Source organism: Herbaspirillum sp. SJZ106 (assembly GCF_006715495.1).
Lineage (GTDB): Bacteria > Pseudomonadota > Gammaproteobacteria > Burkholderiales > Burkholderiaceae_D > Herbaspirillum.
This window is the reverse complement of the sequence record NZ_VFNI01000001.1, coordinates 115,344-345,491: the sequence shown is the minus strand read 5'-3', so window position 1 is coordinate 345,491 and position 230,148 is coordinate 115,344. Positions and strand designations below refer to the sequence as shown.

203 protein-coding genes, 1 other RNA gene and 2 pseudogenes (2 of these 206 running past the window's edge) are annotated in these 230,148 nt (G+C 63.8%); 81 read left to right on the top strand and 125 right to left on the bottom strand.

Translation table 11 applies throughout. The annotated features are described in order from the left end of the window. The 13 genes from FB598_RS01510 to FB598_RS01450 form a co-directional block, all read right to left on the bottom strand. On the bottom strand, positions 1-915 hold the 5' portion of the coding sequence (locus FB598_RS01510; RefSeq protein WP_141911956.1) for a FliM/FliN family flagellar motor switch protein. The gene continues 228 nt to the left of window position 1, outside the view; only the first 915 of its 1,143 coding nucleotides appear in the window; the start codon lies at positions 913-915; its stop codon lies off the left edge, out of view. A 93-nt stretch (positions 916-1,008) separates the two neighbouring features. Next, complete coding sequence (locus FB598_RS01505) at positions 1,009-1,683, bottom strand: hypothetical protein (protein ID WP_141911953.1); 675 nt, start codon at positions 1,681-1,683, stop codon at positions 1,009-1,011. Between the two features lies 1 nt (position 1,684). After that, the gene (locus FB598_RS01500; RefSeq protein ID WP_141911950.1) at positions 1,685-2,185 is read right to left on the bottom strand and encodes a hypothetical protein; all 501 of its coding nucleotides are present in this window, start codon (positions 2,183-2,185) and stop codon (positions 1,685-1,687) included. Continuing rightward, positions 2,182-3,564, bottom strand: a complete 1,383-nt coding sequence (locus FB598_RS01495) for a FliI/YscN family ATPase (protein WP_255463921.1) — start codon at positions 3,562-3,564, stop codon at positions 2,182-2,184. The genes FB598_RS01500 and FB598_RS01495 overlap by 4 nt, the downstream gene beginning before the upstream one ends. Further along, positions 3,558-4,637 (bottom strand): FHA domain-containing protein, encoded by a 1,080-nt coding sequence (locus tag FB598_RS01490; protein ID WP_141911947.1) that lies wholly within the window; start codon positions 4,635-4,637, stop codon positions 3,558-3,560. Before FB598_RS01490 ends, FB598_RS01495 begins: the two co-directional genes overlap by 7 nt. A 95-nt stretch (positions 4,638-4,732) precedes the next feature. Beyond that, positions 4,733-5,164 (bottom strand): hypothetical protein, encoded by a 432-nt coding sequence (locus tag FB598_RS01485; RefSeq protein ID WP_255463922.1) that lies wholly within the window; start codon positions 5,162-5,164, stop codon positions 4,733-4,735. Positions 5,165-5,262: 98 nt separating this feature from the next. Continuing rightward, the gene (locus FB598_RS01480; RefSeq protein WP_141911944.1) at positions 5,263-6,195 is read right to left on the bottom strand and encodes a hypothetical protein; all 933 of its coding nucleotides are present in this window, start codon (positions 6,193-6,195) and stop codon (positions 5,263-5,265) included. 180 nt (positions 6,196-6,375) lie between these two features. Beyond that, the gene (gene sctV / locus FB598_RS01475) at positions 6,376-8,454 is read right to left on the bottom strand and encodes a type III secretion system export apparatus subunit SctV (protein WP_255463923.1); all 2,079 of its coding nucleotides are present in this window, start codon (positions 8,452-8,454) and stop codon (positions 6,376-6,378) included. A 5-nt stretch (positions 8,455-8,459) separates the two neighbouring features. After that, the gene (locus FB598_RS01470; protein WP_255515708.1) at positions 8,460-8,753 is read right to left on the bottom strand and encodes a hypothetical protein; all 294 of its coding nucleotides are present in this window, start codon (positions 8,751-8,753) and stop codon (positions 8,460-8,462) included. Positions 8,754-8,757: 4 nt separating this feature from the next. Further along, complete coding sequence (locus FB598_RS01465; RefSeq protein ID WP_221292299.1) at positions 8,758-9,213, bottom strand: hypothetical protein; 456 nt, start codon at positions 9,211-9,213, stop codon at positions 8,758-8,760. Further along, complete coding sequence (locus tag FB598_RS01460; protein ID WP_255463924.1) at positions 9,210-9,539, bottom strand: hypothetical protein; 330 nt, start codon at positions 9,537-9,539, stop codon at positions 9,210-9,212. The genes FB598_RS01465 and FB598_RS01460 overlap by 4 nt, the downstream gene beginning before the upstream one ends. 48 nt (positions 9,540-9,587) lie before the next feature. Next, positions 9,588-9,983, bottom strand: a complete 396-nt coding sequence (locus FB598_RS01455; protein ID WP_141911937.1) for a hypothetical protein — start codon at positions 9,981-9,983, stop codon at positions 9,588-9,590. A gap of 60 nt (positions 9,984-10,043) precedes the next feature. Further along, entirely contained in the window at positions 10,044-11,207 is a 1,164-nt protein-coding gene (locus tag FB598_RS01450) for a hypothetical protein (RefSeq protein ID WP_141911934.1), read from the bottom strand. A 107-nt stretch (positions 11,208-11,314) separates the two neighbouring features. On the opposite strand from FB598_RS01450, the gene FB598_RS01445 reads away from it, so the two are divergent. Then, a complete protein-coding gene (locus FB598_RS01445) occupies positions 11,315-12,079 on the top strand; it encodes an RNA polymerase sigma factor (protein WP_255463925.1) in 765 nt (254 codons plus the stop codon). A gap of 18 nt (positions 12,080-12,097) precedes the next feature. On the opposite strand, the gene FB598_RS01440 is transcribed toward FB598_RS01445, so the two are convergent. The 8 genes from FB598_RS01440 to FB598_RS20615 form a co-directional block, all read right to left on the bottom strand. Next, positions 12,098-12,523: a hypothetical protein gene (locus FB598_RS01440; RefSeq protein ID WP_255463926.1), complete on the bottom strand. Its 426-nt coding sequence runs from the start codon at positions 12,521-12,523 to the stop codon at positions 12,098-12,100. 133 nt (positions 12,524-12,656) lie between these two features. Beyond that, positions 12,657-14,228, bottom strand: a complete 1,572-nt coding sequence (locus FB598_RS01435; protein ID WP_141911932.1) for a class I SAM-dependent methyltransferase — start codon at positions 14,226-14,228, stop codon at positions 12,657-12,659. Between the two features lie 59 nt (positions 14,229-14,287). Beyond that, a complete protein-coding gene (locus tag FB598_RS20625; RefSeq protein ID WP_183405769.1) occupies positions 14,288-14,443 on the bottom strand; it encodes a hypothetical protein in 156 nt (51 codons plus the stop codon). A 59-nt stretch (positions 14,444-14,502) separates the two neighbouring features. Beyond that, the gene (locus FB598_RS01430; RefSeq protein WP_141911931.1) at positions 14,503-15,096 is read right to left on the bottom strand and encodes a hypothetical protein; all 594 of its coding nucleotides are present in this window, start codon (positions 15,094-15,096) and stop codon (positions 14,503-14,505) included. Positions 15,097-15,158: 62 nt separating this feature from the next. After that, a complete protein-coding gene (locus tag FB598_RS01425; protein WP_141911930.1) occupies positions 15,159-16,928 on the bottom strand; it encodes a hypothetical protein in 1,770 nt (589 codons plus the stop codon). Between the two features lie 291 nt (positions 16,929-17,219). Next, on the bottom strand, positions 17,220-17,393 hold the full coding sequence (locus tag FB598_RS20620; protein ID WP_183405770.1) for a hypothetical protein: 174 nt from the start codon (positions 17,391-17,393) through the stop codon (positions 17,220-17,222). 51 nt (positions 17,394-17,444) lie between these two features. Further along, positions 17,445-17,654, bottom strand: a complete 210-nt coding sequence (locus tag FB598_RS01420; protein WP_141911928.1) for a hypothetical protein — start codon at positions 17,652-17,654, stop codon at positions 17,445-17,447. Between the two features lie 106 nt (positions 17,655-17,760). After that, entirely contained in the window at positions 17,761-17,913 is a 153-nt protein-coding gene (locus FB598_RS20615; RefSeq protein WP_183405771.1) for a hypothetical protein, read from the bottom strand. A gap of 262 nt (positions 17,914-18,175) precedes the next feature. On the opposite strand from FB598_RS20615, the gene FB598_RS01415 reads away from it, so the two are divergent. Then, positions 18,176-18,586 (top strand): hypothetical protein, encoded by a 411-nt coding sequence (locus FB598_RS01415; protein ID WP_141911925.1) that lies wholly within the window; start codon positions 18,176-18,178, stop codon positions 18,584-18,586. 178 nt (positions 18,587-18,764) lie between these two features. Here the strand turns inward: FB598_RS01415 and FB598_RS01410 are convergent, their stop codons facing one another. The 4 genes from FB598_RS01410 to FB598_RS01395 all read right to left on the bottom strand — a co-directional run bounded on the left by FB598_RS01410 (position 18,765) and on the right by FB598_RS01395 (position 22,245). Beyond that, positions 18,765-19,172, bottom strand: a complete 408-nt coding sequence (locus FB598_RS01410) for a type III secretion chaperone CesT (RefSeq protein WP_141911922.1) — start codon at positions 19,170-19,172, stop codon at positions 18,765-18,767. Positions 19,173-19,895: 723 nt separating this feature from the next. Continuing rightward, a complete protein-coding gene (locus FB598_RS01405; protein ID WP_141911919.1) occupies positions 19,896-20,459 on the bottom strand; it encodes a hypothetical protein in 564 nt (187 codons plus the stop codon). 73 nt (positions 20,460-20,532) lie between these two features. Beyond that, a complete protein-coding gene (locus FB598_RS01400; protein WP_141911917.1) occupies positions 20,533-21,438 on the bottom strand; it encodes a hypothetical protein in 906 nt (301 codons plus the stop codon). 60 nt (positions 21,439-21,498) lie between these two features. Then, positions 21,499-22,245 (bottom strand): SDR family NAD(P)-dependent oxidoreductase, encoded by a 747-nt coding sequence (locus FB598_RS01395; protein WP_141911914.1) that lies wholly within the window; start codon positions 22,243-22,245, stop codon positions 21,499-21,501. 127 nt (positions 22,246-22,372) lie between these two features. On the opposite strand from FB598_RS01395, the gene FB598_RS01390 reads away from it, so the two are divergent. The 8 genes from FB598_RS01390 (at position 22,373) to FB598_RS01360 (ending at position 34,779) form a co-directional block, all read left to right on the top strand. Next, positions 22,373-23,758, top strand: coding sequence for an aminotransferase (locus FB598_RS01390; protein ID WP_141911912.1), 1,386 nt, complete (start codon positions 22,373-22,375; stop codon positions 23,756-23,758). A gap of 91 nt (positions 23,759-23,849) precedes the next feature. Next, positions 23,850-24,539, top strand: coding sequence for a hypothetical protein (locus tag FB598_RS01385; RefSeq protein ID WP_141911909.1), 690 nt, complete (start codon positions 23,850-23,852; stop codon positions 24,537-24,539). A gap of 266 nt (positions 24,540-24,805) precedes the next feature. Next, on the top strand, positions 24,806-27,454 hold the full coding sequence (locus FB598_RS01380; protein WP_141911907.1) for a hypothetical protein: 2,649 nt from the start codon (positions 24,806-24,808) through the stop codon (positions 27,452-27,454). A gap of 29 nt (positions 27,455-27,483) precedes the next feature. Continuing rightward, entirely contained in the window at positions 27,484-27,660 is a 177-nt protein-coding gene (locus FB598_RS20610) for a hypothetical protein (protein ID WP_183405772.1), read from the top strand. Positions 27,661-28,041: 381 nt separating this feature from the next. Next, positions 28,042-29,406, top strand: a complete 1,365-nt coding sequence (locus tag FB598_RS01375) for a hypothetical protein (protein WP_141911904.1) — start codon at positions 28,042-28,044, stop codon at positions 29,404-29,406. Between the two features lie 270 nt (positions 29,407-29,676). Further along, the gene (locus FB598_RS01370) at positions 29,677-31,308 is read left to right on the top strand and encodes a ShlB/FhaC/HecB family hemolysin secretion/activation protein (protein ID WP_141911902.1); all 1,632 of its coding nucleotides are present in this window, start codon (positions 29,677-29,679) and stop codon (positions 31,306-31,308) included. 33 nt (positions 31,309-31,341) lie between these two features. After that, positions 31,342-34,323 carry a filamentous hemagglutinin N-terminal domain-containing protein gene (locus FB598_RS01365; RefSeq protein WP_141911900.1) on the top strand — a complete coding sequence of 994 codons (2,982 nt, stop codon included), beginning with the start codon at positions 31,342-31,344 and terminating at the stop codon, positions 34,321-34,323. Positions 34,324-34,380: 57 nt separating this feature from the next. Next, a complete protein-coding gene (locus FB598_RS01360; protein ID WP_141911898.1) occupies positions 34,381-34,779 on the top strand; it encodes a hypothetical protein in 399 nt (132 codons plus the stop codon). 170 nt (positions 34,780-34,949) lie between these two features. On the opposite strand, the gene FB598_RS01355 is transcribed toward FB598_RS01360, so the two are convergent. From FB598_RS01355 to FB598_RS01310, 10 genes are all read right to left on the bottom strand, one after another. After that, positions 34,950-36,986 (bottom strand): hypothetical protein, encoded by a 2,037-nt coding sequence (locus tag FB598_RS01355; RefSeq protein WP_141911896.1) that lies wholly within the window; start codon positions 36,984-36,986, stop codon positions 34,950-34,952. Between the two features lie 281 nt (positions 36,987-37,267). After that, positions 37,268-39,691 carry a TonB-dependent siderophore receptor gene (locus tag FB598_RS01350; RefSeq protein WP_370454676.1) on the bottom strand — a complete coding sequence of 808 codons (2,424 nt, stop codon included), beginning with the start codon at positions 39,689-39,691 and terminating at the stop codon, positions 37,268-37,270. A 203-nt stretch (positions 39,692-39,894) separates the two neighbouring features. Continuing rightward, the gene (locus tag FB598_RS01345) at positions 39,895-40,866 is read right to left on the bottom strand and encodes a FecR domain-containing protein (protein WP_255463928.1); all 972 of its coding nucleotides are present in this window, start codon (positions 40,864-40,866) and stop codon (positions 39,895-39,897) included. Positions 40,867-40,876: 10 nt separating this feature from the next. Next, complete coding sequence (locus FB598_RS01340; RefSeq protein WP_141911892.1) at positions 40,877-41,374, bottom strand: sigma-70 family RNA polymerase sigma factor; 498 nt, start codon at positions 41,372-41,374, stop codon at positions 40,877-40,879. A gap of 259 nt (positions 41,375-41,633) precedes the next feature. Continuing rightward, positions 41,634-42,485: an ABC transporter permease gene (locus FB598_RS01335; protein WP_141911890.1), complete on the bottom strand. Its 852-nt coding sequence runs from the start codon at positions 42,483-42,485 to the stop codon at positions 41,634-41,636. Next, positions 42,475-43,359, bottom strand: a complete 885-nt coding sequence (locus FB598_RS01330) for an ABC transporter permease (RefSeq protein ID WP_141911888.1) — start codon at positions 43,357-43,359, stop codon at positions 42,475-42,477. The genes FB598_RS01335 and FB598_RS01330 overlap by 11 nt, the downstream gene beginning before the upstream one ends. Next, positions 43,356-44,459, bottom strand: coding sequence for an ABC transporter ATP-binding protein (locus FB598_RS01325; protein WP_141911886.1), 1,104 nt, complete (start codon positions 44,457-44,459; stop codon positions 43,356-43,358). Before FB598_RS01325 ends, FB598_RS01330 begins: the two co-directional genes overlap by 4 nt. Beyond that, positions 44,456-45,532: an ABC transporter substrate-binding protein gene (locus FB598_RS01320; RefSeq protein ID WP_141911884.1), complete on the bottom strand. Its 1,077-nt coding sequence runs from the start codon at positions 45,530-45,532 to the stop codon at positions 44,456-44,458. Before FB598_RS01320 ends, FB598_RS01325 begins: the two co-directional genes overlap by 4 nt. A gap of 63 nt (positions 45,533-45,595) precedes the next feature. Further along, positions 45,596-47,608 carry a hydantoinase B/oxoprolinase family protein gene (locus tag FB598_RS01315; RefSeq protein WP_141911882.1) on the bottom strand — a complete coding sequence of 671 codons (2,013 nt, stop codon included), beginning with the start codon at positions 47,606-47,608 and terminating at the stop codon, positions 45,596-45,598. After that, positions 47,605-49,734 carry a hydantoinase/oxoprolinase family protein gene (locus FB598_RS01310; protein WP_141911880.1) on the bottom strand — a complete coding sequence of 710 codons (2,130 nt, stop codon included), beginning with the start codon at positions 49,732-49,734 and terminating at the stop codon, positions 47,605-47,607. Before FB598_RS01310 ends, FB598_RS01315 begins: the two co-directional genes overlap by 4 nt. A gap of 289 nt (positions 49,735-50,023) precedes the next feature. Between FB598_RS01310 and FB598_RS01305 the strand changes: the two genes are divergently transcribed. Continuing rightward, the gene (locus tag FB598_RS01305; protein ID WP_141911878.1) at positions 50,024-51,529 is read left to right on the top strand and encodes a M81 family metallopeptidase; all 1,506 of its coding nucleotides are present in this window, start codon (positions 50,024-50,026) and stop codon (positions 51,527-51,529) included. 9 nt (positions 51,530-51,538) lie between these two features. Here the strand turns inward: FB598_RS01305 and FB598_RS01300 are convergent, their stop codons facing one another. Then, a complete protein-coding gene (locus tag FB598_RS01300) occupies positions 51,539-52,354 on the bottom strand; it encodes an ABC transporter substrate-binding protein (protein WP_141911876.1) in 816 nt (271 codons plus the stop codon). Between the two features lie 273 nt (positions 52,355-52,627). Here FB598_RS01300 and FB598_RS01295 point away from each other — a divergent pair, with 273 nt between their 5' ends. Continuing rightward, positions 52,628-54,373, top strand: coding sequence for an IlvD/Edd family dehydratase (locus FB598_RS01295; protein WP_141911874.1), 1,746 nt, complete (start codon positions 52,628-52,630; stop codon positions 54,371-54,373). 166 nt (positions 54,374-54,539) lie between these two features. On the opposite strand, the gene FB598_RS01290 is transcribed toward FB598_RS01295, so the two are convergent. Further along, positions 54,540-55,433 carry a LysR family transcriptional regulator gene (locus tag FB598_RS01290; RefSeq protein WP_141911872.1) on the bottom strand — a complete coding sequence of 298 codons (894 nt, stop codon included), beginning with the start codon at positions 55,431-55,433 and terminating at the stop codon, positions 54,540-54,542. A gap of 188 nt (positions 55,434-55,621) precedes the next feature. On the opposite strand from FB598_RS01290, the gene rarD reads away from it, so the two are divergent. Together rarD and FB598_RS01280 are read left to right on the top strand one after the other, a co-directional pair. Beyond that, positions 55,622-56,515, top strand: a complete 894-nt coding sequence (gene rarD, locus FB598_RS01285; protein WP_141911869.1) for an EamA family transporter RarD — start codon at positions 55,622-55,624, stop codon at positions 56,513-56,515. 149 nt (positions 56,516-56,664) lie between these two features. After that, positions 56,665-58,191, top strand: coding sequence for a GGDEF domain-containing protein (locus FB598_RS01280; protein WP_255463929.1), 1,527 nt, complete (start codon positions 56,665-56,667; stop codon positions 58,189-58,191). 129 nt (positions 58,192-58,320) lie between these two features. Here the strand turns inward: FB598_RS01280 and FB598_RS01275 are convergent, their stop codons facing one another. After that, positions 58,321-59,322: a class 1 fructose-bisphosphatase gene (locus FB598_RS01275; RefSeq protein WP_141911864.1), complete on the bottom strand. Its 1,002-nt coding sequence runs from the start codon at positions 59,320-59,322 to the stop codon at positions 58,321-58,323. A 56-nt stretch (positions 59,323-59,378) separates the two neighbouring features. Then, complete coding sequence (gene pepN / locus FB598_RS01270) at positions 59,379-62,072, bottom strand: aminopeptidase N (protein WP_141911862.1); 2,694 nt, start codon at positions 62,070-62,072, stop codon at positions 59,379-59,381. 343 nt (positions 62,073-62,415) lie between these two features. Between pepN and FB598_RS01265 the strand changes: the two genes are divergently transcribed. Continuing rightward, positions 62,416-63,069 (top strand): DUF4136 domain-containing protein, encoded by a 654-nt coding sequence (locus FB598_RS01265; protein ID WP_141911860.1) that lies wholly within the window; start codon positions 62,416-62,418, stop codon positions 63,067-63,069. A gap of 33 nt (positions 63,070-63,102) precedes the next feature. Here FB598_RS01265 and FB598_RS20605 read toward each other — a convergent pair whose 3' ends face one another. The 4 genes from FB598_RS20605 to FB598_RS01250 form a co-directional block, all read right to left on the bottom strand. Next, positions 63,103-63,273, bottom strand: coding sequence for a hypothetical protein (locus tag FB598_RS20605; protein WP_183405774.1), 171 nt, complete (start codon positions 63,271-63,273; stop codon positions 63,103-63,105). Between the two features lie 30 nt (positions 63,274-63,303). Next, positions 63,304-64,278 carry a quinone oxidoreductase gene (locus tag FB598_RS01260; RefSeq protein WP_141911857.1) on the bottom strand — a complete coding sequence of 325 codons (975 nt, stop codon included), beginning with the start codon at positions 64,276-64,278 and terminating at the stop codon, positions 63,304-63,306. A gap of 62 nt (positions 64,279-64,340) precedes the next feature. Continuing rightward, positions 64,341-65,258, bottom strand: coding sequence for a DMT family transporter (locus FB598_RS01255; RefSeq protein ID WP_141911855.1), 918 nt, complete (start codon positions 65,256-65,258; stop codon positions 64,341-64,343). Between the two features lie 256 nt (positions 65,259-65,514). Next, positions 65,515-67,098: a helicase HerA-like C-terminal domain-containing protein gene (locus FB598_RS01250; protein ID WP_141911853.1), complete on the bottom strand. Its 1,584-nt coding sequence runs from the start codon at positions 67,096-67,098 to the stop codon at positions 65,515-65,517. Positions 67,099-67,253: 155 nt separating this feature from the next. Between FB598_RS01250 and FB598_RS01245 the strand changes: the two genes are divergently transcribed. The 11 genes from FB598_RS01245 (at position 67,254) to FB598_RS01195 (ending at position 77,838) form a co-directional block, all read left to right on the top strand. Next, a complete protein-coding gene (locus tag FB598_RS01245) occupies positions 67,254-67,979 on the top strand; it encodes a YebC/PmpR family DNA-binding transcriptional regulator (protein ID WP_141911850.1) in 726 nt (241 codons plus the stop codon). Positions 67,980-68,053: 74 nt separating this feature from the next. Beyond that, entirely contained in the window at positions 68,054-69,322 is a 1,269-nt protein-coding gene (purD, locus tag FB598_RS01240; RefSeq protein WP_141911847.1) for a phosphoribosylamine--glycine ligase, read from the top strand. 267 nt (positions 69,323-69,589) lie between these two features. Beyond that, positions 69,590-70,420 carry a mechanosensitive ion channel family protein gene (locus tag FB598_RS01235; RefSeq protein WP_141911845.1) on the top strand — a complete coding sequence of 277 codons (831 nt, stop codon included), beginning with the start codon at positions 69,590-69,592 and terminating at the stop codon, positions 70,418-70,420. A 122-nt stretch (positions 70,421-70,542) separates the two neighbouring features. Further along, entirely contained in the window at positions 70,543-71,463 is a 921-nt protein-coding gene (gene hemF / locus FB598_RS01230) for an oxygen-dependent coproporphyrinogen oxidase (RefSeq protein WP_141911843.1), read from the top strand. Beyond that, entirely contained in the window at positions 71,463-72,137 is a 675-nt protein-coding gene (locus FB598_RS01225; protein ID WP_141911841.1) for a nicotinate-nucleotide adenylyltransferase, read from the top strand. Before hemF ends, FB598_RS01225 begins: the two co-directional genes overlap by 1 nt. Continuing rightward, positions 72,137-72,901: a ribosome silencing factor gene (gene rsfS / locus FB598_RS01220; RefSeq protein ID WP_141911838.1), complete on the top strand. Its 765-nt coding sequence runs from the start codon at positions 72,137-72,139 to the stop codon at positions 72,899-72,901. Before FB598_RS01225 ends, rsfS begins: the two co-directional genes overlap by 1 nt. A gap of 15 nt (positions 72,902-72,916) precedes the next feature. Further along, positions 72,917-73,387 (top strand): 23S rRNA (pseudouridine(1915)-N(3))-methyltransferase RlmH, encoded by a 471-nt coding sequence (gene rlmH, locus FB598_RS01215; RefSeq protein ID WP_141911836.1) that lies wholly within the window; start codon positions 72,917-72,919, stop codon positions 73,385-73,387. A 26-nt stretch (positions 73,388-73,413) separates the two neighbouring features. Continuing rightward, the gene (locus FB598_RS01210; protein WP_141911834.1) at positions 73,414-74,028 is read left to right on the top strand and encodes a nucleoside triphosphate pyrophosphatase; all 615 of its coding nucleotides are present in this window, start codon (positions 73,414-73,416) and stop codon (positions 74,026-74,028) included. Further along, positions 74,025-75,488, top strand: coding sequence for a ribonuclease G (rng, locus tag FB598_RS01205; RefSeq protein ID WP_141911832.1), 1,464 nt, complete (start codon positions 74,025-74,027; stop codon positions 75,486-75,488). The genes FB598_RS01210 and rng overlap by 4 nt, the downstream gene beginning before the upstream one ends. Positions 75,489-75,767: 279 nt before the next feature. Beyond that, positions 75,768-77,039 (top strand): O-antigen ligase, encoded by a 1,272-nt coding sequence (locus FB598_RS01200; protein WP_141911829.1) that lies wholly within the window; start codon positions 75,768-75,770, stop codon positions 77,037-77,039. Positions 77,040-77,097: 58 nt separating this feature from the next. Next, positions 77,098-77,838: a DUF5672 family protein gene (locus FB598_RS01195; protein ID WP_141911827.1), complete on the top strand. Its 741-nt coding sequence runs from the start codon at positions 77,098-77,100 to the stop codon at positions 77,836-77,838. Between the two features lie 7 nt (positions 77,839-77,845). On the opposite strand, the gene FB598_RS01190 is transcribed toward FB598_RS01195, so the two are convergent. From FB598_RS01190 to dnaE, 6 genes are all read right to left on the bottom strand, one after another. Next, the gene (locus tag FB598_RS01190; protein ID WP_141911825.1) at positions 77,846-78,967 is read right to left on the bottom strand and encodes a glycosyltransferase family 9 protein; all 1,122 of its coding nucleotides are present in this window, start codon (positions 78,965-78,967) and stop codon (positions 77,846-77,848) included. Positions 78,968-79,067: 100 nt separating this feature from the next. Next, the gene (locus tag FB598_RS01185) at positions 79,068-80,057 is read right to left on the bottom strand and encodes a glycosyltransferase family 8 protein (protein WP_141911822.1); all 990 of its coding nucleotides are present in this window, start codon (positions 80,055-80,057) and stop codon (positions 79,068-79,070) included. Then, positions 80,057-81,163, bottom strand: coding sequence for a glycosyltransferase family 9 protein (locus FB598_RS01180; RefSeq protein WP_141911819.1), 1,107 nt, complete (start codon positions 81,161-81,163; stop codon positions 80,057-80,059). The genes FB598_RS01185 and FB598_RS01180 overlap by 1 nt, the downstream gene beginning before the upstream one ends. A 97-nt stretch (positions 81,164-81,260) precedes the next feature. Continuing rightward, on the bottom strand, positions 81,261-82,997 hold the full coding sequence (gene msbA / locus FB598_RS01175; RefSeq protein ID WP_141911816.1) for a lipid A export permease/ATP-binding protein MsbA: 1,737 nt from the start codon (positions 82,995-82,997) through the stop codon (positions 81,261-81,263). 102 nt (positions 82,998-83,099) lie between these two features. Continuing rightward, positions 83,100-83,879, bottom strand: coding sequence for a glycosyltransferase family 25 protein (locus FB598_RS01170; protein WP_141911813.1), 780 nt, complete (start codon positions 83,877-83,879; stop codon positions 83,100-83,102). 88 nt (positions 83,880-83,967) lie between these two features. After that, positions 83,968-87,429 carry a DNA polymerase III subunit alpha gene (dnaE, locus tag FB598_RS01165; protein ID WP_141911811.1) on the bottom strand — a complete coding sequence of 1,154 codons (3,462 nt, stop codon included), beginning with the start codon at positions 87,427-87,429 and terminating at the stop codon, positions 83,968-83,970. A 211-nt stretch (positions 87,430-87,640) separates the two neighbouring features. Between dnaE and FB598_RS01160 the strand changes: the two genes are divergently transcribed. Continuing rightward, positions 87,641-88,531: a sulfurtransferase gene (locus tag FB598_RS01160; RefSeq protein ID WP_141911809.1), complete on the top strand. Its 891-nt coding sequence runs from the start codon at positions 87,641-87,643 to the stop codon at positions 88,529-88,531. A gap of 71 nt (positions 88,532-88,602) precedes the next feature. Here the strand turns inward: FB598_RS01160 and FB598_RS01155 are convergent, their stop codons facing one another. Next, a complete protein-coding gene (locus tag FB598_RS01155) occupies positions 88,603-89,178 on the bottom strand; it encodes a flavodoxin family protein (protein ID WP_141911807.1) in 576 nt (191 codons plus the stop codon). 84 nt (positions 89,179-89,262) lie between these two features. After that, a complete protein-coding gene (locus FB598_RS01150; protein ID WP_141911804.1) occupies positions 89,263-89,964 on the bottom strand; it encodes a pirin family protein in 702 nt (233 codons plus the stop codon). 162 nt (positions 89,965-90,126) lie between these two features. Here FB598_RS01150 and FB598_RS01145 point away from each other — a divergent pair, with 162 nt between their 5' ends. Further along, positions 90,127-91,065, top strand: coding sequence for a LysR family transcriptional regulator (locus tag FB598_RS01145; RefSeq protein ID WP_141911802.1), 939 nt, complete (start codon positions 90,127-90,129; stop codon positions 91,063-91,065). After that, positions 91,062-91,946 carry a tRNA glutamyl-Q(34) synthetase GluQRS gene (gene gluQRS / locus FB598_RS01140; RefSeq protein WP_141911799.1) on the top strand — a complete coding sequence of 295 codons (885 nt, stop codon included), beginning with the start codon at positions 91,062-91,064 and terminating at the stop codon, positions 91,944-91,946. The genes FB598_RS01145 and gluQRS overlap by 4 nt, the downstream gene beginning before the upstream one ends. Before the next feature lie 105 nt (positions 91,947-92,051). Here gluQRS and FB598_RS01135 read toward each other — a convergent pair whose 3' ends face one another. Then, entirely contained in the window at positions 92,052-93,506 is a 1,455-nt protein-coding gene (locus FB598_RS01135) for a DEAD/DEAH box helicase (protein WP_141911797.1), read from the bottom strand. A 420-nt stretch (positions 93,507-93,926) separates the two neighbouring features. Further along, the gene (locus tag FB598_RS01130) at positions 93,927-94,610 is read right to left on the bottom strand and encodes a fumarylacetoacetate hydrolase family protein (protein WP_141913311.1); all 684 of its coding nucleotides are present in this window, start codon (positions 94,608-94,610) and stop codon (positions 93,927-93,929) included. Between the two features lie 347 nt (positions 94,611-94,957). Between FB598_RS01130 and FB598_RS01125 the strand changes: the two genes are divergently transcribed. Then, positions 94,958-96,775, top strand: coding sequence for a tetratricopeptide repeat protein (locus tag FB598_RS01125; protein WP_141911795.1), 1,818 nt, complete (start codon positions 94,958-94,960; stop codon positions 96,773-96,775). A gap of 259 nt (positions 96,776-97,034) precedes the next feature. Continuing rightward, positions 97,035-98,063, top strand: a complete 1,029-nt coding sequence (locus FB598_RS01120; RefSeq protein ID WP_141911793.1) for a glucokinase — start codon at positions 97,035-97,037, stop codon at positions 98,061-98,063. A 94-nt stretch (positions 98,064-98,157) separates the two neighbouring features. On the opposite strand, the gene ffs is transcribed toward FB598_RS01120, so the two are convergent. Together ffs and ubiD are read right to left on the bottom strand one after the other, a co-directional pair. After that, an RNA gene (gene ffs / locus FB598_RS01115) (signal recognition particle sRNA small type) lies at positions 98,158-98,256 on the bottom strand. Between the two features lie 130 nt (positions 98,257-98,386). Continuing rightward, the gene (gene ubiD, locus FB598_RS01110; protein WP_141911791.1) at positions 98,387-99,871 is read right to left on the bottom strand and encodes a 4-hydroxy-3-polyprenylbenzoate decarboxylase; all 1,485 of its coding nucleotides are present in this window, start codon (positions 99,869-99,871) and stop codon (positions 98,387-98,389) included. A gap of 466 nt (positions 99,872-100,337) precedes the next feature. Here ubiD and FB598_RS01105 point away from each other — a divergent pair, with 466 nt between their 5' ends. After that, complete coding sequence (locus tag FB598_RS01105; RefSeq protein WP_141911789.1) at positions 100,338-101,324, top strand: transglycosylase SLT domain-containing protein; 987 nt, start codon at positions 100,338-100,340, stop codon at positions 101,322-101,324. Positions 101,325-101,433: 109 nt separating this feature from the next. Here FB598_RS01105 and FB598_RS01100 read toward each other — a convergent pair whose 3' ends face one another. The 14 genes from FB598_RS01100 to FB598_RS01035 form a co-directional block, all read right to left on the bottom strand. Then, the gene (locus FB598_RS01100; RefSeq protein WP_141911786.1) at positions 101,434-102,615 is read right to left on the bottom strand and encodes a pyridoxal phosphate-dependent aminotransferase; all 1,182 of its coding nucleotides are present in this window, start codon (positions 102,613-102,615) and stop codon (positions 101,434-101,436) included. Between the two features lie 119 nt (positions 102,616-102,734). Next, positions 102,735-103,202 carry a transcription antitermination factor NusB gene (gene nusB, locus FB598_RS01095; protein WP_141911784.1) on the bottom strand — a complete coding sequence of 156 codons (468 nt, stop codon included), beginning with the start codon at positions 103,200-103,202 and terminating at the stop codon, positions 102,735-102,737. A 102-nt stretch (positions 103,203-103,304) separates the two neighbouring features. Further along, positions 103,305-103,793 (bottom strand): 6,7-dimethyl-8-ribityllumazine synthase, encoded by a 489-nt coding sequence (ribH, locus tag FB598_RS01090; protein ID WP_141911781.1) that lies wholly within the window; start codon positions 103,791-103,793, stop codon positions 103,305-103,307. A gap of 60 nt (positions 103,794-103,853) precedes the next feature. Next, on the bottom strand, positions 103,854-104,975 hold the full coding sequence (ribBA, locus tag FB598_RS01085; protein WP_141911779.1) for a bifunctional 3,4-dihydroxy-2-butanone-4-phosphate synthase/GTP cyclohydrolase II: 1,122 nt from the start codon (positions 104,973-104,975) through the stop codon (positions 103,854-103,856). Positions 104,976-105,059: 84 nt separating this feature from the next. Further along, a complete protein-coding gene (gene dusA, locus FB598_RS01080; protein ID WP_255463932.1) occupies positions 105,060-106,061 on the bottom strand; it encodes a tRNA dihydrouridine(20/20a) synthase DusA in 1,002 nt (333 codons plus the stop codon). Positions 106,062-106,696: 635 nt separating this feature from the next. Continuing rightward, positions 106,697-108,538, bottom strand: coding sequence for a translational GTPase TypA (typA, locus tag FB598_RS01075; protein WP_141911774.1), 1,842 nt, complete (start codon positions 108,536-108,538; stop codon positions 106,697-106,699). A 172-nt stretch (positions 108,539-108,710) separates the two neighbouring features. After that, positions 108,711-109,727 (bottom strand): tRNA pseudouridine(55) synthase TruB, encoded by a 1,017-nt coding sequence (gene truB / locus FB598_RS01070; RefSeq protein WP_141911772.1) that lies wholly within the window; start codon positions 109,725-109,727, stop codon positions 108,711-108,713. A gap of 129 nt (positions 109,728-109,856) precedes the next feature. Beyond that, entirely contained in the window at positions 109,857-110,249 is a 393-nt protein-coding gene (gene rbfA, locus FB598_RS01065) for a 30S ribosome-binding factor RbfA (RefSeq protein WP_141911770.1), read from the bottom strand. 134 nt (positions 110,250-110,383) lie between these two features. Further along, positions 110,384-113,233 carry a translation initiation factor IF-2 gene (infB, locus tag FB598_RS01060; protein ID WP_141911767.1) on the bottom strand — a complete coding sequence of 950 codons (2,850 nt, stop codon included), beginning with the start codon at positions 113,231-113,233 and terminating at the stop codon, positions 110,384-110,386. 52 nt (positions 113,234-113,285) lie between these two features. After that, a complete protein-coding gene (gene nusA / locus FB598_RS01055; RefSeq protein WP_141911765.1) occupies positions 113,286-114,845 on the bottom strand; it encodes a transcription termination factor NusA in 1,560 nt (519 codons plus the stop codon). Beyond that, a complete protein-coding gene (gene rimP / locus FB598_RS01050) occupies positions 114,842-115,336 on the bottom strand; it encodes a ribosome maturation factor RimP (protein ID WP_141911764.1) in 495 nt (164 codons plus the stop codon). Before rimP ends, nusA begins: the two co-directional genes overlap by 4 nt. 366 nt (positions 115,337-115,702) lie before the next feature. Beyond that, positions 115,703-117,577 carry a 23S rRNA pseudouridine(2605) synthase RluB gene (rluB, locus tag FB598_RS01045; RefSeq protein WP_141911762.1) on the bottom strand — a complete coding sequence of 625 codons (1,875 nt, stop codon included), beginning with the start codon at positions 117,575-117,577 and terminating at the stop codon, positions 115,703-115,705. After that, positions 117,564-118,511, bottom strand: a complete 948-nt coding sequence (gene scpB, locus FB598_RS01040; RefSeq protein ID WP_141911760.1) for an SMC-Scp complex subunit ScpB — start codon at positions 118,509-118,511, stop codon at positions 117,564-117,566. The genes rluB and scpB overlap by 14 nt, the downstream gene beginning before the upstream one ends. Before the next feature lie 436 nt (positions 118,512-118,947). Continuing rightward, on the bottom strand, positions 118,948-121,089 hold the full coding sequence (locus FB598_RS01035; RefSeq protein ID WP_141911758.1) for a bifunctional diguanylate cyclase/phosphodiesterase: 2,142 nt from the start codon (positions 121,087-121,089) through the stop codon (positions 118,948-118,950). Between the two features lie 270 nt (positions 121,090-121,359). On the opposite strand from FB598_RS01035, the gene FB598_RS01030 reads away from it, so the two are divergent. Then, on the top strand, positions 121,360-122,955 hold the full coding sequence (locus FB598_RS01030; RefSeq protein WP_141911756.1) for an FMN-binding glutamate synthase family protein: 1,596 nt from the start codon (positions 121,360-121,362) through the stop codon (positions 122,953-122,955). Between the two features lie 136 nt (positions 122,956-123,091). Here the strand turns inward: FB598_RS01030 and FB598_RS01025 are convergent, their stop codons facing one another. From FB598_RS01025 to ugpQ, 5 genes are all read right to left on the bottom strand, one after another. Then, entirely contained in the window at positions 123,092-123,328 is a 237-nt protein-coding gene (locus FB598_RS01025; protein WP_050469046.1) for a sulfurtransferase TusA family protein, read from the bottom strand. A gap of 123 nt (positions 123,329-123,451) precedes the next feature. Further along, entirely contained in the window at positions 123,452-124,006 is a 555-nt protein-coding gene (locus FB598_RS01020) for an NUDIX domain-containing protein (RefSeq protein ID WP_141911754.1), read from the bottom strand. Positions 124,007-124,023: 17 nt separating this feature from the next. Next, positions 124,024-126,651, bottom strand: a complete 2,628-nt coding sequence (alaS, locus tag FB598_RS01015) for an alanine--tRNA ligase (RefSeq protein WP_141911753.1) — start codon at positions 126,649-126,651, stop codon at positions 124,024-124,026. Between the two features lie 364 nt (positions 126,652-127,015). Beyond that, positions 127,016-127,216, bottom strand: coding sequence for a hypothetical protein (locus FB598_RS01010; protein ID WP_141913310.1), 201 nt, complete (start codon positions 127,214-127,216; stop codon positions 127,016-127,018). A gap of 216 nt (positions 127,217-127,432) precedes the next feature. Next, positions 127,433-128,209: a glycerophosphodiester phosphodiesterase gene (gene ugpQ, locus FB598_RS01005; RefSeq protein WP_141911751.1), complete on the bottom strand. Its 777-nt coding sequence runs from the start codon at positions 128,207-128,209 to the stop codon at positions 127,433-127,435. Between the two features lie 304 nt (positions 128,210-128,513). Between ugpQ and FB598_RS01000 the strand changes: the two genes are divergently transcribed. Next, positions 128,514-129,683 carry a sensor histidine kinase gene (locus tag FB598_RS01000; RefSeq protein ID WP_141911749.1) on the top strand — a complete coding sequence of 390 codons (1,170 nt, stop codon included), beginning with the start codon at positions 128,514-128,516 and terminating at the stop codon, positions 129,681-129,683. An 11-nt stretch (positions 129,684-129,694) separates the two neighbouring features. Next, a complete protein-coding gene (locus FB598_RS00995) occupies positions 129,695-130,501 on the top strand; it encodes a LytTR family DNA-binding domain-containing protein (protein WP_141911747.1) in 807 nt (268 codons plus the stop codon). Between the two features lie 8 nt (positions 130,502-130,509). On the opposite strand, the gene FB598_RS00990 is transcribed toward FB598_RS00995, so the two are convergent. Together FB598_RS00990 and FB598_RS20600 are read right to left on the bottom strand one after the other, a co-directional pair. Beyond that, entirely contained in the window at positions 130,510-130,974 is a 465-nt protein-coding gene (locus tag FB598_RS00990; RefSeq protein WP_141911745.1) for a DUF2269 family protein, read from the bottom strand. A gap of 251 nt (positions 130,975-131,225) precedes the next feature. Then, complete coding sequence (locus FB598_RS20600; RefSeq protein WP_183405775.1) at positions 131,226-131,366, bottom strand: hypothetical protein; 141 nt, start codon at positions 131,364-131,366, stop codon at positions 131,226-131,228. 239 nt (positions 131,367-131,605) lie between these two features. Here FB598_RS20600 and FB598_RS00985 point away from each other — a divergent pair, with 239 nt between their 5' ends. Both FB598_RS00985 and FB598_RS00980 read left to right on the top strand, forming a co-directional pair. Continuing rightward, positions 131,606-133,357 (top strand): glutamine--tRNA ligase/YqeY domain fusion protein, encoded by a 1,752-nt coding sequence (locus FB598_RS00985; RefSeq protein WP_141911742.1) that lies wholly within the window; start codon positions 131,606-131,608, stop codon positions 133,355-133,357. Between the two features lie 132 nt (positions 133,358-133,489). Further along, entirely contained in the window at positions 133,490-133,852 is a 363-nt protein-coding gene (locus tag FB598_RS00980; RefSeq protein ID WP_141911740.1) for a hypothetical protein, read from the top strand. 28 nt (positions 133,853-133,880) lie between these two features. Here FB598_RS00980 and FB598_RS00975 read toward each other — a convergent pair whose 3' ends face one another. From FB598_RS00975 to FB598_RS00965, 3 genes are all read right to left on the bottom strand, one after another. Continuing rightward, entirely contained in the window at positions 133,881-134,894 is a 1,014-nt protein-coding gene (locus FB598_RS00975; RefSeq protein ID WP_141911737.1) for a transporter, read from the bottom strand. A 213-nt stretch (positions 134,895-135,107) separates the two neighbouring features. Next, positions 135,108-135,341 carry a hypothetical protein gene (locus FB598_RS00970; RefSeq protein ID WP_141911734.1) on the bottom strand — a complete coding sequence of 78 codons (234 nt, stop codon included), beginning with the start codon at positions 135,339-135,341 and terminating at the stop codon, positions 135,108-135,110. 345 nt (positions 135,342-135,686) lie between these two features. Next, positions 135,687-136,982 (bottom strand): solute carrier family 23 protein, encoded by a 1,296-nt coding sequence (locus FB598_RS00965; RefSeq protein ID WP_141911732.1) that lies wholly within the window; start codon positions 136,980-136,982, stop codon positions 135,687-135,689. Positions 136,983-137,298: 316 nt separating this feature from the next. Here FB598_RS00965 and FB598_RS00960 point away from each other — a divergent pair, with 316 nt between their 5' ends. From FB598_RS00960 to sbcB, 5 genes are all read left to right on the top strand, one after another. Beyond that, positions 137,299-137,742 carry a DUF2721 domain-containing protein gene (locus FB598_RS00960; RefSeq protein WP_141911729.1) on the top strand — a complete coding sequence of 148 codons (444 nt, stop codon included), beginning with the start codon at positions 137,299-137,301 and terminating at the stop codon, positions 137,740-137,742. A gap of 157 nt (positions 137,743-137,899) precedes the next feature. Next, the gene (locus FB598_RS00955) at positions 137,900-138,202 is read left to right on the top strand and encodes an antibiotic biosynthesis monooxygenase (RefSeq protein WP_141911726.1); all 303 of its coding nucleotides are present in this window, start codon (positions 137,900-137,902) and stop codon (positions 138,200-138,202) included. A gap of 176 nt (positions 138,203-138,378) precedes the next feature. Continuing rightward, positions 138,379-138,969, top strand: a complete 591-nt coding sequence (locus tag FB598_RS00950) for a DUF3828 domain-containing protein (protein ID WP_141911723.1) — start codon at positions 138,379-138,381, stop codon at positions 138,967-138,969. A gap of 226 nt (positions 138,970-139,195) precedes the next feature. Then, positions 139,196-139,750 carry a hypothetical protein gene (locus FB598_RS00945; RefSeq protein ID WP_141911720.1) on the top strand — a complete coding sequence of 185 codons (555 nt, stop codon included), beginning with the start codon at positions 139,196-139,198 and terminating at the stop codon, positions 139,748-139,750. A gap of 203 nt (positions 139,751-139,953) precedes the next feature. Beyond that, a complete protein-coding gene (sbcB, locus tag FB598_RS00940) occupies positions 139,954-141,390 on the top strand; it encodes an exodeoxyribonuclease I (protein WP_141913309.1) in 1,437 nt (478 codons plus the stop codon). Positions 141,391-141,424: 34 nt separating this feature from the next. Here the strand turns inward: sbcB and FB598_RS00935 are convergent, their stop codons facing one another. Then, positions 141,425-142,009 (bottom strand): PadR family transcriptional regulator, encoded by a 585-nt coding sequence (locus tag FB598_RS00935; RefSeq protein WP_141911717.1) that lies wholly within the window; start codon positions 142,007-142,009, stop codon positions 141,425-141,427. Positions 142,010-142,294: 285 nt separating this feature from the next. Between FB598_RS00935 and FB598_RS00930 the strand changes: the two genes are divergently transcribed. Continuing rightward, on the top strand, positions 142,295-142,876 hold the full coding sequence (locus FB598_RS00930; protein WP_141911714.1) for a peroxidase-related enzyme: 582 nt from the start codon (positions 142,295-142,297) through the stop codon (positions 142,874-142,876). Positions 142,877-142,883: 7 nt separating this feature from the next. On the opposite strand, the gene FB598_RS00925 is transcribed toward FB598_RS00930, so the two are convergent. Then, positions 142,884-143,381, bottom strand: coding sequence for a nucleoside 2-deoxyribosyltransferase (locus FB598_RS00925; RefSeq protein ID WP_141911711.1), 498 nt, complete (start codon positions 143,379-143,381; stop codon positions 142,884-142,886). 176 nt (positions 143,382-143,557) lie between these two features. On the opposite strand from FB598_RS00925, the gene FB598_RS20595 reads away from it, so the two are divergent. Further along, positions 143,558-143,722 carry a hypothetical protein gene (locus tag FB598_RS20595; RefSeq protein ID WP_183405776.1) on the top strand — a complete coding sequence of 55 codons (165 nt, stop codon included), beginning with the start codon at positions 143,558-143,560 and terminating at the stop codon, positions 143,720-143,722. Between the two features lie 199 nt (positions 143,723-143,921). Here FB598_RS20595 and FB598_RS00920 read toward each other — a convergent pair whose 3' ends face one another. Further along, the gene (locus FB598_RS00920) at positions 143,922-146,384 is read right to left on the bottom strand and encodes an acyl-CoA dehydrogenase (RefSeq protein ID WP_141911709.1); all 2,463 of its coding nucleotides are present in this window, start codon (positions 146,382-146,384) and stop codon (positions 143,922-143,924) included. Positions 146,385-146,731: 347 nt separating this feature from the next. Between FB598_RS00920 and FB598_RS00915 the strand changes: the two genes are divergently transcribed. From FB598_RS00915 to FB598_RS00865, 11 genes are all read left to right on the top strand, one after another. Then, a complete protein-coding gene (locus FB598_RS00915) occupies positions 146,732-147,628 on the top strand; it encodes a neutral zinc metallopeptidase (RefSeq protein WP_141911707.1) in 897 nt (298 codons plus the stop codon). A 19-nt stretch (positions 147,629-147,647) separates the two neighbouring features. Beyond that, positions 147,648-147,932: a hypothetical protein gene (locus FB598_RS00910; RefSeq protein WP_141911704.1), complete on the top strand. Its 285-nt coding sequence runs from the start codon at positions 147,648-147,650 to the stop codon at positions 147,930-147,932. Between the two features lie 26 nt (positions 147,933-147,958). Then, positions 147,959-148,180: an RNA-binding S4 domain-containing protein gene (locus FB598_RS00905; protein WP_141911702.1), complete on the top strand. Its 222-nt coding sequence runs from the start codon at positions 147,959-147,961 to the stop codon at positions 148,178-148,180. A 2-nt stretch (positions 148,181-148,182) separates the two neighbouring features. Next, positions 148,183-148,806, top strand: coding sequence for a DUF924 family protein (locus FB598_RS00900; protein ID WP_141911700.1), 624 nt, complete (start codon positions 148,183-148,185; stop codon positions 148,804-148,806). Positions 148,807-148,923: 117 nt separating this feature from the next. Then, positions 148,924-149,445 carry a type IV pilus modification protein PilV gene (gene pilV / locus FB598_RS00895; protein WP_141911697.1) on the top strand — a complete coding sequence of 174 codons (522 nt, stop codon included), beginning with the start codon at positions 148,924-148,926 and terminating at the stop codon, positions 149,443-149,445. Between the two features lie 9 nt (positions 149,446-149,454). After that, positions 149,455-150,357, top strand: a complete 903-nt coding sequence (locus FB598_RS00890) for a PilW family protein (protein ID WP_141911694.1) — start codon at positions 149,455-149,457, stop codon at positions 150,355-150,357. Beyond that, the gene (locus FB598_RS00885; RefSeq protein ID WP_141911692.1) at positions 150,354-150,959 is read left to right on the top strand and encodes a PilX N-terminal domain-containing pilus assembly protein; all 606 of its coding nucleotides are present in this window, start codon (positions 150,354-150,356) and stop codon (positions 150,957-150,959) included. Before FB598_RS00890 ends, FB598_RS00885 begins: the two co-directional genes overlap by 4 nt. Before the next feature lie 12 nt (positions 150,960-150,971). Continuing rightward, a complete protein-coding gene (locus FB598_RS00880; protein ID WP_141911689.1) occupies positions 150,972-151,412 on the top strand; it encodes a type IV pilin protein in 441 nt (146 codons plus the stop codon). A gap of 4 nt (positions 151,413-151,416) precedes the next feature. After that, a complete protein-coding gene (locus FB598_RS00875; protein ID WP_141911686.1) occupies positions 151,417-151,884 on the top strand; it encodes a GspH/FimT family pseudopilin in 468 nt (155 codons plus the stop codon). A gap of 135 nt (positions 151,885-152,019) precedes the next feature. Continuing rightward, positions 152,020-153,141, top strand: a complete 1,122-nt coding sequence (gene ribD / locus FB598_RS00870; protein ID WP_141911684.1) for a bifunctional diaminohydroxyphosphoribosylaminopyrimidine deaminase/5-amino-6-(5-phosphoribosylamino)uracil reductase RibD — start codon at positions 152,020-152,022, stop codon at positions 153,139-153,141. Positions 153,142-153,180: 39 nt separating this feature from the next. Further along, positions 153,181-153,792, top strand: a complete 612-nt coding sequence (locus tag FB598_RS00865; protein ID WP_141911681.1) for a riboflavin synthase — start codon at positions 153,181-153,183, stop codon at positions 153,790-153,792. A gap of 186 nt (positions 153,793-153,978) precedes the next feature. On the opposite strand, the gene FB598_RS00860 is transcribed toward FB598_RS00865, so the two are convergent. The 5 genes from FB598_RS00860 to FB598_RS00840 all read right to left on the bottom strand — a co-directional run bounded on the left by FB598_RS00860 (position 153,979) and on the right by FB598_RS00840 (position 159,119). Next, the gene (locus FB598_RS00860) at positions 153,979-155,073 is read right to left on the bottom strand and encodes an LLM class flavin-dependent oxidoreductase (RefSeq protein WP_141911678.1); all 1,095 of its coding nucleotides are present in this window, start codon (positions 155,071-155,073) and stop codon (positions 153,979-153,981) included. A gap of 30 nt (positions 155,074-155,103) precedes the next feature. Then, positions 155,104-156,114 carry an NrtA/SsuA/CpmA family ABC transporter substrate-binding protein gene (locus FB598_RS00855; protein WP_141911675.1) on the bottom strand — a complete coding sequence of 337 codons (1,011 nt, stop codon included), beginning with the start codon at positions 156,112-156,114 and terminating at the stop codon, positions 155,104-155,106. 90 nt (positions 156,115-156,204) lie between these two features. After that, complete coding sequence (locus FB598_RS00850) at positions 156,205-156,945, bottom strand: ABC transporter ATP-binding protein (protein ID WP_141913308.1); 741 nt, start codon at positions 156,943-156,945, stop codon at positions 156,205-156,207. Next, entirely contained in the window at positions 156,945-157,808 is an 864-nt protein-coding gene (locus FB598_RS00845) for an ABC transporter permease subunit (protein ID WP_141911673.1), read from the bottom strand. Before FB598_RS00845 ends, FB598_RS00850 begins: the two co-directional genes overlap by 1 nt. 270 nt (positions 157,809-158,078) lie before the next feature. Then, positions 158,079-159,119 carry a DUF4105 domain-containing protein gene (locus FB598_RS00840; protein WP_141911670.1) on the bottom strand — a complete coding sequence of 347 codons (1,041 nt, stop codon included), beginning with the start codon at positions 159,117-159,119 and terminating at the stop codon, positions 158,079-158,081. A 165-nt stretch (positions 159,120-159,284) separates the two neighbouring features. Between FB598_RS00840 and FB598_RS00835 the strand changes: the two genes are divergently transcribed. Together FB598_RS00835 and FB598_RS00830 are read left to right on the top strand one after the other, a co-directional pair. Further along, the gene (locus FB598_RS00835) at positions 159,285-159,629 is read left to right on the top strand and encodes a DUF3088 domain-containing protein (protein ID WP_141911668.1); all 345 of its coding nucleotides are present in this window, start codon (positions 159,285-159,287) and stop codon (positions 159,627-159,629) included. A gap of 19 nt (positions 159,630-159,648) precedes the next feature. Continuing rightward, positions 159,649-160,998, top strand: coding sequence for an LLM class flavin-dependent oxidoreductase (locus tag FB598_RS00830; protein WP_255463934.1), 1,350 nt, complete (start codon positions 159,649-159,651; stop codon positions 160,996-160,998). Positions 160,999-161,058: 60 nt separating this feature from the next. Here FB598_RS00830 and FB598_RS00825 read toward each other — a convergent pair whose 3' ends face one another. From FB598_RS00825 to FB598_RS00815, 3 genes are all read right to left on the bottom strand, one after another. Beyond that, positions 161,059-161,880: a MetQ/NlpA family ABC transporter substrate-binding protein gene (locus tag FB598_RS00825; RefSeq protein ID WP_141911663.1), complete on the bottom strand. Its 822-nt coding sequence runs from the start codon at positions 161,878-161,880 to the stop codon at positions 161,059-161,061. 120 nt (positions 161,881-162,000) lie between these two features. Continuing rightward, a complete protein-coding gene (locus FB598_RS00820) occupies positions 162,001-163,206 on the bottom strand; it encodes an acyl-CoA dehydrogenase family protein (protein ID WP_141911661.1) in 1,206 nt (401 codons plus the stop codon). A gap of 91 nt (positions 163,207-163,297) precedes the next feature. After that, complete coding sequence (locus tag FB598_RS00815; protein ID WP_141911659.1) at positions 163,298-164,209, bottom strand: LysR substrate-binding domain-containing protein; 912 nt, start codon at positions 164,207-164,209, stop codon at positions 163,298-163,300. A 122-nt stretch (positions 164,210-164,331) separates the two neighbouring features. Here FB598_RS00815 and FB598_RS00810 point away from each other — a divergent pair, with 122 nt between their 5' ends. Together FB598_RS00810 and FB598_RS00805 are read left to right on the top strand one after the other, a co-directional pair. Then, positions 164,332-164,811, top strand: coding sequence for a heme-binding protein (locus tag FB598_RS00810; RefSeq protein WP_141911657.1), 480 nt, complete (start codon positions 164,332-164,334; stop codon positions 164,809-164,811). Positions 164,812-164,862: 51 nt separating this feature from the next. Continuing rightward, positions 164,863-166,464, top strand: a complete 1,602-nt coding sequence (locus FB598_RS00805; RefSeq protein ID WP_141911654.1) for an MFS transporter — start codon at positions 164,863-164,865, stop codon at positions 166,462-166,464. On the opposite strand, the gene FB598_RS00800 is transcribed toward FB598_RS00805, so the two are convergent. Beyond that, a complete protein-coding gene (locus FB598_RS00800; RefSeq protein ID WP_141911652.1) occupies positions 166,391-167,290 on the bottom strand; it encodes an NAD-dependent protein deacetylase in 900 nt (299 codons plus the stop codon). The genes FB598_RS00805 and FB598_RS00800 overlap by 74 nt on opposite strands. A 192-nt stretch (positions 167,291-167,482) precedes the next feature. Between FB598_RS00800 and FB598_RS00795 the strand changes: the two genes are divergently transcribed. Both FB598_RS00795 and FB598_RS00790 read left to right on the top strand, forming a co-directional pair. Further along, complete coding sequence (locus tag FB598_RS00795; protein ID WP_141911650.1) at positions 167,483-168,406, top strand: LysR family transcriptional regulator; 924 nt, start codon at positions 167,483-167,485, stop codon at positions 168,404-168,406. Positions 168,407-168,576: 170 nt separating this feature from the next. Continuing rightward, the gene (locus tag FB598_RS00790) at positions 168,577-170,277 is read left to right on the top strand and encodes a DUF3300 domain-containing protein (protein WP_141911648.1); all 1,701 of its coding nucleotides are present in this window, start codon (positions 168,577-168,579) and stop codon (positions 170,275-170,277) included. A 102-nt stretch (positions 170,278-170,379) separates the two neighbouring features. Here the strand turns inward: FB598_RS00790 and FB598_RS00785 are convergent, their stop codons facing one another. After that, positions 170,380-171,306, bottom strand: coding sequence for a LysR family transcriptional regulator (locus tag FB598_RS00785; protein WP_141911646.1), 927 nt, complete (start codon positions 171,304-171,306; stop codon positions 170,380-170,382). A 362-nt stretch (positions 171,307-171,668) separates the two neighbouring features. On the opposite strand from FB598_RS00785, the gene FB598_RS00780 reads away from it, so the two are divergent. After that, on the top strand, positions 171,669-172,517 hold the full coding sequence (locus FB598_RS00780; RefSeq protein WP_221628544.1) for an alpha/beta fold hydrolase: 849 nt from the start codon (positions 171,669-171,671) through the stop codon (positions 172,515-172,517). Positions 172,518-172,544: 27 nt separating this feature from the next. Continuing rightward, a complete protein-coding gene (locus FB598_RS00775; RefSeq protein WP_141911643.1) occupies positions 172,545-173,558 on the top strand; it encodes a TRAP transporter substrate-binding protein in 1,014 nt (337 codons plus the stop codon). 159 nt (positions 173,559-173,717) lie between these two features. On the opposite strand, the gene FB598_RS00770 is transcribed toward FB598_RS00775, so the two are convergent. The 5 genes from FB598_RS00770 to FB598_RS00750 all read right to left on the bottom strand — a co-directional run bounded on the left by FB598_RS00770 (position 173,718) and on the right by FB598_RS00750 (position 178,821). Then, on the bottom strand, positions 173,718-174,461 hold the full coding sequence (locus FB598_RS00770) for an SDR family NAD(P)-dependent oxidoreductase (protein ID WP_141911640.1): 744 nt from the start codon (positions 174,459-174,461) through the stop codon (positions 173,718-173,720). A gap of 205 nt (positions 174,462-174,666) precedes the next feature. After that, a complete protein-coding gene (locus FB598_RS00765) occupies positions 174,667-175,860 on the bottom strand; it encodes an acetyl-CoA C-acyltransferase (protein ID WP_141911637.1) in 1,194 nt (397 codons plus the stop codon). Between the two features lie 64 nt (positions 175,861-175,924). Then, positions 175,925-176,689, bottom strand: coding sequence for an SDR family NAD(P)-dependent oxidoreductase (locus tag FB598_RS00760; RefSeq protein ID WP_141911635.1), 765 nt, complete (start codon positions 176,687-176,689; stop codon positions 175,925-175,927). Positions 176,690-176,710: 21 nt separating this feature from the next. After that, positions 176,711-178,060: an MFS transporter gene (locus FB598_RS00755; protein ID WP_141911633.1), complete on the bottom strand. Its 1,350-nt coding sequence runs from the start codon at positions 178,058-178,060 to the stop codon at positions 176,711-176,713. 38 nt (positions 178,061-178,098) lie between these two features. Then, positions 178,099-178,821 (bottom strand): nitroreductase, encoded by a 723-nt coding sequence (locus FB598_RS00750; protein ID WP_141911631.1) that lies wholly within the window; start codon positions 178,819-178,821, stop codon positions 178,099-178,101. Positions 178,822-179,097: 276 nt separating this feature from the next. Between FB598_RS00750 and FB598_RS00745 the strand changes: the two genes are divergently transcribed. After that, complete coding sequence (locus FB598_RS00745) at positions 179,098-180,753, top strand: acyl-CoA synthetase (protein ID WP_141911628.1); 1,656 nt, start codon at positions 179,098-179,100, stop codon at positions 180,751-180,753. Positions 180,754-180,811: 58 nt separating this feature from the next. Here FB598_RS00745 and FB598_RS00740 read toward each other — a convergent pair whose 3' ends face one another. After that, positions 180,812-181,504: a Crp/Fnr family transcriptional regulator gene (locus FB598_RS00740; protein ID WP_141911626.1), complete on the bottom strand. Its 693-nt coding sequence runs from the start codon at positions 181,502-181,504 to the stop codon at positions 180,812-180,814. Positions 181,505-181,518: 14 nt separating this feature from the next. On the opposite strand from FB598_RS00740, the gene FB598_RS00735 reads away from it, so the two are divergent. From FB598_RS00735 to FB598_RS00725, 3 genes are all read left to right on the top strand, one after another. Further along, positions 181,519-181,749 (top strand): hypothetical protein, encoded by a 231-nt coding sequence (locus FB598_RS00735; protein WP_141911624.1) that lies wholly within the window; start codon positions 181,519-181,521, stop codon positions 181,747-181,749. Positions 181,750-181,888: 139 nt separating this feature from the next. Beyond that, entirely contained in the window at positions 181,889-182,653 is a 765-nt protein-coding gene (locus tag FB598_RS00730) for a glutamine amidotransferase (RefSeq protein ID WP_141911622.1), read from the top strand. Between the two features lie 104 nt (positions 182,654-182,757). Next, the gene (locus FB598_RS00725) at positions 182,758-183,405 is read left to right on the top strand and encodes a LysE family translocator (RefSeq protein WP_141911620.1); all 648 of its coding nucleotides are present in this window, start codon (positions 182,758-182,760) and stop codon (positions 183,403-183,405) included. A gap of 31 nt (positions 183,406-183,436) precedes the next feature. Here FB598_RS00725 and FB598_RS00720 read toward each other — a convergent pair whose 3' ends face one another. Beyond that, positions 183,437-184,468, bottom strand: coding sequence for an NADP-dependent oxidoreductase (locus FB598_RS00720; RefSeq protein ID WP_141911617.1), 1,032 nt, complete (start codon positions 184,466-184,468; stop codon positions 183,437-183,439). Positions 184,469-184,537: 69 nt separating this feature from the next. Beyond that, entirely contained in the window at positions 184,538-185,794 is a 1,257-nt protein-coding gene (locus FB598_RS00715; RefSeq protein ID WP_141911615.1) for an MFS transporter, read from the bottom strand. A 124-nt stretch (positions 185,795-185,918) separates the two neighbouring features. Between FB598_RS00715 and FB598_RS00710 the strand changes: the two genes are divergently transcribed. Next, positions 185,919-186,911 (top strand): AraC family transcriptional regulator, encoded by a 993-nt coding sequence (locus tag FB598_RS00710; RefSeq protein ID WP_141911613.1) that lies wholly within the window; start codon positions 185,919-185,921, stop codon positions 186,909-186,911. A gap of 76 nt (positions 186,912-186,987) precedes the next feature. Then, positions 186,988-187,689, top strand: a complete 702-nt coding sequence (locus FB598_RS00705) for an SDR family oxidoreductase (RefSeq protein WP_141911611.1) — start codon at positions 186,988-186,990, stop codon at positions 187,687-187,689. A 24-nt stretch (positions 187,690-187,713) separates the two neighbouring features. Here FB598_RS00705 and FB598_RS00700 read toward each other — a convergent pair whose 3' ends face one another. From FB598_RS00700 to FB598_RS00690, 3 genes are all read right to left on the bottom strand, one after another. Next, positions 187,714-189,330 carry a rhodanese-related sulfurtransferase gene (locus FB598_RS00700; RefSeq protein WP_141911609.1) on the bottom strand — a complete coding sequence of 539 codons (1,617 nt, stop codon included), beginning with the start codon at positions 189,328-189,330 and terminating at the stop codon, positions 187,714-187,716. Beyond that, positions 189,327-190,004, bottom strand: a complete 678-nt coding sequence (locus FB598_RS00695) for a cysteine dioxygenase (protein ID WP_370454986.1) — start codon at positions 190,002-190,004, stop codon at positions 189,327-189,329. The genes FB598_RS00700 and FB598_RS00695 overlap by 4 nt, the downstream gene beginning before the upstream one ends. Positions 190,005-190,311: 307 nt before the next feature. After that, positions 190,312-190,881, bottom strand: coding sequence for an OsmC family protein (locus tag FB598_RS00690; RefSeq protein WP_141911605.1), 570 nt, complete (start codon positions 190,879-190,881; stop codon positions 190,312-190,314). Positions 190,882-191,168: 287 nt separating this feature from the next. On the opposite strand from FB598_RS00690, the gene FB598_RS00685 reads away from it, so the two are divergent. The 4 genes from FB598_RS00685 to FB598_RS00670 are packed head-to-tail and all read left to right on the top strand — an operon-like array spanning position 191,169 to position 195,297. Continuing rightward, entirely contained in the window at positions 191,169-192,209 is a 1,041-nt protein-coding gene (locus tag FB598_RS00685) for an ABC transporter substrate-binding protein (protein WP_141911603.1), read from the top strand. A gap of 36 nt (positions 192,210-192,245) precedes the next feature. Next, the gene (locus tag FB598_RS00680) at positions 192,246-193,283 is read left to right on the top strand and encodes an ABC transporter permease (RefSeq protein WP_141911601.1); all 1,038 of its coding nucleotides are present in this window, start codon (positions 192,246-192,248) and stop codon (positions 193,281-193,283) included. Then, a complete protein-coding gene (locus FB598_RS00675) occupies positions 193,277-194,107 on the top strand; it encodes an ABC transporter ATP-binding protein (RefSeq protein ID WP_141911599.1) in 831 nt (276 codons plus the stop codon). Before FB598_RS00680 ends, FB598_RS00675 begins: the two co-directional genes overlap by 7 nt. Next, entirely contained in the window at positions 194,104-195,297 is a 1,194-nt protein-coding gene (locus FB598_RS00670) for a cytochrome c (protein ID WP_370454985.1), read from the top strand. The genes FB598_RS00675 and FB598_RS00670 overlap by 4 nt, the downstream gene beginning before the upstream one ends. A 23-nt stretch (positions 195,298-195,320) precedes the next feature. On the opposite strand, the gene FB598_RS00665 is transcribed toward FB598_RS00670, so the two are convergent. The 3 genes from FB598_RS00665 to FB598_RS00655 form a co-directional block, all read right to left on the bottom strand. After that, the gene (locus tag FB598_RS00665; RefSeq protein ID WP_141911597.1) at positions 195,321-195,554 is read right to left on the bottom strand and encodes a hypothetical protein; all 234 of its coding nucleotides are present in this window, start codon (positions 195,552-195,554) and stop codon (positions 195,321-195,323) included. Positions 195,555-195,729: 175 nt separating this feature from the next. Next, on the bottom strand, positions 195,730-197,052 hold the full coding sequence (locus FB598_RS00660; RefSeq protein WP_141911594.1) for an MFS transporter: 1,323 nt from the start codon (positions 197,050-197,052) through the stop codon (positions 195,730-195,732). Positions 197,053-197,521: 469 nt separating this feature from the next. Continuing rightward, positions 197,522-198,214 (bottom strand): response regulator transcription factor, encoded by a 693-nt coding sequence (locus tag FB598_RS00655; RefSeq protein WP_141911592.1) that lies wholly within the window; start codon positions 198,212-198,214, stop codon positions 197,522-197,524. 311 nt (positions 198,215-198,525) lie between these two features. Here FB598_RS00655 and FB598_RS00650 point away from each other — a divergent pair, with 311 nt between their 5' ends. Continuing rightward, positions 198,526-199,305 (top strand): metallophosphoesterase family protein, encoded by a 780-nt coding sequence (locus FB598_RS00650; protein ID WP_141911590.1) that lies wholly within the window; start codon positions 198,526-198,528, stop codon positions 199,303-199,305. A gap of 21 nt (positions 199,306-199,326) precedes the next feature. Here the strand turns inward: FB598_RS00650 and nfsB are convergent, their stop codons facing one another. Then, complete coding sequence (nfsB, locus tag FB598_RS00645) at positions 199,327-199,980, bottom strand: oxygen-insensitive NAD(P)H nitroreductase (protein WP_141911587.1); 654 nt, start codon at positions 199,978-199,980, stop codon at positions 199,327-199,329. Between the two features lie 191 nt (positions 199,981-200,171). Here nfsB and FB598_RS00640 point away from each other — a divergent pair, with 191 nt between their 5' ends. Then, positions 200,172-201,077 (top strand): LysR family transcriptional regulator, encoded by a 906-nt coding sequence (locus FB598_RS00640; RefSeq protein ID WP_141911585.1) that lies wholly within the window; start codon positions 200,172-200,174, stop codon positions 201,075-201,077. Between the two features lie 40 nt (positions 201,078-201,117). On the opposite strand, the gene FB598_RS00635 is transcribed toward FB598_RS00640, so the two are convergent. The 7 genes from FB598_RS00635 to FB598_RS00605 all read right to left on the bottom strand — a co-directional run bounded on the left by FB598_RS00635 (position 201,118) and on the right by FB598_RS00605 (position 209,190). Then, positions 201,118-202,074: a DMT family transporter gene (locus tag FB598_RS00635; protein WP_141911582.1), complete on the bottom strand. Its 957-nt coding sequence runs from the start codon at positions 202,072-202,074 to the stop codon at positions 201,118-201,120. Between the two features lie 340 nt (positions 202,075-202,414). After that, positions 202,415-204,025 (bottom strand): methyl-accepting chemotaxis protein, encoded by a 1,611-nt coding sequence (locus FB598_RS00630; protein WP_141911580.1) that lies wholly within the window; start codon positions 204,023-204,025, stop codon positions 202,415-202,417. 216 nt (positions 204,026-204,241) lie between these two features. Next, on the bottom strand, positions 204,242-205,729 hold the full coding sequence (gene hydA, locus FB598_RS00625) for a dihydropyrimidinase (protein ID WP_255463936.1): 1,488 nt from the start codon (positions 205,727-205,729) through the stop codon (positions 204,242-204,244). Positions 205,730-205,768: 39 nt separating this feature from the next. Continuing rightward, entirely contained in the window at positions 205,769-206,497 is a 729-nt protein-coding gene (locus FB598_RS00620; protein WP_141911576.1) for an aspartate/glutamate racemase family protein, read from the bottom strand. Positions 206,498-206,508: 11 nt separating this feature from the next. Next, complete coding sequence (locus FB598_RS00615) at positions 206,509-207,300, bottom strand: ABC transporter ATP-binding protein (protein WP_141911574.1); 792 nt, start codon at positions 207,298-207,300, stop codon at positions 206,509-206,511. Positions 207,301-207,313: 13 nt separating this feature from the next. Beyond that, positions 207,314-208,129 (bottom strand): ABC transporter permease, encoded by an 816-nt coding sequence (locus FB598_RS00610; protein ID WP_141911572.1) that lies wholly within the window; start codon positions 208,127-208,129, stop codon positions 207,314-207,316. A 20-nt stretch (positions 208,130-208,149) separates the two neighbouring features. Beyond that, positions 208,150-209,190: an ABC transporter substrate-binding protein gene (locus tag FB598_RS00605; RefSeq protein WP_141911570.1), complete on the bottom strand. Its 1,041-nt coding sequence runs from the start codon at positions 209,188-209,190 to the stop codon at positions 208,150-208,152. A 398-nt stretch (positions 209,191-209,588) separates the two neighbouring features. On the opposite strand from FB598_RS00605, the gene FB598_RS00600 reads away from it, so the two are divergent. After that, positions 209,589-210,359, top strand: coding sequence for a GntR family transcriptional regulator (locus tag FB598_RS00600; protein ID WP_141911568.1), 771 nt, complete (start codon positions 209,589-209,591; stop codon positions 210,357-210,359). 402 nt (positions 210,360-210,761) lie between these two features. Here the strand turns inward: FB598_RS00600 and FB598_RS00595 are convergent, their stop codons facing one another. Then, positions 210,762-211,439, bottom strand: coding sequence for a TetR/AcrR family transcriptional regulator (locus FB598_RS00595; protein WP_255515704.1), 678 nt, complete (start codon positions 211,437-211,439; stop codon positions 210,762-210,764). 54 nt (positions 211,440-211,493) lie between these two features. On the opposite strand from FB598_RS00595, the gene FB598_RS00590 reads away from it, so the two are divergent. The 5 genes from FB598_RS00590 (at position 211,494) to FB598_RS00570 (ending at position 215,286) form a co-directional block, all read left to right on the top strand. Continuing rightward, the gene (locus FB598_RS00590) at positions 211,494-212,330 is read left to right on the top strand and encodes a metal-dependent hydrolase (RefSeq protein ID WP_141911566.1); all 837 of its coding nucleotides are present in this window, start codon (positions 211,494-211,496) and stop codon (positions 212,328-212,330) included. A 67-nt stretch (positions 212,331-212,397) separates the two neighbouring features. Further along, complete coding sequence (locus tag FB598_RS00585; RefSeq protein ID WP_141911563.1) at positions 212,398-213,198, top strand: enoyl-CoA hydratase; 801 nt, start codon at positions 212,398-212,400, stop codon at positions 213,196-213,198. A 110-nt stretch (positions 213,199-213,308) separates the two neighbouring features. Further along, positions 213,309-214,178, top strand: coding sequence for a TorF family putative porin (locus FB598_RS00580; protein WP_141911561.1), 870 nt, complete (start codon positions 213,309-213,311; stop codon positions 214,176-214,178). Between the two features lie 30 nt (positions 214,179-214,208). Then, entirely contained in the window at positions 214,209-214,601 is a 393-nt protein-coding gene (locus FB598_RS00575) for a hypothetical protein (RefSeq protein WP_141911559.1), read from the top strand. A 181-nt stretch (positions 214,602-214,782) separates the two neighbouring features. Beyond that, complete coding sequence (locus FB598_RS00570; protein WP_255463937.1) at positions 214,783-215,286, top strand: hypothetical protein; 504 nt, start codon at positions 214,783-214,785, stop codon at positions 215,284-215,286. Between the two features lie 21 nt (positions 215,287-215,307). On the opposite strand, the gene FB598_RS00565 is transcribed toward FB598_RS00570, so the two are convergent. From FB598_RS00565 to hpxZ, 10 genes and pseudogenes are all read right to left on the bottom strand, one after another. Continuing rightward, entirely contained in the window at positions 215,308-216,018 is a 711-nt protein-coding gene (locus FB598_RS00565) for a response regulator (protein WP_141911556.1), read from the bottom strand. A 10-nt stretch (positions 216,019-216,028) separates the two neighbouring features. Continuing rightward, positions 216,029-216,385 (bottom strand): annotated as a pseudogene (locus tag FB598_RS20975) (sensor histidine kinase); the annotation flags it as partial. 156 nt (positions 216,386-216,541) lie between these two features. Continuing rightward, positions 216,542-218,752 (bottom strand): annotated as a pseudogene (locus tag FB598_RS00560) (DUF4118 domain-containing protein); the annotation flags it as partial. 770 nt (positions 218,753-219,522) lie between these two features. Further along, the gene (gene kdpC, locus FB598_RS00555) at positions 219,523-220,125 is read right to left on the bottom strand and encodes a potassium-transporting ATPase subunit KdpC (protein WP_141911551.1); all 603 of its coding nucleotides are present in this window, start codon (positions 220,123-220,125) and stop codon (positions 219,523-219,525) included. Between the two features lie 28 nt (positions 220,126-220,153). Further along, the gene (gene kdpB / locus FB598_RS00550) at positions 220,154-222,343 is read right to left on the bottom strand and encodes a potassium-transporting ATPase subunit KdpB (RefSeq protein ID WP_141911549.1); all 2,190 of its coding nucleotides are present in this window, start codon (positions 222,341-222,343) and stop codon (positions 220,154-220,156) included. A gap of 82 nt (positions 222,344-222,425) precedes the next feature. After that, positions 222,426-224,207, bottom strand: coding sequence for a potassium-transporting ATPase subunit KdpA (kdpA, locus tag FB598_RS00545; protein WP_141911546.1), 1,782 nt, complete (start codon positions 224,205-224,207; stop codon positions 222,426-222,428). Between the two features lies 1 nt (position 224,208). Continuing rightward, positions 224,209-224,298 carry a K(+)-transporting ATPase subunit F gene (gene kdpF, locus FB598_RS00540; RefSeq protein ID WP_050469665.1) on the bottom strand — a complete coding sequence of 30 codons (90 nt, stop codon included), beginning with the start codon at positions 224,296-224,298 and terminating at the stop codon, positions 224,209-224,211. Positions 224,299-224,865: 567 nt separating this feature from the next. Next, positions 224,866-226,965 (bottom strand): diguanylate cyclase domain-containing protein, encoded by a 2,100-nt coding sequence (locus FB598_RS00535; RefSeq protein WP_183405778.1) that lies wholly within the window; start codon positions 226,963-226,965, stop codon positions 224,866-224,868. Between the two features lie 438 nt (positions 226,966-227,403). Next, on the bottom strand, positions 227,404-228,987 hold the full coding sequence (locus FB598_RS00530) for a gamma-glutamyltransferase family protein (protein WP_141911541.1): 1,584 nt from the start codon (positions 228,985-228,987) through the stop codon (positions 227,404-227,406). Positions 228,988-229,796: 809 nt separating this feature from the next. Further along, positions 229,797-230,148 carry the 3' portion of an oxalurate catabolism protein HpxZ gene (gene hpxZ / locus FB598_RS00525; RefSeq protein ID WP_141911539.1) on the bottom strand. 47 nt of this gene lie beyond the right edge of the window, so the window shows 352 of its 399 coding nt (coding positions 48-399); its start codon lies beyond the right edge, outside the window; it ends in the stop codon at positions 229,797-229,799.

Sequence of the window (230,148 nt, the reverse complement as noted above, 5' to 3'; positions counted from 1 at the left end):
GGTTTCACCGTCCGCGGCCAGGCGCTCGTCGCCTGCCACCGGGTCTTCATGCCCGTTGCCGTAGGCGACGTCTTCGGGCTCCCGGGCCGGGGCTGGCGCGTCGGCCTCGTATTCATCCGGGTCGATGCCATCGATGGCCGTATCCGGATCTGCTTCATAGTTCAAGGCGTTCTCCTCTGATAATAGTTGCAGGCGTTGATGGTCCGTGTAGCGCACGCGCCAATGACGCGCGGCCAACAGCAGACGCCCGTTTCCTTCGATATCGAATAGCGGGTTGTCCGGCAGGATCAGATCGCCCATGCGCAGCGCGTCGAAGGCCGACCGCGCAAGGCGGTGGCTGGCCAGCGGCACCACGCTGGAAAACGCCAGCGGCAACCAGCGCGCGGCCGGCATGCGCAACGGTTCGGCGTCGGCCAGCAGGGTCTGCCAAAGCGCTGTGCTGGCCCAGGCGGTGGTTTCGATCGCATGCTCGCCATCGCGCAGGCGCAACTGGAGCGGCACCATGCCGGGCGCGTCGGACTGGCCAGCCGTCGGCCGGTCGATTGCCTGCAGCGCCGCCAGCGGCGTGTGCTGCAAGCGCCCGGCCAGCGCCCCGGCCAGCCAGTGCGGCCACTTGCCGTCGGCATCGCGCGCAGATGCCGGATCGATGCCGGTCAGGCCGGCCAGCAGCCGCTCGCCTTGGCACAGCAGCAAGGGGCCCTGCGCCAGCACCAGGCGCAGGCCCGGTTGCAGCCCGGCATCCGGGGGCGCCGGCAGCACCAGCAGTTCCAAGGCGGGGTCGGGCAGCGCAATGCGACGCCCGCGGCCCAACTGACGGCTCAGGTCTGCTTGCCCGGCGTCGATGCTTGGCGCGAGTTCGAGCAGGTCGTAATGTCCGGCACGGGATGAAGTGGATGCGGTCGAGAGATCGGACATGAAAGCCTGTTGGGGTCGCTGGATGGTCGCGCCAGGCCCCGGATGAACAGTCAGGCCGAAGTCGCGATACCCCCGCGACGGTAGCCTGCCCCTCTACAGCACCGTAAGCCTGACTTGTGTCTCCATACGTCGTTCCAGGGCATTTTCCAGTTCCATTTTTTTCTTTTTTATTTGACCGCGCAGCCGCTCGGTGGACGGCATCAGCAGGAACGAGGTAGTACGCTGGCCGAGGTCGACGGCCACGCCGAGCCTGGCGCCGCCCGGCAGCAGGACCTCGAAGATACCGTCGTCGGCGCCGGTGGGCAGCAAGCCGGCCAGCAGATGGCAATCGAGTTCGTCGGCGGCCAGCTCGGCCATGCCGGCCCCGCCAGCGCCAGCCAGTTCATCATCGCCGCCGCGACCGGGTTGCCGTTGTCCACCGCTGTCGCCGCTGCCATTACCGCCACCGCCGCCCTGCCCGCCTTGCCCTTCGTAAGGGAGAACGGTGGCCTGATCGGCCTGTTCCTGTGCGCGTTCGGCGCTGGCCTGGCGCGCATCGCGCTCGGCCTGCTGGCGCGTGACCGTGCGCGCATTGGCTGCGGCGACTTGCTGCTGGCGTCTTGGCTGCGGCTGGGGCTGGGGCTGTGGCGTGCGCGGCGCCGGACGCGCCTCATTGGCATCGTTGCGCGTCAAGGGCAGCCGGGGCGGCAGCTTCAGTTGGCGCGGCTTGGGCGGCGGCGCCTCGCCCGGCTTCTCGCCCAGCAGTTGCGACACCGGGAAGATGGACATGTCAGGCCTCCGCGTTCTGGGCCAATGCCAGCGCCTTCATTTCATCGCGCAGCACGGTCAGTTTCTCTTGCTGTTTATTGGCCCCCTGGACCCGGTCGCGCGCGGCGAAGAAGGCAGTGCCGGCCTGGCGGCAAGTGCGCGCCAGCGCCAGGCATGCCAGCCGCATTTCGCCGGCTTCCAGCTTCATCCGCTCATACACCGACTTGGCCCGCTTGAAGTCGGCATTGGTGAGGCCCATGCTGAAGAAGGCAGCACGCGCGCTCATCCACTCGGACTGGGCGCGCGACTGCAACTGGCGCCAATCCTGCTTCTTGCCGGACAATTGCTGGCGTATCTCGCGCCACGCCTGGCGCGCTTCGTTGCGTTCCCGCTCCAGGCGCGACAGGCGCTGCTTGCGCACATGCAGCAACTGGTCCAGCCGCCGATCCGGCTTCTTCATTTCGGCCACATCGATCACCTCGCGCTTGCCAGCCCGCGCGCCGAAGCCGGCGCCGATTCTCATCGGGCCATCTCCATCAGGGTATCGAGGGTTTCCTGGAAGTCGGAGCTGCCGCTGGTGTCCTGGCGCAGGAAGCTCAGTTGTTCGGGGCGCAATTCCATCGCGCGGTCGGCCACCGGATCAGCGCCGGACTTGTACTCGCCGAGGCGGATCAAGAGTTCCATCTCCTGGTAGCGCGCCATCAACTCACGAAATTGCGAAGCGGCCTTGCGATGCTCGCGCGAGGTGACATTGCTCATCACCCGGCTGATGCTGGCCAGCACGTCGATGGCCGGATAATGGCCCTGCTCGGCCAACTTGCGCGTCAGCAGGATATGCCCGTCCAGCAGCGACTTTGCTTCGTCGCCGATCGGGTCCGATGCCGACTCGCCGTCGACCAGCACCGTGTACATGGCCGTAATCGAGCCCTGCGGCGTGCTGCCGGCGCGTTCGATGAGCCGCGGCAGCATCGTGTAGACCGATGGCGTAAAGCCGCCGCGCGCCGGCGGTTCGCCTGCCGCCAGCCCGATCTCGCGCTGTGCCCGGGCAAACCGGGTCAGCGAGTCGACCAGCAGCAGCACCTTCATGCCGCGATCGCGGAAACCCTCGGCAATGGCGGTGGCGGTGAAGGCGGCACGCGAACGTTCCATCGAGGTGCGGTCGGAGGTGGCGCAGACCACCACCGTCTTGCGAATCAGCTCTTCATCGAGCTCGTGGTCCAGGAATTCGTTGAGCTCCCGGCCGCGCTCGCCGATCAGGCCGAACACGATGGCCTCGGCCTGGCAACCGCGCGCAATGGCCGCCATCAATGTGGTCTTGCCGCAACCGGGGCCGGCAAACACGCCGATGCGCTGTCCGGTGCCCATGGTCAACAAGCCGTCGATGGCGCGCACGCCAGTGGCCAGCGGGGTCGAAATACGGGGCCGGCTGGTCGCCGCGGGAGCGTCGCGGATCACCGGCGACATCGCACGCCAGGTCGATACGTTGTCGCGCGCCGCCGGCGCCTGGAACATCCAGCGGCCAAAGCCGTCCAGCACGCAACCGAACAGATGGTCGCCCACCTCGATCGAATGCGAACGCCGCAGCGGTTCGATCACGGTACGGGTCGACACCCCTTCCAGCGGGCTCAAGGCCGACAGGATGGAGGCCTTGTCGGTAAAGCCGACTACCTCGGCCAGCATGGTCTTCTCGGGCTGCTCGGGATTGAACAGGTTGCACAGCTCGCCGATCTGCACCGGCGGCATATGCGCTTCGATCAGGGTGCCCAACACTTGGGCCACCCGGCCCTGGCTGGAAAATCCCGGGCGCCGGGGCAGCCCCGACTGCCATTCGGGGATCCGCGCGCGCACGTCGTCGAGCCGTGCGCGCACGTCCTCCTGGAACACGCGAGGATCCATCACCATGACACGTTCAAGGCATGCTTGCCGGTGAACTTGAGCTGGTTGCCGGCCACGGCGGCGAGCCGCATGCCGCGGTATTCGTCGCCCACGTAGAGGCGCCGCCCGTCGTCGGTGACGATGCTGGGGTCGTTGCCGGTAATCACCTGGATGATGCGAAACGGCAGCATCGATTCCGGCGAGCCGATCTTGACGTTGATCGGGAAATCGATCACATAGGTCTTCGAGAATGTCGTCAGCATGCGTTGCAGGCGGTCGGCGTCGTCTTCACTGAGGGCGCCGCGAATGGTCCATTCGCGGCGATCGACCTCGAGCATGACGCGATGGAGCAGATCGACCTCTGCCAGCCGCTTGCGCAGCGCCGCCTCCAGTTCGTCTTGCGGCAACTTGCGCGGCAACGACGCCAGGCGCTTGATCTCGGCTTCGTTGGCGCGCGCCTCGGCGGTCAGTTCCTTGGGATGGCTGGTCAGGCCGTAGGCGGCCGCGCCGGTCAGCGCAGTGGCAATGAAAAACGGCAGCAGCACCATCTTGTAGCCGCGCGAGCGGCGACTAGCCGGCTCGCTGCCATGCGCCGGCATGGCCTGTGCCAGCGGCTGGGGCGCGGTGTCTTGCGGCGCCGGTTCGACACGCTCGCCCTCTGCGGCAAAGTCCGGGTGCTCGGGATGGCCGTTAGCACCAGCAGCGGCAGCAGCGGCACCGTCGGCAGCCTCCGCAGGCTCGTCCGGCGCCTCGTCGGAAACCGCTTCCTCGCTATCGGTGGGCTCCGGCGGCGGGTCGCTCCAGGGCACGTTCTCCTCGACCACGGTGATCCAGATATGATCGACGCGAGCCAGTGCGCCCAACGCCAGTTGCACCACCTCGGTGGGCCGGTTCGACTCGGCGCGACGAATGCGGCCATCCAGCGCCGACAGCGTCCAGCCGCCATCGGCCAGCGCCAGGCTGGCATGACGGCCGACGATGCCGGGGTCGGCCAGCACCACATCGGCGTCTTCATCCGCGCCCAGCAGGCGGGCGCTGCCATCCAGCAGGGGCAGCGTGGCGCCCCGGTGATAGCCATTGAGAATACGCAGTTCTTGCATGATCTTGCTCCATCAGACGTTCAACCGCGTGGGCGGCGACCGCCGGCCACGCTCTGCTATCTGAGTGCCCGGCGGCTGGGCGACGGTTCCACCGCTTACTTGAAGGCGCTCTTGAGCAAGGCCATGAAGAAATTGTCGGTGGTGTGACGTGTGGCCGGGTTACGTGGATCCCAGTCGGGATTGTCCATATTGGCCAACGCGCCCATCACCATCGCTTCGGCCAGCTCGCGGCGCTTGCGCGCGGCCTCCTCGCGTTGCTGACCCGCAGCCCGCAACGAGATCGCCGTCACTTCCTGTTCGGGACGGCTCTTGAGCAGCGCCGGGGTGCGTTTTTCCTTTTCGGCCAGCGTCTGCGTGACCTCGTCCATCATCGCATTGACAAACGAGAAGCATTTGTCGCGCAGTAGGTCGAGATCGCGCGCGAGATGCTTGTCGCGGGCGGCGCGTTCGATGATCGCCATCGCATCTTCATGCGACATCGGTGCGATGGGCTCTTGAACGTGCGATTGTTTAGCAGCCAGGCTCATGTGTTAGCTCCGTTTTCACCACGATTGAGTACTTAGATCCGCGCCAGTAAAGCGATATGTGACCGGGATCTGGTCGGATTCATGCCGCGCTGCGGCGATCAGGAACGACGCGTAGTCGGCGACGAACCGGACGTTCCCGCACGCCTCTGCTCTTCAGTTTCATCTTGCACTGTCGCTTGCCGATTCGGTCGGTTCTCCGCCGTGGGCGACGGCGTGCTGTTGCGCCGGTTCTCATATTGCATCGAGGGCTCGAACCCAGCCGACTCCTCGAACAGCGGTTCGCCATTGGGCGCCAATTCCGGTTCGTAGGCGTTGCCGCCATGGCCGTGTTCATGGCGCAAGTTTGGCCTGGGTGCCGTGCCGATGTTATTGTTTATCTGGTCACGCGTCCTTTGCTGGAACTGACTGTCGTTCATCACCAGTTCATAGATCTGGTGACCGAAGTTTTCGTCGGAAGGATCGAGCATGGCAACGTAGTCCCTGAGATGCGACGGAATCGAACTAGGCACGACCGGCGGGGGGCCGTTCATGTTGTTACGCAGATACTCTTGCTGGTCCAGCTGGTACGTTCTGAGTTCCTGGTGGATGTGGTCGCTGTCCATCCGGTCGAAGATGCGTTGCAGGCCCGACATGATTCCGTGCTGGAACATGTGCAGCATCGGTTCCATCTGCGTACCGATATTCTCGCCGGAGAACCTCGCCCCCACGCGCTGATGCCCATGCGTTGCGTGCGGCGGGACATGCGCCGGGTCTTGCCGCTGCGGTGCGCCGTACACACTCTCGACCGCCCTAAAAAAGTTGTTGTAGCTGGGACCAATACTGAACACACTCCTGGCCAGGCCTGCAGCCAGGCGCATCGGATTGACCCCCGACGTTTCGTTTCGCAGGCCTTGCCCCGCGCGCTCCCAGGAGGGCGGCCGCCGCTGTGTACCGGCATGGTGGCCGTTGGGTGGCGTCGGTGCGCCCGTCGGATCGATATTCGTATTGATTCTGTTATTTCCACCTAGTGAAAATCCGTTTGGAAATGGCATGTCGTTCCTTTTGCGCGTCGGTGCCGGCGCATGCGCCAGGCGCGCCCCGCGCGCATATCAATCGGGTTGGTGATAAGGTCTTCGGCTTGGGACCGAAGCAGGCGAACGTTCGTCACCTGGTTTCTCTTATGTATGTTCGGGACCTGTGCGCCGGTTCCGCGACAACCGGAAATATTGGTCTCACACCTCAATCATCCCCACCGGCTTGACCTTGGCATGCTGGGTCAGCTCCGAGAACGCGAACACCGGCACCGGGAAGAACTCTTCCTCGATCAGCTTGCGCACCGAACGGCGGATATCGGCCGCCGTCACCAGCACCGGCGGCACGATCGGCGTGCTGACATTGGTCGACAGGTCGTTCAGTCGGTCCAGGATCATCTGCTCCAGTTCGGAATCGATGTCGAGGTAGCTGCCCTGGCTGGTCTGGCGCATGGCGTTGCGCAGCTGGTCTTCCAGCTCGGGCGACAACAGGATCACTTCGATCAGGCCGTCGCGCGAGGCCTCGAAGCACAACTGGCGCTTGAAGGCCAGCCGCACATAGTCGGCGATGACGTCGGGATCGCGCTCCTTGGGCGCCCAGTCGAGCGTGGTCTCCAGCAACAGCCGTGCATTGCGCAGCGACACGCCTTCCCGCGTCAGGCGCTGCACCACCTCGGTCAGGCGCGGCAAGGTCACGGTCTTGACCACTTCCTTGCCCAGTTCCGGATAACGCCTTTCGGCCCAGCGGGTAAAGCGGATCACTTCGTTCACGCCGACGAACATCTGGCAGTTGCGCAACATCTCGACCTCGATGTCGGAGGCGAACACCTTTTCCCAGGGTTCGGCCAGCAGGCCGGACTCGGCCAGCTGTTCGGGACTGTCCGCCTTGACCCACACGCGGCGCCGGCGGGAACCGGGAATGTTGCGCTCGAACGCCTGGAAGCCAAGCTCCTGGACCCGTTCCAGCGATTCGCGGGTGGCGCTCCAGCCAAGCATGATCTCGGCATCCACCAGCGGCACTTCGGACATCATGAAAAACACGCGTCCTTCCGGCACCGCGGCGGTGAATTCGAAATCGATAGGCTTCAGGTCGGGGATCCCGCGCCGTTCCAGCATGGCATTGCGCATCAGCCGCACCGCCGTGCGGATCACCTCGGCCTCGGCCCGGGTGCGCATCGACTCGTGCATGCGCAAGATGAACGGCGTCACGGCGGCGAAGCTGGTCAGGTCGACGATACCGGCGTTCTTGCGCTCGGATTCTTCCGATTCGCGCGCCATCTCGGCATCGGCGATCGGTTTGAGAATGCCGACCACGCCGGCCACGCAAAGTCCGACCGCCAGCGACACGAAGATCGCCGTGGGCATGCCGGGGATCAGGCCGAACAGCAGCATGATGCCTGCCGCCGTCAGCAGCGCCTTGGGTTCGCCGAACAATTCACCGGCGATGTCGCTGCCGATGTTGGTTTCCCCCTCCTGATTGTCGTCGCCGACCCGGGTGGTGATGATACCGGCGCCCAGCGAGATCAGCAGCGCGGGGATCTGCGCGATCAGCGCGTCGCCGATCGACAGGATCGAATAGACCTGCATCGCCTGGCCGGCATCCATACCGCGCTGGATGATACCGATCGAAATGCCGCCGATCAGGTTGATGGCAACGATGCAGATGCCGGCGATGGCGTCGCCCTTGACGAACTTCATGGCGCCATCCATGGCGCCATGCAGCTGGCTTTCCTGGCCCAGGTGGGCACGCTTGGCCTTGGCTTCCTCTGGCGTGAGGATGCCGGCGCGCAGGTCGCTGTCGATCGACATCTGCTTGCCGGGCATCGCGTCCAGCGAAAATCGCGCCGATACTTCAGACACGCGCTCCGACCCTTTGGTGATCACGATGAATTGCACCACTGTCAGGATCAGGAAGATCACCAGGCCCACCACCAGGTTGCCGCCCACCACGAAATTGCCGAAAGTCTCGACGATGTGACCGGCATCGGCTTCAAGCAGGATCAGGCGGGTGGTCGATACCGAAATGGCCAGGCGAAACAGCGTGGTCAGCAACAGCACGGCCGGAAACGTGGAGAAGGCCGTCGGGCCGGGCATGTACATGGCCACCACCACGATCAGGCCCGAAGCACACAGGCTGAACGCGATCAGGATATCGAGCAGCCAGATCGGCATCGGCAGCACCAGCATGAAGACGATGCCGATCACCAGGCCTGCCGCCATCAGCTCGGCGCGCTTGCCGAGCTGGATGGCGATCTTGTTGAGCAGCATGACGACGCTCATGGCTTTCATTGCAGTCCCCCTGCCAGGTCGCCCTGGATGCGATTGTGTTGTTGATATTGCAGCCGGCGCAGCACCAGGTCGACCCAGGCCGCGTTGTCGGGAGTGCGCATGGCGCGCAGGCGTCGCTGATCGACCGGCTCCAGCACTTCGGCCGCCGCGAGGTCGTGCATCAGGCGCAGCTTTTCATGTTCCGGCCACAGCTGCAGGCAGCCGGCGGCCAGTTCGAAGGCCTCTTCGTACTGATAGGCATTGAGGTGTCCCCACACCAGTCCGAGCGCGGTCAGCAGCTCCGGCTGCATGCCGTCAGCGGGTCTTTTCCGGCGCATCCTGCCCCTCCCCTTCGACGATCGTCGATTCTGCTTCGCTGCGCTTCATCTGCAACCAGCGCAGTCGCATCTGGACTGCCTTCTCGACCTGGCGCAGCGCCGCCATCATCGGTCGCCGCGGCTCGCCCTCGGCCAGGCTCAGCGCATGTTCGACCATCATCCGTTGCAGGCCGCGCATGGACGGCACCGGGTCGCCGCGCCAGACCGGATTGTCAGAGGTCAGCGCCGGCCCCAGAAATTCCTTGAGCATCTGCTGCAGCGGATCGACAGGCAACTCCAGCGCCGGCAGCGAAACCGCTTCTTCCTCCTGCGACAGCAGCGGGCGCGCCTTGAGCAGCGGCGTAAGCCCGCTGGCGCTATGTATCTCGGCCAGTTCGCCGGGGTCGATCGGCTGCGGGCTGCCGACCCCGGAGGAGTTGATGCGCGCGTTCAATTGAGCAGCTCCAGCGCCGCTTCAAGCTGGCGGTCGAGTTCGTCGCCGCCGTCTTCTTCTTCCGAGCTCAGGCGCCTGATCACATACATGCCGCCATCATTGAACAGCGCCGGCAACCAGCCGCCGAATGTTTCCAGCTCGGCGCCGCGCCGGCGCAACAGGTCTTCCGGCCGCATCGGCGCCTCGGCGCTGACGCCCATCGCAATCAGCATGCTGGCATCGAGCGGATAGGCGAACACGTGGATCCCGTTGTCGAGATGGCTCATGGCGACGGCACGCTGGATGCGCGCCTCGCCGATCAATTTCATGACCAGTTCTTTCATCATTACCCGCCTTTTCTGATTTCACACCCCGTGTCATCGCCGCCCGCCCCGTCAACCCGGCCGCGCCATCGATTTGCTCCGTGCCCGTGCCGCATTGTTGTTCTCGCTGCGATACTGGGCATCGAGCTCGACGCGCCACGCGTCCTCGCGCAACTCTTCCTGGGTCGGAAAATTGGACATCCCGGCCTGCAGCACCGTGATCTGCCGGCTCAATTCATCGAGCAGCTCACGCCGGGCGTTGAGCTTGTCCTGCGCCCAGATCGTCAACGGCAACTCGGCAATCGCGTCGCGCACCAGCCGGTAGGCGCGCGCCCGCGTATTCTTGTCGATGCCGGAGATATCGACGATCTGCGCCATCAGTTGCGGCACCTTGCCCTTCCCCCAGCCTGCCTCCGCCGCCGTCAGCAGGATCACGGTCAGGCCCACGGCATCCACCTTGATTTGCATTTCTCACCTTTTCAGAAGAAGACCGCCCAAAGGCGTGCGGCGGCGCGCATCGTCCCTGTGTCAGTGCTTCAGCTCCGAGAGATTCACCAGCAGCCGCCTGGCCACGCCCCAGGTCGAGCGCAATTGCATGAAACATTTACTGTCCGAGATAGCCAGCGCATAGGCGCCCCGGTTGCGTACCGGATTCTTTCGCAGGTTTTCCTGGTTCAGCGTGGAGCCGACCATCTGGCTGCAAATCACGTCGGCCATCTCGATGAAGCAATCGGGCGCGTTGCGTTGCAGCGCGCGCGCCATGACCGCCACCGACAGCTCGGTTTCGATTTCGCTGTCGCGCGGGGCGCCGACGATGATCCGCATCTCGCGCCGCAAGGCTCGCGGAGGTTCGAGGCTGGGGTCGCCGGTCTCGGCCACCTCCATCACTTTCTTGAATTCGCTCCTGATCTCGCCCATGCGGCTGCGCACCAACGAACTCAGGATCTGCGATACCGAGTTCTTGACCTTGCCGGCCTTGAATCGATCGGCAGCTTGCAGATCCGGTTTCTGCTGCTTCGCTTCGAGCTCGATCCTGGCGCGCAGCATGGTGCCAACCGCGTCCAGCACGCTGGGCTGCGCCGCCATCCGCCTCTCGACTTCTTCCCGCGCTTCGCGATCTTTTTCGCGCGACTGCCCCAACTGGCGCTCGAGCAGCGCGGTCGGGTTGAACATGGCCGGGGCATGACGGGCCACCGTCTCGACCGGCGAATCCAGCAGCGACCACTCTTCCTCGCCCTCTTTCTTTTCGCTTTTATCCTTGCTTCCGCGCCGCGCGGATTGCTGTTCGCGTTGCTGTTGGCGCGGGTTCGCCGGAACCACGAAGTGTCTCAGCGTCTTCTTGCTGAAGCTCAGGTTGCGCCAGCCTGCAGACGAGTCGACCGACTCCATCGGCACGACTTCGGTATTGCCCAGCGTGCCCGGCGCCTGTCGTAGCTGATGCTGCTTCTGGGTCGGTATGCGCGACGGCGTCAGTCCCGTCTGGCCGGGCTGGCCAGTCTGCGGCTGCGGTTGCGGCTGCGATATCGAGGGATTGAAGGATTTGAATGTCGCCATGATGCCCTTGGGTGGTGCCGTCGCGGTGAGCGGTTCCATCGAGGCAGTTGGCCGGTTTTGGGCACCGATCCGGTTCCATGCGCAATCACGTAATTCCTCAACATTCTTCAAAGTCTCACGAATGTTCAAAGATTGCATGTGCCCGTCCGGCGCGCTGCTATCTTCCGTCCCATGCCAGACGAGCGATGCGAAAAAAGCGCGGCGCTCACCCCACCAGACACCGTATTTCGTTCAAGGAGAACGCTATGCAAGCAACAGTTGAATTCGAAGCGATGGAGCTCGACGTACATCGTTTCGCCCTCGGGGCTGCCGCGCAGGAATCGCGTGAAGGCAGCAATGAAGACGAGCCCCAGGCCACACCGCAAGACCGGCAGGCGACGACGCAGCATGTTCAGGCCGATGCCGGCCAGGAGCAGCAGGAAGGCGCCGACGACGCGGCGCCGGTGGTGCAGATCGATATCCTGGCGCTCTATACCAAACACCGCACCCACCTGCTGCGATTCGTGCAGCGCTATGTCGGCAACTTCGAAGATGCAGAGGATGTCGTGCAGAACACGTTCATCGAAGCGGTCAAGTGCGCGCATCGATTCTCAGGCCTGTCCAAGCCATCGACCTGGTTATTTGGCATTGCGCTGAACCTGGCGCGCAACCAGGTCCGCCGCAACAGCACCGATCGTTATGAAATGGTCGATGAAAACTTCATGGAGCAACTGATCGACGCCAGCGCCGATCCCGCCAAACTGTACGAACTGCGCCAGATCGCGCAGAAGGTCGATGACCTGCTAGGTGAATTGCCGCCGCATATCCGCAATACCTTCGAAGCCGTGCTGGATGGCGACGCCACCTACGAAGAAGCCGCGCAGCAGCTGAATATCCCCATCGGCACCGTACGTTCACGCGTGTCGCGAGTGCGCGCAGCAGTACGCAACGAATATGGCAATACGGCGACGGCCGAACAGAGCCCCGCCCGCACAAGCACCCGCAGTACCCAGAATTCGCAACGCCGCTGATGATGCCGATCGCGCGGCCTAGGGGCGGCGCGGCGGCTGAGGCCGGATCTCGTCCAGACATTGCGCGGCGAGATCGGCAGTCACCAGTATTTCGTCCATGACTGCGCGCTCGTCGGTGAGCGTATGCAACGCAATCTTGCGCACCAGGACGTACCGGCCCTCGTCGGCATGCCACAGGAAGTCGCAGGTCCCTGGCGCGGTCTGGCTCAACGCCGCCGGCGCCGACATCGAAGCGATGACCGGCGCGTCGCACGGCGGCAAGGTGGCCGTGACCGACAGGTAAAGGTCGATCCCGGCAGGCTCCACCGAGGTGCGCGTGAGGATCTCGCCGATCTCCAGTTCCAGCACCGGGCGCGCAGCCCGCTCCTGCCCGCAGTACTGCATCAGGTCGAGCAGCAGTTGCCTGACTTCCTGCCCAGAAATATCGTCTTGTTGTTCTTGCAAGATCGTTACCCTATCCGAATGACTTGTCTGCCGATGCGGCGCACCTGCGTGATGGGGCCATTCTAACAACGAAAACGGCCCTTTCAGGCCGTCTTCCCGGTGGGCGGTGTATATCAGGCTGCTTGCCACGGTTTCACTCCGGTTGAGACGCCACATGCGGCGCCATATTCAGGTTTTTCCATACGTGCAATCGCTGCTCGCTGATCGCTTGCGCCAGCGCCAGCAATTCGGTGTGGATTTCTTCGCGCGCCGACAGCGGTACGCCGCCGCGATGAATGTGCGTGCCTTGACGGTGAATGGCCAGCGCCATCGGCGCCACCCACTGTTCCGGCTGCGGCATCGATTGCGATAACTGGTCGAAGGCTACCCGCTGCAGCAGGCCCGACGGCACGCCATTGCCCAGCAGCGGCGACGCCAGCGCCTGGTAACGGTCGGATTCGCCGGAATGCGAGGCGATCAGGCGGTTCAGCCGTTCGGCAGCGCCGCGCGGCTGTCCGGCAGCCGACAAGAAGAACGGCGCTGCCTGGCGCGATGCCGACAACAGCATCGCCATCGCCGCCACTTCGCGCAAGCCACGTCCATGCTGGCGCAGCGCCGGCAGCGCTGCCAGCTCGGCAAATGAATGCGGGCGTTTGCGCAGCGCTTCGATCATCGGCATGTAGGTGTCCTGATCGGCATGGATGTTGCCGATGGCCAGGGGCAGCTCCAGTGTGATGCGCGAGGATGCTTCGGTCAGCGCGATGCCGCAACGTTCCAGCCAGCCGTCACGCTCACGCGGCGTCAGCCGGCGGGCGCCACGCACGAAGATGTCTTCGCGGAAGCTGCTGTTGCAGATCTGGTCCCACACCAGTTCGCGCAGACCGGCATTGGGCTGCTGGGCCAGCAGGTCCTGCTGCGCGCGCGTCAGGTAGAGCGACGGAAAACCATAGGCCAGTTCGGCCGAACCGACGTAGTCCATCTTGGCCTGCGCCATATCCTGGATCACATCGATGGAAAACAGCGCATCCCAGCCCTGGTTCAGGTATTCGTGCGCCAGGTAGCCCGGATCGTCGGTGTCCAGCGCCTGCAATCGGCGTTGCAGGCCATTGAACTTGCCATTGGCAAATGCCGCGGCGCCGCCATCGACCAGCGAGTGCACGAGCGCATTGCCCTGGCTCAGCTGGGCCTGGCGGCCGTAGATGTCGTTGCGGCCGAATTCGCGCAGCATGCGCTGTAGCGACAGTGCCGAACTCCATCCAGGCAAGGCGTTGTAGTTCAGGTAGACGATGCCGCCCGGTTTCAGGTAGCGGCGCAGGAACTCGACGATGAAGCCGCGGTTCTTGCGGTCTACCCAGCTGTAGACGCCATACATCGTGACGAAGTCGAATTGGGGCAGCGCGATCTCGCCCTTGGCCATCTCTTCGAAGCTGCACTCCAGGACCTTCAGGTTATCCAGCCCGGCCGCCGCCGCCATGTCCTGGGCGGTGCGTACCTGGGTCGGCAGGAAGTCGACCGCATAGAAGCGGCCCTGCGGATTGGCCGCGGCCAACACGTTGGAGGTCAGGCCCTGTCCGCATCCCAGTTCCATGTAAGTGAACTCGCCGTCCAGCGGCACCGGCTCGATGCCTTGCGCCAGGCAGGCAAAACTCAGATGCACCGGGCTTTGTTCGGGGAAGAAACCCACCGGATAATCGATGCCGTGCACGTAACCGTTACTCCACTCCATTTTGTTCTCCGGTTGTATTCGTCAAAAGGCGCCGCCAACGGCCTCGCCGCAGGCCAGGGTCACTTGCGCGGCATGCGCCGGATGCGGTGCCAGTGAAAGTGTTCGTCCAGGTCAGTCCCGGTTTCGCTGGCCGTCAGCGCACGTCGCAACGGCGAGTCGACGCCGAAAGGATCGCTAAGGGAAAAGTCATTGCCAAATGGGAGATCGTCTTTCATCGCATTCATCCTTTTGTCAAAAATTGCCGATTGCCTGGACCCGTTGCATGTATGCCTCTTTATGCCGCATACGGCCCCATGAATTGGTGGTATGCCGGGGAAAAGCCCTTCAGCAGGGTCACCATCACCCGTTCCTTGTCGCGCAAAGCGCGCTTGGTGTCGCTGCCCATCGTCGCCGCCGGGGCGCTCGATACGGATTGGGCCTGCTTTTGCGCCGGTGTCGTCGCGGCACCGGGAATCCTGGTCCGGTGCGCAAGCTGTGCTTGTATCGGATTGTCCGCTGACACCTCTTGATGGATGGCATCGATGGCATTGTCGCCATGCGTCATCGATTGCAGTGGCGGCACTTCGGCGGCAGCCATCGGGGGCGCGCGCAACATGTCTGCGTGGCTGCGGGCGCTCCTGCTTCCGGACGACTGCAGCGACTTGTAAAGCTTGTTACCGATCGTGCCTATGTATCTCGGATTCAACACCACGAGCGTCGATGGCTTTCGGGGCTGATCGTTGACCGGTGATTCGGCTGGCGCATCTGTATTGGCAGGCGAATACCGGGCGTCCATATAGGCGCCGTATTGTTTGAAAAAATTGGCGTTGGACCGGGCGTTTGATGCGTACGTCACCGTTGCCAACGTGGGTCGGATTGCGCTGATCATTGTGCTTCTCTCATGCTGCGCGACCCGGCTCACCGGGCCGCGCTACTCTAGCCGTGCCGCCGTCAGGCAGACACGGTGCCGTCCTCGACGGCATCTTGGGCGTCGGTCGTGCTCAACTGGCCGTCATGCTTGCCGGTATGGGCCGCTTCGATCTTCTTGAACAGCTCGGCATCGTTGGCCATGTAGGCCTGGGCGGCTGCCTGGACTTCAGGCGTGACCTGCTTGGTGTTGCCGTCCTTGTCGGTGAAGTAGCCGGTCTGGGCCATCTGCAGCATCTGCTGCGACGACAGCAGATCGATCTTGTTGTCCTTCTGGTACTGCTCGATCGTGTTCACCGCACTGGAATCGGTTGGCAGGTTATTGCCTTGTCCATTGCCATTACCGAAGCCATAACCGTTGCCCTGGCCATTGCCGTAACCATTGCCGTAACCATTGCCGTAACCATTGCCGTAACCGTTGCCCTGGCCGTTGCCGTAACCATTGCCATTACCGGTGCCCAGCGTGCCATCCTTGCGCGCCTCGTCCGGATCGCCCTGGCCCAGTTGGCCATCATGCTTGCCGTCGGTGGCTGCTTCGATCTTCTTGAACAGCTCGCCGCCATTGGCCATGTAGGCCTGTGCAGCGGCCTGCACTTCAGGCGGCACCTGCTTGGTGTTGCCATCCTTGTCGGTGATATAGCCGGTCTGCGCCATCTGCTGCATCTGCTCGACCGACAGCAGGCCGATGTTGTTGTCCTTCTGGTACTTCTGGATGGTATCGACGGCGCTGGAATCGGATGGCAGGTTGTTACCCTGGCCAAACTGCGACGGATCGAAATTGAAACTGTTGCCCTGGCCGAACTGGAAGGGCGAACCATTGCCGTAACCGTTGCCGTAACCGTTGCCCTGGCCGTTGCCATACCCATTGCCGTAGCCTTCGGCGATGGTGCCGTCCTTGACCGCTTCGGTGAAGTCGACCTGGCTCAGCTTGCCATCGTGCTTGCCGTTGAGCGCCGACTCCAGTTTCTTGAACAACTCGCCGCCGTTATCCATGAACGCCTGGGCCGCCGCCTGCACTTCGGGCGGCACTTGCTTGGTATTGCCGTCCTTGTCGGTGAAATAACCGGTCTGCGCCATCTGCTGCATCTGCTCCGACGACAGCAGGTCGATGTTGTTATCTTTCTGGAACTGGTTGATGGTCTTGGCCGCGTCGTAGTCGTCCGGCTGGTCCTTGGTGACGTGGCCGTTCATCAGCGCCTGCAGGATGAAATCCATCGGCAGGCCCGGCTGATACTGGCCCGAGCCCTGGCCGGGAACATTGGACAGGCTGCCATCCTGGAGCGCGTCGCTGTAGTCGACCTGGCTCAGCAGGCCATCGTGCTTGCCGTTGTGGGCCGACTCCAGCTTCTTGAACAATTCGCCGCCGTTGTCCATCATCTTCACGGCGGCCAGTTGCACCTCGGGCGGAACCTGCTTGGTGTTGCCGTCCTTATCGGTGAAATAGCCGGTCTCGGCCATTTGCTGGACCTGTTTCGACGACAGCAGGTCGATGTTGTTATCTTTCTGGAACTGGTTGATGGTCTTGGCGGCGCCCGATTCCGACGGCAGCCCACTACTACCATTTCCATTCGCGCGTGCCTGCCCCATCAGTTCGCGCAGGATGTTCTTGAGGACATCCGGGATGTTCAGGTTGTCCAGGAAAGCACTATCCTGCTGTTGCGACGAATTGCTGAAGAGGTGGATATCGCAATACTCCTGCGAGTTTCCATTACTTGGCCTGTAGTTACCGGGGTTGCCGGTAGGGCCATCGGTCACGTAGGTCTGGGTGGTGGTAATGGTGACTGTTGTCGACATACTGATCTCCAAAAATTGAGGGCTCGAACTACAATGGCGCCGCGCTACCGCGCGTTACCTGCGGACCTCGCCGTTGCCTGTCGACGACGTGCGAAAAACCAGGGATAGCGGACTCGTTTCTTGAGTGACAGGGCGAGTTCGTTAGTTCCGGCCTACCTACGGCGCGCGTACCGGCGCGCCCGATGTCGCCGGCGAGCCGGCATCCGGCTCCCTTGGCGATCGGTATGCAGCCATGACAAGCGCCCGGCGTTCCCCAGTGGGGAAAGCCGGGCGCGGCATGGGCATCGCACCTCAGATCGCGGCCTGCGCCGTCTCTTCAGCCTTCTTCATGAATTTGGCAAAGACGTTGACGTTGTCCACGTCGGTCGCGGCTTCGTTGGTGGCGCGCACCGTGCTGGCTGCGTCCGATGCGGCACGGCGGATCTGGCCGCGTGTGTTCACGGATGAGTCGAATGAATTCTGCATGATGTCCTCATGAACAAAACCAGACACATGGGATGCGCCGCATCCAGTGCCTTATTGCTGATCGTTGATGTTCTTCGCCATGGTGCTGAACACCTTGAGCTTGGCCAACGAAGTCGCTTGCTGGGATACCCACAGCTGGAATTCCATGGCCTGCTCCGAGCCCGCCTGGGCACTTTGCACCGACGAATTGACCGCGCCTTGACGCAGCGTGGGATTGCCCGATGTTTGGGCGCCGTTCATCTGACTTTGAAATGTGGCCATGACCAGAAATCTCCTGCAAGAAAAAATAAACGAGGGCGGCCTCTGGCGAGGCTAGCGAAAGCGGATCAACTGCAATCCGTCTGCGCCGCCCTCAAAAAGCAACTCTTTAGATGAGCTGCAACGCGTAGTCGCGACCCTTCTTATCAAACTTCGCATAAGCATTGGCCGCATCGACCATGCCACTCATTTCATTAGTCGCCAAAACGTCGCCAGTCGCCTTCAACGCACCGGCGCCAGAAGCTGCGGTCTGCATACTCATAGAAACCTCCAATAAGATAAGAAAATTAACAAATACCGCGCTGCACCTTCACCAGGGCGGTCCACCTTATGTGGAACCGACCCGAATGACAGTTCCACCCTGTTTTCAACAAATGCGGCGGCTTTTCTTGCAGTCCCGCCGTATGGGGATTTTCCGGATTGCAGTTTCGAATTGCCGGATGGCGGAACTTTGTGTCCGGCCACTGTCACCCACGATGGCAGTCCCCGGCTTTCCCCTAACATTTTTCTCGTAAGGATTTAGCATGAGCATGAATATCAGTTTCAATGGCGGTCCATCCGGCGTTCCGACCAATAACGACACGCCTTCGCAAAGTCAGATCGACGGTTTCAAAAAGGGCTTGGAAGGCAAGTCGAACGAAGACCTGATGAAAGGCCTGCTGGATCCGAAGACTCCCCAATGGCAGAAAGACGCCATCCTGCAGGAGATGCTCAACAAGGGCGCCAAGTCGGACGAAGCGTCGGGCGCCGGTCCGGAAGCCGGCGACGAACGGGAAAAACTGCTCAAGAAACTGATGGATGGCACCATCTCCGACGAAGAGCTCAAGAAACTGGCCGGCCTGATGGGCATGAAGCCGGAAGACCTGAAGGCCATCCAGGGTGCATTGCAAGGCCAAAGCGTTGGCCAACAGGACGCCGACATCAGCGGCGGTTGATATCGTGGATCGGGCCAGCCGCTGGCAGGCGGCGCCCGCTGCATGCGCGATGACATGCCCCGCCTGGCGCGGGGCATGTGCATTTGAGGCCGGAAAAACGGCAGAAAAACGGCAGAAAAACGGCAGAAAAACGGCAAGAAAAAGCGCACACCTGACCAGGTGCGGCGCGACATGGCAGCTAGCGTTCGATGAAGTGATCCGCGCCCCAGCGCTTGGCCATGGCGGAAAAGAATTGCAGCAGTTCCAGGGTAGACCGCGCCTGCTCGTCGTCCTGCAGCGGAAACCGGCACATCAAGGTGATGCGATCGTTCGACGCGTCATGTGAAAACACTGGCGCGCATACGCCGAACAGGCGGCTCTGGGTGTGCAGCAGGCGCAGCAATATCGACTCGCGCGAGGCCACCGGCAATACGCCGAAGACGCAATGCATGATGACGCTGTCCGGCGCCAGCAGACCGCCGTGGAACAGGTGGAATTCGATGCCGTCGATGCTCAGATGCGCGGCCTGTGTCATCCCTGGTGCGGCATCGATACCGAGCGTGACATACAGCCGCTCTACCAAGGCCCGATAGCGTTCTATCGACATACCCCTTCTTTCTTCTTATTGATCTGGCATAAGGAGCGCCGCAATGGGCGCCAGGCGCGCGTTGCGCATTCAGCCTGCGCAAAAAAAATCCCGCCCCGGCGCGCACCGAGACGGGAATACCTCACGACATCATTGGATATCGGTGTTTTCCTTCTTTTTTTCACCACCACCTAAGACAGCCTCACCAGCTTTCATAGCGAGGTCCACGCCAGGAAGCATCTTCAGCAAAGGCAGAGCAGGCAACATAATGATTCTCCTAAAAGGGTGATTGGGACCTATCTGTCGTAACGCAATGAATGTTAGTTCCGCAAACGCCGATGATCGATGATGCAATCGGGCGCCCGCCAATTGCCCTTCGTGTCTGCCCACGCAGGCGGCGGACATGGCCTCTGGGCATGCGCGCGGCGGCGCCGGCAGATCGCAGCAGGCCGACACTGTGCGCGCCTGGTGGAGCCACTGTGGGGCTTTATCGGGCCTTTACAGGGGCCGACGCTCGTTCGGTCGACGTCGACAGGAATGGCCGGCGGCATCCACCATGGCGTCGACGCGAAGACCCGGCCCGGACGTGGCCGGACATGCGACTGGCGCTCACAGGATGGCATCGAAGGTGAAGCGGACGAGAGACAGTACCGGGGATGCGACGTGACGCGGCGCAGACGTGGCGGTAAGGGAAACGATGCGATACCGGGCAATGCCACCCCCGATCAGGGGATGGCATGCCGCTCAAACGGAAGGGGATGACAGCAGTACGGATAGCAGGTTGCCGCCCTCTTCGGCGTAGGACACCGGATTTGCCGGATCCCAGCCAATTTCATTGAAGTTATGGATGCCCGCCACGGCGAGATACTGCGCCATCAGGCGGCGTTCGTCATGATTGCTGCCGGAGCCGGCGAGATTGCGCCGCGAAGCCGCCATCAGGTCTCGTACCTCCATCGCGGCGCCCATTCTCAGGTTACCGGACACGGCGCTGGAAACGCCGACCGGCACCCACTGCTGCGCGTCGTTGAGCAGGGCCGTGAAACCCTGTTCTGCCTCGCTGCGCAGACGCTCGAAATCGTCAGCGAAGCGAGGATCGCCGATCATTCCGGCCAATACCTCCGGTCGCATCAGCGCCTCGTCCGGCCCGGGTTCAGGCAGCGCCGCCAACGGCGCCGCGGGCACCGCGGCCAGGTCGCCCGCCTCATCCTCCCCGGCCTCCAGGAGGGGGCGCTTCATGGAAGAAAACAGCTCCTCCAGCATCGCAGCCATGTTGTCCGGTAGCTCACCGGACACGTCATTATCTTGCATGATTTACCTTATCGTGTGCGCATCGCGGCCTGAGACGCCACTGCGCCGATACGACCGCAACGCATGGTTGGCCTCAGGAAGCGCGCCCTCCGGCCGCAGGCGGCCGGCGTACCAGCTCCTGTGAGAACGATGGCGGGGGCTCGATCTGCTTGGGTTTTGTCTGCTGTGCGGGCACATCGTCATCGATCTCCTCGATCACGGCGGGCCTCGCTTCCTGTCTCTTGATGACGGCGCTTTCACCGTGTTGTCCGTTGGTCCCGGCTCGCCCCGGCGTCGGCATGATATTGCCGTCGGCATCGGTATACAAAGTCCTGGGCACCGGTTGGCCGCCTGCGGCCGGATAAAGAAATGCCTGGTGTTGCCTAATCCCGCCCTCAAGCGGCTTTCCGGCATCCATGGCGAGCATATGGCCATTGGAATTCCTGATCCAATCCCAGGTCTTCTGCTGGGCGGGCTCCCATGTCTTGCACCGCTGGAAGCCACGTTTGTCGGGGCCGGACCATTCGGTCTGCGTGACCCTGTGGCTCTCACCCGCCACCTGAATCGCGTGCCACCGTTGCTGCCCCACCATGGCGCTGATGCTACTGGTATTGCCACTGAAGATCTCGCGCGACAGCGAGTGCACGCCAGGCGGGAACAACGTCTTGCGAAATTCCTTTTTCTGTTCGTCGCGTGCGCTGTTGATATGCGACAGACCGTGCTCTCTCACATAATTTTCCGCCTGCTCGCACAATTTCTTGAAAGATGGGTTATTCCGCATCAAATCCATCATTCTCCGGACCCTCGGCATCACGTTCTGCATGGCAGCGCTCATCCTGGGATTACCGGAAAGCGCCTTCGCCGCGCTGGCAGGATTGACATTGCGAAACACCGACGAATGCCGCGAGATTTGGCTGGAAACACTCTTGGCCAGTGGCGCCAGCGCGCTCGATATCGCACTGCCGGCAGCCCTGACGGTCATTGGATTGACAATTGCCACGATGACTTCCTTTGAAATGGGTGGAGACCGCAACGAAATGCTGGGAACGCCTTTCTGTCGTCAGCCGGGGCGATCCGGTTCCATCAGCGGCGGCAGCGCCATGACCGGCTGCCGGCCATAGTGCTGATCCAGCATCAGCTCGACCAGCCGTCGCGCGCATGCCCGGGGCGATTGCAACTGTCCGGATCGATGCAATTGGTCGAATTCGCCGCGCAGCGGAAAGGCAGCGCCGTCGGCATGGCGCAGCTGGCTTTGCATGTCGGTATCGATCACGCCGGGGCTGACACTGGCCACGCGCAATCCGGGGCGAGGCCCTCGGCTCTCCTGCCACAACGCGCGCGCATGCTGGTCGAGCGCCGCCTTCGAGGCGCAATACACGCTCAGGGCGGCATATGCATCGGTGCCCACGCCACTGGAGATGTGCATGATCCGGCGCTCGTGCGCGGCCAGCGCGAGCACCCGTTCGGCCAGCATCAGCGGCGCCTGGACGTTGAGCGCCAGCGCCTGTGCCACCTGGCGCGCGCCGAGCGTTCCCGCATAACCCAACGGCCCGGCGCAGGCGGCATTGTTGATCAGCAACACGGGCTGCGCGGCGTCGGCGAATTCGGCCAGCAACGGCGTTTGCAATACGGCCGCAAGCGCGCCGGTATCGCTCAGGTCGACGCTGATCTGGCGCAGCCTGGCCCCGCATTGCGCCGACGCGGCGGCGCCGCGCGCCAATCCCAGCACATCCACGCCGCGTGCCAGCAGTTCATGCGCCAGCGCCTGGCCAAGGCCACGACTGTGACCGGTGATGATTGCCTTCAATGCCGCTCCTGTTCCAACGTTGCCATGTTCGGGAACCCGGCCCTGCCGACGTTCCACCTATCTGCTGTCAGTGCGGCGCCGCGCGCCGCGCATCGCCCATGTATCAGCTCTCGCCGACAGGACAATCATGAATCATTTCATCGGGCACGCATTGGCCCAAAAAGATTACCGTGAGATCCATACCACCCGCCATCTGCTGCCGTACGAAGACCATGCTCACATCGACCCCGCGCAAACGCGCGTGATGGTGCGCGGCCGGGGTCTGTATCTGTGGGACGATCGGGGTAACCGGTTCCTCGATGGCATGTCGGGCATGTGGTGCACCGCCGTCGGTTATGGCAACCGCGAACTGGCGCAGGCGGCCTCGACCCAGATCAAGGATCTTTCCTATTGCGGCCAGTTTTTCAATACCACCCATCCCGCCGTGGCGGAGCTGTCGGCGAAGCTGTTCGACCTGTTGCCGGGCACCTATAGCCGGGTGATGTACGCCAACTCGGGCTCCGAGGTCAACGAGACGATGATGCGCGTGGTGCGGCGCTACTGGCAGGTCGCCGGGCGGCCATCCAAGCGCATCTTCATCGGCCGCGAGAACGGCTATCACGGCTCGACGCTGGCCGGCTCCTCGCTTGGCGGCATGCCATCCATGCATGCCATGGATGGCGCGTTGCTGCCAGGATTCAGCCATATCGCCCAGCCCTACTGGTACGGCTATGACGGCTATCTCACCGAATACGAATTCGGCCAGGCCGCGGCGCACGAACTCGAGATACGCATCCTCGAACTGGGGGCCGAGAACGTTGCCGCCTTCGTCGCCGAGCCGTTCCAGGGCGCCGGCGGCATGATCTATCCGCCTTACAGCTACTGGCCCGAAATCCAGCGTATCTGCGACCAGTACGACGTGCTGTTATGTGCCGATGAAGTCGTCGGCGGCTTCGGTCGCACCGGAAAATGGTTTGCGCACGAGCACTTCCGCTTCGAACCCGACACCATCTCGCTGGCCAAGGGCTTGACCTCGGGCTACGTTCCGATGGGTGCCCTGGTGCTGTCACGGCGCATGGCCGAAGCCATGGCAGATCACGGCGGGGTCCTGGCCCACGGCTTCACCTACCAGGGTCATCCGGTTGCCGCAGCGGTGGCGCTGGCCAACCTGCGCCTGCTCGATGAAGGCGGGCTGGTGCGCCAGGTCGAACACGAAACCGGCCTTTATTTTCAGCACTGCCTGCGCGAGCAATTCGACGGCCACCCGTTGGTGGGCGAAATCCAGGGCAGCGGCATGATCGCGGCGTTGCAGCTCTCGCCCAACCCCGGCGACAAGGCCCGTTTCGTCAACGAAGCCGAAGTCGGCTTTTATTGTGCCCAGCAGGCGCTGGAGCAAGGCCTGATCATCCGTGCGTCGGCCGCGCGCGTGATCATGGCGCCGGCCCTGATCGCCACCCGCGCCCAGCTGGAATGGATGGTCGACAAACTGGCCGTGGCGGTTGACGCCACCGCGCGCGCGGCCGGAGTGATGTAGCCAGGAACCCGACGTTGCCGCTGCGCTACTCATGTATACCGGCCGCACGGTATGGCCGCCATACATCAACCGCAAGCGGGGAGCGTCCATCATGTTAGATCCGACCTATTCCGACCATCGCGCCGAACCCCGCCTGTGGGGACTGGTAAAAGCCGCCGACGGCTGCCTGCCCGGCGAAGAGAGCCACAAGACGTTCTATATCCGCAACGGCGACCAGGCCGGAGTGCTGGCCTTTGCCTCGGCATTGGACGCCGAGATCTATCGCCAGCAATTGCTGGGGCTTGGCCTGCCGGGCTGGCAACGGGCTCCGCTGGAGAACATCGACCTGGACCGCATCATGTCCGGCCAACCGCAACAGCAACGCAAGTTGATGCTGGCGCTGGGGTTCTTCGCATCGGATACCAACGACCTTCTGCTCGACGATCAGCAGATGCTGATCACACCGTTGTTGCCGGTGCCGGTGCGCCTGGCACATACGCTGCATGGCCTATCGCAGCTGCACATCGAGCGTGAGGTGCTGGACTTCGTCGAACAGTGGTGGGATCGCGTGGGCGGCGAGCACTACAGCGGCCAGGTGCGGATAGCCGCCTGCTGGAGCGATCTGCAACTGGCGCAAAGCGCGCGCAATGCGCTGGCGTGCGCGGCCATGGAAAGTGTGCGGCGCTATCACGCGATGTGGAAGGAAACCGGCGGCGGCGACGAGTGCGCTGTATTTTCGCCGGATACCGGCGCCTGGCATTTTTCGACCTTGCACGGGCCGCGCCAGCGCGCGCTGCATTAAATCGATTTTCCGCCTTCCATCGAATCCGGCTCTGCGGCCGGAAGCGCTTCATAGTGTTCGCTGGAACCAGCGCACCGCTCCCGGAGACAGATGGCTACTACACGTATGGCGCCATGCGCCGCGTGTAGCGACGCACCGGTCGATATTGCATCGTGCGTCTTTTCATCGAACGAATATATCGCGCCATTGACCCGTTCGGTTCCCGATGGCCACTTTCTCCGGTTCACCGCGCGACTGCGCGAAGCCATACAGCAGGAATCCATATCATGCAAAGAAACAATTTCCCGTATCCAAATGGGCATATCCCGGGCTACCACACGAACTACCCGAACAGTCCAGCCCCAGCCTATCCAGTTGTCCCGGCTCCCTATGCCAACCCCTCGGTTCAGGACTATGCAGGACCGGTCGCGCGCCCGGTGCACAGGCGCGTGACGCCTCCGGATGCGACGTTTTACGGCAGTAGTCAATACCAGCGGCTTTCGGCCAGGTTTACGCCTTCGTCTGCCAGGTCTGAACAGCAAAATCCTTTCACGCCGCTGGCGCCGTTACCGCCGCCAAGCCACTATCTGCAGGCCCCTCCAACGCTGCTCCACAACCCTTTCTTCGTTCGCTCTGCCGCCCCGGACCCATTGCAGTTCGAGTACACCACGGACGAGATAACTCTTTTACGCTCTGCCGGATTCCGTCATGCAGACCGGCAGCGCCTGGGCAACTGCCCCGACGCCCAGTTCCGGTTTGTGATGCGTCATGCAACATGGCTCGCCGAACATCGGTTCACGCCCAGCGACATGCTTGGAACGGCACGCCTGGCGCCCGCCCAACGCCATTTCGTGGCGCAAAAGGCCCGCTCTCTGCGGAATATGGGCTTTACGCCCATCGACATGAACGACCTGGCGATCATGTCGGATAGCAAGCGGGAGTTCATCCTCAGCCATGGCATGCGACTGCGCGCCACCGGATTTTCGCCCCTGCAAATGATGCTGCTGGCCAACCGCCCCAACGATGAGCGCCGTTATGTCGTGGTGTACGGCGTAGAGTTGCGCGAGCGCGGCTACAATTCGGTGCAGATCCGGCAGCAGGCGATTCGTCCGGAACTGCGCCCCGACCTGACTCCGCGCCAGGCACACGCGGTATCGTCGAGGGCGCAACAGGGCACGGCTTATGCCCCGCATCGGACAGCTCGTCCCGCCGCCATCATCGGCGCCCCCATCCAGCCGACGTTGCCGCCGCCGCGGCGAGTCAGCACCTCGGAAATGGCGCTCAGACAACGCCTCGTCGCGCCGGCCGTGGACGGTAGTTCTCCCCGTCGCGGGCACGTGCAGCTGGAGGAGCAGCCACGCAGGCGCACGACGCCTTCGGCCAATTCGCTCACGTCGGCTGAACGTGAAGGGTTCCTGGCCATCGGGCTGGCGCCGGAAGCGCTCGACCGTCTTGCCCGCTGCAGCGCCACCGTGAGGACCTATGTACTGGCCTATGGCGGCAACCTGTTGGCAGGCGGCATGGCGTTCGAAGAAATCCTGACCATGGCCGAACAGACCTCCGGTGCGGACAACACGCCTGCCACCGGCACAGGTCAACACCCCGGCGCCCAACAGACGCACGGCGGACACGACGAAGAACTGGCGCAGATCTTCTCCCGTCTCTCGACCGAACAAATCAATCAGGACCCGTGGCTGGCGGACTCCGGGAGTGTCCTCCCGCGCTCTGCATCACCCGGGCCTATGGAGAACCCGGTTGTCGCCTATCCCCGAAATAATGCACAGCTGGACGGTACCCAGCTGACGGCGCTTGAGCATGCCCATACGCGGTGGTCATCCCGTCATACCCCCCATGTGACACGCACCAGCGGCGAAGATTTTTATCGCGATACAGTGCCGTTGGCGCTGACGCAGAAAATGGCGACAGCGGATGATCATCCCAACTTGCGTCTGCTGTTGGCCGGCCTGGCTTATGCCGAGGACAACCGCCATGCAGACACGGCGCCGGGCCATCGAGAGCGAGTCAAAGCGCTCACCTCCTACCTGACCAGCACCGATGATCCCGATCTGCTGCGCAATTGCGACTCTGCTGCGGCCGAAGGTGTCACGCATTGCGGTGATCGTGTGGCCTACGGCCTGACACGAGTCGAACAGACCATCCTGCAACGCAAGATCGAACACGGCGAAATGCCTCCGCGCAAGCTGTTCGAGAGCATAGAAAGCGTTTTCCTGCAGCCACGCGTAGAAAACATGGCGGCCTATCTGGCCAATGCGCGCAAGGCACGCGGCAACATACCTGCAACGCGGGCCAATTTTACTCCCGAGAGTTTTTCCGCACAGCTGGAACAGGCGGCCGAGGCCAACTTCACGCGCACCAGAGGCAGTGCCAGGACGACATTGTTCAGTTCAGTTCGAAGCATGATCTTCGGCACTTCAACAACCAACAACGACATCACGATAGACAATTCGGCCTCGGAAAGCCTCGAAATGTATGCAGCGCTGGCGCCGGTACTGATCGGCGAAGGCATCCATCTGGTGGAATCGGCGCGACGCAGCACTTATGGGGCCATGTATTCGATCGATCCGTTGGAGAAGGAGTATGCCCTCAAGGAGATCCGGCGCCATGTTCGCGACGGCAGCGATGACTTCCTCCAGGAATTCGAAGGAAACACTGCGGTAGAGACGATCCTTCGACGCCGGTTCCAGGATGATTTCCGCAATATGCGATCCGAACGGGAACAACTGCAGGATCAGGCAGATGACGCGTTGTTCGATGCCGACGCGCCTCCTGGCACACAGGAAACCGTGCGCGAAGCCATGACGGCACTGGCCACGATGGAAAAGGAATGGTATCGGGAGAAACTGAAGGTCGTGCTGCGCCAGCGCCATCTTCTGAATAATCTTCCACCGCTGGCGCCAGATTTGGCCTTGGATTGAACGGAACCTTTTCTTCATTGGCGACATTCATGAACATGGCAAGCGCGACACTCTTCAACCTGTTGTCGAACGGCGTCTCCGAAAAAGAAATCCCCCCGTTTCGATTCCGGACCGATGACCGCGCTTCCCGCCGAACAGCCACGTTCACCTGGCGCTCCGTTCGGCGGCAAGTAGAAGAAGGCCGCGCCACCTGGTCAGGCGCCTGACCCTAATAGCGCATCCGGCCGCGGCAGAATATCGCCGCGGCCTGTTCCCCGGCATTGGCCGAAACATGCAAGAGACCGGCCCCTTGTTCGCAAGGCTTGGGGGAACGCAACGGCCGGACCAGACAAGCCAGACTCACCGATCAAAGGAGCAAAGTGAAACCGCAGACGACATCGCCGGTCTTGCCTGACGCTTCGCGTGAGGAAGATCAACACTACACGGCTGCAGCGCAAGCGCAGCCAGGCAACCCGGCCCCTGCTGCCGGCGCCCACCGGAAATACGACGTCGACGACCTGTTCGGCGTCTATCCATAACATTATTTCAGCATGTACTGAACTTGATGACGGCGCCCGCGGGCGCCGTTTTTTATTGGAGGCTCGAACATGTTCCGCTCCATACCTATCCGCAATACCCCTCCGGTCGGATCTGCCGACGTGTCCTTGGCCGTCGTCCAGTCGGCGCCGGCGCCGGCGCCGCGGCCGCAGGCTATCCGTGCGCTGTTCGAGACGCTGCCGCCGCTGCAGCAGCAAGAGATGGAACTGGCCATACATGCCTATCTGCAATGCGGGCGCTCGCCCAACTTCGATGCGCTTGTCGAGCTGCGTCGGGCAATGGATGCTATCAAGGAAGAACTGATCGAATCCGACAGACTGGACGGCACCGATTTCGCCAAACCGCTGTTTGCCCATGCCGAACAGAGCCTGACGGTCGATAACGACTCGCCACAAGCACCGCAACTGTTGCTGTCGCACCTGGAAGCCACGCTCATCCAGTACCAGCGATGCGACATCGGTCTACGCCAGGATTTGACGCCGCAATTGCATGTGGCACTAAGCCGCTATCTCGACCTGATCAACGATCGTCATATGCAGGCCCCGGCGGACGATCATACCGAACTGGAGCAACGCCACGAGCAGACCCGCAGTATCCTTTTCGAGCCGCAGCGCCAGCGCATCGTGCGGGAGTTTGCACGGCGCGCAGCCGGGGGCGATGGGCCTGTGTTCGATGTCTTCGCCCATCTTGGCATCTCACCCGGCTACCGTGCCAGCGAACAGGACCGCGAGGACTTTCGCGCTTTGTTCGAAAGCGGTCGCATCCTGCGCCACAAGATGGTCTACACCCCACCCGCAGAATGCCGAAAACTGTATGAGCAATATGCAAAAGAAGTCGAGGAGGCGATGCGGAACGACGGCATCGACGGCGACCTGCGCGACATGATTGCGGTGCGCACCTATACCGTCAGCTCCAATGAATTGAACCAGGCGTTGCGTGAGCAAAACCTTGAGGTCATCGACACTTTCGCGCCTTACTTCAAGACGTTCGTTTCGGGACTTGCCAACCTTCGCACCAGCAGTTCCACGATGTATCCCGATGCTGACGGTTTCATCACCCTGCTGCGAGCAGCGCGGTTGAGCGAAGAAGAACTCTTTCGGGCTGGTTACGTCCCGGGAGTCGTCTTCAGGCAACCGACGCCAATGAGTTGCAGCGATAACCCCAACGTGAGCTATTGGACGCTGCGCGGCAATTACAACGTCCATATCAAGGTGCGCTGCAAGGTTGCCCATCGCACCGGAGAAATCTCGCGTCATGCCTATAGCGAAAGCGAGTGGATTGCCTCCCTGCATCTCTGGATGGCGGTCAAAAGCCTGCGCTGGCTGCCGGGAGGCACGCCATCCCATCCCAATGTCGACCTGGTGTTCGAGGAATGCGACCAGCCGCGTCCGGCGCCCTCCAGTGCCGTGCGATAGCACTTTTACATCGGTTCCCCGGCGTGAGGAATGTTGAGACATTCGATTGGCGAATTGTCCTACAGTATTTTCACGCCAGCGCCTCGACGCGCCGGCCCTGAATAAACAGGCGCAACAAAACCGGCAGTGTCGACAGCCAGGCTTTCTCGCCCGGCGATAAAAAGGGGAAGCGACGTGGTTGCCTCAATCAACACAACAGGGGAGTGGTCCGCCGGCTTGCGTGCGGATGATCGCAAAAGGTTCCGACGCACGTTATGGGCCATCGGCCCGATGCTGAGCCTGGCCGCCTCGGCGGCCCACGGACAGAGCCTGCCGGGCGCCGGCGAACTGCTACGCGACCTGCGCCCGGCGCAGCCATTGGTCGCGCCGGGCAACCAGAGCCTGCCGGCCGAAGCGCCGCTCGGCGCCGCACCGTTGCCGGCAGACATCGGTCGGGAAAGATTTTCCGTGAGCGGTTTTCGTATCGAAGGCGCCATGGCATTTTCACCAGACCTCCTGGCCCGGCTGTTGCAAGACCTGGTCGGCCCGGAGCGCAGCCTGGCCACGCTCGATGAAGCCACCGTTCGCATCACCCGCTTTTACCGCGAACATGGCTACCTGCTGGCGCGCGCCTATCTGCCTGCCCAGCAACTGGACCAGGGCCTGGTGCGTCTGCTGGTGCTGGAAGGACGTCTGGGCGAAATCCGACTGCATAACGCATCACGGATGGACAACGCCGCGCTGCGGCAACGACTGGACCGGATCGGCCTGGGCTTGCCGCTGGTCGGCACCCGGCTGGAACGGGAACTGCTGCTGATCAACGACCTGCCGGGCGTGGCGCTGCGCTCGGCCTTGACCCCGGGCAGCTCGGTGGGCAGCACCGACCTCGAAGTGCAGGTGGCCGATGAGCGCAATGCCGAAGGCGAAGTCAGCCTGGACAACCACGGCAATCGCTACACGGGCGCCGTGCATGCCAATGCGGCATTGGCACTCAACAATCCGCTGGGCATCGGCGACCAGTTGCAGTTCAACGCCATCAGCGCCGGCAGCGGATTCAACTACGGCCGCCTGGCTTACCAGTTGCCTCTGGGCGCGGCCGGCGCCACCGTCAATGTTTCGTATGCGGTCATGGCGTATCGGGTGGGCGCCGACTTTTCACGGCTCGATGCATCCGGTAGCGCGCGGCTGGGATCTGCAGTCCTGGCCTATCCACTGGTACGCAGCCGCCGCCTCAATGTGGGATTGCAGTTGCGCCTGGAAACCAAGCGCTTCAATGATCGCATCGGCCTCATCGATTCGCGTCGTAACAAACGCATCGATACCGCCACTACCGCAGTGACGGCAGACAGCGCTGACGGCTGGCTGGGCGGCGGGCAAAGTCGGGCACTGCTGGGCGTGACGCTGGGCCGTCTGCAACTGCCCGCTGCGGATATCGCCGACGACCGGGTCGGGCACCGTACCGAAGGCCGTTTTTCCTATGGCAGCCTGCAGGCCACCCGGCTGCAGGCGTTGGGATCGCAATGGGAGGGCTTGCTTCAACTGAGCGCCCAATATGCCGCGGGCAATCTGGATTCGGCACAGAAATTCTCGATGGGCGGCCCCTACGCCGTGCGTGCCTACCCCTCCGGCGAAGCCCCGGCCGACGACGCCGTCATGCTCAACGTCGAGCTGCGCCGCGCGCTGGCCCTCCAATGGCAGGCGTTTGCCTTTGCCGATGCCGCACGCGGGCGCCTGAACCACAGCCCGCTGGCCAGCGATGGCGCCAACCTGCGCAATCTTTCCGGTATCGGACTGGGAACGCGCTGGAGCCACCCGCAAGGATACCGCTTGCAAGCGACGCTGGCCTGGCGCACCGGCCCGCCGGCCACTTCCGAACCCGACAAGTTGCCGCGCTTCTGGCTGCAACTGGCAAAGAGCTTCTGACTCCCCTCCGATCGCCCCTCACAGGAACACATCATGCCTCGACTCCCTTGTGACGCCGGCCGTGCCTACGGCTACCCCGCCCTGTTTCCCCTGCTACTGCTGGCCGCCGCCGCCAACGCCGCCCCCACCGGCGGGGCGATCAGCGCAGGCAGCGGCAATATCGCCAGCAATGGCGCCGTCACCACCATCACCCAGGGCAGCGACAAGCTGGCCATCAACTGGAACAGCTTCAACATCGCCGCCGGGGAAAGCGTCAACTTCGTGCAGCCCTCGCGCGAGGCGATCGCACTGAACCGGGTACTGGGCAGCGGCGCCAGCGAGATATTCGGCAATCTCAACGCCAACGGCAGGGTGTTCCTGATCAACCCCAACGGCATCCTGTTCGGCGCCGGCGCCAGCGTCAACGTCGGCGGCCTGGTGGCCTCCACCTTCGGTCTGTCGGACCAGGATTTCATGAATGGCAAACTGCGCTTGAGCGGCAATGCCGGCAACGTCACCAATCGCGGCCGGATCACGGCCGCCGATGGCGGTTTCATCGCCCTGCTGGGCGGCCAGGTCAGCAACGACGGCACGCTCACGGCGCGGCTGGGCAATGTGACGCTGGCCGCCGGCAGCGCCATGACGCTCGATTTCAATGGCGATGGCCTGCTGCAGGTGCGCATCGACCGGGGCACCGCGCAGGCGCTGGCGCAGAACCGCCAGCTGATCGTAGCCGATGGCGGCACCGTGCTATTGAGTGCGCAAGCGGCTGACGCGCTGACGCAGGCGGTGGTCAACAACACCGGCGTGATCCAGGCGCGCAGCGTCGAGCGGCGCCACGGCGAGATCGTCCTGATGGGCGACATGCAGAACGGCCTGGTCAAGGTAGGCGGCACACTCGATGCATCCTCCACCAATGGCAATGGCGATGGCGGCTTCATCGAGACCAGCGCCGCCCGCGTGCAGGTGGCCGACGACGTGCGAATCGACACTCGCGCCGCCGCCGGCGCCACCGGCACCTGGCTGATCGACCCGGTGGATTTCAAGGTGGCCGCCAGCGGCGGCGACATCAGCGGCGCCGCCTTGGGCGCCAGCCTCAACGCCAGCAATGTGGTCTTGCAGAGCAGCAGCGGCAGCAGCGCCGGACGCGGCGACCTGTTGGTGACCGACCGCGTCAGCTGGAGCGCCGACACCACGCTGACACTGACGGCGGCCAACGATGTCAAGGTGCTGGCCGATGTCACGGCCACCGGCAACCATGCCGGACTGGTCATCAATCCCAACACCGCCAACGGCGGCAGCGCCGCCAGTGGCTCCGGTCGCTTCACCGTCAGCGACGCCGCTGTCACGCTGTCGGGCAGCAATCCGACCTTGTCCATCGCCGGCAACAGCTACACCGTGATCAATGACCTGGCCACGCTGCAAGCCGTCAACGCCAGCCTGGACAATGTCACCACCCGCTACTTTGCGCTGGGCAGCAATATCGATGCGAGCGCCACGGCCAGCTGGAACGGCGGGCTGGGCTTCGTCCCGCTGGGCGCCTGGGGCGCGGAGTTTCGCGGCGTCTTCGATGGCCTGGGACATACGGTGTCGGGCCTGACGATACAGCGGCCATCCAGCAACGCGGTAGGCTTCATCGGCTACACCAGCGGCGGCAGCATGGTGCGCAACCTGAACCTGGCCAACGTCAACATCAGCGGCAACGAAAACGTCGGCGGCGCCGTCGGCAGCAGCTTCGGCGAGATCTATAACGTGCGCGTGAGCGGCAATGTCTCGGGCGGCAACAACGTCGGCGGCGTGGCCGGGCAAAACTATACCCGCAGCGAACACATCATCAACACGGCGACCGTCTACGGCGTGACCAACGTAGGCGGAGTAGCCGGCGCCAGCTCCGGCTGGATCGTCGATTCGGTGGGCGGCGGTGCCGTCGGCGGCGGGCGCTTCGCCGGCGGGCTGGTGGGTTCCAACAGCGGCACGGTGGTCAACAGCTACGCCTCGGGCAACGTCAGCGGCGATGAATACGTGGGCGGGCTGGCAGGCTACAACGTAGCGGGCGCCACCATCTCCACCAGCTACGCCAGCGGAGCAGTCCATGCCGCAGTCGCTTACCAGGGCGCGCTGGTGGGCTACAACGGAGCGGTTTCAAGCATCCGGTCATCGTTCTGGCTGGATGCCAATGGCCCCGGATACGGCGGCAACGACGGCGCCATCGATGCCCTCACACGCGGCCTGACGGCGGGCCAGGCCAGCCTGGCCTCGACCTACGCTGCGGCCGGCTGGGACATCGGCAACAGCACCGGCAGCAGCCAGTGGCGGATCTATGACGGCAATACGCTGCCGCTGTTGCGCAGCTTCCTGCGCCCGACCACCGTCACCCCCGTTGACGGCGTGCGCGACTATGACGGCACCGCCGGCGGCACCCTGAGCTATACCGCCAGCAATGGCGCAGTCCTGTCGGGCGCATTGACCTATACCAGCGCCGCGCGCGACGCGGGCTACTACAGCACCGGCGCCGGGACGCTCAGCCTGGGGGGCCTGTATTCCGGCCAGGAGGGCTACGACATCGCCATCGCCGGCGCCGGCCTGCGCATTTCCCCCGCCACCCTGATCGTCACCGCCAATGATGCAGCCGCCACTGCCGGCACGCCGTGGGCCGGCGGCAACGGCGTGGGCTACAGCGGCTTCGTCGGCGGCGACAACGCAGCTTCGCTGACCGGCGCCCTGGTATATGGCGGCAATGCGCAAGGCGCAATCCAGGCGGGACAATACCGCATCGGGGTGTCGGGCCTGAGTTCGAACAACTATGTGATGCGTTACGTGGATGGCAGGCTCACGCTGCGCGCCGCTCCCGTGAGTGTCGCTCCCGTGAGCGCCAGCGCCGCGATCGCCAGCGAGCGGGGCTCCCGCACCGAATCCTATAACGCGCCGGTGGCCCTGCTGCCGCAAGGTAGCGACCCGGCCCACAGCGGAGAACTGTTCCTGCGCATCGTCAGTGGCGGTATCCGGCTACCGCAGGGCATCACGGAAACATTCTGAACGCGGGCGCCGCCTTGATCGACGCGCGGCCGTGACGACTTGAAAAGGAGAATGACGATGGGAAAAGTATTTTCGGCGGCGTTTGCCATGCCTTTGATGGACTGCCTGTTCGACGCCGACCAATCTGCCACGCACTGCATATACCAGGTCGATCCCAGGGACTATGGCAACATTGATAACGTCTATGTGGTCTGTATCGCCGACAATTCGGCCGTCACCCAGATCCGCGCCGGGCTGGTGATGAAATCGGACCTGGCGCACACCGATGCGATCTTTCCCTACGCGGTGACGGCGGCGATTTCCGCCAGCCCCATCCTGGCGGGCAAGATCGAACCCCAACGCTGTACGTTCTTCCCGGCCCGCATCAAGGTCGACGGCCCGCCCTTGACCGAACCCGAGATGCTGCAACTGCTGGCGAAACATTATTCGCAGTTCTCGTTTCGACGCGCCTGCTGACCACTCGAATCTCTGTTCACCGGAGAACTGGCGCCGCGACCTGCCCTTCCACTATCGCCCACTATCGGTCGAGGCAAGCACAAGTATCATGAACTCCCCGCTTTGCGAATGTGGTTGGTCCTTGCAGATCAGGATCGTTCATGCCAAAAACAGCCGGTCAGCCGCGCTCGTCACGTCCTCACCGGCGCGAGAAACGCCAGCTTTTCCTTCAGTGCGGCGATATGCTGGCGATTCTCTTCGGGCGCCTGTTCCAGTTGGCTCAGGCGGACGTGATAGCGTTGGGCCAGATAGTCCATGTCATCGATGGCGGGCTTGGGCGGAGGCACCGCCGCCAATGACGCATATCCTTGTTGCCGCAAGGACGTCAGCTTATCGTCGAGCATGGAATACAGGGTATGTTCGCTTAATTGCCTCAGCTCGCGATTGCGCTGGGCCATTGCCTGCAAGGCAGGCATTTCCGCATCTTCCACGGCTTGCAGCGCAACATAGTTTGCCTTGGCCATCGCCATCTGCCGCTCCAGATCCTGGGTGTCGCTGACAAGCCGTGCCTCGACAGGTCTCCCGCTTTCAATAGCATTCCTCTTCGCCTGCCGCAGGCTCACGTAGGCCTGGCGATGCCTTTCCTGTTGTTCAACGTAATGGCTGCGGGCCTTGGTCAGTTCAATGGGTTCGCGCCGTATGGCGCTATGGTCTTCGTAATGCACCATGCGGGTACTCAGACTCTTCGCTGCTTGCGGCGAATAGACGATCCCAGGTGCAAGACCGTTGGCATGCGCTTGTTCCAGCATATGTGTGACATACCCGTATTCAGCCTTTCCGGCCGCCTCCAGCGTTTGCCCGATCTGCTTGCGCAATATGACCAGTTGCCGCCGCTCGGGAGTAGCGGCGCCATCTTCCGGCAACAGCCGCTCAAGTTCCTCGCGCAATGCATGCAGGTGAGGTCTTAGCGGTTCATACTGCCGACTGAGGTAGCGTGCCACCGCCTCGGTAGTCATTTCTGACGCGGCTTCATCGGCGGGGATACGAACAGGCGGTACGCGGCGTTCCAATTCCGTGATCCGTCTTGCCAATGTATCCACCCGTTCCTTGAGCTGCTCGTGCGCCTGCCATTGCTGCTTCCCCTGCTCGACGAGCTGATGCAGCTGGTGCTGCGCCTGCGCCAGTTCCGCGCGCCCGGACATCAACTGCGCCCACAGCTCGGGTTGCGGCCGGGCCTGGCTACCGGGAGGCAACGCAACCGCGCGCTCCAGGGCCGCAACCGTCCCACGAAGCCCCTCGATTTTTCGTTCCAGGGCCTGCTGCGCCATTCCGTTGCGCTCCCGCTCCACGCTCATCCCGCTGAGTTCGCGGCGAAGCTGCATCTGGCGATTGCGATTCACCTGCAATTCCAGCGGCTCGGTGTCGCTAAGGTAGATATTGAGCGTATCGCGGGTCTCTTGCGAACCCATCAGCTGTTGCGCCAGCCAGTTCGCCGCAGGATGAGAAGATACCTGCACCATGTCATGCGCCCGCAGGGCGGCGATCGCGTCGGACCGCTCATTGCATCTGGCGACCAGGTCTTCGATCTGCCGTTCCGAATCGGCTACCGAAAGACCTCGCGTTTGCATCGCCTGCACCAGCTGGCTATCCATGTCCAGCTTATCCAAATAGCCTGAAATCTTCTTGCGCAATGTCTTGATTTCAGCAAACTGCTCGGCCAGGCGTTGTTGCGACGCGGGGGTCAGGTGGTGCGTTCCCGTCACGAACTGCGGCCTGGGAGCATCCAGTACGGGGATGCCGGATTTCCTGGCGCGCAGCAATGTCTCGATTGCAGCTGCGATTCCCTCGGGCGTGGAATCGTCCACCGGCGAGGCCGAGCGCGCGGCAGCCGGCAGAGGCGACCAGAAATGCAGCTCATCGCGATCGCCGGATGGCGCGCTGGCGACCCCGTAGGTCACGCGGGGAGTTCCCCGGTCACTCAGGCCATGGCTGCGCTGTTGTCCTTCCCGGGTCTGGTCGCGACGGACCTGTTCGATGAAATTGCCTCGCGCGCGATGCCCCATGGCCTGGCTCAGTCCGGATCCGGGTACAGGTACGGGTACGGGCTTACGCACGACAGGCTGCGGCGGCTGGCGCGTGCCGGCATTGGCGTGCGGCTGATTGATGCCTGCCATCTGATCGTTGGCCGGATAGGCTGGCGTGAAGTTGCCGATATAGGGATGTACCATGCCTTGCTCTCTTTCATGTGTACAGACCGCACGCTGCCCTCTCGGTCTCGTGGAAGATTCAGTGGTGAGTAATCATGCGCAAGGACAAAGTTCCAGCCGACATCGTCATGCCGTTCAGTTAAGCGCTGAACGGCATTTTCGTTTGTGGAGGTTTGTGGAGTCCAGACTCCGTTCGCCCTGAGTAGCTGCGCAGCAGCATATCGAAGGGCAGGCAAGACTGGTAAATCACGCCAGAATAAAAGCTGCCCGCAACGATGCAGGCAGCTTTTCTTTCGGGAGTATCACCAGCGATGGCTGTAGCTCACGCTCATCACCGCCCCGGAGCCTGGCAGGCGGCTGGTGTTATTGCTGTTGCGCATGAGCTGGCTGTAGGCCGGGATGTAGTACCGGTTAAGCAGGTTCTCTATCCCCAGGGAAACCGTGTCCTTGGGCGTGAGCTGATACCGGCTCACCAGGTCGACGGTGGTATAGCTGCCGACCTCCCGGCGGCCAAACGCCGTTTGTCCGTTGAGGCGGTAATCGCGTGAAGCGAAATAGCTCGCCTGCAGGCGATTGCTCCATTTGCTATTCGGCTTGTATTGCAAATAGGCCGTGAGCTTCATCGGCGGGATGCGGTAACCGCTCATCACCTGGTCGCTGGCGCTGCCCTGCGCAGTCTCGCGCCCCCACATCATTGCGTACGTCGCGCCGCCGCCCCATGCCGAGTCGTCCGGCAGATAGTCGGCGCCGGCTTCGATGCCGGAAATCTTTTCCGCGGTGCGGGTCAGGATCAGGCCATTGTTGAAGCTCTGGATATCGCCCAGCTTGGAGGTGGTGTGAAATATCGCCAGGTTGCCGAGGACGTTGCCGAACGCGCCGCGCCATCCCAGCTCGTAGCTGTTGGTCTTCACCGGCTCAAGGGAGGAGGACGAAATATTAAAGGCCGGGGTGGCATTGCGGATCTGCACGCCGATGTCGGGAAGCTGGAAGCCCTGGCTGAACGAGGCATAGACTTCGTGTCCGGCGACAGGCTTGAATACGATGCCGGCATTGCTCATCCAGGAACTGAAGGAAACCGAACCGCCGCGAACCTTTTGCGGAGAGGCTGCTTTGCTCTGCGACAACGGGATGAAATCGTCGTAGCTGGCGTAGGCGCGCTCATAGCGCAAGCCTGCCTCAATCGACCATTGCTCATTGATTTTGTGTTGGAGCTGGGCAAAGCTGCCAATGGAGCGGGTGGTCAGCAACGGCATATAGATCAGGGTTCCGGTGCGTTGGAAGACGCTGCCGCCGCTTGCGTCGTACGCTGCGGCGTTGAAGATGTCATCCGGCATGTCGCTGCGCTCCTGGTTGAAGTCCAGGCCCCAGAGCAGCTTGGTCTTGTCACCCAGCGGCGTATTCAAGGTAGCGCGGCCGCCAAGTACGTGGGAGTTCTGCATCACCTGGTCGACATTGTTGCCGCGCGTGGAAACCGCGCGCGCATCGAAAGGGGTAAAACGGGTGAAGTAGTCGCGGTAGTACAGCTGGGCCGACAGTGTGCTGCCCAAGACATCCTGGTTCTGGTAATCCATGCTCACCAGGGTATTCTTGATCTGGTTCTGCTCCGCCAGCTGCAAGCCATCCAGGGGACGCGCGACGGCGGCGCCTGCCGGCAGTTTCGCTACCGCCGGATCCGAGCCGTAGGCGCTGTCCTGTTCCGCGACGTAGCGGCTGACAGACAACTGCAAGCGCTGGTTCTTGTCGATGCGAAAGCCCAGTTTCCCGCCCAGGGTGTAGTTGTCGCTATCGAACAGGTCGCCCTGGCTGGGTTCGGGCGCAATGCGCTTGCCTTTGCCATCGAAGGAGCCGCCCACATGCTGGTAGCCGACGTTGAACGCATAGTCCACCGCACCGCTGGAGCCGGACATATAGTGGTTCACCTCGCCGCCGAGGCCGTCGCTCCCAAGGCGGGACAGCGCGGATTTCAGCGTGAAGGTAGTCTCGGCATACGGTTCGCCGCCGGCGGGACGGGTGGTCACGGCGATCATGCCGCCGGCGGCGCCAGCGCCATAAATGGCGCTGCTCCCGCGCAGCACCTCGACCTTGTCGATGCTGGCCAGGTTCAGCGTGGCCATGTTGCGGGATGAATCGCGGTTGGTATTGAGCGGAATGCCGTCAACCAGGACCAATGTGTTCCGGCCGCGCAGCGTTTGCCCGTAGTCCGTGATCGTGTGGCTGGAATCGGCCATGCCGGGAACAATCTTGCCAAGCACGGTTGCCAGGCTATCGGACGACTGGCGCAGCTCATTGAGCTCTTCGCGCTCAATGACATTGCTCTGGCGCGTCGGCCGGATGATGGTGCTGCTGGTGCGTTGCGCGCTGATTTCAATCGGTTGCAGCTCGCCGATGGAGGCGCCCGGCGCAAGCGTGGGCGTCTTGACGGTATAGCCGCCGCCGGGCAGGCGCTGCGCCTGGAGACCGGTTCCCTGCAACAGGCGGGAAAAACCCTCATCGACGGAGTAAGTGCCCGTCAGCCCGGGACTGGTTTTGCCTTCCAGCAGCCGGCCATCAAATGACAAAGGCACGCCAGCGTGCGCGGCGAATGCCGGCAACGCCTGTGCCAGCGGACCTGGGGCGATGCTGAAGCTTTGCGCGGCGCTGGCGGTTTCCGCGGCGGCCGCCGGGGCCATCCAGGCCAGCGACGACATCGCCATCGCCGCGGCAGCCCAATGAACGGCTACCGCCATCGCCGATTTGCGCATCAATGCCGCGTCAGCCGGCCTTTCATCCGGCCGTTTACACACTGCTTTCCCGGGGTTTTCTGGGTAATTCATACTGAACCTTTCAATGTCCGAATTGAGCGTCTTCACTGGTATGCCCAACGAACGTTGAAAATGGCTCAGCTTTTCCGAAAAAAATTTCCGTGACGTCGACCGTGGCGGCGAAATGGCTATTTGGACACAATGCGCGCCCAGTAACGGGTGAAATAGTGGATGCGCACCGGCATGGTCTGCTCAAGCAGCGTCAGGCTGGCCGTCGTGTCTGCCAATGGGAATACGCCGGAGACGGGCAGTTTCCCGACACCGGAATCGACCTGCAGCAGCCCCGCGCGGTAGCGCCCCAGCTCTCCCGCAAAGGCCGCAAGCGGCATCTGGTCGACCACCAGCATGCCAGTGGTCCAGGCCAGGCCCAGCTCGCTGCACTGCGTTGCGGGTTCCACGGCATGCGCGGAGAAGGCGGCCTGGTACCCTGCCGGGACAAGCCGTTTTTCGGCGGGCGCGTCCGCAGGAACGAGTTCCACCGCGCCCTCATACACCGCAACATGCGAGCGCCCATCCAGTTGCCTGGCGGTAAAGCGCGTACCGAGCGGCTGCAGTCGGCCCTCGGCCGTTTCCACGATGAACGGCCGGGCCGGGCTGCGGTTATCCGTTGCGGTGGCGACCAAGATCTCCCCCTGCAGCAAGCGCACGCGGCGCATCTCATCGCTGTAGCGGACCTGGATCCGGGTCGACGTGTTCAAGGTGATTTTTGTGCCGTCCTCCAGCAGCAGGTCACGCTGCCCGCCGCGCTCCGTCACCACCGCGTCGCCCCGGCCGGGCCAGGGCGACAAGCGGTACGCCGCCCATGCGGCTGGACCTGCGGCCAGCACTAGCGCCAGCGTTTTGACGGCCGCGCGGCGTGAGGGCGCCGATGCCGCCTTGAGCGCCACCGCCCCCGGCGCCGGCACGCCTTTCAACTTGTCGAGCAGCACCGAGGCCTTTTGCCAAGCCATCTCGTGCTCGGCGCTGCGCTGGCGCCATTGGTTGAAGCGAGCACGCTCCTTGGGCGTCAACGGGCCATCGTGCATCTCCATCAGCCAGGTGGCGGCCTCCTGGAGAATTTCCTCGGATAGTGGCTGGCGTGGGGCTTGCTCCATCATCATTCGGCCCGCCCTAAACCACGCGCAGGCAATGACTATAGGCCTTGACCATGTAGCGCTTTACCGTCGCCAGCGACACGCCCAGCAAATCGCAGATGTCGGCATAGGGAAGGCCGTCCAGCTGGGCCAGCAGAAAGACCTGTTTTACCTTGGCCGGCAGACCGTCGAGGATCCTGTCTATGTCGGTCAATACCTCCAGGACCAACAAGCGTTCCTCAGGCGAGGGCTGCACCGGCTCCGGCGCGGCGGCGAGCGCTTCCAGATAGGCTTGCTCAAGATTCTTGCGGCGCAGATAGGTATTGACGACCCCTTTGGCCACCGTCGTCAGGTAGGCCTTGGGGTTGTCCAGGTTGCCCGGCAGCCGCCCGGAAAACAGGCGCACGAACGTGTCTTGGGCGAGGTCTGCGCCCAGATAGCGGCATTTCAGTTTCTGGCTGAGCCAGCCGGCCAGCCAGTTGTGGTGCTCGCTGTAGAGAACCCCGATTTGTTGATGCACCCCTGCATTGGACATGATTTACCTGCCTTCCAGGCGGCGATCCGCTGCTGGCGGCCGTCACACCTAAAATGATCAATCGAACAACAAGGAGTTTTCTCCCCCTTTACGCTTTTTCGACATGCGTTTATCCCCGTATTGTAATGACAATCATTACTATTTACAGTATTTATAAAAATAGTTCTCATTGAACATGCCAACCGCCAAAAAGAACGGCCGCGACATGGCGCGGCCGTTCTTCTGATCCTGCTGGGGACATACGCCTGCCGCTTGCGCGCTACATCGCCTTGGTCAACCCGATCGTGCGTTCGATCAGCACCAGCGCCAGCACCGCCAGCACGATGAAAATGGCGGACACGGCATTGACCACCGGATCGAAGGTCTGGTCGATGTAGGTGAAGATCCGCACCGGCATCGATACCGTGCCCGGCACCGTCAGGAACAGGCTGACCGAGACTTCGCCAAATGAAGTTACCGCCGCAAACACGGCGCCGGCCACAATGCCCGGCTTGATCAGCGGCAGCGTCACATGGCGGAACGTGTAGGCCGGCGTGGCGCCCAGGTTCATCGAGGCCGTTTCGAGACGGCGGTCCATCGATGCCAGGCTGACGCTGACGGTCCGCACGGCATACGGCAAGGCCACCACGATATGGCCCGCCGCCAGCCCGAGCAGAGAGCCGGCCATCCCGGCGCCGGTCAGCACATACAGCAAGGCGATGCCCAGCACCACTTGCGGAATGATCAGCGGCGAGAGCACGAATGCCTGGATCACGGAACGTCCCGGGAACTCCAGCCTGGCCAGCGCATAAGCCGCCGTCGTCCCCAGCAGCGTCGTCACCGGCGTGGCGATGAGCAGCAGCCAGGCGCTGACTTCGAGCGCCCGCAGCCAGCCCGGATTGTCGATGAAGGCGCGGAACCAGCGCAGCGAGAATTGCTGCGGCGGGAACTGCGGATACGCCTCCGGGCTGAATGCCGACAGGAAGATCACCAGCACCGGCAGGCTCAGGAACACATACACCAGCGCCCCGGCGCCGATCCCGGCCAGCCGCCAGGCCTTGGCCGACGCCGTGCTTTGCGCGGCGGCCGCGGTAGCCGCAGTGACATGGACAGCAGGCTGATCAGTGGCCATAGACACGACGCTCCCAACGTTTTTGCAAGTAAGTCATCACGCCCGCGATGCCGGCCGTCACCGCCAGCAAGGTCAGCGACAAGGCGGCCGCCAATGGCAGGTTGGCAATCTGGAGCGCCTGCTGGTAGATGCCGATGGGCAGCAGCGGCTGCAGTCGCCCGCCGATCAGCAATGGCGTGACATAACTGCCCGCCGCCAGCGCGAAGACGATGATCGCACCGCTCATCATGCCGGGAATCGTCAGCGGCAGGATCACGCGGGTGAACGTATGGAACGGCCCGGCGCCCAGGCTTTGCGAGGCGCGCGGCAAGGCTTCGGGAATGTCGCCCAGCGACGTCGCCAGCGGCAGCACGGCGAAGGGCAGCATCACCTGCACGTAGGCGACGATGACGGCCTTCATGTTCCACAGCAGCGCCAGCGGCGAATCGATCAGGCCGGTGTGGCGCAGGATGTCGTTGATCAGGCCGTTTTGCGCCAGCAGCACGATCCACGCGAACGTGCGGATCACCACGCTGGTGAGCAGGGGCGAGATCAGGATCACATACAGCAGCGTGCGCCAGCCGCGGCTGCGCGTGGCCACCAGCAGCCATGCCGCCGGATAGGCCAGCAGCACGCACAGTGCCGCCGTCAGCGCCGCCACCCACAAGGTGGTGCCCAGCGCCGACAGGTAATGCGGCGATGTGAACACCTGCGCATATTGCGCCAGGCCATAGGTCGGCAGCAGCATCAGCATGCTGTCCACGTTGCGCAGGCTCAGCGCCGCCAGCAGGATGCCCGGCACTGCCAGGAATGCCGCCAGGAACAACATCGACGGCGTCAGCAGCAGCCAGGGAAACAGCGTGCCGCCCGGCCCTTTCTTGTCGGCCAGGCTCATGCGGCGCTCCCGGCCGCGCCTGCTTCGGGCGGCAGCGGCACGAGGTCTTGCGCCGACCATGACAATTGCACCGGCGACCCCGGCGCGGGAATGGCCGCGAATGCCGATTCGGGGGCATCGACCGCCAGCTCGCCGTGGCCAGCCAGCGCCACGGTGATATGGATGCCCGCGCCAGTGTAGCCGGCGTCGCGCACGATACCGCTGGCAGCGTTGATGGCCGGCGCGGCAGCGCCGCCGGGCGCCAGGCGGATGCGTTCCGGACGCAGCAGGAACAGGGCCTCGTCGGCGCTGCCGTGCGCCGGCAGCAAATGCAACGGCGCCTGGGACGCCCCTGCGTGATGCAGGGCGGCATAGCCGCCGTTGGCCTCGCGGCGCGCCGCGATCAGGTTGGCCTGGCCGACGAATTCGGCGACAAAGCGGTTGGCCGGCTGGCGGTACAGTTGCAGCGGCGTGCCGACCTGCTGCAGGCGCCCGCGGCCCAGGATACCGATGCGGTCGGACAAGCCGAGCGCCTCTTCCTGGTCGTGCGTGACCATCACGGTCGTGATGCCCACGTCGCGCTGCATGCGGCGCAATTCGGCCTGCATTTCCTTGCGCAGCTTGGCATCGAGATTGGACAGCGGTTCATCCAGCAGCAGCACCTGCGGGCTGATGGCCAGCGCGCGGGCGATCGCCACGCGCTGCTGCTGGCCGCCGGAGAGCTGGTGCGGCATGCGATGTCCCAGTTCGGACAGCCGCACCAGGTCCAGCATGTCCCCCACCCGCTTGCGGATCGCATCGCCGCCCGACTTGCGCACGCGCAAGCCATAGGCCACGTTGTCGAACACATTCAAGTGCGGAAACAGGGCGTAGTTCTGGAACACCATGCCGATGTCGCGCTGGTGCGGCGGCAGCGCCGTGATGTCGCGTCCGCCGATGGCCACCCGCCCGGCGCTGGGCGCCAGGAATCCGGCAATGATGTTGAGCAGCGTGGTCTTGCCGCAGCCGCTGGGACCGAGCAGCGAGAAGAACTCGCCCTGCCCGATCGCCAGGTCTACGCCGTCCAGCGCCTTGAGCTCGCCGAACTGCCGCGCAACGGCATGGATTTCAATTGCGCTCATTTACCGCCGCCCAGCGCCTGCGCCCAGCGGTTGGTCCAGTCGGCCACCTTCGGCGTGGCCGTTTCATAGTCGATCCAGATCAGCTTCTTGTACGCCTCTTCGCCGACCTGCACCTTGGTCTTGAGTTCTTCGTCGTACTGCACGTCGCGATTGGTCATGCCGTACAGCGACTTGTCGGAGAACGCCTTCTGCACCTGCGCGCCGGAGAGGAAGTCCACCAGCTTGTAGGCATTGGCCAGGTTAGGCGCGCCCCTGGCGATGACCCAGTTGGCCGCGCCCACCACAGGGCCATCGGTCGGGTAGGCGAAGCCGACCTTCAGTCCGCTCTTTTGCAGCGCGAACACGCGGCCGTCCCAGTAAGGCACGACCCATGCGTCGCCGCGTTCCAGCAAGGTCTGGATGGCGCCCGGGCTGTCCGGGAAGGCAACCGCGTTCTGCTTGAGTTCGGCCAGCTTGGCAAAGGTCTTCTCGACGGCGGCATCGTCCTTGAGTTCGCCGCCCAGCGCGTGGGTCAGGCCGGCGAAGAATTGCAGGCCGGCGGCATAGGCCGGGGACGATACGGCAACGTGGCCCTTGTATTCAGGCTTCCACAGATCCAGCCAGCTGGTCGGCGGCGTCTTGACCAGGTCCGTGCGATAGGCCAGGCCCAGTTGGCCCAGGCTGAAGGCGGCGGCGTAGGTCTTGCCGTCGCGCACGAATTTTTCCTGCACGGTGCCGTAGAGCTTGTCCAGGTTCGGGATGTTCCTGGCTTCCAATGGCTCCAGCAGATTGGCGGCGGCGGCGCGCTGCACCGAGTCCGGCTGGAAGACCACCACGTCGAATGCCGGGTTGTTGCCGTTGGCTGCGCGCAGCTTGGCCAGCCATTCCGCATCGGCGCCCGGTACGATCTCGACATTGATGTTGTTGTCCTTGGCGTATTGCTCAAGGCCGGCGGCGCGGATGTTCTTTTCCCAATCGCCGCCATAGACGCCGATGACGACCTTGTCGGTCGCCGCCGGCGCGGCAGCTGCCTGCGGGGCATCGGTTTTCTTCTCGCCGCAGCCGGCCAGGACGGCCACTGCCAAGACGGTCATGGCCAACGTCGGAATAATGCGGATGGATTTCACTTGCTTGCTCCAGTCAGGTTGGGTGGATGGTTAGTTATGCATTGCCGATACGGCGGAAACCAGTTCCGCCACCGCGGCCTCAAAGCGTGAGGCCGCGTCGGCCAGTGCGGCATCGGCGGCCGTTTCGCGCGGGAACTCCGGCGGCAGCCCGCCAAGCGCCGCGGCGAAGATCTGCTTGCGGCGGCGGCTGCGCGCGGCCGCAGGCAAGGCAAACAGGGCGGCGTTGAGGCGATCCAGGTGTTCGGGCCTGAACACGCGTTCCCACGCATCGCGCTCCGGGCCGAAGCGGCCGATGCCCTTGCTGCCTTGCGCGCGCGCCTGTTCTGTCGCCGCCGCATCGACCGCCAGGCGGCCTTGCCCGCCGATGACGACGCCGTATTCGCTGCGCGCCGCCTGCGGCGACAACAAGCCGCGCTGCACATCGGCCAGGACCGCCGCGGCATCGCGCCGGAACGGATCGCCCCAGCCGCCGCCGCCGGGCGTACGGATTTCGATTTCATCGCCCGCCAGCACCGGCAGCAAGTCGATCTTGCCCAGTTCGCGCGGCGCCTCGCCCTGGCGATGCAGGACCAGGCCGGCCGCTGCGCCGGCCTGGCCGCCGTGGGCGCCCCACGGGCGGAAACGCAGGCGCTCCATGCCGCGCGCCAGCACGAAGGTATCGTCCTGCAGGATACGGAAGCGGATCTCCTGGCCATTGCCGCCGCGCCACTGGCCGGCTCCGGCCGAGCCGGGGCGCAAGCCATAGCGCAGGATCTCGATGCCGGTCTCGGCCTCGACCGTTTCCACCGGATTGTTGGACAGGTTGGAAATGCTGCTGTCGCGCCCGTCTGCGCCATCGTAACCGCGGCGACCGCCGGTGCCGCCGACCATCGGCTCGACCACTTGCACGTTCTGGCCGTGGCCATGGCGCGCGGGTTCGGCCACCACCACCGGAATGATGGTGCCGCCGCTGGCCGCCGGCATGTGTTCAGGCAAAGCCTGGCCGAGCACGCCGTTGAGCGCATCGTTGACGCGCACGGCCGCCGCATGGCGCACACCGACGGCGGCGCCCGGCAAGGGATTGACGATGGTGCCGGCCGGTGCAATCACCGATACCGGCGCCAGCAGGCCGGCATTGATCGGCACGCCCTTGTCGAGCGTGGCGATGAGCGCCAGGATGCGCAGCGTCAGCCAGGCGTGCGGCAAGCCGTGGCTGGGGATGTTGATGGCGGCGGCCACTTGCGGATCGCTGCCGGTGAAGTCGAGCGTGATGTTGCCGCCGGCCAGGGTGACCGCCAGCGCGATACGCACGGGCAAGCCGGCGCCGGCTTCATCATCCAGGTAATCGACAAAACGGTAGGTGCCGGCCGGCACTTTCGACAGCACCGCCCGCGCGCGCCGCGCGGCATAGTCGACCAGGTCGGTCTGGGCATCGAGGAAGGAGGCCACGCCGTGTTGCGCCACGGTCTGCGCCACGCGGTCCCGGCCGGTCGCCAGCGCGCCGAGCATGGCCTTCAGGTCGCCCATGTTGGCGTCCGGCGTGCGGCTGTTGGCGGTGAACAGCAATACCACGTCGTCATTGATCTGGCCGCCGCGCATGATCTTCACCGGCGGGATCTGCAAGCCTTCCTGGAAGATTTCATGGTTGCTCGGCGAAATGCTGCTCGGCACCTTGCCGCCGACGTCCGACGCGTGCAGGAAGCCCCAGCCATACGCCACGATGCGGCCTTCATGGAAATAGGGCTGCACCACCTGCAAGTCCGGCAAGTGCGTCGCCAGGCCCTTGGAACGGTACGGATCATTGGTCAGGATCACGTCGCCCTGTTGCAGCGGGCCGACCGCCTCGATCGTGGTCGTGCAGTCCAGGCCGACGAAGCCGGAGACGCCCAGCGCGCGCGGATAGGCGAAGAACTTGCCGTCCAGGCCCACCAGCGCGCAGCAGAAGTCGGCCGTTTCCTTGACGTAAAGGGTGCGGCCGGTGCGCTGCAGCGTGAGGCACATTTCTTCGGCAATGGAGGTGAGCTTGTTGCCGAGGATTTCGATGCTGACGGGATCGAGCTTCATGCTGCGCCTCCTTGTTCCGACGGTTGCGGTTGCAGTTGCGCCGGCCCTCGCCCTTGCGCGGGGGTGAGATGCAGGTTGCCCAGCGCATCCGTGCGCGCCTGCCAGCCGGGCAATACCAGGACGGTGGTGTCGTCCTGCTCGACAACCGCCGGGCCGTCGAACGCGTCGCCGGCGCCCAGGCTGTCGCGGGCATAGATGGCGGCGTCCTGCCAGGCGTCGCGCAGGAACACCTTGCGCGTGGCGCGCGGCGCGGGCTTGCCCTGGCCGGCGAAACGCGGCACGTTGGCCGCCGCCACCATGTGGCCGACAATGGCCAGCCGCACGGTCGACACATCGACCGGCGCCTGCGCATCGCGGAATCCATAGAGGCGTTCATGCTCGCGGTGAAAGTATTCGGCCAGCGTGGCCGCATCCAGCGGCGACGGCAGCGGATGCGGCAAGGCTACGTTCAATTCGTAGGCTTGTCCGGCATAGCGCATGTCCAGCGCCGGCCAGAACGACGGCGCGCCGGTGCTGGCCACGCCCTGCGCCTTGAGCCAGCCTGCGGCCTGCGTTTCCAGTTCCTGCCAGATGCGGCCCACCGCGCCGGCCGCGGTGTCGTCGAGCGTCACGCGCAGGCTGCGCACGAAGTCGCGGCGCAGGTCGGCGGTGGCGGCGCCCAAGGCACAGAAGGTGCCCGGTTTCAGGGGCACCAATACATGCGCCAGGCCGGCCTCCTCGGCCAGCCAGTTGGCGTGGGTGGGGCCGGCGCCGCCGAAAGGCACCAGCGCGAACTCGGCAGGATCGAGGCCGCGCTGGGCCAGGTTCTTGCGCAGTTCGGAAGCCATCTGCGCCGACGCCACCGCCAGCGCGCCGGAGGCCGCGCGCTCGACGCCATCGGCGCCATCCAGTTTCAGCGCGCCGGCGACCTTCTCCAGCGCGGCTTGCGCGCGTTCCGGATAGAGCGACATGGCGCCGCCGACAAACGCGGCGGCATCCAGCACGCCGGTGGCCAGGTAGCAGTCGGTGACGGTCGCATCGACGCCGCCCCGACCATAGGCGGCCGGGCCGGGATCGGCGCCGGCGCTTTCCGGGCCGACTTTCAATACGCCATGTTCGTCCACCCGGATCTTGGAACCGCCGCCGGCGCCGATGGCAGACACGCCAATGACCGGCAATACCAGCGGCAAGCCGCCAATGTCGGTACGCGTGACCATCTCAGCCAGGCCATGCTGGGACACGGCTATGTCGCTGCTCGTGCCGCCCATGTCGAAGGTGACGATGCGCGGCACGCCGGCCGCCGTGGCCAGGCGCGCGGCCGCCACCACGCCCGAGGCCGGCCCCGACAGCACGGTATCGATCGGGCGCGCCAGCGCCGCATTGAGCGACAGCGAACCGCCATTGGAGGCCGTCACCAGGATCGGCGCCGCTACCCCCAGCTCATCAACCAGTTCGGACAAGCGTTCGAAATAACGCTGCATCAAGGGTTGGATATAGGCGTTGAGCGCAGCGGCCACGGTGCGTTCGTATTCACGGATTTCCGGCCAGACCTGGGCCGCCGAGATGATCTTGGTGCCGGGCGTATGCGCCTCGATGTCCCGCGCCAGCGCCGCCTCCTGCTCAGGCTGGAGGAACCCGTTGATCAGCATGATCACCGCGGTATCGACTTCCAGGGCGCGGACGTCTTCGGCGGCCCGGCGGATGGCGTCGGCCTGCGGCCAGCGCGTGGCATCGCCATCGCGGTTGAAACGGGCGCCGATTTCCACCACGCGCTCGCGCGGCAGGAACGGCTCTTCCCGGGTGGCATGGAAGTCGAAGGACGATGGCATGCGCGCGCGACCGATTTCCAGCACGTCGCGAAACCCCTCGGTCACGATCAGCCCCACCCGCGCGCCGCGCCGCTGGATGATGGCGTTCAGGCCGATGGTGGTGCCATGCAGCAGCACGCCGATATCGTCAGGCTTGAGGCCATGCTTGCCGATCAGCGCAACCAGGCCGTTGCGCACCGCCAATGCCGGATCGGCGGGCGTGCTGGGTTCTTTGTGATAGGCGAGCTGTTGGCGTGCCGCATCGTAGAGGACAAAGTCGGTAAAGGTGCCGCCGACGTCGATGCCGATGCGCGCGCCCGTCGAATGGACGGAATTCAATGCAGAGGCTCCAGAAAATTGCCCCGTTTCCCATCAGCCGGGAAGCAAGCTGATCCTTGGGAATTCGAAGCAAAGTGCGAAATTTTAGGATCTGGCCATGACCAGGAGAAATGAATTTTCGGAATTAACTTATGCGATATTCGACTGTAGTCGAAGGACTCTCATGCTGCCAGCACCATTATGATCGAGTCTGGCCACCGATGCTTCCCGGCATGTTTTCGCGGTAACTTATCGGCCTCGCCCTTGTTCGCTTTTACCCGATTGACTTGATCGATTGTCAGGATCTCGCATGCGCATCGCCATTGGCGGCTTCCAGCACGAAACCAATACGTTCTCCCCCACGCCTGCCGGCTGGCAGGATTTTCTCGCCGCCGACACCTGGCCTGGCCTGTTGCAAGGCCCGGCGCTGCTGGCGGAGATGACGCCGGCCGGCGGCGCCCAGGCGCGCAATATCCCGATTGCCGGCTTCATCGGCGCGGCGCGGGATGAGGGTGCGCATACGCTGCTTCCCCTGTCCTGGTGCGCCGCCGGTCCCTCCGGCCGCGTGACCGAGGACGCCTTCGAGCGCATCGTGGCGCTGCTGCTGGAGGGGATCGCCCTGGCCCGGGCCGACGCCGTCTATCTCGACTTGCACGGCGCCATGGCCGCCGCCCACATCGACGACGCCGACGGCGAGATCCTGCGCCGCGTGCGCCTGGCCATTGGCGACGATATCCCGCTGGTGGCCAGCCTGGACCTGCATGCCAATGTCTCGCCGCTGATGGTCGACAGCGCCGACCTGCTGCTGGTCTACCGCACCTATCCGCATGTGGACATGGCCGCCACCGGCGCACGCGCCTATGCCTGGCTGGCGCGCCGGCTGCAGGGTATGCCGCGCCCGCGGGCGGCATGGCGCCGCATCCCCTTCCTCATTCCGATCTGCTGGCAATACACCGGCGCCGAACCGGCGCGTTCGCTGCGGCGACTGCAGGAAGCGCTCGACAGCGACACGCTGGCCGCCGGACTGGCCATGGGTTTTCCCGCGACCGATGCTGACAAATGCGGCCCGGCAGCATGGGCCTATGCGGCCAGCGCCGACGCCGCGCGCGCCGCAACCGACCGGCTGGCCGCAGCCGTCGAGGCCGCCGAATCCGGTTTCGCGGGCGACATCCTTGACGCCCGCGACGCCGTCGCCCGCGCCCAGGCGCTGCTGCGTTCGCCAGGCGCGACCGGCCCGGTCATCATCGCCGACGGCCAGGACAATCCCGGCGCCGGCGGCAGCGCCGACACGACCGGCCTGTTGCGCGCCCTGGTCGCGGCCGACGCGCGCAACGCCGTCATCGGCCTGCTGGTCGATGCGCAGGCTGCGACGCAAGCGCATGCGGCTGGCGCAGGGGCCGAGGTGCGCCTGGCGCTCGGCGGCAAATCCGGGATCGCCGGCGATGCGCCTTTCGAGGCGACGTTTCGCGTCATGCGCCTGCACGGCGGCGATGTCGATGCCACCGGCAGCGTCTTCAAGGGTTACCGGCTCACGCTGGGTCCATCGGCCCTGTTGCAGATCGGCGGCGTGCAGGTGATCGTCGTTTCCCGGCCGGTCCAGCTGCTGGATCTGGCGCTGCTGCGTTTCGTCGGCCTGGCGCCGGAGAGGCTGGACATCATCGCCGTCAAGAGCGTGGTGCATTTCCGCGCCGACTTCGAGCCGCTGGCGCGCGCCGTGCTGCTGTGCGCCTCGCCGGGCGCCTTTGCGCTCGACCCGTCGACGCTGCCCTGGACCAAGCTGCCCGGCGACATACGTCGCAAGCCAGCGTCGCCCTGAGGCGCCCGGTTATTTTGCCGGCGCGATGACCGGTGCTGACGTTTTCCCCTTGGCGGGCGCATCGATCTTGAGTGCCGAGGTATAACGATCCAGGATCGCCTGCAACTCGCCGCGTTTTTGCATCGACTCCAATTGGGTGTTGATCCTGGGCAGATACTTGACGCAGGGATTGGCCTTGCTCAGGGCGATGAAATTATCCGTTGCGGTCACATACGGCTTGAGCGCCATGAAGCGGTCGGTCTGCCGGGTCTGGCTCAGATAGACCATGCCGCTGTAATAGCCGGTGATGAGATAGTCGATGCTGCCGGCATCGAGCTTGCTGAAGTTCATATAGGCCTTCTGCGCCTGTTCCACCTTGAGGTTATCGCGCAGGAACTCGTCGAAACCGCCGCCGAACTGGTTGCCCATGGTGATGGCGCCGCGCTTGCCGGCCAGGTCCTTCCAGCCTGAATAGCTGAAACTGCGGTCGCGCGCGACAAATACCGCAATCGGATTGGAGAAAAGCGGAACCGCAGTGAAGGCCAGGTATTGCTGGCGCTCGGGCGTGTTCTTCAGGGAAGCCACCATGGCCACTTCACCGCTTTCCGCATCCTTCAGTACGCGATGGAACGGCCCCACATAGCGTACCTCGAACGGGATCTCCAGCGCGGCCAGCGCGTGCGAGGCGATTTCGATGCTGGCGCCGGTCAGGCGCTTGCCGTTGTACCAGTGCAAGGGCGCATAGTCGGAATCGGCGGAAATGACGACTTTCGTGCATTCGGCCCCTTGCGCCGCCGTGGCGATGGCCGCGGCCATCAGCAGGCCGGCAGGCATGAATCCCTTCATGGCATCTCCTCTGTGCCGGGCAGCGCCGGGCGCGCCTCCCGCATCCCTTGTTTTTTTCTTGGTGCGATGAAACCAGCATAACAGCAACTCGCGACAGCGCAACCGCAATCCCGCCGGCCAAACCTAAAAAATTTTTTGGTATGAAGATCAAGACACGCGCTGTTTGGCTCTCCATCCCTTTGAAATACTTGTCGCAGTTGAAAGGATGATCGCGGGCCGCCGCCCTCTCCGTTTGAACGCCCTCCTCCAAGAACGCTTCCAGGGAAATCAGCCATGCGCAAGAAACCACCCGCCGATGACAAGGCACAGCCCGCCACCGGCATGCGCCGCGGATTGACTTCCTACGGCGACCAGGGCTTTTCGCTGTTCCTGCGCAAGGCGTTCATCAAGGGCGCCGGCTATACCGACGATGCGCTGGCCCGCCCGGTGATCGGCATCGTCAACACCGGCAGCGCCTACAACCCCTGCCATGGCAACATGCCGCAGCTCATCGAGGCGGTCAAGCGCGGCATCATGCTGGCCGGCGGCTTGCCGATGGACTTTCCCACCATCTCCATCCATGAGAGTTTCGCCGCGCCCACCTCGATGTATCTGCGCAACCTGATGTCGATGGATACGGAAGAAATGATCCGCGCCCAGCCAATGGATGCCGTGGTATTGATCGGCGGCTGCGACAAGACGGTGCCGGCGCAGTTGATGGGCGCCGCCTCGGCCAAGCTCCCTGCGATCCAGCTCATTACCGGTTCGATGCTGACCGGATCGCACCGCTCCGAACGCGTGGGCGCCTGTACCGATTGCCGCCGCTACTGGGCCAGGTACCGCGCCGACGAAATCGACGACGAGGAAATTGCCGACGTCAACAACCAGCTGGTCGCCAGCGTCGGCACCTGTTCGGTGATGGGCACGGCCAGCACCATGGCCTGCATCGCCGAGGCCATCGGCATGACGGTGGCCGGCGGCGCCTCGCCGCCGGCGGTGACCGCCGACCGCATCCGCGTGGCCGAACAGACCGGCGCGCGCGCCGTGCAACTGGCCCACAGCGGCCTGACGATCGACCGGATCCTGACCGAAAAGGCTTTCGACAACGCCCTGCGGGTGCTGCTGGCCATCGGCGGCTCGACCAACGCCATCGTGCACCTGGCCGCCATCGCCGGACGCGTGGGCCTGGAAATCGATCTGGCCAGGCTCGACCGCATGGGCCGCGAGACGCCGGTGCTGCTCGATCTCAAACCCAGCGGTTCGCACTACATGGAGGATTTGCACAAGGCTGGCGGCGTCGCCACCTTGCTGCGCGAACTCAAGCCGCTGCTACACCTGGATGCGATGACGGTCAACGGCATCACGCTGGGCGAACAGCTGGCAGCGCAAGGCCCCGGCTTCGCGCAGGACGTGGTGCGCAGCTTCGCCGATCCGATTTACCCGCAAGGCGGATTGGCAGTATTGCGCGGCAACCTGGCGCCCGGCGGCGCCATCATCAAGCAATCGGCGGCCGATCCGCAACTGATGGAACATGAGGGCCGCGCGGTGGTGTTCGATAACCTGCAGGACCTGGCCGAACGCATCGACGACGAATCGCTCGACGTCCATGCCGACGACATGCTGGTGCTCAAGAACATCGGCCCGCTGGGCGCGCCCGGCATGCCGGAGGCAGGCTACATCCCGATCCCGCGCAAGCTGGCGCGCCAGGGCGTCAAGGACATGGTGCGCATTTCGGATGGCCGCATGAGCGGCACCGCGTTCGGTTCCATCGTGCTGCACGTCACGCCCGAGGCAGCCATTGGCGGGCCGCTGGCCTATGTGCGCACGGGCGACCGCATCCGCCTGTCGGTGTCCCGGCGTGAACTTTCCCTGCTGGTGTGCGAACAGGAACTGGCCCGGCGCGCGCAAGAGCATCCGGTCGTCAAGCCCGTCGCCGGGCGCGGTTACCGCAAACTGTTCCTGGAAAACGTGACGCAAGCCGACCAGGGCGTCGACTTCGCATTCCTGCGCGCGGAAAACCTGCAGCGCAAGGATACTTAGAAGCTGTTGCGAAATGACCTGATCACCGTTCGAACTGAGCAGATCCTTCGGGGCCGTATCGAAGGCGTATCGAAGGCGTATCGTCCGTGAGCCTTCGATACGCGGCTTCGCCGCTACTCAGTCCGAACGGACGGATACAACCCAACAACAATGTCGCAACAACCTCTTAGCGCACGCTCGTCCGCGCCCCGGCCAATGCCCTCACCGCCTCGTCGGCGAACACGCGCGCCAGCGCCACATGCGGCGAATGGCGCGCGGTGATCAGGCCGACGCGGCGTACCGGCGCACGGCCTGGCAGCTCGATCTTCACCAGTGCCTGGCCGCCGTCCCACAACGCCGACCAGTCGGGCAACAGCGATACGCCCAGGCCTTTGCCGACCATCGCCGCAATCGCCAGCAGGCTGTCGATCTCCAGTCGCTGGTGCGGCACGATGCCATGGTCGCGCAGATAGCGGTCGGCCAGCTGGCCGCCCAGCACGTTGCGGTTGTAGCGGATAAAGGGCTCATGCCGCAGCAACGCGTGGGCGTCTGTCCCTGCGCTGCCGGCCGGCGCGATCACCACCAGCGGCTCCTCCATCAGCGGCAGCCATTCGCAGGTCTTGGGCACGGCGAACTGCGGTTCCACCACCACGGCGGCATCGAGTTCGCCGGCCGCGACCTTGCGGCACAACTCCACCGAGGCGCCCGGTTCCACGTAAATGCTGACGTTGGGATAACAGCGATAGAAACGCTGCAGCAGCGACGGCAATACGCCGGTCATGGCCGAAACGAACACGCCAAGGCGCAGTTCGCCGACCTCGCCTGCGCCATCGCGCGCCAGGGCCTGCATGTCGCGCGCCGAGCGCAGCAAGGCATGCGCGCTTTCCAGCACTTTCAGCCCTTGCGCGGTGGGACGCACGGAACGTCCCGAACGCTGGATCAGCGGTGCGGCCAGGCTTTGTTCCAGCGAACGCACGCGCGCGGCCACCGCAGCAGCGGTCAGGTCGAGCCGGCGGGCGGCCTCCGCGAGCGAACCGCTTTCCACCACGGCGACGAAGCTTTGCACATATCGGATATCCATCGGAACCGGTCTCATCCATCGTTTTAGAACTCATTCCATAAATAGGAATGAGTTCTAGTTGTCCACGCAGTGTAGCGCGTCAAGGCGGCATCTTGTGTCCGGCCTCTGACGCCGGCATCCGCATGCCGTAGAATCGCGTCTTTGCCGCTGCCCGACCGAGGCGCAGCGGCCAACCCGATTGGCATCGTATGAACCACCATGAAACCGTCCGCGGCATCGGCCTGTCGGTGCTGGCGTCCACGCTGTTCGCCCTCCTCTCCGGCTATACCCGCCTGCTGGCGCCGCTCGACGGCCTGGACATCTTCGCCTGGCGCATCCTCTGGACCACGGTCGCGGTACTGGCCCTGATCGCCTGGCGCCGCCACGGCGCGCAACTGAAAACGGCCTGTGGCGAGATCGCCCGCGATCCCGGCAAGTGCCTCTCGCTGCTGGCCATGGCCGCCATGCTGGGCGTGCAGCAATGGCTGTTCTTGTGGGCCCCGGTCAACGGCCGCGCGCTGGAGGTGTCGCTGGGATATTTCCTGCTGCCGCTCACGATGGTGCTGGTGGGACGTTTCCATTACGGCGAGCGGCTCAATTTGCTGCAGCGCATGGCGGTACTCTGCGCACTGGCCGGCGTGGCGCACGAACTCTGGATGACGCGCGCGTTTTCATGGCCCACGCTGCTGGTGGCGCTGGGTTATCCGCCCTACTTTATCTTGCGTCGCCGCATCAGGCTGGATTCGCTGCTGGTCTTCACGGTCGAACTGTTGCTGCTGGTGCCGGTCGCCGCCCTGGCGTTGGCGCTGAACGGTTCGTTCTCTCTTACGGTGCGGGAACCGGCAATGTACCTGTTGCTGCCCGGGCTGGGCATACTCAGCATGGTGGCGCTGACCTGCTATCTGCGCGCCGGCAAATTGCTGCCGATGGGATTGTTCGGCATCCTCGGCTATGTCGAGCCGGTGCTGCTGGTGCTGGTCGCCATGGCGGTGCTGGGCGAGTCGCTCGGCGCGGCCCAGTTGGGCACTTATGTGCCGATCTGGATATCGGTGGGACTCACTGCCGTCCATAGCGTGCGACTCATGCGCCGGCCGCCGAATTAAGCATGTTTTCCCTTTCAATTTTCCGGCTGCGGGCTTAACCTTCTCCCTATACTGATCCTTACGGCTGCCAGCTGGGGGACAAAAACAGGCGACCGATTTCAAGGGGTATTCGCATGCAAGCGATACGGCCAGGGGAACGCCAGGAAAAGATGCACCCCGTATCAAAACGCGCCAAGCTGTTTGTCGTCCTGGCCTGCGTGGCCATTACGGTACTGCATGGATGGCAAAGCTGGGGGGCGCGCAACAGCGATCTGGACAACGCCCGGATCGTTTCCGGCAACATGGCCAGGGCGCTGGCGCAACATGCCAACGATGCCTTCCAATCCATCGACGGGCTGTTGCTCAACGTGGCCGACCGCGTCGCCGCCCAGGGCATGGGCAACCCCCTGGTGGCGGAGATGGCGCCGTTGCTGCATCGCCTTTCCGTTGAAATGCCTGAACTGGACGGCTTGCTGATCTGCGACGAGCTGGGCAACTGGGTCGTCAACTCCTCCGGCGAGCCGCATCAGGACGGCAACAGCAGCGACCGCCCCTACTTCATTTTCCATCGCGGTCACGACGACCGCACTCCGCTGATCGGCACGGTACTGCGCAGCCGCAGCACGGGCCGCTGGGTCATCCCGGTCTCCCGGCGCATCAATCACCAGGACGGCAGTTTTGCCGGCGTCGCGCTGGCGACGATCGACCTGGCCTACTTCACCGAGTTTTACCGCACGTTCGATGTCGGCGCCCGGGGATCCATCGGATTGCTGCTACGCGACGGGACGCTGCTCACGCGCCAGCCTTTCGATGAAAAACTGGTCAACCGGGACTTCAGCGACAGCCGGCTGTTCCGCCAGTTGCTGCCGGCGGCCCAGACCGGCGCCATCGCCAACAATTCGCGCATCGACGGCGTGCGCAGGCTGTTCAGCTACCAGGCGATCAGAAAGTATCCGCTGGTGGTTACGGTCGCCTTGTCCGAAGACGATGTCCTGGCAGACTGGTATCAGGAAACGGCGGTCTACAGCATAGGGGTCCTGCTCCTGCTGCTGCTGATCGCGACCTTCGGCTGGCACCTGATCGGCCAGATCGAATTGCGCCTGCAAGCCGAGCTCAAGGCTCTCAAAGCCAAAGACGAACTGCAGGAGTTGAACCGTACCCTGGAAACGCTGGCGCACCAGGATGGCCTGACCGGACTGGCCAACCGCCGCCATTTCGACCATGTGCTGGAAAAAGAGTACCGACGCGCCTGCCGGGGCGGCGGCCCATTGTCGCTGGTGCTCATCGACGTCGATTTCTTCAAGCAATACAACGACATCTATGGCCACCAGGCCGGCGATGAATGCCTGCGCCAGATCGGCAAAGTGCTCAAGAACCAGGAGCGCAGGTCTTCCGATCTGGCCGTGCGCTACGGCGGCGAAGAGATGCTGTTGCTGCTGCCCAATACCGATGAAGCCGGCGCGGCGCAAATCGCTGAAACCATCCGGGCGGGCATCCAGGCGCTGGGCATTGCCCACAGCGCCAGCCCGGCCGCCGTGGTCACCGTGAGCGCCGGCGTCAATAGCATCCTGCCCGACCGGCAGCACATCCCGCCGATGGAAGAACTGCTCGGAAAAGCCGATGCCGCGCTGTACGAAGCCAAGCGCGGCGGACGCAACCAGATGCGGCAAGCCAGGCAAATGCCCGATACCGTTTGAGCCGTAAAAAACGCGGCATGAAAAACGGCGCCGGCATGCTGCATGCCGGCGCCGTTTTCGATGCTGTGCAAGCCGTCCTGCGACGGCCTGCTGCTTTATTCCCGCGTTTATTCCTGCTTTTATGCCCGCTTATTCCTTGTGATAGGAAGTCACGCGCTCCACTTCGTTCTTCGATCCCAGGAACACGGCCACGCGCTGGTGCAGCTTTTCCGGCTGGATGTCGAGGATGCGCTGCTTGCCATCGGTGGCGGCGCCGCCGGCCTGCTCGACGATGAAGGCCATCGGGTTGGCTTCATACATCAGGCGCAGCTTGCCTGGCTTTTCCGGTTCGCGGGCGTCGGCCGGGTACATGAAGATGCCGCCGCGATTGAGGATGCGGTGCACGTCGGCCACCATCGAGGCGATCCAGCGCATGTTGAAGTCCTTGCCGCGCGGACCGGTGACGCCGGCCAGCATTTCATCGACGTAACGCTTGACCGGCGGGAACCAGTGACGCTGGTTGGAGGCGTTGATGGCGAATTCCTTGGTGTCGGCCGGGATCTGGATGTCCTTTTGGGTGAGCACCCAGGCGCCCATTTCGCGGTCCAGCGTGAAGCAATGCACGCCGTCGCCGGTGGTCAGCACCAGCACGGTTTGCGGGCCGTACACGGCATAGCCGGCGGCGACCTGCCTGGTGCCGGGCTGCATGAAGTCCTTTTCGCTCGGCTCGGCCATGCCGTCCGGCGCCTTGAGCACCGAGAAGATGGTGCCGATGGAGACGTTGACGTCGATGTTGGAAGAGCCGTCCAGCGGGTCGAACATCAGCAGGTATTCGCCCTTCGGGTAGCGGTTGGGGATGCGGTGGATGGTCTCCATTTCCTCGGATGCCATGGCCGCCAGGTGGCCGCCCCATTCGTTGGCTTCCAGCAGGATCTCGTTGGAGATCACGTCCAGTTTCTTCTGCACTTCGCCCTGCACGTTTTCGCTGCCGGCGCTGCCCAGCACCTCGCCCAGCGCGCCCTTGCCGACGGCGTGCGAAATCGACTTGCAGGCGCGGCCGACGACTTCGATCAACAGGCGCAGTTCGGACGGAATCTTGTTGTGCAGGCGCTGCTGCTCGATCAGGTGTTGCGTGAGGCTGATGCGTTTCATGGTGTTCTTCCCTGTTTGAAAATGATGAATGCTATGTCTGTGCGCAATTCCTGGGCTCAATCCGCCAGCGCCTTGGTGACGACTTCGGCAACGTCGCGCGACAAATCGGGCGACGACGCCACCTGTTGCAACGCCAGGCGCATTTTCTCCTGCAGCGCCGGCGTGTATTTGCGCCAGCGGTCCAGGCTGCGCGCCAGGCGCGCGGCGACTTGCGGATTGCTGCCGTTGAGTGCGATGACCTGTTCGGCCCAGAAGGTGTAGCCATTGCCGTCCAGCGCGTGGAAAGCCGAGGGGTTGCCGTTGCAGAAGCTGAAGATCAGGCTGCGCGCGCGATTGGGGTTCTTGAGCGTGAATGCGGGGTGCGCGGCCAGCGAGCGCACGGTGTTGACGTCGGCATCGCGGGCCGTGGCTTGCAGCGTGAACCACTTGTCGATCACCAGCGCCTCGCTGTCGAACTCGTCGTAGAAACCTTGCAGCGCCTCGCTCTTGCCGCTGGCGGTACTGTTGACCAGCGCCGCCAGCGCGGCCAGGCGGTCGGTCATGTTGTTGGCCTCGGCGTCCTGGCGCTGCGCCAGTGCCAGCGCTTCGGCGTCATCCAGCTCGGCCAGGTAGGACAGCGCCACATTCTTGAGTGCGCGGCGGCCGGCCGAGGCGGCATCCGGACTGTAGGCGCCGGGCGTCCGGTTGGCATGATAGGCCGCCAGCAGATCGTCGCGCAGCGCGCGCGCCAGCGAACGGCGCAGGAACTGGCGGGCGATGTGGATGGCGTGCGGATCGATCACTTCCATCTGCTCGGCGATCATGGTTTCGGACGGCAGCGTCAGCGCCAGTTCGCGGAATGCCGGATCGAGCGACTCATCGTTGAGCGTGGCGCGCAGCGCATCGGCCAGGGCGCCATCGTGTTCGATGTTGTTGAGCACGGTATCGACCGCCACCACATGGCCGGACTGGCGCGCGGCCTGCACCGCCACCGTGAGGTTGAGCAGGCGGCGCATGGCCAGGCGCTGCCCGGCTTCCCAGCGGTTGAACGGATCGCTGTCGTGCGCCATCAGGAAGGCCAGCTCGGCATCGCTGTATTCGTATTTCAGCACCACCGGCGCCGAGAAGCCGCGCAGGATCGACGGCACCGGGGCCGCATCGATGCCGGTGAAACGGAACGTCTGCCTGGCCTTGGTCAGTTCCAGCACGCGGGTGCCGGCTGCTGCCCCGGCGCCCTCGCCTTCGAGCCTGAGGGGGATGTCGCGTCCCTTGGCGTCCAGCAGTCCGACGGCGACGGGGATATGGAAAGGCAATTTCTTCTTCTGGCCGGGCGTGGCCGGGCAGCTTTGCTCCAGCGTCAGTTCCAGGGTCTTGCCCCTGGCGTCGTAACGCACGCTGGCATCGACCTGGGGGGTGCCGGACTGGCTATACCAGCGTTCGAACTGGCTCAGGTCGCGCTGGTTGGCGTCGGCCATGGCGGTACGGAAGTCGTCGCAGGTCACGGCCTGGCCGTCGTGCCGCTTGAAGTACAGGTCCATGCCCTTGCGAAAGCCCTTGCGGCCCAGCAAGGTCTGGTACATGCGCACCACTTCGGCGCCTTTTTCGTAGATGGTGACGGTGTAGAAGTTGTTGATCTCGACGTAGGAGTCGGGCCGCACCGGGTGCGCCATCGGGCCGGCGTCTTCCGGGAACTGCGCCTGGCGCAGCACGCGCACGTCGTCGATGCGCTTGACGGCGCGGCCGCTGTCGGTGCCGATCATGTCGGCCGAGAATTCCTGGTCGCGGAAGACGGTGAGGCCTTCCTTCAGCGACAGCTGGAACCAGTCGCGGCAAGTCACGCGGTTGCCGGTCCAGTTGTGGAAATATTCGTGCCCGACCACCGCTTCGATGTTGGCGAAGTCGACATCGGTGGCGATGCGCGGGTTGGCCAGCACGTACTTGGTGTTGAAGATGTTCAAGCCCTTGTTTTCCATCGCGCCCATGTTGAAGTCGCCGACGGCGACGATCATGAAGCGGTCCAGGTCCAGCTCCAGGCCGAAGCGCTCGACGTCCCAGGCGATGCTGTTCTTGAGCGAATCCATCGCATGCTGGGTCTTGTCGAGGTTGCCCTCTTCCACCCACACCTGCAGCAGCACTTCGCGGCCGGACTCGAGCTTGTAGGTCTCTTCCTGGCAGACCAGGTCGCCGGCCACCAGCGCGAACAAATAAGACGGCTTCTTGAACGGGTCTTCCCATTTGGCGTAGTGGCGGCCGCCGGGCAGGTCGCCCTGCTCGACCAGGTTGCCGTTGGACAGCAGCACCGGGTATTTCTTCTTGTCGGCGCGCAACATGACCGTGTACTTCGCCATCACGTCCGGACGATCCGGGAAGAAGGTGATCTTGCGGAAGCCCTCGGCTTCGCACTGGGTGAAGAAATTGCCGTTGGAGACGTACAAGCCCATCAGCGAGGTATTGCGGTCGGGATGGGTGAGCGTCTCGATCTCCAGCACGGCCTTGGCCGGCGCCGCCGGAATGGTCAGCACGTGGCCGGCCAGGCGGTAGTCGCCCTTGGCCAGCGTCTTGCCGTTGACGCGCAGGGCGACCAGTTCCAGCTCTTCGCCGAACAGCACGATGTCGCGGCCGGCCGCGGCCGGGTTGCGGCGCATGGCGATGCGGGTCGCCACGCGGGTGGCGGCGGGTTCCAGGTCGAATCCCATTTCAACGGTATCGACCAGATAGTTGGGAGCGGCGTAGTCTTTACGGTGGATCGTCTGTGGCGTATCGGTGCGCATGGAGCCTGTCCGGGAAAGGAAATGAAGAAAAAACGGGCCAAAGCCGGATTTTACCAATCAACCCGCGCCTCGCGGGCAGAAAGACGGCAATCGCGGCGGCGAAATCCATCCTGCTTCTGGCACAGACCTGCGCTGGCGCGGAACGTTCTTGCCTTTCCGGAAAAGCAGGGGTTGCCGCCTGTGCTGCGACGGCAACCGCTTTCGCCTGCCGCACTACTGCCGCACTACCGCACTACAATAGACGCCATGCTCGCCCGGGATCGAAACACGCCTGTGCCGGTCGAAGCTTCATCGCCCGACCCGGCCACGCCGCGGGCAGTTTTATCTTGATTGGAGATATGCCATGAAACGCCGGCTCTTTTTATTCATCGCGGCCGCCAGCCTGCTGCTGTCGGGCTGCGCTTCCGTGGTCGAAAGCGATGTGACCGCCTTCCACGCATGGCCGGCCGAGGCCAATGGCAAATCCTACGTGTTCGCCCCTGCCAAGGAGCAGGAGAACAATCTCGAATACGGCAACTATGCCCGCCTGATCGGCCAGCAGTTGCAAGCCCTGGGCTTTCGCGAGGCGGCCGACAAGAAGTCGGCGCAACTCAGCGTCAGTTTCCGCTATGGCATCAACACCGAGCAGGTGGTGGTAACCCGCCCGGCCTACGATCCCTTTTTCTATGGCCCGGCGCCCGGCTGGGGCCGTTTCGGCCCCCATCCTTACGGCTTCTATGGCCCCTATGGGCCGTTCTACGATCCGTTCTGGTACGGCGGGCCGATGCAGACCACCAGCTATCCGGTATTCCTGCGCCGCCTGCAGATCGCCATCGCCAACGCCGGCGACGGCAAGCCGCTGTATGACGTGGTGGTCGACAGCGACGGCAACCGCGGCGGCCTGGCGGCGGCCATGCCCTACATGGTGCGCGCGGCCTTCTCCGAATTCCCCGGTCCCAGCGGCGTGACCCGGCACATCAAGATCCAGGTCGAAAAAGACGGCAAACCCGCGCCATGACCCGCGCCTGAATGCCAGGCCCAACCGTGGCGGTTACGAGAAATAGGCTTCGCTGCCAAAGGTAATGGCCACGATCAGCAACACGGCGCAAATCAGCACCGCCAGCAAGCGCCCGAACCTGGGCGAGCCGTCATCCCCGGCCGGCTGCTCCGGCGGATGCCCCATCGGGTTGCTGCGCCCGGGATCGTTCTGCAAGTCACTCATGGCATTGGCCTCCAGGCCTCGCGGCAATGGTCAGGGAATCAGGATAGTCGAGCCGGTGGTCTTGCGCGCTTCCAGGTCGGCATGCGCCTGCCCCGCATCCTTGAGCGCATAGCGCTGGTTGATCTCGATGCTGATCTGCTTGCTTTCGACCATGGCGAACAGGTCGGCGGCGGTGGCGTCGAGGTCGGCGCGGGTGGCGGTGTAGTTGCCCAGCGATGGCCGGGTCAGGAACAGCGAACCGCGCGATACCAGTTCCGACACGCCGAACGGCGCGACCGGGCCGGAAGCGCTGCCGAAGCTGACCATCATGCCGCGCGGGCGCAAGCAATCCAGCGAACCGATGAAAGTATCCTTGCCGATCGAATCGTAGACCACCGGCACGCCTTTTCCGCCGGTGATTTCCTTGACGCGCTCGACGAAGTTCTCGGTCTTGTAATTGATGACATGGGTGCAGCCGTGCTTGAGCGCCAGCGCCGCCTTTTCGTCGCTGCTGACGGTGCCGATCACGTTCACGCCCAGCGCGCGCGCCCATTGGCAGGCAATCAGGCCGATCCCGCCGGCGGCGGCGTGGAACAGGATGGTCTCGCCGGCCTTGACCGGATAGGTCTGGCGCAGCAGGTATTGCACGGTCATCCCTTGCAGCATCATGGCCGCGGCGGTATCGAAGCCGATCGCATCGGGCAGCTTGACCAGGATGTCGGCCGGCATCACACGCTCTTCGGCATAGGCGCCGTTGGGGCGGCCGGCATAGGCGACGCGGTCGCCCACCTGGAAGCTGGCCACGCCGGGGCCGACCGCCTCGATGGTGCCGGCCGCTTCTTGCCCCAGGCCGGCAGGCAGTGGCTGCGGGTACAGCCCGGAACGGAAATACACATCGATGAAGTTCAGGCCGACCGCCGCGTGGCGGATGCGCACCTCGCCCGGCCCGGGTTCGCCCACCTCGACATCGACGTATTCCATCACCTCGGGGCCACCGGTCTTGCTCATGCGGATTGCTTTTGCCATGTCAGTCTCCTTTTTCTCTGGATCGATCGAAATATCGGATTGGCCGTCTCGGGACAGCCGGTTCAAATCTTCTTGCGCGACAGCAGCCAGATGCCTGACAGCACCAACGCCGTGCCGACCAACTGGACGCCGGTAATGGGTTCGTCCAGCAGCGCCGCGCCCATGAACAGCGTCGACACCGGCCCCACCAGTCCGGCCTGGGCGGCGGTCGGAGCGCCGATGCGCGCCACCGCGACCATGGTCAGGAACACCGGCAACACCGTGCAGAACACGGCGTTGAACAGCGACAGCTGGTAGACGCCGGCGGCCTGGACGAACAATGCGGACGGCGTGCGCAAGATGAAGAACTGGATCACGCAGGCGACGGTGGACACGCACATCGCATACGCCACCAGCCGGATCGCGCCGACGCGGCGCACCAGCTCGCCGGAAGAAATCAGGTAGATCGAATAGGTGAAGGCCGAACCCAGCACCAGCGCGCTGCCGAGGATGACATTGCTGCCGCCGGTATTGAGGTCGTGCAGCAGCACCAGCACGGTACCGAAGTAAGACACGGCCAGCGCCGCCCATTCGATCCAGCCGACCCGGCGCTTGAAGAAAGCAAAGGCGATCAGCATCACGAAGGACGGCGTCAGGAACAGGATCAGCCGCTCCAGCCCGGCGGAAATGTATTGCAGGCCGAGGAAGTCGAGGAAGCTGGACAGGTAATACCCCATCAGGCCCAGCACCGTGATGCGCAGGTAATCGGCGCGCGCCAGCGGCGGTTCGCTGCGGGCCTTCCAGATCGCCACCGCGAGGAACATCGGGAAGGCGAAGATCATGCGCAAGGTGAGCACCATCACGGCATCGACCTGGTAGCGGTACATCAGCTTGGCGACGATGGCCTTGGCGGAAAAGAAGACGGCGCCAACGATAGCCAGCAGCAAACCGCCGAGGAAGGCCTGGCGGTGGGAAGAATTATGGGCGATGGTAGAACTCATTTCATCAGTAGGCGTGAGTGCGAGCGTATCCCGTCTGGGATGGAGTGCAAGGCACGAACTTGGGCCAAGACTGGGCGTCTTGATGCAAGTTCGTAACGCGGCAATCCGCCCAAATGAGCCGCTCCCTACGGGTTCTGTTCAGAACGCATTTCACGCCTACTGATGAAATGAGTTCTCGTGGTCGCGATTGTAAACCGTCCGGCGAATGGCCGCCGGACAGGGGTTTATCCGGCCCCGCCTGCCGCTGGCAAGCGGTTCAACGTTTCTTCATCAGCGAACCCAGCACGCCGCGGATGATTTCGCGCCCGACCTGCGAGCCGAGGCTGCGCGCGGCCGACTTGACCATCGCCTGCAGCGGCGAATCGCTGCGGCGGCTGCTTGCGCCGCCGCCGAACATGCCGCCGGCGGCATCCTTGAGCAAGTCGCCCAGGCCGCCGCCCTCGTCTTGCTGCTGCGGTTGTTGTGATGATTGCGGCTGTTGCGATTGTTGCGCCGGACGCCCGGCCGAAGCGCCCCAGGCATTGGGATCGGCCGGGGCGGACTGCGGCGCTGGCTGCTGCTGGACTGTGCGGCCCTTCAAGCGTTCATAGGCGGATTCGCGGTCGATCGCCTGTTCGTAGATGCCGGCCACCAGCGAAGCGGCCATCAGCGCGCGCCGCTCGTCGTCGGTCACCGGGCCGATCTGCGAGGCCGGGGTCAGCACGTAACCGCGCTCGACCACGTTGGGCCGGCCTTTCTCGTCCAGGAACGACACCAGCGCCTCGCCCACTGCCAGTTCGGTGATGGCTTGCGCGGTATTCAACTGGGGGTTGGCGCGGAAAGTCTCGGCGGCGGCCTGCACCGCCTTCTGGTCGCGCGGGGTGTAGGCGCGCAGCGCGTGCTGCACGCGGTTGCCGAGCTGGCCCAGCACGGTGTCGGGGATGTCCAGCGGGTTCTGCGTGACGAAATACACGCCCACGCCCTTGGAGCGGATCAGGCGCACCACCTGCTCGATCTTTTGCAAGAGCGGCTTGGGCGCCTCGTCGAACAGCAGGTGGGCTTCGTCGAAGAAGAAGGCCATCTTGGGCTTGTCGAGGTCGCCCACTTCCGGCAGGTGCTCGAACAGTTCGGACAGCATCCACAGCAAGAAGGTGGAATACAGGCGCGGCGCATTGAGCAGCTTGTCGGCCGCCAGGATGTTGATGATGCCCTTGCCCGCGGCGTCGGTCTGCATCCAGTCCTCGATGTTGAGCATGGGCTCGCCGAAGAATTTGTCGCCGCCCTGCTCGTCGATGGCGATCAGCCCGCGCTGGATGGCGCCGATGCTGGCCACCGAGATGTTGCCATATTCGGTCTTGAACTCGGCCGCGTGATCGCCCACGTGCTGCAGCATGGCGCGCAGGTCCTTGGTATCGAGCAGCAGCAGGCCGTTGTCATCGGCGATCTTGAACACGAGCTGCAGCACGCCTTGCTGGGTATCGTTCAGGTTCAGCATGCGCGATAGCATCAGCGGCCCCATGTCGGAGACCGTGGCGCGCACCGGATGGCCCTTTTCGCCGTAGACATCCCAGAATGCCACCGGGGCGGCGGCCCAGGCCGGTTCGGGCAGGGCCAGCTGGGCCAGGCGCTGCTTGAGCTTGGGCGAGGCGCTGCCAGCCTTGCCCAGGCCGGACAGGTCGCCCTTGACGTCGGCCATGAACACCGGCACGCCGATATCCGACAGCGCCTGGGCCAGCACCTGCAGCGTCACCGTCTTGCCGGTGCCGGTGGCGCCGGTGATGCAGCCGTGGCGGTTGGCCAACTGCGGCAACAGGCTCAGTTGCTGCGCGGCGTTTTGTGCAATGGGAAGCGGATTGGTCATGGTCTGGGGGCTCTCAGGGCAAAAAATCGGGGGATGGCGATATGGTAAAATTCTGGCCCGATTATAGTCAGAACCCGCCCCGGAAATGTTCCTGATGTTACCGATGTGTGCGCTGATGCGTTCTGATATTACTTATCTCGCAAGAAAGATCCAACATGGCTGGACACAGCAAATGGGCCAATATCCAACACCGTAAGGGCCGTCAGGACGAAAGGCGCGGTCGTATCTGGACCCGCCTGATCAAGGAAATCACCGTGGCCGCCCGCATGGGCGGCGGCGACCCGGACGCCAACCCGCGCCTGCGCCTGGCAGTGGATCGCGCCTCGGATGCCAACATGCCCAAGGACAACGTGACCCGCGCCATCCAGCGCGGCACCGGCGCCCTGGACGGCGTGAACTACGAGGAAGTGCGCTATGAAGGCTACGGCATCAACGGCGCGGCCATCATCGTCGATTGCATGACCGACAACCGCGTGCGCACCGTGGCCGAAGTGCGCCACGCCTTTTCCAAGTTCGGCGGCAACATGGGCACCGAAGGCTCGGTGGCCTTCCTGTTCAAGCACTGCGGCCAACTGATGTACGCGCCCGGCACCGACGAGAACGCCGTGATCGAAGCCGCGCTGGAAGCCGGCGCCGAAGATGTGGTCACCGACGAGGAAGGCGGCATCGAGGTGCTGACCGGCCCCAACGACTTCTCCGCCGTCAAGGCCGCGATGGAAGCCGCCGGCTTCAAGGCCGAAGTGGCCGAAATCACCATGAAGCCCTCGACCGAGACCGTGTTCTCCGGCGAAGATGGCGTCAGGATGCAAAAACTGCTGGACGCGCTGGAAAACCTGGACGATACCCAGGAGCTCTACACCAACGCCGTCATTGAAGAATAATCCGCCACTCCTGCTCCGTTTCTTAGCTCTGTTTCCTAGCTCCGCGCCCCAGTTCATTTTTTAAGCGAATCCACATGAAAATCCTAGTTGTCGGCTCCGGTGGCCGTGAACATGCCCTGGCCTGGTCCATTGCCAAGTCGCCGCGCATCCAGACTGTCTATGTCGCGCCCGGCAATGGCGGCACCGCACTGGACGAACGCCTGCAAAACATCGCCATCACCGACCCGGCCGCGCTGGCCGACTTCGCCGAGAAGGAGCATGTGGCGCTGACCGTGGTCGGCCCGGAAGCGCCGCTGGCGGCCGGCATCGTCAACGTGTTCCGCGCGCGCGGCCTGAAAATCTTCGGCCCAACCCGGGAAGCGGCCCAGCTGGAAAGCTCCAAGGACTTCGCCAAAGCCTTCATGAAGCGCCATGCGATCCCGACCGCCGAATACCAGACCTTTTCCGATGTGAAGGCGGCGCACGACTACATCGCGCAAAAGGGCGCGCCGATCGTGATCAAGGCCGACGGCCTGGCCGCCGGCAAGGGCGTGGTGGTCGCCATGACGCTGGAAGAAGCGCATTCGGCGATCGACATGATGCTATCGGACAACAAGCTGGGCGATGCCGGCGCGCGCGTGGTGATCGAGGAGTTCCTGGCCGGCGAGGAAGCGTCCTTCATCGTCATGGTGGACGGCAAGAACATCCTGCCGCTGGCCACCAGCCAGGACCACAAGCGCCTGCAGGACAACGACCAGGGCCCCAACACCGGCGGCATGGGCGCCTATTCGCCCGCTCCCATCGTCACCCCGGCGCTGCATGCGCGCGTGATGCGCGAAATCATCGTGCCGACCGTGCAGGGCATGGCCAAGGACGGCATCCCGTTCTCCGGCTTCCTGTATGCCGGCCTGATGATCGACGACGAAGGCAATCCGAAGACGCTGGAATTCAACTGCCGCATGGGCGACCCGGAAACCCAGCCGATCATGGCGCGCCTGAAGACCGACCTGCTGACGGTGTTCGAGCACGCGGTGTCCGGCACGCTGGACAAGGTGGAACTGGAATGGGACCGCCGCACCGCGCTGGGCGTGGTGATGGCGGCCTACAACTATCCCGACACGCCGCGCCAGGGCGACCTGATCACCGACATCCCGGCCGAGACGCCCGATTGCGTGACCTTCCACGCCGGCACCACCCTGACCGGCGACCGCCTGACCACCTCGGGCGGCCGCGTGCTGTGCGTGGTGGGCCTGGGCGACAGCGTCAAGGTTGCCCAGAAGCATGCCTATGCCGCCGCCGACCTGATCCACTTCGAAGGCTCGCAAATGCGCCGCGACATCGGCTGGCGCGCGCTCAAGCGCTGAAAATCCTGAACTCGCCGGCCGGCGCTGTTGACATGCCGGCCAGAGGAAGACCATGACCGCTCCCCCGCAAAGCATGCCGTTTTGCGGGGGAGCGCTCTTTTTGGACGGCCTCATCGCATAAAATGGCTGTTGTATTGCAACAAATGTGCGCCACGGCGAACTAATCAGCTTGCGCAGGCCCGCTCAGGATGTTGTCATCCTGGTCAGCTTCAGACGGCCTGCTCGTATTCCCGGACGAAAAACACAAAAGCAGAAAAGGAACCCCGCATGCAACAGCCTCTCCTCAACCTTGACACGCTGATCAACCTCTACCTGGTGCCTTTCGGCCTGAAGGTGATTGCCGCCATCGCCATCTGGATCGTCGGCGGGATCCTCATCAATACCCTGGCCAAGGTGGTGCGGCGCGTGCTCACCGCCCGCCAGTTCGAAGCCACGCTGATCAACTACGCGATTTCCGTTACCCATGTGGTGCTGCGCATCCTGCTGGTGATGGGCATCCTGGAAGTGTGCGGCATCCCCACCACCTCGTTTGCCGCCATGATCGGCGCGGTCGGCGTGGCGCTGGGCGTGGCCTGGTCGGGCCTGCTGGCCAACTTCGCGGCAGGCATCTTCCTAGTGGTGCTGCGCCCGTTCAAGGTCGGCGACTACATCACCGCCGCCGGCCAGACCGGCACCGTCGCCGACATCGGCCTGGTGACCACCATCCTTACTACCGACAACAACCTGCGCGTGGTCATCGGCAACAACAAGCTGTTCTCGGAAAACATCGTCAACTACAACGTCAACGCCACCCGCCGCACCGACCTGCGTTGCCAGATTGCCTATAACGTCAATCCCCAGGAGGCCATCGCGCGCCTGATGGAGCGCATCATGGCCATTCCCAATGTGCTGGAAACCCCGGCGCCGTCGGTCGTTATCCTTGAGTTCAATGCCATCGGCACGCTGCTGGCGCTGCGTATCCATGCCTCTACGGCCAATTTCGGCCAGGTCTCCAACGATGTCCAGAATGCCATCGCCGAGGTCTGCATCAAGCAAGGCTGGCCGGCGCCGGCGACCTACCAGGTGTCGGTGCCTGCGGCGCAGCCGCCTCAGGCCTGAGCGGAAATTGCCACAAACCAGCCCGGCGCCCGCCGGGCTTTTCGTTTGCCCGCCCCGGCAAAGGCCTGGCAAGGTACAATCTCGGGGTTTAGAACTCATTACGTGCCCCAGAGCGACACGCCGTGACCACCTCCCCCAACGCACAAAGCACCACCTCCTCCGTCAAGGCCTACCTGCAGGATTTGCAACAGCGCATCGTCGCCGCCCTTGAGCAGGCCGACGGCAAGTCCTTCCTGTCCGATTCGTGGGTGCGCCCCGAAGGCGGCGGCGGCACCTCGCGGCTGCTGGAAGAAGGCAATGTGCTGGAGCGCGGCGGCGTGGGCTTTTCACATGTGATGGGCAAGAACCTGCCGCCTTCGGCCGCGGCCAACCGCCCGCATATCGCCGGACGCGAGTGGGAGGCGATGGGTGTGTCGCTGGTGCTGCATCCGCGCAACCCGTACATCCCGACGGTGCACATGAACGTGCGTTTCTTCACCACCCATGCGCAGGGGGAAGAGCCGGTATGGTGGTTCGGCGGCGGCATGGACCTGACGCCCTATTACGGCTTCGCTCAAGACGCGCGACATTTCCACCGCACCTGCCGCGACGCGCTGGCGCCCTATGGCGACGATCTCTATGCGCGCTTCAAGCAATGGTGCGACGAATATTTCTACCTGAAGCACCGCCAGGAGCCGCGCGGCGTAGGCGGCATCTTCTTCGACGATTTCAACGCGCTGCCATTCGAGGAGGCCTTCGCCATGCAGCGCAGCGTGGGCGACGCTTTCCTGGACGCCTACCTGCCGATCCTGCAGGCGCGCCGCGACATGCCCTATGGCGAGCGCGAACGCGACTTCCAGGCCTACCGCCGCGGCCGTTATGTCGAATTCAACCTGGTGTTCGACCGCGGCACGCTGTTCGGCCTGCAGTCGGGCGGACGCACGGAATCGATCCTGATGTCGATGCCGCCCCTGGTGAAATGGCGCTACAACTGGCAACCCGAGCCCGGCAGCGCCGAAGCGCAGCTGTACTCGGACTTCCTGGTGCACAAGGAATGGCTGTAATGGCGCCGCCTGCGGAGGTGGCACAGCGCTGCATTGCCGTGCTCGGCGGCAGCTTCGATCCGGTGCACAATGGCCATGTTTTCTTGGCCGAGCATTTCGTGCAACTGCTCCAGCCTGACGAGCTGCGTATCATTCCTACCGGCAACCCGTGGCAGAAGCACGGCTTGCAGGCCGCGCCGAGCGATCGCGTGGAGATGGTCAGGCGCGCCTTCGATCGCCAGCAGGTACCGGTGGTCATCGATGAGCAGGAAATCCGCCGCACCAGCGCGACCTATACCATCGATACCCTGCGCGCACTGCGTGCCGAGCTGGGGCCGGAGGTATCCATCGTGTTCCTGATGGGCGCCGACCAGTTGCAGCACCTGGATACCTGGCAGCACTGGCAGGAACTGTTTGAGTATGCGCACCTGTGCGCGGCCTCCCGGCCCGGCTTCGAGCTGGCCGACGCTCACGTGCCGCCGGCCGTGAGAGAAGAATTCAAGCGGCGCAGCGCTGCGCCGCAAGAGATCCGCAGCACCACGCACGGATACGGCTACCTGGCCCTCGGGCTGGCGGTCGATATCTCGTCGACTGAAATCCGTGCCCAGCTGCAACGCGGCATCCGACCCGATTCGCTGATTCCGGGCAGGGTGCTAGACTATATCGAACAACAACATCTGTACCGAACTCAATAATGGACATCAAAAAACTGCAAACCCTGGTCGTGGACGCGCTGGAAGACGTCAAAGCGCAAGAAATCCGCATCTTCGACACCACCCACCTGACCAGCCTGTTTGACCGCGTGGCGATCGCCTCCGGCACCTCGAACCGCCAGACCAAGGCGCTCGCCTCGTCGGTGCGCGACAAGGTCAAGGCCAAGGGCGGCAATGTCATCAGCATCGAAGGCGAAGACACCGGCGAATGGGTGCTGGTCGACCTGGGCGACATGATCGTCCACATCATGCAGCCTGCGATCCGTACCTATTACCGCCTGGAAGAGATCTGGGGCGACAAGGAAGTCAAGCTGGGCGCCGCCAAGCGCACCGGCACTTCGGCCGCTGCCAAGCGCGTCGCCGATCAGGCTGGCGAGACCGCGGCCCCCAAGATCCGCCGCACCAGGGCACAGGCCGAGGCCGTCGAAGCCAGCCAGGCGCTGGACGATGACGACGACGCGCCGAAAAAGCCGGCCCGCAAGCCGCGCACCACCACCGCCACCGGTACTGCCGCCACGGCGTCCAGGCGTACCGCAGGCACTGCCGCGACCACGCGCACCACACGCACTACCACCGGCACCAAGGCCACCGCGCCCAAGACCAAGACCACCACGACCCGCAGCAGCACCGCCAAGGCCGGCAGCAAGACCGCCGCGCCCAAGACGCCGGCCGGCAAGACCGTGCGCGTGGCGGCAGCCAAGAGCGCAACCGCCAAGAAACCGGCTGCCAAGCGCGCCAAAGCCTAAACCGCTCCGCGATCGATGCAACTGATCATCGCGGCGGTCGGCCACAAGATGCCGGCCTGGATCGAAACCGGCTTTCAGGAATATGCCAAGCGCATGCCGCCTGAATGCCGCATCCTGCTCAAGGAAATCAAACCCGTCGAACGTTCCGGCAGCCGCACGGCCGAAACCGTGATGGCGCAGGAGCGCGAGAAGATCGAGGCGGCGCTGCCCAAGGGCGCGCGCGTGATCGCCCTCGACGAGCGCGGCCGCGACTGGACCTCCGTCCAATTATCGCAACAGCTGGTGCAATGGCAGCAGGACGGACGCGACGTCGCTTTCGTCATCGGCGGCGCCGACGGGCTCGATCCCGGCTTCAAGGCCGGCGCCGACACGTTGATACGCATTTCCAGCATGACCCTGCCGCATGGGATGGTGCGGGTAATGCTGGCAGAACAACTGTACCGGGCGTGGTCGATTACCCAGAATCACCCGTATCACCGCGCCTGATGTCTATAACCATTGCCTATGGCTGAATGAAACCAGCGGACCAAAAAATCTACCTGGCCTCCAAGAGCCCGCGCCGACGCGAGCTGCTGCGCCAGATCGGCATCGATTTCGAGCTGCTGCTGTCGGAGAAGGAAGTCGATGAAAGCGTGCTGCCCGACGAGAGCCCGCTGGATTATGTCGCCCGCGTCACGCGCGACAAACTCAACAGCGCGCAGCAGACCATGATCCTGCGCCAACTGCCGCATCGCCCCATCCTCGCGGCCGACACCACGGTGGTGATCGACCAACTGATCCTGGGCAAGCCGGCCGACCATGACGAAGCAGTACGGATGATCACCCGCCTGTCCGGCCGCACCCACCAGGTGCTGACCAGCATCGCCGTGGGACTGACCATCGGCGTGGAAACCGAGGTCTGGCAAATCACCCAGCAATCCGACGTCAGCTTCGCCGAACTCGGCGCCGACGCCATCGCCGCCTACTGCAACACGCTTGAGCCCTACGACAAGGCCGGCGCCTACGGCATCCAGGGACTGGCTTCGATGTTCGTCTCCAATATCGTCGGCAGCCATTCCGGTATCATGGGCTTGCCGCTGTTCGAGACGGCGCAACTATTACAAAAAGCGGGCGTTCGAATCCTATGAGCGAAGATATTCTGATCAACATCACCCCGCAGGAGACGCGCGTGGCGCTGATCCTGCAGGGCGCGGTGCAGGAGCTGCACATCGAGCGTACGCTCTCGCGCGGCCTGGCGGGCAATATTTACCTGGGCAAAGTCGTGCGCGTGCTGCCTGGCATGCAGTCGGCCTTCATCGACATCGGCCTGGAACGCGCGGCCTTCCTGCACGTGGCCGACATCTGGGAAGCGCGGCCGCACGATGGCCAGAACGCCCCGGCCATCGCCATCGAGAAGCTGCTGCACGACGGCCAGACCGTGACCGTGCAAGTCATCAAGGATCCGATCGGCACCAAGGGCGCACGCCTGTCCACGCAGATATCGATCGCCGGCCGCATGCTGGTCTACCTGCCGCAGGACAAGCACATCGGCATCTCCCAGCGCATCGAGAACGAAGCCGAACGCGAACTGTTGCGCAGCAAGGTGCAGGCGCTGCTGCCGCCGGAAGAGAAAGGCGGCTTCATCATCCGCACCATGGCCGAGGACGCCTCGGACTCCGACCTGCAAATGGACGTCGAGTACCTGCGCAAGACCTGGGCCACCATCGTCAGCCAAAGCAAAACCAATCCGGCGCCCACGCTGCTGCACCAGGATCTCTCCCTGGCCCAGCGCGTGCTGCGCGACTTCGTCAACGACGACACCGCGACCATCCAGGTCGACTCGCGCGAGAACTTCCGCATGCTGCAGGAGTTCGGCACGCTCTACACGCCATCGGTACTGACCAAGCTCGCGCACTACCGCGGCGAACGTCCGTTATTCGACCTGTACGGCGTGGAAGAAGAGATCGAACGCGCGCTGGGCAGGCGCGTGGATCTCAAATCGGGCGGTTACCTGATCGTCGACCAGACCGAGGCCATGACCACCATCGACGTCAACACCGGCAGCTTCGTCAACGGCCGCAACTTCGACGACACCATTTTCAAGACCAACCTGGAAGCGGCGCACGCCATCGCGCGCCAGTTGCGCCTGCGCAACCTGGGCGGCATCATCATCCTCGATTTCATCGACATGGAAAGCACCGAGCACCGCGCCGCGGTGCTGGCCGAACTGGGCCGCGCCTTGCAGCGCGACCGCACCAAGATCTCGGTATCCGGATTCTCGACGCTGGGCCTGGTGGAAATGACCCGCAAGCGCACCCGCGAATCGCTGGCCCACATCCTGTGCGAAACCTGCCCCGCCTGCAAGGGCCGCGGCCAGGTCAAAACCTCGCGCACGGTATGCTACGAGATCCTGCGCGAGGTGATGCGCGAAGCCAAGCAATTCAACCCACGCGAATTCCGCATCCTGGCCTCGCAAGTGGTGGTGGACATGTTCCTGGAAGAGGAGTCGCAGCACCTGGCGATGCTGGGGGATTTCATCGGCAAGCCGATTTCGTTGCAAGTGCAGAGTGATTATCAGCAGGAGCAGTACGACATTATTCTGATGTAAATCAGACAATTGAAGAATGTTTCAACGTTTGCGGCAGGATGGCGGAAGATGTGACCAAGATATAAAAACGGCTCGGTTCAGAATTTTAATGTTGCAAGATAAAAATATGAATGAACGTACCATTACATGAATGTTAGATATTTGCATCGCGCCGCACATATAGTATCTAGTGTCACCACAAACATAAAATGGCCTGATCGCCACCATGAGTAGCAACAAGTAGTATTACGTACCCTCGTACGACGATCATCATCAAGATAAGAACACACGCCGTTTAACATGAAGAACCAAATCTTGTCATTCCGCTGGATCGTTTTCATTATCCTTGTCACTTCTTCCAGTCTGCTCCTGATTGGCCGCAAAGCAGGCAACCTCGGATTCTACGGATTGCTGCTAATGGCGTTCATATCGCTGGCCTTACGCACTCGACATGATGGAATGGGATTCAAGCAGTTCATCAGCAAATTCTGGCTACTACATTTGGCCATGGCTGGCATGATGCTCGCCGTTCTCTTGAATCAGTTGATCTCACAAGATTTCGTCGCCCGCTCCTTAGACTATCCGTCGCGCATGGGCCTGTTCGTGCTGATCGCCTGGGCCTGCCTGCATTGCACACCACAGATGTACCGTTGGTTCCAATGGAGCTACGTGGCAGCCGCCCTGATGTGCACTGTCAAGATGTATATTATTACCGACGGCGGCACTACCCGCGGGGAATACGTCGACTTTATGCCTATTATTGAATTCGCCGATATGACGCTGCTGATGGGTTTCTTTTCGCTGGTGTCAATCAAGTACACATCGGGCAGTTACGGTGTTCGCTGCGTCAGTAATCTACTGAAAATACTGGCTTTCATCGGTTCGCTTTATGCAGCCTACGTCTCCGGTACACGCGGCACCTGGCTAGCGATTCCATTCCTTGCCGCCATCGCAGCCACGATCATGTTCAACCGCTTCGAACTGTGGAAAAAGGCCTTGTTCACCCTGTGCATCGTCGCTGTGCTGATCATCCTATTCTGCCTTAGTCCACAGGTGCAGCAGCGCATCCACGCAGCCCAACAGGACATCGCCACCTATTCCAAGGACAATACTTCCGACACCTCGGTAGGAACCCGTTTCGGCCTGTGGAAGACATCCTTCGCACTCTTCCTTGATCATCCGCTGATCGGCATCGGTCGCGAAAATTTCCAGTCGACCCTGCAAGGTCTTGGCCGTGAAGGCAAGATATCCCCGGTCATCGCGCGCCAGATTCATTCGCATAATGAGGTTTTCTATAACATGGCAACCCTCGGCAGCTTCGGGCTGGCCGGTCTGCTGGCGTTGTATCTGGTGCCTGGCATCTACTTCGCCAGAAAACTAAGGAGCACCGACCATGAGCTGCAGGCTGTCGGCGCGATGGGGCTCATGATGTGCGTGGGTTTCATCGTCTTCGGATTGACCGACGTCACTTTCATGTGGGGCGCCAGCGACAATTTTTACGCTATATTCACGGCCATACTATTTTCACACATATATCGCAGGAAACAGGAGCTTGCCTTGTGCACAGACTGACACCGAGGACTATCGGTTAAACCAGTCTTCTCTTCCTCTTTGAACGACGGCACTCGACATGCAATCCTGGCTACAACAAAAACTCCGCAACAAGATATTCAAATTCGGTTTCCCCCTGTTCGGTAAAGTCGAGCGGATCCCATTACCGGATGTAACGCTGGTCGTCATCGATTGTGTCAACTATGCGCGCGCCAGGCGTGCTTTCAATCATTGCCTGTTCTACTGTGAGTTCGGCGACGCAAAGCTGCTGACACATTTTGAGTCCAGTGATCCGGGCGTGGTCAAGATCGAGCCGTTGCGTTCGATCGAATCCTACTCGAAATTCGTGATGAAGGATCTCGACCGTTATTTCGATACCGATTATGTTCTGGTTGCCCAATGGGATGGATTCGTTTGGAAGCACACACTGTGGAACCAGGAGTTCCTGGCGTACGACTATATCGGCGCTCCCTGGCCCGAACATCTCACCAAAGGCGAACGGCACCGCATGCATCGCGTAGGCAACGGGGGATTTTCCCTGCGCAGCAAGCGCCTGCAAAAATTACTGGCTGAAGACGCCAATATCCAGGCCACAGATAATGAAGATGTGGTGATCTGCCAATACCAGCGTCCCTATCTGGAAGAGTCTGGCATCCATTTTCCTCCGGTGGAACTGGCGGCCCGCTTCAGTTGCGAAGGCAAACTGTTCGACGCTTTCGGCCATCATGGCCACAAGGGTTTGAACATGCCTCTTCATCCCCTATGGCTGAAAATCTACAACATGATTCATCACGGGCGCTTGACGTCCCGGGTGCTCTGAACGTACGCTAGGCACCCGACTCTTGGCGCTCGGCCACGCAAGCCAGTACCTCGTCAACCTCGATTTCCGTGATCCAGCCCTTACGCCTTTTGGCGCTAATGATCGTGCTGTTTGCAGCATCGATGGGCACCCACTCCGGACTGGTCTGGCGCATCAGTGCGATGACCGGTACATGCACCGCATTGGCCAGGTGCATCACCGCCGTCTCGACCGAGATAATCAGGCTGCACAGGCCCAATACCGCAGGGAGCTGGAAGAAGTTTTCCTCGGCACTGAACAACGTTACATTCTCCACCTTGGATTTGTCCAACATGCGGCGCGCCTGATCCATCTTTTCCGGCACCACATTGACGATGAACCTAGCATCGCGCCACGCAGGCATCTGGCGCATGCGCTGCGACAGTTCGAACATACGTTCCAGCGGCCAACTACGCTCATCCGATTTCGAAAACGCATTAAGGAACACCAAGCGGGCGCTGCCCGGAACACCTTGGGCTGCGAGATCGGCTTGCGCGCGCTGCCGCCAGAGGGCGGGAACTTCGACATAGGGGAAACGCTCCTGCGCCGTGGTGACAATACCGAACAGTTGTTCGAACCAGGAAGCATACAGCGCACTGATATGTTCACCGCGCAGCTCGGATGATTTGTAAGCAGGAATGAAGGCATCCAGCTTGCGATAAGCGAGATGCTTGCGGATATCCAACAAGCGCACGCGCTTCTTCTGCGCTACCACAAAGCCCTGCGGGCTCAACTTGCGCACCAGTTCCGCATAAAGGTGTCGAACCAGCACGGCGAAGGAAACCACGATGGGATAATTCTCGGCCTGCGCCTGGAGGATCGACTCCTTATAGAGATGCGGACTGTAGGTCTGGTCATAGATACGCTCAAACATGCCGGTAGTACGTACCCAGTCGTACAGCGCGTATTTTTTCAAGTGCAACCACTTCGATTGATCCGACGTGCGACGTACTTCATCGATCCACAAGTGCATACGGATATGTGGATAGACACGCGCGAAAGCGCGGAAGCAGTTCTGCATATAGGTGAAATCGCCCAGGGCAAGGTGGGCCACAAACAGGATCTTGTCGGATTTTTGCAGCAACTCGGGAGAAATCAATTGTTGAGACATAAGGTATTTTCGGGAGTTCGGAAAAGTGCAGTTCAAACAATTGGCGTCGCGGCGCAACGCTGTCGCGTTGGTAGCGCGCCACTACAGGCACTGGATTCGCTCACCGGTGACGTCGCATCCTGAGATAGTGCGCATACCATCGCAAACTCTCCAGCCGCTTGCCGCGCGCCCACAGGAAGCGTGAATGCATCCGGGCTTCCTTGTAGTTTTGCGGCTGCATGTCCAGCGGCAGGTCAGACCAGGCCGATTGGGCGTGGTAGTGTTCGAACAGTTTGACCGAATCGTGGCCGCACCATGCCCCCCATGGCTTGACCGATCCTGCAAAGTGGATGAAGGTAGCCGCGCCCGGATCAATTCCAAGCGCAGGCCGGTTGCCTTCGAGGTCGCCAACCAGGCCGTATAGATAATTCCAGCGGATATCAATGAACCGTGCGCGCCCGTCCAGCACCACATTGAGGGCATCCTGATCGGGAAAGCGGAAGCGTTCGCCGTTCTTGAGAAAAGCATCGATAGTCTGCTGGCTGATTCCCGCGTCGAGCCAGCGTGAAATGTTGATGTACAGCATACCCGAATTAAAGTAGCGCGGATATTTGAGCTGCAGGGCCGCCACGCGACGCTCGGTGGTCACTTTGGCGTCTGGTACCACGGCCACAATGTCATCTCCCAGATCCAGGCCGGCCAACGCATCAATGCTGCCCATACATAGGATGTCGGCATCCAGGTAGAGCACACGATCCGTATAGGACTTCAGCACGTCCGGAATCACCAAGCGGGTGAAAATGGCAGACGAATAATAGGACGAACGAGTGTATGGTTCGAAACGCTCGAACATCGACGGATCCAGTAGGTGGATGCATGTGCGTATGCCAAGGCGGGAGGATAAGCTTTCGAAACGCTGGCTGTTGAACGCCGACACCTTGGTCGCCATCACATGGAATGTAAAATGGCGCTGTGGATTGTGTTCAAGGATAGACGCGATCGTTGCACCCATGCAGCGAAAATAGCGGTCATCGACGCAAAACACCACGTGGAAGGAATCGTCGGCCTGCACGCGGCCCGGATCGACTGAGATATTGGACAAGGATTGCATCACAAGGCCTCCATAACGTCCATCACCTGAGATACCGACACTGCATCGATCCAGTCGGCGCGACGCGCGGCCATTACTACTTTGCTCTGCGCCTTGTCGAACGGCGCCCATTCCGGGTTCTTGCGGCGCATCAGCGCTACCACCGGAACATGGACAGCATTGGCCAGGTGCATCACTGCGGTTTCCACGGAAACCACTAGGTCACAGCATTGGAGCACCGCCGGCAACTGGTAGAAATTGCAATCGGCGCTAAACCACACCGTACGGGCGGGCAGGCGATCAGCAATTTCCTGGCGCGCCTGTTCAATTTCTTGCGGTGTAGCGTTAATGATGAAATGCGCATTACGCCAGCGGCCCTCTGCCTGCAGTGCAGTGATCAGTTCCACCACCCTGGTCACCGGCCAGCAGCGCTTCTTCGTCTTGGCAAAAGGATTAATGAATATCAGCGGCGCAGCACCATTCCGCTCTCCAGTGAAACCCCAGTTAGCCAACTGCCGGCGCGCATCATCCTGCCACTGCTGCGGGATGTCAATGAAGGGAAAACGCTGCTGCATGCTCATCGTCACACCGGCCAGTTGACTGAACCAATCGGCATATTCATTTGTGATGTGATATCCAGGGAAAGCCTGAAATGGTACAAAGCAGGCGTCCAGCCGGCGATAAGCGAATATGTCCGAAGGCGCGAACCAGCGGATCTTGCGGCGCATCCCGACAACCCAAGCATCCGGGCCGCAACGACGCGCCAAGCGCGCATATTGCTGCGGACGCAACGTAGCCAACGATACTACCAGCGGATAACGCTCAGCACATGCTTCGTCAATAGACTCCTCCAGCAATGCAGGACTGTAAGTGCGCCGATAGACTTTCGCGAAGAACGGACAATTTTCGGCCCAATCATACAAGGCGTAGTTTTTGAGATAACCCCATTTGGTCTGATCGTCAGTACGCCGCACCTCATCTATCCACAAATGGATCCCAATATGCGGATACGCTTCGGCGAAAGCCTTGAAACAATTCTGCAAATAAGTGAAGTCCCCAATCGCCAGGTGGGCGATGAAGAGAATCTTGTCGGCTTTTGCCAGCCGATCATGAGAAATCAATTGCATATCGTGTCCTCTGCGGAACCGTAGTTGTCATCGGGATGCCGAGCATCCTGTGCGATCCCGTATGCCCCCGCATACTGCCTCAACATCGCCAGCCTTATCATTTGCCTTCGTCGGAAAACTGCATGCGATACAGACTGGCGTAAGCGCCTTGCTTACTCAGCAATTCTGCATGAGTGCCAGACTCCACAATCCGGCCTTCCGACAGCACCACGATACGATCGGCACGCTCGATGGTGGAAAGCCTGTGTGCAATCACCAGCGTGGTGCGGTTCTTCATCAACTGATCCAACGCGGCCTGTACCGCGCGCTCAGATTCAGTATCCAGGGCCGAGGTGGCTTCATCCAGAATCAGGATAGGCGCATTCTTGTAAATCGCACGCGCAATCGCCAGCCGCTGACGCTGGCCGCCTGAGAGACGGCTACCGTTGTCGCCGACCGATGTGTCCAACCCTTGCGGCAGTCCAGCAACGACATCGTCAAGATGCGCCGCACTGATCGCTGCCAGCACCTTGTCCATATCGGGAGCATCGTCGCCATAAGCGATGTTGGCGGCGACGGTGTCGTCGAACAGCACCACATGCTGGCTAACCATGGCAATCTGGTTACGCAAGCTGCGCAGGGAAATGTCTTCCAGACAGACACCATCCAGCAGGATGCGGCCGGAAGTCGCCGAATAGAAACCCGGGATCAGGTTTACCAGAGTAGTCTTGCCGCCGCCTGACATGCCCACGAACGCCACGGTCTGGCCAGCGCGAATATCGAGATCGATATTCGACAGCGCCTCTCGCCCCTGTTCACGATAATGAAAACTTACACCGACGAACCGCAAGTTCCCCTCGGCACGCGCTTCCAGATCGCGGCCGTTAGTACGTTCAAGCGGACTGTCGATCAGCGCAAACACTGCTTCGGCCGCCGCCATGCCACGTTGCAGCGGGCCGTTCACCTCCGCCAACTGCTTCAAGGGAGCCAGCAACGCGATCATCGCGGTAAAGAAAGAAATAAAACCACCTACGGTGATTTCGTTATGGCTGGCCTGAATCAGCGCCAGCATGATCATCACCGACATGGCGCAGGCCGTCATGATCTGCGTCAACGGCACTGTGGCCGCAAACACGCTTACCATCCGCATGCTGTAGCGGCGCAGCTTCTCAGCCTTTTCGTGGAACCGGCGCTGCTCGTAGGCTTGACCACCGAATATCTTCACCACCTGTTGGGCGCGGGTAGTTTCCTCGATTACCTGGGTCAGTTCGGCATTCACCGTCAGCGAATCCTTGTTCAGACGCTTAAGGCGCTTGCCGGTCAAGCGCACCAGGAAAGTCATCAGCGGCATTAGCACCAAAGCAATCAGCGTCAGGGTCCAACTAATGTAAAGCATGTACGCCAGCAGCCCCGCAATCGTCAGTGTGCAACGGATCATTGAGATGAAGATCTTGGTCACCATGTCGATGATCTGCTGGACTTCGAACATGATCGAGTTGATCGTGCTGCCAGTCGACTTCACTGACTGAAAATCAATGCCCACATGCAAGATACGGTCGAACATCGTCTGCCGCAGTTCATTGAGGATGCGCGTAGACACCCAACTCATCATGTAAGTAGTCAGGAAAGTCGATGCTCCGCGCGCAACAAATGCGCCAATCACCGCTACCGGCACCAGCCACAACGGGAATGTAGGTTTTTCGACAAATCCGTGGTCCAGCAGGATCTTGAAGATATACGCGACGATCGGTTCCGTCGTCGCCGTCACCAGCATACCGAGGAACGCCAGGATCAGACGATTCTTGTACGGACGGTGATATTCGATCAACCGTTTGATGTAGGGTGAAACCTTCATGCGAAACAAAACCCAAAAAGTGAAATATCTTTTGCCGAAGCCCAACCCAAAGCCATCGTCACACCTGGGTTCTCGCCGCGAAAGACGACTATAAACACGGCTTTATCCAGAATTTCTTTGGGAAGACGGATTTTGGCCGCCATTTGGCCGCCCCTTTCGTCGGCGGTACCATGCGTGTATTCGACGATTCATACTGTCACGCCCCATGTAAAACTCCCGTTTGAGTTTCTGGAACAAAGTGCGCTTGGCCTTCTCTCTGCCGATGGTCGTCCCCATCAGGTCGTTACGATGCACAAGTACAGATGGCGTTATCGACAACGTCCTGACCCGATGCTCCCAGGTTCGGTTGAGCAGATCATCAATCGCGTAGACGATCCGGCGAGCATGATTCAATAGAATACGAGCGGCATCCCGATGAATGACATAGCCTTGGGTACCAAAAGGTTGCTTGCGATGGTCCTTTACCACGCTCCCATTCGACAGTGTTGCGACCACCCAGGAGTCTTCTCCGCCGACGTCGCACAAACGCATGATGCCAAACGGGAAAGGTACCTGTTCAATGGCATCCAGCGTAGCCAAGAAATCCTCGCCCAGCTCAACGTCGTCTTCAAGAATGCACCACGTTTCATCACTGGATTGAACCAATTGCTCCCAAATTCGATAGTGACTGTCATGGCAACCGATCTCAGATAAGTTCAAATGATTTCCATGTACCTTCCAGCGCGTCACCATGTCATACGCTGAGGGATACTCCTTGAATCGCTCCGCATCGAAGAACCGAAATTCCCTTCCAATTTTGGAAAATTGCTCTGCAATGTATCTCCGTCTGTCCCGGCTCTCCACCAGAGAAATAACAACTATGGAAATCTTGTGAAATGTCATTTTCTACCCCCATCTATCTTTTTTATCGCCAGCACCCACCATCCCGATGAAATCTACGAGAGAACACATTCTCCTAAGACAATCTTTCTCAATACTCCACCACCACCGCTTCCTTCCCAAACGAAGCCACCAACGAACTCTGCAAGCTATCGCTGGGATTGATCCGCCAGGCATCTCCCAGCACCACCTCGCAGCCGGCGTCCGGCTGCAGGTAGCGCATTACGAACGGCAGGCCTTGCTCCTGGCGGTGGGCTGACAGCGTGTCGCGCAGCAAGGCGGTATCGACCGCTTTGTTGATCTGCACCACCATGCGCACGCCATACTGGATGCGCGCCGCGCCCAGGTCCATGACCTTTTCGGCCGAGACCCGCAATCCGCCGTTGAAGCGGTCTTCGGAAACACGGCCCTGCACCACCAGCAGTTCGTCTTCCTTGATCAGGTGCTTGAACGGTTCGAACACTTCGTTATAGATGGTGGCTTCGATCACGCCGGTGCCGTCGTCCAGCGTGCAGATCACCAGCTTGCCGCGCTGGGTCATCTGCACCCGCACGGCGGTGATGATGCCGGCCATGCTGCGCGGCTCGCGCGAAGGCTCAAGGCTCGAGATCTTGGTGCGCACGAAACGGCGCACTTCCTTTTCGTAAGCCGAGAACAGGTGACCCGACAGGTAGAAGCCCAGCGCGCCCTTCTCTTCGGTCAGGCGCTGCTTGTCGCTCCACGGCGTGACTTGCACGTATTCCAGCGGCGCTTCGAGGTCGCTGTCGTCGCCGCCGAACAGGCTGACCTGGTTGGCCGATTTCTCGGCCTGCTCCGCGCTTTCCCAGGCCAGGTTGACCGAGGCTTGCAGGATGGCGCGGTCGACCTTGAAGCAGTCGAAAGCGCCGGCGCGGATCAGCGAGTCGATGGTGCGGCGGTTGATCTGCTTCTTGTCGACGCGCTTGGCGAAGTCGAACAGATCCTTGAACGGCCCGCCGTCCTTGCGCGCCTCCAAAATGGATTCGATGGCGTTCTGGCCGGCGCCCTTGACGGCGCCCAGCCCGTAACGGATCTGCGTGGCCTTCTTGCCCGGTTCGCCCACCGGCATGAAACGGTAGTCCGAGAGGTTGATGTCGGGCGGCAGGATGGCCAGCTTGCAGACGTCGATCGCGTCTTCGATCAGGATCTTGACCTTGTCGGTGTCTTCCATCGCCAGCGACAAGTTGGCTGCCATGAACGCGGCCGGATGGTGCGCCTTGAGGTAGGCGGTGTAATACGACAGCAGCGCGTAGGCGGCGGCGTGCGACTTGTTGAAGCCGTAGCCGGCGAACTTTTCCATCAAGTCGAAGATCTCGTCGGCCTTCTCGGTCGACAGGCCGTTCTTGGCGGCGCCCTCGCGGAACAGCTCGCGGTGCTTGGCCATTTCCTCGGCCTTCTTCTTGCCCATCGCGCGGCGCAGCAGGTCGGCGCCGCCCAGCGAGTAGCCGCCGATCACCTGCGCCATCTGCATCACCTGCTCCTGGTAGACCATGATGCCGTAGGTCTCGGAGAGGATGCCCTCGGTGCGCGGGTCCGGGTAGTCGAAGGCTTCGCCGTGCTTGCGCTTGCAGAAGTCGGGGATCAGGTCCATCGGGCCCGGGCGGTACAACGCCACCAGCGCGATGATGTCCTCGAAACGGTCGGGGCGCGCGTCCTTCAGCATGCCTTGCATGCCGCGGCTTTCAAGCTGGAACACGGCGACCGTCTTGGCCTTGGTCAGCAGCTCGTAGGAAGCGCGGTCGTTCAACGGCAGCTTGGCCAGGTCGAAGTCGGCCATGGCCGGGTCGAGCATGCGGATGTAGCGTTCGGCGCGGTCGAGGATGGTCAGCGTGGTCAGGCCCAAAAAGTCGAACTTCACCAGGCCGACGGCTTCCACGTCGTCCTTGTCGTACTGCGAGACCACGCCGGCGTCGCCGCCCTGCGTGTAGAGCGGGCAGAAGTCGGTCAGCTTGCCGGGAGCGATCAGCACGCCGCCGGCGTGCATGCCGATGTTGCGGGCGATGCCTTCGACCTGCTGGGCCAGGCCCAGCAACTGCTTGACCTCTTCTTCGTTTTCCAGGCGTTCCTTGAGCAGCGGCTCTTCCTCGATGGCGTCGGCCAGCGTCACCAGCTTGCCCGGCTTGAACGGGATCAGCTTGGAGATGCCGTCGCAGAAGTTGTAGCCGAGGTCGAGCACGCGGCCCACATCGCGCACCGCGCCCTTGGCGGCCATGGTGCCGAAGGTAGCGATCTGCGAGACCGCCTCCTTGCCGTAGCGGTCCTTCACGTATTGGATGACGCGGTCGCGGCCTTCCTGGCAGAAGTCGATGTCGAAGTCGGGCATCGAGACCCGTTCCGGGTTCAGGAAGCGTTCGAACAGCAGGTTGTAGCGCAGCGGATCGAGGTCGGTGATCAAGAGGCAATAGGCCACCAGCGAACCGGCGCCAGAACCCCGGCCGGGGCCGACCGGCACGCCGTTGTTCTTGGCCCACTGGATGAAGTCGGCCACGATCAGGAAGTAGCCCGGGAACTTCATCTTGATGATGGTGTTGTTCTCGAACTCCAGGCGCGCCTCGTAGCGCGGGCGCTCCTTCTCGCGCTGGGCCTCGTCCGGATACAGGTGCTTCAAGCGTTGTTCCAGGCCGGCCTTGGTCTGCGCCACCAGGAAGTCGTCGATGGTCATGCCGTCCGGCGTGGGGAAGTCCGGCAGTTGCGGCTTGCCCAGCTGCAGCACCAGGTTGCAGCGCTTGGCGATCTCGATGGTATTGGCGATGGCGCCCGGCAGGTCGGCGAACAGCTCGGCCATCTCGGCCTGCGACTTGAAGTATTGCTGGTCGTTGAAACGGCGTACCCGGCGCGCATTGGCCAGGATCTCGCCTTCGGCGATGCAGGTGCGCGCCTCGTGGGCGATGAATTCTTCGGTGGACTGGAACTGGATCGGGTGCGTGGCCACTGTCGGCAATCCCAGCCTGGCGCCCAGCGCGACGGTCTGGCGCACCTGGATATCCATGTTGGGATGGCCCGCGCGCTGGATCTCGAGGTAGTAGGCGCCCGGGAAAATCTCCGCCCAGCGCCTGGCGCATTCTTCGGCCAGCGCCAGGTTGCTGTTGTCGATCGCGATGCCGACGTCGCCCCCCTGGGCGCCGGACAAGGCGATCAGGCCGTTGCCGCCTTCCTGGCGGCGCAATGCGTCCAGCCATTCCATGCGCACTTCGGCACGGCCCTTGTAAATATTTTCCAGCCAGGCGCGCGACAGCAATTCGCACAGCTGCAGGTAGCCGTGGTGGTTTTTGACCAGCAGCAGCAGGCGCGCAGGTTTTTCGCGGTCGGCGTCGTTGGTGATCCAGATGTCGCAACCGGCGATCGGCTTGATGCCCTTGCCGCGCGCGGCCTTGTAGAACTTGACCATGCCGAACAGGTTGGCCAGATCGGTGACGGCCATCGCCGCCTGGCCATCCTTGGCGGCAGCCTGGACGACGTCATCGATGCGCACCAGGCCGTCGACGATGGAGTACTCCGAATGCAGTCGGAGGTGAACGAATTGCGGTGTAGTCATGGGGCCACATTTTACCGGAGGTTGGGAGCTCCTCTGCTCCGAATTCGCCGGTTTTTGCGTACGCAAACCCTGCTTGACAAGGCCGCGCGCAAGCCTGCCGAGCGCGGCTGCGATGCGTGCTTGATCTGCATCAGCGAAGCGCCAAATAGCTGCGAAAACGGGGCTCGCGCGTATATAATGCTGACAATTCAAAGACTTAGAGCAAACAACCATGCAGTCCCCGGATACCCCCTACGTCAACATCGCCGCCTACAAATTCATCACCTTCGACGACACGGCCGAAAAGCGTCCGCAATTCCTTGAGTTTTGCCAGAAGCACAACCTGCGCGGCACCATACTGCTGACCCCGGAAGGCATCAACCTGTTCCTGGCCGGCCTGCGCCACGAGATCGACGCCTTCCTGGCCTGGCTGCGCGCCGATGCGCGCTTCGCCGACATCGTGGTCAAGGAGAGCTTTTCCGAAAAGCAACCCTTCACCCGCATGCTGGTCAAGCTCAAGGCCGAGATCATCACGATGAAACACCCGCTGATCAAGCCGGAACAAGGCCGCGCCCCGTCGGTGGAGCCGCAGGACCTGAAGCGCTGGCTGGATCAGGGCCATGACGACAACGGCAAACCCGTGGTGATGGTCGATACCCGCAACGCCTTCGAGGTCGATGTGGGCACCTTCGAGCACACGGTCGACTACCGCATCGCCAAGTTCACCGAATTTCCGCAAGTCATCGCCGAGCACAAACCCGATTTCGACGGCAAGACGGTGGTCACCTTCTGCACCGGCGGCATCCGCTGCGAAAAGGCCGCGATCCACATGCAGAACATCGGCTATGACAGCGTCTACCAGCTCGAAGGCGGCATCCTGCGCTACTTCGAGGAAGTCGGCGGCGCCCATTACCAAGGCGACTGCTTCGTGTTCGACTACCGTACCGCGCTGAGCCCCGACCTGAAGGAAAGCCAGACCGCGCAATGCTTCGCCTGCCGCGCCGTGGTCACGCCGCGCGAGCAGTTGTCGCCGGACTACGTGCCGGGCAAGTCATGCCCGCATTGCGCGCCCAAGCAACGCGCGACGGCCGACGCCGCCCCAGCGGCCGCCGTGCAAGCCTGATCGTCCGCGCTCCGCTCCAATGAAAAAGCCCACCTCGCAAGAGGTGGGCTTTTTGCTGGGCGAAAGCCCGGTTACTTCTTGAACTTGGCGGCAGTCTCAACCACGCGCGCGCCGAACAGCTTGGCGGTTTCCAGGTCGCCCGGCAGCGGGCCTTCTTCCGGCGAGGAATCCGACGGGCTTTGCGCCATCAGGCCCGAGAAGGAACCGACGAAATTGATGTCGTTGCGCTGCGCAGCCTTGCTGTTGGCCGGCATCAGGCCGGTGCCGACCCAGATCATGCTGTGTTGCATGCCCAGCGTGAACAGGTAGTGCAGGGTCGACAGCTTGTCGCCGTTCATGGTGGCCGAGTTGGTGAAGGCGGCGCCGACCTTGTCTTTCCACTTCTGGCTGAACCAGGGCTTGGACGAGGCGTCGGCGAATTTCTTGAACTGCCACGAAACGCTGCCCATGTAGGTCGGCGAACCGAAGATGATGGCGTCGGCCGCATCCAGCGTCGCCCAGTCGGCGTCGGTGATATTGCCTTCGGCATTGATGGCGATCAGCTCGACGCTGGCGCCGGCAACCGCCGCGGCGCCGGCATGGACTGCTTCGGCCTGCTTCTTGGTATGGCCGTAGCCGGAATGGTAGACGATGGCGACTTTAGTCATGATGTTTCCTTCTCGAGTGGGAGTTTGGGTACTTCAAAAAAACCGCCGGGTGATCGGCTCCGGCGGGTACTGCAACAACAAGGTTTAACGCGGCAGGTCGAACAGTAGCACTTCGGCCTTGTCGCCGCCGTTGATCTCCAGCTTGTCGACTTCGGCCAGCTTGAGCGCGTCGCCGGCTTCCAGCGCCTGGCCGTTGACGCTCACCTTGCCGCGCGCCACGTGCACATAGCCGAGGCGCCCTTGCGGCAGCGTGTAGCTGGCGTGCTGGTCGCCGTCGAACAGGCCGGCGTACAGCAGCGCATCCTGGTTCATGCTGACCGAACCGTCGCGCCCGTCCTTGGAGGCCACCAGGCGCAGCTTGCCGTCCTTGTCGGCGGCCGAGAAATGCGCTTCCTGATAACCGGGCTCGGCGCCGTCCCGATCCGGCATGATCCAGATCTGCAGGAAGTGCGCGCCGCCAACCTGCGAGTGGTTGTACTCGGAATGGCGCACGCCGGTGCCGGCGCTCATGCGCTGCACGTCCCCCGGGCGGATCACGCTGCCGTTGCCCATGCTGTCCTTGTGGGCCAGTTCGCCTTCCAGCACGTAGGAGATGATCTCCATGTCGCGATGGCCGTGGGTGCCAAAACCCTGGCCGGCGGCCACGCGGTCTTCGTTGATCACCCGCAGCGGGCCGAAGCCCATGTGTTGCGGATCGTAATAGTCGGCGAAGGAAAAGCTGTGATACGAATCCAGCCAACCGTGGTTGGCGTGTCCACGATCGTTTGCTTTGCGCAGTTGCATCATGACAACACCCCTTTCAGTGAATTCTGTATGTCTCGGATTGATTCATACAAATTGTTTGTCGATGTAGCCACTATAGACACTATCTTTTTCTGGCATAAGGCCTAAAATTCATACGGCTCATTCAAATAATTTAAACAAGACAGATCCCACCGAGGCGCCCTCTTGAACCTGACCCTGGAATCCCTGCTGATCCTCGACATGATCGACCGCAAAGGCAGCTTCGCCGCCGCCGCGCTGGCCCTGGATCGCGTGCCCTCGGCACTCACCTACAGCGTGCGCAAGCTGGAAGACGACCTGGATGTCTTGCTGTTCGACCGCCGCGGCCACCGCGCCCAGTTGACCCCGGCCGGCCAGCAGTTGTTGCAGGAAGGCCGCCACCTGCTGCTGGCCGCCAACGATCTCGAGCAGCGCGTCAAGCGCACCGCTACCGGACGCGAAACCGAGCTGCACATCGTCCTCAACAGCCTGATTCCGTTCGGCAAGATGCGGCCGATCATCGAGGCCTTCGACCGCGAACAGTCCGGCACCCGGCTGCGCTTCACTCCGGGCGTGCTGACCGGCGCCTGGGAGAAGCTGATCGAAGGCCGCGCCAACCTGGTCATCGGGGTGACGCTGGACGGGCCGGAAATCGTGCGCACCAGCGGGCGCTTTCAGATGCATGAACTGGGTATGGTGGATTGGGTCTTTGCCGTCGCGCCCCACCATCCGCTGGCCCATGCCGCGGAGCCGCTGCCGGCCGAACTGGTACGCAGCCACCGTGCCGTGGCCGTGGGCGACAACAGCCAGTCGCTGCCGACATTGACCATGGGGCTGCTGTCCGGCCAGGAGACGCTGACGGTGGCCACGGTGGCCGACAAGCTGGAAGCGCAATTGGCCGGCCTGGGTTGCGGCCACCTGCCGCGCATCTGGGCCGCGCCTTACCTGGCCAGCGGCGCGCTGGTCGAAAAGCAGACGCTGGCGGCCAAACCCAACGACAATTTCATGATCGCCTGGCCCAAGGCGGAACAGGGCAAATCGCTGAAGTGGTTCATCCAGCATCTGTCGCAGCCGGAGGTGCAACGCTCGCTGCTGGGCCCGGTCGCGCCCGGAAGGAACGCATGAGCGGCAACGCTTACGTCGGCCGCTTCGCCCCCTCGCCCTCCGGTCCGCTGCATGCCGGATCGCTGGTGGCGGCACTGGCCAGCTTCCTGGATGCGCGCATCCACGGCGGACGCTGGCTGGTGCGCATTGAAGACATCGACGAAACCCGCACCGTGCCCGGCGCCGCCGACGGCATCATAGCGACGCTGGCGGCGCTGGGCATGCATTCGGACGGCCCGGTGCTGGTGCAAAGCCAGCGCAAGGCCCGCTACCTGGCGGCACGCGAACGACTGGGTGGGCTTGCCTACCCTTGCGGCTGCAGCCGCAAGGAAATCGCCGACTCGCGCGTGGGCATCGCCAGCGATGGCGCGGCCATCTATCCCGGCACCTGCCGCCACGGGCTGGCGCCCGGCAAGGCGGCGCGCACGCTGCGCCTGCGCGTCCCCGACGCCGGCATGCCGGGCGAGCTGGTGCGCTTCGACGATCGCTGGCTGGGGCCGCAGCAACAGCATCTGGCCAGTGAAGTGGGCGACTTTATCCTGCTGCGCGCCGATGGTTTTTGGGCGTACCAACTGGCGGTAGTGGTGGACGATGCCGAGCAGGGCGTGACCGATATCGTGCGCGGCGCCGACCTGCTGGATTCGACCGCACGCCAGATCTACCTGCAAGGCCTGCTGGGCTATCCGACGCCGCGCTACCTGCATGTGCCGCTGCTGATGAATGACGTGGGCGAAAAATTTTCCAAGCAGAACGGCGCGCAGGCGATCGATCTCCACCGGCCGCTGGATGAGTTGCAACGGGCCGCGACGTTCCTGGGATTGGATACGGCCGCAGCGCATGACAGGGAGGGCTTCTGGCGCCTGGCGCTGGCGGCCTGGGATGTGCGCTTCGGCGCCGGATGACGCGACCTAACGCCACCCGGCCGCCATCGCGATGCCACAAAAAAAGTCCGCATAATGCGGACTTTTTTGCGGACTTTACGGACTTGGATCTTGAACCGGAGCGGCTCAGCGCTTGGGCATGCCACCCAGCAGCGCCGCTACCTTAGGCTTGGGACGATTCGACTTGGGCAGGATTTCCGGCTTGGTGGATACCTCTGCGGCACCGGTCGGCTCGTAAGGCTTGAGGAACCATGGATCCACCTTTTCGCGACGCGACACCGGGGCGCCGCCGTCGCGGCTGCGCTCGCTCCGCTCGGGACGGCCGGCGCGTTCACTGCGCTCACCGCGAACGCTGCGTTCGCCGCGCTCCGCACGCTCATGGCGCTCGCGCGTGCGCGGGACGAAGCCGGCCAGTTCCGCGCGTTCGAATTTCTTCTTGATCAGCTTTTCGATATCGACCAGCAGGCGCTCGTCCTTATCGCAAAACAGCGAGATGGCATCGCCCGATGCGCCGGCGCGACCGGTACGGCCGATGCGGTGGACGTAATCCTCGGCGTTGTAAGGCAGGTCGTAGTTGATCACGCATGGCAGTTCGGCGATATCGAGACCACGGGCGGCCACGTCGGTCGCCACCAGCACTTCGATCTGGCCTTGCTTGAAGGCTTCCAGCGCGGCCATGCGCTCGGACTGGCTCTTGTCGCCGTGAATGGCCGAGGCCTTGATGCCATCGCTTTCCAGCTGGCGCGACAGGCGCGAGGCGCCGATCTTGGTATTGGAGAATACGATCACCTGCTTCAAGCCGCGCTCGCGGATGATGTGGGTGACGGCCTCGAGCTTGGCACTCTCATCCACCTTGTAGATGGTTTGCGTGACGGTCTCGGCGGTGGCGTTGCTGCGCGCGACTTCGATGGTGACAGGGTTGTTCTGGAAGCTGGCGGCCAGCTTCTTGATTTCAGGCGAGAAGGTCGCCGAGAACATCAGGTTCTGGCGCTGCTTGGGCAGCAGGTTGATGATGCGCTGCAGGTCGGGCAAAAAGCCCATGTCAAGCATGCGATCGGCCTCGTCCATCACCAGGATCTGGGTCTGCGACAGGTTCACCGTCTTTTGCTGCACGTGGTCGAGCAGCCGGCCCGGGGTGGCGATCACGATCTCCACGCCGGCGCGCAATGCGGCCGTCTGCGGCGCCATGTCGATACCGCCGAACACCACGGTCGAGCGCAGCGGCGTGAAGCGCGAATAGGCCTTGACGTTCTCGGCCACCTGGTCGGCCAGCTCGCGGGTCGGCGTCAGGATCAGCGCGCGCACCGGATGGCGCGCCGGCGATACGCTGGTGCTGGCATAGGCCAGCAAGCGCTGGATGATCGGCAGCGAGAACCCGGCGGTCTTGCCGGTGCCGGTCTGCGCCGCGCCCATGACATCGCGTCCCTGCAGCACGACGGGGATCGCCTGTGCCTGGATCGGGGTGGGATGGACATAGCCTTGCTCGGCCAAGGCCTTCAGGATATCCGGCGAAAGGCCGAAATCTTCAAAGCGGACGGCGGGTGCAGTCGATGCTGCGGACGCGGACGTGGTGTCGGACATGGTTTATTGCGAACGGTGCGACAGCGCCGCGGCAGCCTGTACAACGGCTCCGATGCATGGGGTGCATGCGCACGGGTTCAATTGCTTTCAGTGTTGAAGAGTATTACGCGAGGCCGGGCCAAATCAACGCGGCGGCTCGCTTCGGATGATGCATCTGCTGACCGGGCCAGTACCTGTTCACACCGAATCTGTGCGTGCCAACGCGCAGAAGGCGCGCCGATGGTATTGCCCGGAAGATCGCTATTATACGCCGCATCGCAACAGGCTTCATGACAGTTTGGTGTCCGCCCCTGCGAAGGCGAGGCAAATCGGCAAAAACATTGCCATTTTGACATCGATATAGACATCCAAAAAAACCGGCGCCGCCCCGTCAAGGCCGCGGCGCCTGCTTCATTGGGCCGGGAAGCCAACCCGCCCGGATCAGCCGATGGTGACGTTGATATCGAGCAGACCGTCGACATGGCCTTCCAGCCGGTCGCCCTTGACCACCGCGCCCACGCCTTCCGGCGTGCCGGTGTAGATCAGGTCGCCCGGGAACAGCTCGACCAGGCCGGACAGGTAGGAAATGGTTTCCGCCACGCTCCAGATCAGGTCGGACAAATCGCCCTGCTGGCGCACTTCGCCATTGACCTTGAGCCAGACCGCGCCCTTGTCGGGATGGCCGACCTTGGATACCGGCAGCAGCGGCGCGCACGGCGCCGACTGGTCGAAGCCCTTGGCCATGTCCCAGGGACGGCCCAGCTTCTTGGCGGCGGCCTGGATATCGCGACGGGTCATGTCGAGCCCGACGGCATAGCCGAACACCAGTTCCAGCGCCTTTTCCACCGGCACGTCGCGCCCGCCCCGGCCCAATGCCACCACCATCTCGATCTCGTGGTGATAGTCGCTGGTGGCCGCCGGATAAGGCACCACCGAATCGGTCGGCACGATGGCGTCGGCCGGCTTCATGAAGAAGAATGGCGGTTCGCGGTCCGGGTCATGGCCCATCTCGCGGGCGTGGGCGGCGTAGTTGCGGCCGACGCAATAGATGCGGCGCACCGGGAAAGGATTGCCGCCAACCACGGGAATAGTGGGCTGGACAGGCGCGGGGATGGCGAAACTCATCGGGAAGACTCCGTAGTGGATGGTGGCCGGTCGAGCGGCCATTTCTGCATTTCTCAATCTATGACGGCGCGGCGCACTGGCGTCGCCTTGCCGGTGCCCAGTGTAAAAGAAAAGGCGCAGGGCTGCTTGGCACTGCCCTCACGGCCCTGCCGCCAATGCCGCCGGCCAGGAACCTGTTCCCGATCTCGCGCGGAAACAGGTTCCAAGATATAGGCGGCAATTCCGGCTGTAATCCGCTGGATAAAAAACGGCGAATTTGGGACACTTGCGGCAGCACAACGCGCGGCGCCGGGTATTGCCGGCCACTCCGCTTTTTTCATTGCAGCAGACCAAGCCTCCATATTCCTATGCGTCAACAAGCAAATGCCGCCACCATCCTGTTGCAACAGGCGCTGGCGCTGCATCAGAAGGGCCAGATGGCGCCCGCCGAAGCACTCTACAAAAAAGCGCTGGCCAAAGCGCCCGGCCACTTCGAAGCCAACTACCTGTACGGCATGCTCAAGCTGCACCAGGAGGATTGGGACGCTGCCGAAATGCAGTTGGGAAAAGCGATCAAACTCAATCCGCGGCACGTGGATACCTATTTCGACCATGCCGGCGCGCTGGAACACCTCGGCCGTGACCAGGATGCCGTCCAGAGCTACGACCGCGTCATCGAACTCAAGCCCGATTTCGCCGATGCCTTCATCAAACGCGCGCAGGTGCTGCGGCGGCTTGGGCGCAGCCGCGACGCCCTCGCGGACTGCGACAAGGCCGTGGCGATCGCGCCGGACAACGCCGAGGCCTGGTTCCAGCGCGGCAACTGCCAGTACGACCAGTTCAACTTCCGCGAATCCCAGGAAAGCTACAAGCGTGCGGTGGCGCTGCGGCCGGATTTCATCGAAGCGCTGTTCAACCTGGGCAATGCCCACAAGGACTTTTATCGTTTCGGCGATGCGCTCGAGGCCTATGACCGCGCGCTTGCCGCCGCCCCCGACTTCACCCAGGCGCATATCAACAGGGGTTACGTACTGTTCCGCCTGCACCGCCCCCATGAGGCGCTGGAAGCCTATGATCGCGCCCTGGCGCTGGACGACAGCTCCCATGACCTGTGGTTCAACCGCGCGGCGACGCTGGAAGAGCTGCGCCGCTTCGACGAAGCCAAGGAAAGCTATCGCCGGGCCCAGATGCTCGATCCGGCCACGAACTCGGCGCGCTGGAACGAGGCCTTGATGCAATTGCGCCAAGGCGACTTCCGCAACGGCTGGCAGCAGTACGAAGCCCGCTGGGAAACCCGGCAGATGCAAGACCAGCGGCGCAGCTTCCAGCAGCCCCTGTGGCTTGGCCAAGAATCCCTGCAAGGAAAAACCATCCTGCTGCATGCCGAACAAGGTTTCGGCGACACCTTGCAATTTGCGCGCTACGTGTCGGTAGTCGCGGCAAAAGGCGCCAAGGTCATCCTTGAGGTACAGCCGGCGCTGGAACGACTGATGCGCACTGTACCCGGCGTGAGCGAGGTAGTCGCCCGCGGCGGCGCGTTGCATCGCGCTTTCGATTTCCACTGCCCGCTGATGAGCTTGCCGCTGGCCTGCCAAACCTTTTCCGAAGACGCCATCCCGCGTGCGCCTTACCTGAGCACCGACCCCGGCCAATGGGCCGCTTGGCACCGGCGCCTGCCGCAAAACCGCGCCTTGCGCGTGGGGCTGGCCTGGTCCGGCAGCTCGCAGTCGACCGATCCCAGCGCGGTGGCCATCGATGCCATGCGTTCGGTTGCGTTTGCCGAGCTGGCCCCCATCGTGGAACTGGCGCGCAGCCGGGGCGGCGTCGAGTTCGTCTCGCTCCAGGTGGGCGAGGCTGCCGTCGCGCAGTTGCAAGCGCATCCGCTGCGCGACCGTGTGCACGACTTCTCCGCCCAGTTGACCGACTTTTCCGAAACCGCCGCACTGGTTGCCAATCTCGACCTGGTCATCAGCGTCGACACATCGGTGTGCCATCTCGCCGGCGCGCTGGGCAAGCCGGTCTGGCTGCTGGATCGCTTCAACGGCTGCTGGCGCTGGCAGGTCGACCGTACGGATTCGCCCTGGTACCAGAATTTCACCATCTTCCGCCAGGATACCCAAGGAGATTGGAGCGGCGTCGTAGCGCAAATGCAGGAAGCGCTGACGCTGCACCTTGCCGGCGAATAAGCCCGCAAACGCCATCGCGCCGGATCAGTCGCCGGGTTGCTTCCTGCAGGCAATCCGGCTTTTTCACGCCTCGCGCCAGCGGACTACCCATCGACCAGACGTGCGCCCGGAACCTGTGCCGGCATGCGGCCTCATAACAGGCAGGACAGGCAGGAAATTGGTTATCCTCTTCGTACCCTTTCGTATCTCTTGATACCTTTGACACAACATGGATGGCGGCGCCACCCACCGCCATCCCGCAACGACAAGGACCACGGGAATGCAGACTGGCCAACCGAGCAGCAACGCCACCACCCATGCCGGCCACGGCGAGCATGCCGACGGCCCGCGCCTGCTAGCCGATATCGGCGGCACCAACGCGCGCTTCGCCCTGGAACCCGGGCGGGGCCGCATCGAAGCCATCAAGACCCTGTCGGCTGCCGATTACCAGGAATTCACCGATGCCGTACAGGCCTACCTGCAACAAGCCGGCCAGCCGCCGGTACGGCATGCGGTAGTGGCCATCGCCAATCCGGTGCAAGGCGACCAGATCAAGATGACCAACCATGACTGGGCGTTCTCGATCGAAGCGGCGCGCCAATTGCTGCGCCTGGACACGCTGCTGCTGGTCAACGATTTCACCGCGCTGTCGATGGCGGTGCCGCGCTTGGCCGCATCCGAACTGCAGCAAGTGGGCGCAGGCCAGGCCGTAGCCGGCAGCCCCATCGGCCTGGTCGGCGCGGGCACCGGCCTGGGCGTGGGCGGCCTGGTATATGGCGGGGAGCGCTGGCTGCCGCTGGCCAGCGAAGGCGGGCATGTGTCCTTCTCGCCGGCCAATCCGCGTGAGGCCGCAATTCTTGCCTATGGCTGGCGTACTTACGAGCATTTGTCGGCCGAGCGGCTGGTATCGGGGCCGGGGCTGGAACTGATCCACCAGGCGCTGCGCGACATCGAAGGGCTGCCAAGCGAAGCGCTCAAGGCGGAACAGATCGTGGAACGCGGCCTGCGGCAAGGCGATCCGCACTGCAAGGAAACCGTCGATATTTTCTGCAGCATGCTCGGCACCGTGGCGGCCAACCTGGCGCTCACGCTGGGCGCGCTGGGCGGCATCTACATCGGCGGCGGCGTGGTGCCGCATCTGGGCGATTACTTCGCGCGTTCGCCGTTCCGCCCGCGTTTCGAGAACAAGGGGCGCATGTCGGCGCTGACAAGAAAGATCCCGACCTTCGTGATTACCGCCGACTATCCGGCCTTCATCGGGGTGTCCGCCATCCTCGGAGACAAGCTGGGCGACAAGCGCGCTGCATAACCGAAGCTAGCGGGCCGAATGCGCGGCACACCAACGTTGCCTGAGGTTCAAGGCGTTTGGCAGGCGATGTAGACGACGGGAGAGAAGAAAGAGAAGAGGCGAGCCTTGTCTGCGGCACTTGCGGGAAATGGCTGTGGCTGCTTCGTTCCCGACCTGACCAGGTTGACCATGCCACAATGCGCAGGGGCCCGCCGGGGCGAATTGTACTCCATTTCACACTGCCCCGGCCAGCGAATTCGGCATCCCGCCTGCGCCACAATGAAAAGCCGCGCAAATTGTTTATACAATTGCGCGGCTTTTTCAGTCGATGGCCATGCGGCCGATCAGATCCCCAACTGCTGCCAGATATCGTCCACGCGGCGCTTGACCTCGTCGCTCATGGCGATGGGCGTGCCCCACTCGCGGCTGGTTTCGCCCGGCCATTTGTTGGTGGCATCGATGCCCATCTTGCTGCCCAAACCGCTGATGGGCGAGGCGAAGTCGAGATAGTCGATCGGCGTGTTATCCACCATCACCGTATCGCGTACCGGATCGACCCGCGTGGTGATGGCCCAGATCACTTCCTTCCAGTCGCGGATATCGACGTCCTCGTCCACCACCACGATGAACTTGGTGTACATGAACTGGCGCAGGAAACTCCACACGCCGAACATCACGCGCTTGGCATGGCCGGCATACGACTTCTTCATCTGCACCACCGCCATGCGGTAGCTGCAGCCTTCGGGCGGCAAGTAGAAATCGGTAATTTCGGAGAACTGCTTCTGCAGCAGCGGCACGAACACCTCGTTCAAGGCCACGCCCAGCACCGCCGGTTCGTCGGGCGGCTTGCCGGTATAGGTCGAATGGTAGATGGCGTCGCTGCGCATGGTGATGCGGTCGATGGTGAAGACCGGGAACCAGTCCTGCTCGTTGTAATAGCCGGTGTGGTCGCCATAGGGGCCTTCGAGCGCGTGCTCATAGCCCGAAGGATGGTCTGCATCCGGATAGATATGCCCTTCCAGCACGATTTCGGCTGAGGCCGGCACGCGCAACTCGCTGCCCATGGCCTTGACCAGCTCGGTGCGGCTGCCGCGCAGCAGGCCGGCGAACTGGTATTCGGACAGGCTGTCCGGCACCGGCGTCACCGCTCCTAATATAGTGGCGGGATCGGCGCCCAGGGCGACCGCCACCGGATAAGGCTGGCCGGGGTTGGCGATGCAATGCTCGCGGAAATCGAGCGCGCCGCCGCGATGCGCCAGCCAGCGCATGATCACCTTGTTCGGGCCCAGCACCTGCTGGCGATAGATCCCCAGATTCTGGCGTTTCTTGTGCGGCCCCTTGGTAATCACCAGGCCCCAGGTAATCAGCGGCGCCACGTCGCCCGGCCAGCAATGCTGGATGGGCAGACGCGAGAGGTCGACATCCCGGCCTTCCCACACCACATCCTGGCAAGGCGCCGAACTGCGCTCCTTGGGCGCCATGTCCCATAGCGACTTGACCAGCGTCCCCAGGCCCAGCACATCCTTGAAACCCTTGGGCGGCTCCGGCTCTTTCAGGCGCGCCAGCAAGTGGCCGATACGGCGCAATTCCCCGATATCTTCAGCGCCCATGCCCAATGCGACCCGGTGCGGAGTACCGAAAAGATTCGCTAAGACCGGGATATTTTTCTCATCCACACGCTCAAAAAGGAGCGCCGGACCTTCCGCCCGGAGCGTGCGATCGCAGATCTCGGTCATCTCCAGATGGGAGGAAACAGGCAGGGATATGCGCTTTAATTCGCCTTTTTGTTGCAATTTGGAAATAAAATCGCGCAGATCCGTGTATTTCATACTTTTTAACAAATTTCTTTTTGCATGACAGCCGGCTCAGGTATCCCCGGCAAACGCTTGATTCTATTGATTTTTGAAGAAAGGCCACGCTGAAAATGAGACACAAAAGTTATGAAAAACAGTTTTTATAGTATTGACTCGATATAAAGTGACTTCTACAATGCGCCCACCCTAAACGAAAGGGCGTGAGCCAAGAAGCTCAACAGGCTTGAAACAATCACAACAAGCTTGCAAGGTATCCAGGGACCGGGGTCCCAGCAACACAAAGAAGTGTCATCCAAGGCGTCAGCCTTACTCCCCGAAACATCGTCATCCGACGGCACGGCCAGCAGGCCTCGCGGATGACTACTTGCCGTAACGCCTTGCGACGGTAACGTAATAGATTGCAGCAACGCCAGTCCAGCTATCCGGTCTCCACTTCTTGGCCGGCGAGCCCTGTATTTGCCGCAATAACGCAGGAGGTTCAATGTCTAACCAAGCTACCGAGGCGCCTTTAGCAGGCGCCCCGCAGATGGTTCAGCGTGCCGCGCTCTGGAATGCATCCCTGAACGCGCGCATTGGTCAATTTTTCAGCGTTGCCCACCGTGCAATCACGGTACTCGGCATCGCCGCCCTGTTCGTACTCGGGCTGATGTTCTTCAATCCGGACCTGGCCGACAAGCTGATCAGCATGTCGCCCTTCTCGGATTCGGCCGACGACGTGCAAACAGCCGACGCAGTGGCTGTGCCGCCGCTGGCCGAACTGATGTCGCCGGCGGCGCCGGTTCCCACCATTCCGGTGATCGCTGGGGCTGCCGCAACGGCGTCGGCAACCGGCCCGGCAATGTCGGCAGAAGACCGCCAGCTGCTGGGCACGCCTCGCCAGCAGAAGCTGGTGACCAGCTGGCTGGCCAAGCGTTACCGCGTGGCCAACGATGCCGCCGACATGCTGGTATCGGCCACTTACCTGACGGCACGCGACATCAAGCTCGACCCGCTGCTGATCCTGTCGGTGATCGCCATCGAGTCCCGCTTCAATCCCTTCGCCGAAAGCCCGATGGGCGCGCAGGGCCTGATGCAGGTGATGTCCAAGGTGCACCATGACAAGTTCCAGGACCTGGGCGGCATCAAGGCAGCCCTGAATCCGGTTGCCAACATCCGTGTCGGCTCGCAGATCCTGAAAGAATACGTGACCCGCGGCGGCTCCATCGAAGCCGGCCTGAAGTCCTACGTCGGCGCGGCTGACATGGCCAACGACGGCGGCTACGGCGTGAAGGTGCTGTCCGAATACCAGAACCTGAAGCAAGTGGCGATGGGGAAGAACGTGTCGATCTACACCACCGCGACCGTGAAGCTGCCGCCGGCAGCCCCGGCGGTCTCCGCCAGCGCCGAGCCCAAGCCGGCAGCCGCAAACAACGTTGCCTCGGCATCTGCCGCCAAGCCGCGGACGGAAGAACAACTCGCTGCCTTATGAGCGTGTTGCGCTTGAATATTACCGGTATTCAAAACGCAAAAAAGGAGCCTTCGGGCTCCTTTTTCTTTTCCGGCTGCCAACGCCTCGGCAGCTGACGCCCTCGATATCCTCAGGCCGCCGCCTTGCGGCTGGCGAAGAAGGTTTTCAGGCGCGCCACCGCCTCCTGCAGGTTTTCCATCGACGTCGCATACGACAAGCGGATATAGCGGCGCGCAGTAAAGGGGCCGAAATCCAGGCCCGGCACCAGTACCACGCCGGCTTCATTGAGCATGTCGAGCGTCAGCCGGTCGGCATCGTCGGACAGCGCACTGCAATCGGCGTAGACATAGAAAGCGCCGTCCGGCACCACCGGCACCTTGAAGCCCAGGCTTTCCAGCGCCGGCACGATATAGTCGCGGCGGCGCTTGAACTCCGCCTTGCGCTCTTCATAGATGGCGATCGACTGGGCAGAGAAGCAAGCCACACCGGCATGCTGGGCAATCGATGAGGCGCAGATGAACAAGTTCTGCGCCAGCTTCTCGATCTGCGGCACCAAGGCCGGCGGCAGCACCAGCCAGCCCAGGCGCCATCCGGTCATGTTGAAGTACTTGGAGAAGCTGTTGATCACCACCACGTCCTCGCCCAGCGACAGCGCCGAGAACGGCGTTCCCTCATACGACAGGCCCTGGTAGATCTCATCGACGATGGTGAAGCCGCCGCGCTCGCGCACTTCGGCCACAATGTCGCGCAATTCCCCGGGCAGGATGGAAGTGCCGGTCGGATTGGACGGCGAAGCCAGCAGCACGCCACGGGTGGCCTGGCTCCAGTGCTCGCGCACCATCTGCGCGGAAAGCTGGAAGCGGTGTTCCGGGCCGCTGGCGATCAGCTTGGCCTGGCCTTCGAAAGCCGCGACGAAATGACGGTTGCAAGGATAGCTGGGGTCGGGCATCAACACTTGCGCGTCCTTCTCCACCAGCGTGGCACAGGCCAGCAACAAGGCCGCCGAGGCGCCGGCCGTGACCACGATGCGCTCGGGCGCGATCTCCAGTCCGTAGACGCTGCGGTAATGGTCGGAAATCGCCTGCCGCAATTGCGGCAAGCCGGTCGCCGAGGTGTACTGCATCTTGCCGTCGGCCATGGCGCGCGTGGCGGCTTCCACCACCGCCGGCGGCGCGGTGAAGTCGGGTTCGCCGATGCCCATGTGGATGATATGGCGCCCCTGCTGCTCCAGCACGGCGGCCTTCTTGGCCAGCTCCATGACGTGGAAGGGGGCGATGTTATTGAGGCGGGAGGCGAGTTCGTTCAGGCTCATGGGAAATCCGGAAAGCGGGTGGCGCGCCTGGGCGGCAGCGCATGCAACAGAGATGGTGCGGCCGGGCGGCCACCCGGCTTGACGCCGGCCGCCCGAGGCGCCGCGCCGCGAACAAGTGCTTAGCGGCGGCCGGCGCCGACTTCGGTGGCACGCACTTGCGCCGCAAAGCGATCGAGCACGCCGTTGACATACTTGTGGCCGTCGATGCCGCCGAAAGACTTGGTCAATTCCACGGCCTCGTTGATCACCACTTTGTAGGGAATCTCGATGTGGTGCTGCAGTTCGTAGGCGCCGATCAGCAACGCGGCATGCTCTACCGGCGACAGTTCCTTGATGGAGCGGTCGATCAGCGGCGCCAGGCCGGCGCGCAATGCCTGGGCATCGCGGATGGCGCCGTTGAGCAGCGTGTCGAAGTGTTCGGCGTCAGCTTTGTCGAAACCGTGCGCTTCGCGGATGTGTGCTTCGATTGCGCCGCTGTCCTCATGGTTGAGCAGCCACTGGTACAAGCCCTGCAACGCGAACTCGCGCGCCCGGTGGCGCGGTGTGCGATTCTTGTTCGAATTGGCGTGTTGAGATTTGTTCGACATGATGAATGCGGCGCGAAGCCGTGAATGCTTTACTTGAATGAATACTTGAAACTGCCGGAAAAAACCGCCGCGCTGCTGCCTGTGCAGCGGCGCGGCAACGGCTTATTCCTCTTCGTCGGTCGCCTGGCCCAGCTCTTCCAGGACGATCGACAGGTTCGCCATTTCGACCGCAACGCGGGCCGCGTCGGCGCCCTTCTCGGCCATGCGCACTTCAGCCTGCTCGTCGTTCTCGGTGGTCAGCACGGCGTTGGCGATGGGCACGCCGAAATCCAGCGCGATGCGGCTGATGCCGGCGCCCGATTCGTTGGAAACCAGCTCGAAGTGGTAGGTTTCGCCGCGAATCACCGCGCCCAGCGCGATGAGCGCGTCGAACTGCTCGGTCTCCGCCATCTTCTGCAGGGCCAGCGGGATTTCCAGGGCGCCCGGCACGGTGACGTGCAGGATGTCCTCGTCGGCTACCCCCAGATGCTTCAATTCGGCCAGGCAGGCCGCCAGCAGGCCATGGCAGACGTCTTCATTGAAGCGCGCCTGCACGATGCCGATGCGCAAGCTTTCGCCATTCAAATCCGCTTCAAAAGTTCCAATGGTCATGGCTTTTCCTTATTAGGTTGTTGACTTGCGTGATTGCTGATCTTGGTCGTTCCGTACTACTTATACGCCATCGCGCGCCTGGTAACCGGTGACTTCCAGCTTGAAGCCTGCCATCGACGGCATCTTGCGCGGACTGGCCAGGAGCTTCATCTTGCACACGCCCAAATCCTTCAGGATCTGGGCGCCGATGCCATAGGTGCGCAAATCCAGGCGGTCGGCGCGCAGCGGCTTGGCGGCATTGGCGCCGCCAACCTGGTTGAGCGCACCGAACTGGTCGAACATCTGCTGGGCCGATTCTTCGCAATTGAGCAGCACCACCACGCCGCCCGGCGCGGCCTGCACCGCCTTCATGGCGGCTGCCAGGTTCCACGAGTGGGTGGTGACTTCGGACTCCAGCAAATCGAGGATGGACACCGGCTGGTGTACCCGCACCAGGGTTTCCTGGCCAGGCTGGATCTCGCCATGCACCAGCGCCAGATGCGCGCCGCCGGATGGCGTGTCGCGATAGGCGATGGCCTTGAAGTTGCCGTGCACGGTCTGCATGTCGCGTTCGGCCACGCGCTCGATGATGCTCTCGTTGCGGCTGCGGTAATGGATCAGGTCGGCAATCGTGCCGATCTTCAGGCTGTGCTTCTCGGCGAACTCCATCAGGTCCGGCAGGCGCGCCATGGTGCCGTCGTCCTTCAGGATCTCGCAGATCACGGCGGCCGGCGTCAGCCCGGCCAGGGCGGTCAGGTCGCACCCGGCTTCGGTGTGGCCGGCGCGCATCAGCACACCGCCCTTTTGCGCGCGCAGTGGAAAGATATGGCCCGGGTTCACCAGGTCCGACGGCTTGGCGTGCTTGGCCGCGGCTACCTGGATGGTGCGCGCGCGGTCGGCGGCGGAAATACCGGTGGTCACGCCCTCGGCCGCCTCGATCGAGACGGTGAAGTTGGTGCCGAACTGCGTACCGTTGCGGCTGGCCATCATCGGCAGGTCGAGCTGGTCGCAATGTTCTTCGGTGAGCGTCAGGCATACCAGGCCGCGCGCATGCGTAACCATGAAATTGATGGCTTCCGGCGTGACGAAATCGGTCGCCAGGATCAGATCGCCTTCGTTTTCGCGATCTTCTTCGTCGACCAGGATCACCATGCGTCCGGCACGGAGTTCGGCGACGATTTCTTCTGTTGTAGCGAGTGGCATATGATTTTCTTTTCCCATCTGGAACCCGCTATTTTAAAGGATTGCGGGCGTCCTCACCCTGCCTGTAGCGTGCTTTGCCGCGATTTATTGATCCTGGATGGCCTGCGTGCGCGCCAACGCTTCCTGTAACAGGGCCGGATCGCCCAGCGCCAGCCTCTTCGAGTCCGACAACGTCTGGCGGAAGGCGCGCGCGCCGGGCACGCCGGCCAGCAGGCCCAGCATATGGCGGGTCATGCTGTTGAGGCGCAGGCCGCGGCCATTGTCACCGTGCAATGCCAGCTGGCGTTGCATGTATGGCAGCATGGCGGCGATCACCTGTTCGCGGCTCGGCTGGCGGCCGCCGTCCAGGGTCGGGTAATAGCGCGCGTCGAAACCGGCCATCAGGTAAGGGTTATGGTAAGCCTCGCGGCCCAGCATGACGCCGTCCACGTGCTGCAAATGCTCGTCGATCTCGGCCACGGTCTTGATGCCGCCATTGATCAGGATTTCCAGTTCCGGGAAATCTTTCTTCAACTGGTAGGCATAGTCGTACTTCAAGGGCGGAATCTCGCGGTTTTCCTTCGGGCTCAGGCCCTTCAGGATGGCGTTGCGCGCGTGCACGATGAATGTCTTGCAACCCGCTTCGGCGATGGCGCCGACGAAATCGCGCACGAAATCATACGATTGCACGTCGTCGATGCCGATACGGTGCTTCACGGTGACGTCGATCGACACCGCGTCGCGCATGGCCTTGACACAATCGGCCACCAGCGCCGGCTCGCCCATCAGGCAAGCGCCGAACGCTCCCTTTTGTACGCGCTCGGACGGGCAACCGCAGTTCAGATTGATCTCGTCATAGCCCCATTGCTCGCCCAGCTTCGCGCTATGCGCCAGGTCGGCCGGCTCGCTGCCGCCCAGTTGCAAGGCGACCGGGTGCTCTTCCTCGTTGAAATCGAGATGGCGCGGCACGTCGCCATGCAGCAGCGCGCCGGTGGTCACCATCTCGGTGTACAACCAGGTGTGGCGCGTGATCTGGCGATGGAAGACGCGGCAGTGCCGGTCGGTCCAATCCATCATCGGGGCCACGCTGACAGTGCGTGGGGGCAAGTGTTTCTTCATGTGCTAAAGGATCGTAATCCGTAAATCGTTTCGGCTGCCGATGGGCGATCCGGCGCGCCGCATCTCCAGTGTCTGCGATGGCATGACGGGCTGCAAGCAGGCGCCGCCGGCGGTCAATCGCCGGCCATGCACAGGGCAAATCGGCGGGCAAATAGAAAGCCCGCAAGGCTTTCGCGTTGCGGGCTGGTGTCCCCTCTATCCTCTGTGAGATAGGATTTTTATACTGCGGACACGATTCTGCACCACAAACCGACAGCCGTCATTTCGCAATGCACAAAAATAGTGCCATGGAAATAAAACCAGCCATGCCGCCTGCGGAAATGGCCTTCCCGCGGTAACCAGGCAGCTTGATATCAATCGTTGCCACTCCAACCACAAGACCCTATGCGCTGGGCACGTGCACGGGGAAACAAGGCAAACGCGGCAAAAAAAAAGCCCACAACCGAAGTTGCGGGCTTGAATCCAATTCTTTAGGAGGAAATTGGAGGAGACAGGTGTAACTATATGGCAGCGCATCATAGCTGTCTGCTTTATTGTGCTGATATCTGGTATTCACAAAAAAGATATCAGCCCAGACCTGCCCCGCTCCAACGGCAACCGCACGCAGCTGCCATTTCCCCGCATCAAATCGATTCTTCGCGCGACGCCTTCTTGCGCTCGTGTTCCTTCAGGTGACGCTTGCGCAGGCGAATGCTCTTCGGCGTGACTTCAACTAGCTCGTCATCCTCGATGAATTCGACGGCGTATTCCAGGTTCAGCTCGATCGGCGGCACCAGGCGCACTGCTTCGTCGGTGCCGGAAGCACGCACGTTGGTCAGCTGCTTGCCCTTGATCGGGTTCACCACCAGGTCGTTGTCGCGCGAGTGGATGCCGATGATCATGCCTTCGTAGACCGGGTCGTTGTGGCTGACGAACATGCGGCCGCGATCCTGCAGCTTCCACAATGCGTAGGCCACGGCGGCGCCGTCGTCCTGCGAGATCAGCACGCCGTTGCGGCGGCCGGCCAGTTCACCCTTGGTGGTATCGACCGGCTTGTAGTCGTCGAACACGTGGCTCATCAGGCCGGTGCCGCGGGTCAGGGTCATGAATTCGCCCTGGAAGCCGATCAGGCCACGCGCCGGGATGTGGTATTCCAGGCGCACACGGCCCTTGCCGTCCGGTTCCATGTTCTGCAGGTCGCCGCGGCGGCGGCCCAGTTCTTCCATCACGCCGCCCTGGTGGGTTTCTTCGACGTCCACGGTCAGGTTCTCGTACGGTTCTTCGCGCACGCCGTCAACCATGCGGAACACCACGCGCGGACGCGACACGGCCAGTTCGAAGCCTTCGCGGCGCATGTTCTCGATCAGGATGGTCAGGTGCAGTTCGCCGCGGCCCGACACTTCGTAGGTCGAGTCGTCGTTCTCGGCCTGCACCACGCGCAGCGCCATGTTGGACTTCAGTTCCTTCTCCAGGCGGTCGCGGATCTGGCGGGTGGTGACGAACTTGCCTTCGCGGCCGGCCAACGGCGAGGTGTTGACCATGAAGTTCATGGTCAGGGTCGGTTCGTCGACCTTCAGCATCGGCAGGCCGTTGGGCGCGTCCGGCGCACAGATGGTGGAGCCGATGCCGATTTCCTCGATACCGTTGATCAGCACGATGTCGCCGGCCAGCGCTTCATCGACCAGCACGCGTTCCAGGCCCTTGAAGGTCAGCACCTGGTTGATACGGGCCTTGGTCGGCTTGTCTGTCGGACCGTTCATCCAGACCACGTCCTGGCCGCCCTTGACGCGGCCGGCGAGGATACGGCCGACGCCGATCTTGCCGACGTAGGACGAGTATTCCAGCGAAGTGATCTGCAGTTGCAGCGGCGCGTCCGGATCGTCCTTGCGCGCCGGCACGTACTTCAGGATGGCATCGAACAGCGGTTCCATGCTGCCGCTGCGCGCTTCCGGATCCAGGCTGGCGTAACCGTTCAGGCCCGAAGCGTAGATCACCGGGAAGTCCAGCTGCTCTTCGGTCGCGCCCAGCTTGTCGAACAGTTCGAAGGTGGCGTTGATGGCCCACTCGGCGCGCGCGCCCGGACGGTCGATCTTGTTGAGGACCACGATGGGCTTCAGGCCCAGCGCCAGCGCCTTGCGAGTGACGAAACGGGTCTGCGGCATCGGGCCTTCCTGGGCATCCACCAGCAGCAGCACGCTGTCGACCATCGACAGCACGCGCTCGACCTCGCCGCCGAAGTCGGCGTGGCCCGGGGTATCGACGATGTTGATGTGGGTGCCCTTGTACTCCACCGCGCAGTTCTTCGACAGGATGGTGATGCCGCGTTCCTTTTCGATGTCGTTCGAATCCATCACGCGGTTATCGACCTGCTGGTTGTCGCGGAAGGTGCCGGACTGGCGCAGCAGTTGGTCGACCAGGGTGGTTTTGCCGTGGTCAACGTGGGCAATGATGGCGATGTTGCGAATTGCGCGGATATTGTTTGACATGGTGAATGTAGGTTGATGCCGATTCTTGGAAGGCGCGCATTATAGCATGCTGCGTCGCATGAAATTTAAAAAGACCTGTATTTTCAACGGCTTGCCGCCCCTTCGCGACAACCGCGAAGGAGCGGCAAAAACCGCTTTACTGCCCATTTGCATCCCCGGCCTGCGCACCTGCTCAGGCGGTGGACACCAATCGTTCCGGCGCCAGGATGGCGTATTCCTGCAACAAGCCGGTGCCCAACAGGCAACCGTCGGAAACGCGGTACACCCGCACCCGGCCGGCTTGCTCCGGCACTGCCACGCTTTCCTTGCCCAGGGCCAGTCGCTGTCCGTGCAAAAAACGACGCGCCAGTTCATCCGGCAGCTGTACGGCGGCAAAACTCTGCAGCAAGCCGTCCACCGGCAACAACATGTCCTTGCGCTGCGCCAGCTCGCCGGCCGCGTCGAGTTGCTCCAGCGTCACCGCGCCTGCCAGCGTCAGCGGGCCGACACCGGTGCGGCGCAATGCGTTCAGGTGCGCGCCGCAACCCAGCGCCTGGCCGATGTCCTCGCCCAGCACGCGAATATACGTCCCTTTGCTGCAGGTGACGCGAATGGTCAGCATCGGCGCCTGGTAGGCCAGCATTTCCAGATGATGGATGGTGACCGCGCGCGCCTCCCGCTCCAGCGTAATGCCGGCGCGCGCGTATTCGTACAAAGGCTTGCCGTCGCGTTTCAGGGCGGAATGCATGGGCGGCACCTGGAGGATGTCGCCGCGATACCGCGCCAGCGCCGCTTCAATCTGTGCGGCCCCGACCTCGACGGCATGCTCGCCGATGACCTGCCCTTCGGTATCGCCGGTATCGGTCTTGATGCCAAGGTGGACGACGGCCTCGTAGGTCTTGTCGGCCTCCAGCAAATCTTGCGAGAACTTGGTGGCCTCCCCGAAGCACAGCGGCAACAGGCCGGTGGCGAACGGATCAAGGGTGCCGGTATGCCCGGCCTTGGGCGCATTGAGCATGCGCTTGGCGCGGATCAGGGCGTCGTTGCTGGAGAGGCCCGCCGGCTTGTCCAGCAGCAGCACGCCGTGCACCGGCATACGCGGTGGGCGCGGCACGCGCGCCGCCGGAGCCGGGCGTTGCTTGCGCTCGCCATCCTGCTCTTGCGTTGCCTGGGGGGAGGACGATCCGTGCGCCGGTATGTTGTCTGCCATGTGATGGACGGACGGCCTGTGAGCTGCGTCGAGCGCCAGGCGATGCCGGGCATGCGCGGCCGGGCCGGCCGATTGATATGTCAATGAATGCCGCGGTCCTTGACCGCGCGCGGCATAGGACGCCAAGCCTCAGGCTTCGTCGTCCGCGTCCTTGGCGCGCGTGGCATTGGCTTCGTCGATCAGGCGCGACATTTCAATGCCGCGCGCGGTCGAGTTGTCGTGCACGAAATGCAGTTCCGGCAAGGTATGGATAGTCAGCCTGCGGCCCAATTGGGTCCGCAGGAACCCTGCCGCCTTGCGCAGGCCGGCCAGCGTGTTCTTCACCGCCTCAGGATTGTCCACCAGCGTGGTGAAGAAAATCTTGGCGTGCGCGTAGTCAGGCGTGACCTGCACTTCGGTAATGGTGATCATCCCTACGCGCGGATCCTTCAATTCGAAGGCGATCAATTCCGCCAGATCGCGCTGGATCTGGTCGGCGACGCGCAAGCCGCGCCCGGGGATGGATTTGCTGTGTTTTGCCATTGTTCAAAAAAACAATCCGCCGGTGGCTGCGCGGGAAACTCTCCCGCATTGCTGCGACGGATGTTGCTGTTGCTTGTGGAAGCGCGTTGCCAGCGCGGCCGCCGACGGGACGATCCCGCCGGGCGGCCCCGGAATTACAGCGTACGCGCCACTTCCTGCACTTCGAAGATCTCGAGCTGGTCGCCCACTTCGATGTCGTTGTAGCCCTTGAGCGAGAGACCGCACTCGAAGCCCGACTTGACTTCCTTGACGTCGTCCTTGAAGCGCTTGAGCGAATCCAGTTCGCCGGTCCACACCACCACGTTGTTGCGCAGCAGGCGGACTTGGGAACCGCGCTTGACCAGGCCTTCGAGCACGTAGCAGCCGGCGATCGAGCCGACCTTGCTGACCACGAACACCTGGCGGATTTCCACCAGGCCCAGCGCCTGTTCGCGCTTTTCCGGCGCCAGCATGCCCGACATCGCCGCCTTCACCTCGTCCACCGCATCGTAAATGATGTTGTAGTAGCGGATGTCGACGCCGTTGGCTTCGGCCAGCTTGCGCGCGGAGGCGTCGGCACGGGTGTTGAAGCCGATGATGACCGCCTTCGATGCCACCGCGAGGTTGACGTCGTTTTCGGTGATGCCGCCGACTGCCGCATGCACCACCTGGACGCGCACTTCGGCGTTCGACAGTTTCTGCAGCGACTGCACCAGCGCTTCCTGCGAACCTTGCACGTCGGTCTTGATGATCATCGGCAGGTTCTTGACCTCGCCTTCGCTCATCTGTTCGAACATGTTCTCCAGCTTGGCGGCCTGCTGCTTGGCCAGCTTGACGTCGCGGAACTTGCCCTGGCGGAACAGGCCGATTTCGCGCGCCTTGCGCTCGTCGGTCATGACCAGCACTTCTTCACCGGCCGACGGCACTTCCGTCAGGCCCTGGATTTCGACCGGGATCGACGGGCCGGCTTCGCTGATGTTCTTGCCGTTCTCGTCCAGCATGGCGCGCACGCGGCCATAGGCGGAACCGGCCAGCACGACATCGCCGCGCTTCAAGGTACCGGACTGCACCAGGATCGTCGCCACCGGGCCGCGGCCCTTGTCCAGCTTGGCTTCGATCACCAGGCCGCGGGCCGGCACGTCGACCGGCGCGGTCAGTTCCAGCACTTCGGCTTGCAGCAGCACGTTTTCCAGCAGCGAGTCGATGCCTTCGCCGGTCTTGGCCGATACCGCGATGAACGGAGCGTCGCCGCCGTATTCTTCCGGCACCACTTCTTCCGCGATCAGTTCCTGCTTGACGCGGTCGGGATTGGCGCCCGGCTTGTCGATCTTGTTGATTGCCACCACCAGCGGCACGCCGCCAGCCTTGGCGTGGGCAATCGCTTCCTTGGTCTGCGGCATCACGCCGTCGTCGGCCGCCACCACCAGGATGACGATGTCGGTCGCCTTGGCGCCGCGGGCACGCATCGCGGTAAACGCTTCGTGGCCCGGGGTATCCAGGAAGGTGATCATGCCGCGCGGGGTTTCCACGTGGTATGCGCCGATGTGCTGGGTAATGCCGCCGGCTTCGCCCGACGCCACCTTGGTGCGGCGGATGTAGTCCAGCAGCGAGGTCTTGCCGTGGTCGACGTGGCCCATCACGGTCACCACCGGAGCGCGCGGCAGCGCTTCCGCGTCGGTATGCTCTTCGCCTTCGACCAGCAATGCTTCCGGATCGTCCAGCTTGGCGGCATGCGCGCGGTGGCCCATTTCCTCGACCACGATCATCGCGGTTTCCTGGTCCAGCACCTGGTTGATGGTGACCATCTGGCCCAGCTTCATCAAGTGCTTGATGACCTCGGAAGCCTTGACCGCCATCTTGTGCGCCACTTCGGCCACGGTGATGGTTTCCGGCACGTACACGTCGTGCACCACGGCTTCGGTCGGCACTTGGAAATTGCTTTCGCGCTGGTCGTCGCTATGCGAATGGCGGCGGCCCTTGGGGCCCGAGCGCCAGCCGTCGCGGCCACCGCCGGCGCCAGTCGCGCCGCGGGCCTTCATGCCGGTGCCGCGCTTCTTGGCGTCGTCCTGCCAGGTCGAGGAGACATTGGCCGACTTGATCGACTTCTTGTCCGCCGCGACTGCCGGTTTCTTGTCCGCCGGCTTGTCGCCCGGCTTCTTGTCGGCCGGCTTGTGCAACGTGCCTTCCGATGTCTTGGCCGCGGCGGCCGGCGCCGGTTCCGGCGCCTTCACGACCCGGCGCGGCGCATTCATCATGGCCTTGATCTGCGCCACTTCGTCTTCCACCGCCTTGCGCGCGCGCTCGGCGGCGGCAGCGCGTTCGGCGGCTACCTTGGCGGCCTCGGCCGCCTTCTTCTTGGCTTCTTCGGCCGCAGCGCGCTTCTTCTCTTCCTCAGCCGGATTCGGCGCGGCCTGCGCGGCCTGCGCGCCAGCCTTGGCCTTCTCGGCTTCAATGGCGGCCTCGGCGGCCGCACGGGCGGCTTCCGCCTCGGCGGCCTCACGGGCGCGCTGCTGCTCCAGTTCGGCAGCCTGGGCCTGGGCGGCACGTTCGGCCTCCAGTTGCGCCAGACGCTCTTCCTGCGCCTTCAGTTCTGCCTGGCGGCGAGCTTCCTCTTCCTGACGCGCCTGCACCTGGTCCGGGGTTTCGGCCTGCTCGTGCGGAACCGCCGCGGCGCGCGCCGAAGTTTCCTCCGGCGTCGGTTCGTCGCGTTTGATGAAAGTGCGCTTCTTGCGCACTTCCACCTGGATCGTGCGCGATTTGCCGGTCGCATCGGCCTGCTTGATCTCGGTGGTTTCCTTGCGGGTCAACGTGATCTTTTTCTTCTCGCCTTCCGGCGAGGCGCCACGCGAACGGCGCAGGTGTTCAAGCAGGCGGTCCTTGTCTTCCTTCGACAGGGAATCGGATGCGGAGCTCTTTTCGACGCCGGCCGAACGCAGCTGGGTCAACAGCAGGTCGGCGGGCATTTTCAGCTCGGTGGCAAATTGGGCAACGTTGGTACTCGCCATTCAGTCCTCTTTTCTATGTGGCTCGGCAGATGATGTGAAGTGATGCAAAGCCTCAACGGGCTTCGGTCGCACTCCATGCCTTGGCCTGCAACGCCTTGGCGCGCTCATCGTATTTGGCATCGATGAGCTTCATTTCATCGTCGGTCACATCTTCAAATGCATTTTCAATCAGTTGGCGCGCGCGCTCGGACGGCAGGGCCAGGATCGCGCCGAACTCGTCATACGCCAGGCCGGCGAAGGCCGCCAGCGTCTTCACGCCGGCCTGGCCCAGCTTGCCGGCCAGCACACGGTCCAGGCCGTCGAAATTGATCAGTTCCTCGTCCATGCCTTCCAGGCCTTCTTCGGAAGCGATCGCTTCGGTTACCAGGGCATCGCGGGCGCGGTTGCGCAGCTCGTTGACGGTCTCTTCGTCGAACGATTCGATCTCGAGCATCTCGTTGATCGGCACGTAGGCGATTTCTTCCAGGGTCGAGAAGCCTTCCTCGACCAGGATGTCGGCCACTTCCTGGTCGACGTCCAGCTTTTCCATGAACAGCGTGCGGATCGCCGCGGTTTCCAGCGCCGACTTGTCGGCCGATTCCTCGGCGGTCATGATGTTGATCTGCCAGCCGGTCAGCTCCGCTGCCAGGCGCACGTTCTGGCCGCCGCGGCCGATGGCGATGGCCAGGTTTTCCTCGTCAACCACCACGTCCATGGCGTGCTTTTCCTCATCCACCACGATCGAGGTGACGTTGGCCGGGGCCAGTGCGCCGATGACGAATTGCGCCGGATCTTCCGACCACAGCACGATGTCCACGCGCTCGCCGCCCAGCTCGCCGGTGACGGCCTGCACGCGCGAACCGCGCATGCCCACGCAGGTGCCGATCGGGTCGATGCGCTTGTCGGCGGTAAATACCGCGATCTTGGCGCGCACGCCCGGATCGCGCGCGGCCGACTTGATTTCCAGCGAGCCTTGTTCGATTTCCGGCACTTCCAGCTCGAACAGCTTCATGATGAATTCAGGCGCGGTGCGCGACAGGATCACCTGCGGGCCGCGGGCGCTGCGGTCGATGCGCAGGATGAAGGCGCGCACACGGTCGCCGATACGCAGGTTTTCCTTCGGGATCATCTGGTCGCGCGGCAGGCGCGCCTCGATCTTGCCCGACTCGATGATGGCGTCGCCGCGCTCCATGCGCTTGATGGTGCCGGTCACCAGGGCATCGCCGCGGGCCAGGAAATCGGCCAGGATCTGCTCGCGCTCGGCGTCGCGGATGCGCTGCAGGACCACCTGCTTGGTATCCTGCGCGAAGCGGCGGCCGAACTCGACCGACTCGATCGGCTCTTCGATGTATTCATCGACTTCGATATCCGGGAACTGTTCCTTGGCTTCGAACAGCAGCACTTCCTGGTCGGGCAGCTGCAGGCCGGCCTCGTCGGGCACTACGTGCCAGCGGCGGAACGACTCGAACTCACCGCTTTCGCGGTCGATCGATACGCGGATGTCGACTTCGCCCTCATAGCGCTTCTTGGTGGCCTGGGCCAGCGCGTGTTCCAGCGCTCCGAAGACCACTTCCTTATCGACGTTCTTTTCGCGTGCCAGTGCATCGACCAACAACAAAATTTCGCGACTCATCCTTTGCGACTCCTAAAATCGACCTGTGGCACCAGGTGTGCCTTATCCACATCAGCCAGCGTAAAACTCAATACGGCTGCCGACCCATCGTTTGCTTCAAATTCCAGCATCAGGTTCTCGCCCTCGGGCTCGCGCAGCATGCCCTGGTAGCTCTTGCGGTTGGCCGTGCCCGGCATGGGCACGCGCAACTTGACGATCGCTTCGCAATCGACAAAGCGGACAAAGTCCGCCTGCTTCTTCAGGGGCCGGTCCAGCCCTGGCGAGGAAACCTCCAGACGCTCATAGGCCACGTTCTCCACAGTGAAGACGTGCACCAGCTGATGCGTCACCTTCTCGCAATCCTCGACGGTGATCGAACGCGCCTCCTCGGCAGCCGGGTCGAACGGGAAATCGATATAGACGCGCACAAGACCGCGCGCCGCCTTCTCGAACTCGACCAGCTCGTAGCCCATTCCCGACAGGGTGGATTCAATCAACTCCAGCAATTGCAAGACTATTTCTCCGTAATGGCATCGGCACGCCCCGCCAGGGACGCCGATGTCGAATCTGTTCAGCAAAAAAAAAATGGGCATCCGCCCATCTTTTGTTATCTCTTGCGCAACACCGAGATCACATCACGCGAACCGCCCTTCATCCATCTAACTCATGGCGCTGGCGGATCTTTCAATGAATTAGCACATATGCGATTCGCGGCGGTTGCGTTTAACTTGCGCATTATACTCGATTACGGTATGCGCAGCAATTCAAGATTGGGGCGAAATGCGCCGGGCGCGACAGCAACGCCCGGAAAAAGCGCCTCGCAAACCCGCCGGGCGCCTCAATTGCCTTGCGGCAACCAAACGCCCGGAACGGGAGCGTCAGCGCGTACGGCGGCGCGTCATGCCAGGCAGGCCGGACAATGCAAAGCTGCCGGCGCCGCCACGCTGCGGGCGGTTGTTGCGACGCTGGCTGCCGATGTCCGGGAAACCCAATGCGGTTTGCAACGGATCGGGCTGGCGGCTCTTCTGCTGCCCGCCCTTGTTGCCGCCGCCGTTGCCATTGCCGTTATTGCCGCCATTGCCGCGGCCACGCTGTTGCGGACCGCCCTTATTGCCCTGCATCTGGTTGCCGCGCGGGCCGGCGTTCTTGGGGTTGCCGCCCGTGCGCTGCTCGCCGCCGCCCGGCTTTTCCAGGCCGCAGGCGGCCAGCAGATTGCGCACGGCGTTTTCTTCCAGCTCTTCCCAGCGACCGCGCTTCAAGGTCTGCGGCAACGTCATCGCCCCATAACGGGTGCGGATCAGGCGCGATACAGTCAGGCCGACCGCTTCGAACATGCGGCGCACCTCGCGGTTGCGGCCTTCGCCGATGGTCACGCGATACCACTTGTTGACGCCTTCGCCGCCGCCGTCGGCGATACGCGAGAACTGCGCCAGGCCATCGTCGAGCTCAACGCCGTGCAGCAGCTTCTGGCGCATGCCCTCTTCCAGCTCGCCCAGCGTACGCACCGCGTATTCGCGCTCGATGTTGTAGCGCGGATGCATCAGCCGGTTGGCCAGATCGCCCGAGGTCGTAAACAGCAGCAGGCCTTCGGTATTGAAGTCGAGACGCCCCACGGCCAGCCACTTGCCCGCCTTCATCGTGGGCAGGCGGTCGAAGACCGAATTGCGGCCTTCCGGATCGGAATGGCTGACGATTTCGCCGGCCGGCTTGTGATAGACCAGCACGCGCGGCGGACGCTTGGAAACCTTGCGCTGCAGCAGCTTGCCATTGATGCGGACCTGGTCGGTCGGCAGGATGCGCTGTCCGATATGGGCCGGTTCGCCATTGACCGACACGCGGCCGGCGACGATCAGTTCTTCCATGTCGCGGCGGGAACCGAGGCCGGCGTCAGCCAGCACCTTGTGCAGCTTGGGCGCATCGTCCTCGGCGGTCAGGTCGCGGCGGCCGTTCTTGCCGCGCAACTGGTGCGGATGACGGTTCTGGCTCTTGCCGCCGTCTTCCCGGTCATAGGCTTCGGAGGTAACGAAGGAAAAAATGTCGTCCGACGGTTCGGCCGCGCGCAGGCCCAGCTGCGGCGCCTTGGGCTTCTTGTGTCCCTTGTCGAAAACCTTCTTGCCTTGCTGCCCGTGGTTCGGGTTCTGTGCCTTGAACTGGCCGCGCGGCTCCTGGACAGCGCCTGCCTCGGGCGCGCCGCCTTTTTGCTGGGCGCTGGCTTCGGCACGCTGGGCCGCACGGTTGTTGCGCAGGGCGCGGGGGCCGCGCACGCCGCGGCGGGCCGGCTTGGCCCGGTTCGGATCGGCCGGCGCGTCCAGCAACACCGGCGGCGCCACGATCTCTTCACCGACGGTGACGATGACCTTGGGCGGCTCCTGGGCCGGCGCATCGATTGCCAGGCTCAGTTGCTTGGCAGGCTTGACAGGCTTGGCCGTCGCCGGCTCTTCGGGCTTGTCGGCTTTCTTCACGCGCGGCTTGGCGGCGCGCGGCTTTTTCTCCGGCGCCGCCGTGTCGGCAGGCGCCGCAACGGCCTCAGCTGGCGCGGCCGCCTCTTCGCTCACGGCCTTCTTGGCCCGCGGCGCGCGCTTCTTGGGCGCCGGCGCCTCGGCATCGGCCGCAATCGCCACAGGCGCGCCAGATTCTGCAGGCGCCGCCACTGCGGCCTTGCGGGTGCGTTTTTTCACCGGCTTTTCGGTCGCGGCGGCATCAGCCGCAGCAAGCTCAGCGCTTTGCTCGTCTTTGGAACTAATTGGTTTCATTCTTCGAATCTTGATTGTGCAGACCCGGCTCGGCTTTATCTTCCCGCTCAGCGGCCTGGTCAGTGGTGTCGATGTGCACGCCGGCCGCTTCATCGGCGGTCTCGAGGGCGTTTGTGCCTGTTACGGCAACGTCTTGTTCAAAAGGTTCTTGCGTTTGTTCGGTATGCTGCGCCTGGTCTGCCACTTCCCCGTCCTGGGGCGCGGCGGCATCGCTATTTGCTTCGGCCTGCGCGACGGCGACGCTGGCGGCGTCCTCGCCGGGAAGCGGCTCGCCCAGCTCCAGCTGGCCGCTGTGCGACGCCTCATCCGCGCCGCCCTCTTCTCCGCCTTCCAGCGCGGCCGCCCCGCTGCCTTCCAAGGCCTGCAATTCCAGCAGCGCCCCTTGGACTGCCGCTTCGCCGCCGACCGACTGCAACGGCGGCAGCTCTTCCAGCGAAGTCAGCCCCAGGTCGTCCAGGAACTTGCGGGTCGTGGCAAACAGGGCCGGGCGTCCCGGCACGTCGCGATGGCCGATCGATTCGATCCAGCCGCGGTCTTCCAGCATCTTGATGGTTTGCGAATTGACAGCCACCCCGCGGATTTCTTCAATGTCACCGCGCGTCACCGGCTGGCGGTAGGCGATGATGGCCAGCGTTTCCAGCGTGGCGCGCGTATATTTCGGCGGCTTTTCCGGATTCAGCCGTTCCAGATAGACCTTCATCTCCGGACGGCTCTGGAAGCGCCAGCCGGTCGACAGGCCGGCCACTTCCACCCCTTTGTCGGCCCAGTCCGCACGCAGTTCTTCGAGCAACTGCCGGATGACATCAGCGGTGATCTCGCTGGCTTGGTCGCTTTCCGGGTCGGCGTACAGCTTTTTCAGGTCATTGATCGATAAAGGCTCATGCGTGCAAAGCAATGCTGTTTCGAGGACTTTCTTCGCCTCTGCAATATTCATGTACGACTCTTGTGCGTCTTGTTAAACAAAAGTTTGGCTTGCACCGGGCCCGGCGGCATGGTTGCGCCGATCCGCGGCGCCGCCCAAGGAACCGTCACTCGCAAACCTGCTGCGCTGTGCTTGATGCTGTTGGTGCTGCTTTCCGGCGCCCGACTTATAGGAGATTGAATGAGCTGGAAATTAAGACCCGGGCAAATCGGCATCGCGGTGGCATCATGCTCTTGCCAAACCGTCACGTCGCGGGTTGCTGACGACCGATCTGCACCATTTCAACTATCGACTTTGCATCATGGAGCCATTATTGGCCGCACAGGTTGCGGCGGTCTGGCGCAAAGTTGAAAAAGTACTGCGTGGAGTGTAGCACAAACATTTCCGGGCATGGCGCTTGTTGCGGCGCCTACACAATTATTTGCAGCCGCCGTCAGGGCCGCCGGCATCACCCCGGGCGCGACGCTTCCTGGCGCAGGCGCTCGGTGAAGTCGGCCACTGCCATCGGCTTGCCAAAGTAATAACCCTGCACTTCGTCGCACCCGTTCTCGCGCAGGAATGCATGCTGTTCCTCATCCTCCACCCCTTCGGCGATCACCCTCAGGTTGAGGATATGCGCCAGCGAGATCACCGCCTTGACGATGGCCGCGCTGTCGGCATCGCGGGCGATGTCGCGCACGAAGGACTTGTCGATCTTCAAGGCGTCGACCGGGAAACGGCGCAGGTAACTCAAGCTGGAATAGCCGGTGCCGAAATCGTCCACCGATATCTGCAAACCCAGGCGCTTGAGCGTGTTCAAGGTCGCCACGGTCTTCTCGGCGTCCTTCATGACCACGTTTTCCGTGATTTCCAGCTCCAGCCAGGAGGCCGACAGGCCGCTCTCGGCCAGCACGTTGGCCACGAACTCGGGCAAAGCCTGGTTCATCTGGCGCGGCGACAGGTTCACCGCCACCGGAATCGGCGGCAGGCCGGCATCCTGCCAGGCCTTGTTCTGGCGGCAAGCCGTGCGCAGCACCCACTCCCCGATCGGCACGATCAGCCCGGCCTCTTCGGCGAACGGGATAAAGCGGTCGGGCGCAACCATGCCCTGCTCGGGCGACTCCCAGCGGATCAGCGCCTCGGCGCCGATGATGCGGCCATCCTTGAGGCTCAACTTGGGCTGGTAGAACAGCTTGAATTCCTGCTGGTCCAGCGCGCGGCGCAGGCTGATCAGCATTTCCAGGCGATTGCTGACCTGGGTATCCATCCATGGCGCAAAGAACTGGAAGTTGTTGCGGCCCTGCTCCTTGGCCTTGTACATGGCCGAATCCGCCTTCTTGAGCAGGGTTTCGACATCCTTGCCATCCGTCGGGTAGCGGCTCACGCCGATGCTGGAGGTGATGTGGAACTCGCGCTCCCCCGCCTGCCAGGGACGCGACACCGCCGCCAGGATGCGCTGCATGACCTCGGCAATGCCGACATCGCCCTCGGTCTGGTTCTGCAAGACCAGCACAAACTCATCGCCGCCCTGGCGCGCCACCATATCGCTGTCGCGCAGGCATGACAGCAGGCGCTGCGCCACTGTCTTGAGCAGTTCGTCGCCGACCTGGTGCCCGAGGCTGTCGTTGATGTACTTGAACTGGTCGAGGTCGACGAACGCCACCGCGGTCAGGCCGCCCTTCTGGCGCGCGCTGTGGATGGCGCGCTGCAGGTGCTCGTGCAGCATATTGCGATTAGGCAACCCGGTCAGCGCATCGTGCGTGGCCTGGTGGCGCATCTCCGCCTCGTACAACTTGCGCTCGGTGATGGCTTCCACCGTGCCTTCGTAGAACACCAGGGCGCCGGCGTCGTCATAGACGGCCCGGGCGTTTTCGGAAATCCAGATGATGTCGCCGTCGCGCCGGTAGACGCGCGACTCGAAATTGGAGACCGAACCATGCTCTTCCATCAAGCGCATGAACTCGCTGCGGCGATCGGGCTCGACATAGAGCTGGTGGCGTATATCGCGCAGGCTGACGATCAGATCCTCCGGCGACCGGTAACCGTAAATGCGCGCCAGTGCCGGATTGACGGCGATATAGGTGCCGTCGGGCGTGGTCTGGAAAACGCCCTCGATGGCGTTTTCGAAGATGCTGCGATAACGCCGCTCCGCCTCCTGCAACGCCTGCGCCGCCTCCTTGCGCTCGGTCACGTCCTGCATGAAGCCCTCCAGGGCCTCGACCTCGCCGGCGGCATTGCAGATGCCCACGCCGCGCCCCCATACCCAGCGGATCGCGCCCCCGGCATGCACGATGCGGTACTCGACATCGAAGCGGCGGCGCAAGCGCACGCAATCGTCGACATGCGCGCGCACCATCTGGCGGTCATCCGGGTGAACCAGCTCAAGGAAGGAAACGCGCTGGTTCAGCAGCAGCTCTTCAGGCAAATACCCCGTCAATTGCAGGCTGCCTTCGCTGACGAATTCCATGGTCCATTGGGCATCGTCGCGGCAACGGTAAACCACGCCGTCCAGATTGGCGAGCAAGGTCTCCAACAGGCGCGGCGAGCGTGGAATCGATTGGGCAGGCGTGTTGTCGTGGTCGGAAATGACCGGTGAAGCTGCTGTTTTCATAAAAACATTGCGTGTCTCATCCCGCCGCGCAAGTAAAAGTTATCAATTGCCCCCCTTCCCCAGGCGGCTTCGTTGTACTGATTCACTCAAGCAATAAAGATGCCATTGACCCGAACACCGGGCGGCAGCGGCATTCAACCCCACCGTCTGGGAAAATCGCTTGGAAAGACCCCTCAATTCGACGCAAGCGCGAGCTCTGCCGCGGCGTTAGAATCCTGCAAACATCGCCGGCGGCATCGGCTCAACAACAACTACGAGCGGACTTTCATCATGTGGGCAAATCGTTATTTCGTATTCTGGCTCGTCATTCTCCTGACTACCGCCCTGGCGCTGCTGGCCGCAGGCCAGTACATCAGCTGGGGCTGGGCGCTGCTCCCCCTGGTTTTTTCCGGGATCGGCATCCGCGACCTGCTCCAGCGCAAGCACGCGGTCTTGCGCAACTACCCGCTGATCGGGCATTTCCGCTTCATATTCGAATCGATCCGGCCGGAGATTCGCCAATACTTCTTTGAAGGTGAAATGGATGGCCGGCCGTTCTCGCGCAAGAAACGCAGCATCGTCTACCAGCGCGCCAAGGCGGATGTCGACAGCCGCCCCTTTGGGACCGAGATCGACATGCAGCAAGGCGGCCACGAGTGGATCGGCCATTCGCTGTCGCCCACGCAGATCGCCAGCCACGACTTCCGCGTGACGGTCGGAGCAGGACGCGCGCAACCGTATTCGATGTCGGTGTTCAACGTTTCCGCCATGAGTTTCGGCTCGCTCTCGGCCAATGCCATCCGCGCGCTCAACCACGGCGCCAGGAAAGGCAACTTCGCGCACGACACCGGCGAAGGCTCGGTCTCGGCCTACCACCGCGAGTTCGGCGGCGACCTGGTGTGGCAGATCGCCTCCGGCTACTTCGGCTGCCGCAACGCCGACGGCAGCTTCGATGAAGAGAAATTCGCGGCACAGGCACAGGCGCCGCAGATCAAGATGATCGAGGTGAAACTCTCCCAGGGCGCCAAGCCCGGCCATGGCGGCGTCTTGCCGGCCGCCAAGATCACCCCGGAAATCTCCGCCACCCGCGGCATTCCGATGGGAGTCGATTGCATCTCGCCGGCCACCCATTCATCGTTTTCAACGCCCATCGGCCTGCTGCAATTCATCGAAAAGCTGCGCCAGCGCAGCGGCGGCAAGCCGGTCGGCATCAAGTTGTGCATCGGCCATCCATGGGAGTTCTTCGGCATCGCCAAGGCCATGGTCAAGACCGGCATCGTCCCCGACTTCATCACCGTCGACGGCTCCGAAGGCGGCACCGGCGCCGCGCCACTGGAGTTCGTCGACCACGTCGGCATGCCGCTGCAGGAAGGCCTGCTGATGGTGCACAACACGCTGGTGGGCATCGGCCTGCGCGACCAGGTGAAGATCGGCGCATCCGGCAAGATCATCACCGCCTTCGACCTGGCGCGCACGCTGGCGCTGGGGGCCGACTGGTGCAATTCGGCGCGCGGCTTCATGTTCGCGCTGGGCTGCATCCAGTCGCAAAGCTGCCACACCGACCGCTGCCCGACCGGCGTGGCCACGCAAAACGCCACGCGCGCCCGCGCCCTGGTGGTGCCGGACAAGGCCGAACGCGTCTACCGTTTCCACCAAAGCACCTTGCATGCGCTGCAGGAACTGGTGCAGGCCGCCGGGCTGCCGCATACCTCGGCGCTACGGCCACACCATATCGTACGGCGCATCAACGACCACGAAGTCCAGCTGATGTCGAACGTGCTGAAGTACTTGCAACCCAACGATCTGCTGGATGGCAACTATCGGTATCAGGTGTATGAGAAATACTGGCCGATCGCCAGGGCGGAGAGCTTCCACCCGGAATTCTGAAGCGCCGGCGGCACAGGCCCGCGCCCGCTTCGCGAAAGCGGAGCGACAGGCGAAGCGGAAAACAAAAATGCCGTTCGCATATATCGAACGGCATTTTTCAATTCACCAGCGGGCATGCAGGCGATTGCCCGCCTGCTCACTTGCGCTTCATGAAGAAGATGAACTCGTGGTCTTCATTTTGGACTTGCGACAGCAGGTCATTGCCCGTTTGCTTGGCAAAGGCCTGGAAATCACGCACCGAACCGGTATCGGTGGCGGTGACCCTCAATACCTGGCCGCTGCACATGTCGGCCAGCGCCTTCTTGGTCTTGAGTATCGGCAGCGGACAGTTCAAACCGCGCGCATCCAATTCCCGGTGAAATTCTATGGTCATTACAGCGACTCAATATGGAACACAACGGAAACGATTTTACTGCAAAGATGCGCCGAGTTGATGCATCGCACAAGAACTGTTGTATTCGCCGCACTAAGCTTGTGCAGAAGCAACTAAACCGCGTCAGTGCGAGACTTCCGGCGTAGGGATCGGTGTCGTCGAACCGGCGAATTCCACATACTGCACCGGCAGCTTGCGCGCTCGCATCCAGTCCGCCACGGCATGCCCGGTGCCGGCCGGCCAGGGCCGCAAGTCGGCCGGATCCGACAAGCGATATTCGACCAGCTCCGGCGACAGCTTGATGGCGCCGGTCGCCTTGACGTAGTAGGCGATGATCAACTCATTCTTGCGAATGAATTCATAGACGCCGATCAGGCTGATTTCCCGGGCGTCGAGATCGGTCTCTTCCTTGATCTCGCGCGCGATGCCCTCCTCCGGCGTCTCGCCGCGCTCCATGAAACCGGTGATCAGCGCGAAGCGGCCTTCGGCCCAGGCCGCATTGCGGGCGGTGAGCATCTTGCCGTCGATTTCAACCAGCCCGGCCAGCACCGGCAGGGGATTGTCCCAATGGGTCCAGTGCCCCTGCGGGCAACCCAACCTCACCTTGCCCGCTTCGCCCTCATCGGCGCGCAGCACCAGGTCGGTGGCGCAGACCGGACAGAACTTGAAATCGCTCATGCAAACCCCGTCATCGGTCAGAACTTGGCGCCGACCCAGTCGGCCACGCCCTTGAGCGCGCCGGGCAGGCCGGAAGGATCGGTGCCGCCGGCTTGCGCCATGTCGGGACGGCCGCCGCCCTTGCCGCCGACCTGCTGGGCGACAAAGTTGACCAGTTCGCCGGCCTTGACCTTGGCGGTGGCGTCGGCGGTGACGCCGGCGATCAGGCTGACCTTGCCGTCCTTGACCGAAGCCAGCACGATGGCAGCGCTCTTGAGCTTGTCCTTCAACTTGTCCATCGCCTCGCGCAGGGTGGCGACATCGGCGCCTTCCAGCGTCGCGGCCAGCACCTTGATGCCCTTGATGTCGACGGCCTGGCTCACCAGTTCGTCGCCCTGGCTGGAGGCCAGCTTGGATTTCAACGCGGCCAGTTCCTTTTCCAGCGCCTTGACCTGGTCCTGCACCTGGCCGATGCGCGGCAGCAGTTCTTCCGGCTGGGTCTTCAAGGCTGCGGCGGCTTCGGCCACGCGGTTCGACAGCGACTGCACCAGCGCCAGCGCGCCTTCGCCGGTGACGGCTTCGACCCGGCGGATGCCGGCGGCGACGCCGCCTTCGGAGACGATCTTGAACAGGCCGATGTCACCGGTGCGCGCCACGTGGGTGCCGCCGCACAGTTCGGTGGAGGTGCCGATCGAGAGCACGCGCACTTCGTCGCCGTACTTCTCGCCGAACAGCGCCATGGCGCCCGCGGCGATGGCGTCGTCATAGCCCATCAGCCTGGCGCTAGTGGCGGCGTTGGCCAGCACTTCGCGGTTGACGATCTCTTCGACGCGGCGGATTTCCTCGGCCGTCATCGGCGCGTTGTGGCTGAAGTCGAAACGGGTCTTGTCGGCATCGACCAGCGAACCCTTCTGCGACACATGGCTGCCCAGCACTTCGCGCAAGGCCTTGTGCATCAGGTGAGTAGCCGAGTGGTTGCGCATGGTGCGCGCGCGCTGGTCGGCGTCGACCCTGGCGGCGACAGTGTCGCCCACGGCCAGGCTGCCCTTGATCAATTGGCCGTGGTGACCGAACACGTCGGCCTGGATCTTTTGCGTATCGGCCACGGCGAACAGGGCGCCGGCCGGCGCTTCCAGCACGCCGGCGTCGCCGCTCTGGCCGCCGGACTCGGCATAGAACGGCGTGGCATCAAGCACCACGATGGCGTCCTGGCCGGCATCGATCTTCTGCACCGGGCTGCCGGCCACGTACAGCGCGAGCACCTTGGCCTGCTGCGCCAGCGACTCATAGCCGACGAATTTGGTCTTGTCGCCGGCGTATTCGATGGCGGCGGCCATCTTGAACTTGCCGGCCGCGCGCGCGGTGCTCTTCTGGCGCTCCATGGCGGCGGCGAAGCCGGCCTCGTCCAGCTCGACATTGCGCTCGCGGCAGATGTCGGCGGTCAGGTCCAGCGGGAAGCCGTAGGTGTCGTACAGGGTGAAGGCGGTTTCGCCATCCAGCTTGCCGGTGTTGGCGGCCAACGCGGCTTCCAGGATCTTCATGCCGTGTTCCAGCGTTTCGCCGAAACGCTCTTCCTCCTGCTGCAAGACCTGTTCGACGCGCGCGGCGGCTTCCGGCAATTCCGGATAGGCCGCGCCCATCTGTGCCACCAGGTCCTTGACCAGTTTGTAGAAGAACGGCTTGGTCTGGCCCAGCTTGTGGCCGTGGCGCAGCGCGCGGCGGATGATGCGGCGCAGGACGTAGCCGCGGCCTTCGTTGCCGGGGATGACGCCGTCGACGATCAGGAAGGAAGTCGCGCGGATGTGGTCGGCGATCACCTTGAGCGAATTGTTGGCCAGGTCGGTGGTATTGGTCTCGCGCGCGGCGGCCTTGATCAGCGCCTGGAACAGGTCGATCTCATAGTTGCTGTGCACGTGCTGCAGGATCGCGGCCAGGCGCTCCAGGCCCATGCCGGTGTCGACGCAAGGCGCCGGCAGCGGGGTCAGCACGTATTCGCCGGTCTTGGGATCGATCTGGCGGTCGAACTGCATGAACACGTTGTTCCAGATCTCGATGTAGCGGTCGCCATCGGCGTCCGGGCTGCCCGGGGGGCCGCCCCAGACGTCCGGGCCGTGGTCGTAGAAGATTTCCGAGCAGGGGCCGCAGGGACCGGTCTCGGCCATCTGCCAGAAATTGTCGGAGGCATACGGCGCGCCCTTGTTGTCGCCGATGCGCACCACGCGCTCGGACGGCACGCCGATTTCCTTGGTCCAGATGTCGTAGGCTTCGTCGTCGGTCTCGTAGACGGTGGCCCACAGCTTCTCGGCCGGCAGGCCGTAGACCTTGGTCAGCAGCTCCCAGGCCCACTTCAGCGATTCGCGCTTGAAGTAGTCGCCGAAAGACCAGTTGCCCAGCATCTCGAAGAAAGTATGGTGGCGCGCGGTATAGCCGACGTTTTCCAAGTCGTTGTGCTTGCCGCCGGCGCGCAGGCAGCGCTGCACCGAAGCGGCGCGCACGTAGTTGCGCTTGTCGGTGCCGAGGAACACGTCCTTGAACTGAACCATGCCGGAATTGGTGAACAGCAGGGTCGGGTCGTTGCCCGGAACCAGGCTGGACGAGCGGACGATGGTGTGTCCTTGGGATTCAAAGAATTTCAGAAACTTGTCGCGAATTTCGGCTGAGTTCATGGTTCGAAGGCTGGTAAAAAACGGTGCAAAAAGTGATTGCGAATCGGCGATTATACGTGATACTGCGCGCGATACCGCACGCGACAAGCAAGCGCGCCGCCTCCGTCAAGGGCGTTGCCGGCCGGACACTGCCCGGCCGGCGGATCCGGGTCATCCCGGGCTGCCGGACAAGCGGCGAGACAACACGCCGGCGAAAAAAAACCCGCCGGAAAACTCCGACGGGTCACAGGTTCGGCTCCTCCGGACGGTGCGCTGCATTGCGCCATCCGGATCCTTAACAGCCAGCCTTCCCCTTCCCTTCAATTCTTGCCGCCGGCATACCGGCCGTGCGGCATCAATGCGATCAAGCCGCATCAAACCCCAATCAGGCGCCCTTGTTGACGGGCATGGCCTGCTTGGCGTGCTTTTTATGCTTTTTGTGCTTTTTAGCGTGCTTCTTGTGCTTGGGCGCCGGTTTGGCTGCCGGCGCTTCGGCCGCCGGGGTTGGAGCCGGGGCGGGCTGTGCCATGACCGGCAGTGCAAAGGCGGCAACGAGTACGGCGGCCAGCAGTTTATTGATCTTCATCGTTTTCCTCATCTCAGTGTTATGTTCTTCACAAGTCCACCGGCGCGCTCTTAAGCCGGCCTTGTGTCTCCTTAACGCACTTTCATTGCGGGACGTTGACAATGCCAGTGCTGCGTCCCGGCCGTCCCGATGCGAACGGCACAATGATCATAACCAGCCCGTCCCGCATCCGGTCCTCCGGTAAGAACAGGATTTGCCGCCCATTTCGCCGCAGGCCTAATAAGCATCGGCGCGGATCAGGTCGATACGGTCCGTGCAGAAGGCATCCACGCCCCAGTCCATGATCTGCGCCGCCCGCGCCGCATCATTGACGGTGTAGCAGAACAAGGCATAGCCGGCCTCCTTGACCCGGCGCGCCAGTTCCGGCGTGAGGTGGCGATGGTTGGTGTGCAGGGCGACGGCCTGCAGTTGCTGCAGGTGCGCTTGCCAGTCGTCGGCAAGCGTGTCCATCAGAAAACCGCGCGGCAGGTCGGGCGCGGCCTCCCGGGCCGCCATCAACGCGTCGAAAGAAAACGACGACAGCACCGGCAACGCGGCCGCCTGGGCCGACGCCGGATCGCCGCGCCAGGCTTCCAGTGCCGCGCTGAAGCGCCGCCCCACCGCCAGCGCGGTCAGCTCGCCGGTACGCGCCGCCTGCGCCGGGGCGGCGGGCTTGATCTCGACGTTCATCCAGATGCCATGCCCGATGCAGAAATCCAGCCCCTGCTCCAGCGTGCAGATGCGCTCGCCGGCAAATGCGGGGCCATGCCAGGCGCCGGCATCGAGCTCGCACAGTTGCGCCCAGTCGGTCTCGGCGATCTGCCCGGCGCCCGGCAGCGTGCGGCCGCGCTGGGGATCGTGCATCAGGATCGGCACTTCATCGCGGGTCAGCATGACATCGAACTCCGCAGCACGATAGCCGAAGCGCAGGCCGGTGCGAAAACCGGCCAACGTGTTTTCCGGCGCCAGCGTGCCGCCGCCGCGATGGGCGAGTACCTTGGGATAGGGCCACATGATCGTTCTCCATTATCGATACGGCGCATGGCGCAGATCGCGCCACGCTTGCCGCGCTTTGCGCCATCGCTCCGGCATTTCGTCGCCGGCCGCTGGCGCATCTTGGCGCCTGCGACCAGGATCATACGCAACCTGGGCACCTGCCGCCACGGATTGTCGCGCCGCGAAGTGCTACCCGGCCGGGGAATCGGGGTACTATTTCACGCCCGGGCGTTTTCGCCCCTTTCCCCGCCCGCAGGAAGCGGCGATGATGCAACGCCAAGTGCGTCGCGCTTTACCGGCCTTACCCGAACTGCCTGAACGAATGAATCAACAAGACACTTCCGTCCCGCCCCGCCTTGTCCTGCTGTTGCGCGAACTGGTGAAATCGCTGGTGCCCACGCTCGTCATCAACCTGATGTGCGCGCTGGCCGTGACCTATCTCATGCGCATCGGCGGCAGTTTCTACGAAAACCTGCAGGTGGCGATGTGCATCGGCATCCTGGCGATGGTGCTGATCAACGGCACGCGACTGGCGATCTGGGGCGACGGCGAACCGCACAAGCTCGGCTTCGCCCTCTCGCTGCTCGTGCTGGCGCCGCTGTCGGTGCTGCTGGGACGCCTGCTGGCCAGCCACCTGATGGGGCAACCGATCCTATCCCTCCTGCCCGAGCGCAGCGACAACATCATCGGCGTGATCGTGCTGACCTTCCTGGCCTGCTTCGGCGCGGCCCTTTTCTTCTGGAACCGCGAGAAGATGACCGCGCTGCAAGCCCATGCCAGCCAGGTCGAAAAGCAGGCGGTGCAGGCGCAATTGCAGATGCTGCAGGCGCAGATCGAACCGCACATGCTGTTCAATACCCTGGCCACGCTGCAAACCCTGATCGGCTCCGAGCCATTGCGCGCGCAGCAGATGCTGGACCAGTTGATCCATTACCTGCGCACCACGCTGTCGGCATCGCGCGCCGACAGCACTTCGCTGAAGAAGGAATTCGACCTGATCAAGGCCTACCTCGGGCTGATGTCGCTGCGCATGGGCATGCGCCTGTCCTATACGCTGCAGCTGCCGGAAGAACTGGGGCGCCTGCGCCTGGCGCCGATGCTGCTGCAGCCGCTGGTGGAAAACGCCATCAAGCATGGCCTGGAGCCCAAGGTCGAAGGCGGCAACTGCACGGTGCGCGCCGCCCTGCACCAGGACATGCTGGTGCTGAGCGTGTTGGACACCGGCGTCGGGCTGGCCACCGGCATCAGCTTCAACAGCCCTTCTCCCAAATCTGAACTGGCGGCGCTGACCGGCAGGAAAGAACCGGAGATCGGCATGCACTTCGGCCTGGACAACATCCGCGAACGCCTGTCCACGCTCTACGGCCCGCTGGCCGAACTGATCCTCACCCACAACGTGCCGGCCGGCACCATGGCGCAGATCACGATCCCGCTCAAGGCGCTCAAGGCGGTGCACCGCCCTGCCAGGGGCATGCGCGCCGCCGGCCATTGAAGACGAACGCCATGCCATCCATCTCCGCCCTCATCGCCGAAGACGAACCGCTGCTGGCCGCGGCGCTGCAACAGGCGCTGGCGCGCGCCTGGCCGGAACTGGGCACGGCACCGGTCGCCGCCAATGGCATCGCCGCGCTGGAGCAGGCGCTGGCCCTGCTGCCGGATGTGCTGTTCCTGGACATCCGCATGCCTGGCCGCAGCGGGCTGGAGGTGGCGCGCGAGCTGGCCGACGCCTGGCCGCCGGCGCGGCCGTTTCCGCTGATCGTGTTCGTCACCGCCTACGACAACTATGCGGTGCAAGCCTTCGAACAGGCCGCGGTGGATTACCTCCTGAAACCGGTCAACGATGCGCGCCTGGCGGCCACGGTGCAGCGCCTGAAATCCTTGCTGCAGCAGCGCGCCGCCGGCAGCGCCGATGAGCACCTGCAGCGCGCACTGGCGCAATTGCGGCGCCTGGCCGCGCACGACGCGGAAGAGCCGTCGCCGGCGCCGCGCCTGGACATCATCCGCGCCGCGGTCGGCAACCAGGTGCGCATGATCCCGGTCAACGATGTGCTGTATTTCGAAGCCACCGACAAATACGTCAATGTCGTCACCGCCGAAGGCGAAGCGCTGATCCGCACCAGCCTGCGCGAACTGATCCCCCGGCTCGATGCGCAGCAGTTCTGGCAGATCCACCGGGGCACGGTGGTGCAGGTGCGCCATGTGCAGGCCGCGGTGCGCGACGAGGCCGGCAAGTTATCGCTGCTGCTGCGCAACCGCCCCGAAAAACTGGCGGTCAGCCGACTGTTCGCCCACCTGTTCAAGCAGATGTAAGCCGCTTATCAGCCCGGCTTGGCCACCATCAGCCAGGCCGCCGCCAGCGGCATCAAGGTCGCCGCCGATCCGGCCACCGCCCATACCCGCGCCAGCCCGCGATAGGCGGCCGGAACCGCAGCCCCCGCCGGCAAGGCATTGAGCAGGCGCGCCTGTTTCCATTGCACGGGAATGAGCACCGTCAACCACAGCACGCCGGTGGCGACGAACAGCGTGTAAGCGGTTTTGAGCCAGAAGCTGCCCGCGACGCCGCCGAACGCCGGCGCCATCATATGGCCCGCCGCCGCCAGCAAGACGATGCCGCCCAGCGTGAAAACCACATCCGCCCAGTTGGTCGCCTTCACCGCGAAGCGGATCACGGCCAGCTCGCCGCTGCGGTCGGCCAGCGTTTTCCAGAAGGCGGTGACGATGATATTTCCGAGGAAAAGCACGGCCCCCAGCAGATGGATGGCCTTCAAGGTTGTCAGCGACATGGCGGGCTCACTTTGATCGAAATGGAGACAGATGCGCCAATGTCGCACGACAGCCGGCGCCGCGCCAGCGCCATGCGACGAGGCGCCGCAAACGGGCGGTGAAAAACAAATGGCGGCGACCGGAATGCCGGTTGCCGCCATGAAAAGCGCCATCAAAGCCCGCCAAGATGGGTTAGTGCGAATCCGCCTTGGCATCCGCCCGATATTGCCTTGCGGATATCCCCATCCCGATCGGGACGCTATCGGGCGTCTTAACGGCCGTAGTAATACCCCGGCCCATAATACGGCCGGTAGTAATGCGGATGCGGCGGACCGGCCGGCACCACCACGCAGGCCGACAAGGTCACCGCCGCCACGCCGGCGGCCACCAGCAATTTGATGAGTCGTTTCATGATGCCCTCTCCTTTATCCTGTGACGGGCCCGGCAACGGCGCGGGCCATGCCGGCAGATTGCCACCCGAGCCCTGTCACAGGTAATTCGCAGCCGTATCATCTGTAACAAGAAAGCCGCGGCCGATTCACCCGAGGCCGGCAAATTTTCGCCGCGGCTCCAGCGCAAAGCCCAATGCAAGCAGGCGCGCTGCGGTAGAATGCTTGATCCGCATAAATAGGCATTCTCCCGATTCATCCCATGAGCAACGAACTGAAAAACGGACATTCACCGGCCCCCTCGACCAATTTCCTGCGCGGCATCATCGAATCCGACCTGGTTTCCGGCGCCTACGCCGGCCGCAGCGGCAAGCAAGGCGAGGCACTGCCCCAGGTGATCACCCGTTTTCCGCCCGAACCGAACGGCTACCTGCACATCGGGCACGCCAAGTCGATCTGCCTGAACTTCGGCCTGGCGCACGATTACGCCGGCCGCTGCCACATGCGCTTCGACGACACCAACCCGGAGAAGGAAGAACAGGAATACGTCGACACCATCCTCGACTCGGTCAAGTGGCTGGGTTTCTCGTGGGAGCATGAGGGCAAGCAACACCTGTACTACGCCAGCAACTACTTCGACACCATGTACGCCGCCGCGCAGGCACTGATCCGCCGCGGCCTGGCCTATGTCGACGAACAGAACGCCGAGCAGATGCGCGAGAACCGCGGCACCCTGACCGAACCCGGCAAGAACTCGCCGTGGCGCGACCGCACGCCCGAGGAATCGCTGCGCCTGTTCGAGGAAATGCGCGACGGCAAGCACCCGGACGGCTCCATGATCCTGCGCGCCAAGATCGACATGGCCAGCCCCAACATGAACCTGCGCGATCCGGCCATCTACCGCATCCGCCACGCCACCCACCACAACACCGGCGACAAGTGGCGCGTGTACCCGATGTACACCTTCGCGCACCCGATCGAGGATGCGCTGGAAAACATCTCGCACTCGATCTGCACGCTGGAATTCGAAGACCAGCGCCCGTTCTACGACTGGCTGCTGGACCGCCTGGCCGAGGAAGGCTTATTCAAGCGCCCGCTGCCGCACCAGTACGAATTCGCGCGCCTGAACCTGACCTACATCATCACCAGCAAGCGCAAGCTGCGCCAGCTGGTGGACGAGAAGATCGTCTCCGGCTGGGACGACCCGCGCATGCCCACCATCGTCGGCCTGCGCCGCCGCGGCTATACGCCCGAGGCGATCCGCCTGATGTCCGAACGCACCGGCGCCTCCAAGAACAACAGCTGGATCGACTACAGCATCCTGGAAGGCGCGCTGCGCGACGACCTCGACCCCAAGGCGCCGCGCGCCGTGGCCGTGCTGCGCCCGTTGAAACTGATCATCGACAATTTCCCCCAAGGCCAGAGCATCGACTGCAGCGCGCCGGTCTACCCGCCGGCCCATCCGCAGCACGACACCGAACAGCGCCATTTCCCGATCACCCGTGAATTGTGGATCGAGCGCGAGGACTTCATGGAAGAGCCGACCAAGGGCTACTTCCGCCTGTTCCCCGGCAACAAGGTGCGCCTGCGCTACGGCTACGTGGTCGAATGCACCGGCTGCGACAAGGACGAGAACGGCAACGTCGTCGCCGTGCACTGCAACTACTTCGAAGACAGCAAGAGCGGCACCGAAGGCAGCTCCAACTACAAGGTCAAGGGCAACCTGCACTGGGTCAGCGCCGAACACGCGCTGGCCACCGAAGTGCGCCTGTACGACCGCCTGTTCAGCGACCCGCACCCGGACGCCGGCGGCAAGGATTTCCTCACCGCGCTGAACCCGAACTCCAAGGAAGTGATCACCGCCTACCTGGAGCCGACGCTCAAGGCCGCCCTACCGGGCGACATCTACCAGTTCGAACGCCACGGTTATTTCGTGGCCGACCGGATCGATTCGGCCGAAGGCAAGCCGGTGTTCAACCGCGCCGTGACGCTCAAGGACAGCTGGGGCAAGTAAGCAAGCAAGGAAGGCGGGTGAACAAGCACCCGCCGCACGCTGGCCGCGCAATCGATTCCGGGGACGCGCGGCGCGGCATCACAGGCATACCGGCGACCGCACGGGCCGGGCAAGCAAGAGGGGAACAAGCTCATGTTCGAGCAGATCAAGATCCAGCGCATGTCGATGGGCACCATCTACAAGCTGCTGGCTATCGGCACCACGTTTTCGCTGGTGCCGTTTTCGGTACTGATGGGGGTGCTCTCGCTGTTCGGCGCGCAGACCATCACCTGGGACGGCAAGCACCTGATCGGTTATGACGGCCTGGTCGCCTCGCCCTTCATCGGCCTGTTCCTGTCGGGCTTCATCACCCTGTTCCTGGGCACGCTGTGCACCATCGGGCTGTGGCTTTATTCGCTGTGGCGCCCGCTGGCGCTGCGCGTGGAACCAGTCGACAACCTCGACATCGACCGCCTGATCCGCGAGAACGAAGAAGCCATGGCCGAACGCGACTGATGGGCTGACGGCCGCTCCGGCAACCGGCTCACCAGATCTTGAGCCACTTGAGAAAGGCCACGGTAGCCACGCCGAGGCCGAGCATCACCGCCATCACCATCCAGAACGAAGCCTCGTCATGCAGGCCCGGCAACCCCGCCACGTTCATCCCGAAAATCCCCGATACCAACGTGGCCGGCATCAGCAGCGCGGTCAGGATCGACAGCGCCATCAGGTTGCGGTTCATCTGCTCCGACATCTGCGAAGCGATTTCCTCCTGCAGCAGCTTGGCGCGCTCGTACACCGCTTCCACGGTCGAATGCAATTCATTGAGTTCGTCCAGCGCGTGGGTCAGGTCCTCCAGCGCCTCGGGGGCCACCCAAGATGGCCGCAGGCGGTTGAACTGGCTCAGGATGCGGCGCTCCGGCGCGATGAAACGGCGCAGTTCGGCCAACTGGCGCCGTATGCTGCCCAGTTCGGCGCGGTCTTCCGAGCGGCGGTCTGAGAGCACCGAAAATTCGATATCGTCCACCTTGTCGTTGAGGCTGTCGAGCCGCGCATTGAAACCGTCGGCCAGGCAACGCAACAGCTCCGCGAACAAGTCCATCGTGTTGTCGAAGCCGGCGCCGTCGAGCACCTTCTGGCGCAGCAGGTTGGTCGAACACAGCGGCTGCGTGCGCAGCGTCAGCAGGCGTGTGCGGTCGAGGTAGAAATGCAGCGCGCCCTTCTCGGTGCCGGTGTCGCCGATCTCCATCTTCATGTCGGTGAGCGTGCCGTAGACGCTGTCGGCCGTCATGTGCAGACCGGGATGGGTATCGCTGCTGAGAAGGAACTCGGTGATGTGCTCAGGCACGCCGCTGTGGTGCTCCATCCATTGCCGGATCTTCACATCGGCGGTCTTGACATGCAGCCAGGTAAACTCCGGCCCCGCGGGACGATGGTCGATCACCTCGTTCCATTTCATCTGGCGCGCGCGGCTGTCTTCGAAGCGGAAGGCGCAGATGAATCCGGCTGGCTCATAGAGCAGATGCAAGGCTTGCGGCGTTTCCGGCGGATTGTGCATGGATGGACTGGGCGGCATGAAAGTCGAGGCATTCTACAAGCCGACTTTGACAAATTTGTGACAGGCCGGTGACTACTGTCGACGCACACTTGGGCTTGCGCATGCGGCCGCGTATCGCCGCAGCCGGGCCAGCCCCGTCGCCCGTCCCAAGGCGCCGCGCATCCGGCCGCTGGAAATGGCCAGCCGGCGGTAGCGCCGCCCTCAACCAGTCATTCAGTAATTGAGGTTGCGATTGGCGTAGGCTTCGCGCGCGATGTTGCACACTTTGATCTGGGCCGCGTCCATGCCCGAGGTGCCGTTGAGCGAGCACTGGTCGGCGACCGACTTGGCTTCGTCCAGATGCTGGCGGAAATAGGTGTAGTCCTTCTTGCCGGCGAAAGCATCGCATGCGCACAGCAAAGGCAGCATGACGCACAGCAGTGCGGACAAACGGATGGTGGTGCTCATTGGAATTCCCCTTGTAAAACGCAGGATCTGATGAAACCGTTCGCCCCTGCGTGGACGCCTTGCCCGGATCGTCTCCGGTGTCGCCCGCGTCCGGCGCCCTCCCACGGGAGCCGGTATTCTGGTCGTATCGCGCTGCGACGCCGCAAAGTATAGTCAGCAAAGTTGAATTGCTCAATGGAAATCTTTTGCCGATTTGATGTCGCGCGACGTCCGCTCCAGAAATCCCCCGGATCGTTGGCAAACGCGCCATGAAACTTGAAAGAGACACAAAAAAACGGGCCGGTCGCCATGACCGGCCCGTTTCATTTCCGGCAAGCGCGGCCTTCGCCACGCGCCTGGTTCAACTCATCCGCGACGCTTGAGCAATGCGTAAAGGATGATGGCGCCGAAGGTGGCGGTACCGATGCCGCCCAATGCGAAACCGCCCAGCTTCAACGTGAAGTCGCCCGCGCCCAGCACCAGCGTCACGGCGGCCACGATCAGGTTGGTGTTGTTGGAAAAGTCGACCTTGTTCTCCACCCAGATGCGTGCGCCGGACACCGTGATCAGGCCGAACACCACGATCGACACGCCGCCCAGCACCGCGCCGGGAATGGTCAGGATGACCGCGCCGAACTTGGGCGAGAAACCCAGCAGGATGGCGATCACCGCCGCCACCACGAACACCAGCGTCGAATAGATCTTGGTGACCGCCATCACGCCGATGTTCTCGGCATAGGTGGTCACGCCGGTGCCGCCGACGCTGCCCGAGAGCATGGTCGCCAGGCCGTCGCCGACGAAGGCGCGGCCCATGTAGCGATCCAGGTTCTGGCCGGTCATGGCCGACACCGCCTTGATATGGCCCAAGTTCTCGGCCACCAGGATGATCGCCACCGGCGCCAGCAGCGCCATCGCGCCGGCCTGGAATACCGGGGTGGCGAAGTGCGGCACGCCGAACCAGGCGGCGTTGGCCACGGTGGAAAAGTCGATCGGCTTGCCCAACCCGGCGCCATTGGTCAGGATGGCGTAGATGACATAGGCCAGCAGCAAACCGACCAGGATCAGCAGGCGCTGCAGCATGCCGCGCGTAAATACCGCCACGAAACCCACGCACAGCACCGTCACCAGCGCCATCCAGGAATCGAAGCTGTTGCCCGATACGCCCTTGACCGCGATCGGCGCCAGGTTCAGGCCGATCACCGCCACCACCGAACCGGTCACCACCGGCGGCATCAGGTTCTCGATCCAGCGCGTGCCGACCCAGCCCACCACCAGGCCGATCACGGTGTACAGCGCGCCGCAGGCGATGATGCCGCCCAGCGCCACGCCGAGGTTGGGATTGGGGCCGGAACCGGCGTAGCCGGTCACCGCGATCACCAGGCCAATAAAAGAAAAGCTGGAACCCAGGTAGCTCGGCACGCGGCCGCCCACCAGCAGGAAAAACAGCAAGGTGCCCACGCCCGACATCAGGATCGCCAGGTTGGGATCGAACCCCATCAACAGCGGCGCCAATACCGTGGAGCCGAACATCGCCACCACGTGCTGCACGCCCATGGCCACGGTCTGCGGCGCGGGCAAGCGTTCATCGGCGGCGATGACAGCCCCCTGGCCGTCATGGGTGCCGCTGCGCAGCCGCCATTGGGGAAAATAAGAGCCCGACATGGATATCCTTTCGTTATGGTTTATTGGATCGTGGGCTAGTGTATTGATGGCCGCTTCAAATAACAATTAGGCAGCAGGCCGGGCACGATAAAAAATGCAAAAAGATTTGCGCGACGGAAGATGCTGCCGCACGGCGGTGCAGGAAAACGGCGGTGGTGCACCCGCCGCCCCAAAACGGCGAGGGCGCCACGCCTTGGCGCGGGAATGCCGACGCGGCTGGCCGCCGCCTGCACATGGGCATGTTTCTTGCGAAACAAGTAACGATAGCGTCGCGCTCCCGCGGGCGCCGCCTGCCCTACTCCCGATGTCGATGCCGATGATGAACCTGACCACGCCCGCCCTGCTGTTTCCGGCCACCTCGCTGCTGCTGCTGGCCTATACCAACCGCTTCCTGGTGCTGGCGCAACTGATCCGGAACCTGCAGACCCAGCACAAGGACGACGGCCGCGACCTGGTGATCCGCCAGATCCTCAACCTGCGCAAGCGCATCGTGCTGACCCGCTACATGCAGGCGCTGGGCGTGTCCAGCTTCATCATGTGCGCCGTCTCGATGTTCCTGATCTTTGTCGAGCACGGCCACCTGGCCGAAGCCTTCTTCGGCATCAGCCTGTTCTTGCTGGTGTTGTCGCTGCTGGTATCGTTGTGGGAAATCATGATCAGCACGCGCGCCATCGAGATCGGCCTGGAAGACATGGAGCAGAAGCTGCGCCAGGCCGCCGCGCGGCGCGCCGCCATCGCCGATGAGAAACCCGTCGCGTGAAGCGAATTCACCGGCTGCGCAAATTTTGTTGACCGCGCCCGCCGTCGGAAAATGTGATAATCCTTTAGAACCCGTTTCACAATGAAACGGGTTCTAAGCGCTGCGCCAGGCTGCCACGGCCGGCGCCGGCGTCACTTGATCGACTATGGAGACCCACATGATCCTGGAACTGGCGGACATCCGCATCCAACCCGGCAAGCAAGCCGAATTCGACGAAGCCATCACGCGCGGCGTGGCGCAGACCATCGCCAAGGCCAAGGGTTATCTCGGCCACCAGGTGCAAAAGGGCATCGAGTCGCCCGAGCGCTACCTCCTGATGGTGCAGTGGGCCACGCTGGAAAACCATACCGTGGACTTCCGCGAATCGCCCGCCTTCACCGAATGGCGCGGCATCGTCGGCCCGTTCTTCGCCGGCCCGCCGCAAGTCGAGCACTTCTCGCTGCTCAACGCATCGGCATAAGCCGCCGGCTCCCGCCGCTGGCCATTTGCCGGCGGTTTGCGGAACAATTGCGTGCAAAACCTGACTAAAAACCGCGAGCAGGCCGGCGCGGCAAGCACAACCAGCAAGGCGCCGCCTGCCCACACACTGCCATGACAAGACCGGCGCGCAACTTGCCGCACGCCAGGAACAGCCGGATGACCAGATTACCCCGTTTGCATTTCCCTTCCGTCCACACCCGCCGCCGATCCCGCCTGCTCGCAGGCGCCTCCACCCTGGCCGCGGCGCTGGCGCTGGGCGGCTGCAACAACTTCAGCGGCGAAGAACAGCGGCAAGCCGACGTCATCAGCGCTTTCTACACCCTCCACCTCAAGACCAACGCGCCCGGCCTGCCCCCGGCCGATGAGCTGCGGCAATACCAGCCACTGGTGAGCCGGGCGCTGTACACCCTGCTCACCCAGGCCGAAGCGGCCGACGTCCGTTACCACACGATGGTCGGCAACCAGGCGCCGCCCATCGTCGAGGGCGACCTGTTCACCTCGTTGTATGAAGGCGCCACCTCGTTCTCGGTCAAGTCCTGCGATAGCGACGACCAGCGCTCCTCCTGCCAGGTCGCGTTCGAATACAAGAAAGACGGCGCCGCAGAAGCATGGAACGACAAGATCCTGCTGGTGCGCGAAGACAACCGCTGGCGCATCGACGATATCGAATTCATCGGCAACGACCAGTCCTCGCAACGCGAATATCTGAGCGACACCCTGGCCGACGCCATCAAGGAAGCAGAATAAGTGCCGATAAATGGCCAGGCGCCGGCAAATTCCGGCCTTGTCCGAAAAGAAACCCCGGCCGCCCGATGGCCGGGAATTGGCGGCGTTTTGACGATGTGTTCTCGGCCTCCCGCGGTTCGGAAAAGGCATACACTTGCCCGCAAGAATACTTGTCACCTTGCTACCGGATCACTGCAGCCACGCAAGAACGGAACCGTAGACGGGCGGCCCAGGGGAGAATTGGAACGTGAAGCGGATCGGGAAAATATTTATCGTCGCAGCCAGCCTGTTGCTTGCCGCATGCACCAGCAATGAAGAAAGCAAGGCCAAGGAACTGGTATCGGATTTCTACCGGATGCACCAGTCGGCCCGCCCCTCCGGCGCGCTTACCCTCAACGAACTGATCACCTTCCGCCATTTCCTGTCGGTGCCGCTATTCAACCTGCTCAAAGATGTCTCGGTCGCCGAAGAGGCGCGCGCCGCGCAGTCTGCCGCCGCCCCATTGCCGCCGCTGCTCGAGGGCGACATCTTCACCGCCAATCCCGGTGGCGCCTCCACGTTCCGCGTCGTCCAGTGCGACATGCAAAAGCGCGAAAGCGAATGCTCGGTCGAACTGATCTACAGCGACGCCAAGCTCAAGGCTCCGGCCAAGTGGGTCGACAAGGTCCTGCTCACGCGCGACGCGCGCGGCTGGATCATCGACAACATCCAATACGCCGGCGGCCAGGCGCCCATGCGCAACGGCAACCTGCAAGACACGCTGCTCAAACTGCTCAAGCGCGACGCGGCGCCGCTGCAATAACTCTGCCGCAATCACTCGAAAAGTCTCCAATCTTCCGGCTGACGCGCCACTGCGGCGCGTCCGGCCACCAACACGCTCTATAATCGCGCGATCGACATTGGATCAAGACGCCCGGTCTTGATCCAATGTCGCGCCTTGCACTTCATCCCAAACGGGGTAATTCCGCACTCACGCCTATTGATGAAATGAGTTCCAACGCCGCGATGTCCAACCATACCTTCCTCTGGCACGACTATGAAACCTTCGGCGTAGTCCCGCGCCGCGACCGCCCGGCGCAGTTCGCCGCCGTGCGCACCGACGCCGAACTCAACGAGATCGGCGAACCGATCATGGTCTACTGCAAACCGGCGCCGGACTATTTACCCGATCCGGTCTCCTGCCTGATCACCGGCATCACGCCGCAGACCTGCCTGGAGCGCGGCCTGCCCGAGCACGAGTTCGCCGCGCAGATTGAACGCGCACTGGCCGAACCCGGCACCATCGGCGTGGGCTACAACACCATCCGTTTCGATGACGAGGTCACGCGCTTCATGTTCTGGCGCAACCTGATCGATCCCTATGCGCGCGAATGGCAAAACGGCTGCGGCCGCTGGGACCTGCTGGACGTGGTGCGCCTGTGCTACGCGCTGCGCCCGGACGGCATCGTCTGGCCGACCAGGGAAGACGGCAGCGTCAGCTTCAAGCTGGAACATCTCTCCAAGGCCAACGGCCTGCTGCACGAAGCGGCGCACGACGCGCTGTCCGACGTGCGCGCCACCATCGCGCTGGCGCGCCTGATCCGCGAGAAGAATCCGCGCCTGTTCGACTTCGCGCTGGCGCTGCACAAGAAGGACAAGGCCGCGGCCGAGATCGGCCTGCCGCAGAACAAGCCCTTCCTGCACGTGTCGGGCATGTTCCCGGCGACGCGCGGCTGCCTGGCGCTGATGTGGCCGCTCGGCATGCATCCGACCAACAAGAATGAAGTGATCGCCTGGGACCTGGCCAGCGACCCGGCCGAACTGGCCAGGCTGGACGCGGCCACCGTGCGCGAACGCATGTTCAGCAAGGCCGACGCCTTGCCCGAAGGCGTCACGCGCCTGCCGATCAAGAGCATCCACCTGAACAAGTCGCCGATGGTGGTCGGCAGCCTCAAGACGCTTTCCGCGGCCCGCGCGGCCGAGCTGGGCATCGACATCGACGGCGCCTTGCGCAATGCCGATATCGCCGCCGCGCTTCCCGATCTGGCGGCATTGTGGCAGGACGTCTTCCACCGCGAAAGCGATAGCGCGCCCGATGTCGACGAAGACCTCTACGGCGGCTTCATCGGCAATGGCGACCGTCGCCAACTGGCGCAGTTGCGCGCAATGCCGCCGCAGGAACTGGCGCGCGCCAGCCTCTCCTTCGACGACGCTCGCCTGGACGAAATCCTGTTCCGCTACCGCGCGCGCAATTTCCCCGAGACGCTCAGCGCCGAAGAAACCCAGCACTGGGAAGAACACCGCGCGGCGCGCCTGTTCGAAGGCAAAGGCGGAGCCCGCACCATCGCCCAGCTGTTCGAACAGATCGACACGCTGCAAGAGCAGGCCGACGACGAACGCGCCCAGGATATCCTCGGCGCGCTGTACGACTATGCGGAGATGATCGCCCCCGCCAACGGCTAAGAGACGAACCGGCCGCTCAGCGCGGCCGATCCGATCAAACCCGCTCCACCGCCACCGCGGCCTGGTCGATGATATCGACCACCGCGTGCAGTTCTTCCTTGCTCAACGCCCCCTTGGCCAGGCGCGTATGCAGCGCCATGCGAAAGTTCTGCACCGCGCGGCGCAGTTCGGGCGAGTCGGCATCAGGGCGTTCCTGCCGGCGCATCTCGAACTTGTGCAACACCTGCTGCAGCAAGGCTTCATTTGCCTTGAGGTCGGCCTCGCCTTCGGCACTGATGCGATACAGTTTCTTGCCGCCCTCTTCCGCCGCCACCGTGGCGTAACCCATTTCTTCCAGCAGCGTCAGCGTGGGATAGACCACGCCCGGGCTCGGGCTGTAGCCGCCGCCGACCAACTGCTCGATGGCCTTGATGATTTCATAGCCGTGGCGCGGTTTCTCCTGCAGCAGGTGCAGCATCACGATGCGCAATGCGCCCTGCTCGAACATGCGCGCGCCGCGGCCGCCTTCGCGGCCGCGCGGGCCGCCCTCATCGAACATGCCGCCTGCGCCATGATGCGGACGGTCAAAACGGTGATGCTTGGGGCCGTGGCCTGCACGCGCCATCAAATGTCTGAACATGGTGCTTCCTTTTCATCTGTAGTGTTCATCTGGTGTTGCGCCTGAATGGCGCCCGGGTACGGGCTTGCGGGAAGCCCTTCATCGATCGATGAACATAAGATATATCTTAGAAATAGCAAAATCAAGATATATCTTAATAATATTTTTTATTATCGAAAAGGAAATATCGAAGCAGGGAATGCCCATCGTCAGCCCGGCGACACTTGCTCCCTGCCAAAAGTGGTAAGTTGGCGCGTATCGGGCGCACACGCACCCGGCAAAAAAGACATCGACAAGGAGATCACCATGCCCCAACCGCCAATTGGCCGCTTTCCCGTTCCCGAACTGAAAGACCTGCCCGAAGATATCCGTGCGCGCATCCTGGCCGTTCAGGAAAAGTCCGGCTTCATCCCCAACGTCTTCCTGGTGCTGGCGCACCGTCCCGACGAATTCCGCGCCTTCTTCGCCTACCACGATGCGTTGATGGACAAACCGGGCAAACTGACCAAGGCCGAGCGCGAGATGATCGTGGTCGCCACCAGCAACGCCAACCAATGCCAATATTGCGTCGTCGCCCACGGCGCGATCCTGCGCATCCGCGCCAAAGACCCGCTGCTGGCCGACCAGGTCGCCATCAACTACCGCAAGGCCGACATCACGGACAAGCAAAAAGCCATGCTGGACTTCGCCATGAAGGTCTCAGCCAGCGCCTGGGCCGTCAACGACGAGGATTTCGCCGAACTCAAACGGCACGGCTTCGGAGAAGAAGAGGCTTGGGACATCGCCGCCATCGCCGCCTTCTTCGGCATGTCCAACCGCCTGGCCAACGTCACCAGCATGCGGCCCAACGACGAGTTCTACCTGCTGGGACGGGTGCCGGTGCAATAAGCACCTGTCAGCGCACGCCGCCATGCCAGCGCGCCACCAGCGCCAGGCACTCGCGCAAATCGCCATGCACCAGCTCGCAGGCATGCGCCAGCATCAGGTTGCGCGGCAAACCAAAGTCCTCGATCTGCATGCCGTCGCGGCAATAACCGGGCTCGGCATGCGGTATCTGGCTCAACAGATCGGCCTGCGGCGTGTTATAGCACCACACCTTCTTGCCGCGGCCGACGGCATAACCGACCTCGAACACCGTCCCCGAATCCGGCTCATGGCCACGGAAGTTGGACACGTTCGCCACCACATAATCCGCCGAATCGATCAACGCCATGTTGAGATCGAAGATAGCGCGCGACACCTCCGCCTTGCTCTGCCCCGTGACTTCATCATCCCCCGGACACAACGCCGCCAAACCGAGTTCGGCGCACCACTGCCGGATACGCTCCTTGTGCTGCGCATAGTCGCGCTGGAAGACGTCGGGGCCGGCCATGTAGATGCGAGGATGGGTCATGCAGAATCCATAGAACGATTAAGAGAAGAGCGATGGAGAATACGCGAAATTCCGAATGGAATCATGTACGCCGCTGAATGACACAGGAGCCAGACTTTGGCCAAGACGGCAGCGATAGCGATACACCGCACCGAAGCCGCAGGCGAGCAGCAAGCACCGCGAGGCCGAAGGCGAGTATGAAACAAGGCAAAGCCGAAGGCGAGCCGGACAAGAAGTCCGCTTCTGACCAGCCGCTGGAGTCGCCGAAAAAATGGATCAGCAAGGCAGTCGGAGCGCAGCGACTCTGCCTTGCCCATTTTTTCGGCGACTCCAGCGGGAACCCCGAAGGGGCTGGGCGGTAGCGGTCGCCTTCTTTTGCTTACTTTTCTTGGCGAGACAAGAAAAGTGAGCGGCTGCCGGCTGAAGCAGTGCTTCAGCCCCCCGGCGCTCCCCTCCGACCGGAGAAAGATAAGCATAGAGCCAGTACATCTGCACGAAGCAAAACCAGACTACCCAGCCAACCAACAAACAAACAAACAAACAAACAAACAAACACCCTCATCAAGGCAACCGCCCCAATATCTCATTACGATCCAAATCCGCAGAAAAATCATCCACCTGCACACTCAAATCACCCTCACGCGCAAATTCATCCAACACCGCCTTCTCCTGCTCGCTGATGAACCCGCGCTCAAGCGCAACCGCATTCCATCCCATCATCTCAATCAAGCTCTGCGGCATGGCAGGCAACTCCCCATCCTTGACCACCTGCTTCAAGCGCTGCTCAAGCTGCTGCACCACCGGCGTCAGCGCAAACGCCCTCTCCCCGCAAGCCAGCGGATCGTCGCCCCGCGGCAGATACGCATCCGAAACCAGCCGGTCCCGGCTCGCCCCCGGCTTCTGCATGGCCTTGGCCACCAGCGTCCCCAAGGCATCCGACGGCTTGCGGTAAATCAGCCCGATCGGAAAGATCGCCAGCCGCAAGCCGAAAGCCACCCACGGATTGGGAAAGTTATGCAGCACGTCGACGATCGCCTCCTGCGCCCGATGCAAGGCATCCTGCACCGACCATTCGACATAGGGCAGGTCGTCTTCCTGCCGCCCCTCATCCTCATAGCGCTTGAGCGTGGCCGAGACAAGATAGAGCTGCGACAGCACATCCCCCAGTCGCCCCGAAATGCGCTCGCGGAACTTGAGCGACCCGCCCAGCACCGCCATGCCGGCATCGGCCAGCAAGGCGAACGCCGACGACAGATGGACCACGGAGCGGTAATAACGCCGGGTCTGGCGCGCCGCGTACCCGGTCGACGGCAACAGCCAGCCGCAGCTGATGCCGCCGACGAAAGCGCGCGCCTTGTTGGCGGCGACGAAAGACAGGTGCGAGAACAGCAGCTTGTCGAACTCCTGCACGGCCCGTTCGTGGTTGTCGTCCGCCGCCACCGCCATCTCCTTGAGCACATAGGGATGGCAACGGATCGCCCCCTGGCCGAAAATGATCAGGCAGCGCGTCAGGATGTTGGCGCCTTCGACCGTGATAGCGATGGGGATCTGCTGGTACACGCGCGCCAGGAAGTTGCCCGGCCCCATGCAGATGCCCTTGCCGCCGATCACGTCCATGCCGTCGTTGACGATGATGCGGCCGCGCTCGGTCACATGGTATTTGGAGATGGCCGAAATCACCGACGGCTTCTCCCCCGCATCCACCGCCGAGGCCGAGAGCCGGCGCGTGGCGTCGATCATGTACAAGTGGCCGCCCATGCGCGCCAATGCCTCCTGCACGCCCTCGAACTTGCCGATCTCGATCCTGAACTGGCGGCGCATCGCGGCATAGGCGCTGGTGCCGCGCACCGCCAGCTTGGAAAAGCCGACGCTGGAAGATGGCAGCGAGATGGCCCGGCCCGCCGCCAGGCATTCCATCAGCATGCGCCAACCGCGGCCGACCTGGACGATGCCGCCGATCACCCATTCCATGGGAATGAACACATCGCTGCCTTGCGTCGGACCGTTCTGGAATACCGCATTCAACGGCCAATGGCGGCGGCCGATCACCACGCCCGGATGGCTGGTGGGAATCAGCGCGCAAGTGATGCCCGGTTCGGGATTGTCGCCCAGCAGGCCGTCCGGATCGCGCGCGCGAAAGGCCAGCCCCAGCACGGTCGCCACCGGCGCCAGCGTAATGTAGCGCTTGCTCCAGCTCACCCTGAAGCCAAGCGTCTCGCGGCCCTCGTGCATGCCCTTGCAAACGATGCCGATATCGGGAATGGCGGCGGCGTCCGATCCCGCATACGGGCTGGTCAGCGCGAAACACGGGATTTCCTGGCCGGTCGCCAGGCGCGGCAGGTAATGGTTCTTTTGCGCCTCGGTACCGTAATGCAGCAATAGTTCGGCCGGCCCCAGCGAATTGGGCACCATCACCGAGATCGCCGCCGCCGAACTGCGCGAAGCCAGCTTCATCACCACCTGCGAATGCATGTAGGCGGAGAACTGCTTGCCGCCGTATTGCCTGGGGATGATCATCCCGAGAAAGCCCTTGTCCTTGATGAATTGCCAGGCCTCGGGCGGGATGTCCTGGTGCTTCACGGTACTGTCCCAGTCGCTCACCATGGCGCACAGGCGCTCGACCTCATCGTCCATGAAGGCCTGCTCTTCGGCCGTCAAGCGCGGCGGCGGGATTTCGAACAGGCGGCGCCAGTCCGGCTTGCCGGAAAACAGCTCGGCATCCCACCAGACCGTGCCGGCTTCGATGGCATCGCGCTCGGTGGACGACATGCCGGGCATGATCTTGCGGAAGGCATCCAATGCCGGACGACTGATCAGCGCCTGGCGCACCGAGACCATCGCCACCAGCACGGTCGGCGTGAACAGCAGGATCGCCAGCAACACCATCACCGGCAGTTCGACGCCGGCCAGGGAACCGCCCAGCCAGATCCAGACAGCCTCGGCCAGCAGCCACATCCATGCATTGGCGCGCGCCATCATCAATACCAGGCAGCCGGCCAGCAAAATGATGAGCCATAAGATCATGTCAAGCCTCCAGTTCTGTTTATTGTTCGAAAGGCGGCAGCACGGCTGCAACACCATACCAATCGCATACCTATCACATACCCATCGCCGATTGCACGCTGCTTTATAGTCCCACCAAATTGCCTTGCTGGAAAGATTTTCCGTTTTTACCCTGCAACATACCGCGCCGCATCGGGCCTGGGCAATCGGACATCATCGCCACCGCGCCGTCAGACAAAACCGACAAGGCGGCGCGGGATCGCAACGCATCCCGCCAAGTTCAGCCGCGCGGCCGCGCCGTCCATTACAATCCCTGCATTGCATGCAAACGCGGCACAGGAACAAACAAGATCGAAAAAGGAAACATCATGAAATGGGAAGGCAACCGCGAAAGCGACAACGTTGAAGACCGCCGCGGCGATGGCGGCGATGGCGGCGGGGGCGGAGGCGGCCTGCCTTTCGGCGGCCGCTCGATCGGGCTGGGCACGGTGGCGGTGGCGCTGGTGGCATCCTATTTCCTCGGCATCAACCCGCTGACGATGCTGGATATGCTCTCCGGGGGCGGCGGCCAGGCGCCGCTGCAACAACAGCAGCAGGCGCCAGCCCACAAACCGCCGCCGGAAGACCAGATGGCGCGCTTCGTCTCGACCGTGCTGGCCGATACCGAAGACACCTGGGGGCCGTTGTTCGCCGCCAGCGGCAAGCAATACGTCCGTCCCAAGCTGGTGCTGTTCTCCGGCCGTACAGCGACCGCCTGCGGCACCGGCCAGACCGCCACCGGCCCCTTCTACTGTCCGGGCGACCAGAAGGTCTACATCGACCTGTCCTTCTATGAGCTGATGAAGCAGCGCTTCAAGGTCTCGGGCAACTTCGCCCAGGCCTATGTCATCGCGCACGAGGTCGGCCACCACGTACAGCACCTGCTGGGCATTTCCGACAAGGTCGACGCCGCCCGCCGCAATGCGACTGAAAAGCAGGCCAACGCCATGTCGGTGCGGCTGGAACTGCAGGCCGACTGCTTCGCCGGCGTCTGGGCCTACCACGCCAACCAGGCGCGCCACATCATCGAAGACGGCGACATCGAGGAAGCCCTCAACGCCGCCTCGGCCATCGGCGACGATGCCCTGCAGCGCCAGGCGCGCGGCGAAGTCGTGCCGGACTCCTTCACCCACGGCACCTCGGCCCAGCGCGTGGCATGGTTCAAGCGCGGCATCACCGAAGGCCAGGTCAGCGCCTGCAACACCTTCGCCGCGAAGCAGCTTTAAAAAAACAGGCAAACAACCCATGTCCAACCACCTCAACCAGAGCCTCGATGCCATGCGCGCCGCGCTGCGCCAATTGCAGGACGGCGAGATCGGCATCGCCGCCCTGTGCGCCGCCTGGCGCGCCCAGGGCGCCGTGCTGGCGGCCCTGCCGCCGCGCTACGAACAAGTCGCCGAAGACCTGCTCGGCCGCCTCGAAGCCGGCAGCCTGTTTACCGAAGAAAGCTGCTCGTTCAGCCAGCACGACCTGATCGACAGCCTCAACACCTGGCTTGATAAAGCTACCCATACGTTGGCGCCGGCCTGATGCCGCGTGCCGCTGAAAGAATCACCATGCAAAAAATCACCTTCCCGCTGCAAGGCCATCCCCATGTGGAACTGAACCAGCTGCTGAAACTGTGCGGCCTGTGCGACAGCGGCGGCGCCGGCAAGCAACTGGTGGCCGATGGCCGCGTCAAGGTCAACGGCAAACCCGAGTCGCGCAAGACCTGCAAGATCACCGCCGGCCAGAAAGTGGCGCTGGGCGACGTCCAGATCAGCGTGGTCGAAGCATGAGCATGGCCGCGGCATCGCAGCAGCAGGCCGAAGCCGTCCTCGACTTCTGGTTCGGCCCCGGTTTCGCGCAGGCCCCCGCCGCCGAAGTAGCCGCACGCCAGAAAGCGCTCTGGTGGAGCAAGAATCCCGACATCGACGCCGACTGCCGCAACCGCTTCGAACCGTTGCTCCAGGAGGCTGCCGCCAACCGGCTGGCCGACTGGGCCGACGCGCCGCGCTCGATGCTGGCGCTGATCGTGCTGCTGGACCAGTTTCCCCGCAATATCTACCGCGATACCGCGCAGGCATTCGCCTTCGATGAACTGGCGCGCCAGTACAGCCACCTGGCGCTGGCGATGGGACTGGACCAGCAATTGCCGGCCATCGCCCGGGTGTTCGTCTACCTGCCGCTGGAACATTCGGAAGACATCGACGACCAGCAATACGCGCTGGAGCTGTTTCGCGCGCTGGCCAGGCAGGCCGGCGCCGCCGACCGGGAAACCTTCGACGGCTTCGCCGACTATGCGAAGCGGCACCATCAGGTGATCGAACGCTTCGGCCGCTTCCCGCACCGGAACAAGCTGCTCGGGCGCGCCTCCAGCGCCGAGGAAAGCGCCTTCCTGCAACAGCCCGGTTCCTCGTTCTGAAATTCGACCCGGCCAATGAAGTAGTTCGATAGCGCCGCAAAAATAAGCGCCTTCCATGCGAAGGCGCTTTTTCTTTCCCTACACTCGCCGCTTGCCCTGTCCTTCCGCAATCCGGCCATGCCCAACCGCTCCTCCGGCTTCACGATGATAGAAGTGCTGGTCGCCCTGCTGGTCATCGGCACCGGCGCGCTGGCCATGCTCATGCTGCAATTGCATGCCTTGCGCAGCAGCCGCGACAACGGCCTGCAGGCCCGGGCCGCGATCATGGTCGCCGAACTGGCCGAACTGCGGGCGGCGTACCACGCAGTGGCGGCCGACAGCGATGATCCCTACCTGTTCGCGTTCGATGCCGCGAAAAACCCTCCTTCCACCCGCGCCGATTGCGCGTCCTCACCGTGCGACGCCGCCAGCTTCGCCCACGCCGCCAGCGCCGACTGGCGCGCAAGGCTGGCGCGCGATTTTCCCGCCGCCCGCGCCACGGTCTGCCGCGACAGCGGCGCCGGCACACCACCCGACTGGCGCTGCGACGGCAACCCGGCGTCGCCGGTGATGCTCAAGCTGGGCTGGCGCCGTGCCGATCCGGCAGCCGGCAACACGCCCGATGCCGCGCCGCTGATGCAACTTTTCATCGGCCGCTGACACACCGCCATGAAGCCGCCCCAACACCATCGCCAACATGGCCTGACGCTGGTCGAAATGATGGCGGCGCTGGCGGTCGGCCTGCTGGTGATATTGGCCGCTACGGCACTGCTGCACAATGCGCGCGCCGCGTACCAGGACATCGACGACGCCGGCCGCGTGCAGGAAACCGGGCGCATGGCGCTGGCGCACCTGGCCGACGCCGTGCGCCAGGCCAATCACCTGCCATGGGAAACGGCACTGGCCATGGAAAAACCGCCGACACTGGCGCCGGGCCTGCGCGGCATCGACAACAGTCGCCAGGCCAACCGGCTCGATCCCGCGCAAGGCAATTTCAGCGCCGGCGCCGGCAACGGCTTCAACCGAAGCGACATCCTGCTGCTGGGATTTTTCGGTGCACCAACCCATGCCGCCGGCAGCATCGTCAACTGCAGCGGCGCGAGCGTACCAGCCGGCCCGCTGGAAGAACGCGCGCGCAGTTGGGTCATCTACTACATCGCGCCGGGAACCGGTAACGAGCCCGAACTGCGCTGCCGCTATCGGGGCAAGTCTGGCGCCTGGACCTCGGATGCGCTCGCGCGCGGCGTGGAAGCGATGCAGTTGCGCTATGCCGTGGACAGCGACGGCGACGGCCGCCCCGACCGCTGGCTCGACGCTTCCGCCATCGACGCCACGCTATGGCAGCGCGTGGTGCTGGTGCGCATCGCCCTGCTGGTGCGCGGCAACCAGCGGCGTCCCTCCACGCCCGGCGCGCCGGCGCGCAGCTACGATCTGTTCCTGACCGATTCCGGCGATGCCGGCTACCGCTTCGTGGAAAAGGAAGGCGACCGGCGCCTGCGCGCGGTCTTTCAAACCACGGTGTTGCTGCGCAACGCCGCCTCGATTCCACCGCTTCCACCATCTCCGCCATGAACTTCCCGCCATCGCGCCAGCACGGCGCCACGCTGATGATTGCACTGATCATGCTGGCCGTGATCCTGCTGCTGGGCATCGCCTCGGCATCGCTGCTGATGCTGGACGAACGCGCGGCGCGCAACCACCGCGCCCATGAACAGGCGCGGATCGCGGCGCAGGCGGCGCTGGACGATGCTTGCGAAGAAATCCGGCGCGGCATACGCATTGACGCGGCGCATGCCTTCCCCGCCGAACACGGCTGCCATACCGACCGCGAAAGGCTGGGACTATGCCTGGGCAGCGCGCACGTCGCCGGATGGCAATCCGCACAACTGACCGGCGCCGCAGCGGGCTCGGCAAGCTACGGCCAATTCACCGGGAACCTGCCGCCCAACCTGGGCGATGGATTGCCGGCGCCGCGCTACCTGATCGAACTGGTCGCCGGCGCGGACGACACCATCGCTCCCTCGCCCTCCCCCCTCACCTACCGGCTCAGCGCCATCGGCTTCGGCCGCGACGGCGCGCAGGCGCTGCTGCAAGGCGTCGTCCAGCGCCGCACCGATGCCGCCGGCAAGGCGCAATGCATGCCGCTCGGATGGCGCGCCCTTCCCCCCGCATGACAGGAACACACGATGACGACATCCCGCACACAACACGGCTTCACCCTGATCGAGCTGACGATGGCGATCGCCATTGTCGGCATCCTCGCCACGCTGGCCTGGAGCGGTTACAGCCAGCATCTCCTCAAGACCCGGCGCGCCGAAGGGCGTGCCGCGGTACTGCAGGTATTGCTGCAGCAGGAACGGCAATTCTCCTACCGCCACAGTTACCGCGCCTTCGTCCCCGGCGCGCAGGAAACGGAATTCAAATGGCATTCGGGCGAACGGCCGGAAACCAGCGCCTACAGCATCTCCGCCCAAGCCTGCGACGGCGAGGACCTGCATAGCTGCGTGCGCGTGACGGCCACGCCCGGCGGCGCACTGGTCGACTCCGCCTATCGCGATGAACGATGCGGCGCGCTCTACGCCGACAGCCGCGGCCGGCGCGGCGCCGACGGCAACGACTGCTGGTGAGGCCATGCGCCCGAACAACGTCATCCGCGGCTTCACCCTGGTCGAACTGATGGCGGTGCTGCTGATCGCCAGCGTGCTGCTGGCAGCGGGCGTGCCGGCGCTGCGGAATTTCATTGCCGGGCAGCAGCTGATCGGCGCCGCCAATGCCTTCTTTCACGGCGCCAGCCTGGCCCGCACCGAAGCCCTGCGCCACGGCCGCCGCGCCGACATGACGCCGGCCGACGGTCGCGACTGGGCAAGCGGCTGGCGCATCGAAGTCGGCAAACGCGAGGTGACGACCCACTCCGCACTGCCGCCCGGCATCGCCGTGACCTACACCCGAGACGGCGAAACGGTGGCGTTCCGGCCGAACGGCCAACCGGTCACCAAAGGCAGCTGGCATTTCAGCGCCGCCGGCATGCGGCGGGTGGTGGTCATCAACTTCCTCGGCCGCGTGCGCGTCTGCAACCCCGCCCGGGACAATAGCTGCTAGGCCGAGCCATGCGTTGGCGCCGGGCCGCGCCTGGGGCGCCAAGCCCGCAGGAGAGCAGAAAGCGGCTGCAAAGCCGTGTATATTGACGGGCATCCGGCGCGCGCCCGGCCGCGCCCATCCCCACACGGCGACACCATGACCCTGACAGAAGACCCGCTCTACCAATTCGACATCGGCAACGACCAACAAGCCATGGCGCTGGCGCTGATCCAGGCCGGCTTCGGCATGCTCAACACCACCCCCAACCCGCGCGTGGGCTGCGTGATCGTCAAGCAGCGCCGCGTCATCGGCGCCGGCTTCACCCAGCCGCCCGGCGGCAACCACGCCGAGATCCAGGCCCTGGCCGACGCCGCCGCGCGCGGCCAGGATGTGCGCGGCGCCACCGTCTACGTCACGCTGGAACCCTGCAGCCATTTCGGCCGCACCCCGCCTTGCGCCGATGCGCTGGTGCGCGCCGGCGTGGCCCGCGTGGTGGCCGCCATCGCCGACCCCAATCCGCTGGTGGCCGGCCAGGGCCTGGCCAGATTGCAGGCCGCTGGCATCGACGTCACCTGCGGACTCCTGGAAGAAGAAGCGCGGGAAATCAACATCGGCTTCCTGGCGCGCATGCGCACCAGCAAACCCTGGGTGCGCATGAAAAGCGCCGCCAGCCTGGATGGCAAGACCGCCCTGCACAATGGCCTGAGCCAGTGGATCACCAGCCAGGCCGCGCGCGACGACGGCCACGTCTGGCGCGCCCGCGCCTGCGCCATCATGGCCGGCATCGGCACCATCGCCAAGGACGACGCCCAGCTCACCGTGCGCGCCATCGACACGCCGCGCCAGCCGCGCCGTATCGTGGTCGACAGCAAGCTCGCCGTCTCGCCGCAGGCGCGCGTAATCCAGGGCGGCGGCACCTGGGTCTTCACCGCCGCCGACGACAAAGAGAAAACCGCCATGCTGGAAAGCCAGGGCGCCGAAGTCATCGTGCTGCCCAACGCCGAGGGCAAGGTAGACCTGCCGGCGCTGGTGCGCGAACTCGGCCGGCGCCAGATCAATGAACTGCATGTGGAAGCCGGTTCCAAGCTCAACGCTGCGCTGATCCGCGCAGGCTGCGTCGACGAACTGCTGCTCTACCTCGCGCCCAGCCTCCTGGGTGAAGGCCGCAACATGTTCGACCTGCCGCCGCTGCAAGACCTGTCCGGCAAGATCGACCTGAACTTCTACGAGGTCAAGCAGATCGGGCCGGATTTGCGTATCCTTGCACGGTTCAATTAATTGCCCGGCCCAGCCCGGCGTTCTTACAGAGGCTGCAACATGTTTACAGGTATCGTCGCCGCCATCGGCAAAATCACCTCCGTCCAACCGCTCGCCGCCGGCCCCGACGCCGGCGTGCGCCTGACCGTCGATGCCGGCGCCCTGCCGATGGACGACGTCGGCCTGGGCGACTCGATCGCCTTGAACGGCGCCTGCATGACCGTGGTGGAAAAAAGCGCCAGCGGCTTCACCGTCGACGTCTCGCGCGAAAGCCTGAACCTCACCGCCGGCCTCGATGCCCCCGGCGAAGTCAACCTGGAAAAAGCCCTGACCCTGGCCGAGCGCCTGGGCGGCCACCTGGTCTCCGGCCACGTCGACGGCCTGGGCCGGGTCCACTCCTTCGAACCGGTCGGCGAATCGCGCGAACTGATCGTCGACGCGCCGAAAGCGCTGGGCAAATACCTGGCCTACAAGGGCTCGATCGTGGTCAATGGCGTCTCGCTGACGGTCAACCGCGTCGAAGACCTGGCCGACGCCTGCCGCTTCTCGATCAACCTGATCCCGCACACGGTGGAAGTCACCACCTTGAAACACCTGAAGGCGGGCAGCAAGGTGAACCTGGAGATCGACCTGATTGCGCGCTATGTCGAGCGCATGCTCAGCGCCAAGTAAATAAAACCGTTATCCAAGCAGCACACGACGGCCGGGTTCCCCCGGCCGTTTTTCGTCTGTCGGTCGGCATCGAACACATCGACGACCGGCGGGCCGACCTCCAGCAGGCGCTGGAATCGGCCTGAAACAAGACGGCCGGCGCAGCGCCAAAGGCGCACGCCGGCCGCATCCCTTCAGCCCAGGCAGTCAGGCCGCCTTTTTCTTCCCAATCCGCTGCGCCACCAGCTCCCGCGTACGGGGGATCAGCTCGCGCCCGTAATCGATCGCATCTTCCAGCGGGTCGAAGCCGCGGATGAGGAAATTGGTCACGCCCAGGTCGTAGTAATCCAGCAGCGCTTCGGCCACCTGTTCCGGCGTGCCGACCAGCGCGGTGGAGTTGTAGCGGGCGCCGGTTTCCTTGGCGATCGCGGTCCAGAGGCGCTTGTCCACGCGGGCGCCCTTGTCGGCCGCGGCCAATAGGCGGCGCGCGCCTTCGCTTTGTTGCGGGCCGGTATAGGCTGGGTGCAGCTTGGCGTTGCCGGCGCGCAGGCGGCGGGTTTCTGCGAGGATGCTTTCGGCGCGCGCCCAGGCCTTTTCTTCTGTATCGGCCAGGATCGGGCGGAACGACACCGAGAAGGCGATCTCGCGTCCGTGGCGCGCCGCCTCGGCGCGCACGCGGCCGGTCAGGTCGCGCACCTGGTCGAGCGATTCGCCCCACAGCGCGTAGATGTCGGCATGCCGGCCAGCCACGGGAATGGCCGCATCCGAGGCGCCGCCGAAGAAGATCGGGATGTGCGGCTTTTGTACCGGCTTGACTTCCGAGAATGCCTGCTCGAAACGGTAGTGCGCACCCTGATGGTCAAATGGCTTCTCTTCGGTCCATACCCGGCGCAGGATCGCCAGGTACTCGTCGGTGCGCGCATAGCGCTGGTCATGGTCGAGGTAGTCGCCGTCGCGCCGCTGCTCGGCATCCGAACCGCCGGAGATGATGTGCACGCCCAGCCGCCCGCCGCTGAACTGGTCGAGCGTGGCAAGCTGGCGCGCGGCCAGCGTGGGCGCGACGAAGCCGGGACGGTGCGCCAGCATCAGCTTGATGCGGCTGGTGGCGGCGGCCGCCTGGGCGATGGTCAGGATGGCGTCCGGCCCGGTCGAATGGTAGGGCACCAGCACGCGGTCGAAACCGGCGTCCTCATGCGCCCTGGCAAAGCGCAGCAGGTAGTCGTGGTCGATGGCGGGACCGGTCGAAGGATGGATTTCCGAGTTCTTGTGGCTGGTGATCATGCCGATGAAATTGACGCTCATGATGTGCCTTTCCGTAGATGATGCGGGTTCTCAGACATTGACGATGTAGTCGGTGACTTTCACTTTTTGCGGCAGGATCTTGCGCTCCGAGAGCCAGTCCGCCGCGCCCTGGAAGGTGGCGATGAATCTGGCGTCGCCGGCGCCGTGGAACTCCCAGCGGCGCTGCAGCCGGATCAGCGAATCGCGCACGGCGTCGGAATAGCCCGCGTCCTTCTGCACCAGTATTTCCGCCTCCTTGGTGTTCTTTGTGATCCATTCCCCTTCGGCACGGTAGGCGGCGTTGACGGCGCGCACGATGTCGCCGTTCTCTTCGGCGAACTTGCGGTGCGTGACGTAGGAATTGAAGTCGATCAGGAAATCGAGGTCGCGCCCTTCGAAGAACACGTCATGCGCCTTGTATTCCACGCGCGCGATGTCCACGCCCGGGCTCCACATCGACCAGGCGTCGACCTTGCCCTGCGAGAATGCCGGGCCGGCATCGGGCGGGTTGAGATAGACGAACTTCACCTTGCTGCGGTCGATGCCATGCTTCTCCAGCGCCGCCACCAGCAGGAACTCTCCCAGGCCGGAACGGTTCACCGCCACGCTCTTGCCCACCAGGTCGGCGACCTTGTCGATGCCGGAACCGTCGCGCGCGATGATGGCGGTGCTGCGCGGTTCGACCACGGCGAACTGCGTAAATACCAGCGGCGATCCGGCGATCATCGCCGCCAGCGCCGGCGTGGTGCTGCCGCCGAAACCGAAATCGGCGCTGCCGCCGGTGACCGCCTGCAGCGACGGCGCATGGTTGGGGAACGGGCCGATCCATTGCACCTTGATGCCGTCCCTGGCCAGGGTCTTTTCAAATTCGCCGCGGGTGCGGGCAATGCCGGGCAAGCCGCCCTTGCCCCATGCCAGGCGCACGGTGTCGGTATTGCGCGACTTGCCCGCTGCAGCCAGCGCCGTGCCGGCAAGGCCGGCGGCGCCAAGCGCGGCGCCGGCGAAGGCGGCCTGGATCAGGTGGCGTCGTTGGGAATTGGCAGGCTTGTCGTGTTCGCTCATGATGAATGCTTGGTTGAGAAATGAAAGGAAAAAGAAGGCCCATGCCGCCGCTTGAGCGGCGGCACGAAAACACCCGGCCGGGAAATGCGTTCAGGCTTCGGCCGCCACGCCCAGCTCGGCCAGCAACTGCGCGCGCAGGGCCTCGGCGGCCGGATGCGAACGATTGTGCGCGGCCTGCGGCGCGACCGTGTAGTCGCTGGCGATGGCGCCGTCGCGCATGACCAGGATGCGATCGGCCAGCACGATGGCTTCGTCGACATCGTGCGTGACCAGCAGCACGCCGGGCCGGTGGCGCGCCAGCAATTGGCGCACCAGCGCATGCATGCGGATGCGCGTCAGCGCGTCGAGCGCGGCGAAGGGTTCATCCAGCAACAGCAGGCGCGGTTCGCGCACCAGCGCGCGGGCCAGCGCCACGCGTTGCGCCTGGCCTCCGGACAGGTTGCGCGGCCAGTCGTCGATGCGCGCGCCCAGGCCCACTTCTTCCAGCGCCGCCTTGGCCAGCGGCTTGCCGGCCTGGTCGTCCAGCCCCAGCGCGACATTGCGCCACAGCGGATCCCACGGCACCAGGCGCGGTTCCTGGAACACCACCGCCGGTTGCGCCGGGCCGTCGATGCGCCCGCCGTCGGTGGCATCCAGCCCGGCCAGCGCACGCAGCAGCGTGGTCTTGCCGCAACCGCTTTCGCCGAGCAGGGCGACGAACTCGCCGCGCGCGATGCGCAGGTTCAGCCCCTTGATCACGCTACGCTCGCCATAACGGCGCTGCAGGCCGCTGACGGTGACGGCGGTTTCCTCGAAACCCGCCGGATGCATGGTATGGGTGGGGAGCATCATCATCGGCCGCCCTTGGCGTAGTTGGGATGCCAGGCCAGCAGCCGGCGCTCCAGCGCCCGCGCGATGCCGTCCGAGACGACGCCGATGCCGGCATAGATGACGATGGTCAGCACGATCACATCGGTCTGCAGGAACTCGCGCGCATCCATGGCCAGGGAACCGATGCCGACATTGGTGGCGATGGTTTCGGCGATCACCAGCGCCAGCCAGGCTACCGCCAGCGCATAGCGCACGCCGGCCAGGATCGACGGCAAGGCGCCGGGCAGGATGATGCGGCGAATCAGCGCCCAGTCCGACAAACCCATGACGCGGCCCAGCTCGACCAGCTTGGGGTCGACCTGGCGGATGCCGAGCACGGTATTGATATAGATCGGGAACAGCACGCCCAGCGACACCAGGAACACCTTGCCGCCCTCATCCACCCCGAACCACACGATCACCAGCGGCAACGCCGCCAGGAAAGGGACGGCGCGCACCATCTGCACGCTGCGGTCGAACAGCGCTTCGGCCAGGCGCGAAAAACCGACCAGGGTGCCCAGGGCGAAACCGATGCCGCCGCCGATGACAAAGCCGGAGACGGCCCGCAGCAGGCTGGCGGCGAGATCGCTCAGCAGACGGCCCTGGCCGACCAGGTTCCAGGCAGTGACGGCAACCTTGCTGGGCGCAGGCAATACCTGGGGCGACAAAAAACCGAGGCGGGCGAAAATTTCCCACGCCACCAGCGCGACCACCGGCGCCAGCCATGAAATGGCCAGCAGCGCATGGGGATCGGCCAGCCGCGATGGGCGCGCCGCGCTTGTCGACGGCGGCGGCCCGGCCGCTGCCGCCTTGGGCAACGACAGGCGATTGACCACTTCTGGCATGGGTGCATCCTCCACATTGGCTGGCGGCGAAGTGCCGCGATGTGGAAAATCCTAAACAAATCTCATGAATTATTTAAATAATTATTTCGATCTAACATATCTGGAACTCATTTCATCAATAGGCGTGAGTGCGCGACGCATCGCGCAATCGGTGCAACAGGCGCAGCAGGCTCTACACCAGCCCGGCGCCGCATGCGCCCACCCGGATAAGCCATACGGACGGCGAACCGACTCGTCCGTGGACAGCGACGGCCCCCACGCATCAGCGCATCAACGCAATTCTGACTCCGCCACGCCCGGCACGCCCTGCCGGATGGCCTTCGAATAATCCGCATCCGGCGCTGCCGCCAGCGCACGCTGCGTGATGCGGCCTGCGGCCTTCAGTTCATCGAAGGAGCGGCCCGGCGCCAGGCCGCCGTGGTCGTAGGCATATTGCGCGAAATATCCCGACAGCAGCAGACGGTAATCCAGCGGCAGCGAGGGCGACAACCGGCGCGCCAGTTCGAACACGATGGTGGTGCAATTGCTGGTGAGCGTATTGTAGAAACGGGGCTCTTGCCGCAACTGGGCAGCCCGCTCCAGGTAACCGAGGAAGACCTTGCGCAACTGCTCCGGCGCCAGCCGCAGCCGGTACAGGTAGACGTCTTCGCCGCGCGCATTGGTGCGGGTGCGGATGATGTCGCTCTCGTCGGCCGCCACGATCACTGTTTCAAACCGGCGGAAGAAGCCGCCGATGGCGGAAAAGCTCTCGCCCCGCTCCTTGCGGATCTCCAGCGAGAACACCAGGCGCCGGCCGTCGTCGAAACCGAACGACACCAGCGTGTGCGCGATCGCCGGCCCCATCCAGTAAGACAGGAGCAGATCGGCCGAAACCAGGTGCGCCAGGTCGTAACGGCGGGTCTCCCAATGCATGTCGTAATCGGTTTCGCTACGCCAGCGGAAGTTGCGCACATTGGCCAGCGTCACCTGATCGCCCTGCACCTGCGGCTCCAGCATGCGCGCGACATCGTCGGCCCAGATCCGCTCATGCGACGGCCGGATGCCATGCCACCATGCCAACAGCGCCACCGTGCACAGCAGGAACGCCGCCAGGCACCAGCGCCAACCGGCGCCGGCCACACCGGCCAGGGCGGCCAATGCCGCCAGCGCCAGCAACGACCACGCGGCAATCGCCGCGCCGCGCGCCCACGGCGGCGCCGGCAGCTGGAACCACAACGCGCACGCGCCCCATGCGGCCAGGCCGGCCAGCACGCAAACCGCCAGCAGCAACAAGGGCCAGCGCAGCCACAGGAAGGAAGTCAGGAACGCCATCAGGAAATCGCATTCACAAAGAAATGGAAAAAAGCGGGAGGTCAGTTCCCCCTGCGCCAAACGGCATTGTAGCTGCCGCATACGTATATGTTTATGCAGATTTATTCGTGGCCGGCGCCGGGGCCGCAGCACAGAATCTTCCGATTGCCATCCCGAGGAAATGCCATGAGCCGCGACCTGTTGCTATTGCTTGAATACGGTTTCACCGATCCCGCTCATCCGGGCGAACGTTTCATCTGCCCCGACGGCGCTCCCATCGAAGGCTTGCTGGCCGGCGACCCGGAACGCGCGGCGCAGCTGGACATCAAGCGCCTGCCGTTCGCGCGGCCGCGCGCCGAAGTGGTGGCGGCGCTGGATGCGCAACACCAAAGCCTGCCGGTGCTGATCCTGGGCGACCGGCTGCCGCCGCCGGACGATGCGCAACGCCTCGACGGCAAGCGCTTCGTCACCGATACGCGCCGCATCCTCGAGCTGCTGGCGCAGCGCCACGGCTTCCCGCGCGTGCATTGAGGCGGCACCAGGTTCCCCGATGAGCGCGCCCCCTCGCCAGTTGCACCTGAACGTCAACATCCTGCATTCCGGGTTCATCCCTTCGGCATGGCGCCTGCCCGATGCCGACCCGCTGGCCTTCATCGACGCCGCCCACTACGTGAAGGTGGCGCAGATCGCCGAAGCCGCCAAGTTCGATGCGGTGTTCCTGGCCGACAATGCCGCCATCATCGAACAGATCGACTTCCGCCCGATCACCGCGCTGGAGCCCACGGTATTGCTGGCCACCGTGGCCGCCGCCACCACCCGCATCGGCGTCATCGGCACCGCCTCCACCAGCTACAACGAGCCCTATAACATCGCGCGCCGCTTCGCCACGCTGGACCATGTCAGCGGCGGCCGCGCCGGCTGGAATATCGTCACCACCGCCGATGCCGGTTCGGCGCGCAACTTCGGCCTCGACGCCACGCCCGACCATGCCGGCCGCTACGCGCGCGCCGACGAATTCACCGAAGTGGTCAAGGCGCTGTGGAACAGCTGGGACGACGGCGCCGTCATCGGCGACAAGCAAAGCGGCCGCTTCATCGATGAGGCCAGGGTCAAGCCGATCGCCCACCGTGGCCCGCATTTCAGCGTGCAAGGCCCGCTCAACCTTCCGCGCGCGCCGCAGGGCCAGCCGGTGCTGGTGCAAGCCGGCGGTTCCGGCGACGGCCGCGAGCTGGCCGCACGCCACGCCGAAGCCGTGTTCTCGGCCGCGCATACCCTGGAAGAGTCGCTGGCCTACAGCCGCGCCATCAACGAACGCGCCGCCGCGCTGGGGCGCGGCCCGCACGCGGTCAAGATCCTGCCCGGCCTGGCCACCATCATCGGCGCCACCGAAGCCGAGGCCCTGCGCCGGCGCGACGAGCTGGTCGACATGATCCCCTGGCGCTACAGCCTCAAGCGCCTGGCGGGCACCCTTGGCATCCCGGCCGAACGCCTGCAGCTCGACCAGCCGCTGCCCGCCGACCTGGCCTTGCCGGCGGGCGGCAATGGCAACCACACCTTCTTCCACGCCACGCTGTCGCTGGCGCAGGGCCGGCAGCACACCGTGCGCGACCTGATCCGCGCCCTCTGCGGCGGCGGCGGACATCGCGTGCTGGTGGGCACGCCGGAACAGATTGCCGATGAGATCGAAGCGTGGTTCAAGGCCGGCGCGGCCGACGGCTTCAACCTGATGCCGGACGCCTTGCCAGGCGGCCTGCAGGATTTCACCGATGGCGTGGTGCCGATCCTGCAACAGCGCGGATTGTTCCGCAGGGAATATGCGGGGCGCACCTTGCGGGAGCATTTCGGGCTGGCGCTCCCCGGGGCCGGCGCCGACGCCGGCCAGCGCGCGCGGGTTGCCTGAGACGCTATGGCGCTATGGCGCTGCGGCGTCATGCACCGCGCGCCGGATCCGACAGGGTGATCAGTTGCGCTTGCCGGTAGCGGCGAAGTAATCCGGCAAGGTAAATCCATCGTAAAACCGATCGCCCCGGATCGCCTTCTGGAAATTCTCCGAGCGGTACGCCTCCGCCAGGTCCCGCGCATAGGCATCGGACTGGCGCGTCTTCTTCACCGCCACCACGTTGATATACGGCGGCTTCATGTCTTCCAGCGCGAACGCATCCGACAGCTTCAGCTTGGCGAAGATGGCGAAGTTGCCCTGGACCGCGGCGAAATCGGCATCGTCCAGCGCCCGCGGCCCCTGGGCATTCTCCAGCGGCACCAATTTCAACCCCACCTTGTTTTCCACCACATCGAGTTCGGTCACATCGACCGGCTTGTTCTCGCGGATGCGGATCCAGCCCAGCCGCTGCAAGATCCACAAGGCCCGCTGCAGGTTGACAGGGTCGTTGGGCACGGCCACCGTAAAGCCCTTCCTGAGGTTGTTGAGATCCTTGTGCTTCCTGGAATACAGGCCCATCGGCGGCGTGGGCACCTGGACGATGCCGACCAGGTCGGTCTTGTTGCGCTCGTTGTAGGAATCGAGAAAGACCGTGTGCTGCATCACGTTGGCGTCGATGTCGCCCTTGAAGACGGCGCTGTTGGCTTCCAGGCCGGTGGTGAATTCGTAGAAGCGGATCTTGTAACCCTTTTTCTCCAGCTCCGGCTGCACGCCCAGCTTGAATTCGTCGATGTAAGGGCCGGGCACGAAGCCGATCTTCAGTTCGCGTTCCTGTGGCGCGGCATGGGCAAGGCTGATGGCAATGGCGGGCAACAGCAGCAAGGAGAAAATTCGTTTCAGCATGGTCGATATCGCTTCCGGCAGAGTGGTGGAAAAATCAAAAAACGCTGCCGAAAGTGTATTGACCGTGCCGCCTCAGTTGAACGAACGAATACGCATGAGGATATTTGCTGCCTGGAGGGATCAGGCGTAGCCGTTGCCGAAACGCTCGTCATGCGGCCGGCCGTTGAGGTGGTAGTTGCCGATGGCCGCCTCGCGCTGGATCGCCGGATTGTGCGAAGCCAGCGTGCGCGCGTTGCGCCAGTGGCGGTCCAGCCGACGGGTTTCGCTGGTGGCCGAGGCGCCGCCCACTTCGAACAGCAAGGTGGTGGCTTCCAGCACCTGGCCGATGACGATCTGCTGCGCTTCGAAGGTCTTGATGTCGAGCGCGTTGTAATCCTCGGTGGCGACCGTGCCGGCGCGGCGCGCGGCATGCAGCGCATCCTGTTCGCGCGCCACGGCCAGCGTCAGTTGCTCGGCCGACCACGCCAGGCTGGCCAGGCGGCCGACCACACGATGCACCAGCGGATTCTCGCGCGGGCTGGAGTTGCCCGGCACGCCGAAGGTGCGGGTGCGCGGCTGGGTGAATGCCACCGCATCGCGCAGCGCGGCGCGCGCGATGCCCGACAGCGCGGCCAGGTGGAACGTCTGGTAGAAGGAGGTGATGATGGTGTTGCGGCGCGGCTGCGATGCATGGTAGCGATCCAGCACCTGGGCGTCGTCGATCAGCACGTTGTGGAAACGCGTGGTGCCGCTGCCGGTCAGGCGCTGCCCGAAGCCATCCCAGTCGTCGACGCGTTCGACGCCCGGCGCGTCGGCGGGCACCAGCACATTGAAATCGGATTCATGGTCGTGCGCGCGCACCAGCACCCAGTCGGCATACAGGGTGCCGGTGGAATAGTACTTCTCGCCGTTGAGGCGCCGGTGGCCGTTGCCGTCCTTTTCCAGCAGCACGGAATTGCCGGTGGCGGCATTGCGCTCGGACGTGGCCGCGCCGAAGGTCTTGCCGCTGCCGATCACATCCAGCCAGCGGCGCGTGTCGGCGTCGTCCTTGCGTTCCAGCAGCAGCTCGGTGAAGCCGGCGTTCACGCGCAGGATCTGCGGCAGGTTGGATTCGGCCTCGCCCAGGCGGATCAGCAGGTAAAAGTAATCCTCCAGGCTCACGCCGGCCCCGCCGTGCGCGACCGGTACGCGCAGTGCGGAAAATCCCGCTTCCTTCAACTGGCGCACTTCCTCGAAAGGCAGGCGGCGCTCGGTCTCGCGGGTGATGCTGTCTTGCGCGATCAGCGCAAACAGGTCGGAAAAGCGTTGATGCAGCGCGTGAGCGGATGCGTTGGCGGATGTGCTCATGATGTCCTCGGATGATAGATCCCGAGGATTATCTGGCAGCCGCCCCATCCTGCTGAAGGAAGAAAAACGGATATCGATATGCGGCCGCGAGTCAGCCTGCGGCCACCGCCGGCACCACCAGCGGCACGCTCTTGCGAATGGCCGCGATCATGTTCTTTACCGCCGGCGAACGTTCGAAGCGACGAAACACCGCGGCCACTTCGGAACCGATGGCCGCGCCCGCCAAAGGCCGGTAAACCACATTGGGCAAGTCCACCACCTGGGTCAGCACGCCCGGCACCACCGCCACGCCGGCGCCCACCGAGACTTCGGCCAGCACCGCCAGCAGGCTGCCGGGCCGACTCTCGCTGCGCGGTGTAAAGCCGCCGCGGCGGCAGACTTCATGCGTGCCCAGTTCCTGCTCGGGCAGGATAAAGGCTTCGTCCGCCAGCGACCTGGCCTTGACCGCCTGCCCCGCCGCTGCCGGCTGGGCCAGCGCGTGGTCGGCCGGCAGCGCCAGGCAAAAGCGGTCGCGCAGCAGCACATGCGTTTGCAACGACGGCGCCAGCGCCAGCGGCATGCGCACGAAAGCGACGTCGACGCGCCCTTCTTCCAGCACCTCGGACAAACGGTGCATCGGCCACTCCCGCGCCTGCACCTCGGCATCGGGCCACTGGCGGCGAAAGGCGCTGATCTGTTGCTGCAGGATGCCGCCGAACACCGCCGAACCGACATAGCCGATCTCCACCCGGCCCAGCTCGCCGCGCCCGGCGCGGCGACCGACATGCAAGGCTTGCTCGAATTGCGCCAGCACGCCGCGCGCTTCCTCGGCAAAGGCCTCGCCGGCGGAAGTGAGCGCCACCGAACGCTTGGTGCGCACGAACAGCTGCACCTGCAGCTTGCGTTCCATTTCCTGGATCTGCACGCTCAGGGTGGGCGGGGCAATGCCGAGCATTTCCGCCGCACGGGCGAAATGCAGCTGCTCCGCTACGGTCAGGAAGTAACGCAGATGGCGCAGCTCCATGGCACACCTCTTTCATTGAATTAGGTATTAACTAATTAATTTAAAAAACTCATGTATTGAACTGAATTATAGGCACTGATTGAATGGATAGCTCACTTCCATCCTTTATCAAGGAGCAACACATGTTCAAGAACACGCTTTCCCTCGCCATCGGCGCCGCCGCGCTGGTCGCCGCACAACTGGCCGGCGCCGCCAGCCTGCCGGTGCAGCCGGTGCTGACGCTGGCCGCGGCGCAGCAAGTGATATCAGCCGCGCAAGCCAAGGCACAGGCCGAGAACTGGCCGTGCGTGATTTCGGTGGTCGATGCCGCCGGGCTGCCGCTGGCGCTGGTGCGCATGGACAACGCGGCGGTGCCGGCCGGCGTCGAGATCGCACCGGGCAAGGCGCGCACGGCGGCGCTGTTTCGCCGTCCCAGCGGCGCGCTGGAAGATGCGATCAACGGCAACCGGCCGGCCGTGGCGACCGCGCGCGGCTTCGTGCTGATGCGCGGCGGCTTGCCGCTGGTGGCGGACGGCCAGATCGTCGGCGCCATCGGCGTATCGGCCGACACGCCGCAGCACGATGAGGAAATTGCCAGGGCCGGCGCAGCTGCACTGAAGTAAGAGCCCCAACGGGCGCCAATGGCCATCGACAAGGAGCCAGGAGGAGACACCATGCGCACCCTGTTTTCAAGCGCCGCCGGACGGATATTGCTCAGCGGCTCGCTGGGCTGCGCCATGACGGTGCTGGACACCAACGTGGTGGGCATCATCCTGCCGACCATCGCACGCGAACTGGGCGCCTCCTTCGCCGACATCGAATGGGTGGTGAGCGCCTACGTGCTGTGCTTCGCCGCCCTGCTGCTGCCGGCCGGCTCGGTGGCCGACCGTTATGGCCGCAAGCGCATCTTCCTGTGCGGCATCGCGGCGTTCGCCCTGGCCTCGCTGGCCTGCGCGCTGGCGCCTTCGGCGCAGGCGCTGTATGTGGCGCGCGCGGCGCAAGGCATCAGCGCGGCGTTGCTGCTGGCGCCGGCGCTGGCCATCATCGGCCATGCCTTCCACGATGAAGCGGAACGCACCCATGCCTGGGCCGTGTGGGGCGGCATCATGGGACTGGCCATGGTGCTCTCGCCGCTGGCCGGCGGCGCCATCAATGCGCTCTTGGGCTGGCGCTGGGCCTTCGCCATCAATATCCCGATCTGCCTGTTGCTGGGCGTGGCGGTGCTGCGCCATATCCCGGAGTCGCGCAATCCGTCCGTGCGCCCGCTGGACCTGCCGGGCATCCTGTCTTTCTCCAGCGCTATCTTCATGCTGACCTGGGCCCTGATCACCGGGCCCGAGTACGGCTGGGGCAGCGTTGCTTTCGCCGTCCGCGCTGCGGGCGGCGTTTTTTTATTCGCATCGTTCATCGCCCTCCAGCGCAAGGGAGCACATCCCATGCTGGACTTGTCGCTGTTCCGTTCGGCCGGATTCATCGGCGCGGTGGCGGCGATGTTCGCCTATGCGGCATCGGCGCAGGTGATGGCCTCGTTGCTGCCGCTGTTCCTGCAGAATGCGCGCGACATGCAGGCCGGCGCGGCGGGCTTGGCCATGCTGCCGTTCGCGCTGGCCATGCTGCTGTTGCCGCAAGTCGGACGGCGCCTGGCGCGCACCTGGCCTGCGGCGCGCATCCTGATGCTGGGGCTCTGCACCGTGGCCTTGGGCAACCTTTTCATGGCGCTGGCCGCGCATGCGGGCAGCGGCGCGCTCACCATGATCGGCATGGCAGTGCTGGGCAGCGGCGGCGGACTGCTCAATGGCGAAACGCAAAAGGCCATCATGGGCAACGTGCCGCGCGAACGTGCCGGCATGGCCTCGGGCATCAGCACCACGTCGCGCTTTACTGGCGTACTGGCCGGATTCACGGGGTTGGGAGCAGTCCTGGCGGAAGGCACGCGGCAGGCCATGGCACGCGCGCTGGCGGCGCTCGGCACAAACGGCACAAACGGCACAAACGGCAACAACGGCGCAAACGGCACACATGCCAGTGAATTTATCTCACGCGCCATGGCGGGCGACTTCGGCGGCGCGGCGCAGCTCTATCCGCAGCAGCGCGAGGCCGCCGTCGCCATCGCGCGGCAGGCCTACGGGCTGGGTTTCTCGCATGTGTTCACGGCGGCGGCGCTGCTGGCGCTATGCGCGGCCGGCATCGTGGCCTGGTCGGTCAGGCGCGCCGCCCTTCCAGCACCAGCGACATCAACCGCGGCAGCACCGATTCGGCAGACGCCGCGATCTTGAACGTCAGCAGCGGGTCGGCGCGCGTGAGGCCGCGATTGATGGCCGCCACCGGCTTGCCCGCTTGCGCCGCCATGCGGACAAAACGAAATCCCGACAGCACCATCAGCGACGATCCCACCACCAGCATGGCATCGCAAGCATGCGCCGCCTGCTCCGCTTCGGCGGCGCGCGCGGCGGGAACGCCGTCACCGAAGAACACCACATCCGGCTGCAACATGCCGCCGCACAGATCGCACGACGGCACATGGAAATCGGCATCGGCGTCCGGTTCCAATTGGGCGTCGCCGTCCGGCAAGACGGCGGCTTCGGCGTCGGCCAGCGCGGGGTTGAGCCGCTCCAGTTCGTCCTGTATCCGGGCTCGCTCATACAGGGCGCCGCAAGACAGGCAGCGCACCGCGTGGATGCTGCCATGCAGTTCCATCACCCGGCGACTGCCGGCCTGCTGGTGCAAGCCGTCGACGTTTTGCGTCAGCACGGCAGCCACTCGCCCCGCCGCCTCCAGTTGCGCGATGGCGCGGTGCGCGGCGTTGGGCCGGGCTTGCGCCAGGCGCGGCCAACCCAGCATGCTGCGCGCCCAATAGCGCTTGCGCGCCACTTCGAAAGCGCGAAATTCGGCGCCCTGGATCGGCAGGCGACCGCGGCGCACGCCGTCTTCGTCGCGATAATCGGGAATGCCGGAAGCGGTGCTGATGCCGGCGCCGGTCAGCACCAGCACGTTGCTGCTGGCCAGCAGCAGGCGCGCCAGCGCCTCCAGTTCTGCCTCGCTGGCGATGTCGGTGTCGCTGTCGATGTCGGCGGGCGTTGCCGCTGGCAGTGAATCGTTCATGGAAACCGGGCTGGTGATGGGAACAGGGTGCAGCGTAAGCCATTTTCGCGCGTCTTGCCGGCCGGACGCTCCCCGGCCCTGCCGGCGGCAGCCAATACCATCACATGGTGATATATTCATGCGAAATGCCTCCCCGTACATATCGGCCGCACAAGACATCGTAACCGGGCCGACGACATTCCCCATTTCCCCATGGATATCAATCTCGCCCGCACCTTCCTGGAAGTCGCCGCCAGCGGCAGCTTCATTCTGGCCGCTGAACGGATGCACCTGACGCAAACGGCCGTCAGCGCGCGTATCCGCACGCTGGAGGAACAACTTGGCCGGCAGCTTTTCATCCGCAACAAGGCCGGCGCCAGGCTGACCGCGGCCGGCGAACGCTTCATGCGCCATGCGACGACGCTGGTGCAGGTCTGGGAACGTGCGCGCCAGCAGATCGCGCTGCCGCCGGGACGCAAGGACGGCATCAGCCTGGGCGGGGAGCTCAGCCTGTGGCATCCCTTCCTCGCCGACTGGCTGATCTGGATGAAGCACTGCGCTCCCGACATCGCCATCCGCTCCGAGGTCGATATGCCTGCCCGGCTGCTCGATCGCGTGCAAGACGGCTCGCTGGATCTGGCGGTGATGTACGGCCCGCCGCCGCGCGAAGGCCTGGTGTCCGAATTGCTGCTGGAAGAAAAGCTGATCATGGTCAGCACCGAAAAGAACGGCGTCGTCGATCCCGAGCGCTATGTCTATGTCGACTGGGGGCCGCACTTTGCCATCAACCACCAGGCCGCCCACCCCGAACTGAGCAATCCCTCGCTGACGATTTCCCTGGGGCCGCTGGCGCTGACTTACCTGCTCAGCGTCGGCGGCGCCGGCTATTTCCGCGCCGGAACCGCCCAGCCGTTCATCGATGAAGGCCGCCTGCACCGGGTTCCCGGCACGCCGGAATTTTCGCACTCGGCCTATGTCGTGTATGCCACGCAGCGCGACAACGGCACCATGAACCATGTGCGCCAAGGCCTGAAAACCATCGCCAGCGGCAAGGAGCTGCCCGGACTCAACCACCGCATTGCCGCGCGCCCCCTTTTCACCGTTGCCGGCGCCGCGACCAAGGCACGGCACCGGTAACCCTATTGAGCCTATTCGGGCTATTCAGGCTATTGTCAGCTGCCCGTTACAGCCTGTAACGCCTGTAACAGGCGCAGCGTCAACTCGGCATCCGTGACCGCCGTTGGGGAAAAACCGGGCAAGATCCGCACCGCCGGATCCGCCCTTATTACCGCCGACAAGGACACGACATGACAGCTGATAAAAACCGGTTCACCACCCTGGTGTCCTCCTCGCTCATCATCAGCCTGCTCGCGCTTGCAGGTTGCAACAGAGCCGACACCCCGGCCGCCCCGCCCTCCAACGCAGCCGCAGCGGCTCCGGCCACACTCCCCTACACGCCACCGACCGCCGACCAGTTGTCGCAGATGGTGGCGCCGATCGCGCTGTTCCCCGACAAGCTGGTCGCGCAGGTGCTGGCCGGCGCGACGTACCCCGACCAGATCGCCTCCGCCAACCAGTGGCTGGCCCAAAATCCCTCGCTCAAAGGCGCCGCCTTGCAGGATGCGGCAAACCGGCAGCCGTGGGATGTCAGCGTCAAATCGCTGACCGCATTTCCCTCGGTGCTGAACCAGATGGCCGGCAACATCCAATGGACCACCGCGCTCGGCGAAGCCTATGTGAACGACCCCGGCGATGTGATGAACGCCATCCAGGCGATGCGTTTGCGCGCGCAGCAGTCCGGCAACCTGAAGACCTCGCAGCACCTGAAAATCACCTCGGTCGCGCGCGCGGCGCCGCCTGACTATGCCAGCGCGCCCGGCGAGCCGCCGGTCTATGCCGGACCGGCAGTGATACCGCCGCCGCCGCAAACGATCGTGATCGAACCGGCACAGCCAGATGTCGTATATGTGCCCAGCTATAACCCGGCCGTGGTCTACGGCGGCGCGGTTCCGGCCTATCCCGGCTATGTCTATCACCCGCCGGTCTACAGCACGGGCGACGTGGTGGCCACCGGCGTGCTGTCATTCGGCGTCGGCATTCTGGTCGGCGCGGTCATCAGCAATCACGACTGGGGCTGGCATTCATGGGGCATGAACTGGGGCGGCCCCGGCTCAGGCGGCGGCCCCAATTATGGCGGAGGCCCCGGCGGCGGCTGGCATCGTCCCGCGGTGGTCTACAACAACACGACGTATGTCTCGAAGTCGACCACCGTCATCAACCATATCGACAACCACAACAACAACTCGCGCACGGTCAACAACTACGGTACGACCAATAACAACAACGGCACCATCAACAACACCAGCATCAGCAACAATACCAATCGCCCGAGCTTCAACGCGGCCACGCCGAACGCCAATGCGCACATGCAAGCCGCGCCGGCCGGTCCCATGACGGTGCCGCATTTCAGCGCCGGCGATGCGCGCCCCGGCGCGCGTCCGGCCAACGTCCCGCAAGCGCAGCACGGAGCCGGCAACGCGCCCATGCAGCCTCACGCCAATGGACACGAGCCTGAAATGACGCCGCACGCCGCTGCGCAGAAACCGAATGCCGTCCCGGCGCAACATCAGGGCGCCATGGAGAACCGCCAGCAGAACGCCGAACGGCCGCATCGGCCCGACACGCTTCTGTCCGCTCCGCCGCCGGACGCAGCACGCCAGGAACATGCGGCCAGAGAGAATATGCCGGCACACCAGAACCCCTCCGCACCGCCACGGCCACAGGCGCAGCCGCCTCACGCGCAAGCCCCGCAAATGCATGCCCAACTGGCAGAGCCACCAAGGCCGCAAACCCAGCCGCATGTTCAGCCGCATGACCAGCCACATCCGCAGCCACATCCACAACCACATATGCCGCAGCCCCACCCGCAAGAGCATGCCCAGCAGCATCCGCAGGAACATCCGCATCCGGCCCAAAAAGAAGAGCGCAGGGAAGAGAAAAGGGAATGAAGACAAGCCGGGCGATCGGTTTCGCCGGGCTTGTCGTCGCGCATGACGTCAGCGATGACGACAGAACGCCGGCGGCATTGTCCCTCGCTCCCTATCTCCCGGTCATTTCAGCCAGGTCATCTGTGCCGTCTTGCCATCGAGATAGCCTGCGTTTGCCTCGGCGACTTCCCGGGTGTAGTCCCACAACGCCCGGATGCGCGCCAGCTCACGCCGCTCCGGCGGAGCGACCAGCCACAGCGAACGCGTGATGTCCACCTTATGCGGCAACACGGGGACGAGATTGTCGGTCACGTTGGCCAGGAAGCATGGGAGGATGGCAAGCCCAAGACCGGCTTTCACGGCCTGCGCCTGCGCCACGACGCTCGTACTCCGCAGGCATCGCTTGAGCGATGCCCCCCATTTATGCAGATGGAATTGCTGCGGCGAAAAAAGCAGGTCGTCGACGAAGTCGATCCACAGGTGATCCTGAAAATCCTCCGTGCGCCTGATCCGGGGATGACGCGCCAGGTACTCGGGAGTCGCATAGGGAAGCAATCTGTATTCCCCCAGCTTCCTGGTCACAAAACTGTTGGCTCTTGGCCGGTCGAGCGCCACTGACGTATCGACCTCCCTTTTCGAAATATTCAGTGACCTGGGAAGCGGCAGCACATCCATGGCGATGCCCGGATGACGCTGGCAGAAATTCGAAAGATGGGGCATCAGAAAGAAAGTCCCGAAAGCTTCCGTGGCGCCAATCCGGATCTCGCCGCTGAGTTCCATCCGGTCGCCCCCGGCCGCCTGGGACTCCATGACCGAGAAGGTGCTTTCAAGCTTTTCCGCATGCTCGAAGAGATGATGGCCGGCCGTCGTCAAACGCAGCCCCTGGGCGCTGCGGTCGAAGAGTTTTGAACCGACGTCCTTTTCGAGCTGCCTGATGCGGCGCGAGATCGTCGACTGGCTCATCTTCAGCAGATGGGCCGCCTCCACTCCCGACTGGGTACGTGCTGCGGCAAGGAATATCCTGAAATTGTCCCAATCGAAGTTGCTCATTGCAGCCTCCCTCGGCTATTCATATTTGCATAACCCAGTTTCATTTTCGTCTGTAGCAAATGCCAAATTTGCAAACTAAGATGATTATCACTTTTCAGGAAAAAGCAGCAAGCGGATTCGCACCGAAAGCTGCATCCATGATTTTCATCAGGAGACGACATTGAGCACCAGCCACGGCCATGCGGCCATCTGCCATTCGCCGTAAACCATTTCCCGCGGACGAGGCGCCACTCGTCCTCCATCGCTGCAGCCCGATTCAACGCCAACGCGCATCCAGCACGATGGCGCGGGCGGCTGCCGCCCCGACGGACAGGGCGGCCGGCCGATGGCCGTATTCCTTATCCCTCTTTTACGGAGCCCCCGTGACAACAGTTACACATCACTTTGCCGACCTGGATGACGTCAGTCTCCACTACCTCACTGCAGGAAGCGGCTTCCCCGTGGTCTTGCTGCATGGCATCCCCCAGACCTCCTACGAGTGGCGGTACGTCATCCCCCATCTGGCCAAAGATTACCGGGTCATTGCCCCCGATCTGCGGGGCCTGGGCGATTCGTCCAGGCCTGCTTCGGGTTACGACAAGAAAACGGTATCGAACGACGTATGGCGCCTGCTTGAGTCGCTTGGCATCGACAGTTTCCATCTGGTCGGGCATGACTGGGGCGGGCCGACGGCCTTCTCACTGGCCGCCCAGCATCGCGACGCCGTCAAGAAGCTCGCCATTCTCGACGTCGCCATCCCGGGAGACGGCGCCGATTTTTCGCAAGGTGGGCGGCGCTGGCACCACGCCCTCTTCCGCACCCCGGACCTGCCGGAGGCCCTGTTCCAGGACAGGGAGCGCCTGATCATCGATTGGTTCTTCGATAACTACGGCCACCGGCCGAACTGCATCGGCGATGAGGATCGCAAGGAATACATGCGCACCTACGCCAAGCCCGGGGCCATGCGGGCGATGTATTCCTTCTACCGCGCGCTGCCGCAGGACGCCGCCGACAACCGGCTAATGCTGCAAAGGGATGGAAAACTGAAAATGCCGGTGCTCGCGCTGGGAGGCGCCAAGGGATTCGGCCGGGCAATGGAGACCATGGAATCCCTCCAGAGAGTCGCCGAGGATGTCCGGGGCGGGCTGGTTCCCGACTCCGGACATTGGGTAACGGAAGAGCAGCCCGAATTTATCGCCAGGGAACTCCTGAAGTTCTTCGGCGAGAAGTAAGCAAAAAAGAAAATCGAGGAGACAACCATGAATACCAACCGACGCAAACTGATGATCACCGCCGCCAGCGCGGCCGGCGCCTGCATCGCATTGCCGTCCCTGGCCTGGGAACAGGCGCAGTTCAAGATGAAATGCGCCAACATCATGCCGGCCGACCATCCGCTCAATGTGCGCCTGACCGAGGCCAGCGCCAGGATCAAGGAGCAGACCAACGGCCAGGTCGACATCGCCGTCTTCCCGTTCAGCCAGTTGGGCACGGACGCGGACATGTTGTCCCAGGTACGGGCGGGCGCGATCGATATCTTCGTCCAGTCCGGGCTCATCCTGGGTTCGCTGGTGCCGGTGGCGGCGATCAACGGCATCGGTTTCGCATTTTCCGACTACTCCAAGGTGTGGCAGGCAATGGACGGCCCCTTGGGCAATCACATCCGGGCCGCCTTCCTGAAGTCGAACCTGATCGCGTTCGACAAGATGTGGGACAACGGCTTCCGGCAGGCACTGTCTACCGGAAAGCCCATCCGCACTCCGGACGACCTGAAGGCGTTCAAGATCCGGGTGCCTCCCAGCCCGCTCTGGACATCGCTTTTCAAGTCTCTGGGCGCGGCGCCGGTGTCCATTCCGTGGGCGGAGACCTACTCCGCGCTGCAAACCCGGATGGCGGACGGCATTGAGAACGCGCTGGCGACCATCTACTTCTCCAAGATGTATGAGATCTCCAAGCACGTCTCTTACACCAATCACATGTGGGATGGGTTCTGGACGGTTGCCAACAGGAAGTCATTGGAATCGCTGCCGGCATCGGCGCGGGAGATCGTTGTCAGGGAAATCAACGATGCGGCGGTCAAGGAGAGGGCCGATGTCGAGAAACTCAATGGGGCGCTGGTCACGCAGCTGGCGCAGAAAGGAGTCCAGTTCACCCAGGTCGACCGCGCACCGTTCCAGGAAAAATTGCGCCAGTCCGGCTTCTATACCGAGTGGAAACGCCGCATGGGCGATGAAGCATGGTCCTTGCTCGAAGCGACCACAGGCAAGCTTGCCTGACTAACCGACCTGACCGCCGGCGCGCTTTGCGGCCAGCCCTGCGGGACCGGCCCAGGCGCCGGCGTTGGCCCGGCACATCGCTGCGATTGCGCTTTTTCTATGAGGCCGGCGCAAGACCGGCAATTTGGTTTCGCGGGCCGCGGGGTATTTGCATTCCGGCTAAGTAAGGTTCAGTCCCCCGTCCGCTACCAGTATCTCCCCGGTGAGATACTGGTTATTGACCAGTGCCGCAACCAGATCGGCAATGTCATCCGGGGTTGCCGCCCTTTTCATCGGCGACCTGGTGCGCCAGAGCTCTTGTGCATGCTGCCACCCGGCCGTTAGCGGCGTGTCCACCAACCCGGGCGCAATTGCATTGACACGGATATCGGGCGCCAGCGAAAGCGCCAGCAGCCTGGTGACATGATTCAGGGCTGCCTTAGTCGCCGCATAAGGGATGGAAGCGCCCTTGGGGCGCACCCCGGCGTGAGAACTGATATTGACGACGCATCCCGCATGCCCCGTCCTTGCCGACGCGCGCAAGGCTTGCTCGGCCAGCGCAACCAGGTGATAGGGAGCGACCAGATTGACTTCGTTCAGCTCGCGCCACACATCGGAGGTAGCCGCCAGAAGATCGCTGTGCGCAATTATCCGGCTAATCCCGGCATTATTGACCAGGACATCCAGTCGGCCATAGCGTTCAAGCGCCTGCTCGACCAGATGGCGGCGATCCGCCTCAATCGAAAGATCCGCCTGGAAATAGACGGCATCGCGAAGCTCTCCGGCGATCTGCCGGCCGGCATCGACCGAGGAGCGTGAATGAACGACGACGGCATATCCCTCCCGGGAAAGTCTGCGCGCTATCGCCAGACCGATGCCGGAAGCTGAGCCTGTCACAAGTGCAACGGGGAGTTCTGAGATCATGGGTGCGAAAGATCAGGGGCAATCCCGACAAACTATCATTTGCACGCGCCAATAGTCCAGCCGTAAGTCGCAACTCCGGCGCAAGCAGCCCGCTGGTTAAGCCGATCCTCGTCCGGCGCGTTGCGCCGTGCGGGCCAAGCCGGGACGATGAGGCCGGCTTTCCCTTGCGCCTCAGCGTCGGTGCAGGCCGATATCGCGCTGGCGCTCACAGCATCTCCAGCGCCATGGCCGTGGCTTCGCCGCCGCCGATGCACAGGCTGGCGATCCCCTTCTTGCCGCCGGACTTTCTCAGCGCGCCGAGCAGGGTGACCAGGATGCGGGCGCCGGATGCGCCGATCGGATGTCCCAGGGCGCAAGCCCCGCCGTGGACATTCACCCGTTCAAGATCAAGGCCAAGATCGAACGCGGCCGCCATCGGCACCACCGCAAACGCCTCGTTGATCTCGAACAGATCGATCTCGTCGACGCCAAGGCCGGTCTTCTGGAACAGTTTTCTCATGGCGCCCACCGGCGCCGACGGGAATTTTGCCGGAGTGCCGGCGTAAGCGGCATGGCCGATGATCCGGGCGACAGGTTCCAGCCCGAGCCTTTCCGCCACAGACGCGCGCGCCAGCACCAGCGCCGCGGCCCCGTCGGAAATCGACGACGAATTGGCCGCAGTGACGGTGCCGCCAGGCTTGAAGGCAGGCTTGAGGGACGGCACACGCTCCAGGTTCACGGCGAAAGGCCCCTCGTCCTTTTCCACGACGACGGCGCCTTTCTTTCCGTCGACCTTGATGGGCGCGATTTCCCAGTCGAAACTCCCATCCAGGCTGGCGTTCTTTGCACGGACGGTGGAACGGATGCTATAGGCGTCCTGGTCCTCCCGCGAGAAGCGGTAACTTTCCGCACACTCCTCGGCAAAGCATCCCATCAGGCGGCCCCGGTTCTCATCCGAGTAGGCATCCTCCAGTCCATCCAGGAACATGTGATCGAGCAGCCTGTCGTGCCCCAGCCGATAGCCGCGGCGCGCTTTCGGCAACAGGTAGGGCGCGTTGCTCATCGACTCCATACCGCCCGCCACGACGATGGATGAGGTGCCGGCCAAAATGCTGTCGTGGCCGAGCATGACGGACAGCATGGCCGAACCGCAGACCTTATGGATGGTGGCGCAGGCGACGCTGGCAGGCAGCCCCGCCCGCAACACGGCCTGGCGCGCCGGCGCCTGTCCCAGGCCTGCTTGCAGGACGCACCCCATCAGGGCCTGTTCGACCAGCCCCGGATCGATGCGCGATCGGGCCAGGGCCGCTTCGATGGCATGGCCGCCGAGCTGCGGGCCGGACAGGTCGGCGAAAGCCCCCTGGAAGCTCCCCATGGGAGTCCGGGCGGCGGAAACGATGACGATCGGATCGTGTGACATTGCTTGCTCCTGGCAATGGGCAGAGGGTGGGGGAAAAGTGAAACAAAGACGGGCCATCGGGACATTACCTGGCGGCCATTCGCAGCGCGCCATCCACGCGGATGACTTCGCCGTTCAGATAGCGGTTTTCCAGGACGTGCATCACCAGCGAAGAAAATTCGGCCGGCTTGCCCAGGCGCGGCGGGAAAGGAACGGTCTTCCCGAGCGATTCGAGGACTTCGTCCGGCATCTCCAGCATCATCGGCGTCTCAAAGATGCCCGGCGCGATCGCCACCACGCGGATACCGTATTTGGCCAGGTCGCGCGCCAGCGGCAAGGTCATGGCAACGACACCGCCTTTTGACGCCGCATAGGCGGCTTGCCCCATCTGGCCATCGAAGGCGGCCACCGACGCGGTATTGACAATGACCCCGCGCTCACCGGATTCACCAGGGTCGTTTTCACGCATTGCCTGGGCCGCAAAGCGCGCCATATTGAACGTGCCGACCAGATTGATGTCCAGGGCGCGTACAAAGCTGTCCAGGCGGTGCGGCCCTGACTTGCCCAACAGCTTTTCGGCCGGCGCGATGCCGGCGCAGTTGATGAGGCCCGCCACTTCCCCCATCGAACGTGCGACCGCAAACGCTTGCGCTGCGCTAGTTTCGTCCCGCACGTCGGTTTGAACGAACCTGGCATGACCGCCCAGCGCTGATTCCGCCTTTTGGCCGGCGACCGGATTGACATCGGCCAAAACCACCTGGCCGCCAGCGGCAACCAGCGCCCTCGCCGTAGCCGCCCCCAATCCGGATGCGCCCCCGGTCACGACATACACGCCTGCCTTGATTCCCATTGTTGCTCCTTTGGTGCTTTCTTATGAAACGGTTTGCGCGTTCGGCGATGGCTTCGCCACAGAGCGGTCGCCGGCAAGATCGTGGTTAATGAGCATGACTGCGACGGCGCCGACCAGGCCGGCCACGGCAATGCCGAAGAAGTTCTGCTCCAGGGGAAGCTGCAGGGAGACGAGGAAACCGATCAGCACAGGTGCAATGATGGCCCCGAGCCGCCCGACCCCGGATGCGAAGCCGACGCCGGTGGAGCGGATGGCCACCGGATAGAACTCGCCGGCATAGGCGTACGCCAGCAGTTGGGTGCCAAGCGTGGATGCGCCGACGACGAAGACAACCGCGAACAACAGCCAGGTTTCCTTGGCATAGCCCATCAGCGTGAGCGACACGGCGCCCACCACGTAGAACGCCACCAGGACATGTTTGATGTTGAACTTGTCGCCAAGCCAGCCGCCGCCCACCGCGCCCACCATTGCCCCGAAATTGAAGACCAGGACGAAGTTAAGCGCGGAGCCCAGGCTATAGCCGGCCATGGCCATGAGCTTGGTCAACCAGGAACTCAGCGAGTAGACCATGAAGAGGCCGGTGAAATAAGCGAGCCAGATCATCAGGGTGCTGAAGCCGCGGCCGTTGGCAAACAGCATCTTCACCGGCGCATTTGCCACCCGCTCAGCGACGGGCAGCACAAATTCCTCGTTGCCGGACAATCCGAGGCCGGGATCGATCTTGCGAACGATTTCCGCCAGCTTGTCTTGGCGCCCCTTGCGATGCAGCGTGGCCATCGATTCAGGCATGGTCTTCAGAATGAAGGGAATCAGCAGGACAGGCAGACCTGCCACCAGGAACACCGACTGCCAACCGTACGCCTCGATCAGCTGTTTTCCGGTGAGGGCGACCAGCACGCCGCCGACCGAATACCCGGCGAAAACGATGGTCACGAGACGCGCACGGACTTTCACCGGCGAGAATTCGCCCATCTGCGCGGTGACCACCGGCAGAACCCCGCCGATCCCCAAACCCGCGAGGAAGCGAAGCACGCTGAAGGTAATGGGGTCATGCGCGAGCCCTGCCGCCGCCGTGAAGACGCTGAAGGTCGCGACCCCGACGGCCAGCATCAATGGCCGCCCGATCTTGTCCGCGAGCGTGCCGAAGAACATCGCGCCGAACATCATGCCGAAAAGCGCGGAACTGGCCATGAAGCCGGCCTTGGAGGCGTCGACGCCCATCTCCTTCATGATTGACGGCAGGGCCGCGCCAACGACAGCGAGATCATAGCCGTCGAGGACAAGAATCAACACGCCCCAGAACAGGATGAGCTTGTGAAACCTGTTGAATTTGGCGCCATTGGCCACCTTGATTACATCGATTTGCTGCATGTCATCCTCCTTATTTTTTGTAGGCGCTACTTGAGGTGCTACTTGCTATAGAACTTCGTGAATGAAGCGACTCCTTCCCGTTTCGTGACCAACGTGTTTTCAATTTTTTCTTTGTCTGCGTAACCGAGGCTCATGCCCACAATGAACATCTCCGTCGACGGGATATCCAGTTCCGCGCCAATGATCTTGTGGTACTTCATGAACGCGGCCTGGGGACAGGTATCCAGTCCATGGGCGCGGGCCGCCACCATGACGTTCTGCATGAACATGCCGACGTCCAGCAGGCTTCCCTGTTGCATGACGCGATTGACGGTGAAAAACAGGCCGACCGGGGCATCGAAGAACGAATAGTTCCGGCCGTGCTGAAGGTGCATGCGCTCCTTGTCGCCCTTCCGGATATCGAGCAGGCCATACAGGTTCCATCCGACTTCACGCCTTCTGTCGATATAAGGAGATATCCAATCCGTCGGGTAGTACTCCCATTCGTCCTTATGCTGGGCGGCCAACACGGGGTTGTCGTCCACTTCGCGGATGGCGGCGCACAACCTTTCCTTGGCGGCGCCTGTCACCACGTACACGTGCCAGGGCTGGAGATTCACGCCGGTCGCGGCAAACCGGGCCACGTCCAATATTTCTTCAATCGTCTCTCTTGGCACCGCGGCAGGCAGAAATGCGCGAATGCTGCGCCGCGTTGCGATCGCCCATTCGACGGCCGCGCGCAACGATTCCTCGTTCATCGGGGGAGGTCCTTCTCGGTCCATCTTCATCTCCTGTGTGTTTTTAATTCGCCGATGACCGTTCGGCGCAGTGACGGAGATTAGAGGCGATGATGGATGCGCGCTGTCCTGTTCAAGACATTGTCCTGTTCAAGACAGTCAAGGCAGAGAAGCGGCAAATGAGGCGCAATGTCTCGTTCAGGACAGTCTTGCGCCGTCGTCCGCACCTACAGTAGCCCCTGAGACAGAGGCGCTTCTGCGTTTGGAAAAAGTGCAGAAATCGCCGCATCCAATAAATCTAAATAATTCAGGAGACACCAGATGCAAAACTCCATCTATGGGAAGGGGCTTTCCCGTACGCCGGCCAATCATTTGCCATTGACGCCATTACATTTCCTCGACCGCAGCGCCGAACAGTATCCCGACCGGATTGCCGTAGTGCACGGCAGCTTTGAGCAAACCTGGCGCGAAACGCGCCTGCGCTGCCGCCGCCTGGCCAGCGCACTGGTCAAGCGCGGCATACAGGCCGGCGATACCGTCTCGATCCTGGCGCCCAATACGCCGGCCATGCTGGAGGCCCACTTCGGCATACCGCTTAGCGGAGCGGTTTTGAACAGCATTAACTGCAGGCTGGATCCGGACGGCGTCCGATTCATCCTTGAGCATGGCGAATGCAAAATTCTCCTGGTCGATCGCGAGTTCTCGGATCTGGTTTCGCAGGCTGTAGCATCCCTTCCCGGCAAGCCGCTGATCGTCGACATTAACGACCTGGAGGCGCCTCCCGGCAATGCGATCGGGGAACTGGACTACGAGGCCTTATTGGCGGAAGGAGATCCGGATTTCCCCGGGGTGTGGCCGGCGGACGAATGGGATGCCATCGCCCTGAATTACACCTCCGGGACGACATCCGATCCGAAGGGCGTCGTTCCCAGCCACCGCGGCGCCTATGTGATGAGCATGTTGCAGCTGACCGACTGGGGCATGCCGCGCAATCCGACCTACCTGTGGACGCTTCCCATGTTCCACGCCAACGGCTGGTGCTTTACCTGGGCGGTCACCGCCGCGGCCGGAACCCATGTGTGCATGCGCAAGGTGACCGCGAAGAATATCTTCGACGCCATTGCCGACCATGGCGTCGATCATTTCTGCGCGGCGCCTATCGTGCTGGCCTCCATCGCCAGCGCGCCCGAATCGGAAAAACGGCCGCTGCCGCGCACCGTCCGCATTCGGACGGCGGGTTCGCCGCCGCCGGCGGCGGTACTGAAGGCGGTGCTGGCGCTGGGCTTTGAAGTGGAGCACGTATATGGGATCACCGAGGCTTCCGGCACCCCTGTGAGCTGCTACATCCATCCCGAATGGTCGGCGCTGGACAAGGATGAGCAATCCCGCCTGATGGCGCGGCAAGGCAATCGGTCGGCAGCGCTGGAGGCCTTGATAGTGGCCAATCCGGAGACGCTCGAACCGGTACCGTTCGATGGCCGTACGCAAGGCGAACTGCTCCTCAAGGGCAACATCGTCATGAAGGGCTACCTGAAGAACGAGGAAGCGACGAGGAACGCCTTTGCGGGAGGCTGGTTCCACACTGGCGATGTCGCCGTGGTTCATCCGGACGGCTATGTCCAGATCACCGATCGCGCGAAAGATGTGATCATCTCGGGCGGAGAAAATATCTCCTCGGTCGAAGTGGAGGACATTCTGCACCGCCACCCGGCAGTCCTGATCGCCGCGGTCGTATCCCAGCCAGACGCCAAATGGGGCGAAACGCCGTGCGCCTTTATCGAACTCAAGGAGGGCGTCCAAAAGCCGGCAGAAGAAGAAATCATCGAATTCTGCCGAGCGCGCCTGGCCCGCTTCAAATGTCCGAAACGCGTAGTGTTCTGTCCGCTGCCCAAGACCGGAACCGGCAAGATCCAGAAGTTCAAGCTACGGGAACAAGCCGGCAGCAAGGCGGCAATCACCGAATTGGCCAAGGCCTGATGACGAACGGCGCCCACAGGCGCCGTTTCATTTTTCATGGAGGCGATGCGCTCCCGCATCACTCGTCCTGGCGCGCAAACTCCCGCAGCCGGGGAAGGTCGAGGATGACGACGGAGCCGTATTCCACGGCCAGCATCTTTGCGTCCGCCAGTTCACGCAAAGCCCGGTTGGTGTTTTGGCGAGACAGGCCGGAAAGGCGCCCGATCTCCTCTTGGGATAACCGCAGCGTCGGCTCGGTCGATGGATACAGCTGGGGATTGAACAGTTCCGAAAGGCAAAATGCAACGCGTGCGGGCGCCTCACGCAACCGCCGGTTCTCGATCAGGGCCACGTAATAGCCGCAGCGCCAGTTCAGCTGGTCGATCACGAAGCGGCTGAAAGAAGTGCTCTCCGCCAGCAGCCATTCGAATGTCGTTCGCGGCACAAAGGCCAGCTTGCTGTCCCGGATGGCCACTATCGAGTAAGGGCGCGGTTCATTCTTGAGCACCGCGCCTTCGCCAAACCAGGCGCCGCCCGGGACGCCGGCGAAGGTGGTGGATCTGCCATCGGGCGAAACCGTATCCACCTTGATCATTCCCTCGATGAGTCCAAACCAGTGGTCTGCCAGGCTCCCGCGGGGGAAGATGATGGCTCCGCTAGGATAGGCCCGTTCGTAAATATCCTGACGCAGGCGATCCATCTGGCCGGCGGTCAAGGTGGACGGCCAGCGCGACTTTTCCAGGAAGGCGACAAGTTCAGGAGACAGCGGCATTCGGCGTACGATTCATGGCAAAGGACATGCGCCAGTATGCATCAAGACACACCGCAATGAATGGGCATTTTTGCCCCATCGCGACAGCGGGCGCCGGCGTTGTGCTGGCCCGGCAGCAGGAATACCTGCAAGGCCATGGCAACCATATGATGCCCGCGCCGACCAAGCTCCAACCTTCAAGCAACGCTACTTCAAAATATTTTTTCCAATTTCACCCATCCTGCTTTTCAAAAACATTTTTTTGATAATAAACCGAGGTATTTTTCATTATCCAGCCCGCTTCGCCGATGGGATACTGCTGCGCGCAGTCGTTGGAAAACTTCCCTCGAATAAGGTATGGCGCGCCGCGCCGCCCTTCTCTTTATTGCGCAAGGTGGAACCGTCATGAAAACCGTCCTGGCGCTACGCCATACGCCCTTCGAAGACCTGGGAGTCTTCGAGCCGCAATTCAGGAAAATGGGATTCGCCGTCCGCTACCTGGACGTCGGCGTCCAGCCGCTGTGCGCCGAGTCGCCGCTGGATGCCGATATCGCGGTCGTCCTGGGCGGCCCGGTATCGGCGCGGGACATCCCGCGCTACCCGTACCTGGGCGAAGAGATCGCCTGGCTGCGCGCCAGGCTCATCGACGACATGCCGACGCTGGGCATCGCGCTGGGCGCCCACCTGATCGCCATCGCCCTGGGCGCCGGCATCCAGCCCGGCGCCGGGGATATCGGCTGGACCACGCTGGCCGCGGGCGCCGATGCCTGTGCCGGCTACCTGCGGCCCTTGCTGGAGCCGGGCATCCGCGTCATGCAATGGCATGCGGACCGTTTCGGCCTGCCGCCCAATGCGCGCCATCTGGCCGCTTCCGCCCACAACCCCGACCAGGCCTTTGCCTGGGGCCGCAATTGCCTTGCCCTGCAATTCCACCCGGAACTGGATGCCGCCAAGATCGAACGCTGGCTGATCGCCGGCGGCCCTGAGATTGCGCGCATGCCGGGTTTCGACATCGCGCGCTTCCGCAGCGACAGCGAGCGCTATGGGCCGCCCCTGCGCAAGGCGGCGCAAGAATTCCTGTTCCGATGGATCAGGCAGCTCGACAGCGATCCGCGCCACAGCATGACGGCCGCGGCCGCCGGCATCGATCGCCTGGCCAGCCTGCCATAGCGCCGCCGCGCGATCCCGGGCGGCAGCATGGGGCTTGCGATGGAGTTTGCGCACTGCTGATAGAATCTCCACTCCCTCCCCTGCCAGCCCTGAAGACGAGCCAAATGGACGCCCTATTCTTTATTCCCGTCGCCATCATGCTGGCGCTGGTTCCCGGTCCGAACAACTTTTGCGCGTTGAACAACGGCATCCGGCACGGTATCGGGGCGGCCTTGCTGGCGACATTCGGCCGGGTGGCCGCATTCGCCATTTTCCTGACGGTTTCCGCCGTCGGCCTGGGCGCCATGCTGCTGGCCTCGGAGACGGCGTTTACGGCGGTCAAGTGGGTGGGCGCCGTCTACCTGTTCTATCTCGGCTGGCGCGCCTGGCGCAGCCGCGAATTCCAGGGGCTGGAACTGGCCGACGGCATGGCCTCATCGACCGCTGCGGGAAAAGCCGGCCAGGCGCATAAAGGCGTGCGCGCGCTGGCCATGCAGGAATTCCTGCTCGGTATCACCAATCCCAAGGCCATCATGCTGTTCGCGGCGATCTTCCCGCAATTCATCAACCAGTCCCGGCCGGCGGCGCACCAGTTCCTGGTGCTGGGATCGATCTACCTGGGCGCCGAATTCGTTTCCAGCACCGTCTATGCCGCTTGCGGCAGGCAGATTCGCCATTTCATCCGCACCTCGCGCGGCGTGGCGCGCCTGAACAAGGCCACTGGCGGCTTCTTCATCGGCGCCGGCGCATTGCTGCTGGCGGCGCGCCAATAAGGTCCCGCCCAGGATCGGCCAGGAATCTGTTTCACTCCCCGGCCACACGCACCACCAGCTTGCCGAAATTGCGCCCCCGCTGCAAACCGATGAACGCGGCGGGCGCGTTCTCCAGACCATCGACGATATCCTCTCGCAGCTTCACCTTGCCGGCGGCATGCCATGCCAGCATGTCCCGGCGGAAGGCATCGAAGCGCGTGGCGTAGTGGTCGAGGATGATGAAGCCCTGCATGCGGATGCGCCTGGCCAGCAGGGTCGCCATCCATCCCGGCAAGCGGTCTGGGCCGACCACCGTCTTTTCGTTGTAGTGCGCGATGAAACCGCAGACCGGCACGCGCGCATTCAGGTTGAGCAACGGATGCACGGCATCGAACACCGCGCCGCCGATGCTTTCGAAATACACATCGATGCCGTCCGCGCAGGCGGCCGTAAGCTGCTGCGCAAACTGCGGATCGCGATGGTCGAGGCAAACGTCGAAACCGAGTTCTTCCACCGCATAACGGCATTTGTCAGGGCCGCCGGCGATGCCGACCACGCGCGCCCCCTTGAGTTTGGCGATCTGGCCCGCCACCGCCCCGACGGCGCCGGTGGCGGCGCCGATCACCACCGTTTCGCCCGGCTTGGGTTCGCCGATATCGAGCAAGCCGACATAGGCCGTGAACCCCGGCATGCCGAGTCCGCCCAGCGCCAGCGAAGGCTGCCCAAGATCGCCCACGGGCATCAGGTCGCTGCCGTCGGAGATCGCGTAGTCCTGCCACCCGGCGTTGCCGACCACCAGCTCGCCAGCCTTGAAACGCGGATGGCGCGATTGGACGACCCGGCTGACCGTGCCGCCGACCATGGTCGCGCCCAGGGGCATGGGGTCGGCATAGCCCGGCCCGACTTCTTCCATCAGGTTGCGCATGTAGGGATCGAGCGAGAGCCATAGCGTGCGCAACAGCACTTGCCCTTCCTGCGGCGCCGGAAGCGGGGCTTGCTCCAGGCGGAAATCGGCTGGCACAGGCACGCCGCGTGGACGGGCCGCCAGGACGATGCGGCGGTTGACGGAAAGATCGGTTGGCATGATATGCGTGTCAGTCGTCGGTGAAAGAAATGTGGCGCTCGATGCCGGCCTCATGCGCTTCCAGGCGTTTCAGGCGTTCTCGATACGCGCCGGGCGCGGGCCGTAGCGCAATGTCAGCAAGGTGCCGAGCATGATTGCGATGGCCGCGAAGATCGGGCCGCCCAGCGCGCCGACCTGGTCGACCAGGATGCCGCCGCCGATGGCGCCGCTGGCGATGGCTATCTGGAAGGCCGCCACCAGCAACCCGCCCGCGCCTTCCGCATGGTCCGGCGCGGCACGCACGATCCAGGTCTGGAAACCGACCGGGAAGGCGCCGAAGGCAAAGCCCCACAGCGCGATCGACACCGCCGCCACCGTGGACGAGGCGCCGGCCACCCACAGCGCGACGGCCAGCACGGTAATCAGCGCGCCGCCGAACACGATGGCATGGCGCTCGCTGCGTTCGGCGATGAAGGCGCCGGCGAAGTTGCCGAAGAAACCGCCGATGCCATAACCCAGCAGCACCGCCGAAATAGTGGCCACCGACAGGTGCGTGATGTGTTCCATCAGCGGACGGATATAGGTGAACCCGGCGAAGTGGCCCGAAATCACCAGCAGCACGGCCAGCAAGGCGACCCGCACATGGGAACGGCCCAGCAGCTCGAACAGCACCTTCAGGTTAGGGTTGTCCTTGGGCGGCAGCTTGGGGATGGCGAAGATCTGCACGGCCAGGGTCGCCACGCTCACGATGCCGGCGGCGACGAAGGCGCTGCGCCAGCCCCACAGGTTGCCCATATAGGCGCCGATGGGGGCGGCGCAAACGGTCGCCACGGACACGCCGGTGAGGATCAGGGACATCGCGCGGGCGAACACGTTTTCCGGCACCAGGCGCATCGCCAGCGCGGCGGCCATCGACCAGAAACCGCCCAGCGCCACGCCCAGCATCACGCGGGAGACCAGCCGCACCGGAAGGTTGCTGGCGGTCGCGGCCAGCACGTTGGACAGCACCAGCAGCATGGTCAAGACCAGCACCACCCGCTTGCGGTCGAAGTTGCGCGTCAGCACCGGGATCGTCGGCGCGGCAATGGCGCCCACGATTGCGGTGGCGGTCACGGCCTGGCCGGCGGCGCCATCGGACACGCCAAGGTCGGTGGACATGGCCGTCAACAGGCTGGCCGGCAGGAATTCGGCGGTCACCAGGCCGAACACGCCCAGCGCCAGGCTGGCGATGCCGAGCCAGTTGGCGCGGCCGGCCGCGCCGGCGTCGGCGTCAGGCCCCCCGGCCGGAGTGGCCGGGGTGCCCGCATATTGCGAGTCGGGGCATTCGATGCAGATGGATTCAGGCATAACGGATCTCAACAGAGTATGGAAACCGCAGTTTATGGGGGATGGACTGGACTTTCCATGCCATTAACGTCTATTCTCATGACTATTCGTCCAAGACCGACAAACCTGAGCAAGAGGCGCCCACATGGCCGACAAAGACATCCCCGATACCCTGACCGACATCCTCCTGGGCCTGCGCCTGGACGGGGTGGAATATGGCCGCTGCGTGACGCACGAGCCTTGGGCGGTGGCGTTTCCGCCCAGGCCCGAGGCCACTTTCCATTTCATCGCCCAGGGCAATTGCTGGATGCGCACGCAAACCACCGACTGGATGCCCCTGCATGCCGGCGACGCCTTGCTGTTGCCGCGCAGCACCTTCCATGTCATGGCCAGTTCGCCGGAAGTGCCGTCCGTGGATATCGATACGCTGGCGCGCAAGGTGCTGTCGGAGAATCTCTACCTGGTCAATGACGTGGGCCATTCCAGCTCCTGCGCGCGTGATGCCCGGGCCGCGGCGGCCGTGGAGAGCGCCGCCCTTGAGGCGGAACCGTCGCACATATTGTTCACCGGCACGATGCGCTTCAACCTCGACCCCTTGCACCCGCTGCTGGCGATGATGCCCGACGTCATGCGCGCCCGCGACCTGCAGCAAAGCGACCCGGCGGTGCTGTCGATGCTGGAGGCGATGGAACGCGAGGTGACCTTGAACCGCATCGGCGCCTGCGGCATCCTGGCGCGCCTGGCTGATGTGCTGGCGGCTAGCATCATCCGCGCCTGGGTCGAATGCGCCTGCAGCGACGCCACCGGCTGGATCGCCGCGGTGCGCTGCCCGCAGGTCGGACGGGTGCTGGCGGCGGTGCATCGCCAACCCGAACGCGAATGGTCGGTGGCGGAGCTGGCCGATGTGATGGGAACGTCGCGCTCCAGCTTCATCGAGAAATTCTCCAGCACCGTCGGCGAGACGCCGGCCAAGTACGTGGCTCGCGTCAAGATGTTCCAGGCGCGCCACTGGATCGCGCGCGAAGGCATGCGCGTGGCGGTGGTCGCCAACCGGCTCGGCTACGATTCGGAGGCCTCGTTCAGCCGCGCCTTCAAGCGCATCATCGGCCATCCGCCCAGCGAAGCGCGCTTCGGATAAGCAGATAAGCAGGCTAGAATCCCGCCACCCAATCTAATCCAATCCAATTCATCCCACCGACACAAAGGATTTTTCCATGACAGACAAGGTTGCCCTGATCACCGCCGGCGGCAGCGGCATGGGCGCCGCCGCCGCCAAGAAACTGGCGGCCGACGGCTACAAGATCGCCATTCTCTCCTCCTCCGGCAAAGGCGAGGCGCTCGCCAGGGAGCTGGGCGGCATCGGCGTGACCGGATCGAACCAGTCGACCGACGACCTCAAGACGCTGGTCGACCGCGCGGCGGCGCAATGGGGCCGCATCGATGTGCTGGTCAACAGCGCTGGACACGGCCCGCGCGCGCCGATCCTGGAGATCAGCGACGACGACTGGCACCGCGGCATGGAGACCTATCTCCTGAACGTGATCCGCCCGGCCAGGCTGGTGACGCCGTTCATGCAACGGCAACAAGGCGGCGCCATCATCAACATTTCCACCGCCTGGGCGTTCGAGCCCAGCGACATGTTCCCGACCTCGGCGGTGTTCCGCTCGGGCCTGGCGGCGTTCACCAAAATCTTCGCCGACACCTACGCCAGGGACAATATCCGCATCAACAATGTCCTGCCGGGCTGGATCGACAGCCTGCCCGCGCGCGAGGAACGCCGCGCCAGCGTGCCCATGCAGCGCTACGGGAAAAGCGAGGAAATCGCGGCGACCGTTGCCTTCCTCGCTTCCGAAGGGGCGGCCTATATCACGGGACAGAACATCCGCGTGGATGGCGGCTTGACCAGGTCGGTCTGAAGCGCCGGCGGCAGGCGCGGCGGATCAGATCACGAAGAATCCGTGCGTGCCGTCGCGCCCCAGTTGCTCGACCAGGCCGAACTCCCAGTCGAGATAAGCCTGCATGGCGCTGGCCGCATTGTCGGTGCCCTCATACGGCCGGCGATAGCGGTCGATGCGGGCCGACAGCAAGGTCTCCTCGCCGGCGGCGAAACCGAAGCCGGCACGCTCCCAGGCCGCATTGCCGCCTTCCAGCAGGTACACCGGCTGCGCTACCAGCGCCTGTAAATCGGCCACCGCGAACTGCGCCAGCAAGGACGTGCCGCAGGTCAGCACATAGCGCGAAGCCGATGGAAAGTTGCGGGCCACAGCTTCAATCTGCGAGCGCAGCACGAACCACGCTCCCGGGATATGGCGCGCCACATAACGCGCGCTCAGCGAGACATCCAGCAGCACCGTATCCCGATCCTGCTCCAGCCAGGCCTTGAGTTGGGCCGGCGCAATGCGCTGTTGCGGCGACACCCCGGACTCGGGCACCGGACGCGGCGCCTCGCCGGCAACGGCAAAGTCGGCGGCCGCAAAGCCATCGGCGACATACACTTCCCACGCCATCTGTGCCAGCCAGGAGGCGGTCATGTTGGCGCGCACGCCGTCGTCGTCGGCCAGCACGATGCGCGCGCCGCGCACCGGCGCATTCATCTCGGTCTCCTGCACCAGTTGGCCGCCGGGCGCGGACAAAAAACCCGGCAGGTGGCCGGCGCGGTATTGCTCGGGCGTACGCACATCGAAACGGTAGACGGTGCGCCCCGGCGTCTCCAGCTCGGCCAGGCGGCCCGCATCGATGCGCCCGACGCCGGCGCGGTCGGCCACTGCGCGCGCCTGCTCCCGGGCCTGGCGCACCAGGGCCTCATCCACGGCCTCGGGAAAGCGCCGCTGCTGGCCGTGCTCCAGCGCCTGCCCCGCCAGCGTCCAGCCGATGGTGCCGTTGCGCAGCGCATGCACCGGATTGGCGATGCCGGCGTTGACCAGCGACTGCGTCCCGATGATGCTGCGCGTGCGGCCGGCGCAATTGACGATCACGCGCGTGGCCGGGTCCGGCGCCAATGCGCGCACGCGCAGCACCAGCTCGGCGCCGGGCACGCTGATCGAGCCGGGGATGTTCATGTTCTGGTATTCGTCGAAGCGGCGCGCATCCACCACCACCACATCTTCCTGCGCATCCAGCAAGGCCTTGACCTCTTGCGCCGACAAGGAAGGCGTATGGTGCTGCGACTCCACCAGCTCGCCAAAGGCCTTGCTGGGCACGTTCACATCCTGGAACAGCTCGCCGCCGGCCTCGCGCCAGCCGCTCACGCCGCCTTGCAGCACATGCACATCCGTGTAGCCCAACGCGCGCAGGCGCTGTGCCGCGCGCACGGCCAGGCCTTCGCCATCGTCCAGCGTGACGATGCGGGTGTCGCGGCGCGGGATGCGGGTCCAGGCATTGAGCTCCAGGTGGGAGAACGGGAAATTGGCGGCGAACAGCGGATGCGATTGCGCATGCGGCGCTTCTTCGCGCACGTCCAGCAGGGCGATTTCTTCCCGGGCCAGCAGCGCGGCGCGCACCTGGGCCGTCGAGATGGCGGGAATGGAAAGGGAAGCGGAGGAGATGCCTGTGGTCATGGATGATGGCTTGGTGATTGTTCGGATGAGAGGTCCCAGATGTTGGGAAGCGTGCTGTTGGAATAGCCCGAGATGAACGGCTTGCGCTGCCCGTCCGGCTGGTAGGTGGAGCGCCGCACCGCGCCGATGTTGGCGCCATACACATGGATGCTGATGGAGACCCGGTCGTCATAGGCGTTGCTGACCTGGTGCACGTCATGCAGCCCTGCGCCGTTGGGCGAGACGGCGTCCACCATCCCCGGCGCCAGCCGCACCGGCTGGCCGATCTTCTGCAAGCCGCCGGCCGCCGGCGCATAGGATTGCGCATGCTCGGCGCCGCGCAGCATGCCGATCAGTCCCCATACGGTATGGTCGTGGATGGGGGTACGCTGCCCCGGCCCCCAGACAAAACTGACGACGGAAAAGCGCTGCGCCGAATCGGCGTGCAGCAGGTATTGCCGGTAACGCTGCGCATCGGGCTGGGCGAATGCCTCGGGCAACCAATCGTCATGCGACACCAGTTCGCGCAGCAAGCCGCTGCCGGCATCGAGGATGACCGGCTCCGGCGGCGCGCCCGACAGCAACTGCGCGAACTGCGTCACGAAAGCACGCAGGCGCCAGAGCTGGCGGGCTTCCTGCGCTGGCTCATGTGCTGGCTCATTCACTGATTCCTGCACGGGCGCCGCTGTTGAAATATGGGGTGCTGCCATGTCCCGCTCCTCGATCAAGATTGTTAGGGCCTGTTAACATTTAATTTGCGAGATGCGTTGCCTGCCGTTGTTGCGGCTCCTTGCCGTAGCACCGCTACGACGCGTCGCCACGCCTAGGCAGACAACGCTTGCTGGACACTCGCACTCGCAAATTAATTGTTAACAGGCCCTAGTCTGCGCCAACTCCAACGCAGACTATAAGCAAGTTTTTCCATTCCTGCCGGCGCGCAAGCAAAACGGCACGCCGGCGACCGTGAAGCTGCCGGCGTGCCGCTTGGGCCTGAACCAGTTCCTAGACGATGGCGTCTTCCACCCCGGAGCGCGATTCCTGCGCCTGCGTGCGGTGGTGGCGGATCTCGGCGCGGATCTCCTGCGGGTTCTTCAGCAGGTTGAGGATGGGGCAACTGGCCTCCACCGCCTCGAACAGCGCCTTGACGTCCTCATCCGGTGCCGGCGAATCCAGGTGCACCACATAAGCGATGTCGTGCGGCCAGATGGGGATGTGCTCATGGCCGGGACGGCCGCCGCGCGGATCGATCTTGCCGCTCACCTCCACTTCCAGCGAATCGATCGGCACCTGGCGCTGCGCCGCCTGGATCAGGAAGATATGCGTGACGCAGGAGCCCAGCACGCCCAGTTGCAGCTCGGGCGAACTGGGCCCCAGATTGTAGCCGGCGAAATCCGGCGGGCTGTCGCTGATGACCTGGTGGTCTCGGATGCGGATGCGCCGCACGCCGCTGCGCCCTTCGGCCGACACGCGCGCCTGCAGGGCATTGGGGCCGGCGTTGCCGGCTTCGATCAGCGCTTCGCGCGCCAGCACGGCGCTGCGTTTTTCGCTCAGGTAGTGGTTCAGTGATGTCATGGCGTCCTCGTTGTCTGCGGTCTTGTCTGCGATTGCTTGTTTGCGATTGCTTGTTGGCGATTGCTTGTTGGCGATTGCCCGTTGGCGGCTGGCCGCGACAGTTTCCCGCCGCGCGCGGCGCCGTCGCAACGAAGCAATCCGCATATGGATATGCCATGCCCGGCACATATGCTTGCTCGCTCTTGTTCGTTTGCTTGCGTTCGCGGCCGGTTCATATTTCACATCTTGCGGCCGCCACGCCTGCCGCTTTCCTGCATTTCCTTCGACCTCAGTGGAGCCATGACCAAATGAAAAAAGACCTCCCTTCGCTTGAACAAGACACATCCGCCTCCTGGTCGCGCCGCGACATCCTGCGCGCCGGGGGCGCCGCCGCACTGGCCGGGATCGGGGGATCCCTGGCCGCCGGCAGCGCCTGGTCGGCCGGCGCGCCGCACAAGCTGACCTTCGCCTGGAGCGCGGTGGCTTTCTGCCTCTCGCCGGTGGTGGTGGCGCAGGAAAAAGGCATCTTCGAAAAGAACGGCCTGCAGGTCGAACTGCTCAACTGGGGCGGCTCGACCGACCAGTTGCTCGAAGCGCTGGCCACCGGCAAGGCCGACGTCGGCGTGGGCCTGATCCACCGCTGGCTCAAGCCGCTGGAATCGGGTTTCGACGTCAAGGTGATCGGCGCCGCGCACGGCGGCTGCCTGCGCATGGTGGGCGTCAAGGACGCCGGCGTGAGCAACTGGAAACAGCTCAAGGGCAAGACCATCGGCGTGTCCGACCTGAACAGCCCGGCCAAGAATTTCTTCGCCATCCACCTGGCCAAGCGCGGCGTGGATATCGACAAGGATGTGCAATGGCGCGTCTACCCGGCCGACCTGCTCGATGTGGCGGTGAAGAAGGGCGAGATCCAGGCGATCGCCGATGGCGACCCGAACGTGTACCTGATCGAAAAACGCAACCAGGGCGTGTTCACCGAGATCGGCAACAGCGGCACCGGCGAGTACAAGGACAAGATCTGCTGCATCACCGGCGCGCGCGGCGATTTCGTGCGCAACAACCGGCCGGCCGCGGCGGCCGTGGTGCGCTCCATCATCCAGGCCTCGGAATACGTGGCGGAGAACCCGAACGAGGCGGCCAAGCTGTACGCCAAGTATTCGCCCAAGGTGCCGGTGGCAGACCTGCGCGCGCTGCTCACCGACCTCACTTACCACAACCACCCCACCGGCAACGCCCTGCGCTCGGAGGTCGAGTACTTCGCGCGCGACTTCCACACGGCCGGCGTGCTCAAGAAGGGCACCGACCCGGCGCGCTTCGCCAGCCACGTGACGGTGGACGTGCTGGCCTGACATGGCCGCACGCCGCAACCATGAAAGGAGCCTGACATGACGACCACCAGCGTGATCCCGAATGCAAATGCGACCGTGACTGCGCCTGCGCTTGCTCCGCCGCAGCGCCAGGCGGCGCCGTGGCGCGCCGGCTTGCTGGCGGCTTTTGCCTGGCTGGCGCTGGGCCTGCTGACGCTGGCGTGGCCCAACAAGGAAGTCGGCTTCAGCGACTGGGCGTTCACCGCCGAGTTCGGCTACGCGGCGACGGCGGTCGCGCTGCTGCTGGCCGCGCTGTCGCTGGGCGCGGCCAGCAAGGCGGCCGCCCGTGCGGTGCGCCTGCTGCGCCCGGCCGGCCAATGGCTGGTCGCCCTGCCCGTGTTGCTGGGCGTGTGGGAAGTGCTGACCGCCAAGCTGGGCGTGCTGCCCTCGCCTTTCTTCGCTCCGCCGCAAAGCCTGATCGAAGTCTATGCCGAAGACTGGCCGCGCCTGGGCCTGTCCACCGCGCATTCGCTGCGCCTGCTGGTGCATGGTTTCGCCAGCGGCGCGGCGGTCGGCTTCCTGGTGGGCGTATGGATCGGCTGGTCGCGCATTGCCGGTTACTGGGTGCATCCGGTGCTGCGCTTCCTGGGGCCGGTGCCGGCCTCGGCGCTGCTGCCGCTGGCGTTCTTCTTCGCGCCGTCCAGCTATGCCGCCGCGGTGTTCCTGATCGCGCTGGCCACCGGGTTCCCGGTGGCGGTGCTGACCTGGTCCGGCGTGGCCTCGGTCAACAAGAGCTACTACGACGTGGCGCGCACGCTGGGCGCGTCGGCATCCTTCCTGGTATTGCGGGTGGCGATACCGGCCGCGCTGCCGCAGGTTTTCGTCGGCCTGTTCATGGGCCTGGGCGCGGCGTTCTCGGTGCTGGTCACCGCCGAGATGATGGGCGTCAAGGCCGGCCTGGGCTGGTATTTGCAATGGTCGCAGGGCTGGGCCGCCTACAGCAACATGTACGCCGCGCTGATCGTGATGGCGGCGCTGTGCTCGGGATTGATCACGCTGCTGTTCAAGGTGCGCGACCGCGCATTGTCGTGGCAGAAAGGAACCGTGAAATGGTGACGGCAACGCAGCAGAATCCGCAACAAGACGCGCGACCGGCAACCCCGCCGGCATCTTCCGAAGGCGCGCGCATCGACGTGCGTCAGGTCAGCCACTGGTTCGCGTTGCAGGGCAAGAAGCAAGGCGTACTGCAGGTGCTCGACGATATTTCGCTGTCGGTCGAACCCGGCGAATTCGTCGCCCTGCTCGGCCCCAGCGGCTGCGGCAAGTCGACCTTGCTGCGGCTGGTGGCGGGGCTGGAGCCGGCCACCGCCGGCGATATCCTGCAGGACGGCAAGCCGATCGACCGCCCCGATCCTTCGCGCATCGTGGTGTTCCAGGATCCGACCCTGTACCCGTGGCGCAAGGTATGGGACAACGTGGCGCTGGGCCTGCAGGCGCGCGGCCTGTTGCAGCAGCACCGCCAGCGGGTGGACGATGCGCTGGCGCTGGTGGGCCTGGAAGAGTTCGCCAACGCCTTCCCGCACCAGCTCTCCGGCGGCATGGCGCAGCGCGTGGCGCTGGCGCGCGCGCTGGTCAACGATCCCCAGTTGCTGGTGCTGGACGAACCGCTGGGCAAGCTCGATTCGCTCACGCGCCTGACCATGCAAAGCGAACTGGTCTCGTTATGGCAGCGGCAACAATTCTCCGCCCTGCTGGTCACGCACGACATCGAAGAGGCGCTGTTCCTGGCGCAGCGGGTGATCGTGTTCGGCCCGCGCCCGGCCAGCATCCATGCCGAAATCAAGGTCGACCTGCCCTATCCGCGCCATCGCGGCGACGCCAGGCTGGCGCAGTTGCGGCATGAGGCGATGCGTCACCTGGGGCTGGATGGAAGTTGGTGATCCCTGACGCCGGCATCGACTGGGATGCCTGCATCGGCCTGCTGCTGCAGGCGATGCAGTCGCTGCAGCAGGGCCTGTTGCATGTGCTCGCCGCGCTGGACGCCACGCGGGATATCGATGGCCAGCCGGCCTGGCCTTTTGCGCTGCGCCTGAGCGGCGAAGTCATGCTGATCGACCGCAGCGTGGCGCGCGCGCTGCTGGCGGCATTGGCCTATAGCGCGGCCGCCTTGCTGCTGGCGGCGCTGGCCTGCGCCTGGAAACGGGCGCGCATTCCGCTGCTGCTGGCCGGCGGTGCCTTGCTGCTGTTCACTCCCTGGCCGGATGCGGCCCTGTTCACCGCCCCCGCGGCGCCGACCAGTTTCCATGTTTCCCCCACCGGGTTTTCCGCCAGCGCCATCGTGCGCGGCGAACGACTCTATACGCAACAATGCATCGCCTGCCACGGCGCCGACGGCCGTGGCAACACGCCGCTGGGGCTGTCGTTGCCGGTCGCGCCGCCCAACCTGTCGAGCGGCCTGCTATGGCGGCGCAGCGACGGCGATATCTTCTGGAGCCTGCAGCACGGCAAGGGCGGCATGCCGGCTTTCGCCACGCGCATCAGCGTCGCCGACAGCTGGGCCCTGATCGACTACATGAAGGCCAATGCCGCCGGCGTGGGCATCGCCGCCACCGGCGCCTGGCCGCGGCCGGTGGCACTGCCCGACATAGCGCTGGCATGCCGCACGCCGGGCGCGCCGGGCACGCCGGACACGACGCGCCTGAGCCAATGGCATGGACAACGCGTCAGGCTGGTAGTGGCCGAATCCGGGAAGGCGCCGCCAACCGAGGATCCCCGCCTGCAAAGCGTGCTGCTCGACGGCGCGGCCGCATCAGCCGATAGCGTCGGCGCCATCGCTTGCGCCAACAACCAGCGCGATACGCTGCGCGCCATCGCCATCATCACCGGCACCCCCGAAGACAAATTGCCCGGCACGCAACTGCTGGCCGACCGCGACGGCTGGCTGCGCGCGCGCAATGCCGGCGGCGAGTGGTCGCCGGACGACATGCTGTGCCGTTCGACAACGGCGGTGGAAGGTGCAGGGTCAGGCGCCGGCAACGCGGCCGGCGGGATGGACCAGTTGATCGCGGCCATGGATGCGGATCCGGTGCGTTTCGCCAAGGGCGGCTTCTTCACGCACCGGCAGAGGTGAGGCGCAGGTGTGAGGCACAGGTTCTAGGCCTGCAAGGCGGGCAGGCGCTGGTCGATCGCTGTGACGGCCCAGGCCATGCCGGCCGCTTTCACTTCATCGAAGTCCTCATACAGTCTTTCCTTGTCGCGCCAGGGCGGCCAGGCCGGTTTCCACTCCGGCTTGATCTGCACGGCCAAGTGCCAGCCGTCGAGCATTTCGAAGCCGACGACGCTGATCTCATGATCGCGGTAATGGCAGGTGTGGATCAGGGACTGCATGGCATGCCCAGGAAGGGGAACCTCTTCAGTATAGTGCGGGGGGAAATAAAAGCGATGGCTATCCAGATAACATGCAGCATGCCCATCTTCCCCACCACGCGCCGATTCCTGCCGCGCAAAAAACAAAACCCGGAGCCGCGTTGCGGACTCCGGGCCTGGTTCAAGAGGGAACGGCTCAGTCCCGACCTGCAGCCTGGTAGCCCTTGCTGCTCATCGGCACGAACGCCAGCAGCACGCCGAGGATGGACAGCGCCAGCACATAGTGCGCCGGGCCCTGCACGTCTTGCTTGATCCACAACGAGATCAGGATCGGGGTCAGCCCGCCGAACACCGCATAGGCCATGTTGTAGGCGAAGGACAGGCCGGAGAAACGCACCGGCGGCGGGAAGGCGCGGGTAGCGACGATCGGGGTGAGCGCGATGCTGCCCACGAACAGGCCGACCAGGCCATAGCCCCAGACCAGCGATTCGGGAGAACCCGGCAATTGCCCATAGAACCATACGGTCGACAGCGCCAGGCCGCCCCAGCCGATGATCATGCAAGCGCGCGTGCCGATGCGGTCGCACAGCCAGCCAATGACCAGGCAACCGATGGTCAGCATCAGCGTGCCGGCGCAGTTGGCCTGCATCACCAGCTTGGCCGGCAGGTGGTGCACGGTCTGCAGGTAAGACGGCGTCATCAGGATCACCACCACGATGGCGCCGGACAGGCACCAGGTCATGCCGGCGGTCAGGAAGCTGGCGGCGCGGTGCTCGCGCAGCACCGTCTTGAGCGGCAGTTCCCTGGACTGGGCGCGGCGCGCCGCCAGTTCCCGGAACACCGGCGTCTCTTCGAGGTAGCGCCGCAGGTAGACCGACACCAGGCCGAACACGCCGCCCAGGATGAAGGGAATGCGCCAGGCGTAACCCGTCACCTCGCCGGGTTCGAACACGCTGTTGATGAAGATGCCCATCAGCGAACCCAGCAGGATGCCGCCGGTGATGCCGGCGGTCAGCGAACCGACGCCGAAGGCGTAGCGGTTGGCCGGCACGTGTTCGGCCACGAACACCCAGGCGCCCGGCATCTCGCCGCCGATGGCGGCGCCCTGCAGGGTGCGCATCAACAGCAGCAGGATGGGCGCGGCCACGCCGATGCTGGCGTAGGTCGGCAACAGGCCGATCACCAGCGTGGGCACGGCCATCAGGAAGATCGACAGCGTGAACATGCGCTTGCGGCCGATCACATCGCCGTAGTGGGCGATGACGATGCCGCCCACCGGGCGCGCCAGGTAGCCGGCGGCGAAGATGCCGAAGGTCTGCAGCATGCGCAGCCACTCGGGCATGTCGGCCGGGAAGAACAGCTTGCCGACCACCGCCGCGAAGAACACGTAGATGACGAAATCGTAGAATTCCAGCGTGCCGCCCAGGGCCGACAGGCCGAGCGTCTTGTAGTCGGAGGAAGTGAGGGGGCGATGCCGGGACTCGTGGATGGCCCCGGTATATTCAGCGGAAGTGGACATGGTTTTTCAGCACAATCGGCAAAACGGCATCCCCGGTCCGTGCGCCCGGCATTTGCCCAATGCAAATGCGGCCGGCACACCGGGCCGGAGAACCGGTTCGGTATCGTTCAAGCATTAAACGGGTGGATCGCAGACGGCGTGTCTGCGAAGGACAGATTCAGCGGAAAACGTAAAGCGAAGACCTACGATTTAGCGGCGAAACTGGGAACATGATACCTGAAAGCGGCGAAACTTTCGCATCGCAGCATTTCTTGCTGTTTTCCAACCGCGCCACAGCATCCAACGCATGACTGTCGCGGCGAGAGAATCCAGCCTCCCTCATCCGCATCGCAACAAAAAGTGAACGCGAGCCCTGCCTGAACGGTTTCATGAGCATGCTCTTCCTCTATGCCTGCTCCCTTCCTTTGCACACCGGCGATGCCAATGCCATATGCGAACCAAGGCCTCCGCTTTTTACGAGCCATGCCTTTCAGGCGTCGAGCACGATGTCCACCGCCGCGCTCCGGTGCAGTATCAGGAAACCTTCGCCATAGATGTTGCGGATCTGCATCGGCGCATCCGCGTGCGCACGCAGTTTCTGGCGCACGCGGTAGATCAGCGCATCGATGCGATGGGAATCGTATTCCTCGGCGCCGGACCTGAGCAGGTCGAACAGCTGTGCGTGCGAGACCGGATAATTGGGACTTTGCAGCAGCGCCGCCAAGGCGATGCTTTCCTTCTCGGTGAACTGCAGCGACACCGCATCGCCATTGGCCAGGCGGCCCGATTTGCGGTTGAAGGTCCATCGCTCCGATTCCGGCGGGCGCTGGTGCGGCGCGGTCTTCATCCGGCGCGACAAGGCCGTCAGCGTCGCCGATATCTCTTCCAGCCGGACCGGCTTGACCAGGTAATAATCGGCGCCTTCGCTCATGCCGCGCACCCGTTCTTCCAGACGGGTGCTGGCGGTGAGGACGATGATGCCCATCGATGGGAAATGCTGCCGGATCGAGGCAAGTTCCAGCAGGCCGGCATCGGCGATCAGGATATCGGGCTGCCGGTTTCCCAGGATATCCAGCGCTCGCGCCAGGGCCGGGCAACTGCCGGTCTCATAGCCTAACCCTCCGACATGTGCAGCAAGCCTGTTGCACCAGTCGGCCTCGCCTCCAACGATGAATACTTTCATTTAATCTAGCGTTCCGGACGAAACAGATTCTCAGGACTGACGAAAGCACTGCCGTCGCCCTTGCCGGACGCGCCTCCGGACCCACCCCGCGAGCCCCGCAATACTTTCCATATTTACAACGTTATACAGAAAATATCTTCGAATAAACTCATAAAAACTCGCAAGCAACCTGCAAACGTTTTCACCGGATCGCCATTGCCGCCGCGGACATCCGCAAGGCTCCGGACGCTCCCCGCGCTGCCTTCACCGCCATTACCTGCTAAGGTGTCAATTCCATGTCACCACCTGCCGGCCACAGGCCTGTCCATTTCATGCGCCTATTGATCCTGTCCGACCTCCATCTTGAAGTCTGGCGTGAAAACGCCCCCGCCATCCGTCCCGCATCGAGCCGGCCCGACGTCGTCATCCTGGCTGGCGACATCGACAAGCCGGCGCGCGCGCTGGCCTGGGCCGAGCGCACATTCGCCGGCCTGCCGGTGATCTATGTCAGCGGCAACCACGAAGCGTATGGAGATAGTTGGGAAGGGGCGCTGCGCAACCTGGCGCGGCCGGGAGCGGCGCCTTCCAACGTGCGCCTGCTGAACCGGAGCGAAACCGTGATCGGCGGCGTGCGCTTTCTTGGCGCCACGCTATGGACCGACTACGCATTGTTCGGGGAAGAGAAACGGCAAGCCGCGATGGCAGCGGCCGAGCCGGTGATGCTGGACTACCGCCGCATCCAGGTGGAAGACGGCGGCCTGCATCCGATGACGCCGGACGACACGGTGCGGCTGCACCGCGCCGACCGCGCCTGGCTGGCGGAAAAACTGGAAACGCCGTTCGACGGCCGCACCGTGGTGGTCACCCACATGGCGCCATCGCTGCGTTCGGTGGCGACGCGTTACGCGCAGGACCTGGTATCGGCGGCGTTCTCATCCAACCTCGACGCCCTGGTGGAACGCGCCGACCTGTGGGTACATGGGCATACCCACGACTCATTCGACTACCGCATCGGCAACTGCCGCGTCATCTGCAATCCCTGCGGCTACCTGCGGCGCGACGGCACGCCGGAAAACGAACGCTACAACCCCGACCTGATCGTCGAGGTCTGAGGCGGGGCCGGCGTTCAGGCTTCAGATATCGGTAAACACCGCCGCATCGGCCAGCCGCGACTTCGGCAACGCGGCATTGAAATCGCCGGCGCCGCTATAGCCCAGGCCCACCAGCACGGTGCTGGTCAAACCCTTGGCGCGCAATCCCAGCTCCTCGTCCAGCACCTTGGCGTTGAACCCTTCCATCGGCACCGCATCGATCTCGAAGGTGGCCGCGCCCAGCAGCAGCGTGCCCAATGCCAGGTAGACCTGCTTGTCCATCCAGTGCTGCGCATCCTTCAGGTCGTAACGGTGCAGGTCGCTGTACGACAGGCGCGAGCCGCGCTGGCCGGCCTTGGCCTCGGCGTTGATGAAGCGGCCGTCGCGCTCTTCCTGCGCCAGCAGCGCTTCCAGGTGCGCTTCGGTGATCGCGGTGCGGGTGCACAGCACCAGCACGTGCGAGGCATCGACGATCTTGGACACGTTGTAAGGGAAGCCTGCCTCGGCGGCCTTGGCCACGCGCGCCTTGCCGGCATCGGTGGACGCCAGCACGAAGTGCCAGGGCTGCGAATTGACCGAGGACGGCGCAAAGCGCAGCAGTTCGCGCAGCTCGGCGATCACGCCTGCCGGGATCTTGCGGGCCGGATCGAAAGCCTTGGCGGAATGGCGTTTCTTGGCGAATTGGACGATGCTCATGAGGGGTTCTCCTTGATGATGGCGGATGGCGGATGACATATTGGTCGAATCGGGATGCAAGCGTGTTGCAGCGTTCCCCGGCCGCCATCATCGGCGATCCGCCAATATCAAAAAAGGAGATGGCAGCAGAAACATTTTCAAAAATATTTTGAAAGTAAAATGCCAGTCATTTCCTCCTTCCTTGCCGCGCCATGATCCGACTGGAAGACCTGCTCATCTTCGTCAGCGCCGCCGACAACGGCAGCCTCTCGGCCGCCGCGCGCCAGCACGACATCACGCCCGCCGTGGCCAGCGCCGCCATGAAGCGGCTGGAAAGCGAACTGGGCGCGCGCCTGTTGACGCGCTCCACCCGCAGCCTGCGCCTGACGCCCGACGGCGAACGCTACCTGCAATACGCGCGCAACACGCTGGCCGAAGTCAATGCCGGGCGCGACGCGGTGGCGCACGGTCGCCGCATCGTGGGCGGCAACCTGTCGCTGTCGGTGCCGTCGGACATGGGGCGCAACCTGATGTGCCAGTGGCTCGACGAGTTCCAGTCGCTGCATCCGGCGGTGACGCTGCAAGTGCGCATCAGCGATCGCGTGGCCGACATGTTCCGCCAGCCGGTGGATGTGGCGATCCGCTACAGCGCCCCGGAAGACTCCAGCCTGGTGGCGCTGCCGCTGGCGCCGGGCAACCGCCGCGTGGCCTGCGCCTCGCCCGACTACCTCGCGCGCCACGGCCGCCCGCGCACGCCGGCCGACCTGCGCCAGCACAATTGCCTGCGCTACCTGCTCTCAGACACGTTGCACACGCGCTGGAGCTTCATCAAGGAGGGGGTGTTGACGCACGTGACGGTCAACGGCGACCGCGTCTGCGACGATGGGGAAATGGTGCACCGCTGGGCGGCCAACGGTTACGGCATCGCCTACAAATCGCACCTGGATGTGCTGGCCGACCTGCGCAGCGGCCGGCTGGAGACCGTGCTGGACGACTACGAGGGGGAAAGCTCGCCGCTCAACCTGGTCTGCACGCACCGCACGATGGTGTCGCCGACGGTAACGGCACTGCGCGAACTGCTGGTCGAGCGCATTGCGCGCTACATGGCGGCGCGCTGACGCCGCAGGCTCGCAATCCGTTTCACCATGCAACGGGCTCTCAGGCCTTGAACGCCACGCGACGCCCGCCCAAGCCGGGCAAGGCCGGCAGCAGCAGGCCCAGGCACAGCAACCCCATGCCCAGCAGCAGGTCGGGCGAAAGCGTCTCGCCGAAGATCAGCGACGACAGCGTCAGCCCCACCACCGGCACGCCCAGCATGCACACCGACACCGTCACCGGCGACAGGCGCTGGGTCATCTGCAGCACGATCAGGAAAGTCAACGCGGTCGCCAGCGGGCCGGTGTAGGCGATGACATACCAGGAACGATGGTCGAGCAGGAAAACCGGCCCCCCTTCGAAAAGCAGCGCCAGCACGCACAGCGGCAACGCGGCCACCAGCGTCTGCCAGGGCAGCAGGCTGAAATCCAGCTTCACGCCCGGGGTCAGCTTGATCTGCAGGATATTCGCGGCCCACGACAACGAAGCGGCGCCCAGCATCAAGTAGCCGATCATGCTGTGCAGGTCGGCATGCAGCAGCGCGGGCAGCACGATCACCGCGATCCCGGCGTAGCTGCACACGGCGGCCAGCGACTGCTGCGCATTGAGCTTTTGCTTCAACACCAGCGCCGCCCCCGGCACCACCCAGATCGAAGTGGCATAGGCGATCAGCGAAGCGCGGCCGGGCATGACGAAATGCAGCGCGCCCGTCACCAGCGCGGTAAACAATCCCATCTGCAGGATGCCCACGCCAGCCACGACCGGCCATTCGGCGCGGGTCGGCAGGCGCAGCTTGCCGAGCGCGAAGGCAATCGCAAAACTCAATGCCGCGGCGGAAAGGAAACGGCTGGCGGCGAACCACAGCGGCGGAATGTAATGGCTGCCGAACTTCATCACCGGCCAGTTGCCGCCCCAGATGCAAATGGCCGCCACCACGCAGGCCAGAAACCATCCGCTCATCGGCTTGTGCCTGGGGGCGGACTGGGGGATGACGCGGGCGGCCGCGTTTTCGATCGACATGCTGGACTCCGTGGAAGACAAAAGGAGCATGCCAAGCGCGCGAAAAACGGCCCGGGTCCGGCCGTTCCGACGCATGCTGCAATGCATCCAAAACGGCTCCATGGTAGACAAGAGGCGGCAAATAGTGCTGCCGTATTACAGAAATGAAACTGGCTTTTTCGGCATTTCCTGCTGCAAAAATATTTTTTATAGATTTATTATTTTTTCAAACCTTTTTGGAGCAGCATCTTCCACTTCTTGGTGCATGACCCGGCACTACCCTGCCGTGATGCACAAGCGATGGCCGGAAACGATAACGGCGCCCACCGGGAGCGCCGTTCTTCACCACACCGCCGGCAGATCAGCGCAGCAACGGCGCCTGCTCTGTCGCCTGTTGCGCCGATATGGGCGCAGTGCGCTGGCTGCGCTCCAGCGTAAACACGCCAACCAGCGCCACCAGCTTCTGCGCCTGTTCCTGCAGCGACTGCGCTGCGGCAGCAGCCTGCTCCACCAGCGCGGCGTTCTGCTGCGTGGTCTCGTCCATCTGCGTGATGGCATGGCCCACCTGCTCGATGCCGGCGCTCTGCTCATGGCTGGCGGTAGCGATCTCGTTGACCACGGTAGACACGCCCTGGATGCTGGAGACCACCTGCTGCATGGTCTGGCCGGCCTGCTGCACCAGTTGCGTGCCGGCGTCGACCTTGCCCACCGAATCGTCGATCAGTTGCTTGATCTCCTTGGCCGCTGCCGCCGAACGCTGCGCCAGTGAACGTACCTCCGACGCCACCACGGCGAAGCCGCGTCCCTGCTCGCCGGCGCGCGCCGCTTCCACCGCCGCATTCAGGGCCAGGATGTTGGTCTGGAAGGCGATGCCGTCGATCACGCTGATGATGTCGACGATCTTGCGCGACGAGTCGTTGATGGAGGTCATCGTCTGCACAACCTGGCCGACCACGTCGCCGCCTTCGATGGCCACCTTGGACGCGCTCGCCGCCAGCTGATTGGCGTGCTGGGCATTGGCGGCATTCTGCCTGACGGTGGAGGTCAGTTCCTCCATCGCCGATGCCGTCTCTTCCAGCGAGCCGGCCTGCTGCTCGGTGCGGTTCGACAGGTCCATGTTGCCGGTGGCAATCTCGTCCACCGATGTCTTGATCGACTCGGTGGCGCTCTGGATACCGTGCACGGTATCGACCAGGCGGTCGCGCGTATAGGCCACCGCCGCCACCAGACTGCGGTTGTCGCCGCTGGTGCGGATGGCGCCGGTCAGGTCGCCGGCGGCGATCTTGCGCGCCATATCGGCGGCTTCGGCCGGTTCGCCGCCGATGGAGCGGAAGATATTGCGCGAGACCATGCCGGCAATGACCGACAACAGCACACCCAGCACCACCAGCACCGCCACTGCCTGGATCAAGGCCTTGCGGAAGTCGGCTTCGATGTCGTCCGAATACACGCTGCAGATCAGGTCCCAGTTCCACGGCTTGAAGCGCTTGACGAAGCCCATCTTGGGGCTGGGCTTGTCGGCCCCCGGGCGCGGCCACCAGTATTCGAGGAAGCCCTTGCCGGAAGACGATGCGCCGGTGGCGGCGATCATCTTGTACAACTCGTTGCCCTTGGCGTCCTTGAAGTCGATCAGGTTCTTGCCATCGAGCTTGGTATTGATCGGATGCATCACGACCGTCGAATCGGCGCCGACGATAGTCACATAGCCGTCACCGGTATAGCGCTGGTCCTTGACGCGGGCGATGGCGCCCTTTTGCGCGTCTTCATGCGACATCTTGCCCTCGGCTTCCAGCCTGGCGTAGCCGGCGATCAGGCTGTGCGCCATCTCGGCGACATCTTCCAGCGCCCGCTGGCGTTCGGAAATCTGCAGGTCGCGGGTCTGGTAGGCATGCCAGACCGAGAGGAACAACAAGGCAACCAAGGAGAAGATCAGGGGCAACCAGAGTTTTTTCTTGAGCGAGAGATTGTTCATCGTCGATGTCGGCGTGTTGTTGGAATGGGTTCCGGGGCGCCATCGACGGCCGCCTGGCCAGCAGCACGAAACGCCGGAACCTGCCCAAGGCAGTTCCCGGCGTACTCCGGACTTGCCAAGCCGGCATGATCTTTGAGCTTCCCCTGATTCCTTTACGGCGCTGACGGTGCGCCGCTAAAGGGCTCCAAAGCACAAAAACGACAAATCTTTTTCCCGTCAGGCAGGAACCACTTTTTTGGGACGGGCCGGGTCGGGCAAGCCGCACTGGAGAAATTGCCCCCGGCCAACAGCGCCGCAAGCCAAACCGCCATCCCACACCACTTCCCCGCGCGAGAGCGTGGTCTCGGGCCAGCCGGTGACCTGCATGCCTTCATACGGCGTGTAATCGACATCATGGTGCAACATCTCGTTGCGGATGGTGACTTGCTTGTGCGGGTCCCAGATTGCGATGTCGGCGTCGCTGCCGATGGCGATGGTGCCCTTGCGCGGATACAGGCCGTACATCTTGGCCGGATCGGTGGCGGTCAGCGCGACGAAGCGGTTGAGGTCGATGCGTCCCTTGCCCACCCCTTCCGAAAACAGGATCGGCATGCGCGTCTCCAGCCCCGGCGTGCCGTTGGGGATGTAGCGGAACGGCACTTCCTGGCCGCCCGGTTTCTTGCCTTGCGGGTCTTCGTAACGGAACGGCGCATGGTCGGACGAGAATACCGAAAACAGGCCGCTGGCCAGGCCGTCCCACACGTATTGCTGATTGGCCTTGTCGCGCGGCGGCGGGCTGCATACGCACTTGGCGCCGTGGTAGCCGTCGTCCAGATGGTCGGCCGTCAGCACCAGGTATTGCGGACAGGTCTCGGCATAGATGCGCAAGCCGTGGCCGTGCGCCCAGCGGATCTGCTCGATGGCCTCCTGGCCGGAGACGTGCACGATCAGGATCGGCACGTCCACCAGTTCCGACAAGGCGATGGCGCGGTGCGTGGCTTCGCGCTCGACCAGCATCGGGCGCGATGCGGCGTGGTATTTCGGCGCGGTCAGCCCGGCCTCCTCCAGCTGTTCGGTCAGCCAGCCGATGCAGTCGGCGTTCTCCGCGTGCACCATGACCATCGCCCCCTCGCGCCGCGCCAGGGCCAGCAGTTCCAGGATCTGGCGGTCGTTGAGCTTCAAGTCGTCATAGGTCATGTAGATCTTGAACGAGGTATAGCCTTCCCGCACCAGTTGCGGCAATTCGTCCTTCAGCACTTTCTCGCTGGGATCGCTGACGATCATGTGGAAGGCATAATCGATCACGGCTTTTCCAGCGGCGCGGCGATGGTAGTCCTCGACCGCGGCGCGCAGCGACTGGCCCTTGGCCTGGGCCGCGAACGGGATCACGGTGGTGGTGCCGCCGCAGGCGGCCGAGATGGTGCCGCTCCTGAAATCGTCGGCCATCTTCAGTCCCGCTTCCATCGGCTGGTCGAGGTGGCAGTGCGCATCCACCCCGCCGGGCAGCACCAGCTTGCCGGCGGCGTCGATCTCCCTCTTCCCGGGCGGCAGGCCGCGGCCCAGCATGGCGACCTTGCCATCCTTGATGCCGACATCGCACTGCATGATGTCGGCGGCGGTGGCCACGGTGCCGTTGCGGATCACTACGTCAAAATGTTCCATGATGGTTTCCTGGTCGGTATCTGCAAACGCGGGGCGAAATCCGCCCTCGCCCGCCGCCTGCAAAGCAAGGCGGCGGAGTGTGCAAAGGGAATCGGGATCGGCTTACCTGACGTCGCGGAACAGGCTGCCCCAGCCGCGGATACGCGACGGGTCGGCGCCGGCCTGCCTGAGCGACTTCCACACCACGGTGGCGATGGTGTCGTAGATCGGGATGCCGGTTTCCTGCTCCAGCTCTTGCACCAGCGGCGCGCCGCGCAGGTTGGTGCAGAAGATGGTGATGGCCTGCGGCTTGTCTTTCGCCACTTCGCGCACCATGGCGCGCAGTTCGTCGGCGCCCACTTCGGAGAAGGAGAAATTGTCCTGCTTGCGCAGGTGGCGTTCGGACACGCACTCATAGCCGGCGCTGCCGTAGTTCCTGATGATGGCGGCCTGCACGTCGTCCAGATAGGGCGTCACCAGGCCGAAACGCTTGACGCCGGTGATGTCGAAGATTTCATTCAGGGCCAGCACCGAGGTGCAGGCCGGGATGCCGGTGGCCTCGGTGATGCGGCGGCACAGGCGTTCGTCGGCCTCGAAGCCGAGCCAGCCGGAAGAGGTGCCGTTCCAGCCGATGCTGCCGACCTTGGCGTGCGACAGCAGCTCGGCCGCGCGCAGGATCTCGCTGTCGTCGAACTGGGCCAGCGCCTGGTTGGACAAGGCGATCTCGGTGACGCGGAAGCGCCCGAAGTGGGCGCTGGCCTCGGGGATATCGGCGATCATCGCGGTGGTCACCGGCTCCAACGTGGTGTTGGAGGACGGCGTCAGCATGCCGAGCAAAGTGCGTTGCGTCATTGATATTCCTTTCACGCCGCCAGCTTGGCGGCATCGGCATGCGCCAGCGCCGATTCCTCGCGGATCAGGCTCAGCACATGGCGCTTGTATTGGTTGAATTCCTGCGTGGTAGTGTCGCGCGGGCGCGCCAGGTCGATGTCGATCAGCTCGCGCATGCGGCCCGGCCGGTGCGTCATCACCGCCACCTTGGTGGCCAGGATCAGCGCCTCGTCCACGCTATGGGTCACGAACACGATGGTACCTTCATAGCGCTGCCACAGCGCCACCAGCTCTTCCTGCATCTCCAGCTTGGTCTGCGCATCCAGGGCGGCGAAAGGCTCGTCCATCAGGATCACCGACGGGTTCTGCAGCAAGGCGCGGGCGATGCCCACGCGCTGCGCCATGCCGCCGGAAAGTTCGCTGGGATAGTGGTTCTCGAAACCCTTGAGCTTCACGGTCTCGATGAAGGGCTGGGCCGCCGCGCGCCGCTCAGCCGCGCTCTTGCCTTGCAGCTTGAGCGAGAAGGCGACGTTGTCCCACACCGGCAGCCAGGGCATCAGGTTGGCCTGCTGGAACACCATACCGCGGTCGGCGCCGGGGCCGGCGATGTTCTTGCCGTCCACCTTCACCTCGCCGGCGGTCGGGAATTCGAAGCCGGCGATCATGTTCAACAGCGTCGACTTGCCGCAGCCCGAGGGGCCGAGCAGGCACAGGAATTCCTTCTTCTCCAGCTTGAGGCTGACGTTGTCGATCGCCAGCATATCGGTACCACGCTTGCGATCCTTGAACACCTTGACGATGTCGTTCAGTTCGATGAATGCCATGCTCATTTTCCTTTCACGCCTTGCCCTGCACGGTGGAGACATGCTGCCAGCGCAGCACCGAATTCATGATCTGCTTGAGCAGCCAGTCAGCCAGGAATCCCAGCAGGCCGATGCTGATCATCGCCGCGATCACCAGGTCGTAGCGCAGGAAGTAATACGAATCCCACAGCGCGTAACCCAGGCCGCTCTTGACCGCCACCATCTCGGCCGTGACCGTCAGCATCCAGGCGCTGCCGATGCCGATGCGCAGGCCGGCGAAGATGCTCGGCATGGCCGCCGGCAGGATCACGAAACGCAGCAACTGGCCCTGTCTGGCGCCGGCCATGGCGGCCGCGCGCAACAGGTTGCGGTCGGAAGTCTTCACGCCGTGCACGGTGTTCATCAGGATCGGGAAAAAGGCGCCGAGGAACACCAGGAAGATCGCCGGCTTGTTGGCGATGCCGAACCAGATGATGGCCAGCGGAATCCACGACACCGGCGGAATCGGCCGCAGCATCTGCACGGTCGGTTCGATGGCGCGCTCGACCCAGCGCCACCAGCCGATCGCCACGCCCAGCGCGATGCCTGACACGGCGGCGATCAGGTAGCCGGCGGTCACCCGCATGCAGCTTGCCATGGCGTCGTAGATCCACTTGCCGCTGCTGTCCTGGGCGGCGTCGTTGATGCCGAAGATCCAGTCCATCCAGGTGGCGAACACGCGCGACGGCGCCGGCAGCAGCGCCGGCGGAATCACGCCGGAACGGGAGAATGCCTCCCAGAACAGCACCAGCAGCACCGGAACCGCGAAGCGCCACTTCGCCTCCGACAGGGAACGCATCAATCCATTCATGGCGATTCCTTCCGTCCTCATCAATAACCGAGCTCGGACTTCGGCTTGCCCGTGACGCTCATCAGGAAGCTATAGTCCAGGTTCTTTTCCGCCAGTGCCGAGACATCGCCGGAGACGTACTTCAGGTCCTTCATCATGCCGGCGATGGCCTTGGTCTGGGCGCGGTACATGCGGTAGTCGGGGTAGGCGTTGTTAAGCGCCTCGGTAGCGATCTTGGGATCCAGGCCGGTGCCCTTGACGATGCTGTTGATCCAGCCCTGCTTGTCCTTCTGCAGTCCGTCCACCAGCTTGACCACGGCGGCCACCGTCTCCTTCACTTCGGCCGGATGCTCCTTGATCACGTCCGAACGGGTCACGATCAGGTTGGTCAGGCGCCCGGCGGCCTGGTCGTACGGATAGGCGAAGTGCTTGCCCACGCCGGTCATGCGGATCTGGGAGGCGAACGGTTCGACCGAGCAGATCAGTTCGACCTCGCCGCGCGAGAGCGCCGCCGCGTGATCGGACGGATTGGGGATATTGACGAACTGCACGTCCTTGGACGGATCGATGCCGTGGCCGGCCAGTTCGCCGCGCATGTGCAGGTCTTGCGCGTTGCCGCGCGAGGCGGCGATGCGGAAGGGCTTGCCCTGTGCCTTGTATTCCGCAATCAGCTTCTTCAGGCCGGCCCAGTCATCCGAAGCCAGCTTGCTGTCCTTGCCCACCAGCATTTCAGAACCGCCGTTGACCTGGCCCGACACCGCCACCAGATCGAAACCCTTGTCCAGGCCGCTCACATACGCAAGGTAGGTGACCTGGGCAATGTCCACGCTCTTGGACACCAGCGCGGTCAGCGCATCGCTGCCGGCGGTGAAGTTGATGCCTTCGATCTCCACGTTCTGGGCCAGCGCCGGCACCATGGCCATCGACATGCAGTGCGCGCACTTGGCATACGCCAGCTTGATCTTCGGCTTGGACTGGGCGGAGGCCGCCCCCGCCGCCATCACGCCACAGGCCAGCATGGCAGCCAGGGCCACACCCTTGAGGGACAGGCCGAACGGGGACTTGCGAACTTGCTTTTGCATCGTTTTTCTCCCTGAAATGAACAAACCACAGATAAATTGTGACAATTTAATTTTTCATTGCCACGATTTATGCAATAGGTGTGCCAGCCAGGAAAAATGATGGCGAATGTCTTCCAAAATCGCCAGGAAGGCTTGCTCTACATAGAGAAGACAGCTTCGCGGGAACAAAGATTGCGGGGCGGAAAGGCCAAGGATTCGCACCAACTTGCAGCCGGAATGCGATGCAAAGGACAGAAACCTCCCCATATAAGTGCGCCAAAATGATTTTTATCTGTACGAATATTTTTATAATTTTGTGACAAATAAATCCCACAATTTTCGGCTATGATGGCGCCAAGCATGACACCGATAACGCCACGCACATACTGCGGGCGCATTTACGCCGAGACGACACGAGCATGAGCACCAGTGCCAATACCAGCGCGGCCCCATCCAGCCGCAAGAAAAGCATCGCCAAACCCGACAACAGCCCCTTGCCCGGCCAGGCCATCAGCGCCCGCCCGATGGCCGGCGATGCGATCTACGAGCGCATCCTGGGCGCGATCATGGAACACCGCCTCACGCCCGGCACCAAGCTGGTGGAAGAGAAGCTGGCCAGCATCTTCGGCGTCAACCGCACGCGCGTGCGCGAAGTGCTGGCGCGCCTGTCGCACGAAGGCCTGATCACCACCATCCCCAACCGCGGCGCCTTCGTCGCCAGCCCCACCCCCGACGAAGCACGCGCCATCTTCGCCGCGCGCCGCCTGCTGGAACCGGCCCTGCTGCGCCACCTGTGCGAACACACCCAACCCACGCACATCGCGCAACTGCGCGAGCATGTGGCGCAAGAAGCCAGGGCCCGCGAAAACAACGACCGCCGCGCCATCATCCGCCTCTCCGGCGAATTCCATATCCGCATCGCCGACATGGTCGAAAACCCGGTAATGAGCAAGATGATGCGCGAACTAGCCTCGCTCACCTGCCTGATCATCGTGCTGTACGACTCGCCCACGGTACCGGCCTGCACCCACGACGAACACGGCCAGATCATCGACGCGATCGCCGCCGGCCGCGCCGAAGATGCCGTGGCCGCCATGATCGAGCACCTGCACCACATCGAGCAAGTGCTGGACATGTCGGCACCGCCAAGCGAAGACGAAGATCTCGAGGAAATGCTGGGAATGGTTTAAGAACAACAAGAAGGCAAAGACAAAAAAACAAAAACAAAAAAAAGAAAAAAACAGCAAGAACAATAGCGCCCCACAACACCGAAGCCGCAGGCGAGCAGCAAGCAGCGCAATGCCGAAGGCGAGCCGGTAACGATTTCCCCTTGTGGGCCAGCCGCCGGAGCGCGGTAAAAAATGGATCAGCGAGGCAGTCGGAGCGCAGCGACTCTGCCTCGCCCATTTTTTACCGCGCTCCGGCGGGAACCCCGAAGGGGCTGGCACTTAGGGGTCGCCTTTCTTTGCTTACTTTCTTTGGCGAAGCAAAGAAAGTGAGCGGCTGCCGGGCCGCCCCCGGCGCTCCCTTCCGACCGGAGAAAGATAGGAATTAAGCCGGTACATCTGCACGAAGCAAGACCAGACTACCCACTAAGCCCTCAACATCCCCCAAGCCAACCGCACCAACTCATCCTCAAACTGCCGCGTCCCCAACAACGGCGACTCCTCCAGCGAAGCGCTGCGTATCGCCCCCATCACCGCCCGGGTAAGCACAAAAATCCCCGCCGCATTCGGCACCCGCATCCCCGGCGACTCCACCTGCGCCAACGCCACCGCGATATGCTCGGCCCCTTCGCGCATGGCCTGCATGATGTTCTCATGATGATCCATGCGCCACGCCAGTCGTATCAACGACCGCTTGAACGGCCCGCCGGCGCCGAAGGCTGCGACCAGCACCCGGATGCGTTCGCGGATGATGCGCTCGGGATCGGCGCCCTCCGCCAGCGACCTGACCAGCATCTGCTGCATCTCATCCATCACCTTGCGCCGCCCGCGATGGATCATCGCCAGCAGGATCGCCTCCTTGGTGGGAAAGTACTGGTACAGGGTGCCAATGGAAAAACCGGCCCGCTCGGCGATCTTGTTGGTGGTCAGTTGCGCCTCGCCTTGTTCATCGACGATCTGAGCGGTGGCATCGAAAATGGTCTCGATAGTGCGCTGCGCGCGGTCCTGCACCGGCTGCTTGCGCATGACCTGTGCGGCTTCCGGCGGTTTTTTCTTGCGGGAAAGTGCCATGATGGAAAACTGAGCCCGAAACGAGTTGAGCATAAACGGCTAAAACTGAATAATGCTCATATTCGTCCACCGCAGCAAGCCGATATCATGCCCCTCCCCGCCATCGACCTTCCCGTGCGCAAACTCGCCGTCGACCTCGCATCCGGCTTCGCGCGCCACTGGCATGGCGGCGACGCCTACCGCAGCATGCATTTCAACGCCCTGTCGATGAGCTTTCCGGTAGGCGAACAATTCTTCATCGATGCGGTGCGCAGCGGCGCCGCCACCCTGCCCGACGACGACGCCCACGCACCGTTGCACAAGCTGGTCGCACAGTTCATCGGCCAGGAGGCGACCCACCGCCACCTGCACGGCTTGTACAACCGCCACCTGGAGCGGCAAAACCTGCGCAACCGCTGGCAAGGCTGGGCCCAGCGCCGCGTCGACTGGAGCGTCGCCTGCGGTCTCTCGCCGCTCAACCTGGTGGCGGTCACCGCCGCCTACGAACACCTCACCGCCGTCTTCGCCGATGCCCTGCTGCGCCACGGCTGGATGGACGGCGCCGACGAGCAGATGCAGATACTGTGGCACTGGCATGCATCGGAAGAGACCGAACACAAGGCGGTGGCCTTCGACCTCTACCGCGCCATGGGCGGCGGCAACCTGCGCCGCGTGGCCTGGTACCTCTACGTGTTTGGCATCTTCTCGCTGGAAAGCACTGTGCAGACGCTGCTCAACCTGAAGCGCGACGGCAGCCTGCTGCGGCCCCGCACCTGGATCTCGGCCCTGGGCTTCTGGTTCGGCCGCAATGGCCAGTTGCGTCGCTGCACCATGCCGCTGCTGCATTACCTGCGCCCCGGCTTCCATCCTGACCACGACGGCAACCGCGCCGTCGCCGCACAATGGCTGGACGATAACCGCCAGCGCTGGACCCGCGTGAAATAATTGCAAGCACGCGCGCCCGCCGCCGCGTTACCATCAGGCGCAGACAACAACATCCAGGAGACCGGCGATGAGCGCACAAGATCATCCATCCCAACCCATCCTGCTACGGGAAGACAGGCAAGGCATCACGACCCTGACGCTGAACCGTCCGCAGCAATTCAATGCCCTTTCCGAAGCCATGCTCGATGCGCTGCAAACGCAGCTCGAGCAACTGGCCGACGACGACAGCGTGCGTTGCGTGGTGCTGGCCGCCAACGGCAAGGCATTCTGCGCCGGCCACGACCTGCGGGAGATGCGCGCCACGCCGCAGATCGGCTACTACCAGGATTTGTTCCGCCGCTGCAGCCGCGTGATGCAAGCCATCCAGGCGCTGCCGGCGCCGGTGATCGCACGCGTGCACGGCATCGCCACCGCGGCAGGCTGCCAGCTGGTCGGCAGCTGCGACCTGGCAGTCGCCTCGCACGCTGCGCGCTTCGCGGTGTCCGGCATCAACGTCGGCCTGTTCTGCGCCACCCCCTCGGTGGCCTTGACGCGTAACGTGCCGATCAAGCGCGCCTTCGAGATGCTGGTCACCGGCAAGTTCATCGAGGCGCAAACCGCATCCGACTGGGGCCTGATCAACCAGGCGGTGGAACCGGAGGAACTGGATGCGGCAGTCGCCGCGCTGGCGGCACAGATCGTCGCCAAGAGCCCGGTGTCGGTCCGCTACGGCAAGGCCATGGTCTATCGCCAGAAGCAGATGGCGCTGTCCGACGCCTACGACTATGCGGCCGATGTCATGGCGCGCAACATCATGGAAGACGATGCGATGGAAGGCATCGATGCCTTCCTCGAAAAACGCGCGCCCAAATGGGGGCCACCGGCGTAAACGGCGCACTGTTTTTTTATGGCCTGTTAACGCTGCGCACGCAAAGTTTTACCCGGATTAAACGCCGCCTTGCCTAAGCTGAATGCTCCTCAACCCGTGGAGCTTCCAGCATGAACCGCAAGACACAACAAGAACAGCAAACCCGCTTCCCGCAACACCCGCCGCTGGGCCGTCGCCGCCTGCGCAACGCGCACCTGGCCGGCCTGGCGACGCTGGCCGCCGCCGGCGCGCTGCTGGCCATTGCCGTGATCGCGCCGGCGCAGGCCGCCGAGGGCACGTCGGCCGCAGAATCCGCAGAAATCGCCAATGCCTCGCCGCTGCACCTGAGCGGCAACCTCGGCGTGGTCAGCCAGTACGTCTTCCGCGGCACCACCCAGACCAACAAAAAACCGGCCCTGCAAGGCGGCTTCGACCTCACGCACGACAACGGCCTGTACGCCGGCATCTGGATGTCCAACGTCAGCTGGATCTCCGACGCCAACCCGGCCGCCTCGGCCAGCCTGGAGGCCGACCTCTACGCCGGCTGGAAGCCGGCAATCAGCGACTGGCTCAACGCCGACATCGGCGTGCTGCACTACGCCTATCCTGGCAGCTATCCGGGCGGCATGACCAAGCCCGACACCACCGAGATCTACGCCGGACTGGATGCCAGATGGATCGCCTTCAAGTATTCGTACAGCACCGGCAACACCTTCGGCAATGCCGATACCAGCGGCAGCAGCTATGCCGACCTGTCGGTGAACCATGAACTGTTCGCCGGCATCATCGGCATCGCCCATATCGGCCGCCAACGCTATACCGGCCCGAATTCCGCGGCGCTGTCCTATACCGACTGGAAACTCGGCGTCACGCGCGACTTCTCCGGCTACGTATTGGGCCTGGCCTATACCGATACCAACGCCGCCGACGCCGGCTACACCATCCGCGGCAAGAACATCGGCAACAGCCAGGTGGTGCTGTCGCTGAACAAGGCGTTTTGAATTTGAGAAGCCGGCACAAGGATTTCCATCATGCGTACCCCAAGTCCCCCGAGACTGCACCGGCTCTCCCCGCGCCACCTCTTCCTGCGTACCGGTCACCGTCGCTACTATCGCTGCGCACTGGCCGCGCTGCTGTTCTTCATCGCCTGCGCCGGCCTGTTGCCGCTGGCCCAGGCGGTCGTCCCCTATCGTTCTCCCGACGACTACGGCCCCTCGCCGCAGGCGCAACAGCACCGCGGCGACTGCCGCCGCCAAGTGCGGCAAGCGCTGGATGGAAAGATAGAAAGCGAGGATTTCGTCGCCCGCGCCGGCCGCGAATATTTCCGCTACGTGGTGCGTCAGAACCTGCGCGAGGTGATGTTCATCTGCGATGCGCGGACCGGGGAGATACGCAGGCAGATCGATATATGGGGGGATCTTTAGGGTACGCCCGATGAGACAGCAGCAATGAGACAGCAACAAGCCGGCGGGTAGACAAAACGGGGAACTGGCGGCAAGATGCGGCATCGTTTCCAACCCGGGCCGACCCGCATGCAAACCGACTACAGCGCCATTCTCCAGTGTCAACTCCCTGGCCTTGATCCACCTGGCCTTCAGGCAGTTGATGAAGCGCCGCAAAGGCCGGCAGCTGGACCAGCAGATCAAGGCGGCTTCCGCCGGCCAATGGATCGGCGCCGCGCCCGATGCCTTGGTTCGCCAGCTCGGCGCGCCAGCCAGCCAGGGCGCGCCCGATCAAGGCCAGGGCACCTATGTCTGGCAGGGCGAGCGCCATGTCCTGGAAGCCATCTATCGCGACGGCAAATGCACCGGGATCGAAACGCGCCAGCATGCCGGCGACCTGTTCCCCAATCTCAACACCTACTTCAACTGCGCCGTGCTGGCCGCATTGGCATGTTCATGGAAATTCCTGGCGGCGCAAAGCGGCGCGCAAGACGCCGGTGAAGCGCTACCGGTCTCAGCGGCGGCCAGGCAGTATGCGGTCAACTTCGTGCTGTTCCTGCTGGGCGCCTGGATCGTCTCTTTCGGCTTGAAACGCCATCAATTGCTGCTCTGCGCCGGCTGCATCGTCATGGCGCTGCTGAGCCTGCCCCTGATCGACTGGCCGTAACAAGCTGCGGCGGGAACAGGCTCACTCGCCCACCACTTCGGCCACCCGGTAGCCCACCCCGATCTCGGTCAGGATATGCACCGGCTGCGCCGCATCCCGCTCCAGCTTCTGGCGCAGGCGCTGCATGTAGATGCGCAAGTAATGATGGTCTTCCGCATGCGACGGCCCCCAACCGGCCACCAGCAATTGCCGGTGCGTGATCACGCGGCCGGCGTCGCGCAGCAGGGTGGCGAGCAGGCGGTATTCGATCTGCGTCAGGTGCAGCGCCTCGCCGTTGCGGGTGACGCTGCGCGCCGGCAAGTCGACCAGCACATCGCCCATGCGGTAGCGGCCGCTGGCCTTTCCTTCACCGGCGGCGCGCGCGTGGCGGCGCAATTGGGCGCGCATGCGGGCCAGCAGCTCGGGCATGCCGAAGGGCTTGACCAGGTAGTCGTCGGCGCCGGCGTCGAGCGCGTCGACCTTTTCCGACTCCTGCGTGCGGGCCGACAGGATGACGATGGGCACGCCGCTCCAGCCGCGGATCTCGGTGATGACCTGCTTGCCGTCAAGGTCGGGCAGGCCGAGGTCGAGGATGACCAGGTCCGGCTTGCGGGTGCCGGCTTCGGTCACGCCTTCGCGCGCGGTCCTGGCCTCGTGGACGATGAAGCCTTCCTGCTCCAGCGCGCTTTTGACCAGCTTGCGGATATGCGGGTCGTCTTCGATGAATACGATGTTGCCTGCGTGTTCCTGCATGTTCTTGTCCTCATTCCTCGGGGAGTGCCGGCTGCACTTCCACTGGCAGGGTAAAGCAGACCGTGGCGCCCGGCCCGGCCTCCTGCGGCGCGATCCATATCCGGCCCTGGTGGGCTTCGACGATGGCGCGGCAAATCGCCAGGCCCAGGCCGACGCCGGGCGTACTCGACTCGTTGTCGCCGCGCGTGAACTTCTCGAAAGCGTGTTGCGCCATGGCCGGCGGAAATCCCCGGCCATGGTCGGATACGCTCACCTTGACCTGTTCGCCGCTTTCCGTCGCCTCGACATGGGCGGCGATGGCAATGCCGCTGCCCGGCGGCGAGTACTTGATGGCATTCTCCACCAGGTTGGCGAATACCCGCTCCAGCAGCACCGCATCCACCCGCAGCAGCGGCAGGTCGGCCGGCAGGCGCGTTTCCACCGTGCGGCCTTCGAGCGCCTTGGACAGCAAGCGCAGCGCCGAACCGGCCACTTCCTCCAGCGCGTTCCACTGGCGGTTCAGCGTCACCACGCCCGCCTGCAGGCGCGCCATGTCGAGCAGGTTGTTCATCAGCCCGACCATCTTCTGCGACTGTTCGCCGATGGTGCGCGCCATGGCGCGGGCGTCCTCGTCCAGCCGGGGAGTGGCGGCCAGCACGTCGGCGCTGCCGACCAATGAGGTCAGCGGCGTGCGCAGGTCGTGCGAGATGGCCGACAGCAGCGAGTTGCGCAGGCGCTCGGACTCCATGCTCACCAGCGCGTCCTGCGCCACTTCGGCATAGTGCAGGCGTTCGATCGCCATGGCAATCTGCGAACAGAAGATCTCCAGCATCTGGCGGTTTTCAGGCAATGCCAGCTGGGCGGCGGCAAGCTGGCGCTCTTCTTCGTTCGCCCCCTCGATGGCAAAGGCCAGCACGCCGCGCGTGCGCATGGTGGCCGTCAGCGGCAGGTACAGCGCGGCGGCCGAAGGCAGCGTGGCGGTACCCTTGCCGGCCGGCTGGCCATTGTCGTAGACCCATTGCGCCACGCCGGCGTCCACGCTCCTGAGCACATGGACGCCGCCCGCTTCCTGCGCCGGCTCGGCCGGGCGCAGCTGGTTGGCGCTGTCGGGCAAGAAAAAGGCAATCCGCGCCCCGAACACCGCGGCCAGATGGCGGCGGCCGATCTCCAGGATCTGGTCCAGCGTCAGCAGCGCCGACAATTCCTTGCCCAGCATGTAGAGGTTGGAGGCGCGCGCCTCGCGCTGCATGGCCACGCGCGCCTGGCGCCGCAGGCGCGCGGTAAGCGAACTGATGAACAGCGATACCGCCAGCATCACGACCAGCGTCAGCAGGTATTGCGCGTCCGATACCGAAATCGAGAAGCGCGGCGCGACAAAGAAGAAATCGAAGGACAGCACCGACAGCACCGACACCAGCGCCGAGGCCGATCGCCCATAGCGCATCGCCACCAGCATCACGCCGACCAGATACAGCATGATGACGTTGGCCGGATGCAAAAAGTCGTTGAGCACGAAAGCCAGCGCCGTGGTGACGGCGCAGCTGACCGCCGCCCAGGCATAACCGCGCGTGCGGCGGCGGCGCGTGAGCAAGGATTCGGCGACGCTGGCGGCGCTGTCATCGCGGCCGGCATCCTCGCCGCGGACATCATGCCGGGCGCGCGGACGCGCCACGGCATAGATGTCGAGTTCTTCGCCCATGGCGGCGATACGCTGCGACAGCGAACCGCCGGGGCGGCGCAGCAGCCGGCGCCAGCCGCCGCGTTGCTGCCCCACCACCAGCTTGCCGGCATTGCGCGCGCGGGCGAACTGCAGCAGCGCCGCGGCCAGGTCGTCGCCGCTGATGCTGGCGGTTTCCGCCCCCAGCGATTGCGCCAGCTTGAGATAAGCGACCACGCGTTCGCGCCCGGCCATTGGCCGGCGGCTGTTGGCCAGGTCGACATGCACCGCCAGCCATTCAGCCTGCAGCTTGGTCGCCAGGCGCGCCGCCTCGCGGATCAGGCGTTCCTCGCCGGCGCCGCTGCCGATGGCCACCACGATGCGTTCGCGCGCCTGCCATAGCTGGGCGATGGAACGGTCGGCGCGGTACTCGCGCATGTCGGCGTCGACGCGGTCGGCGGTGCGGCGCAGGGCGATCTCGCGCAGCGCGATCAGGTTGCCCTTGCGGAAAAAATTGCGCCCGGCCTTCTCGGCCTGCTGCGGCAGGTAGACCTTGCCTTGCTTCAGACGCGCCAGCAGCTCATCGGGCGGGATATCGACCAGCATGACGTCATCGGCCTGGTCGAACACGTGATCGGGCACGGTCTCGAACACGCGGATGCCGGTGATCTGGCCGACCACGTCGTTGAGACTTTCGATGTGCTGGACGTTCAAGGTGGTATAGACATCGATGCCGGCGCGCAGCAGTTCATCGATGTCCTGCCAGCGTTTGGCATGGCGCGAGCCGGGCACGTTGGAATGCGCCAGCTCGTCCACCAGCATGACCTGCGGCTTGCGTTGCAGGGCGGCGTCGAGATCGAATTCGGGCAACTGGCGGTCGCGGTAAGCCACCATCTTTATCGGCAAGCGCTCGATCCCCGCCAGCTGCGCCTCAGTCTCGGCGCGGCCGTGGGTCTCGACTACCCCGGCGACCACGTCGATGCTTTGCGCGCGCAGCACCTGGGCCGCCTCCAGCATGGCGAAGGTCTTGCCCACGCCGGCCGAAAAGCCGAAAAACACCTTCAGACGACCGCGGGCCTGGCGGTCTTCTTCGCGCATTACGCGTTCGAGCAGGTCGTCTGGATTGGGGCGGGTGGTCATTTTTGATGGGTGTTTTGGAGCATTGTAGTTGGTTCTTTGGGTTTTTTTGGGTTGCTCTGGGTAGTCTGCTCTTGCTTCATGCAGATGTACTGGCTTTATGCTTTTCTTTCTCCGGTCGCAGCGGAGCGCCGGGGGCGGCCCGGCAGCCGCTCACTTTTCTTGTCTCGCCAAGAAAAGTAAGCAAAAGAAGGCGACGCAACTACCCAGCCCCTTCGGGGTTCCCGACGGAACGGGCAAAAAAATGGGAAAAGCAGAGTCGCTGCGCTCCGACTGCTTTTCTGATCCATTTTTTTGCCCGTTCCGCCGGCTGGTTAGATGCGACGTCTTGTCCGGCTCGCCTTCGGCATCGCCAAGCTTGCGACTGACTTGGTTCAGAAAATGGAGCCAACGCGCAACTCCCCTCCCAAGCCCGATGCCGCAGGCGAGGCGGTCAGGTTTGCCTCCCCTTGTGGGCCAGCCGTTGGAGGGCGGTAAAAAATGGATCAGCGAGGCAGTCGGAGCGCAGCGACTCTGCCTCGCCCATTTTTCATGACACTCCAACGGGCACCCCGAAGGTGCTGGCACTTAGGGGTCGCCTTTCTTTGCTTACTTTCTTTGGCGAAGCAAAGAAAGTAAGCGGCTGCCGGGCCGCCCCCGGCGCTCACCTCCGACCGGAGAAAGAAAAGCATCAAGCCAGTACATCGACCAGCAGCAAGACCAGACTACCCAAACAAACAAAAAAACAAACGCTATTTATTCCCCAAAGGCGCCACCGCATCCAACGCCAAATTCAACTTCAGCACATTAACCCGAGGCTCTCCAAACAAGCCCCATTGCGGCGCCTCGCTATTCTCCCGGATCAAACCCCTAATCCGGTCAATCCCCACTCCCCGCGCCTGCGCCACCCTCATCGCCTGGTAATCGGCCGCTGCCGGGCTGATGTGCGGATCAAGGCCGCTGCCGGATGCCGTCAGCAAGTCGATGGGGACGGCCCGCCGGCTGCCGTCGCTGGCTTCGCTCAAGGCCTTGGCGCGCTCCTCGGCGGCTTGCTTGAGGGCCGGGTTGGTCGGCCCCAGGTTGCTGCCGCCGGAGGCCATGCCGTTGTTGGGAAAATTGCCGGCGGCCGACGGCCGTCCCCAGAAATAGCCGGGGCCGGAGAAGTTCTGGCCGATCAGCTCCGAGCCGACCGCCACGCCGCCGCGCTCGATAATGCTGCCATTGGCCTGGCGCGGAAAGAAGGCTTGCGCCAGGCCCGTGACGATGGCCGGATAGACGCCGCCCAGCAACACGCCCAGCAGGATGAACAACGTCAGCGCCGGACGCAGCGTGCTCTTGAAGACAGGTAATTTCATGATGTTTCCTTGTGAAGTCGATGCGGGGTCAGACCAGGCCGAAAGCGGCCAGCAACATGTCGATCAGCTTGATGCCGACGAACGGCACCAGCAACCCGCCCACGCCATAGATCAGCAGGTTGCGGCGCAGCAGCACCGCCGCGCCCAGCGCGCGGTAGCGCACGCCGCGCAGCGCCAGCGGAATCAGCGCCACGATCACCAGCGCATTGAAGATCACCGCCGACATGATGGCCGAGCCGGGGCTGGCCAGGTGCATCACGTTCAACGCCCCCAGTTGCGGATAGCTGGCGGCGAACATGGCGGGAATGATGGCGAAATACTTGGCCACGTCGTTGGCGATGGAAAAGGTGGTCAGGCTGCCGCGCGTCATCAGCATCTGCTTGCCGATCTCGACGATCTCGATCAGCTTGGTCGGGTTGGAGTCGAGGTCGACCATGTTGCCGGCCTCTTTCGCCGCCTGGGTGCCGCTGTTCATGGCCACCGCCACATCGGCCTGGGCCAGCGCCGGGGCGTCGTTGGTGCCGTCGCCGGTCATCGCCACCAGCTTGCCTTCGGCCTGGTGCTGGCGGATCAGCGCCAGCTTCTGCTCCGGCGTGGCTTCGGCCAGGAAGTCGTCGACCCCGGCCTCGGCGGCGATGGCGGCGGCGGTCAGGCGGTTGTCGCCGGTGATCATCACGGTCTTGATGCCCATGCGGCGCAGTTCGCCGAAGCGCTCCTTGATGCCGCCCTTGACGATGTCCTTGAGCTCGACCGTGCCGAGGATGCGAATCGGCGCGCCGTTGTTGACGACATCGGCTTCATTGTTCCACTCGACCACCACCAGCGGCGTGCCGCCGCGGCGGGCGATGGATTCGATATCCGTCTCGACCTGGCTGGGCAGGCGCTGGTCGGCTTGCCGCGCCAGCTTGCGGATGGCATCGGCCGCGCCCTTGCGGATGCGGCGCGTGCCGAGGTCGATGCCGGAGACGCGGGTCTGTGCCGAAAACGGGATGAACTGCGCGCCCAGCCCGGCCATCTCGCGTTCGCGCAGGTTGAAGCGGTTCTTGGCCAGCACCACGATGCTGCGGCCTTCCGGCGTCTCGTCGGCCAGCGAGGCCAATTGCGCGACATCGGCCAGCTCACGCTCGGACACGCCCGGCGCCGGCAGGAAGGCGGCGGCCTGGCGGTTGCCCAGCGTGATGGTGCCGGTCTTGTCCAGCAGCAGCACGTCGACATCGCCGGCGGCTTCCACCGCGCGGCCGGAAGTGGCAATCACGTTGGCCTGCATCATGCGGCTCATGCCGGCCACGCCGATGGCCGACAACAGGCCGCCGATGGTGGTCGGGATCAGGCACACCAGGAGCGCGATCAGGGCCGTCACCGACACCGGCGCACCGGCGCCCGCGGCGCTGACCGAGAACAGCGAGAACGGCAGCAGCGTCACCGTCACCAGCAGGAACACGATGGTCAGCGCCACCAGCAGCAGCGTGAGCGCGAGTTCATTGGGCGTCTTCTGGCGGCGCGCGCCTTCGACCATGGCAATCATGCGGTCGAGGAAGGCTTCGCCCGGGTTGACCGAGACGCGCACGATGATCCAGTCCGACAGCACGCGGGTGCCGCCGGTCACCGCCGAAAAGTCGCCGCCGGATTCGCGGATCACCGGGGCCGATTCGCCGGTGATGGCGCTCTCGTCCACGGTGGCCACGCCTTCGATGACGTCGCCATCGGCCGGCACGGTGTCGCCAGCTTCGATCAGCACCAGGTCGCCTTTGCGCAGCGTCCCGCCTTCCACCACTTCACACTGGTCGGCGCCGACGCCGGTGCCGCGCGCCAGTTCGGCGCGGCGCAGCTTCTTGGCCAGCACGCTCTTTTTGACGCCGCGCAAGGCGGCGGCCTGGGCCTTGCTGCGGCCCTCGGCCAGCGCTTCGGCGAAGTTGGCGAACAGCACCGTGAACCACAGCCAGGCGGCCACGGCAAAGATGAAGCCGGCCGGGGCTTCGCCCTTGCCGACCAGCGCCTGGATGAACAGCAGCGTGGTCAGGATGCTGCCGAGGTAGACCACGAACATCACCGGGTTGCGCCACTGCACGCGCGGCGACAGCTTGCGCACCGAGTCGCGCAACGCCGGCTTGACGATTTTTGGATCGAACATCCAGCGCACTGTCTGCGCGGCCGACGGTATCGCGTCGGCCGCGGCTGCTGCGGCACCGGACTGGGTAGGAGAAGAAGGGGTAGTCATATCGGTATCCGTTTCTGGTTGCTCCGCCGCGGCGCTTGGGCCGCAGCGGTTTCCATCAGCTTGATCAGCTTGATCAGCTTGCTTACATGGCCATCATTTGGAGATGCTCGACCACCGGACCCAGCGCCAGCGCCGGCACATAGGTCAGCGCACCGACCAGGATCACGGCGCCGATCAGGAGCGCCACGAACAGCGGCCCGTGCGTGGGCAAAGTGCCCGAAGTCGCAGCGAGGCGCTTCTTGGCGGCCAGCGAACCGGCCATCGCCAGCACCGGGACGATGATCCCGAAGCGGCCCAGCCACATGGCGATGCCGGTGGTGATGTTGTAATACGGCGTATTGGCCGAGAGCCCGGCAAAGGCGCTGCCGTTGTTGTTGGCGGCCGAACTGAAGGCATACAGGATCTCGGAGAAGCCGTGCGCACCGGGGTTGGCGATACCGGCCAGGCCGCTTTCCACCATCACCGAGACGGCAGTGAAGACCAGCACCAGCGCCGGCGTCATGAGGATGGCGATCGACATCATCTTCATGTCGAACACGCCGATCTTCTTGCCGAGGTATTCCGGCGTGCGGCCGATCATCAGGCCGGCGATGAACACCGCCAGCACCGCGAAGATCAGCATGCCGTACAGGCCCGAGCCGACGCCGCCGTAGATCACCTCGCCCAGTTGCATCTGCAGCATCGGCACCAGCCCGCCCAGCGGCGAGAGCGAATCGTGCATGGCGTTGACTGCGCCGCAGGAGGCCGCCGTGGTGACGGCGGCGAACAGGGCCGAGGCGGTGATGCCGAAGCGGGTTTCCTTGCCTTCCATCATGCCGGGGCCGGATGCGTGCAGCGAGGCCAGCATCGGGTTCGGCTGCGATTCGAAATACAGGATGGTCAGCGTCATCGCCACGAACAGCAGCGTCATCGATGCCAGGATGGCCCAGCCCTGGCGGCGGTCGCCGACCAGGACGCCAAAGCTGGTGCACAGCGCGGCCGGGATGATCAGGATCGCCAGCATCTCCAGGAAGTTCGACAGCGGGGTCGGGTTCTCGTAAGGGTGCGCCGAATTGGCGTTGAAGAAACCGCCGCCGTTGGTGCCCAGCATCTTGATCGCTTCCTGCGAGGCCACCGGGCCCATCGGCAAGGTCTGCCGGTCGGTGCTCTGCGCCTCGACCAGCGGCTCGCCCTTGGCATCTTTCAGCGGCTGGCCGGCGGCGTCCAGCCTGGGCGTCGTGTAATGGGTGGTTTCCAGCGTCTTGACTTCCTGATACGGCTTGAAGTTCTGGATGCTGCCCTGCTGCACCAATGCCAGCGCCAGGATCACCGACAGCGGCAGCAGGACGTACAGCGAGGAACGCGTCATGTCGACCCAGAAATTGCCGATGCTCTTGCTGCTGTGGCGCGAAAAGCCGCGGATCAGCGCGAAGGCGATGGCGATGCCGGTGGCGGCCGAGACGAAGTTCTGCACCGCCAGGGCCGCCATCTGCGTCAGGTAGCTCATGGTGGTCTCGCCCGCGTAGCCTTGCCAGTTGGTGTTGGCGACGAAGCTGATGGCGGTGTTGAACGAAGAGTCGGCGCCGACGCTGCCCAGGCCTTGCGGGTTCAGCGGCAACCATTGCTGCACGCGCTGCAGCGCGTAGACGAAGACCAGGCCGAGGAAGTTGAACAGGATCGCCGCGATGGCGTACTGCTTCCAGTCCATCTCGGTATCGCGGCTGATGCCGCACAGGCGGTAGAACACGCGCTCGGCACCGCCGAAGACGCGGTTGATCTTCGACTTCCCTTCCATCACGCGGGCGATGTACCAGCCCAGCGGCACCGACAAGACCAGCAGGACGGCCAGGTAGAGGGCTAGCTGGAGATAGGCGTTGCTGTCCATGTCAGAAGTCCTCCGGCTTGATCAGGGCGTAGACCAGATACACCAGCAAGGCGACCGACACGGCCAATCCGAGCAAAGTCATGGCGTTCATTTCTTGCCTCCCTCTTGCCGCTCCAGGCGGCCGCACAGGGCGACGAAGCCCCACATCGAGGCGCCGCACAACAGCAGCATGCCCACATAGAGAAAATCGGTTTGCCACATTTCCCACTCCATTTGTTCACGTTGTTCAATCCGTTCCTGACGGAATCGGAGACAGTCGAACGATAGGACGATGGGCGTTAAATCCGGGTAAAACTATGGGGAGGGGGCGTAAACAACGCGTAAACAGAAGTACGGGAACAACAGTGCGGGGCGAGGGGCAATGCCGTTAAGCGCTGAACGACATGTTTATTGGTTTTTGTGAAATTGATGTTTGTGAAATGCGCCCCCGTTCGCCCTGAGTAGCTGAGTAGCTGCGCAGCAGCGTATCGAAGGGCAGGCAAGGCCGGTGACGCTGGCTTCGATACGGCCCCGACGGGCCTACTCAGCCCGAACGGTCTGATGCTTGGCTCAGGGCCAGTCTTCACTGAACGGCATGAGAGACGAGGGTGAATTTTTTCTTCCCGGCGCCGACGGGAAAGCAGAAGAAACCAAGAGCGGCGCCGCTGCCGGCGCCGCCTCAGGCATTGGCGATCTTGCCTACCTCAACCCGGTTCTTGCCCAGGCGCTTGGCGGCATACATGGCCTTGTCGGCCATGGCCAGCAGCTCCTCCGGCCCGGTCTCGCCGTCCTCGTCGGGGAAGTAGATCGCCACGCCGATGCTGCTGGAGACGTTGATGCGCGAGTGCGTCAGCTCGAACGGCACGCGCATGGCGTTGAGGATCTTGTCGGCCACGTTGAGCGCATCCTGCTGGGTCTGCAGCTTTTCCAGGATCACCACGAACTCGTCGCCGGCCAGGCGCGCCACGGTATCGACGTCGCGCACCGAACTCTGCAGGCGCTGGGCGAACTGGACCAGCAGCTCGTCGCCGGCCTCGTGGCCGTAGCGGTCGTTGACGCCCTTGAAGCCGTCGATGTCCATGAAGAACAGCGCCATCAGCTGGTGCGCGCGGCGCGCGCGCATCATGGCTTCGGGCAGGCGGTCGGAAAAGGCGCGGCGGTTGGGCAGGTTGGTCAGCATGTCGGTCAGCGCCAGCTCGCGCATCTGGTCGCGGAAGGCCAGGCGCTCGGTGATGTCGTGCAGGAAGGCGATGAACAGGTGGCCGTTGTGGCGCTTGACGTGGCCGACCGTGATCTCGACCGGCAGTTCGTGGCCATCATGATGCAGGGCCTGCAGTTCGATACGGTTGTTGATGACGACGCTGGTGCCGTTTTCGAGGAAGCCCTTCATGCCGCGATGATGGGCCTCGCGCATGTCCTGCGGGATGATCAGCTCGGCCATCTGGCGGCCTACCGCCTCGGTGCGCATCCAGCCCAGCAACAGCTCGGCCTGGCGGTTCCATTCGACGATCACGCCGTTCTCGTCGGCGGCGATGAAGGCGTCCTGGGCGTTTTCCAGGATCGCGCGCAGCTCGTCCGCGCTTTCGGCCAGCTTGATCTGGTTGGCGTGCTGCAGGTCCAGCGACTGCTGCAGCGCGATGGCGGTTTCGTGCAGGCGGCTGGTGCGTTCGGCCACGCGCTGTTCAAGGCTTTCGTTGAGCGAGCGCATTTCGCGCAGGTAGGTTTCTTCGCGCTCGACCATGTTGACCAGGCTCGACGACAGCAACTGCACTTCGCGGTAGCTGTTGACCAGCGGAATCTGCACGTCCTGCGCGCCCGCGGTGCGCAGCTCCAGCGCCGCGCTCAGGTCGTTGACCGGCCCCACCAGGCGGCGCGTGAGCACGTAGGCCAGGATCACCAGCACCACACCGATCAGCGCGCCCACCAGAATCACCCGCTGCTGCAGGTTGTGAAAGGCTTCCAGTGCGACATACTCGGGCTGGCGCACCATCACGCTCCACTTGAGCGGCATGCGCGCGTCCTGGCCGGTGCGCGAGAAACCGGTGATGTAGTGGCGGCCATCGGGCCAGCGCTCCAGCACGGCGCCGCCGCCCTGCGCTTTTTGCGAGGCGCGGAAGCTGTCGGTGTCGATCTTCTTTTCTTCCAGTTCCTTGGGGCCGAGCATCACGGTGCCGTCGGAGCGCACGATCATGACTTCGACGCCATAGCGGGCCGCCGCCGGGTCGATCAGCCTGGCCGCGATATCGCGCGCCCAGACCCAGGAGAGATGCATGCCCACCACGCCCACGACATGTCCCTCCTTGTCCTTGACCGGCGAGGAAATGTCGACGAAACGCCAGGGCTCCGGTTGCGGCGGCAGTTTCTGCTCCAGCAGCAGAGCCGGATGGTAATCGGTGGAATAGAGGTTTTCCAGGCCTTCCTTGAACCAGGGGCGCTCGGCCACGCTCTGGCCTTCGAGCAAACCGTTGGTGGCCACCAAAACCGTGCCGTCGGGGGCGGCCATGCCGATCCAGGCGTAATTGGGGACGCTGGCCTGCAGCTCGTTGAGGATCTCGCGCATGTGCGGCAAGTCCTTGGCGGCGCGGATGGAGGGCCGCGTCACCAGGATGCGCAGATCGATCTGGCGTTCGGCCATGCCGCGTTCGAGCGCATCCTGCATCTGCCAGGCCAGTTGCTTGAGGCGCATCTCCGCCTCCGAGCGCGCATAGCCCCGGGTGAACTGATCCACCAGGATCAGCACCGACACAATCGTGATCAATACGGTGATAACCACCCCCATCGTGATCAGCGACGATAGATTCGGAGGAGATGGGGCTTTTTTCTTATTCAATTGGGACAAATTGCGGAAATACTGGCAAATGCATGACGGCTCCCCCTGCGAACCGCGTTTGTATACATGGCATCTTGCCAGATCGTTCACTTTTTTTCACCGGCTTTGGAAAAAAAGTGCAAGAAATCATTGCCAAAAGGAAACGACGATGAATGGGAGGCATCGCGCGCCAGAACACCGGCCGCAAGGAAATCAGGCGGCGCGCAGCATGCCGGCCGGCAAGACATGCAATCCCACGCCGCAGGAAGCGCCTGTCACTGCCCCAGGCCGTGCAAAAAGACAACGGACGGCAGGATGATCGCGCAAGATCTTCCTCCGTCCGTTCGAAAAAGGCCGGCGCGACGCCAGCCATGATGCTTGATTGAAGTAAGCGTCCCCGGCAGGCTCTCAAAGGCCGGCGCAAATGCCATCGGCACGCGGATCGGCAGCGCCTTCGATCACGCCATCCGGATGCACGCACACGGCGCCGGCATGTCCCATCATGTCGGTGTAGTCGGCCACCACCTGCACATCGTGGCCGGCGCGCCGCAAGGCGTCCACGGTCGCCTCCGGCACCCGCCCTTCCAGCTTCAGGTTGGTGGACACGTCGCCCCAGGTGCGCCCCAGCAGCCAACGCGGCGCGCTGACCGCCGCCTGCAGGTTCTGGCCGAACAGCACATGGCGGGTAAACACCGCCGCCTGCGTCTGCGGCTGCCCTTCTCCGCCCATGGTGCCGTAGGCCAGCGTGCGGCCATCGTTGAGGCGCGCCAGCGACGGGTTGAGGGTATGGAACGGCAGCTTGCCGGGCTGCAGCTGGTTGGCGCCGTCGTCCAGCGTGAAGCTGGCGCCGCGGTTCTGCCACACGATGCCGGTGTCCGGCACCACCACGCCGCTGCCGAACTCCCAGAAGATGCTCTGGATGTAGCTGACCACGCGCCCCTGCGCATCGGCCGCGCCCATCCAGATGGTGTCGCCCGGCTTGGCCGGATGCGGCCAGGGCGCCGCGCGTTGCGGATGGATATGCGCGACCTCCCGCTCCAGCGCCTCGGCCAGCAGCCAGTCGGCCGCATCCACGCTCATGTGGGCCGGATCGGTGACATGCCGGTTGCGCAAGATGAAGGCGCGCTTGGTCGCTTCCACCAGGCCATGGATATGCGCGAAGCCGTCGGCCTCGGTCACGCCCAGGCGGTCGAACAGGCCGATGATCATCAGCGCCGAGACGCCCTGCGTCGGCGGCGGCAGGTTGTACACGCGGCCGGACTTGAGCTGCACCATCAGCGGCTGCAGCACCTGCGCCCGATAGGCCGCCAGGTCTCCGGCGCGCAACGGGCTGCCGGCTGCTTCCAGCCCGGCGGCGATGGTCGCGGCCAGGTCGCCGCGATAGAAATCGTCGAGGCCGGCCTCGGCCAGGCGCGTGAACGTGGTCGCCAGCGCCGCTTGCTTCAGCACCGCGCCTTGCGCCGGAATGCCGTTCTGCGCATAGGTGGCGGCAAAGCCCGGCTGGTCCTTCAGTTCATTCCATTTGTCGCGCGTGAGCTCGTGCTGCGAACGCGTGACCGGCACGCCGGACTGGGCATGTCGGATGGCGTCGGACAGCAAGGCCGCCAACGGCAGCGGGCGGCCGAAGCGCTGCGCATAATCCAGCGCGGCAGCCCAGCCGCCGACTGCGCCGGCGACGGTCAGCGCGGCACGCGGGCCGCGGGTAGGAATGGTTTTATCGGCATGCGATGCGTAAAAATCCTTGCTCGCCAATGCCGCCGCCGGGCCGCAAGCCTGGATCGCCACCGGCTCGCGGCCCGGCTCGCTGATGACCCAGAAACCATCGCCGCCGATGCCGTTCATGTGCGGATACACCACCGCGATGGCCGCCGCCGCGGCAACCATCGCCTCCACCGCATTGCCGCCTTCGCGCAGGATGTTGGCGCCGGCTTGCGCGGCGAGATGATGGGGGGCGGTGACCATGCCGCCTATGCAGGTCTTGCTGTACAACATTTGGGCTCCTGATGTTTTTCTTTATTGGGGTAAGGTGAGGATGATACCTGTGGATGTGTTGGGTGGTTTGGGTGCTGAGTAGTTTAGGTCTTGGGAGTCTTTTGGGTAGTCTGGTCTTGCTGCTGGTCGATGTACTGGCTCTATGCTTTTCTTTCTCCGGTCGCAGCGGAGCGCCGGGTGCGGCCCGGCAGCCGCTCACTTTTCTTGTCTCGCCAAGAAAAGTAAGCAAAAGAAGGCGACGCAACTACCCAGCCCCTTCGGGGTTCCCGACGGAACGGGCAAAAAAATGGGAAAAGCAGAGTCGCTGCGCTCCGACTGCTTTTCTGATCCATTTTTTTGCCCGTTCCGCCGGCTGGTTAGATGCGACGTCTTGTCCGGCTCGCCTTCGGCATCGCCAAGCTTGCGACTGACTTGGTTCAGAAAATGGAGCCAACGCGCAACTCCCCTCCCAAGCCCGATGCCGCAGGCGAGGCGGTCAGGTTTGCCTCCCCTTGTGGGCCAGCCGTTGGAGTGTCATGAAAAATGGATCAGCGAGGCAGTCGGAGCGCAGCGACTCTGCCTCGCCCATTTTTCATGACACTCCAACGGGCACCCCGAAGGGGCTGGCACTTAGGGGCCGCCTTTCTTTGCTTACTTTCTTTGGCGGAGCAAAGAAAGTGAGCGGCTGCCGGGCCGCCCCCGGCGCTCACCTCCGACCGAAGAAAGAAAAGCATAGAGCCAGTACATCTGCACGAAGCAAAAGCAGACTACCCAGAGCAACCTAAACATCTGCACGCAACAAGACCAGACTCCCCCCCCAAAAAAACAAACTACTTCATCTCCATCCAGGAAACATGCGCCGCCACAATCCTCCACCCCTGCGGCAACCGCAACCAGGCATGACTCTGCCGCCCAATCCGGGCATCCCCATCACGGGTAAACTCGGTATTGGCCACCGCATAGTCGCGCCCATAGGTGGTAATGACAGTCCGCCGCAAATCCCGCATCAGGTTCCTGGGCGAACGTCCAAGACGAAATGAGCGTATCTCGTCAAAGCCGACAAGATTCTCGGTAGCGCCATAACGCACGGTATGGGCCGAGTCCAGAAACAGCTCATCCAGCACCTCGACCTGGTTGGTGGTCAGCGCCACCTCATAACGCCCGAAAGCGGCCGTCACTTCA

What these genes read in the sequence shown, in the direction of transcription:
- sbcB (WP_141913309.1), top strand. Translation starts at nt 139,954, where the DNA reads ATGTCCAACCATACCTTCCTCTGGCACGACTATGAAACCTTCGGCGTA.
- FB598_RS20595 (WP_183405776.1), top strand. Translation starts at nt 143,558, where the DNA reads ATGAAACAAGGCAAAGCCGAAGGCGAGCCGGACAAGAAGTCCGCTTCT.
- FB598_RS00995 (WP_141911747.1), top strand. Translation starts at nt 129,695, where the DNA reads ATGCCATCCATCTCCGCCCTCATCGCCGAAGACGAACCGCTGCTGGCC.
- FB598_RS01195 (WP_141911827.1), top strand. Translation starts at nt 77,098, where the DNA reads ATGCAATCCTGGCTACAACAAAAACTCCGCAACAAGATATTCAAATTC.
- FB598_RS00735 (WP_141911624.1), top strand. Translation starts at nt 181,519, where the DNA reads ATGGCAAAGGACATGCGCCAGTATGCATCAAGACACACCGCAATGAAT.
- FB598_RS01185 (WP_141911822.1), bottom strand. Translation starts at nt 80,057, where the DNA reads ATGCAATCCTTGTCCAATATCTCAGTCGATCCGGGCCGCGTGCAGGCC.
- FB598_RS20615 (WP_183405771.1), bottom strand. Translation starts at nt 17,913, where the DNA reads ATGAGTATGCAGACCGCAGCTTCTGGCGCCGGTGCGTTGAAGGCGACT.
- FB598_RS00680 (WP_141911601.1), top strand. Translation starts at nt 192,246, where the DNA reads ATGACGACCACCAGCGTGATCCCGAATGCAAATGCGACCGTGACTGCG.
- FB598_RS01505 (WP_141911953.1), bottom strand. Translation starts at nt 1,683, where the DNA reads ATGTCCATCTTCCCGGTGTCGCAACTGCTGGGCGAGAAGCCGGGCGAG.
- FB598_RS00585 (WP_141911563.1), top strand. Translation starts at nt 212,398, where the DNA reads ATGAGCGCACAAGATCATCCATCCCAACCCATCCTGCTACGGGAAGAC.
- scpB (WP_141911760.1), bottom strand. Translation starts at nt 118,511, where the DNA reads ATGAATATTGCAGAGGCGAAGAAAGTCCTCGAAACAGCATTGCTTTGC.
- FB598_RS00875 (WP_141911686.1), top strand. Translation starts at nt 151,417, where the DNA reads ATGCGCCCGAACAACGTCATCCGCGGCTTCACCCTGGTCGAACTGATG.
- rng (WP_141911832.1), top strand. Translation starts at nt 74,025, where the DNA reads ATGAGCGAAGATATTCTGATCAACATCACCCCGCAGGAGACGCGCGTG.
- kdpF (WP_050469665.1), bottom strand. Translation starts at nt 224,298, where the DNA reads ATGAACGCCATGACTTTGCTCGGATTGGCCGTGTCGGTCGCCTTGCTG.
- typA (WP_141911774.1), bottom strand. Translation starts at nt 108,538, where the DNA reads ATGTCAAACAATATCCGCGCAATTCGCAACATCGCCATCATTGCCCAC.
- FB598_RS00740 (WP_141911626.1), bottom strand. Translation starts at nt 181,504, where the DNA reads ATGCCGCTGTCTCCTGAACTTGTCGCCTTCCTGGAAAAGTCGCGCTGG.
- kdpC (WP_141911551.1), bottom strand. Translation starts at nt 220,125, where the DNA reads ATGAAATTACCTGTCTTCAAGAGCACGCTGCGTCCGGCGCTGACGTTG.
- FB598_RS01280 (WP_255463929.1), top strand. Translation starts at nt 56,665, where the DNA reads ATGCACCCCGTATCAAAACGCGCCAAGCTGTTTGTCGTCCTGGCCTGC.
- FB598_RS01365 (WP_141911900.1), top strand. Translation starts at nt 31,342, where the DNA reads ATGCCTCGACTCCCTTGTGACGCCGGCCGTGCCTACGGCTACCCCGCC.
- FB598_RS00985 (WP_141911742.1), top strand. Translation starts at nt 131,606, where the DNA reads ATGAGCAACGAACTGAAAAACGGACATTCACCGGCCCCCTCGACCAAT.
- kdpB (WP_141911549.1), bottom strand. Translation starts at nt 222,343, where the DNA reads ATGACTACCCCTTCTTCTCCTACCCAGTCCGGTGCCGCAGCAGCCGCG.
- rarD (WP_141911869.1), top strand. Translation starts at nt 55,622, where the DNA reads ATGAACCACCATGAAACCGTCCGCGGCATCGGCCTGTCGGTGCTGGCG.
- FB598_RS20625 (WP_183405769.1), bottom strand. Translation starts at nt 14,443, where the DNA reads ATGAAAGACGATCTCCCATTTGGCAATGACTTTTCCCTTAGCGATCCT.
- FB598_RS00930 (WP_141911714.1), top strand. Translation starts at nt 142,295, where the DNA reads ATGCCCCAACCGCCAATTGGCCGCTTTCCCGTTCCCGAACTGAAAGAC.
- FB598_RS00745 (WP_141911628.1), top strand. Translation starts at nt 179,098, where the DNA reads ATGCAAAACTCCATCTATGGGAAGGGGCTTTCCCGTACGCCGGCCAAT.
- FB598_RS01305 (WP_141911878.1), top strand. Translation starts at nt 50,024, where the DNA reads ATGCGCATCGCCATTGGCGGCTTCCAGCACGAAACCAATACGTTCTCC.
- FB598_RS01455 (WP_141911937.1), bottom strand. Translation starts at nt 9,983, where the DNA reads ATGCAAATCAAGGTGGATGCCGTGGGCCTGACCGTGATCCTGCTGACG.
- FB598_RS01375 (WP_141911904.1), top strand. Translation starts at nt 28,042, where the DNA reads ATGTTCCGCTCCATACCTATCCGCAATACCCCTCCGGTCGGATCTGCC.
- FB598_RS01345 (WP_255463928.1), bottom strand. Translation starts at nt 40,866, where the DNA reads ATGATGATGGAGCAAGCCCCACGCCAGCCACTATCCGAGGAAATTCTC.
- FB598_RS00705 (WP_141911611.1), top strand. Translation starts at nt 186,988, where the DNA reads ATGACAGACAAGGTTGCCCTGATCACCGCCGGCGGCAGCGGCATGGGC.
- FB598_RS00960 (WP_141911729.1), top strand. Translation starts at nt 137,299, where the DNA reads ATGATGAACCTGACCACGCCCGCCCTGCTGTTTCCGGCCACCTCGCTG.
- nusA (WP_141911765.1), bottom strand. Translation starts at nt 114,845, where the DNA reads ATGAGTCGCGAAATTTTGTTGTTGGTCGATGCACTGGCACGCGAAAAG.
- FB598_RS00900 (WP_141911700.1), top strand. Translation starts at nt 148,183, where the DNA reads ATGGCCGCGGCATCGCAGCAGCAGGCCGAAGCCGTCCTCGACTTCTGG.
- FB598_RS00935 (WP_141911717.1), bottom strand. Translation starts at nt 142,009, where the DNA reads ATGTTCAGACATTTGATGGCGCGTGCAGGCCACGGCCCCAAGCATCAC.
- FB598_RS01410 (WP_141911922.1), bottom strand. Translation starts at nt 19,172, where the DNA reads ATGTCGATAGAACGCTATCGGGCCTTGGTAGAGCGGCTGTATGTCACG.
- FB598_RS00635 (WP_141911582.1), bottom strand. Translation starts at nt 202,074, where the DNA reads ATGTCGATCGAAAACGCGGCCGCCCGCGTCATCCCCCAGTCCGCCCCC.
- FB598_RS00770 (WP_141911640.1), bottom strand. Translation starts at nt 174,461, where the DNA reads ATGATCTCAGAACTCCCCGTTGCACTTGTGACAGGCTCAGCTTCCGGC.
- infB (WP_141911767.1), bottom strand. Translation starts at nt 113,233, where the DNA reads ATGGCGAGTACCAACGTTGCCCAATTTGCCACCGAGCTGAAAATGCCC.
- FB598_RS01275 (WP_141911864.1), bottom strand. Translation starts at nt 59,322, where the DNA reads ATGAAACGCATCAGCCTCACGCAACACCTGATCGAGCAGCAGCGCCTG.
- FB598_RS00925 (WP_141911711.1), bottom strand. Translation starts at nt 143,381, where the DNA reads ATGACCCATCCTCGCATCTACATGGCCGGCCCCGACGTCTTCCAGCGC.
- FB598_RS01320 (WP_141911884.1), bottom strand. Translation starts at nt 45,532, where the DNA reads ATGACCGTCTTGGCAGTGGCCGTCCTGGCCGGCTGCGGCGAGAAGAAA.
- FB598_RS01350 (WP_370454676.1), bottom strand. Translation starts at nt 39,691, where the DNA reads ATGGCGGTAGCCGTTCATTGGGCTGCCGCGGCGATGGCGATGTCGTCG.
- FB598_RS00850 (WP_141913308.1), bottom strand. Translation starts at nt 156,945, where the DNA reads ATGATGCTCCCCACCCATACCATGCATCCGGCGGGTTTCGAGGAAACC.
- FB598_RS01300 (WP_141911876.1), bottom strand. Translation starts at nt 52,354, where the DNA reads ATGAAGGGATTCATGCCTGCCGGCCTGCTGATGGCCGCGGCCATCGCC.
- nusB (WP_141911784.1), bottom strand. Translation starts at nt 103,202, where the DNA reads ATGTCGAACAAATCTCAACACGCCAATTCGAACAAGAATCGCACACCG.
- FB598_RS01105 (WP_141911789.1), top strand. Translation starts at nt 100,338, where the DNA reads ATGTCTAACCAAGCTACCGAGGCGCCTTTAGCAGGCGCCCCGCAGATG.
- FB598_RS01355 (WP_141911896.1), bottom strand. Translation starts at nt 36,986, where the DNA reads ATGGTACATCCCTATATCGGCAACTTCACGCCAGCCTATCCGGCCAAC.
- FB598_RS01235 (WP_141911845.1), top strand. Translation starts at nt 69,590, where the DNA reads ATGCAACAGCCTCTCCTCAACCTTGACACGCTGATCAACCTCTACCTG.
- FB598_RS00755 (WP_141911633.1), bottom strand. Translation starts at nt 178,060, where the DNA reads ATGCAGCAAATCGATGTAATCAAGGTGGCCAATGGCGCCAAATTCAAC.
- FB598_RS01435 (WP_141911932.1), bottom strand. Translation starts at nt 14,228, where the DNA reads ATGGAGTGGAGTAACGGTTACGTGCACGGCATCGATTATCCGGTGGGT.
- FB598_RS00855 (WP_141911675.1), bottom strand. Translation starts at nt 156,114, where the DNA reads ATGAGCGAACACGACAAGCCTGCCAATTCCCAACGACGCCACCTGATC.
- dnaE (WP_141911811.1), bottom strand. Translation starts at nt 87,429, where the DNA reads ATGACTACACCGCAATTCGTTCACCTCCGACTGCATTCGGAGTACTCC.
- FB598_RS00760 (WP_141911635.1), bottom strand. Translation starts at nt 176,689, where the DNA reads ATGGGAATCAAGGCAGGCGTGTATGTCGTGACCGGGGGCGCATCCGGA.
- FB598_RS00910 (WP_141911704.1), top strand. Translation starts at nt 147,648, where the DNA reads ATGTCCAACCACCTCAACCAGAGCCTCGATGCCATGCGCGCCGCGCTG.
- alaS (WP_141911753.1), bottom strand. Translation starts at nt 126,651, where the DNA reads ATGAACTCAGCCGAAATTCGCGACAAGTTTCTGAAATTCTTTGAATCC.
- FB598_RS00840 (WP_141911670.1), bottom strand. Translation starts at nt 159,119, where the DNA reads ATGGCGTTCCTGACTTCCTTCCTGTGGCTGCGCTGGCCCTTGTTGCTG.
- FB598_RS00575 (WP_141911559.1), top strand. Translation starts at nt 214,209, where the DNA reads ATGCGTACCCCAAGTCCCCCGAGACTGCACCGGCTCTCCCCGCGCCAC.
- FB598_RS01430 (WP_141911931.1), bottom strand. Translation starts at nt 15,096, where the DNA reads ATGATCAGCGCAATCCGACCCACGTTGGCAACGGTGACGTACGCATCA.
- FB598_RS20605 (WP_183405774.1), bottom strand. Translation starts at nt 63,273, where the DNA reads ATGAGTGACTTGCAGAACGATCCCGGGCGCAGCAACCCGATGGGGCAT.
- FB598_RS00845 (WP_141911673.1), bottom strand. Translation starts at nt 157,808, where the DNA reads ATGCCAGAAGTGGTCAATCGCCTGTCGTTGCCCAAGGCGGCAGCGGCC.
- FB598_RS01025 (WP_050469046.1), bottom strand. Translation starts at nt 123,328, where the DNA reads ATGACCATAGAATTTCACCGGGAATTGGATGCGCGCGGTTTGAACTGT.
- FB598_RS00690 (WP_141911605.1), bottom strand. Translation starts at nt 190,881, where the DNA reads ATGACATCACTGAACCACTACCTGAGCGAAAAACGCAGCGCCGTGCTG.
- purD (WP_141911847.1), top strand. Translation starts at nt 68,054, where the DNA reads ATGAAAATCCTAGTTGTCGGCTCCGGTGGCCGTGAACATGCCCTGGCC.
- FB598_RS01030 (WP_141911756.1), top strand. Translation starts at nt 121,360, where the DNA reads ATGTGGGCAAATCGTTATTTCGTATTCTGGCTCGTCATTCTCCTGACT.
- FB598_RS00600 (WP_141911568.1), top strand. Translation starts at nt 209,589, where the DNA reads ATGAGCACCAGTGCCAATACCAGCGCGGCCCCATCCAGCCGCAAGAAA.
- FB598_RS01010 (WP_141913310.1), bottom strand. Translation starts at nt 127,216, where the DNA reads ATGAAGATCAATAAACTGCTGGCCGCCGTACTCGTTGCCGCCTTTGCA.
- FB598_RS00650 (WP_141911590.1), top strand. Translation starts at nt 198,526, where the DNA reads ATGCGCCTATTGATCCTGTCCGACCTCCATCTTGAAGTCTGGCGTGAA.
- FB598_RS20620 (WP_183405770.1), bottom strand. Translation starts at nt 17,393, where the DNA reads ATGCAGAATTCATTCGACTCATCCGTGAACACACGCGGCCAGATCCGC.
- FB598_RS00785 (WP_141911646.1), bottom strand. Translation starts at nt 171,306, where the DNA reads ATGAGCAACTTCGATTGGGACAATTTCAGGATATTCCTTGCCGCAGCA.
- FB598_RS00950 (WP_141911723.1), top strand. Translation starts at nt 138,379, where the DNA reads ATGACCAGATTACCCCGTTTGCATTTCCCTTCCGTCCACACCCGCCGC.
- FB598_RS00595 (WP_255515704.1), bottom strand. Translation starts at nt 211,439, where the DNA reads ATGCTCAACTCGTTTCGGGCTCAGTTTTCCATCATGGCACTTTCCCGC.
- FB598_RS00810 (WP_141911657.1), top strand. Translation starts at nt 164,332, where the DNA reads ATGTTCAAGAACACGCTTTCCCTCGCCATCGGCGCCGCCGCGCTGGTC.
- FB598_RS00805 (WP_141911654.1), top strand. Translation starts at nt 164,863, where the DNA reads ATGCGCACCCTGTTTTCAAGCGCCGCCGGACGGATATTGCTCAGCGGC.
- FB598_RS01000 (WP_141911749.1), top strand. Translation starts at nt 128,514, where the DNA reads ATGAATCAACAAGACACTTCCGTCCCGCCCCGCCTTGTCCTGCTGTTG.
- FB598_RS01155 (WP_141911807.1), bottom strand. Translation starts at nt 89,178, where the DNA reads ATGACTAAAGTCGCCATCGTCTACCATTCCGGCTACGGCCATACCAAG.
- FB598_RS01170 (WP_141911813.1), bottom strand. Translation starts at nt 83,879, where the DNA reads ATGACATTTCACAAGATTTCCATAGTTGTTATTTCTCTGGTGGAGAGC.
- FB598_RS01255 (WP_141911855.1), bottom strand. Translation starts at nt 65,258, where the DNA reads ATGAGTTCTACCATCGCCCATAATTCTTCCCACCGCCAGGCCTTCCTC.
- FB598_RS01460 (WP_255463924.1), bottom strand. Translation starts at nt 9,539, where the DNA reads ATGATGAAAGAACTGGTCATGAAATTGATCGGCGAGGCGCGCATCCAG.
- ubiD (WP_141911791.1), bottom strand. Translation starts at nt 99,871, where the DNA reads ATGAAATACACGGATCTGCGCGATTTTATTTCCAAATTGCAACAAAAA.
- pilV (WP_141911697.1), top strand. Translation starts at nt 148,924, where the DNA reads ATGCCCAACCGCTCCTCCGGCTTCACGATGATAGAAGTGCTGGTCGCC.
- FB598_RS01125 (WP_141911795.1), top strand. Translation starts at nt 94,958, where the DNA reads ATGCGTCAACAAGCAAATGCCGCCACCATCCTGTTGCAACAGGCGCTG.
- FB598_RS00570 (WP_255463937.1), top strand. Translation starts at nt 214,783, where the DNA reads ATGAAGCGCCGCAAAGGCCGGCAGCTGGACCAGCAGATCAAGGCGGCT.
- FB598_RS01245 (WP_141911850.1), top strand. Translation starts at nt 67,254, where the DNA reads ATGGCTGGACACAGCAAATGGGCCAATATCCAACACCGTAAGGGCCGT.
- FB598_RS01370 (WP_141911902.1), top strand. Translation starts at nt 29,677, where the DNA reads ATGCTGAGCCTGGCCGCCTCGGCGGCCCACGGACAGAGCCTGCCGGGC.
- rbfA (WP_141911770.1), bottom strand. Translation starts at nt 110,249, where the DNA reads ATGGCAAAACACAGCAAATCCATCCCCGGGCGCGGCTTGCGCGTCGCC.
- FB598_RS00790 (WP_141911648.1), top strand. Translation starts at nt 168,577, where the DNA reads ATGACAGCTGATAAAAACCGGTTCACCACCCTGGTGTCCTCCTCGCTC.
- FB598_RS01260 (WP_141911857.1), bottom strand. Translation starts at nt 64,278, where the DNA reads ATGGCAAAAGCAATCCGCATGAGCAAGACCGGTGGCCCCGAGGTGATG.
- ribH (WP_141911781.1), bottom strand. Translation starts at nt 103,793, where the DNA reads ATGACCATTGGAACTTTTGAAGCGGATTTGAATGGCGAAAGCTTGCGC.
- FB598_RS01415 (WP_141911925.1), top strand. Translation starts at nt 18,176, where the DNA reads ATGAGCATGAATATCAGTTTCAATGGCGGTCCATCCGGCGTTCCGACC.
- FB598_RS00725 (WP_141911620.1), top strand. Translation starts at nt 182,758, where the DNA reads ATGGACGCCCTATTCTTTATTCCCGTCGCCATCATGCTGGCGCTGGTT.
- FB598_RS00865 (WP_141911681.1), top strand. Translation starts at nt 153,181, where the DNA reads ATGTTTACAGGTATCGTCGCCGCCATCGGCAAAATCACCTCCGTCCAA.
- FB598_RS01445 (WP_255463925.1), top strand. Translation starts at nt 11,315, where the DNA reads ATGCAAGCAACAGTTGAATTCGAAGCGATGGAGCTCGACGTACATCGT.
- FB598_RS00885 (WP_141911692.1), top strand. Translation starts at nt 150,354, where the DNA reads ATGAACTTCCCGCCATCGCGCCAGCACGGCGCCACGCTGATGATTGCA.
- FB598_RS00660 (WP_141911594.1), bottom strand. Translation starts at nt 197,052, where the DNA reads ATGTCCACTTCCGCTGAATATACCGGGGCCATCCACGAGTCCCGGCAT.
- FB598_RS01250 (WP_141911853.1), bottom strand. Translation starts at nt 67,098, where the DNA reads ATGACCAATCCGCTTCCCATTGCACAAAACGCCGCGCAGCAACTGAGC.
- FB598_RS00605 (WP_141911570.1), bottom strand. Translation starts at nt 209,190, where the DNA reads ATGCAAAAGCAAGTTCGCAAGTCCCCGTTCGGCCTGTCCCTCAAGGGT.
- FB598_RS01420 (WP_141911928.1), bottom strand. Translation starts at nt 17,654, where the DNA reads ATGGCCACATTTCAAAGTCAGATGAACGGCGCCCAAACATCGGGCAAT.
- FB598_RS01130 (WP_141913311.1), bottom strand. Translation starts at nt 94,610, where the DNA reads ATGAGTTTCGCCATCCCCGCGCCTGTCCAGCCCACTATTCCCGTGGTT.
- ugpQ (WP_141911751.1), bottom strand. Translation starts at nt 128,209, where the DNA reads ATGTGGCCCTATCCCAAGGTACTCGCCCATCGCGGCGGCGGCACGCTG.
- FB598_RS00825 (WP_141911663.1), bottom strand. Translation starts at nt 161,880, where the DNA reads ATGCTGAAACGAATTTTCTCCTTGCTGCTGTTGCCCGCCATTGCCATC.
- ribD (WP_141911684.1), top strand. Translation starts at nt 152,020, where the DNA reads ATGACCCTGACAGAAGACCCGCTCTACCAATTCGACATCGGCAACGAC.
- FB598_RS01490 (WP_141911947.1), bottom strand. Translation starts at nt 4,637, where the DNA reads ATGCAAGAACTGCGTATTCTCAATGGCTATCACCGGGGCGCCACGCTG.
- FB598_RS01315 (WP_141911882.1), bottom strand. Translation starts at nt 47,608, where the DNA reads ATGAAGCTCGATCCCGTCAGCATCGAAATCCTCGGCAACAAGCTCACC.
- FB598_RS01360 (WP_141911898.1), top strand. Translation starts at nt 34,381, where the DNA reads ATGGGAAAAGTATTTTCGGCGGCGTTTGCCATGCCTTTGATGGACTGC.
- FB598_RS00765 (WP_141911637.1), bottom strand. Translation starts at nt 175,860, where the DNA reads ATGTCACACGATCCGATCGTCATCGTTTCCGCCGCCCGGACTCCCATG.
- FB598_RS01150 (WP_141911804.1), bottom strand. Translation starts at nt 89,964, where the DNA reads ATGATGCAACTGCGCAAAGCAAACGATCGTGGACACGCCAACCACGGT.
- FB598_RS00710 (WP_141911613.1), top strand. Translation starts at nt 185,919, where the DNA reads ATGGCCGACAAAGACATCCCCGATACCCTGACCGACATCCTCCTGGGC.
- FB598_RS01390 (WP_141911912.1), top strand. Translation starts at nt 22,373, where the DNA reads ATGAATCATTTCATCGGGCACGCATTGGCCCAAAAAGATTACCGTGAG.
- FB598_RS00990 (WP_141911745.1), bottom strand. Translation starts at nt 130,974, where the DNA reads ATGTCGCTGACAACCTTGAAGGCCATCCATCTGCTGGGGGCCGTGCTT.
- FB598_RS01470 (WP_255515708.1), bottom strand. Translation starts at nt 8,753, where the DNA reads ATGCAGCCGGAGCTGCTGACCGCGCTCGGACTGGTGTGGGGACACCTC.
- FB598_RS00615 (WP_141911574.1), bottom strand. Translation starts at nt 207,300, where the DNA reads ATGGCATTCATCGAACTGAACGACATCGTCAAGGTGTTCAAGGATCGC.
- FB598_RS00955 (WP_141911726.1), top strand. Translation starts at nt 137,900, where the DNA reads ATGATCCTGGAACTGGCGGACATCCGCATCCAACCCGGCAAGCAAGCC.
- FB598_RS01100 (WP_141911786.1), bottom strand. Translation starts at nt 102,615, where the DNA reads ATGAGCCTGAACGAACTCGCCTCCCGCCTCAATAACATCGCCCCCTTC.
- FB598_RS00580 (WP_141911561.1), top strand. Translation starts at nt 213,309, where the DNA reads ATGAACCGCAAGACACAACAAGAACAGCAAACCCGCTTCCCGCAACAC.
- FB598_RS01135 (WP_141911797.1), bottom strand. Translation starts at nt 93,506, where the DNA reads ATGTCCGACACCACGTCCGCGTCCGCAGCATCGACTGCACCCGCCGTC.
- FB598_RS00655 (WP_141911592.1), bottom strand. Translation starts at nt 198,214, where the DNA reads ATGAAAGTATTCATCGTTGGAGGCGAGGCCGACTGGTGCAACAGGCTT.
- FB598_RS01485 (WP_255463922.1), bottom strand. Translation starts at nt 5,164, where the DNA reads ATGAGCCTGGCTGCTAAACAATCGCACGTTCAAGAGCCCATCGCACCG.
- FB598_RS00975 (WP_141911737.1), bottom strand. Translation starts at nt 134,894, where the DNA reads ATGCACAATCCGCCGGAAACGCCGCAAGCCTTGCATCTGCTCTATGAG.
- FB598_RS00640 (WP_141911585.1), top strand. Translation starts at nt 200,172, where the DNA reads ATGATCCGACTGGAAGACCTGCTCATCTTCGTCAGCGCCGCCGACAAC.
- FB598_RS01325 (WP_141911886.1), bottom strand. Translation starts at nt 44,459, where the DNA reads ATGAGCGCAATTGAAATCCATGCCGTTGCGCGGCAGTTCGGCGAGCTC.
- FB598_RS01160 (WP_141911809.1), top strand. Translation starts at nt 87,641, where the DNA reads ATGCAGTCCCCGGATACCCCCTACGTCAACATCGCCGCCTACAAATTC.
- FB598_RS01120 (WP_141911793.1), top strand. Translation starts at nt 97,035, where the DNA reads ATGCAGACTGGCCAACCGAGCAGCAACGCCACCACCCATGCCGGCCAC.
- FB598_RS00685 (WP_141911603.1), top strand. Translation starts at nt 191,169, where the DNA reads ATGAAAAAAGACCTCCCTTCGCTTGAACAAGACACATCCGCCTCCTGG.
- FB598_RS00730 (WP_141911622.1), top strand. Translation starts at nt 181,889, where the DNA reads ATGAAAACCGTCCTGGCGCTACGCCATACGCCCTTCGAAGACCTGGGA.
- FB598_RS00795 (WP_141911650.1), top strand. Translation starts at nt 167,483, where the DNA reads ATGGATATCAATCTCGCCCGCACCTTCCTGGAAGTCGCCGCCAGCGGC.
- FB598_RS00565 (WP_141911556.1), bottom strand. Translation starts at nt 216,018, where the DNA reads ATGCAGGAACACGCAGGCAACATCGTATTCATCGAAGACGACCCGCAT.
- FB598_RS01480 (WP_141911944.1), bottom strand. Translation starts at nt 6,195, where the DNA reads ATGCCATTTCCAAACGGATTTTCACTAGGTGGAAATAACAGAATCAAT.
- FB598_RS01035 (WP_141911758.1), bottom strand. Translation starts at nt 121,089, where the DNA reads ATGAAAACAGCAGCTTCACCGGTCATTTCCGACCACGACAACACGCCT.
- FB598_RS00815 (WP_141911659.1), bottom strand. Translation starts at nt 164,209, where the DNA reads ATGGAGCTGCGCCATCTGCGTTACTTCCTGACCGTAGCGGAGCAGCTG.
- FB598_RS01380 (WP_141911907.1), top strand. Translation starts at nt 24,806, where the DNA reads ATGCAAAGAAACAATTTCCCGTATCCAAATGGGCATATCCCGGGCTAC.
- sctV (WP_255463923.1), bottom strand. Translation starts at nt 8,454, where the DNA reads ATGAGCGTCGTCATGCTGCTCAACAAGATCGCCATCCAGCTCGGCAAG.
- FB598_RS01225 (WP_141911841.1), top strand. Translation starts at nt 71,463, where the DNA reads ATGGCGCCGCCTGCGGAGGTGGCACAGCGCTGCATTGCCGTGCTCGGC.
- FB598_RS01200 (WP_141911829.1), top strand. Translation starts at nt 75,768, where the DNA reads ATGAAGAACCAAATCTTGTCATTCCGCTGGATCGTTTTCATTATCCTT.
- FB598_RS01290 (WP_141911872.1), bottom strand. Translation starts at nt 55,433, where the DNA reads ATGGATATCCGATATGTGCAAAGCTTCGTCGCCGTGGTGGAAAGCGGT.
- FB598_RS00830 (WP_255463934.1), top strand. Translation starts at nt 159,649, where the DNA reads ATGAGCGCGCCCCCTCGCCAGTTGCACCTGAACGTCAACATCCTGCAT.
- FB598_RS00535 (WP_183405778.1), bottom strand. Translation starts at nt 226,965, where the DNA reads ATGGGGGTGGTTATCACCGTATTGATCACGATTGTGTCGGTGCTGATC.
- FB598_RS00970 (WP_141911734.1), bottom strand. Translation starts at nt 135,341, where the DNA reads ATGAGCACCACCATCCGTTTGTCCGCACTGCTGTGCGTCATGCTGCCT.
- FB598_RS20600 (WP_183405775.1), bottom strand. Translation starts at nt 131,366, where the DNA reads ATGAAACGACTCATCAAATTGCTGGTGGCCGCCGGCGTGGCGGCGGTG.
- FB598_RS01190 (WP_141911825.1), bottom strand. Translation starts at nt 78,967, where the DNA reads ATGTCTCAACAATTGATTTCTCCCGAGTTGCTGCAAAAATCCGACAAG.
- FB598_RS00630 (WP_141911580.1), bottom strand. Translation starts at nt 204,025, where the DNA reads ATGAACAATCTCTCGCTCAAGAAAAAACTCTGGTTGCCCCTGATCTTC.
- gluQRS (WP_141911799.1), top strand. Translation starts at nt 91,062, where the DNA reads ATGAGCGGCAACGCTTACGTCGGCCGCTTCGCCCCCTCGCCCTCCGGT.
- rsfS (WP_141911838.1), top strand. Translation starts at nt 72,137, where the DNA reads ATGGACATCAAAAAACTGCAAACCCTGGTCGTGGACGCGCTGGAAGAC.
- FB598_RS01020 (WP_141911754.1), bottom strand. Translation starts at nt 124,006, where the DNA reads ATGAGCGATTTCAAGTTCTGTCCGGTCTGCGCCACCGACCTGGTGCTG.
- FB598_RS00800 (WP_141911652.1), bottom strand. Translation starts at nt 167,290, where the DNA reads ATGAACGATTCACTGCCAGCGGCAACGCCCGCCGACATCGACAGCGAC.
- FB598_RS01450 (WP_141911934.1), bottom strand. Translation starts at nt 11,207, where the DNA reads ATGCAATCTTTGAACATTCGTGAGACTTTGAAGAATGTTGAGGAATTA.
- FB598_RS01295 (WP_141911874.1), top strand. Translation starts at nt 52,628, where the DNA reads ATGCGCAAGAAACCACCCGCCGATGACAAGGCACAGCCCGCCACCGGC.
- nfsB (WP_141911587.1), bottom strand. Translation starts at nt 199,980, where the DNA reads ATGAGCATCGTCCAATTCGCCAAGAAACGCCATTCCGCCAAGGCTTTC.
- FB598_RS00965 (WP_141911732.1), bottom strand. Translation starts at nt 136,982, where the DNA reads ATGTCGGGCTCTTATTTTCCCCAATGGCGGCTGCGCAGCGGCACCCAT.
- FB598_RS00590 (WP_141911566.1), top strand. Translation starts at nt 211,494, where the DNA reads ATGCCCCTCCCCGCCATCGACCTTCCCGTGCGCAAACTCGCCGTCGAC.
- FB598_RS01180 (WP_141911819.1), bottom strand. Translation starts at nt 81,163, where the DNA reads ATGCAATTGATTTCTCATGATCGGCTGGCAAAAGCCGACAAGATTCTC.
- FB598_RS00820 (WP_141911661.1), bottom strand. Translation starts at nt 163,206, where the DNA reads ATGAGCACATCCGCCAACGCATCCGCTCACGCGCTGCATCAACGCTTT.
- FB598_RS00920 (WP_141911709.1), bottom strand. Translation starts at nt 146,384, where the DNA reads ATGATCTTATGGCTCATCATTTTGCTGGCCGGCTGCCTGGTATTGATG.
- kdpA (WP_141911546.1), bottom strand. Translation starts at nt 224,207, where the DNA reads ATGGACAGCAACGCCTATCTCCAGCTAGCCCTCTACCTGGCCGTCCTG.
- FB598_RS00775 (WP_141911643.1), top strand. Translation starts at nt 172,545, where the DNA reads ATGAATACCAACCGACGCAAACTGATGATCACCGCCGCCAGCGCGGCC.
- FB598_RS20610 (WP_183405772.1), top strand. Translation starts at nt 27,484, where the DNA reads ATGAACATGGCAAGCGCGACACTCTTCAACCTGTTGTCGAACGGCGTC.
- FB598_RS01385 (WP_141911909.1), top strand. Translation starts at nt 23,850, where the DNA reads ATGTTAGATCCGACCTATTCCGACCATCGCGCCGAACCCCGCCTGTGG.
- FB598_RS01335 (WP_141911890.1), bottom strand. Translation starts at nt 42,485, where the DNA reads ATGGCCACTGATCAGCCTGCTGTCCATGTCACTGCGGCTACCGCGGCC.
- FB598_RS00915 (WP_141911707.1), top strand. Translation starts at nt 146,732, where the DNA reads ATGAAATGGGAAGGCAACCGCGAAAGCGACAACGTTGAAGACCGCCGC.
- FB598_RS01330 (WP_141911888.1), bottom strand. Translation starts at nt 43,359, where the DNA reads ATGAGCCTGGCCGACAAGAAAGGGCCGGGCGGCACGCTGTTTCCCTGG.
- FB598_RS01210 (WP_141911834.1), top strand. Translation starts at nt 73,414, where the DNA reads ATGAAACCAGCGGACCAAAAAATCTACCTGGCCTCCAAGAGCCCGCGC.
- FB598_RS01340 (WP_141911892.1), bottom strand. Translation starts at nt 41,374, where the DNA reads ATGTCCAATGCAGGGGTGCATCAACAAATCGGGGTTCTCTACAGCGAG.
- msbA (WP_141911816.1), bottom strand. Translation starts at nt 82,997, where the DNA reads ATGAAGGTTTCACCCTACATCAAACGGTTGATCGAATATCACCGTCCG.
- FB598_RS01265 (WP_141911860.1), top strand. Translation starts at nt 62,416, where the DNA reads ATGAAACGCCGGCTCTTTTTATTCATCGCGGCCGCCAGCCTGCTGCTG.
- FB598_RS00860 (WP_141911678.1), bottom strand. Translation starts at nt 155,073, where the DNA reads ATGAGCGTCAATTTCATCGGCATGATCACCAGCCACAAGAACTCGGAA.
- rluB (WP_141911762.1), bottom strand. Translation starts at nt 117,577, where the DNA reads ATGAAACCAATTAGTTCCAAAGACGAGCAAAGCGCTGAGCTTGCTGCG.
- rlmH (WP_141911836.1), top strand. Translation starts at nt 72,917, where the DNA reads ATGCAACTGATCATCGCGGCGGTCGGCCACAAGATGCCGGCCTGGATC.
- FB598_RS00720 (WP_141911617.1), bottom strand. Translation starts at nt 184,468, where the DNA reads ATGCCAACCGATCTTTCCGTCAACCGCCGCATCGTCCTGGCGGCCCGT.
- FB598_RS01425 (WP_141911930.1), bottom strand. Translation starts at nt 16,928, where the DNA reads ATGTCGACAACAGTCACCATTACCACCACCCAGACCTACGTGACCGAT.
- FB598_RS01405 (WP_141911919.1), bottom strand. Translation starts at nt 20,459, where the DNA reads ATGCAAGATAATGACGTGTCCGGTGAGCTACCGGACAACATGGCTGCG.
- FB598_RS00620 (WP_141911576.1), bottom strand. Translation starts at nt 206,497, where the DNA reads ATGACGCAACGCACTTTGCTCGGCATGCTGACGCCGTCCTCCAACACC.
- FB598_RS00890 (WP_141911694.1), top strand. Translation starts at nt 149,455, where the DNA reads ATGAAGCCGCCCCAACACCATCGCCAACATGGCCTGACGCTGGTCGAA.
- FB598_RS00980 (WP_141911740.1), top strand. Translation starts at nt 133,490, where the DNA reads ATGTTCGAGCAGATCAAGATCCAGCGCATGTCGATGGGCACCATCTAC.
- FB598_RS00750 (WP_141911631.1), bottom strand. Translation starts at nt 178,821, where the DNA reads ATGGACCGAGAAGGACCTCCCCCGATGAACGAGGAATCGTTGCGCGCG.
- ribBA (WP_141911779.1), bottom strand. Translation starts at nt 104,975, where the DNA reads ATGCCACTCGCTACAACAGAAGAAATCGTCGCCGAACTCCGTGCCGGA.
- pepN (WP_141911862.1), bottom strand. Translation starts at nt 62,072, where the DNA reads ATGCGCACCGATACGCCACAGACGATCCACCGTAAAGACTACGCCGCT.
- FB598_RS00610 (WP_141911572.1), bottom strand. Translation starts at nt 208,129, where the DNA reads ATGAATGGATTGATGCGTTCCCTGTCGGAGGCGAAGTGGCGCTTCGCG.
- FB598_RS00665 (WP_141911597.1), bottom strand. Translation starts at nt 195,554, where the DNA reads ATGCAGTCCCTGATCCACACCTGCCATTACCGCGATCATGAGATCAGC.
- FB598_RS00530 (WP_141911541.1), bottom strand. Translation starts at nt 228,987, where the DNA reads ATGTTGTACAGCAAGACCTGCATAGGCGGCATGGTCACCGCCCCCCAT.
- truB (WP_141911772.1), bottom strand. Translation starts at nt 109,727, where the DNA reads ATGGCAGACAACATACCGGCGCACGGATCGTCCTCCCCCCAGGCAACG.
- FB598_RS01500 (WP_141911950.1), bottom strand. Translation starts at nt 2,185, where the DNA reads ATGAGAATCGGCGCCGGCTTCGGCGCGCGGGCTGGCAAGCGCGAGGTG.
- FB598_RS00905 (WP_141911702.1), top strand. Translation starts at nt 147,959, where the DNA reads ATGCAAAAAATCACCTTCCCGCTGCAAGGCCATCCCCATGTGGAACTG.
- FB598_RS00715 (WP_141911615.1), bottom strand. Translation starts at nt 185,794, where the DNA reads ATGCCTGAATCCATCTGCATCGAATGCCCCGACTCGCAATATGCGGGC.
- FB598_RS01495 (WP_255463921.1), bottom strand. Translation starts at nt 3,564, where the DNA reads ATGGTGATGGATCCTCGCGTGTTCCAGGAGGACGTGCGCGCACGGCTC.
- FB598_RS00675 (WP_141911599.1), top strand. Translation starts at nt 193,277, where the DNA reads ATGGTGACGGCAACGCAGCAGAATCCGCAACAAGACGCGCGACCGGCA.
- FB598_RS00880 (WP_141911689.1), top strand. Translation starts at nt 150,972, where the DNA reads ATGACGACATCCCGCACACAACACGGCTTCACCCTGATCGAGCTGACG.
- FB598_RS00700 (WP_141911609.1), bottom strand. Translation starts at nt 189,330, where the DNA reads ATGACCACAGGCATCTCCTCCGCTTCCCTTTCCATTCCCGCCATCTCG.
- FB598_RS00835 (WP_141911668.1), top strand. Translation starts at nt 159,285, where the DNA reads ATGAGCCGCGACCTGTTGCTATTGCTTGAATACGGTTTCACCGATCCC.